The sequence below is a fragment of the Agrobacterium sp. NPDC090283 genome (assembly GCF_044769685.1).
GTDB lineage: Bacteria > Pseudomonadota > Alphaproteobacteria > Rhizobiales > Rhizobiaceae > Agrobacterium.
On sequence record NZ_JBIVYG010000005.1, the window covers coordinates 1 to 229840 of the forward strand.

Genomic DNA, 229840 nt, shown 5'->3' on the forward strand with positions numbered 1-229840 from the left:
GGCGAGATGATCATGATGCGCACGATGCCCTGGCCGAAAATGTCATTGTCGAGCAGAAGCGCAATGGCGATGCCGCCGATGACGGTGATCAGAAGTACGCCGCCGACGATCAAAAGCGTGTTCCAGATCGACTGGAAGAAGGCCGGGTCGGTGTAGAAATACTGGTAATTGAAGAGACCCGCAAAGCTGACATTGGCCGGGTTGAGGAGATTGTAGTTCTGGAACGAGAACCACAGCGTCATCGCCAGAGGCACGATCATCCACACCAGCAATAACAGCACCGATGGCGCAAGCATCACCCGCGCCAGACCGCTCGTGTTTCGAGTTGCCATTGCACTCACCTCCCCTTGGGCCTGGGCGTCACGACATGCGCCCGGCATATCCGGAAGAACCGGCTCATTCTTGTTTTGATTTGAAAGGCTTAAACGCCACCGTACAGACCGGCGGCCTGCCATCCCCAAGGTTCGCTGCCCGGCATTGGCGCCGGACAGCGATCTTCGGGAGGATTACTTGATGTAACCGGCGCGGGTCATTTCACGCGTCGCGGTCGACTGGGCGCCCGCAAGCGCATCGTCGACGCTGGACTGACCGGCAACGACCGCCGAGAACAGCTGACCGACCGTGGTGCCGAGCGCCTGGAATTCAGGGATCGCCACGAACTGGCCACCGGTATAAGGCACGGGCTTTACGGTCGGCTTGGTGATGTCGGCGGCATCCATCGCGGCAAGCGTCGGCTTGGCGAAGGCGGCTGCCTTTTCATACTCGGCATTCTTGTAAAGCGAGGTGCGGGTGCCCGGAGGCACGTTTGCCCAGCCTTCCTTTGAAGCGACGAGCTCGGTATATTCCTTGCTGGTTGCCCAGGAGATGAACTTCTCGGCCGCTTCCGCCTTCTGCGAGCTCTTCGGGATCGCGAGGTTCCACGACCACAGCCAGTTGCCATGGTTCTTCAGCTCGCCATGGGTCGGGAAAATGGCGTAACCGACCTTGTCGGCAACGGTGGAATCCTTCGGATTGGAAACGAAGGAAGCAGCAACCGTGGCGTCGATCCACATGCCGCATTTGCCCTGCTGGAACAGCGTCAGGTTTTCGTTGAAGCCGTTGGAGGAGGCACCGGACGGGCCGGCATCCTTCATCAGATCGACGTAGAACTGCAGCGAGCTCTTCCATTCCGGCTGATCGAACTGCGGTTTCCAGTTTTCATCGAACCAGCGGCCGCCGAAGGAGTTGGTGAGCGCGCTGATGAAGGCCATGTTTTCGCCCCAGCCGGCCTTGCCGCGCAGGCAGATGCCGTTGATATCGGCCTTGCGGTCGGTGATCTTGCGGGCGGCGTCGCCGATGAATTCCCAGGTCGGGCTATCCGGCATCTTCAGGCCGGCTTTTTCAAACAGGTCCTTGCGATACATGATCATCGCGGATTCGCCATAGAAAGGCGCGGCGTAAAGCTTGCCTTCGCTGGAGAGGCCGCCGCGGATGGCGGGCAGCAGATCGTCGACGTCATATTTGTCGCCAAGCTTTTCGAGCGGCAGCAGCCAGCCCTGCTTGGCCCAGATCGGCACTTCGTAGTTACCGATGGTCATGATGTCATATTGGCCGCCATTGGTGGCAATATCGGTCGTCACGCGCTCGCGCAGGACGTTTTCTTCAAGCGTCACCCACTCAACCTTGATGTCGGGGTTCTTGGTGGTGAAGTCCGAGGTCAGACCCTGCATGCGGATCATGTCGCCGTTGTTCACGGTGGCAATCGTCAGCGTCTCGGCGGAAGCAAGGGTCGAAAAGGCGAGTGCCGAGCATGCGCCCAGCAAAATGGTCTTCAATGTCATATCTTCCTCCCAGAAGAAAAATGATGAGCATTCGCTTTGCTCTAGGGCATTTACTCACCTCATGGGCAAAAAAGTCAAGCGACATCCTGTGCTGCGACGCACATGGAAAAACCAAGCCTTTGATTTTATGTGTTTAATTTTTGCTCAGTGAGTGAGCAAATATTCGCTCGTCACTTCATCGGTGATGAGGCCGTTCAGCAGACCGCCCCTCAGCGCCGCCAGAATCGAGGCGTTCTTGCGCGCGCCCTGCGCCATGCCGATGATCGTGCAGGTCTCTCGTGAAGGGATGGGAACCGAGGCGACGCGCTCGTTGACGGCGTGCTCGAGAATGTGGCCATTGGCATCATACATCCAGCCGCAAATCTCGCCGACCGCCCCGCTTGCCATCAGCGCCTTCATCTCATCCACACCGAGGAAACCATCGACGCAGAGCGGTGCGTTCTCGCCAAGTTCGCCGACACCGACGAAAGTGACATTGGCCGCAGCGCCGAGCGCCAGCGTGGAGCGCACCATGGACTGGTCATGCAGCAACTCCCGCTCTTCCGCAGAAGAGCAGAGCACCGGCAGCGGCATCGGAAAATGCCTCGCCTTGATGGCATCCGCCATGCTGAAGATGACGTTATAATAGGCGGCCGATCCGTCAGGTCCGATATTTCCCGTCAATGAGACGATGCGATGCTGCGGGCATTCCATCGGCGGCAGCTGGTCTACGGCGGCCTTCAAGGTACGGCCGGTGCCGATGGCGAGCACGATGGGCTCGGCATTTTTCAGCCAGCGCTCGATTTCCGCCGCGCCCGCCTCGGCAATGCCGACGGTGGAGGAGACCCCGGCCGGATCGCTCGGCACCACCTCGATATATCTAAGAGCGAATTTTTCTTTCAGCCGTTCGGCTTTTTCGAGACAGGCGGCGATGGGGTGATCAAGCCGGACCTTGATCAACCGCTCGGCGACGGCAAGCGACACCAGCCGCTGCGCCGATTGCCGGGAAATGCCCATGGCGGCGGCGATCTCATCCTGCGTGCGGCCGGCGACATAATAAAGCCAGCCGGCGCGGGCCGCATCGTCCAGCCGTCCATGTGCGTCGTTTCGTCTGGCCATGCCGCTGCCCTCTAGGAATTATGCTTGCGCATTTGCTGGCATTTTTTTGCGTCGGCTGTCAAACGGGGGATGTGAGAGGAGCGCCTGGTGAGCCTAAATCATTTGGCGTGACGGTGCGGCATTTTTCTTCTCCCCGCCGGGGAGAAGGTGGCCCGAAGGGTCGGATGAGGGGGCAAGCGCAGAGATATACGGAGAGCTTGCCCCCTCATCCCGCTGCCGCGGACTTCTCCCCGGTGGGGAGAAGAAACGCGTGGCGACCGCCCGGTTCCTTACCAGCGCTCAGCCCGAAGCCGGTATTGCTCAATCAAGCCGCTTCCTGCACCAGATGCCCGGCCGAGACCTCGCGGTAATGGCGCTCAGGCGGCACATAATCCACCGGCCGGATCGGGCTTTTGATCTCATCCGTCGCCATGTTGCGCCGGATCTGCCGCCGCGCTGGGTCCGGCACCGGAACGGCGGACATCAGCTTCCTGGTATAGGGATGCTGCGGATTGTCGAAAACCGCCGCACGCGGGCCGATCTCGACGATCTCGCCGAGATACATCACCGCCACACGATGGCTGACGCGCTCCACGACAGCCATATCGTGCGAGATGAACAGGAAAGCCAGATTGAGGCTCTGCTGCAGGTCGAGCAGCAGGTTGCAGACCTGCGCCTTGATCGAGACATCGAGCGCCGAGACCGCCTCATCGGCGACGATCACCTTGGGGTCAAGCATCAGCGAGCGGGCAATGGCGATGCGCTGGCGCTGGCCGCCGGAAAATTCATGCGGGAAGCGCCGCATCATATCCGGGCTCAAGCCGACTTTTTCCAGAAGGTCCGCCGCCTTTTCGCGGGCCTGCGGCTTGGTTCCGAGGCGATGTTCGATAAAGGGCTCCATGATCGCCGTGCCGATGCTCATGCGCGGATCGAGCGAGGCGAAGGGGTCCTGGAAGATCATCTGCACGCTGCGGCGCATGGTGCGCAGCGTCGTCTTGTCGAGCTTCAGCACCTCGTAACCATCGAGCATGACATTGCCGGATGTCGGCTCGATCAACCGGGTGATCGAGCGGCCCGTGGTGGACTTGCCGCAACCCGATTCACCCACGAGAGACAGGGTTTCGCCCTTGGCGAGATCGAAGGAGACCTTTTCCACCGCATGCACGGCACCGGATTTGCGACCGAAAAGGCCGGTGCGGATATCGAAACGAGTGGTGAGGTCCTTGACCGAAAGAATGGGCGTGCGGCCGCCGGAGACCGTGTCCTTCACCTCCGCGACCGGCTGGCTTTCGCCGGTCTTGATATCGATGATCGGGAAACGGGCCGGCAGCACCCGCGACCTCATCGAGCCGAGCTTCGGCACCGCCGAAAGCAGCGCCCGCGTATAGGGATGGCGGCCGCGATGGAAGATGTCGTCGGTGGTGCCGGTTTCCACCACATCGCCGCGGAACATGACGATGGTGCGGTCCGAGACTTCCGCCACCACACCCATATCATGGGTGATGAACAGGACCGACATGCCCTCTTCTTCCTGCAGCGTCTTGATGAGGTCGAGAATCTGGCCCTGAATGGTGACGTCAAGCGCCGTCGTCGGCTCGTCCGCGATCAGCAGCTTCGGTTTGGAGGCGAGCGCCATGGCGATCATCACGCGCTGGCGCATGCCGCCGGAAAACTGGTGCGGATAATCGTCGAAACGGTTCTTCGCATTGGGAATACGGACCTTCTCAAGCAGGCGGATGACCTCGGCGCGCGCGGCGGAAGAGGAAATATCCTGATGTACGGTCAGCGCCTCGGCGATCTGCTTGCCGATCGGGAAGATCGGGTTGAGGCTGGTCATCGGCTCCTGGAAGATCATCGAAATGTCTTTTCCGCGAACCTTGCGCATCTCCTCTTCCGGCAGCGCCAGCAAATTGCGGCCGCCGAGCATGACGCTGCCCTCGATCTGGCTCGTCTTTTTATCGAGCAGCCGCATGATGGAGAGCGAAGTGACGCTTTTGCCCGAACCGCTCTCACCGACGATCGCCACCGTTTCGCGCGGCGCGATCTCGAAACTCATATTGCGGACCACGGATTTCCAGCCGCCATCGACGCGAAAGGATGTGGTGAGATTCTGAACCGATAGAACCGGGCTTACCGAACCGCCGGTCTGTTCCATTGATGTCGCCGCCAAAAGCATGCCGATCTCCTGAAAAGCAGAAGGCGGCCACGAGGGCCGCCGGATGTCTTATGCAGCAAGTGCGGTTTCGGCCATCGAAACCCAGTAGCTGATGCCATAGGGCAGCGCATCGTCGTTGAAATCGTAAGCCGCATTGTGCAGCCCGGCGGTATCGCCATTGCCGATGAAGATGAAGGCGCCGGGGCGCGCTTCCAGCATGTAGGAAAAATCCTCGGCGCCCATATGCGGGTTGGGATTGGTGTTGACGGCGTTGGCACCCGCCACGCCCATCGCCACGCCGGTCGCAAATTCGGTTTCGTCGCTGTGGTTGAAGGTGACGGGATAACCGCGATGATATTTCACCTCCACGGTCGCGCCATGCGCCATGGCGGTGGCGGTCGCCACTTCCTTCAGGCGCTTTTCGGCGAAATCGCGGGTTTCCGGCAGAAGCGTGCGCACGGTCCCGGTCAGCGTTACCGAACCCGGAATGACGTTGACGGCCGTGCCGCCATGGGTGGTGGCGACGGTGACGACCAGCGATTTCAACGGGTCCGTTTCCCGCGAGACGATGGATTGCAGGGCGATGATTATATGTGCAGAGGTCAGCACCGGATCGATGGAAAGATGTGGTGCGGCCGCATGGCTGCCCTTGCCGGTGATGACGATCTCGAAACTATCCGCCGCCGCCATGGTGGAACCCTTGCGGATGGCGAATTGCCCGACGGGAATGCCCGGCTCATTATGCATGCCATAGACCTGCGAAATGCCGAATTTATCCATCATGCCGTCGTTCAGCATGGCGAGCGCACCCGCACCGCCCTCTTCGGCGGGCTGGAAGATCACGGCCACGGAACCCTTGAAATTGCGGGTCTCGGCCAGATATTGCGCCGCACCCAGAAGCATGGCGGTATGCCCGTCATGACCGCAGGAATGGGCCTTGCCCGGCGTCTTAGACGCCCAGGGCTTGCCGCTCGTCTCGAGGATCGGCAGCGCGTCCATGTCGGAGCGGAAACCGATGGTCGGGCCATCCCCGTGCCGCCCCTTGATGATGCCGACCACGCCGGTCTTGCCAATGCCCGTCTCGACCACGTCGCAGCCGAAGGATTTCAGTTTTTCGGCAACGAATTTCGATGTTTCGAAGACATCGTAGAGCAGTTCCGGGTGTTCATGCAGATGGCGCCTCCAGCCGGCAACGTCTTCCTGCATTTCAGCCACACGGTTCAATATCGGCATTCTCTTTTTCCCTTTTTTTGTTCCCCGCCGGGTTGTCGGACGCCATATTGCGTTTGGAATTTCTCGTTTTGCAAGCATGAAATTTGCTGCATGAGCGAAAAATAGGCCCAAAACTGAATGGCTCAAATTTTGTTCATCAAAGAGACATTGGGACTTGCTTTTCAAAAAAACTGACAATAGCATCATCGGGAATGGAGGATTATTCCTTAGCAAAGTCAAATACTTAGAACAAAAGACCTTGCACATGACGACAGGAAAAGCGTCAAACATTCAAACAGATAAAATCCAAAAAGGGGAAAAACCACGATGAAGAAGCGCAGCGTTCTCTTTGCCAGCACGGTGGCGGCCATGGCTCTCGCAGGCTCTGCCGCCCATGCCGAGCGCGGCAGTGACGGCGAACTGAAAATCCTGTTCTGGCAGGCCGTATCGACACTTAACCCTTATCTTTCCGCTGGCACGAAGGAAGTCTACAGCTCGTCCATGGTGATTGAGCCGCTGGCGCGTTACGACGAAAAGGGTGAACTGGTGCCGATGCTGGTCACCGAAATTCCGACGATCGACAATGGCGGCGTCGCGAAGGATCTGCTCAGCATGACCTGGAAGCTGAAAAGCGACGTGAAATGGTCTGACGGTACGCCGTTCACCGCCGAGGACGTGATCTTCACCTGGAAATATTGCCTCGCACCGGATGGCGGCTGCGCGCAGGCGGCGCAATATGAGGGCGTGAAGAATGTCGAAGCCGTCGACGCCCATACCGTCAAGATCAGCTTCACCGAACCGAAACCTTACCCCTATTCCGCATTCGTCGGCGCACAGTCGCCGGTCATTCAGAAGAAGCAGTTTGAAAACTGCGTCGGCGCTGCCGCACCCGGCTGCACATCCGCCAATTTCGGTCCCATCGGCACCGGCCCCTTCGTGGTCAAGGATTTCAAGCCGAATGACGTGATCAGCTTCGTCGCCAACACCAATTATCGCGACCCCGCCAAGCCCGCCTTCGCCACGGCGACCCTGAAGGGCGGCGGCGATGCCGCTTCCGCCGCGCGCGCCGTGCTGGAAACCGGCGAATTCGACTATGCCTGGAACATGCAGGTGGAGCCGGAAATTCTCGCGACCATGGTGGCCGCCGGTAAAGGCAAGCTGGAAACCGCCTTCGGCACGCAGGTCGAGCGTATCAATCTCAACTGGTACAATCCCGATCCTTCGCTGGGCGACAAGCGCTCCACCAAGCAGGGCGGCCCGCACCCGGCCATATCAGACCCGGCCGTGCGCCGTGCGCTTTCGCTTGCCATCGACCGCGATATCATCGACGAGGCCGGTTACGGCGAAGCGGGCAAGCCGACCTGCAACATCGTGCCGGCTCCGGAAGCCTTCGCTTCCACCAAGAATGACAGCTGGTGCCTGAAGCAGGATGTGGAAGGTGCAAACAAGCTGCTGGACGACGCCGGCTGGGTGAAGGGTGCAGATGGCATTCGCGCCAAGGATGGCGTGAAGCTCTCCTTCCTCTACCAGACCTCCACCAACTCGGTTCGCCAGGCCACGCAGGAACTGGTGAAGGACATGTGGTCGCAGATCGGCGTCGCTTCCGAACTGCGCAATGTCAGCGCCTCGGTCTTCTTCGGCGGCGATCCGGCGAGCCCGGACACCTTCCAGAAGTTCTATGCCGACGTCGAAATGTACACCAACAATTTCGATGGCACGGACCCGGAAAAATATCTGGCGGAATGGCTGTGCGACAAGATTCCCGCGCCTGAAAATGGCTGGCAGGGCCAGAATATTCCGCGTTATTGCAACCCGGAATTCGACAAGCTGGTGGGTGAACTCTCCAAGACCGCCGACCTTGCCAAGCGCGGAGAGATTTCCAAGCAGCTCAACGACATGCTGACGGAGGAAGGCGCGCATATTCCGCTCATCCACCGCGGCAGCGTTTCCTCGCATTCGCTGACGCTGGAAGGCGTTCGCATGAATGCCTGGGATTCGGAACTCTGGAACGTCGCGGACTGGTCCCGCAAGAAATAACACGCGGATGCGCCGGCTTCTCCCCCCGGAGAGGCCGGCCTTCTGCATGCCCCTGGACCATGTTCTGAAGACACATTTGCCGCGTTACGGCGAAAACGCTCCCAATTTTCGTCCTGCCGCGCTCTGGGTCTGGAGAGTTTCAGATGTTTACCTTTACGCTCCGGCGGCTTGCCTTTGCCGTACCGACGCTGCTCGTCATCAGCTTCGTCATCTTCGCGCTGCTCGATCTTGCGCCGAACGACCCGACCGGCGACCTGCCGCTCACCATTCCGCCGGAAGTGCGCGAAAAGATCCGCGCCTCGCTCGGTCTCGACCAGCCCTTCCTCATCCGTTATCTGATGTGGCTGCAGCAATTCTTCATCAACGAACCGCTGAACCTCTTCGAAAGGCTGACCGGCTGGCAGATCGGCGATGGCAGCCGTATGCGGGTGCTCTCCTGGGCGACACGCAGCCCGGTGGTCGATCTCGTCATCCAGCGCATGCCGCAGACGCTGTGGGTGGTGGGCCTTGCCTATCTCTTCGGTGCGCTGCTGGCGATCCCGATCGGCGTCATTTCCGCCTATAAGCAATATTCGATCTTCGACCAGATCGGCACCTTCGTCTCCATGGTCGGTTATTCGGTGCCGACCTTCTTCACCGGCGTGCTGCTGGTCGTTATCTTCAGCTCCTATCTGCAATGGTTCCCATCCGTTTACGACACCAATCTGAGGGTCTCGGACTGGGCAAGCTTTGTAGCGCAGGTGAAGCAGATGTTCCTGCCGGTGCTGGTGCTGACGCTCTACAACGTCTCGCAGATCAGCCGCTTCGTGCGCGCCTCCATGCTCGACAATCTGCATCAGGACTATGTGCGCACGGCACGCGCCAAGGGCGTGAAGGAAAAATCCGTGCTGCTCGTCCACGTGCTGCGCAACAGCCTGATCCCGGTCGTCACCGTCATCGCACTCGGCGTGCCGACGATCTTTTCCGGCGCCATCATCACCGAGCAGATATTCCGCGTGAACGGGCTCGGCCAATTGCTGATAACAGCCGTTCAGGGGGCGGATATCCCGCTGGTGCAGACGCTGACCTTCATTTTCGCGGTGCTGATCGTGCTCTTCAACCTGATTGCCGACGTGCTGTACGGCATTCTCGACCCGAGGATCCGCTATGACTGACGCCACCATCGCAGCGCCGACGGTTGCGGCCACCCCCACGCAATCCGCCCTTGCCGATATCTGGAAACAGTTCCGCGTCCACAAGGGTGGCGTGGCGGGGCTCTTCGTCTTCGTCTTCATCCTGCTTGCGGTCTATGTCGGCCCCTATATCCACACCGTGGCGCCCAACGCTATCAATGTGAAGGCGCGCAACCAGTGGCCGTCGCTCGCGCATCCCTTCGGCACCGACAATCTCGGCAAGGACATGCTGGCGCAGGTTCTGGCCGGCGGGCGCATCTCGCTTGCCGTCGGCATCACCGCCATGCTGCTGGCGCTGTTTCTCGGTACGCTGGTGGGGGTGCTATCAGGCTATTTCCGAAATCTGGATGGGCCGCTGATGCGGTTGACGGACCTGTTCCTGGCGCTACCGCTTTTGCCACTGCTGCTCGTCATCCTGATGCTGTTTCGCGATACGCTGCGTGCCGCCTTCGGACCCGAAACCGGCATCTTCATCCTGATCGTTTTCGTGATCGGGATAACCAGCTGGATGCATACCGCGCGTATCGTGCGCGGCGATGTGCTGACGATCAAAAGCCAGGAATTCATCATGGCGGCGAAATCGAGCGGCATGCGCGAATATCGCATCATTCTGCGGCATATATTGCCGAATGTGCTGAGTTCGATCATGGTCTCGGCCACGCTCGGCATTGCCGCCGCCATCATCACGGAATCGGCGCTCTCCTTCCTCGGCCTCGGCTTTCCCTCCGACTTTCCGACCTGGGGACGGCTGCTGTTTGATGGCGCCAACTTCCTGCAGCTGACGCCATCGCGCGTGCTGTGGCCGGGGCTGGCGATTTCGCTGACGGTTCTGAGTGTGAATTACATCGGCGATGCCGTGCGTGATGCGCTCGATCCGAGGGCGCTGAAGAGCTGAGGAGACGCCGTTCCCTGCGTCACAAGAACCTCTCCACCGTCATCCTCGGGCTTGACCCGAGGATCCATTGCCGTACGTGATGGTGGATCCTCGGGTCAAGCCCGAGGATGACGTCGAATACAAGTTGACCAACTATCAAGCGCAAAGTTGCCAACTAGTGATAATTCACCTTCTCCGCATCGAGAATGCTGTCCGCATCCAGCGCCGCAATCGGAATATCCGTCCGCGCCGGAATATCGCCGGAAAGCTGAAGCGCGAGATAACGCCCGCAGCAGACCCGCAGGAACGAGGTGAAGTTGCCGAGATCGTGCCCGGCATCGATCGATTCATTATAAAGCTTGGCAATGAGCTGCACGCTGTTCATGCCATCGCGCCGTGCGATCTCGTCCAGCGTCGCCCAGAAGAAATTTTCAAGCCGCACACTCGTGACCATACCATCGATCCTGAGCGACCGCGTATGGCTTTCCCAAAGCGTGGGGTCTGCCTTGATGAAGAGCTTGCACATGGTTTCCTCCCTCACCACGCTCACAAGGATAGGCGGAAAACGGGGCCGGAAAAAGCCCCGTTCCGCCGGTCTTATTTGCCGAGCACGGCCATGAATTGCGAAAGCCAGGCCGGATGCGCCGGCCATGCGGGCGCCGTGACAAGCTTGCCGTCGGTGACGGCCGCATCGATGGCGATATCGGCATAGATGCCGCCGGCCAACTCGACTTCGGGGCGGCAGGCGGGATAGGCCGAGCAGGTGCGGCCCTTGAGCACGCCCGCAGCCGCCAGCAATTGCGCACCGTGGCAGACGGCCGCCACCGGCTTGTCGGCCTCGAAAAAGTGTTTCACCGCCGAGAGCACATCCGCATTGAGGCGGAGATATTCCGGCGCGCGACCGCCCGGAATGACCAGCGCATCGTAATCCGCCACCTTGATATCGGCGAAGGTGGCGTTGAGCGCGAAATTATGGCCGCGTTTTTCCGAATAGGTCTGGTCGCCTTCGAAATCATGGATGGCCGTGGCGATGGTCTGGCCCGCCTTCTTGCCGGGGCAGACGGCATGCACCGTGTGGCCAACCGCAAGCAGCGTCTGGAACGGCACCATGGTCTCATAATCCTCGGCGAAATCGCCGGTGATCATCAAAATCGTCTTCGGCATGTCTGCTCCTCCCGTTTTCGAATGCCTTTACGCAACCTAACAGGCCGGGCGCAGATGCGGGTATTATGGCAATACTACATGGCCGATAAAGGTGGGATCAGCGGGCCTGCGGCGGCTGCGGCCAGTGTTTTACACCACCGCCCCAATCCTCGAAGGCCCTGGACAGTTTGAGCACGAACAGATCCTCGTAACGGGGACCGACGATCTGCAGGCCGATCGGCATGCCGGAAGTAGAGAAACCGCAATTGATCGAGGATGCGGGCTGTTCCGACATGTTCCACGGCACGGTGAAGGCGATATGTTCGAAAGCGCGTGCGGGATCGTTGGTGGGTGAGGCCCAGTCCGCCGGATAGGACACGATGGGATTGGTGGGTGAGATCACCGCATCCACCTCCCGCATCAGCCGCCCGCAGGCTCTGCGCATTTCCATGGTCTGGTTGAAACCGAAGACCGCACGCGAACCGGTGACCTCCGCCCCCTTCCCGGCCCATTCGAGGATATAGGGGAGGATCGCCGCGCGGCGTTCATCGCTCAGCGCCGCCATATCGCCCCAGAATTTCGCGCGCCAGAAATCGTCCAGCCCATCCAGCATCGCGCGCGTCAGCACCGGCTCGACCGGAATGACGATGGCGCCGGCCACCTCGAACAGCTTCGCGGCGGAAAGCACGGCGTCCCGCACTTCATCCTCCAGCGGCAGGCCGCAGCCGGCATCCAGCATCAGGCCGATCTTCAGGCCTTTCACATCGATATCGAGATCCATCCAGTCAATGGTGTTCGGCGGCAGCGAGGTGCCGTCCCGCCAGTCGGGCCGCGAAAGCGTCGCCATGGCATAGGCGGCATCAACCACCGTGCGGGTCATCGGGCCGGCGCAGCGGCCGGTATAATAGGGATCGACCGGGATGCGGCCCTGGCTCGGCTTGAAACCGAAGAGCCCGGTCCACCCGGCCGGCAGCCGCACCGAGCCGCCAATATCCGTGCCGACATGCAGCGTGCCATACCCCGCCGCACCCGCCGAGGCCGCGCCGGCACTGGAGCCGCCGGGGTTCTGGGTGGGATCCCACGGATTGCGGCTGAGCTTGTGGAAGCTGGAAAGGCCGGAGGAGAGCATGCCATAATCCGGGCAGGTGGTCTTGGCGTAGAGGATTGCGCCGTCTTCCCGGCAGCGGGCGGCCACCGGCGCGTCCTCCAGCGCCGGAACCAGTTCCACCGCCTTCGTGCCAAGCGGTACGGGATGGCCTTTCGTGGCGATGAGCTCCTTCAGCGAGACCGGAAGCCCATCGAGCGGGCCGAGCGTCTCGCCCTTCCGCCAACGCTCCGTCGAAGCCGCTGCCTGCCTGCGGGCATCTTCCGGGTCGTAGGCATAAAGTGCATTCACAGTTGGCTCGAAAGCCTCGATGCGCGCCTCCACCGCCTGCCAATATTCCGAGGGCGACAGCGTCTTTTCCCGGTAAAGCGCCAGGATTTCGAGCGTGTTGAGGTCTATGAGATCGGTCATGGCATCGTCTCGTCAAAAAAACAGGAAATGGGGGCGATATCGGCTTTAGGCGATCAGCTCGTATCGCGCGGGTCCAGCAGATCGCGCAGGCCATCGCCGAGAAGGTTGAGGCCGAAGACGGCAAGCGCAATGGCAAGGCCGGGCATGATGGCAAGCCAGGGCGCCACACCGAGATAGGTCTGGGCGTCCGCCAGCATCCGCCCCCAGGTGGCGGCGGGCGGCGGCATGCCGAGACCGAGGAAGGAAAGGCCTGCTTCCGTCAATATCGCAAGACCGAGCTGGATGGTCACCTGCACGATGATCTGGTTGGAAATATTCGGCACGATATGGAAAAGCGTGATCTTGGCGCGGTTCTGGCCGATGCTGGTGGCGGCGGTGATATATTCGCGTGCCCAAATCTGCAGTGCGGCGCCGAGCGTCAGCCGGGCAAAGACCGGCACCATGAAGGTGGCGATGGCGATTATGGCGGTAAAACGCCCCGTGCCGATAAAAGCGCCGAGCATCATGGCCGAGAGGATCGGCGGCACGGCAAAGATGATGTCGCAGATGCGCATGACAACGGTTTCGGTAAAACCACGCAGGGCCGCGACCGCGACGCCGATGGCCGTGCCGATAAATGCGCCGATGGCGACGGCGGCGATGGAGGTGGACAGCGAGTTCCACGCACCCGCCATCAACATCGACAATACGTCGCGGCCGAAATGATCCGTGCCGAGGCCGCCATAAACGAAGGGCGATTTCAGCTTCTGCACGATCTGTATCTTGGTGGGCGACACCGGCGTCCAGACCAGGGACAGCAGGGCGACGGCGACCAGAAAGACCGTGACGGCGATGCCGGCGGCAAAGGCCGGGCGGCGGCGGATAAATCGCATCATCGCGCACCTGCCCGAAGTCTCGGATCGATGAAGAGATAGGCGATATCGACCACGAAATTCATGACGATGACCAGCGCCGAGAAGAACAGCACGACGGATTGCATGACGACGATATCGCGCTGGGTCAGCGCCTGATAGGCAAGCCGCCCGAGGCCCGGCAGGTTGAAGACATTTTCCACCAGCACAGCACCGGCAATGAGGAAGGTGAATTGCAGGCCGATCATGGTGACAACGGGGATCATCGCATTCGGCACCGCATGCCGCCACAGCGCCACCCGCTCGCTCAGGCCCTTGGCGCGGGCGGTGCGCACGAAATCCTCATTCATCACTTCAAGCACGGCGGAGCGGCAGACGCGGGTGAGAACGCCGGCCTGAGACAGCGCCAGGGCAATGGCAGGCAGCACCAGCGCCATGAGCCCTGCCGAAAAACTCGGCGTCCAGCCGGGAAAACCGCCTGATGGCATCCAGCCGAGCGTGGTGGAAAAAACGATGATCAGCAGCAGGCCAACCCAGAAACCGGGCACGGCGATGCCGAGATGGGAAAACAGCCCGGCCGCAAAATCCAGCACCCCGTTGCGGTTCTTCGCGGCCGCCACGCCAAGCGGAATGGCAATGGTGACGGACAGGCAGACGGCCAGCAACGCAAGTGGCAGGGTGACGGCCAGCCGCTCCAGGATCAGCCCCGCCACCGGCACGCCATAGGTATAGGATTGCCCGAGATCGCCGCGGAAAACGCCGGCGAGCCAGTGGAGGTAACGCAGCGGCAAGGGCTGATCGAGACCCATCTGCTTCTGCAGCGCGGCAAGCGTATCCGGGCTCGCCGAAGTGCCGAGCATGATGGCCGCCGGATCACCCGGCAGCAGGCCCATGACGACATAGATGATGAGTGAAACGGCAAACAGCGTGATGATGAGACTGACGAGACGCCGGATGAGGACGATTAACATCTGGCATCTGCTCCTTGCGATACTTCACCTGCGGCGGCTGGACAGCTCCACACTCCCCCGTCATGCCGGACTTGATCCGGCATCCAGCCGACGCGCGTCTGCGCGGCGGAGAGAGCCCTTTCAGCCCAAGGACTTGGGCTGGCTGGATGCCGGATCAAGTCCGGCATGACGGAAGAAACGGGTATAGCCAAACGTCACTCTTCCCAATGCACGTCCGTCAGCACATTCGAGGGAATGGGCTCGTTTTCCCATAGCCCCTTCACCTTCCTGTCCCAGACGCCAAGTTTCGGCATCACGAACAGGAACAGCGCCGGCACATCTTCGGCGAGGATTTTCTGGGCCTCGCCATAGAGCTTTTCCTGCTCAGCCGCATCCGCCGTCTTTTCGACATTGGCGATAACCTCGTTGAAGGCAGGGTTCCTGTAGTTGAAATAATAGGGGTCACGGGAATAGATATCGATATCCATCGGCTCGGCATGGGCGACGATGGTCATGTCGTAATCCGCACCCTTCAAGACATCCGCCACCCATTTGGCCGGAAATTCGGTGGTCTCGATGGTCATGGTCACGCCGATTTCGGCCAGCATCGCCTGCAGGATTTGCGAGGTGCGCTGGGCATAGGCCATTTGCGGGGCCTTTATGGTGAAGCTGAAACCGTCAGGATAACCCGCTTCGGCAAGCAGCGCCCTGGCCTTGTCGACATCATAGGGATGAACACCGGTCGTATCGACGTATCCGCGGTCATTCGGCGTATAGTGACTGCCGATGGCCGTGCCAAAACCGGACCATGCGCCCTCGATGACCGTGCCGCGATCCACCGCCATCATCAGCGCCTGGCGCACGCGCTTGTCGTCAAAGGGCTTGCGGGCATTGTTCATGCCGGCCACGACCTTCAGCTCGGTATTACCGACGAAGGTGCCGAGGCGTTTATCGCCGTCAAAGGAAGTCATCAGCTCCGGCGCGCCGAATTCCGGGAAGGCATCGATATCGCCTGATTTCAGCGCGGCGGCCTGCGCCTGCGGATCGGCGACGAAGCGGAAGGTCGCCCTGTCGATCTTCACCGCCACGGCCTTGTCCCAATAGGCGGCGTTTTTCTCAAGCTCCACCTTGTCGCCCTTCGCCCAGCTGACGAATTTGAACGGACCGGTGCCGATGGGCGTGGTACGGTTACCCTCAGCGCTCTTCGGCGCGACCATGACGGAGGCCGGCCAGCCGAGCCAGTAGATGAGGCTGCCGGCGGGCTGCTTCAGTTTCAGCACCAGCGTGTCCGCATCCGGCGTCTCGATGCTATCGATTGCCGCGAAGAAGCGCTTCTGCGGATTGACGGAAGCTTCTCCGCGCGCCCGGTCCAGCGAGAACTTCGCGACGGAGGAATCGAACGCCTCGCCATCATGGAAGGTGACACCCTTGCGCAGCTTGAAGGTGTAGCTCTTGCCATCAGGTGAAATTTCCCAGCTTTCGGCAAGCTGCGGCTTCACCTTGCCCTTGCTGTCGATAGTGACGAGACCTTCGAAAATATTCTGCCAGGTGACCTGGCCGATGGCGACGGGAGCGGCAATGGTCGGATCGAGACCGGTCGGCTCCACCGTCATGCCAAGCGTCAGGGCAGTTTTCGGCGCGGCTTCGGCTCCCGTCACCGAAAGCGGCAGCCAGAGCGCCGTGCCCAGTGCAAGCGTCAGCGCGGTGCGGCGCGAAAGCTTTGCCGCCTCAGAAAGATAAATGCGTGGCATCCTTAGTCCCCTGTCTGGCGGCCGGGGCATTTTTGCCCTTCCAAAGACCACCCGTTGCGAAAAGAGTGTCATGTTGCAGGCGCACACACAATCACCGTTTTTGTGTGCTCCGTGTAGCTGAAATGGCTACACGGAATTGCAGGTGGAAATCAACCTTGGTGGGTAATTCTCCATGCTGGCTAATTCCTCTCCCCGCCGGGGAGAGGTCCGCCGAACGAAGTGGAGGCGGGGTGAGGGGGAAACGTTGCCGGATAAATTCTTCCTCGACCTCCCCCACCCAAGCTACGCGGCCCCCTCATCCGGCCCTTCGGGCCACCTTCTCCCCGGCGGGGAGAAGAAACCCCTACCCCGCTGTCGCCTCGCGCATGAAACGCTCGATGAAATCGGCAAGCTTGGAGGCGGAGAAAGATAATTGCCGGTCGGGCGCAACGCAGAGATCGATCTGGGTATGGATGCCTTTTTTACCGGAAAGCGGAATGGCGACCATCTGGCCGCTGCGGATTTCGCGCGCCACCGAAAGCGCCGGCAGCAGCGTGGCGGCAGCATGGCCGAGCACCAGCTCCTTCAACATTTCCAGCGAACTGGTGATGAAAACGGGATCAAGCTCGATGCCGGCATCGGCAAACAGCGCATCGAAGGCCTGACGCGCGGCAAAACTCTTGTCCGGCAGCGCAAGCGGCAGTCCGGCCAGTTCCTTCAGCGAAACCTCCGGCTGGGCGGCAAGCGCGTGACCGGCGGGGAAGATGACATCGTAGCTGATGCGGGTGCGCGAGCGCACCTTCACGCCCGAAAGCTTCGGCGCAAACAGGCTGACGACGAGGTCTGCTTCCGCCGCACTCAGGGCCTCCATCGCCTGCCGGGCACTGGTAATATGCACCTCGAAACGCAGTTTTGGATATTTCAGGCTGAACTGCGCCAGCACCGGCGCCAGAAGGTTCGCCACCGTCGCGCCATTGGCATAGACCGTGACCCTTCCGCGCTGCAGGCCTTTCAGATCGTCGATCAGCTGGTGCACATGGTCGAGCTCGCGCAACGTCTTGCCGGCACGGGCGGCGAGCAGCTCGCCGGCCGCCGTCAGCTTCACGCCGCGGCTGGACCGCTCCACCAGCGGCGAGCCGAAATAATATTCGAGGTTCTCGATCTGCCGGCTCACCGCCGTCGGAGCGACATTCAGGTTTTCCGCCGCGGCGCGCATGGAATTGGTGCGGACGAGTTCGTCGAAATACATCAAGGCGCGCAGTTGCATGGGGTGGAGACCTTGTTCGGGTGGGCCGGTGTGGGGGCCAGCATATCACTACCGCTTAACGAGCAAAGACCGGGCATTCAATGTCCGTGAAGCTCAGCCGAAAACATTGCAATCGCATGTGGAACGAGCGCTCGCCGCCTGTTTCTTCTCCCCGCCGGGGAGAAGGTGGCGCGCAGCGCCGGATGAGGGGGCGACGGTGGAGATATTCGGAGAGCTTGCCCCCTCATCTGCCCCGTTCGGGGCATCTTCTCCCCGGCGGGGAGAAGAAAGGGAGGCAACGTCTTACCAATCAGGCGCGCTTGAAACCCTCGCTCGCCACCAGCAGCTGCCTTGTATAGTCAGCACTGAATTCGCGGCTTTCCAGCGCCTCGGCTTCCAGCATCTCCACCACCTTGCCGCTTTTCATCACCGCCAGCCGGTCGCACATATGGCTGATGACGCCGAGATCGTGGCTGACCATGACGAAGGTGAGATTGCGGTCCTTGCGGGCCTGTTCCAGAAGGTTGAGGATTTCCGCCTGGATGGAGGCGTCGAGCGCCGATGTCGGCTCATCGAGCAGCAGGATTTTCGGTTCGACGATCAGCGCGCGGGCAATGGCGATACGCTGCCGCTGGCCGCCGGAAAGCTGGTGCGAATAACGGAAACGGAAACCCGAGCCGAGCCCCACCTCGTCCAGTGCGCGGGCAATGCGCTGCTCGCGATTGTCGAGGCCATGGATGACGAGCGGCTCGAGCAGCAGCGCATCAACCGTCTGGCGTGGGTGCAGCGAGCCATAGGGATCCTGAAACACCATCTGCAAGTCGCTATAAAAGCTCTTGTCGCGGTGCTTGCCGGAATAGGAGCGACCGGCCACCATCAGCGAGCCTTCATCGAAATGGTTGAGGCCGGCAATGGCGCGCAGCAGGGTCGATTTGCCGGAACCGGATTCGCCGACGATGCCGAAGGATTCACCCTCGGCCACATCGACGCTGACGCTATCGAGCGCGATGTAACCGTCGAAATCCACCACCATGTCTTTGATGGAAAGAACAGTGCTCATGCGCGCCACTCCGGCCTGCGTTCCAGAACGGGCAACGGATGGCGATGGCCGCCAATCTGCGGCAGGCAGTTCAACAGGCCCTGCGTATAGGGGTGTTTGGCTTCCTTCAGATTGGCGGAGGACAGTTCCTCCACCACCTTGCCGGCATACATGACAAGAACACGGTCGCAGAAGGAGGAGACGAGTCTCAGATCATGGCTGACGAAGATCAGTCCCATGCCACGATCGCGCACCAGCTTGTCGAGGATATCGAGCACTTCCAGCTGCACCGTGACGTCAAGCGCCGAAGTCGGTTCGTCAGCGATCAGCAGTTCCGGGCCGCAGACCAGCATCATGGCGATCATGACGCGCTGGCCCATGCCGCCGGAAACCTCGTGCGGATAAAGATCGAAGACGCGCTCGGGGTCGCGGATCTGCACGGCTTCAAGCATCGCTAGCGTGCGCTGGCGCGCCTCGCCGCTGCCGATCTTCTCATGCGTCCGCAGTGTTTCCATGATCTGGCGGCCGATGGTCATCACCGGGTTCAGGGAATATTTCGGGTCCTGCAGGATCATGGCCATGCGCTTGCCGCGCATGATCCGCCGCTCTTTTGCGGATGCCGTGAGCAGATCGATATCGCCGAAGCGCAGCGCATCCGCCTCGATGCGCGCGCTTTTTGGCGTCAGTCCCATGATGGCACGGCCGGTCTGCGACTTGCCGGAGCCGGATTCGCCGACGATGCCGAGACGCTCGCGCCCGAGCGTGAAGGACACGCCGCGCACGGCCTCCACCAGCCCGGTGCGGGTGGGGAAGGAAACGCGGAGATTCTGAACAGTCAGAAGCGGCGCACTCATTGGCCCGCCTCCTTGGGATCAAGCGCATCACGCAGCCCATCGCCCAAAAGGTTGAAACCGAGGCTGACGATGAGGATCGCCACGCCCGGCATGGCCGCGACCCACCATTGGTCGAGGATGAAACGGCGGCCGGAAGCGATCATCGCACCCCATTCCGGCAGCGGCGGCTGGGCGCCGAGACCGAGGAAGCCGAGACCGGCGGCGGTGAGGATGATGCCCGCCATATCCAGCGTCACGCGCACGATGAGCGACGACAGGCAGAGCGGCATGACGTGTTTCAGCACGATACGGAAGGGCGATGCCCCCATGAGCTTGACCGCGGCGATGAAATCGGAATTGCGGAAGGTCATGGTTTCGGCACGCGCGATGCGCGCATAGGGCGGCCATGAGGTGAGCGCGATGGCAAGCACCGCGTTCTCGATGCCCGGCCCGAGTGCCGCAACCAGCGCCAGCGCCAGAACGAGCTTCGGAAAGGCGAGGAAGATATCGGTGATGCGCATCAGCACCGCATCCACCCAGCCGCCGGCATAACCAGAAACCGTGCCGACGATGAGGCCAACGGGCGCTGCGATAATCGCGACCAGGAGCACCACGAACAGCGTCAATCGCGAACCGTGGATGAGGCGCGAGAGAATGTCGCGGCCCTGATCGTCAGTGCCGAGCAGGTAACCTTCCGTACCGGGCGGCAAAAGCCGGGCGTTGCGCAGATCACCCTGCACCGGGTTATGCGGGGCCAGCACATCGGCAAACAGTGCAACGAACAGCAGCGCGATAATGATGCCAAGACCAAGCAGCGCCAGCCGGTTTTCCGAAAAGCGCCGCCAGATGACATAGGCGCGGCCAAGCCGCGCCTGCTTGCGCGAGGACGGCCGGTCGGAGAGCAGCCATTCGCGGCTATAGGGTTTGAGCGTATCTGTCGACATCGTCATCGGCTGCGCGTCCTTGGATCGAGCGTCCGGTAAAGCAGATCGGAGAAGAGATTGATGCCGACGAAGATGGCGCCGATCACGATCGTGCCGCCGAGAACGGCATTCATATCCGCATTCTGCAGGGAATTGGTGATGTAGAGGCCGAGCCCCGGCCAGGCGAAGATGGTTTCGGTCAACACCGACCCTTCGAGCAGACCGGCATAGGAGAGCGCGATCACCGTCACCAGTGGCACGGCGGCATTGCGCAGCGCATGGAACCAGATGATGCGGGTTTCCGACAGCCCCTTGGCGCGGGCCGCAACGATATATTCCTGGGCGAGCTCGTTCAGCATGAAAGAACGCGTCATGCGGCTGATATAGGCGAGCGAGAAATAACCGAGCAGGGAGGCGGGCAGGATGATGTGGCGGAAGAGATCCCACAACACGTCCCATTGCCGCTGCCAGATCGCGTCGATCAGGAAAAAGCCCGTGACCGGCGTGAAGGTGAATTCATAGACGATATCCATGCGGCCGGGATAAGCGACCCATTGCAGCCGGGCGTAAAACACCAGCAGCGCGAGCAGGCCGAGCCAGAAGATCGGCACGGAATAACCGATGAGGCCGATGACGCGCACCACCTGATCGGCAAAGCTGCCGCGCTTGACGGCCGCGAGAACGCCGAGCGGAATGCCGAAGACGGCGCCGATGATGGTGCCGATGGTGGCGAGCTCGATCGTCGCCGGAAACACCCGCTTGATATCCTCCATGACAGGATTGGTGGTGAGGACCGAGGTGCCGAAATCGCCCGAAAGCGCCTGCTTCAGGTAAAGGAAGAACTGCTGCCAGAGCGGCAGGTTGAGGCCGAGCTGCTCACGCACCCGCTCGACCACATGCGCAGGCGCACGGTCGCCGACGATCGCCAGTGCGGGATCGATCGGCACGACGCGGCCAATGAAAAATGTGACCGCCATCAGCCCCAGAAAGGTGGTGATGACGGTGACGGCGAAGCCGAGAACGGCTTTCACACGGGCGTTGGCACGACGTTTGCCCTGCCTCGCCCTGCTGTTTGCTTCAACGATGCTCAAGAGACCGATCCTTCCGGATCATTCCTTGGAGATCGTATAGACATAGTTGGTGTCGAAGCTCGGGCCGAGCTTCAGGCCCTTGAGCTTGGCGGAATAACCGGCAACTTCCGTCTGCTGGAAGATGATGACGAAGGGACCCTTCGCCAGAACTTCCTTCTGCAGGTTTTCATAGATGGCGGCGCGCTTGGCGCTGTCCTTTTCCAGAAGTGCCGACTGGGTTTCCTTGGTCAGATCAGGAACGTCCCAGGCGTTACGCCAGGCGAGCGTCTTGTTCTTGCCCTCATCGGAATTGTCGTAGTTGATGGTGAAGGTTTCCGCATTCGAGTTCGGGTCGAAATAGTCCGAACCCCATTGCCCGATGTAGATATCATGCGTGCGGGCGCGGTATTTGGTCAACGTCTGCTTGCCGTCACCCGGAATGATTTCGAGCTTGATGCCGGCCTGCGCCAGCGTCTGCTGCACGCTTTCGGCAATGCCGGTCACCGGCTGCGTGTTGCGCACATCCATGCTTACGGTGAAGCCGTCCTTCAGGCCGGCCTTTTCGAGAAGTTCCTTCGCCTTGGCGACGTCGAGCTTGTAGGGGTTCTCGTCAAGCGCGCCGAGCTGGCCCTTCGGCAGGAAGGTCTGGTGAATTTCGCCGATGCCCTTGATGATCGTCGCACCGATCGCGTCATAATCGACGAGATATTTGAAGGCCTCGATGACCTCGGGCTTCTTCAGGTTCTCGTTCTTCTGGTTGAGGCTGAAGTAATAGACGGTGCCCTTGGGCGCGGACGTGACGGCAAGGCCTTCCTTCTTGGAAACCGCTTCCATGTCACCCGGCTCGAGGTTGCGGGCAACGTCGATATCGCCGTTTTCAAGCGCCAGGCGCTGGCCCGAGCTTTCCTTCATGTGGCGATAGACCACACGCTTCAGCTTGGGCTTCTCGCCGTAATAATTCGGGTTGGCCTCGAGGATCACCGCCTCGTTGGCCTTCCAGCCGAGGATCTTGTAAGGACCGGAACCGGCATAACCCGTCTTCAGGAATTCATTGCCGAAATCCGTGTCGTATTTGTAATCGGCGCTCGGCGTGACCGACTTGGCCTTTTCCGTCACGAATTTCTTGTCGACCACCGAGGCGACGGTTGCGGTGAGCACGTTCAGCACGAAGCTCGGCGCATAAGGCTTGTCGACCGTCAGCACGAAAGTATTGGCGTCCGCAGCCTTGGCCTTTTCGGTGACGTTGTCGCCCTTGAGGCCGAACTGCGTCAGCAGGAATGCCGGCGACTTGTCGAGCTTCACCGCCCGTTCGAAGGAGAAGGCCACATCATCGGCCGTGACCGGATTGCCGGAGGCGAATTTCAGGCCGGACTTCAGCTTGAACGTATAGGTGAGACCATCCTCAGAGGTCGTCCAGCTCTCGGCGAGATCGCCGATCACCTTGGACGTGTCGTTGAGATCGATGGAAACCAGCTTGCTATAGGTGTTGCCGGTGACTTCGGCGGCGGAGAGTTCGAATGCCTCGCCCGGATCGAGCGTGATAATGTCGTCGATGGCGAAACCTTCGACCAGCGTATCGGCCGGGGTGGCGGCAAAAGCGTGGGGTGCGGACAGCATCATCAGCGACAAAGCGGCGCTGGTGCTGAGAATACGCATGGATTTGTTGAGCGATTTGATCATAGGATCTCCCCTCTTGTTATGAGATTGATTTGGTTCGCTTCAGCTCTTCTCAGGCCGCCTCGTGCCAGGCCTCAGACAAAACACGCAGCCAGTTTTCCCGGCATATTTTAGCAAGTTCTCCATCACCGTAGCCCGCCGATTTCAGCGCCGCAACCAGATTGTGGTTGCCGCTCGCATCGGCAACGCCGACGGGTATCGTTGCGCCGTCGAAGTCCGATCCCAGCGCCACGCAATCGATACCCATGCGCTCCACCATGTAATCGATATGGCGCACCATGTCGGAAAGCGGCGTATCGGCAATGTCGCGCGCATCCGCGCGCAACATGGTCACGGCATAGTTCAGGCCCACCAGCCCGCCGCTTTCCTTGATGGCGTCCATCTGCCTGTCGGTGAGATTGCGGGCGACGGGGGTGAGCGCATGCGCATTGGAATGGCTGGCAATCAGCGGCTGGTTGCTGGTCCTTGCCACATCCCAGAAGCCTTTTTCGGTGATATGCGCGAGATCGATGAGAATGCCGAGCCGGTTGCATTCCTTCACCAGCGCAAAACCGGCGTCGGTGAGGCCCGGCGCCGTATCCGGCGACATGGGATAGGAAAAGGGAACGCCATGGCCGAAAATATTGTGCCGGCTCCAGACCGGGCCAAGCGAGCGCAGGCCGGCGGCATAAAATACTTCCAGCGCATCGAGATCGGCGCCGATCGCCTCGCAGCCTTCCATATGCAGCACGGTGGCGAAAATATCCTCGGCAAAGGCCTTGCGGATATCGGCCGTGGAACGGCACAGCCGCCAGGCGCCGGCGCGATCCAGCCTCAGCGCAATCGCCGCCTTTTCCATGGCGATATCGAGCGAAGGCAGCCGCTCCAGCGGTGCGGCGAGCGGCGTATTGTAATGGCCGCTTTCATCCGGTTCCTGCAGAATGAGATCGCCGGAGGGAATATAGATGGCGCAGATGCCGCCACCGAGACCGCCGGCCCTTGCACGCGGCCCGTCTATATGGCCTTCCCGCGTACCGTTCTTGAATTCCGCAACCGGATCGGCACCGGCCTTGCTGTTGCGCCACAACCGAAGCAGCACATCATTATGACCGTCGAACACTGCATGCATGGGAAGAAATTCCAGTCATCGGAAAGAACAAACGGGGTGGGCAGACGCCGGGATGACACCGCGCGAAAGCAAACCAGCGTATTATTCGCCGACCGCTATTGTCTGTCGGAGGCGATCTTAGGACGATCTCTTCGAGCTTCGCAAGATAGAAATTAGGCACCGGTGAAATTATCACCACTTGCCTTTTCCCGGAACTTGCGCAACGTCAGGCGCGCCAGCCGCCTTCCGCTTTCGTGAGCAGCGGCGTGGAAAAAACGCCCCTCACCCGCTCCGGCCATTCCGGCCCGAAAGCGGCGATTTTTTCCCGCCAGCGATCCGATTGCAGCATGGCCGCACCGATGACGGCGGGCCGAATGCCCGACGCGGCGAGCAGCGCAAGACCCGATATGATGGAACTGCCGCTGGAGATGACATCATCCACCAGCGCCACCCGCCGGTTCTCGATCAGCGGCAACATGCGCGGATCGATATAGAGCCGCTTTTCCTGCCTTGTGGTGATGGAGGACATGGGCACCGACAGCTCCTCCAGATACCAGAATTTGCGCGAAGTACCGAGCGGCACGTAACGGGAATGGCCGAGATGCCGGGCGACGGCGGCGGCGAGCGTCAGCCCCAGCGTCGGCAGGCCGATGACGACATCCGGCTTGAAGGGAAGAAGCTTTGCGGCGAGATCGGCCGCCAGCGCCTCCAGCACCTCAAAAGAGGCCTGATTGACGATAAGCGAGGCGAGCGCATGTTCGCCATCCGCGAGCGACCTTATCGGCAGACATATCTGCCTGTTGTCATCCAGTTCCGCCGGAAAGAAGGTGGAATGCGGACCTGCCGTTACAAAGGTGCCGGGCGGAAGAATATCCTGCCAGAACTCGTGCGGCGCGGCGGGAGACGGGGCGACGGGCGATGCGGATGACGGCATCGGTTTTCCTTTCAGGACCGGAATGGCGCAAGGCGAATGCGGTTTTCGGCCGCGCCAATCCCATTCGGCACATTTGTCATTTCAGCAACCGCAGAGACGCTGCGGGTTCATTTCATTGGCTTTTTCCGCTAGAGTATTTTCGTTTTCTACGAAACACGAAAATACTCCAGCTCTTCGTTTCACGCATTTCCGAACGCAAAACCGCTACACAGTTTTGCTGGAAATGCTCTAGAAGAGAAAAAAGCAACGGGCATTCGGACAAACCCACCTATGACGCGGGTTTTTCCCATATTCAAGGACAAGCTTCCCATGAGACTGCTGGACCGGATCGGTGAGGACCTGCCATTCCTGACGGAGCTTCGCCACGACCTGCACGCGCATCCGGAACTGGGCTTTGAAGAGGAAAGAACCAGCGCCATCGTCGCCGATCTTCTCGAGCGCGCCGGACTGAAGGTGCATCGCGGCCTCGGCGGCACCGGCGTGGTCGCCACCCTGCAGGTGGGCAACGGCACCCGCAGCATCGGCCTGCGGGCGGACATGGATGCGTTGGCCATGCCTGAGGTGCCCGACCGGCCCTATAAATCGAAATTTCCCGGCAAGATGCATGCCTGCGGCCATGACGGCCACACCGCCATGCTGCTGGGTGCTGCGCGTTACCTCGCCAGGACCCGCGATTTTTCCGGCACCGTGCATTTCATTTTCCAGCCGGCCGAAGAAGGCCGGGGCGGCGCGAAAAAAATGGTCGAAGACGGGCTGTTCAACCTGTTTCCCTGTGATGCGGTCTATGGCCTGCACAATATGCCGGGGCTCGGTATCGATGAGATGGCCGTGGTGGAAGGCCCGCAGCTCGCCTCTTCCGACAGCTGGCGCGTCACCTTCAAAGGCATCGGCACCCATGGCGCCAAGCCGCATCTCGGCCGCGACCCGGTGACGGCGGCGGGCACCTTCCTCGCCTCGCTGCAAAACATCGTCGGGCGCGTCGTCGATCCTTTGCAGCCCGCCGTGGTCAGCGCCTGTTCGGTGCAGGCGGGTGATCCGAAAGCCCTCAACGTCATTCCCGATCTCGTCGAAATCGGCGGCACGGCGCGCGCCTATGCTGCAGATGTGCGCGACCAGCTGGAGGCGGAAATCGGCCGGCTGGCGAACGGCACGGCGGCGATGTTCGGCATCGAGGCGCGTTATGAATTCATCCGCCGCATTCCGCCCGTCATCAACGAGGCGGATGCAACGAAACGGGCGCTACGGGCGGCAAAAACCGTCTTCGGCAACAAAACCCGCACCGCCTTCCCGCCCTCGACCGCCGGCGACGACTTCGCCTTCTTCGCCGGCGAAGCTCCCGGCTGCTACGTCTGGCTCGGCAACGGCCCGGCGGTGGATGGCGCGCTGCACCACAACACCTCCTACGACTTCAACGATGCGGCCATCGTGCCGGGCGTGGCATTTTGGGCGACGCTGGTGGAGCAGGAACTGGCGGCGGAGTGAAAGTGGCCACCCGGCACAGCTTTCAGACGTGAAGCGCCCGATCAATAGTCGCCCGGCGACATTGTATCGGAACAATACTGATTACGCGCAATAATTCTGCCGCATATACATTGATATCCAATAGACGCAACCAATTATTTAGTATACATACACGGAATAGTCGAATTTGTTGTTTATTTCCGGTCCAATTTTTCAAGCGAGCAAGCACCATGGCGAGACTTGTTGTACCAAAAAGTGCGATCAATGGGCGTCTGGCCTCCAAGTCGCTAAAAAACCTGCCGCCTGACGATTATCGCGACCGTCTTATCAAATATATTCCCGCGGAATCCGTGGCCCTTTATGTTGCGGTCGATAAAATGGTCAATTCCCATTACGGGTTGAGCAAGCTCACGGCGGATAGCGTCGTCTCCATAGAAGCCATGATCGTCAGCTGGGCAATTCTCACGCTCGGCATCATCGGTACTCCGATCTATCTCTACCGCCGTAAACTTTCGGGCCAGCCATGGCTCTTGAATGCCATCATCTCCACCATCGCCTTCGTACTCTGGGCCTACACGTTAAGCGGTTCCGTCTTTCTCGTGCACGGCTGGTACAGCGTTTTCGCGGCCGGCCTGTTCGCGCCGATCTTTACCTTCGTCGCAGGGTTTTTCGAACCCAAACCGGAGTAAGCAGCCATGCCGACCTATGAGGATCTGCGTGCCTATTTCGACGCTTCCGAAGCCATGACGCAACTGGCGCGGGCGGCCTCAGAAATCCCCATCGTGCACGGCTTCACGCTCGATGTAGATCCGTTGTGGATGCTGCTTTACGACATGGAAGACGGCGTCTTGCCGGACAGCGAACGCTACCGGTATGAATATCTTCTCGACGGCCGCCCGTTCCGCGACTGGTGGAGATTGCCCCTCGCCTTTCCCGAGTGGCCATTCCAGACACCTTACCAGGGATACAGGCGCCGTGACCTCAAGCGCGACGTCTCGCTGTGGGCGGCAATCCCCCGCCCCACGAAAAGCGGGCCGGTCGTGATGACCATCGTTTACGGCCCCTTAAGAACACCGGCAAAGGGCGCGGCTGCGACAGGGGAAGATGGCGGCGATATCGCCGCGCTTCGCCAACTGACCACTCTCGTCAACCAAAGCCCCGCCGCCGCCCGCATCGAGGAACGCCCAAGGGCGCGGCTTGCCTTTGCAGCAGGCGACGAAATCACCACCAGCGCCGGTGAAACCGGCACCTATGGCGGGACGCTGACCAACGCGCACAACAAGAAATACGGCATGACCTGCGCCCATGTCGCCGATACCGGCGACGACATTTTCGATGTGTCGGGAAAACGGATCGGCACGGTGATACATCACACCAAGCTCCATCCGCTGCCGGCGCAGATGGTCTGCGATCCGGTTGCCCTGCCGGCGCCCAACCCCTATCCCGGCAATAGCGGTTCGGTGAATATGTTCGACTTCTCGCTGATCGAGCTTACCGCCGCTCCGGCAGCGTCTTCATTGGCCGGCGTGGCCGCCAGCCTGACAACGGGGCAGAACGTCACGCTCAGGGGCAAGAGCGGCACCTATAAATGCAAGCTCGGCTCGCTGGCGATCAGCTACGCTTTTACCGATGGCAGTTCGACCTATTGTTTTCGCGACCAGATCGAACTCAAGCCGCAGCCGGTCATCCCGATCGGCGGCGCCCTGGGGCATCTCGTCACCCCCATGCCAACGCAGGGCGATTCCGGCGGCTGGGTTCTGACGGACGACGCGACGCCGCTCTGGGCCGGCGTATTTTTCGGCGAGGATGGCAGTCGCGGTTATTGCTCGCGTGCCAGCTGGGCGCATGACTGGGCCGAAAAACAGGTCAAAGGCCCCCTTTCCGTTTAAGTTCCGTCCCGCGCCTGAACCCATTCACCGGAGTGGAAAAGAGCCTGCGGCAAATGCCGGGCGCTCAGGCCACTACAGCGATCACCGGGCTTTCCATCACCTTCCCCGTCAGCACATCGGCAATGCCCATATCCGTCTGGTGCGGGCCGATATTGCAGGCGAGCGTTGCGCCGAAGCAGGCCTTGAAGACGAGATAGGGCGGTTGCCATTCCACCACCTTGCCCACGGCTTCGCGCAGCTCCTCGAAAGCCCGCGCCACCTCTTCCAGCGGCGCATTCGAAATGAGGCCGGAGAGCGGCAGGGGCAGCAGCGCGGTGACCTTGCCCCCGGAGGCAACGGCCATGCCGCCGCCGGTGCCGATCACCGCATTGGCGGCGAGCGCCATGTCTTCTGCATTCCCGCCGAAAACGGTGAGGTTGTGGCTGTCATGCGAAACGGTGGTGGCGAAGGCGCCGTTCCAGTTTCCCCAGCCGGTGAGGAAACCGGTTTTTGTGGTGGGCTCGGCCTTGCCGTGGCGATGGGTGACGGAAATCATCGTAGCACCTTCAGGCGGAACGACGAAACCGTCCTTCACGTCGGCTTCCGTTTCGCCCCATTGGGTGAAGCGCGGGCGGTCGATGGTGGCGAGGCGTACCTTGACGCCTTCCGAGGCAACCCGGAAATCATCGGCGCTGCGCAACGGCAGCTTCATCGAGCCCTCAAGTGGCGCGGCATCACAGGCCGGAACATCGACGAGCATATGCCCGCCTTCAGCAACCGCCCTACCCCCGGCCAGGACATGGCGGGCCGCAAAGCCGCTTAGATCCTCGAAAATGACGATATCGGCGCGGCGGCCGGCAGCGATGAGGCCAAGATCGGCACGACCGAGCCTTTGCGCGGCATTGAGCGTGGCGGCGCGCAGCGCCCATTCGGGCTTCAGGCCATAACGCACAAGGCGGCGCACCACATCATCCAGCCCGCCGCCGTGCAACAGGTCATCCGGGAAGACATCGTCGGTGCAGAGCGTCACCGTCTGCGGCAGATGGCCGAGCTTATTCAGCGCCTCCACGAATTCCGGCAGCAGGTGATCGTGCGAGCCGCGCAGCTCGATCGTCAGCCCTGCTCTGAGCTTTGCCATGAGGTCTTCGCCCGAAACCAGCTCGTGATCGGAGGAGACGCCCGCCGCCATGAAGGCATTGAGATCGGCATCCTTCAGGCCGCGAGCATGGCCGCAAACCAGCTTTTGCGCGGCAAGCCCGGCCTGCACGATGCCGCTCATGCGCGGATCGCGCTCGATGACGCCGCGCATGTTCATGATTTCCGCAATGCCGCCGATTTCCGGCCAGGACAGGAGATCGGCCAGAATGACGGCGTCGAAATCCGCACCGCCGCGCTCCAGCCCCGGTGCCGAGGGCACGCAGGACGGGGCGAGCAGAATGGCGCGCAACGGCAGGTTTTCGATGGCCTTCGCGGCCCAGCGCACGCCTTCCACGCCATGCACATTGCCGAATTCATGCGGATCCCAGACGATGGTGGTGACACCACGGGCGACCACCGCTGCCGCATAGGCGGCCGGCGTGATCATCGAGCTTTCGATGTGCATATGCGTGTCGATCAGGCCGGGCGAGACATAGGCCCCGGCCGCATCGATGACCTGCGCGGCATCGCTGCGGCTTGCCGGTTCGTGCACGCTGGCGATCAACGGGCCGACGATACCGATATCGGCGGCGCGAAGCTCTCCCGTCACCACATCCACCAGCGTTCCGCCGGTGATGAGGACATCGAAAGGCGCGTCACCACGCGCGGCGGCAACCGCGCGGGCGCGGAGCGCATCCTCGGTGAGATCGGCCGGCTCGCGTTTCGGGAAATTCGCGCTCATCGGGCAGCCTCCCGGCGTAATGCCTCCAGCACAGCCGCCTTTGCACCCTGCGCATCCACGGTTTCGGCAAAATGCGCATTAAAGGCGGCAACCTTATCGGCACGCGTCTCGACCACGGTTCGTCCGCGCGTCAGCGAGGCGTGGAGTTCGACATCGATGCGCGCCTCCTGCCAGCCAAGATGGCCGGAGGTGAACCCGACCGCGGCGACGGGATCGTAAAGCGCCATGGCCGCCCTGCCGCGGCTCGTGGCAATGCCGATGAAACCTTCGAGCAAATCGGCAATCAGCCCGGCATTCCTGCCGCCGGCAGCGCGGATCGGCAGCACATCGGCCGGCGAAGCCATGACCTTGCGGCAGGCGTCGAGATCGACCATGCGCAGCGGCAGGCCGTGGGTGAGCACGATGGCCAGCGCTTCCGGATCGGCAAAGGCGTTGAATTCGGCCGATGCCGTGTGGTTGCCGCTGGTAAGCCCGCCGCCCATCCAGGTCAGGTCGGAAATTCTCGCGGCAAGATCGGGCCGGGCAAGACATAGTGCGGCGATATTGGTGAGTGGGCCGAGCGCAAGAATGCGCTTCTCCCCTGCCCCTTCCAGCCAGTTGCAGAGCGCGGCAAAAGCATCGCTTTTCGGCAGAGCCGGCGCATCCGGCAGGCTTTGGCCGGCGGTCGGAATGCCGCTTTCACCGAGGATCGACTGCGCGGTTTCGAGCGCGCCGAGGACGGGCATGGCGCGGCCCTGATGGATCGGCATCGACCAGCCGAAGGCGGCAACGGCGCCTGCGGCATTGCGGCAGACAGCCTCCAGCGTGGCATTGCCGAAGACCAAGGAGATGCCATCGATGGCAAGGCCTGCCGATTGCACCACCATGATGGCGGCGATATCGTCAAAGCCCATATCGGTATCGATCCACACACCCATGGTCAGTTGAACGCCTTCAGGCTTGCCGCTTTTTCGACCGGCAGGTCGAAGGCGAGCGTATCACCGATGGCGTGCGCGGCAAGCGCCGCATCGGTTTCCGCCTTGATGGGGCCAAGCGGCGTATCCAGCAGATATTCGCGGCTGTTGCCGGCAAAGGATGTGCCGCGCACGGTTCCCTGGAAAGGACCTGAACCAAGGGTGACCATGCGCGGCCGCCAGGCCAGTCCGGATGCTGAAAGGACTGGCCCGGGAAGCGGTGTTGTGCCGTTTGCGGTTTTCAACGCGCCACCATCAAGCGCGAAGATGTTTTCGAAGCCGACGAAGTCCGCCACGAAGGACGAAACCGGCGCATTATAAATCTCTTCCGGCGTGCCGATCTGCTCAATCTTGCCGCCCTTCATGACGACAATGCGGTCGGCCAGCGCCAAAGCCTCGATCTGGTCATGGGTGACGAAGATCATCGTCACGCCGGTCTCCTTCTGCACGCGCTGCAATTCGGTGCGCATTTCAAGGCGCAGACGCGCGTCGAGATTGGAGAGCGGCTCGTCGAGCAAGAGCACCTTCGGCTCCATCACCATGGAGCGCGCCAATGCCACGCGCTGCTGCTGGCCGCCGGAAAGTTCCGCCGGCCTGCGCGAAGCGAAATTGGACAGGCCCACCGATTTCAGGCCAGAGGCGACCTTGTCCTCCAGCGCCTTGCCGCTCATGCCCTTGAGTTTCAGGCCGAAGGCAACGTTTTCATAGACCGTCAGATGCGGGAAGAGCGCATAGGACTGGAACACCAGACCGACGGCGCGCTTGTTGGCCGCGACCCGGGTAATATCGGCGCCATCGAGATCGATACGCCCGCTTGCCACCGGCATCAGCCCGGCAATGGCGCGCATCGTCGTGGTCTTGCCGCAGCCGGAGGGCCCGAGAAGGGCGAGAAGCTCGCCCTTGCGGATATCGAGATCGAGATCCTTGACGGCGACATTGCCGCCATAAGCGAGCGAGATTTTGTTGAGCGAAAGGTATTTTGCGTCAGACATAACGGGAGAACCCCAGGAAACGTTCGGCCATGAAGACGATGCCGATGGAAAGGAAGGCGAGCAGCGAAGAAAGGGCTGCAACGGAAGGATCAAAGACGATTTCCATGTAGCCCAGCATGTCGATGGGCAATGTGCGCACGCCGGGACCGGACAGGAACAGCGATACCGGCACCTGGTTGAAACTCGTCACGAAACCGAGAATGAAAGCCGACAGGATGCCGCCGCGGATATTCGGCAGCACCACCCGGAAAAACGCGCCAAGCCGTGACGAGCCGAGCAGCACCGCAGCCTCCTCGATATCGGACCGCAGATTATTGAGGCTGGCCGACACCACCCGCACCGCATAGGGAAGGATGAGCGCGGTGTGGGCGAGAAACAAGGCAAGCGTGATGCCGATGCCGAAAGGCACGACGAAATAACGCAGCAGCGCGAGACCGACGATGATGCCGGGCACGATGATCGGCGCGGAAACGATGGTCCGCACCGTCTCGGCAAAAGGCAGCTTGTAGCGCGACATGGCGTAGGAGGCGGGGATGCCGAGGATAAGCGCCGTGAATGTGCCGCCGATGGCGAGGAACATCGACATCGCAAAACTCTCGCGAAAACTTTCGACCGTGAAGACCTTGGCGATCCATTTCAGCGAAAAGCCCTGCGGCGGAAAGGCGAGCGTATCGCCGGCCGAAAAAGACGCCGCAACGATGATGAGGAACGGCCCGATGAGGAAACCGACGACAAGAAGGAGCGTGAGCGGAATGAAGAGCTGCCGGGTCATTTCTTGTTCCTTGCGGTGGCAATGCGCTTCAGCAGGATATTGGCGGCAAAGCTCATGACGATCAGGATGAAGGCGATGACGCTGGCGGCGACGAAGTTGTTGGAGACAGTGACCTGCTGGTAAAGCAGGGTCTCCAGCATCAGCACCTTGGAGCCGCCGAGAATGGCGGGCGTGATATAGGCCGTCAGCGAACCGGTGAAGACCAGCGTGCCGCCGACGACCAACCCTTCCTTGGTGAGCGGCAGGATGACTTTCCAGAACACCTGAAACCAGTTGGCGCCGAGAACGCGGGCAGCGGCAATCGTGTCCTTCGGCATGTTTTCCAGCGCGCTGATGAGCGAGATGATCATCAGCGGCAGGAACAGTTGCAGAAGGCCGATGAAGACAGCCGTTTCTGAAAACAGGATGCGGATCGGCGCGTCGCTCAGGCCCACCGCCTGCAGCGCCTGATTGACGATGCCGGTTCTGCCGAGAATGACGATCCAGGCATAGGTTCTCGCGACCGGCGAAATCATCAGCGGCAGCACGACGAGATTGACCACATGGCCCTTCTTGCCCGGCGACAGGTTGACGATGGCGAAAGCCGCCGCATATCCCACCACCGCCGAAACGACGGTGACGAGCGCGCCGAGTTTGAGCGTGCGCAGGAAAACCGTCTGGTTCAGCGGATCGGAAAAGAATGCGGCATAGGCCGACAATGTCCAGCCATCGGCGGTGTGGAAGCCCTCCGAAAGCAGCATGAAGACCGGCACAAGAAAGACCGCCGCCGCGAAAATCGCGGCGGGCAAGGCAAGCGCCAGTGCTTCGGCCCGGTTCTGAAACATGGGTTTATTCCCTGAACGGCAGCGTCGGTGCGCGCCGGCTGTGGTTGGAGTTTATCGGCGGCAGCGGGGATCGAAGAGGCATCATCTCACCCTCATTCCTGTACCTGTCACAGGAATCCAGCCCAAGTCCTTGGGCTCAAAGGACTCCCCTCGCCGCGCAGACGCGCGTCGGCTGGATTCCTGTGACAGGCACAGGAATGAGGGAGTGTGTGATGGCCCGAAGTACAAGATCATTGCGCCTGCTGCTGCGGTTAACCGGCCTGCCGGCCTGCGATCAAGAGGGGTGGAAAAGCGGTCAGGGGACGACCGAACCGCTTTTCCCGGAATGGAGCCGCCCTCGCGGACGTTTCAATGCCCCATTCCAAACGGTGAAAGGGCTTACTGGCCGACCTTGGAATTCCACTCCGACAGCCACTTGTCGCGGTTATCGAGCGTCACGTCGGACGGAATGAGCTGCAGGCTACGGGCGGTTTCATCGCCATAGGTGATGTTGTTCGCGACCTCGTCGGAAACCTTGACCTCCTTATTGGTCGGGCTGTCCACCAGCTTTTCCGCCAGCGCCTTCTGAACGTCTGTCGAGAGCCAGAAATCCATGAACTGCAGCGCAAGCTCCTCGTTCTTTCCGCCCTTCGGCACCACCAACACGTTCATGCCGCCGGTCTGGCCTTCCTTGGGCGTTGCCCAGGCGAGCGGCAGGTCAAGCTTGGTGAAAGGCGCCCAGGAGAAACGGCCGATCGGCGCTGCCCAGATTTCTTCCTGCTGCATCAGCTGCACCAGCTGCGAAGACTTGACGTAGAAGGTGACGATATCGTCCTTCTTCTCGCCCACGGCCTCGATGGCGCCGGCAAGATCAGGCGTATCCTTGCCGATGGCCTTGCCGAGCATATAAAGCGCCGGCGGGCCCTGATTGGTGGTGACATTCGGGAAGGCGACGTGATCGACAATGCCATCCTTCAAAAGATCGGCCCAGCTATCGATCTTCATCTTGTCGGTGCGGTAGACGATGGACGTAGCGTAGAAATTGACGCCGACGCTCATGCCATCGCCGTTCGGGTCCTTGGCGATGTCGTAAAGGTTTTCGATATTCGGAACCTTGGACGCGTCAATTTTCTGGATCAGGTCCTTGCGGGTGGCGGAGAGCGCATCGGCCATGGAGACGATGGCGAGATCGACCACCGGATTGGCCTTGTTGGCTTCCATCTTGGCGAGACGCTCGACGCTGTTGCCGGTCTCGACCACCAGCTTGCAGCCGCATTTGGCTTCAAACGGCGTATAGACCAGTTCCTTGAATTCATCCTGCGCGAAGGCGTAGACGGAAATCGTCAGCGTCTTGTCCTCAGCCTGCGCCGCTCCCATCGTCAGCATCAGGGCGGTGCCCGATGCAAAAATGATTTTTTTCATGGTGTGAGTTCTCCTGCTGTCGTTTTTTTGGCTTCAATCGCATCATGCTTTGCCTTGCCGGTGGAGCCGCGCATGATCAGCGCCATCGGTACTTTCGAAATATCCGCGGTCACTTCGCCCGCGATGCCGTTTTCGCCCGCGCCATCGATGGCGCGCAGCAGCGCCCCGACGGCCAGATCGGCAATGCGACCCATATCCATGCGCATGGTCGTCAGCGGCGGGGTGACCACGGCGGAAAAGATGAGATCGTCAAAACCGGTGACGCTCGCCTCTTCCGGCACCTCGATGCCCTCGCGCTGCAGCTCGGTGAGCGCGCGCAGGGCATGCAGGTCAGACACGGCGGCAAAGGCGGTAAAACCCCTCGCAACCTTGCCGGCAAGGCCAAGCAGGCAACCCGCGCCGCCCGCCTTTTCAATGCCATCCACCCAAAGCGTTTCCGTCACGCAGCCCTTGCCAAGACCATCGCGAATACCGCCAAGACGGTCGTTCTGCACGTTGGAATCCCGGTTCTTGCCCACCAGCACCACCTTGCGATGGCCAAGTCCCGCCAGATATTCGCCGACCTGCCGGCCGCCATCCCAATGGTCGGCGGCGACGGTATTGCCCGGTGTCGAGGGGCTGTCGATCACCGCCACGGGACAATCGACATCGGCAATGCGGGTGCCACGGCGGGGAACGATGACCATGCCATCCACACCGCGCTCGATCAGCCGGTTGATGGCGTCCGTCTGCATGGCGATCTCACCGCGGGAGTCGGCGATCAGCACGCCGTAACCGGCGGTGACGGCCGCCTTCTCGATGGCCTGCGCGATCTGCGGAAAAAGCGGATTGGCGATATCCGGCAAAACGAGCCCGAGAACACCGCTCCTGCCAGTGCGAAGCGCCCTGCCCGCCGAACTCGGCACATAGCCCAGCTCGCTTGCCGTCTTGCGAATGCGCTCCACCAGCTCAGGCGAAACGCGGCCCTTGCCTGACAGCGCATTGGACACGGTTGCCGCCGACACGCCGAGTGCCGCTGCTATCGCGCTCAGATTGGTGGCAGGCCGTGACGACGCCATGGATGGTCCGGAAGGGCTGATTAAACGTTTAATCAGGATAGTCGAGCGGGGATGCCCTGTCGAGTCCGCAGGTGATAAAAATCAGGAGCTATCCCCGGAAACGGCAAGGATTGTTGTCGGGCGCGTAAAACCGTTAGAGCGTTTTGGCTTTTCCTCGAATCGCCAAAACGTTCTAACTCTTCGTTTTTTCGCATTTCCGGTCGGACGGGATCATTGCTGCGGCCTGACCTGCGACATGATCGCCAGCAGGCCGCCATCCGGGTCCTTGAAAAAGGCCATCCACTCCTCGGTTCCATCGCCATGACGATGTATGAGATGCGGCGGGCTTTTAAATTCGACCTTGCATGCCAACAGCCTTTCATAGGTGGCACCGATATCATCCACCCTGAAATAGATGACCGAATTTGTCGGCCCCCGCCCGTCGACCGACAGGAAGAGCCGGGTGCCGCCGCAATCGAAAAATGCCAGATCGCCGAATGTATAGAGATGGGCCAGACCCAGCACATCGCGATACCAGGCCTCGGCAAGCGGCAGATCGCTGACGGAACGGGATATCTGGCCAATGGCGCCAAGCGCGATATTTTTACGCATCGGTTTTTCCTGTTTTCGCAAGGCGCTGTCGGCCGGCACAGCAAACCAGCGCAGAAGCATTTTCCTGTTGTCGAGGCCAAGCTTTCCGAGCGCATTGGCGATATGAAACTTCACGGCATCGAGGCTGATGCCGCGGCGGCTGGCAATCTGGCGGTTCGTCATGCCGTGCTGGGCGGCATGAACGGTCCGCCATTCGGCAGGCGTCAGAATATCCTCATGCGCCGGCCGGCCGCGCTGCCTCTTTGATTTCATGACCGATTTCATAACCCGATTTGCCGCGAATTTCCCTCCCCCCGCCGGCATTTGTCGGTGTGAGAGTCAGGATCAGTTAAACCGTCTCTGCCACGAGTTTATGAAAGGGGCGCGTTACGGGAAGCGTGATAGGCCTCCACCTGCCGCACCAGCCAGTCGCGAAACAGCACGACCGGCACGTGATTGGCCCGCGAAAGCGGCGCCACCGCATAATAGGAACTGGGGCTTTTGGCCTGATGATCGAAGGCTTTGACCAGTTGGCGTGACTTCAGCTCGTTATCGATCAGGAACAGCGGCATCAGCGCTACCCCAAGCCCGGCGATGCAGGCCTGCGCCACGCTGGAGAACTGCTCGAACCGCATGCCCTGCGGCAAAGCGAGCGACAGGCCGAGGCTTTCGAACCAGTGGCCCCATGCTCCCGGCCGTGACGCCATGTGCAGCAACGGCAGGGCGGCGATGTCCTCGCCCTTTTCCACCGGGTGGGCGCTGAGGAATTGCGGGCTGCACACCGGCGCGACCATTTCATGCATCAGAAAGGTGCTTTCCGCGCCCGGCCAGTCGGCCTGACCGATATGGATCGCCATATCCAGCTGCTCCCGCTCAAAGTCGAACTGGCCGATGCGGGTGGCGAAATTGATGGTGATTTCCGGATGGTTCGCCACAAAATCCGGGATGCGCGGCAAAAGCCAGCGGGTGCCGAAGGTGGGCAACATGGCAAGGTTCAGCGTATTGCCATGCGTTTTGGTCATGATCTGCAGCGAGGCGGAGCGTATCTCGCCAAGGGCGGAGGCGATGGATTTCGCATAAGCGCGCCCCTCGGTCGTCAGCGCCACGCCCCGCGCGCCGCGCTCGAACAGGCGCACGCCAAGCTGTTCTTCCAGTGACATAACCTGCCGGCTGATCGCCCCTTGCGTCAGCGCCAGCTCATCGGCGGCAGCGGAAAAACTGCCGAGCCGGGCAACGGAATCGAAGGCGGCGAGCGCGCTGGTGGAGGGCAGGAGTTTGCGGCTGAGAGACGTCATCAGCCATTACTATATGTAATGCAAAAATGAGTAAACATGGCTTGTGCCATCCGGCTCGAATACGAATAATCCGGCCAGCAAATCCGGAGGCATAACGTGAGCGAACGCGCAGCATTCAATTGGCAGGATCCTTTTCTGCTTGAAGACCAACTGACCGATGACGAGCGGATGATCCGCGACAGCGCCGAGGCCTTCGGCAAATCCGAACTGCTGCCGCGTATTCAGGAAGCCTATCTTTCCGAAACCACGGAGCCGGAACTGTTCCGCCTGATGGGCCGCACCGGCCTGCTCGGGGTCACCCTGCCGGAGGAATATGGCGCGGCCAATGCCAGCTACGTGGCTTACGGTCTCGTGGCCCGCGAGGTGGAGCGTATCGACAGCGGTTACCGCTCGATGATGAGCGTGCAGTCCTCGCTCGTCATTCACCCGATCTTCGCCTATGGCTCGGACGAACAGAAGAAGAAATACCTGCCCGGCCTCATTTCCGGTGAGCTGATCGGCTGTTTCGGCCTCACCGAGCCGGATGCCGGTTCCGACCCCGGCGGCATGAAGACCCGTGCCGAAAAGATCGAGGGCGGATATCGCCTGCGCGGTTCGAAAATGTGGATTTCCAACGCGCCGATCGCCGATGTTTTCGTCGTCTGGGCGAAATCGGAAGCGCATGGCAATGAGATCAGGGGTTTCGTGCTGGAAAAGGGCATGAAGGGCCTTTCCGCCCCGAAGATCGGTGGCAAGCTTTCACTGCGCGCCTCCATTACAGGCGAAATCGTCATGGATGGCGTGGAAGTCGGCGAAGATGCGTTGCTGCCGAATGTTTCCGGGCTCAAAGGTCCGTTCGGCTGCCTCAATCGTGCCCGTTATGGCATTTCCTGGGGCGTCATGGGCGCTGCGGAAGATTGCTGGTTCCGCGCCCGGCAATATGGCCTCGACCGCAAGCAGTTCGGCAAGCCGCTCGCCGGCACGCAGCTTTACCAGAAGAAACTCGCCGACATGCAGACCGAAATTGCGCTTGGCCTTCAGGCATCGCTGCGCGTCGGCCGGCTGATGGACGACCACAAGATGGCGCCGGAAATGATCTCCATCGTCAAGCGCAACAATTGCGGCAAGGCGCTGGATATCGCCCGGCAGGCCCGCGACATGCATGGCGGCAACGGCATCCAGATCGAATATCACGTCATGCGCCACGCCCAGAACCTCGAAACGGTCAACACCTATGAGGGCACCCATGACGTCCACGCGCTGATCCTCGGCCGGGCGCAGACGGGGATTCAGGCGTTTTTCTGAGGCTTGTGGACGGAGCGGGAATGGCGTCGATCATAGCAAACGGCGACGTTTCTTCTCACCGCCATTCCGGCCTTGAGCCGGAATCCAGCCGACGCGCGTCCGCGTGGCGGGAAGACTCCTTTCAGCCCAAGGACTTGGGCTGGCTGGATTCCGGCTCAAGGCCGGAATGACGGAGGGAGAGTGCATGACGCCCCGGCAAATGTGAGCCAACCCTCTGAGCCAAGCTCAAATCGTATCATCGGGAGCAATACCCCTTGAAACAGAAAGGCCTCCGAAGATCGCTTCGAAGGCCTTTTTCTTTTCAATTCAGGTGACGGCTCAGAACGTGCCGCGCACGCCGATGCCGAACATGCGCGGTTCGGTCATGCTGGCCTCGATGCCGCCAATGCCACGGTTTTCCTTCATCAGTGTCGGTGCGCGCTCATCGAAGACGTTCTTGACGTAGGCGTAGAATTCAAGCTCGTCCTGGAACTTGTAGCTCGCCCGCACATCCGCGATCGTATAGGGGTCGATCGCATAGACAGCCTTGTTATCCGTATCGGAATAATAACCGTCGAGATGGCGCACCTGTCCTGACACGGTGAACTTGTCCGTCACGTCCCAGCTTGCGCCGATGGTGAAGCTGTAACCCGGCGACTTGGCGAATTCCTTGCCGACATAGGCGGCGTTGCTGGAAATCTCGTCGATCTTCGTCTTCAGCAGGCCGGCGCTGGCCTTCAGCGTCAGATTGTCGAGAACCCGATAATCCGCGCCGATTTCCAGACCATAGGCATGGGCCTCTTCGGCATTGACGGTATAGGATTCGCTGATGCCCGTGGAGACGACGACCGGTACGTTAAACTGGGCATTCTTCATGTCCATGTAGAACAGGTTGCCGTTCACCGTCAGCGTATCGTCCAGCAGGCTGGCGCGGGTGAAGAGCTCATAGTTCCAGATGGTTTCCTTGTCGAAGGTGCGCCATTTGCTGGTCGTCAGGTCGAATGCGACGCCGCCGGGATTGTAACCGCGGCTGATTAGGCCGCCCACCGTCCAGTCGTCATTGATGGCATAGGCGAGCGACGCCTTGGGCAGTATTTCCGAGAAGGTTTCGTCATAGTTGACCGAGCTTCTGCTGGTGGCGCTCAGCGTCCGGTAACCGGCGCGCTGAATCTGGTCCTGCTGGTAACGCAGGCCACCGGTCAGGGTCCATTGGTCGGTCAGGCGATAGCTCAGCTCGCTGAAGAGACCGAGATTGTCCTTGGTATCGTTGAAGCGCGAGGTTCCGCGCAGATAAAGGATCTCGTCGGCTTTGGTATGCGCGTAATAAATACCCGCGACACCGCTCAGCACATCTTCCTGATCGCCGAAGGTCACACGCGTCTCGTGGGAGGTGTTCTTCAGGTCGACATCGGCATCGCCATTATTCGCAATGCCAACCCGGCGTTTGGCGATGGACGAGGAGAACTGCGTCTGGTTGAACAGTTTCACGCCGTTTTCGAAATCGTAGTTGATGTCGAGAATGCCGGTATTGGTGTACTGGCTGAAATTCGGCATCGTTGTGGTGACGTGGTTGAGATCCTCGAAGGGGCGCGACGCCGCTTCCTGGCTCGGCCGGTTGGAGGCGTTGTAGGAATAGGTCAGCTTGGTCGAAAGACCGGGAACTTCCGACGGTTCCCACAGAAGCTTGAAGCGACCGTTGAATTCCTTGAAGTTCTGGTCCGTTCCCTCGTGGGCGAAGGCGGAATTGATGTAGTCGATGAAGGTATCGCGGCCGGAATAATCGATCGCCATGCGCGCCGCCAGCTCATCCTCGATCAGCGGACCGGAAAAGGCGAAGGAACCGCGCTTCTGGTGATAATTGCCGATTTCCGCCTGATAGCTGGCTTCCGGTGTAAAAGTCGGGTCCTTGGTGTTGACGAGGATCGCGCCGGCAATGGCGTTGGCGCCCTGCGAGGTGGTCTGCGGGCCGCGGAACACCTCGATGCTCTCGACATCCCAGATGGAGCTCGCGCCATAGATGAACTCGTTATAACCGAGATAGTGGCCGTCGACATTGATCGTCGCGCGCGGCACCGTGCCGGTGAAGAAGGCGATCGAGCCGGTATTCGGTCCCTGCGTATCCTGTCCGCGAATGATCGGGGCGCTGACATTGTCGGTATAAACGACGTTCGGAATATCCTTGATCGCTTCCGATACGGTCGGGTCGCCGGTCTTTTCCTTCCTGATTTTCTCGCCGGATATGACCGAGACGGACGACGCCGTGTTCTTCATGTCGCGCGCCACTTTTTCACCGGTCACGACGATCGGCTTCAAGACGGTGTTGCCCGCCGCATCAGCCTGCTGATCCTGACCGAGAACCGGCGTCACAAACAATGTCGCCAGCGTCAGAGCGCTGACCCCGCTCATCAAACGACCGCTAGAGCTAAACCCCATCACACACCCCTAAGAAACATGAGTATTAAAGTCATATTCAAGTAACGGAAGCGTTATCTGTTTCGCAATAGAGAATGTGTTCTGTATTGCGGACAAAAAGGCTTCCGTAACGGGATGTGCCATATTTACAACAAAGTTTATGGACCGCTTCCTGCGCATCGCTTGGCGTTTCAAAAGGGAACAGCGCAGCGCAGCCCGCAGAAATCGATTCCGATTCCCGCCCCGATGCGATAGGCATGCTCGACAAAACGGGGGGAGCGGGCTTGAACGCCATGGATGACAATGCGGACAATCTGCCGGAAAACGAGGGCGAAAAGCGCTCTGCCCTCATTCAGTCGGTGTCGATCGCGGCGCGTTTCCTCAATCTGCTCGCCAGATCGGATACGGCGCTCGCGCTGGGCGAGCTGGCCAAACGCGCCGGCACCGGCCGCTCCACCGCGCATCGTTACATGCAGAGCCTCGTGCGGGAAGGACTGGTGATACAGGATCCCGCCAGCGGCAGTTACGATCTCGGACCCGCAGCGCTGGGGATCGGCATCAGTGCGCTCCGGCGAATCAATCCGGTCGAAACCGCCGGCCGCCAGATGAATGCGCTCGCCTCCAAGATCGGCGCCAGTTGCGGCGTGGCGATCTGGACCGAGCGCGGCCCGACCGTGGTGCGGTGGGCGAGAAGCGCCAGCTTTTCCATCAGCACCGTGGCGCTGGGCGATGTTCTGCCGCTGGACAACAGCGCCTGTGGGCTGGTTTTTCAGGCTTACCTGCCGCCGGACAGGGTGGCCGCGGTGCGCAGGCTGCAACCCGCCGCCTTTCGCGGCTCCCGTCCCGATGCCGCCATTCTGGAAACCATCCGCCACGCGGGTGGCGCGGAACTCAATGAACATCTGTTCTCCGCCCTGACGGGCAAGGCAGCGCCGGTGTTCGACGCCCAGGGCGAACTCTGTTGTGTCGTCACCACCGTATCATTCGTGGCCACCGCCGAGACCGAGCAGCATTTTTCCCGGCTGATCGAAGCCGCCGGACAGGCGACGGCCGAATCCGGTGGCACATAGGCCTATTCGGCCAGATGCTCCGCAAAGGTGCGGCCGGAATAGGCCGTGCGGAACAGCCCGGCATCGGCGAGCTTCGGCAGCAGCCGCTCCAGCACAAGCCGCATGGACGCTACCGAACCGCCGGGCACCGCGACAAAACCGTCGATCGCGCCGGCAGCGGCCCATTCGCGGATGGTTTCAACGGCATCGTCTACGGTGCCGATGATCTGCCAATGGCCCGACCCCATCACTTCCGGACGCCGCAATAATTCCTCAACACTCAGCGTCTCCCGCTCGATCAGCCGGCGCAGCAGGCCGGCATGGGTGCGGCTTCTCGGTGTTTCCGGCGCCGCCGGCAGGTCGGAGGCGGTAACGATCCGCGTGAGCGGCCAATCCGTGAGATCAAGACCCGTCATATCGCGAATGGAGGCAAAGGCGCGGGCGCGATTGGCGCGGGCATGGGTCTGCGCGAAGAGTTCCAGCGCCTCCCTGCCGGTCTCCGCGAGATAGAGGCTGAGACCCGGCATCAGCTTCACGCCGTCTGGGTTACGGCCATGCCCCTCGGCACGCCGCCGCAAATCCGCCCTGAGTTCGATGGCCGCCTGCATGTCAGGTGCGGAGGCAAAGACAGCATCGGCCACCGACGAGGCGAAATCACGCCCCTCGGGAGAAGCGCCCGCCTGCACCAGCGGAATGCGGCTGGCATGGGCCGGCAGGTTGAGCGGGCCCTTGACGCTGAAATGCCTGCCTTCATGCGCCACCGGCCGCACCAGCGAAGAATCGGCGAACCGACCGCTTTCCCTGTCGAGCTTCAGCGCCTCATGGGGAAAACTTGCCCATAGCTCTTTCACCACCTGCGTGAATTCGGCGGCGCGCTCGTAGCGTTCCTGCGGCGAAGGCATCTCTTTCAGGCCGAAATTTTCGTGCCCCTCCAGCGCCGTGACGATGTTCCACCCCGCCCTGCCGTTGCTCAGCCAGTTCAGCGACTGGATCTGGCGGGCCACCACATAGGGCGGCAGAAATGTGGTCGAAACGGTGGACAACAACCCGACATGGCTGGTTTCCCGCGCAATGGCCGCAAGAAGCATGGTCGGGTCCATGCTGGCAAATCCGCCGCCGGTCTCCAGCCCCTCGGTGCGCAGAAAAAGCGTATCCGGCCGAAACACGAAATCCACATGGGCGGCTTCCGCGCGCTGCGCCAGATCGACGAAATAATCGCTGGAAAACACCCCGTTTATATCGCTGTCCGCCCGTCGCCAGGCTTCGCCGCTGAGCCAGGTTGGGGCCAGCGACATGCCGACATGAAGCTTGGCTGCGACTGACATGATGCACCTCGACTGAAATAACCGGCAGGAAATCCGCACGTTGAATCGGCAAATTTCGATTTGTGGAGAGTTTTACTATAGTTTAGTGTCGCTTCAAGACCACACCGTCGCGCTCGCCGGAAAGAAATGCTTTTTCTGCGGGTTCGATGTTGAAATTCAAATACTTATAACGACCGTGCGGCGTCTCGACGCATGGGCGCATGAATAACAGGAGTTGTATCCGGTGCTTAACGCCACGGACCTTCACGCCAGCTATGGACATGTTCCCGTCTTGCGAGGGCTTTCCGCCCGTTTCCGGAACGGCCGCGTCACCGCGCTGGTCGGCCCCAATGGCTGCGGCAAGTCGACGCTGTTGAAGACCATCATGGGTTTCGTGCCTTTGTCATCGGGGGCAATAAGGCTTGGCGAGCGTTCGATCGGCGAGATCGGACGGCGCGAACTGGCGCGGCGCATCGCCTATCTGCCGCAGGAGTGCCATTGCCCTGACTATATGACGCTCGGTGAGCTGATCGAGCTTGCCGGTTACGCCCGTTACGGTCTTGCAGGCGGCCCGACCGAGCGCGACCGTGCGCTTTTCGCCGAGGCGCTGAAGACCGTCGGGCTGGAAGACAAGGCAAGAGCGCAGGTCAACACGCTGTCCGGCGGGCAGCGCCAGCGCGCCTTCATCGCCATGGTGCTGGCGCAGGATACGGATGTCATCCTCATGGACGAGCCGGTCAACCATCTCGACATGAAATATCAATATGCCGTTCTCGGCCTCGTGCGCGAACTGACGGACAGGCATGGCAAGACAGTCATCGTCGTATTGCACGATCTCAACCTCGCCTCCACTTTCGCCGATGATGTCATCATGCTGAAAGCCGGCCGGGTTCTGGCATCCGGGCCGGTGGAAAAAACGGTCACGCCCGAAAATGTCGCCGAGGTCTTCGATCTCGAAGCGGATATATTCTCCCGGCAGGGGCGGCTCATCTGCGTGCCCAAGCTGGAGCGGCAGGAACAGGCCATTCCGGCATGACCTCGAAAATAACGCTGACTTTCGCCGCCGCGCTGCTGCTGGCCGCCATCCTTGCCATCAATCTGCTTGTCATGTCCGGCGACATGCCGCTTGCCGAAATCGTGGCGACGCTCTGGCGCGGCGAGGCCGACAGCTATGGGCAGTCGGTGCTTCTCTATCAGCAAATCCCGCGCTCGCTGATTGCGATCTATGTGGGGGCGACGACGGCCGTCAGCGGCTGCGTGCTGCAGGGGCTTGTCCGCAATCCCCTCGCCTCGCCCTCCACGCTTGGGCTGAATGCCGGCGCGACGCTTTTTGTGATCGCCGGCGCGCTGGTGTTCGATGTCTCGCCGGAAATACAGGGCCTTGCCGCGCTCGCGGGTGCAGGCTTCGGTTTTGCCGCCTGCTTCGTCGTCGCGCGTCTCGCCGGGCGGGCAAACGATCCACGCGGCCTGTCGCTCATCCTTTCCGGCGCGCTTGTTTCCATGCTGCTGATCGGCGTGACCAACGCCCTGCTTCTCTCCAACCCTACACGCCGCGCCGAATTCCTGAGCTGGGTGGGCGGCAATATCAACCATGTCTATGCCGAACGGCTCACCGATTTCTGGTGGATCGGCGCCATTGCGATGGTGATCCTGTTGTCGGTCGCCCGGCCGCTGACGCTGGTTCTGCTGGGCGCGGAAAAAGCCGCCTCCGCCGGTGTGAACGTCACGCGTATCTCCCGGGTCGCGCTCTTCGCCACCATGCTGGCCTCGGGCTCGGCGGTGGCGATCTGCGGCCCGATCGGTTTCGTCGGCCTCATCGTGCCGCATATGATCCGGCCGCTGGTCGGCGTGAATTTCACGCTCGCCCTGCCGGCTTCCGCGCTTGTCGGCGCAGGCCTCTGCGTGCTGGCCGATCTTGGCGCGCAAACCCTGTTTGCGCCCTATGTGGTCAATACCGGGCTATTCATGGATCTGCTCGGCGGCCTCGTCTTCATCGTCATCGTCAAGCGCTTCTATCTTTCGCCTTCGGCAAGGGGGCTATCATGAAACGGCATTTCGCCACCGACGGCAAAGCCGTGCTCAGGCTGCCGGGCGGCCTGCAGATCGGCATCGGCAATCTGAAAGCCGGCCTTGCGCTGCTTGTGCTGGCATTGGCGCTCGCCGCCCTGTCCGTCAGCCTCGGCAATACCGAAACGGGCCTCGCCGATCTCCTGCGCGGATTGGCCGGCGGGCATCTCGGCGACGATCAGACCTATGCGCTGTGGACGGTGCGACTGCCGCGCATCCTGCTCGGTTTCATGGCTGGCTGGAGCGTGGCGCTGGCGGGCGCGATGCTGCAATCCGTCGCCCGCAATCCGCTCGCCGATCCCGGCCTGTTCGGTCTGAGCCAGGGGTCGATGACCACCATCATGCTGCTTCTGGTGCTGGTGCCGACGGCCCCCAAGACGCTGGTGGCGCTTGCGGCGGTCGGTGGCGGTCTGGCTGTCGCCTTTCTTCTCATCGCCCTCGTCGGGCGGGAACGCTCGAGCGGCCTTGCCATATTGCTGATGGGCATTGCAATTGAATCGGCGCTCTCCTCCGTCTCCTCGGTGCTTCTGCTCTATACGCCGGCGGAAACCTCGCTGTCGCTGGCCGACTGGATGGCGGGTTCGCTGTTTCAGGCAAGCTGGCCGACCATCACTGTTTTCGCGCCGCTCTTTGCCGCAAGCCTTGCCGGCATTTTCCTCATCGGGCGCGCACTTGCCGTCTTCGATCTCGGAAATGAAATGGCCATGGCACTGGGGGAAACGGTCAGGCACTCGCGTCCGCTCGTCATTGTTTTTGCGGTGATCCTCAGCGCCTCCTCCGTTACCGCGGTTGGCCCGCTGACCTTTCTCGGTGTCATCGCCCCGCATCTCGCCACCTTCGTTTCGCCCGCCGTCGGCCGCGCCAGGCTTTTCCTGTCGGGGCTCACCGGCGGCATTCTGGTCGTCACCGCCGATACGCTGTCGCGCGGGCTTGTCGCCGATACGCCGATGCCGATCGGCCTTGCACTGACGCTGATCGGCGTGCCGCTTTTCATCCTCACGCTGCGTCTTCAGGCGCTGCGCAGAACCAACAGTCACTGAAGACATCGAATAAAGGGAATGCCATGCGAATTGCCATCCTCATCGCCGCCCTTCTGGCCGCCGGAACGAGCCTCGCCGCCGAGCGCAGCGTCACCGACGCCGCCGGCCGCACCGTCTCCGTTCCGGAAAAGCCGCAGCGCATCGTCGTCATGCATGAGCCGCTGCTCGGTGTGCCGCTGATGGATCTCGGCGCCAATGTGGTCGGCGCCTATGGCCGCAACAGCGACGGCAAATTCGCCACCGCCGTCGATTTCGTCGATACCGTTCTCGGTGAAGGGCGCACGAAACCGAAGGGTTTCGGGGCAGTCGGCCAGATCGACCTCGAAAAGCTGCGGGCGCTGCAACCGGACCTCATCGTCGCGACGGAAATGGATGGCGGCAAGGCCGAACAGCTCTCCACCGTTGCCCCCGTCTATCTGCAAAAGGTCAGCACCGGCCATGCCTATGGTTTCACCGTCGAGGAGAATCTTGCCGCCCTGGTCGGGCGAAGCGATGTCTTTGCCGAGCGCCGGAAGACCTATGATACGAAGCTCGCCGCCGTCAAAAAGACGCTGGGTGAGGATATCAAGGGCAAGACCTATCTCGCGATCCTGCTGACCGACCAGATCAATGCGGTGGGCGACATGTCCGGCGCGGTGCAGGCACTGGAGGATCTGGGTTATACCCGCCTGAAAATCGACAACGCCGCCTCTTCGGGCGGCATGGGCTCGACCCTGATGATGCCGCTGAGTGCCGATGCTTTCGGCAAGCTCAATCCCGATCTGCTCGTCGTGATGAACAGCTATACCAGCCCCGCCCGTGGCGAGGCGGGAACGCGCGCGGCACTGGAAAAGATCATTCCCGGCTGGGAGCGTTTCGTGAAACCGGCACGCGAGAACAGGATCGTTTTCCTCGATTCCACCAGGGTCACGACCCCTTCCATTCCGAGCGCCCTGCACACATTGGATGAAGTGGAAAGCTGGGCGGGCCGCCGCTGAGCATCGTTCTCCCAGGCCAATCCCGGCACGATTTAAGTGCCGGGTATAAACTTGAGTTTTTGGAGAAAGTTATATTGCCGGGGCCGAAACCGCCTGTTATGGTTCGCGCATCTTGACGCAACGAGGCCGGAATATCGCGCCGGATGAGATTCCCAACGCGCGATGAACCGGCACGCCGACCCGGGACAGCGAGACCGCCGAACCCGTCGGCGATATCCCAGGAAAGACAACAGCATGAGCATGCCAGAAACGATAGATTCCCCCATTCCGGACCGCACTCCCAAACGCCATCGTTATACCGTCACGCTGCGCGCGCTCAATGTCGCGCGTGTCGAAAAGCTCAGCCGGTCCATGGTGCGCATCGTCCTGACCGGACCGGAACTGGAGGGCTTTGCGAGCCTCGGTTTTGACGATCACGTCAAGATGTTTTTCGCCCAGCCCGGTGAAACCGAGCCGAGCCTGCCGGTGATCGGCCCGAACGGCATTGAATTCCCGGAAGGCGCGCCGCGCCCGCTGGCGCGTGACTACACGCCGCGCAGCTTCGACGCCGAAAAGGGCGAACTTGCCATCGATTTCGCCACCCATCATGATGGCCCCGCCAGCAACTGGGCGAGAGCCGCCAAGGTGGGCGACAAAGCATGGATCGCCGGTCCGCGCGGCTCCTTCACCGTTCCCTTCACCTATGACTGGCACCTGCTGATCGCCGACGATACCGGCCTTCCCGCGCTGGCACGGCGGCTGGAGGAAATGCCCGAGGGCACCCGCGTCGTGGCGCTGATCGAGGTCGAGACGGATGCGGACCGCCTGGAGCTTACAACGAAGGCGGATGCGTCTATCGTCTGGGTGACGCAGAAGACGGAAAACGGAACCGACCACGACGCGCTGGCGGGCGCGCTGCGCAAGCTCGAACTTCCGAAGGGCGATTTCTTCAGCTGGGTCGCCTGCGAATCGAAAACCGCGAAGGAGGTTCGCGCCCTTCTGGTCGAAGAATTCGGCGCCAATCCCAAATGGACGCGCGCTTCCGGTTACTGGCGGCGCGGCGCCAGCGGCGTTCACGATCATTTCGATGAATGAACCGGCAATCGCGGCGCGTGTCATGCTGGAGGCGGAAACGATGATGACGGAACTCAGGGCCCTTTTCGCCGGGGTTCTGGACGATGAGGTGCGCGATATCGAACCGGGGGACAACCTGTTCGGCTGCGGGCTTCATTCGCTTGCCCTCATGCGCCTGATACCGCCGCTTTCGCAGCTTGCCGGGACACGGCTCGATTATGACGATCTGGCCCGGCAGCCGACGCTCGCCGCCTGGCAGGCGCTCATCGAACGGTCGCGCGCGGGACGTTGATCCCGCAAAACAGCACTTTTCGCGCCGGAGCGCGATTCCCGAATATTTCCAAGGAGAGGACCATGGCAGCAGACAATACGCGTATGCTCGCACGTCGCATCGAAGAAACCTTCGACAGGGGGGATGCAGCCCCGCCGAGCCAATACGAAGAACGGGTCTGGTTCGAACAGTTTCAGGACCCCGATCAGGTCTTCCGAGGCCTTCTCGCCTATCGCATCGGTGAAGAGTGCGATCTGCTGCGTCTGACCGCGGCACTGAAGACGGTTTGCGAGGTCTGGCCCGAGCTTCGTGCACGTTTTGCCTTCGGCGAAGACGGCACGCTTGCCAAGAGCATCGAAGTTCCGTCCGCATCCATCGTGCAACTGCTGCATGTTCCATCGGCAGGCGAGGCGCTGACTTTGCTGCACGACCTTCAGGCAAGGCCCTTCGATGCCGAGACCGATCCGCCGTTTCAGGCCGTCGTGCTTCTGAGCGAAGGCGAAATCCTGCTGGCATTTCTGGTCCACGGCCTGCTTGGCGAAGTCCTCTCGCCGCAAATCCTGCTGGACGGCATTTCCGCCGCCTACACCGGGGAGGAGCCGAAGCCGCTTTCGCCGCGCGCGGCCGAAAGTGACAGCGTCGACCCGCTTCCGCTCCACTGGCTGCAACGTCCGGCCTCCGGCTCGACCGTCGTGGCGCTGCGGCAAAACGGGGTCGACAGGCCGGCGAGCCACAGCCACGGCGTCGATCTTCCCGCCACCCTGCTCGGCCTCAACAGCTCCACGGCGGCAAATGCGCTGCTGGCCCGCGCCGGTGCGCGCTTTGCCCTTTTCCTGGCAACGAATGGTGGGCCCGAAACAGTGACCCTGCGCCTGCTGCCCGGCGCTGCAATGCCGATTTCAGCGGAGGCTGCGGCAAAAGTATCGGTTTCCCGCGGCCAATCCCCCGAACAGGCTGAAAAAGCCGTGCTGGCGGGACTGGAACAGCGAAAAGACAATGAAGGCGGAACGGCCACCTTCACGCTGCAGGCGCTTGCGACACCCGTTCAGGCCATATCGGAGCATGGCCTGCAGTTCGAGCACCTGCCCCTGCCCTCCCTGCAATCCGGTCTCGGCCTGACGCTCGCCGCCGGCCCGACAGCCGCCGGCGATATCCGCCTCGAATTGACGGGCGGCAGGGAGACATCGCCGCATGCGACGGCCTTCCTGCTGGAACGTTTCGTCAGCCATCTTGAAGGCGGCGCGGATTTTTCCGGCATCGTCCCTCAAAACATCGTCCCTCAAAACGTCGCGGCAGCACCCGTGCAGGCAGCCCTTTCGCCGGCTGCTTCCGGTCAGAACGACGACGACACCGTTGCAACGATCCTTGCCGAATTCCGGGAAGCGCTCGTCTCGCCCAATATGGGGCCGGATGACGATTTCTTCGATTTCGGAGGCCATTCGCTGATTGCGACGCGCATCATCGGGCGCCTTCTCGCCAATCACGGCATAGAGCTGCGCTTCAACGACCTGTTCAGCTATCCGACCGCCGCCTCGCTCGCAAAACAGGCGACCCGGCTCGAAACCGCCGCACCCGCGCAGGCCGAGGCAACGGCGACCGGCTCGCTCACCGCGCCGCTGTCGCTGGCGCAGATGTCGCTCTGGAAGGCCTATGCCGCCTTCGGTTTCGGCGAAATCTTCAACATTCCCTTCGCGCTCGATTTCCTCGATCCCGTCGATGAGAATGCCTTCGAATGCGCCTTCCTCGACATTATCGAGCGCCATCCCGGCCTGCGCACCCATTTCTACATCGAAAACGATACGGTTCTGCAGAAGATCGTACCGATGCATGATCTGCCCGGTTACAAATGGTTCTGGACCAGCGAAGAAAGCGAAGGGGTGGACCGGCACGCGGAAGCCGGCTGGCGGTTCGATCTTGCGCGTGAACTGCCGATGCGGCTTCGCTTCCTGCGGGATGCGCAGACCGGCCGCCAGGTGCTTTCCTTCCTCTTCCATCACATCGTGCTCGACGAATGGTCGGTGAACCTGATGATGGACGAACTGACCGAGGCCTACCGGGCAAGGGCGGCGGGCAAAGCTCCGGTCTTTGCGACGAAACCGGCGCCTTTCCATGAATTTGCGAGAAAACAGGTCGCTTCAGGCGTCAATGCCGGCCACCTTGCCTATTGGACCGACATGCTGCGGGATGCGCCGAAAGGCCTTACCCTCAACGGACAGGATGGCACGCCGCACGAGGCATCGCAGGACGAAGCACCGGCAGGCGGCTGGATCGAATTCAAGCTGGAAAAACATGTCAGTGACGGGCTTTACGCCATTGCCAAGCAGAACAGCGCCTCGCTGTTCAACGTGGTATACGCCGCCATTGCCGCGTCCCTGCGCCATCTCGGCGGGTTGAGCGATCTCGTTGTCGGCACCTCGGCTTCGGGCCGCACCGATAGCGGTTATTTCGATACGATCGGTTATTTCACCACCGTCGTCGCCCATCGCGTGCGTTTCGGCGAGACCATGACCGTCGGAGAGCTGATTTCTTCGGTGAAGAACACCATCAACGGCTCGCTGGAACATAGCGAAATCCCGATCGATCTCGTCGAGGAAGCGCTGGGCATGACGCCCGGCCGCGACCATCTGTTCGAGGTCTTCATCCAGATCCACGCCAAGAACAAGCTCAACGGCACCCTTGCCGGACCGGATGGCAAGCCGGTGGAGTTCCGCCAGATCGACCCCGACAAGCACGAATCCATGCTGGGACTGCAATTCGAGGTGATGGAGGAGATGATCGGCGGCGAGCGTTCCATTCGTGTGCTGATGAGCTACCGTGCGGATCGCTACGGCCCTGAGGATGTCGAGCGGCTGCGCAACACGACGAGCGGCGTCTTCAGCCGCTTTGCCGAAGCCGGCGCTTCGAGCCGCGTGCTGACGACACTCGCCTGAGCCGGACCTGGGCAAGGAAAACCCGGCTTCGCCTTAGCGGAGCCGGGTTATTTTTGCCTATGAACGCTGATGAGAATGTATTGGCGCGGCCGCTGCATCCGCACGCCGTCACCCCGGGCTTGGTCCGGGGTCCAGTGCGATCAAGTCCTTGATCGCGGGAGAGTCCTTTCACGGCGCAGACGCGCCGTGGCTGGATGCCGGATCTAGTCCGGCATGACGGAAAAGGGATTGTCCGTCTTTATCGGCAACGTATGCCCGGCCTCACACCCTGAAGCCGGCCTGGCATTCACCCACAGTCGTCACCCCCTCAAACCGCCAGACGGAATGCCGTGGACGCCTCAGCCGCCGCAAGCGTCAGCGCTTCCTCGCGCAGCATGGCATTGAGGAACAATGGCAGTTCCTCGCGGTAACGGGCGAAATCCTCCGCTTGCGTCAGCGCCGAATCCGCATCGATATGCAGGTTCAGCTCGCTTCCGTCATCCTCGCCGCGGAAGGTGAGGTTGAAGCCGTCGCCGGGACCATTGGCAAGGATGTGCCTGATAACCTCAAGCCCGGCAAAGACCGGCGCACTGAAGGGCAGGACATTGATGAGCGGCGAGAAGAAAAAGCGCCGGCCCTTGGGGATTTCCCGGTCGGCGGCAATCTGCTCGATGCGGTAGCGGCCATGCAGGCGCTGCTTTCGCAGATTGGCGGCGTTGCGCCTCAGAAATGCACCGAGGCTCTCGCCCGGCTCGATGGTGAGATGGAAAGGCAGGATATTGACGAGCATGGCCGGCATATGCGCGCCGACGCTGCCCCAGCGGCTCATGAAAGGCAGCCACAGGGTCAGCACATCGCGATCCGGCCGCGGCAGGACACGATGGAGATAAAGGCCGGAGAGCAGCACCAGAAGGTCCGGCCAGCCGATCTCCAATGCGCCCGCCACCTGCTGCAACCGCGCGCTGAAACCCGGCGGCAAGGCCGCATCCGCATGCAGGCCGCCGCCGCCATAATCCTCGCAATCCTTGTCCAGCACCGGCAGTTCGGCGGGTGCGGCGAGATAGGCCGCCCAGAAATCGCGGTCCTTTTCGAAACGCCGGCCTTGCTTATAGGCATCCTCTTCGGCAAGGAAATCACCGAAGGGGTGGAAATCCGGACCCGCTTCGCCCTTGCCGCAATAGTGCCCGTAAAGCTGGCCGCAGCGCTGCTCGACCAGCGTCAGCCCATAGCCATCCACGACGATATGATGGGCGCGGATGTACCAGAGGTAACGATCGTCGGCGATACGATAAAGCAGCTGCGCCGAGAGCCTGTCGGTTCTAAGATCGAGCCTTGCTTCCACATCCGCATTCATGCGCCGCAGCGCCTCTTCCAGAGGGGCGGAATCGCCTCGGAGATCGACAAGCTCCACCACCGGGGCATGGCTTGGATCGCAGCATTGCTGCGGCGTCTCGCCGTCGTCGCCGATACGGAAACGGATCGACAGGACTTCGGATTCGCGCACGGTGCGCTTGATCGCCTGAAGGAGCGCGCTTTCATTCACCGCACCGGAAAGATCGATGTAATGGGCGACGGTGGAAACCGGCTCGTCGGGATGGAAGGAAAACTCCTCCCAGAAATCGAGTTGCGGCTGCGTCAGTGGAAGCCAGCCGCCGGCAGGATCGATATGCGCCATCTGTTTTTCCTTGAACTATTTCCGTTATCGGGCGCGAAATCCCGCCCGAAATGATTGCGTTCACGCCGCCCGGGCGGCCAAAAGCGAGGTCACCTGTCTGGCGTTGCGGCATCGCAAAAGCTGCTGCGGCGTGAGCTCCACGCCGAAGGCCGTGCGGATTTCCGCCGAGACGGTTTTCAGATGCGACGGCAGAAGACCGAGCGCCAAGAGGTCGCTGTTCGCATCGACATTCGCCGGTTTTTTACCCAGCACGCCGAGATAGATCTCCAGCACCCGGCGGTCGCCCTGATCGACGGCGAGGGCCGCAGGGGCGGAGATTTTTGCCGATTCCGCACCACCGGTCCCCTCGGTCAGCAATTCGCGGGCGCGACGCCGATCCGGCTTGCCATTGGCCGAAAGCGGCAGATCGTCGACCTTGAGGAGCCGGCCGGGCACATGCGATTCCGGCAGATGGCCGCGGGCGAAATTGCGCAGATCGGCGCTGGAGAGTTCGAGGCCGGGTGCAACGACATAAAGCACGCCGATGGCCGCCTCGCCCTTTTGCTCAACGCCATAATCCACCACCAGAACCCGCTGGATGGAAGGATGGCGGATAAGCTCGTTTTCCACATCCGGCAGCGAAACGCGCACGCCACGCACCTTGACATAGCCATTGACGCGGCTTGCAAACATGATCTTGCCATCCGGCCGATAACGGCCACGATCTCCAGTGCGGAAGGCGCGCACCGGCTCTCCTTCCGGATCGGCAACGGTCACGAAATCCGTCTGGGTAATCGCGCCATCTTCGAGATAGCCGATCGCCACATTCACGCCGGCCGTATGAATGCGGCCAACCACGCCGGTCGGGCAATGCCCGCCCTGATCGTTGAGGACGAAATAGCGATTGGCGGGCAGCGGGTGACCATAGGGCACGGCCGCGACATCTTCCGCAACGATCTCGTGCCAGATGCTCCAGATCGTCGTTTCCGTCGGCCCACCGAGCGATATCAGCCGCAGGTCGGGCTTCAGCCTGCGCAGCTCTTCGATGATGACAGGTTTGATGTAATCGCCGCCCTGCGCGACGAGCCGCAGCGAGGCAAGCTGGTCACCCCGGCGGCAGGAGAGAAGCATTTCGAGGATGGCGGGCACCGAGCACCACAGCGTGACGCCATGTTCGGCCACCAGCTCGTTCCAGCGCACCGCATCCTTTTCCTCTCCGGGTTCCGGCAGCACCAGGGTCGCGCCGGCGACAAGCGCGCCGAAAACATCGAAGACGGACATGTCGTGGTGCAGCGGCGTGACCGACATGAACACATCGCTATCCGTCACCGCCCATTCCGCAAGCGTGCTGCCGATGACATTGGCCGTGGCGCGGTTGGAAAGCACGACGCATTTCGGTTTGCCTGTCGTGCCTGACGTATAGAGATAATAAGCGGGCTCCTCGCTTCGGGAGAGCGCCGCTACCTCCGCCATGGTAACGGGTGGGCCAGCCGGCGCGGACAGAAGCGCCGCCGGATCGACAGCATCGAAACCCTTGGGAACGCTGCGGGCGACGATGGCGGCCGGGCGGCAATTGGTCAGCAAATAGCGCAGGCGATCCTCCGGCGAGCCGGCATCGACCGGCACCCAGACGGCACCCATAAGTGCTGCAGCAAGCGTGATGGCCGTATGTTCCGGACTGCGCGGCAGGCACACGGCCACGACATCGCCCCGGCTAACGCCGCGCGCCTTGAGGCCCGCCATCGCCCCTGCCACCATCTCTCCAAGTTCGCCATAGGCGATGCGCCGCCTGCCGCTGACCAGCGCTGTCCTCGACGGGTCGCCCTCGAAAAGATGAGCGGCGATCCGCTCCAGAAATGGCGGGCAGACAAAGCCTCGTTCGTCGCCGTTCAGCCGGTAGTGAGACAGGTCGACAATATCGCGGGCGTTGAAGGAGAAGGCGCCGCCCTCCACGATCCCGCCAACCGCGTGCTCGATGGCTTCGAGAATATCCGCCACCATGGCCGCATCGATAGCCTGCTCGGCATAATCGATATCGAGAACGAGATCGCCCTGCGGGTTCTGCGAAAAGCGGAAATCCAGCGCCACTTGCGGCGTCTGGGTCAGTCCGCCGGTCCATCGCATCGTCGATTCGGGTGAAAGCGTCGGCCAGGTCAGACCATTGGTGATCACGACAGGCAAGGCGAGCCCGCCGGGATTGGCATTGAGAAGTACACGATTGAGATCGATACCCGAAAAGGCGAGATGGTTCAGCCCTTCCAGCACATCTCTCTGGAGGCCCGCCGCCCGCTCCGCAAAGCTGTTCCTCGCCGCATCCCATTGGATGGCGATGAAGCTCGAGCGGTTGGCGAAAGCCCCTTCCACCTGCGGCGCGACGGGGATGCCGACGACGAGCGCGCCTTCATTGAGCCAATGCGAGAGCACATCGAGGATCACCGCCGTCAGCGCCGAATTCTTGAACAGCCGCTCTTTCGCGCCGATCCGCGAAAAGGCGGTGAAACGCTGTTTTTCGACAGTCAGGCTCTGGCGACTGTAACGGGACGTGGGAATGGTTTCGAGCGGTGCTTTCCACGGCAGTTGCGAAGGCACTTCGGCATCTTTCAATTTTTCAGCCCAATAGGCGGCATCCCCGGCACGGGCAGCCGAAATATCCTCCTTCGGCGCTGCGGTCGCAGCCACGGTTTCTGGCGGCAGGACGCCATCGAAGAGTTCCGCCGCGAGGCTGGCAATGGCCCGCCCGTCAAGGATAAGCGCGTCGAAACGCAGGAAGACCACGACCTTATGCTCCGTTGCCCCGGCATCCGGCACAAGAAACACCGTGACCTGCCATGGAGAGGCTGCGAGATCGAAATGCGCATGGGAAAAATCCCGTCGCACGGTCTCGATCCTTACCTCGGCTTCCGGAAGAGACAGGGCCGAAAGATCGACGAGATCGAGATTGATCTTCGGCTCGTCGGAGACCATCTGCACCAGACGCCGCTCGTCGATGCGGGTGCGCAGGCTTTCATGTCTCGCGACCATTGCGGCTAGGCGCGACTGCAGCAGTTCCGGGTCGATATTGCCGCGATATTCGCGGAACTCCTGCATCGCCACGCCGCTGAGCGGCAGGTGGGTGCCGCGCCCGAGCAGATAGGCCTGTTGCAGCGGTGAGAGAGGACGTTCCATGGGTTTTCCTTTTGCCTTGGCCGTCGCTTCCGACTGCCGTGCGACAAATCGCTCCACGCTTTCGCAAGCGAGATCGGGGGTTTCGGCGAGCCGGCGGAGAAGGGCGACGTAATTTTCGAACAAAGCGCGCAGCCAGCTTTCCGGCAGCGCATCGAGCCGCACATCCCAGTTGATCAGCAACCCGCCATCCAGCGCCGCCACCTGTGCATCCAGCGCGACCCCCGGCCCCTGCGAGACGGTGTGGACCATCGGACCGAACACCCGGCCCACCCGTTCCGAAAACAGCTCTCCGCCCGCAAGATCGACCCCGGCGGTAAAGACCACCGGCGAGGTCTGCAAACCACCGCGTTGGCGGGAGAGATCGCGCATGACGCTGACGCCCGGATAGGACTGGTGTGCGAGAAGCCCGGTCATCTCACCGAACAACCGGCCGAGCAGCGCTTCGAGGCTTTCTTCAGGCCTGATGTCGACGCCGAGCACGAGCACGTTGGAAAACTCACCGACGATGTCATCGACCCCCTGCACCAGCGGCGCGCGCCAGAAGCCCGGCACGGAAAGCCGGAATTTTTCCGCCCCGGCCGCCCGCGACAGCGCCACTGCGAAGACGCCAAGCAGAAGGGTCGATGTCGTCACGGAAAAACGCCGCGCCGTCTGCTCCAGACTGCCGCGTTCGGCCGCCGAAAGCGTCGTGGCGAGCCGGTCCGTGTGAACGGCACGCGAGGGATCATCGGGCAGAAACGGCAGCGGCGGAGCGTCCGGAACATCGGCAAGCCGTTGCCGCCACCACAACCGGTCCCTCTCGCGCAGGCCCCTCAAGTCAGGATCGGATGCGAGACGCTCCGCCCAGTCGAAAAAGGACGGCGTTACCGGTTCGTAAGTCCGGGTTTCGTCTGCGCCTGACGCCGTCTCGTAAAAACGGGCAAGGTCTTCCATCACGATCCGCACGCTGGCCGGATCGATGGCCAGCATATCGGTATCCACATGCAGGCGGCAACGCTCTCCCGGCAACAGGCTGAGCGAGATCGCCGCCGGCGCAGCAACCCGAAGATCGGCGCGGCGATGGCTCCATTCCTCGCGTTTCGCCTCAAGCCGGCGCGCAAGCGCCTCCGAGTGAAGCGCGGTCATGTCCTCCACATTAAGGCGGAGCGGCCGGCCGGCAGGATCGACGGACTGATGGCCTTCCGCATCGATCCTGAGGCTCAGCATGGGGTGACGCCCGCCGAGCCTTTCGACGGCAACGGCCAGTTTTTCCGCATCCACCGCCTGCCCGTCGAATTCGAGATAGAGATGGGGCGTAACTTTCCCGAGTATTCCATCCGCCTCGCGGCCGACCCAATAGGCCACCTGCATGGGGGTTAAATTTAGCATGTGAATTTGAACCGGTTGACAAAACATGATTAGCATACTCAAGTATAAGCCATCGTCAACCACTCGCACAGGAGGCATCCCATGAAAACGGGAGCACTCAGGACGAATGACGTCGAATCCGACGAAATTACTGAATTTAATAGAGAATTTCTGTTTACTTCCGGCAGCGGGCAATTGCGCGCCAAGGGCATTCGCGAAAAGATCGCGATTCCCGCCCGTGGCGGCGAAGACATTGCCAGCCCGCTGCAGCAGGCGTTGGCAGGCGCCTTCGAGCGTGCGCGCCGGGACGGACAGGAGAACCCCATTGCCATCGGCGCTATCCCCTTCGATGTCAGCGAACCGTCATGCCTGTATATTCCATACAACTATGAATGGAATTCCAAGGATGCCGAGCCGATCGTCGCCGATTCGGCCATGCCCGCCCTTGTCGGCCAGAACAGCGTGCCGGACGAGAGCGGTTTCAAGCACGCCGTCGAACATGCCATCGTCAATTTCCGCCATTCCGAGGTCCGCAAGGCGGTGCTTTCGGTCATGCGTGAACTGACTTTCGCCTCCGAGGTCAATGTCGAAAGATTGCTGGCGAGTCTGGCCAAACAGAACCGCGAAGGTTACCAGTTCCGCATTCCGCTGCCCGATGGCGGCGACCTGATCGGCGTCAGCCCGGAACTGCTGATTCGCAAGCAGAGCGAGAAAATCATCTCGAACCCGCTGGCGGGATCGGCAAAACGCATGGTCGATCCGGCGGCGGACAAGGCCAATGCGGATCGTCTCTCGGCTTCGGAAAAGGACCATTACGAGCATAGCCTCGTCATCGAGGATATCCGCTCGCTGCTTTCGCCGGTCTGCGCGGAACTCGATGTTCCCGAAAAACCCTCCCTCATCAACACGGCGGCACTCTGGCATCTTTCGACCCGCATCGAAGGCCGCCTCGCCGATCCCGAGACCAACGCGCTGCAGCTTGCCTGCCTGCTGCACCCGACGCCAGCCGTCTGCGGCTTCCCCACCGAGCGCGCCCATCGCCTCATCCGCTTCGTCGAGCCTTTCGAACGCGGCCTCTTCACCGGCATGGTCGGCTGGACGGATTCTGAAGGCAATGGCGAATGGGTGGTGACCATCCGTTGCGGCACCGTGCAGCGGGAAACCGTGCGGCTCTTCGCCGGTGCCGGCATCGTGGAGGCCTCGGAGCCCGAATCCGAATGGGCCGAGGTGCAGACCAAGCTCAAGACCATGCTGAACGCCTGCGGTCTTGCGGCCTAATTTTCCAGGGACAAACCATGACAATCGAATTCCAACGCTGGCCCGAGGATTTCGTTCGCCGATACCGCGAACGCGGCTACTGGATCGACCGGCCGCTGAGCGGCATTCTCACCGAACAGGTGCAGCGCCGGCCGGACGCCACAGCGCTGATCTGCGGCGACCGTCGTTTCACCTATGCCGATCTCGACCGGCAATCCTCCAATCTGGCCGGACATCTCTCCGCCGCGGGCATCGGCAGGGGTGACACGGCGCTGGTGCAATTGCCGAATATAGCCGAGTTCTATCTCGTCTTTTTCGCGCTCATCAAAATCGGCGCCGCCCCCGTCAATGCGCTTTTCAGCCATCGCCGGCTGGAAATGACCTCCTATGCCGAGCAGATCGCGCCGAAGCTGGTGATTGCCTCGCGCAGCCACGAGCTTTTCGCCGATGACGCATTTGTCGACGCGCTGAAGGCGGCCTCTCCAGGGCTTGCCGTGACCCTGCTGCTCGGCGAAACCGATCCGCAGCGCAGCCTGGAGCAGCGGCTGGCCGCCCCGGCTGAAAATCCACCGGCTTACGCCCCCTCCGCCGCCGATGAGGTGGCACTGTTCCAGCTTTCCGGCGGCAGCACTGGAACGCCGAAACTGATCCCCCGGACGCATAACGACTACGACTACAGCGCCCGGGCCAGCGCGGAGATTTGCGAACTTTCGCCTGAGACCCGTTTCCTCTGCGCCATTCCGGTGGCGCATAATTACCCGATGAGTTCACCCGGCGCGCTTGGGGTGTTCCACGCCGGCGGTGCCGTGGTCATGGCTGCCAATCCGGAGCCGCTGGCCTGCTTCGATCTGATCGAAAAACACGGCGTCGATATCGTGCCGCTGGTGCCGCCAGCGGTGGCGCTGTGGCTGCAGGTGGCCCCTGCGCATCGTGAAAGGCTGAAATCCCTCAAGCTCCTGCAGGTCGGCGGTGCAAGCTTTGCCGAAGCGCTGGCCCGCCAGGTGCCGGAAATGCTTGGCTGCGGCCTGCAGCAGGTGTTCGGCATGGCGGAGGGCCTGGTGAACTACACCCGCTTCGGTGACCCCGACCATATCGTCTTCACCACACAAGGCAGGCCGATCAGCCCCGACGACGAAATCCGCATCGTCGACGAGGACGGCAACGACGTGCCCGAGGGCGAAGCCGGCATGCTGGCGACCCGTGGCCCCTATACGTTCCGGGGATATTACCGTGCCCCCGAACACAGCGCCCGGGTCTTCGACAAGGATGGGTTCTATTATTCCGGCGACGTGGTGCAGCGCACGCCGGAAGGTTATCTCCGCGTCGTCGGCCGGGTGAAGGACCAGATCAACCGCGGCGGCGAAAAGGTCGCTTCGGAAGAGGTGGAAAACCTCATCCTGCGGCATCCGGACGTCACCCATGCGGCGCTGGTGGCGATGCAGGACGAGCTTCTCGGCGAAAAAAGCTGCGTCTTCGTCGTTTCCCGCAACCCGTCGCTCAAGGCGCCGGCCATCCGCCAGCACCTCGCCGGTCTCGGCGTCGCGGATTACAAGCTGCCGGACCGTGTGCGCTTCATCGAGGCGATGCCGCTCACCGCCGTCGGCAAGATCGACAAGAAGCGCCTGCGCGACCTGCTGACGTCACCCATCGCCATCAGCGCCTGACACGCAGCACAAATCGAAAGGGACGCTCTAAAGGGCGTCCCAAATTTCCAAGATTACGCGCCGCATGCGCCGGCGCAGCAAAATACCGAGGTCATCATGACGATCCCCACCATTTCCGACTATCCGATGCCGGTCGCCGCGAGCTTTCCGGCCAACAAGACAAAATGGCAGCCCGATGCGAAACGCGCCGTGCTCCTCATCCACGACATGCAGCGTTATTTCCTTCGGTTCTACGAGGCCGACGGCAAGTTGATGACCACCCTCATCGACAATCTCGCCAAGGTGAAGGCATGGGCCGTTCAGAACGGCGTCCCGGTCATCTATACCGCCCAGCCGCATAACCAGCCGCCCGGCGACCGCGCGCTCCTGAACGACATGTGGGGCCCGGGTCTCACCGTCGTCGATCCCGAATTGCAAAAGGTGGTGGACAAGCTTGCCCCGACGCCTGACGACGTGGTGCTGACCAAATGGCGTTACAGCGCCTTCCAGCGTTCCGACCTAGCCGAACGCATGAAGGGCTGGGGCCGCGACCAGATCATCGTCGGCGGCGTTTATGCCCATATCGGCTGCATGATGACGGCGGTGGAAGCCTTCATGAAGGATATCCAGCCCTTCATGGTCGGTGACGGGGTTGCCGATTTTTCCGAGGCCGAACATCGCATGGCGCTGCAATATGTGGCAACGCGCTGCGGCGTGGTGATCGACACCGCCAGCCTTGTCGGTGCCGGCCAGGCCGGTGATATCAGCGAATGGCTGAAAGCCCGCGTCCTGCAGATGGTCGAGGACGAAAGCGATATCGACCCCGATGAGAACCTGATCTTCTACGGGCTGGATTCGCTACAGGTGATGAAGCTCGCCGGCGAGCTGAAGGAACGCGGTGTGACCGTCGGTTTTGACGAGCTCGCCCGCGTGCCCACACTCTCCGCCTGGTGGGCGCTGATCGAAGAAAAGCGGCTCGCAGCCTGAGCGGACGGACAAGATGACGCAACAGAGATTTACCGGACGGCGCGTGCTGGTGACGGGCACGGCCCAGGGCATCGGCCGCCGCATCGCCGAACGTTTCATCGAGGAAGGGGCCGAGGTCATCGGCCTCGACCTTCGGGCCGAGACGGCGGAAGCGCCCTTCCGCCAGATCGCGCTCGACATCACCGACGCGGCGGCAGTGGAAACCGTCTGCAAGGCAATTCAAAGCGAATGGGGCGGGCTCGATATTCTGGTCAATGCCGCCGGCATATTGCGGCTCGGTGACAGTGAAAGCCTGACGCCGGAAGACTGGAAAGCCTGCATGGACGTCAACGCCGCCGGGCCTTTCCATATGCTGCGGCAATGGAGCGGCATCTTCAAGCGACAGCGGCGCGGCGCGATCGTCAATGTCGGTTCCAATGCAGCCGTCGTGCCGCGCATCGGCATGATGGCCTATTGCGCTTCCAAAGCGGCGCTGGTCAGCCTCAGCCATTGCGCCGCCCTTGAGCTCGCGCCCTATGGCGTGCGCTGCAACGTGGTTTCACCGGGCTCCACCGATACGCCGATGCTTGCCGGCATGTTGAGCGATCCCGCCGGCAAACAGCGGCTGGTCGCCGGCCTGCCCGAACAGTTCAAGCTCGGCATTCCGCTCGGCAAGATCGCGCGGCCGGACGATATCGCCGATACGGTGCTGTTTCTCGCCTCCGATCAGGCCGGCCATGTGACGATGCAGCAGATCGTCGTTGACGGCGGCGCCACGCTTGCGGCCTGAACGGAAGCGGGATCGCGAAAAATGAGAGCGGTTTTTGTCTGAAACCCGCTCTCATCATGATCTAGGCCGCTGAATGAGGGTGACGGACATGGCCGTTGCAACGGCGTTTCATCGCGAAGTCGTCTCCGGCGATCCACCGGAGGCCATCTGGCCTTGGCCGGACGACAGCTGCGATTGCCATTGCCTCACCCTTCGTTACAGCGCCGATGAAGGCGGCGGCGGCGAGGTCCCTCCCTTGCCGCCGCAGCTTTTACGCGCGGTGCCAAAACGCAAGGCGGAGTTCATCGCCGGGCGCAGATGCGCGGCGGAAGCGATCCGCCGCCTCACCGGCCGCACCACCTTTCCCGGCATGGGTGAGGACCGCGCGCCCCTCTGGCCCGAAGGCGTGGTCGGCGCGATCTCCCACAGCCACGACCGGGCGATTGCGCTTGCCGGCCCTTCCGGGCGGTTCCGCGGCATCGGTATCGATATTGAAAGGCTTCTGAGCGAAGACGAGGCCCGCGACATCGCCCGACAGGCCTTGACGGAAAATGAGCGCCACAACCTCGGCAACGCCATAGACCCCTTCATGACCGGGCTGATTTTTTCGGCCAAGGAAAGCCTGTTCAAGGCGCTTTATCCAACAGTGAAGCGGTTTTTCTTTTTCGAGGCGGCCGAATTAGCCGGCTTCGACGCAAACGGCTCGGCCTCGCTGCGCCTGACGGCCGACCTTAACGGAAAATGGCGCAGCGGAACGGAGATTGCCTTCCGCTTCTGCCATTCCGAAGGGTTCCTGCTCACCCGTATCCTTCTCCCGTATTGAGGGAAAATGGGTAAATTCTGTCCTCAGACAGTCATGTTTGAAGCTCATCCTCCCGTCATCCGTGTGAAACACTCGGACGGTACGCAGCTTGTTGGAATGATTCCAAACATGCAACGTGGAGATACGACATGAGCGACATCGATACCAGCAAGCTGTCCTGGGACGAGTGGGACGAACTGCAAAACCCGCCGCCGGCCGAAACCGATTTCGACCGCGTTGTCGAAAGCGCGATTTCCCGCCGCGGTTTCCTCGGTGGCGCGCTTGCCTTCGGCTCGGCGGCTGCCGCCATGGGCACGCTCGGCAACCTGATGGTCAGCACCTCGGCCGAGGCGCAGGAAGCCGCTGCCGGCCGCTTCCCCTTCAAGCCGGTGGCGGCTGCCACCGACCACACCATCCATGTGCCGGAAGGCTATAACTGGAAGCCGCTGGCGAAATGGGGCCAGCCGCTGTTCTCCAACGTTCCCGATCTCGACCCCGCCAAGGGCGTCAGCGTTGAAAACTCAGACAAGGTCTTCGGCGAAAACACCGACGGCATGGAACTCTTCGTGGTCGGCAGCCACCAGCTGATCGCCGTCAACCATGAATATGTCAACCCGGAAATCAACCTGCCGCACGCTGAAAAGGGCAACCCGAAGACGGCCGACGACGTAAAAATCCTGCAGAACATGCAGGGCGTCACCGTCATGGAAGTCGCGGAAGACAAGGACGGCTGGAAAATCGTTCTCGACAGCCCCTTCAACCGCCGTATTCACCACAATACGCCGATGAAGCTTTCCGGCCCGGCCGCCGGCTCCGATCTCGTCAAGACCGCCGCCGACCCAAAGGGTGTCGACTGTCTTGGAACCTTCAACAATTGCGGCGCCGGCCGCACGCCGTGGGGCACCTACCTCACCTGCGAAGAAAACTTCAACGGCTATTTCGGCACCACCGACGCCGCCTTCAAGCTGCCTGACGACTACAAGCGCTACGGCATCGTCGCCGAAACGCGTTATGCCTATGAGAAGTTCGACGAGCGTTTCGACGTCGCCAAGAACCCCAACGAACCGCGCCGTGCCGGTTACGTGGTCGAGATCGATCCTTCGGACGCTTCCTCCACTCCGATCAAGCGCACCGCGCTTGGCCGCATCAAGCATGAAAACGCCGCCGTGGTCATCGCCCGTGACGGCCGTGTCGTCGTTTACATGGGTGACGACGAGCGTGGCGAATTCCTCTATAAATTCGTCTCCAACGGCATTTACGTGCCGGGCGGCGACACCTCGAAGCTGCTCGACGAAGGCACCCTCTTCGTCGCCAAGTTCTCGGATGACGGCGCCGGCGAATGGCTGGCCCTGACGCCGGAAACGACGGGCATGAAGATCGACGAAATCTGCGTCTTCACCCGTCAGGCCGCTTCCAAGGTCGGTGCAACGACCATGGACCGTCCGGAATGGGTTGCCATCAACCCGGTCGCCATCGAAGCCTATTGCGCGCTGACCAACAACAGCCGCCGCGGCGAAATGAAGGATGGCAAGCTGCGCGCCAATGCCGGCGGCGACGCCATGGCGATCAATGCCGCCAACCCGCGCGAAAAGAACGAATACGGCCAGATCGTGCGCTGGTATCCGGAAAATGACGACCATGCGGACGGCAAGTTCAAGTGGGACCTGTTCTGCATGGCCGGCAACCCCTCCGTTCACAAAGACGCCTATGCCGGTTCTTCGAACATCAACGAAGGCAACATGTTCAACTCGCCTGATGGCATGATGTTCGACTCGACCGGCCTGCTCTGGATCCAGACCGACGGTGAGGACAGCAATGAAGGCGCCTTCGCCGGCCAGGGCAACAACCAGATGCTGGCGGGCGACCCGGCCACCGGCCGCATCGAGCGCTTCCTGACCGCGCCGAAGGGTTCCGAAGTCACCGGCCAGACCTGGTCCGGCGACAAGCGCACCCACTTTGTCGGCATCCAGCACCCCGACGCCCCCTTCCCGGATGGCGAAGGCAAGCTGCCGCGCTCGGCGGTCATCGCCATCAAGCGCGACGACAATGTGAAGATCGGCTGAGGCATCGGCATAAACGGCACCGGATCGCGATGGAAATCACGATCCGGTTTCACGATAAAACGCCGCGTGCCCGAAAGGACATGCGGCGTTTTGCCAAGTTCCGAAAAGCGTGCTTTTGCGAATTGGCGCATCCACACTTGGTTACGCCCGAACCTGATCCAGTATCTTGCATGGCCCAATCATGGATCGTGAGAGACCCTTTTACGGCGCAAACGCGCCATGGCTGAATACCGGCTCGGGAGCGGAAGGGCGGAAGAAGATTTCCGCGCGCCTTGTAAAACAGTGCAACGCCGTGCGCCTGACGACGCACGACGTTTTGCATGGATGACCCTGCTATTGCCTTCCGCAACCCATCGGGCCGCCTGCCGCTCAGGCTTCGCGGAAGGTGCGGTTTGCCTGATCGAGCAGCGGTTTCAGAAAATACGACAATACGCTTCTTTCGCCTGTCGTGATGAAGGCTTCCACCGGCATGCCGGGCATGAGGCTGAATTCGCCCAGTCGCTTTATCTGTTCCTGTGAGGTTGCGACACGCACGAGGTAATAGCTGGTGCCCGTTCGCTGATCCACCGTCACGTCGGCCGAAATACGCTCCACCGTTCCGGTGATTTCCGGCGTCGTCTTCTGATTGAAGGCGGAAAACCGCAGATTCGTCGCTTGCCCGTAATAGATCTGGTCGATATCCTGCGGCGCGACCTTGGCCTCCACCACCAGCTTGTCGACTTCAGGCACGATCATCATGATCTGTTCGCCAGGCGCGACAACACCGCCGACGGTGTGCACTGACAATTGATGCACCACCCCATCCTGCGGCGCGAGAATATCGACACGTTTCAACTGGTCTTCGGCCGCCACCCGACGCTCGACATATTCGCCGATACGGGCATCCATTTCGCGCAGATCGGACCCCACCTCTTCCGACCATTGTTCGTCGATCTGCAGGATTTGCAGCGCGGTTTCGCTGATTTTCGCCTCAACTCCGGCAATGCCGGCCATCAGCCGACCGATATCGCCTTCGATATCCGTCGCCTGACGCTCCAAGGTGCTGAGCCGGCTTTTTTCCATCAGGCCCCTTTCATGTAGCGAGCGAAAGCGGGTGAGCTCCTCATCGACCATGCCCTGTTCGCGGAAATTCGCCGCGCGCTCGGCCTCCATGCCGCTTATCTCATCGCGAAGCTGCCGCACGCGCTGTTCGAGCTGGCGTTTTTTGCTTTCGCGGACGGCCTTGCGATTTTCATAAAGAAGCTGTTCGGCATTCATCATCGCCAGAACCTCGGCATCGCCGGCCCGATCTGACAATGCGTGCGGAAAAACCACCCGGCCAGCCCGGTCACGCTCGCTCTCCAGCCGCGCCTTGCGGGCGGTGAATTGATCGAGGCTTTTGACGATGATGGCGAGATTGGCCTTGGTCATCGTCGCATCGATACGCATGACCACGTCTCCCGCCTTTACACGGTCTCCGTCCCGCACCATCAGTTCGCTGACCACGCCGCCCACCGGATGCTGGACTTTTTTCAGGCTGGTTTCCACCACCAGAGAGCCTTGCGCGATCACCGCGCCGACAATCTCGGTGCCGACGGCCCAACCGCCGAAAACGCCGGTCAGGGTCAGAAAGCCCAGCCCGCCAACGAAGAGGTGATTGCGGATAGAGCGTCGGAGTGTCTGCCATTCATCCATTTTCATACCTTTCCAGCTTCAGCGGCCTGCACGACCTTGAGAGCACCGGCGCTAGCGCCGACCGGGCGCAGCACTTTGGCGAGCACCTCTTCCTTGGGGCCGAAAGCCTGCTGGCGCCCGTCGGCAAGCATCAGCACCTTGTCCACGGCCAGAAGCGCGCTCGGGCGGTGGGCGATGATGACAGCCACGCCACCACGCTCGCGAATACCGAGAATGGCCGCCGTCAGCGCATCCTCACCCTCGGAATCGAGATTGGAATTCGGCTCGTCGAGCACGACGAGGAAGGGGTCGCCATAGAGCGCTCTTGCAAGTGCGATCCGCTGCTTCTGCCCGGCCGATAATTGCCGACCGGTTTCACCCACTTCGGTGGAATAGCCGTCCGGCAGGCTGACGACGAGATCGTGGATGCGCGCCGCACGCGCCGCCGCGATGATCTTTTCCGAACTCGCCGCCCGATCGAAGGAGGCGATGTTTTCAGCGATGGTGCCGTCCAGCAACTCGATCGTCTGCGGCATGTAGCCGATATGGCGTGCCAGTGCCTCCGCCGGCCATTGGTCCAGCGTTGCACCGTCCAGCCGGATGGAGCCTTTGAGCGGCCGCCAGAGACCGACGAGCAGCCGCGCCAGCGAACTCTTGCCCGAACCGCTCGCCCCGATAACGCCGAGGCCGCTTCCAGCCGCGAGCGTAAAGGCGACATCCTGCAAGACCGGCTCGGCCGTCTCCGGCGGAATGGCGCTGACACGCTCGACGGACAAAAGGGCCTGCGGCGCGGGCAGATCCATACGCATGGCCGCATCCGGCAGCAGCGCCAAAGTTTTTTCGAGCCGGCGACGGCTTTGCCGCGCGGCAATGAAACCCTTCCAGTTGGCAATGGCGAGATCAACCGGCGCAAGCGCCCGCGCCGACAGGATGGAACCGGCGATGATGATGCCGGGCGTTGCCTGCTCATTGATGACCAGCCAGGCCCCGACGGCCAGAATGCCGGATTGCAGCAGCATGCGCAGCACCTTGCTCGCCACGCCGAAACCGGAGGCGATATCGCTTGCGGAGCGCTGCTCGCGAGCATAAGCGCGATTATCCGTCTGCCAGCGATCCCGCAGCGGCGTCGCCATGCCCATGACGGCGATGATATCGGCATTGCGGCGGGTCGCTTCAATCAGCCGGTTGCGTCTGGATGCATGCTGCGCTGCCTCTTCCACGGGACGCTTGGACACCAGCTCCGTCAACAGCGTGAACACCGTGAGAATGGCGGCGCCCGCAAGTGCCGTGATGCCGAGCCAGAAATGGAAAGCGAAGCAGATGGCGATGTAAAAAGGCAGCCAGGGCAGATCGAACAGCGCCGTGGGCCCGCTTCCCGACAGGAACGAGCGGATCGTGTCGAGATCCCGAAGCGGCTGCGCCTGACGGCCGCTGACAGGCAGGCGCAATTGCAGGCCGATCACCGCATCATACACCCTGGAGGACAGTACCTGGTCGAGACGATCGGAGATACGCACCAGCAAACGCCCGCGTATGGCGTCGAACAGCCCCTGAAACGCATAAAGCACCGCGACGATGGCGAAGAGGGCCAAGAGCGTCGGCAGGCTGCGGCTCGGCAGCACGCGGTCATAGACCTCCATCATGAACAGCGAGCCGGTGAGATAAAGAATATTGACCAGCGCACTCAGCAGGCCGATGCCGATGAAGGCGGTGACGCAGCCGGCGAAGACGCCCTTGATCTGGCGAACATTATTGTTGGCGGAATGATAACGCATTTTACTACCCGTTGAGATCGTGGCGGCAGCAACCGGCGATGACATCGCCGGTGACGGCCGCCCGCGAACGAAAAAGGGCGCATCCCGGAGGATGCGCCCTCTATGGCTCAGGCGAAGCGGAAGTCGTCGATGACGAATTGTTCGGTCTTCACGCCGTCAAAGGTGATGGTCGATCCGTCCTTGAGCGCGATCTGCGCACCATTTTCACCGTCGGTAAAGGCGCCGGAGGCAATGAACGCCTGATAATCGGCGAAGACATCCTTGGAGAGCCGGACGAAATCCAAACCGACCTGGAAGTCCGTCACCACATCCCGGCCCGCGCCGGCCGCGAAGACGAAGGTATCCACACCGCTGCCGCCGGTCAGGACATCATTGCCGGAGCCACCGGCCAGAACGTCATGGCCTGAGCCGCCGCCCAGCTCGTCATTGCCGGAGCCCCCGTAAAGCACGTCGTTACCCGCGCCGCCCATCAGCACGTCATTACCGGCGCCGCCATAGACATCGTCGCTGCCTTCACCGGCAATCACCCGGTCATTGCCGTCACCGGCATCCACCATGTCATGGCCGCCACCGGCAGACAGCCGGTCATCGCCATCACCACCGTCAACCATATCCTTGCCGTCGGTTGCGATCAGCACGTCGTCGCCATCGCTGCCTTCAACAATGTTGTATTCGGTGTAACCATCCACCGTGACGGTGGTTGTGCCCGTCGATTCGCCGCCATTGGCGTCGCGCACCGTATAGGTGAGCGTAACCGTCGCCTGCTCATGGTCTTCCAGCTTTGCAAAGGCGGAAGACGGATCGACCACGAGTTTCCCTTCCACCACGGAGAAGGCGGCTGCCGCCTGCTCCTTCGTCAAAGCGAGGCCGGCCACGGCCGTCACCGCAACGCTAGTGAGCGTCAGGCGATCGCCCTCGATATCGGTGTCATTGGCCACGAGATCGAAAACGCCCCTGTCCTTCTCGCCCACGACGACCGCATCGGCGACCGCGACCGGCGCGTCGTTGACCGGCTTGATGGCGATGGTGACCGTGGTTTCGCTCACCCCGCCCATGCCGTCGGAAACGAGGACAGTGAAGCTGCCGGTTCCGTTGACGTTTTCACGGGGCGTATAGGTCCACTCACCGGTTTCCGCGTTAATCCGGGCAGTGCCGTTGGCGGCGTCGCCCTTCAGGGCGAAGGTAAGTCTGTCACCGTCGACATCGGAGGCGACGATCCTGCCGCTGACGGCCTTGTCCTCATCCGTCCCGGCAGTGGCTGCAGAGACGACGGGTGCATCGTTGACCGGCTTGACCGTGAAGGCGGCCGTCGCTTCGCTGGAACCGCCGCGACCATCGGCGATGCTGTAACGGAAAGCCGCCTCGCCGTTAAAATCGGCCGCGAGCGTAAAGCGGATACCGGCTTCTTCCAGCACCGCCGTGCCGCCGACCGGCGCCGAGACGCCGGTGACCGTCAGGCCATCGAGATCGGCATCACGGTCATTGCCGAGCAGGGTGGCGAAGGAGATGATGAAGGACGGCGCGTCCTCGTTCACCGCCGCAAGCCGGTCATTCGCCGCAGCAGGGCCGCGATTGACGAGACCCTTGAGGATATCGTCACGGTTCAAAACCGTACCATCGGCAAAGGATAGCCTTTCGATGCCGCCATCGGCGAGCTGATTGCGCAGCGTCAGCTTCTCGCCATCGGCCAGTTCGATTTCGACGGACTGGCCGTATTTGCGCAGCACCGCCTCGCTTCTGGCGATGTCGTGCAACGAGAGCCGGTCGATTGCGCCAGACGCCGAGGCCAGCTCGACGATGTCGTCGGAACCGTCGCCGCGTCCATAACGATATCTGTCCGAGCCATCGCCGCCGATCAAGAGGTCATTGCCCTTGCCGCCTTCGATGAAATCGTCACCGAACCCGCCGGCAATCATGTCGTTACCGGCGTCACCCCAAAGCGCGTCATTGCCGCCGCTGCCGGAAAGCGCGTCATTGCCCGCACCGCCCGCCAGAGCATCGTCACCCGCGCCGCCATCCAGCCGGTCGTTGCCGCCAAAGCCCTGCAGCTCGTCATTGCCGTCATTGCCGAACATTGTCTCATCAGCCGGGCTGCCGATCAGCATATCATTGCCGCTGGTGCCGGTGATCTGGCCGGCCTCCGGTATCGTAACCGCCTTGCCGCTCGGCAGCGTAACGAGGACATCGTCAAAGGCGACACCCTGGCCGGCGCGCCAGTTATAAAGGCCGAAGGTGCCCTTGCCCGGGCCATCGATACCGATCGCCTTCGTGAACAGGGCTTCGCCGTTCAGCCAGACCTGCAGGCGATCATCCACAATATCGGCGCGCAGCGTGTTCGCGGCCGCAACCTTGTAAACGGCCGGCCCCTGCCAGAGGGTCTGTTCGATGCCGTCCTTCATCGAAAACAGCTGGGAAAGGCCAGTGCGGTTGTCGATCTCGAACTTGATATAGTTTCCATCGTTGCGGTAGTGCAGCAGAAGACCCACCGCGCCGGACTGGGTCACAAAACCGGTCTCAACGGAATAGTCGCTCCACTCGTCAGAACCCGCGCCCTCGTAAAGTGCGTAGGTTCCCTTGCGCAGGGCATAGATGCCATCTCCCAGCGCGCTCCAGCTGAGGTTCCACTCAGCGGTCGGCGCGGTATCGCCATTGCCGCCCAGTTCGCGGCTGTAGCGATTGGCGCTCTGGACAAGAGCGCCGTTGACGACGTCCCACTTGGCGGCAGCACCCAGTTCTCCTTCATCGACGAAGCGGAAGTTTGCCGCCTTGCCATCGGCAAAGGAGGTGCTGAGGAGGACATTCTTCGCGGCGATGATTTCAACCGTGACCGTATCGGAGGCGTTGCGGCCGGCATCGGTCATATCGACGCGAACCAGATGTGTGCCCTGGCTGAGTTCGACGCGGCTCTTTGCGCCGTCCGCGAGCTTGGCACCCTGTTCGGACCAGACAAACCGTGCCGCCTCGCTTGCACCGATTTTCGCGGATGCAACGAGGTCGACGGCAACCTTGCCATCGCCATCACCGTCGACCAGCCTTATCGAACGGCCGGCATCGACGGCGAAGGCACCCTTTTCAACGAAGATATCGTCAAAGAAGACCTGCTTGGTTTGATTGGCCCAGAGACCGACGCTTCCACCCGAAAGCGGCGAGGCCCTGTCTTCAACGACGCCACCGAACAGTACCTCGCCGTCAAGCGAGGCGAAAAGGCGGCCGCCGTCGATCGCCAGCTTGACCGCGCCATCGCGGTCGAAGGGCGCACCGGCCTGTTCGCTGGCCAGCACCGTCCTCACGCCGTCACGCATCTTGACGAGCTCGCGCCTGTTCGAAGCGATGTCGAAGGACAGCAGGTAGTAGTTTTGCGGGTCGGTGTAATAGGCCACCAGACCGAACGGCTTGTTGTCTTCCGACAGGATGGTTGCCGACAGCGTATATCCGCTCCAGCCGCGCGAGCCTTCACCCTGCCACAGCTTGAGGCCGTCGGCATCGCGATAGGCACGCAAGGCGCCTTCCGGTGCGGCGATCGTCGCATTTGCGTCAGCCTGTCGGCCCGTTGCCGAACCGACAACCTGCCATTTTGCACCGGCATCGGACCAGCCATTTGCATTGCCATCGTCGAAATTGTCGTGAAGCAGCGTGGCGGAGGTCTTGACGGCGATCTTGACGTCGTCTGTGCTGACGACGCCCTTGTCGGAGCGGGCAACGAGCGTCATCCGGTGGACGCCACCACCGAGTTCGACCTCGACATTGGTTCCGCGGCCGACGATCTCGCCATTTTCATTCAACCACTCGACGCTCGCAATCTGGCCGAGCTTGTCGACATTGGCCGCGACGAGCTTGATCTTCTGCAGGCCGGTCGCCGCCGTCACGGTCTGGTCGTTGCCGGCGCGGGCGACAAACTGAACGTCCGGTGTTCCAAGATCGACGCCGGTTATGGTTTCCTGATGCTCGCGATAGGCGCCCGTCAGTTGAACGGACGATTCCGTGCCGATCTTCTGGGACAGGGACCCGGTGCCAAAGCTTGGCGCGAAGGTGCCGCTGGAAAAGTCGAACTGAACCATGTTGACGCCGGAGAGCGTGGACTGGAACGGACCCTTGGACGTGACCGTTCCAAGTGCTGCCACTTCGGCGGAAGACAGTGTTTTTTCGAGGAACGCCACGGAGGATAGCGAGAAGGGCGCGGTTTCCTTGTCGTTATCGGCAAACAGCAGGAAGCCGGAGGAACCGATGTCATAGGTGGCGCCGACCGGCTGGCTGCCCATCAGCTTGCCGTCGGCATATTTGTGGAGCGTGTAGCCGCCGGCCGGATTGCGCTCGACCGAAATGACGATACGCGTCCAGACATCGAGCGGCACCGCCCCTTCATCGCGGTTATCGGTGCCGATCAGTGCCGTCGCGCCGCGATAGTTCAACCACAGATCGCCGTCGGTGACGTTGGAGAGGTCGCTCTGGAAGATCGACGCCAGGGAAGCGCCATCCTTCGGCAGCTTCACATCCATGACGATGCTGTAATTGTCGAAGGTCGAACCGCCATTTTTCGGGTTGAATCCGGGGGTGACCTTCAGGCCGTTGCGACCATCGAACTGCGGCGCGGTGATGATGCCGCTCGCCGCATCGCCGACGGTCTCCTGACCGAAGACGACGGGCTGAATGCGCGGATCGCCGCCGATATTTTGCGACAGGGTGCCGGAGCCGACCGTCGGCGACATGGTGCCGTTGGAGAAATCGAACTGCACCATTTTCGTGCCCGGAACCTCAGACGGGAACGGACCCTGTGCCGTTACCTTGCCAAGCGCCGAGACTTCGCCCGCCGACAATGTCTTTTCGAGGAAGGCGACCGACGACATGGAGAATGCCGCCGTTTCAGCGCTGTCATCGGCAAACAGCAGGAAACCTGCGGCGCTGATGTCATAGGTGGCGCCGACCGGCTGGCTGCCCATCAGCTTGCCATCGGCATATTTGTGGAGCGTGTAACCGCCCGCCGGATTGCGTTCGACCGCGATCACGATACGTGTCCAGGCATCCAGCGGCACCGCGCCTTCATCGCGATTGTCCGTGCCGATCAGCGCCGTCGTACCGCGATAGTTAAGCCACAGATCGCCATCGGTCTTGTTGGAAAGATCGCTCTGGAAGATCGAGGCCAGACCGCCTCCGTCCTTCGGCAGCCTGACATCCATGACAATGGTGTAATTGTCGAAGGTCGAGCCGCCATTGCTGGGCGTGAAGCCGGGGGTCAGCTTGAGCCCGTTCAGAGGATTGAACTTCGGGGCGGTGATGATGCCGCTGGCCACGCCGTCAATATTTTCCTGGCTGAACGTCACGGCCTGGATTTCGACGTTGGCCGTTTGGGCTTCGGCGCCTTTGCCGTCGCGCGAAGGCACGGAATCCCCACGCGAACCGGTGAGATATTCGTCAAGCGCCGAGAGATAGGTGCTGGTCATGACCGTGTTATTATCGGGATCGATGGTGACCAGCCGGATCGCACCGTTGCCGCCATTGCCGCCGCGCGAGGCGTCGCCGTTACCCGTGACTTCCGTCGCCACGCCGTCCTGATAGTTGACGAGCATCTGATAGACGGGCTTGCCCGCATCGTTCAGCGCCACGACGGTTTCGGCGCCGTCACCGAAAACATGGCCGGAGAAGACAAAGCTGACATTCGGATGTTTCGAGATCAGCTTCTGCCACATGTCCTCGCCGTCATTGGCATTGGCGGGGTTGGTGCCGATGCCATAATTCTTGCCGGTGCCTTCGCCGAAGAGACGGTGGGAGTAGTTGTCGGCACGATTGGCCATATTGGTGTAGTGATGGGTCGTGACGATGGCACGGTATTCGACATTGGCGGCGAGAACCTCGCCGGCCCAGCGCAAGACATCGTCCCGGGCGCCGAATTCAAGCGTCAGCACGATCCATTTCGTATTGTCTGCGCCCGTAAAGGTGTACCAGGCGTTTTTCGTTTCGTTCGGCTCCTGGTCGTAAACCCCGCCCAGCGTCGAATTTTTCCGAAGGTAATCCGGCGAGAAACTGTCCGTGATCAGCGAGGTATAATTCTTCGCGCCAAGGCCCTGGTCATGGTTTCCCGGCACCATGGCGTAGGGTATCTTGCCGTCCAGCTTGCTGTATGCCGCCTTGGCGATGACCCATTCGTCAGCAGTGTTGTTCTGCGTCACGTCGCCGACCTGCGTCACGAAGCGGATGTTGAGCGCCTCGGAATTTTTCACCAGCCAGTCGAACATGCCGTTCAGCGTTTTGTCGCCATTGGGCAGATAGGTATAGTCCTGCGTATCCGGCACCACGGCGATCGTATAGGCGTTCGGTCCGGCCACGCGCACGCGGAAGTCGTCGGTTGCGCTCTTGCCGGCGCTGTCGGTGGCCGTCACGCGGATATCGGAATGGCCGAAGGCGGCAAAGTCGAGCGTCAGCTTGTTGCCGCCGGTCAGCACGGCGCTGACGGTCTCGTTCTTGCTGTTTTGAACGGTGAAGGTCAGGTTTTCTCCGGCAAAATGCTTCGAGAGGTCAATCGTCACATTCGCCGCGTCGGGCGTCACCATCATGTCCTGGATCGCCGATGTCCTGATGACGGCGGCCGGATCGACAGCCGGCTTTTCACCGATGGCGGGAATGCCGGCCTTTGCCGCAGTCGTGATTTCAAGGGTCGTATCCCGGCCGGTGATCGTGCCGGTTCCCACGACCGGTTTGGCGGAACCCTCGGCGAAGCGGACTTCGAGACCGCCGAGTTTTTCGGCCTCCTGCTTGAACTGGTCCGGCAGAATGCCGGAAGTCTTGGGTGCGCCGAGATAGGACATTTCGTCGTTCGTCAGCACTTTCTGGATGAAGAGGAAATTACTGAGATAGGACGGAGAGGTCTCGCCATCTTCATCGGCGAAAATCAGGAAGCCCCTGGCCGTGTCGATGGTGAAGCGAGCCGCGCCGTCATCGATCTTCTGGTTGGCGACGAATTCGCCGTTAATGTATTTCTTCATCGAAACCGCGCCATTGGCGTCCGTTTCGATCGTCAGACCGATACGGTTCCAGGCGTCCAGCTTGGCTGCGCCGCGATAATTGCCGCTGATGCCGACACCGTAGCTGTCACCGCCGACCTTGCCGAAAATATCGCCGTCGCTGATGTTGGTGAGGTCCGTCTGCAGAAAGGGCATCCAGCCGGAGGAGCCGTTCTTCGGGAAATAAACATCGTAGACGAGGCTGTAGGACGTCGCCATGCCGTTGCCGTTCGGCGAAACGAGAATGCCCTGCTGCTGCGACAGACGCGGAACGGTCAGCAGCCAATCGGAGGAAGATTCGATGGGATTGGCGATCGAATTTTGAGGTGTCGTCATCTTTTTGGCCTCTTTAACGTGAAAAGGAGCGGCCCGGAGGCCATGGCGGCACGATTAGAGACCGGGACTAACGCCCCGATGACGAATTCCTAACAAATCGTAAACGCGCCATAGCGATTTCCGATGTCCTCCATCGGTTTTGCAGCGGGGTTAACGAAGTCCTCCCGCACACGTCATTGGGCTGTCAGCATTTTCGCCGATAGTTGTGTCGCACCGGCACCTTTCATGTCGGCCGGCGGCAGAACAGGACCCCATGTCGACCACGCAGCTGAAGGCCTTTCACATCGTCGCGCAATCGGGCGGCTTTTCCCAGGCCGCGCGGGACATGGCGATAAGCCAATCCACCCTTTCGGCCCATGTGCGGGAGCTGGAGGCCATCAGCGGCGTGAACCTTCTGGAAAGAAAACCGCGCGGGGTGCGCCTCAGCCCGCAGGGCGAGCGCCTGTTCGAAATCACAGCCCGGCTGTTCCAGGCGGAAAAGGAGGCCAAGGCCTTCCTGCGCGGCGATACGGGCTTTGCGGGCGGGCACCTGCGTGTTGCGGCCGATGGCCCCATCCTGCCGCTTCCCATTCTTTCGCGGCTGAAGGCAGAGCGGCCGCAGCTGACCTTTTCTCTTTCGGTCGACAATTCGGCGCGGGTGGTAGAGCAGATCATCGACTACCGGGCTGACGTCGCCATCACCGCCCGCGCGCCCGATGATCCCCGCCTTTACGGCGTCAAATTCCTCAGCATGCGACTTGGGTTATGCGTGCCTGTCTCTCATCCGCTGGCTGCGCGCCAGACCGTTCTCATGGCCGAACTGGAGGGCCTGTCCTTCGTTATGCGGGAGCGCGGCTCGCGCACGCGTGAAATCTTCGAGAAAAACCTCGCCGATCACGGCATTACCATCCAGCCGGTCATCGAAATCTCGTCCAGGGAGGGCGTGCGGGAAGCAATCGCCAATGGCGTGGGATGTGGTGTGGTGGCCGATCTGGAATTCGGCCACGATGCGCGCCTGTCCTTCGTTCCCCTGGGCGACGCCCGTGAACTGATCGACGAATATGCCGTCTGTCTCGCCGAAAGGCGGCATCTGCCGTTGCTGCGCAGGTTCATCGAGGAGGCCGGGCGGGCCTGAGCCCCGCCTGCCAAGGCCCGCACCTCATCTCAGAACACGTTCCGGTGCACATCGCTCATCGCCCGCCGCAGATCATCGACCGCCGACGCCGTCTGTCCCGGCTCATCGTTGAGCGCCGGCGGCATTTTCCAGCCGGGGTCGATGCCTTCCATGTTCGGCAATTCATGGGCGATGCCCTTGTGGCAATCGATGCAGGTGGCCTTGCCCGTTAGCAGATATTTGGAATGGATATCGGCGGCGCGCTGGGTCTGTTTGGTGAAGTCCATGGCGGCGGAGGAATGGCAGTTGCGGCATTCCAGGCTGTCATTGGCCTTCAGGCGCGACCATTCGTGCTGGGCAAGCTCCAGCCGCTTGTCGAGGAATTTCTTGCGGGTGTCGATGGTGCCGAAAATCTTGCCCCAGACTTCCTTGGAAGCCTGCATCTTGCGAGCGATCTTATCGGTCCACTCATGCGGCACATGGCAATCCGGACAGGAAGCGCGCACGCCGGAACGGTTGGAGAAATGCACCGTCCGCGTCAGTTCCTCATAAACATTGGCGCGCATTTCGTGGCAGGAAATGCAGAAGGCTTCCTTGTTGGTCATTTCCAGCGCGGTGTTGAAGGCGCCCCAGAACATGACCCCGCCAACAAAGCCGCCAAGCGTCAGGAAAGCGAGGCTGAGCGTGCCCGCCGGCGTCGTCAGGACCGCCCAGAGCCAGGCGAGAAGTTTTTTCACACGGGCGATCATCATTCGCTACCCGCCGGTTTCACGCCCATCGTGCTCATATCCTCGAACGTATTGGGCACGAGCGGTCGCGTATCGGCCTGCGGCACATGGCAGGCGGTGCAGAAATAACGGCGCGGCGAAACATCCGCCAGCATCTGGCCTTCGCGCGTCATATAATGGGTGACGCTGATCATCGGCGCACCGGAATCCTGCGTGAATTCGCGCTTGTGACAGGAGAGACAGCGATTGGCATTGACCGAAAGCTGGTAGCCGTCGATCGAATGCGGGATGACCGGCGGCTGTTCGGGATAGGCGCGCATGCGCCTGAAATCGTCGATCACCCATTTCGGCAGGGGTTTCGCCGGCTCGGTCTTCATGGCGTCGCCGCGCGGGCCGGACAGTTCCGGCACCATCTGCGCAACGGCCCCCGTCGCAAGAGCCACGACCAGAAGCGTGGCGGCGATCCATCCGTGTTTCCTGATCATGCGACTGGCTCTATCTTGACTGCGCATTTCTTGAAATCCGTCTGCTTGGAGATGGGATCGGTTGCGTCGAGGGTCACCTTGTTGATCAGCTGGCTGGCGTCGAACCAGGGAACGAAGATAACGCCGGGCGGCATGCGGTTGCGGCCGCGCGTTTCCACGCGGGAGCGGATTTCGCCACGGCGCGAGACGATGCGGATTTCCGCGCCCTGGTTCAGCCCGCGCTTGCGCGCATCGTCGGCATTCATGAAACAGCGGGCGCCGGGAAAGGCCTTGTATAGTTCCGGCACGCGCATGGTCATGGAACCGGAATGCCAGTGCTCCAGCACACGCCCCGTCACCAGCCAGGTATCGAATTCCTCATCGGGAGATTCCGCCGGCGGCTCGTAGGGCACGGCGATGATGACCGCCTTGCCGTCCTTGTTGCCGTAGAACTTCACGCCCTCACCCGGTTTGACATAGGGGTCGTACCCCTCGCGGTAACGCCACAAAGTCTCCTTGCCGTCGACGACAGGCCAGCGCATGCCGCGCACCTCGTGATAGGCATCGTAAGGCGCCAGATCGTGGCCGTGGCCGCGCCCGAAAGCGGCATATTCCTCGAACAGGCCCTTCTGCAGATAGAAGCCGAAATCACTGGATTCCTGGTTCTGGTAATCCGCGTTGATCTCGCTCAGCGGGAATTTGCCGACATCGCTGTCCTTGTAGAGCACCTCGTAAAGCGTCTTGCCACGATAGGCGGGATTGGCGTCGAGTATTTCCGCCGGCCATACCTCGTCGGTGGTGAAACGCTTGGAGAACTCCACCAGCTGCCAGAGGTCGGAGCGCGCCTCGCCCGAGGCCTCCACCAGCTGGTGCCAGACATGGGTGCGCCGCTCGGCATTGCCATAGGCCCCTTCCTTTTCCACCCACATCGCGGCGGGCAGGATGAGATCGGCGCTCATGGCGGTAATGGTCGGATAGGCGTCCGAGACCACGATGAAGTTTTCCGGGTTACGATAGCCCTGATAGGTCTCGTTTTTGGTGTTGGGGCCGGCCTGAACGTTGTTGTTGACCTGCACCCAGTAGAAATTCAGCTTGCCGTCATGCAGCATGCGGTCCTGCTGCACGGCGTGGTAACCCGGCTTTTCCGGGATGATGCCGTGCGGTATGCGCCAGATTTCTTCGGCATGTTTGCGGTGTTCCGGGTTGGTCACCGTCATGTCGGCCGGCAGGCGGTGGGCAAAGGTTCCCACTTCACGCGCCGTGCCGCAGGCCGAGGGCTGGCCGGTGAGCGAGAACGGGCTGTTGCCGGGTTCGGAAATCTTTCCGGTCAGCAGATGGATGTTGTAGACCATCTGGTTGGCCCAGACGCCGCGGACGTGCTGGTTGAAACCCATGGTCCAGAGCGACATGACCTTGCGTTTCGGGTCGGCATAAAGCTCGGCCAGTTCCTCCAGGAAACCGGCCTCCACCCCGGTCATGGCGGCGGTCTTTTCCAGCGTGTATTCAGAGACGAATTCCTTGAAAGTCTCGAAATCGATCGCTTCCGTCTTGGTCGGATCGGCGGAATTGGCGGCATTCACCTCCACCGGATTGTCGGGCCGCAGGCCATATCCGATATCGGTGACACCGCGCACGAATTTCGTGTGGTTCTTCACGAAGTCTTCGTTGACACGCCCGGTCTTGATGATGTGGTTGGCAATGTAATTGAGGATGACGAGATCCGTGCCCGGCTTGAAGACCATGGGGATATCGGCGAGATCCATGCTGCGATGGGTGAAGGTCGAAAGCACCGCCACCCTCACATGGTCGAAACCCAGACGCCGGTCGGCGATGCGCGTCCACAGGATGGGGTGCATCTCCGCCATGTTCGAACCCCAGAGCACGAAGGCATCGGCATGTTCGAAATCGTCGTAGCAGCCCATCGGCTCGTCCATGCCGAAGGTGCGCATGAAGGCGTAAGCGGCCGACGCCATGCAGTGGCGGGCATTGGGGTCGAGATTGTTGGAACGGAAACCGGCGCGCATCAGCTTGGTCGCGGCATAACCCTCGAAGATCGTCCATTGGCCGGAGCCGAACATGCCGACGGCCGTCGGTCCCTTTTCCTTCAGCACGCGCTTGCACTGCTCAGCCATCACATCGAAGGCCTCGTCCCAGCTGACCGGTTCGAACTCGCCATCCTTGGCGTAAACACCGTTTTTCTTGCGCAGCAGCGGGGTCTCAAGGCGGTCCTTGCCATACATGATCTTGGACAGGAAATAGCCCTTGATGCAGTTGAGGCCACGATTGACCTCCGCCTGCATGTCACCATGGGTGGCAACCACCTTGCCTTCCTTGACGCCGACCATGACGCCACAGCCCGTGCCGCAGAACCGACAGGGCGCCTTGGACCACTTGATCTGCAATGCGGAAACGCCACCCGGCACCGGCTGGGCGGCGGCCGGCAGCGCAATGCCCGCCGTTGCCGCCGCAATGCCGGCGGCATGCGCCTTCAATAGATCACGCCGCGTCAGTTCGCTGCTCATCGCCGCTCGTCTCCTCTGTATCGACGTGTTCGAAAACCATATTGGCGGCAATCACACCGTCGAGTGTCGAAATATAAGTGAGCGTATCGCCCAGCATGCCGGTGCTCGTGCCGTCTATGACGATGACGATCTTGCCGTTGCCCTCGCCATGAACCTCGACATTGTCGAGCGTCAAAAGCGTTGCGAAAACGGCGTCCCGCATCTGCGGCATCACCGCCACGACAGCGCTTGAGACATGATACCGGCCTGTATTTTCAGGCATATTGCATCTCCGTGGCTCTATCCTTGATCTCGATCACACTGGCGGGACAAACGGACACACAGGCGCCGCAGCCCGTGCAGGCATCTTGCGAAAGTTCAGGCACGAAGGGGCCGCCGCGGCGCGGACGAAACCGGATCGCCTCGGTCGGGCAGGCATCGCGGCACGCCTGACAATCGATATTGCCGAAAGCGAGACAGCCCTCACCAATGGCCATGACATGACCGAAGCGCTGCGCCGCAGGGGTGGCGAAAACCGGCTCGGGACAGACTTGCGCGCATTTGCCGCAAAAGGTGCATTCCCCGACTGAGAAGTCCACCGAAGGCAAACCGTCTGCCATGGCGATGATGCCGGTGGGACAGGTTTCGACGCATTTTGCGCAACCGCTGCAGGCGGCGAGGTCGCTCAACACGACCCCGGGGGGACAGATACGCGGTTTTTGTTTTTGTCCGCCGCGCAGGAAATCGCGCCGGCTGAGAGAGGCTTCCATCATCATTCCGCCCTCAATGACCGGGAGGCCCCGGCGGGCCGTAAATGATCTGGAACATCCAGACGATGAAGCCATAGGCCCCGACAAATCCAACCGCCAGTATGGGCCAGATTCCGAAGGCCAGAACGGCAAAGGTCACAAGTTCCCTCGTCCGGCCCGGCTTTTCATCGGCATTATGGGGCGCGACTATTTTAGGCATATTCGCGTTTCCTATTCGGTTCGAGTCATCATCGGTTAAAAGACGGAAATATTCAACCACTTGATTTTATTGGTTATTTATCAGAAATAACATTCATCAATACCGCCCACCTAAGTCACTGATTTCATATTGGGCTTTTGCCGAAAAAATAAACATCGGAGGCGGAAAGGGTGAGCGCCCTGCCGCCAGCGCCGCGAGAGATCACTCATCCGCATGCCCCCGCCTCGTCCGTGCCCGGCGCACGCATGAAGGGCAGAAAGCCCTGTAGCCAGACGCCGAAACTCAAAGCCCACACTATTGCACTGAGGCCGTGATGATAGGGCGACAGGATCGCGGCGACATCGAACTCGGGCAGGACGCGGATCAGTCCGGCCATCACCATCAGCCCGGCCGCGGCATGCGCCTGCCATGGCATATGCGCCAGACTGCGTCCCGTATGCCTGAGCCCGGCAATGATGAAGACGGCCATGACGGCGCAGCCAAGCGCCCCCACTGACAGGAGATGCAACCCGGCGGCGGGCGTGACGGAAAACCCGAGCCGTGTCGCCCCAAGCGCCAGAAACCCCGCGCCGGCGAAGGCATTGCCGAAGCCGAGCAGCAAAACCTCGGCCTTGAAGGCAGCGCGGCCGATGAACCATTCGGCCAGCCGGTCGAAAAACGCGGCCCCGGCCGCAAGCGCCAGCCAGGCGCAGACGTCGCTTTGCGGAAAGAAAAGTTTCGCCGCCATATAAAGCGTCACCATGGCGCCCGCCATGTGCTGGCGGCCGGGATGCGGCCGATAAGGGGTCGTCTCTCCGGTTGGATCGAGCGCCAGATTAAGGACGACGACATTGATACGCGTGGCGGACAGTGAAAACAGCACGATGAATATGCACAGCGCCGCCTCCAGACAGCGGGATGCTCGGTCGGTATCACCGCTCCACCAGGCATAACGCACAGCCGCTTCCGCCGCCGTGAACAGAAGAAGCCAGATGAGGAAAGCCAGATGTTTCACCGTGCGCCGTGCCAGCATCGCCGTGCCGATAAGGGCGGAAAGCGCCAGTAGAAAGGTCAGATCGAAAAGGCCCGCCGGCAGGCTCCAGGCATCGGCCCCCGCAAAACCGATCAGGCGACCCGGCAGCCAGAGGCCGGCGAGAACAAGAAGTGTGCGGCCCGAAGCCGCCTTGGTATCTGTCCACTCAGGAACTGCCGAACCAAGGAAACCGGCAAGCGCCATGGCATAGGTACCGAAAATCATTTCATGCGCATGCCATTGCGATGGCGGCACGGCATCGGCGAAAGGCAGGACATAGCTGCCGATGACGATCCAGAGGAATGGCCAGACCGCGCCATGGAGAGCAGCAAGCGGGAAAAACAGCCGCAGGGCTTCGGAAAGGATCGGTGGCGACCTCATCTCACCCGCTCCCGTGCCGAAAACAATTCGGCAAAGGCCGGGCTTTCGGCCAGCAATTCCGCCTCCTCGAAAACCGCGCGTGCCATGCGTCGGCCCGGCGAACCGGCGGGCGTATGCACGGCGATGACGCGGCCATCGACGCCGGAGAGCACGATCAGCCTGTCGGCCACCAGCAGCGCCTCATGAAGGTCATGCGTCACGAGAAGCGTGGAGAAACCGCGCCTACGGGCGGCGGCCACCAGAAGCTCCTGCAGATGACGGCGCAGGCCGACATCGACGGCGCTGAAGGGCTCGTCCAGAAACAGCATGTCCGGTTCCACGGCGAGCGCCCGCGCCACACCGGCGCGCTGGCGCATACCGCCGGAAAGCTCGACCGGATATTTGCCGAAATCCGTCTCTTCCAAACCGACTTCCAGCGCAAAATGTCCTGCCCTTTCACGCCGCGCCCGTTTCGGCATGCCGGCAGCCGCAAGGCCGTAGGCGATATTGTCGATCAATGTCATCCACGGCAGCAGTCGCGGCTCCTGAAACACCAGACCCTGCCGGCGATATAGGCGGTGCACACGGCCGCGCACGGGATCGATGATGCCCGCCGCGATCTGTAAAATCGTCGTCTTGCCGCTGCCGGAGGGGCCAAGCAGCGCCACGGTGTCCCCCGGCGCGATGCTCAAATCGAAATTCTCGAACAGGCTGCGGCCGAGGAAGGCATGGCCGACCTGTTCGAAACTGAGGGCAAAATGGTCGCTCATCGTTTGACACCCCAAGGCAGCCCGGCGGCGCGCCAGCGTTCCAGCGCTTCGCGCAGCAAATGCAGCAGGCCGTAATCGGTCAGCAGTGCAAGGCCGACCGTGATGGTGAGCCAGGCGCTGACCTGCGCGATATCGAACAGCGCCCGTGCAGTGGCCAGTTCGCCGCCGATGCCGCCGGAATTCGACAAAAGCTCGGCCATGACGGTCACCTTCCAGGCGCTTCCGGCCGTCGTCGTCCAGGCCGGGAAAAGATAGGAGAGAACATGCGGCATGGTGACGGTGCGCAGGCGGTAAAACCATGGAGCGCCGAAAGCCTGCGCCATCACCTCCAGCTGCCGGTCCCGCTTGGCGACACCTTCCAGCGCGCCGGCGAAGGAAACGGGGGCGGAGGCGATCACCACGGTCATGATGGCCGTGCCGCTCGAAGAACCGAACCAGATCAGCGCAAGCACGATCCAGCCGATGGGCGGCACGCCGAGAAGGACGGTGACGACAGGCTTCATCAACCGCATGGCAGCGAAGGAATAACCGGCCAGCACACCCGCCACCGTGCCGATGCCGGCGGCAATGGCAAAGCCGGTCAGGGCCCTGACGGCGCTCTGTGACAGGATAGCGAAAAAATCGGGCCGCGCCGCCAGAAGCCCGATCGCCGCGAAAGTCTCACCCGGCGAGGGCAGGATGAAGGAGCCGTAAATCTCATGCCCGGCCTGCCAGGCGGCAAGAAAGCAGAAAATGCCTGATAGCCCGGCCCAGCCCGCCCAGAGGTAGCGGCCCGTCCAGCCAAGGCTTTCAAGAATGCGGTTCATGTCTGCTACACCAGATAAAAACCGTCATCCGGCCGCCGCCCGCCGATGATGGCCGGGTCCGCCTTGGCGAGTTCATCGTAAAATGCCTCGAGATCGGCACGTGCAACGCTCGCCTTCAAAGCCGACAAATGGCTCGTCGGGAAAGAGGCGGCGATGATTTCCGCCGGGAAACCAAGAGCATCGGCGGCGGCCGATGCTGCCCTTTGCGGATCGGCTATAGCGCTGGCGAGCGCCGCTTCCATGCCCGTCTGCAAGGCTCCAATACCAGCCGTTCCGAGCTTTTCCTGAACCTGTGAGGTCAGGGCGAGACCGGCCTGCGGGATTTCGGGCTTGCCCGCCACCTTCGCCCAGTCCTGCTGGATGTCGATGGCGCGGTGAACGGTCATGAAAAACGACTTTGCCTTGATCAGCACAGCGGTCGCGGCCGGTTCGCTCAGCAGCGCGGCATCCACCCGCCCCGTCAGCAGCAATTGCACGGCTTCCGGTGGCGAGGCGGCATATTCCAGCTTGATATCGCCGGGCTTCAAGCCTTTTTCAGCGACCAGCCGGCGCAAGACGAAATCGGGCATATCGTTCTTGAATGGCAGAGCAAGCGTTTTGCCCGAGAGACCTTCCAGCGACGTCAGCGTTTCGTCCTTCGACACGACATAGAGCAGACCGGTGGTCAGCACATTCAGAAGCCCAAGGCCGAGACCGCGATTGTGCAGATTGGCAGCACCGTAGCTCGGCATCACTACCGCCCCCATCGAGCCGGAGGCGACGGCGGCGCGCATTTCATCCGGCGTTTTCCACGCCTTGAAGACGGCCTCGGGCGCGACATCCTTCATGAACCCGCCTTTCACCGCATGGGCAAGCACGGCCGAAGGTGCTGCGGGTGGACCATAAAAGGTGAGCGGCGCGTCGGCCTTCAGAATATGCGGCGTGGCAAGCGTCGCCACCGTCAATCTCGAAAGGGCCGAAAGCGCCTGACGGCGGGTGAGATGAGCCATGGTCCTGATCCTTGTTTGCGCCGAAAGCGCCCCGATGCGCGTGGCGCCCGCTGAAGACCGACCTTGGGGCCACAGGCGCGTCACCATCTGGAAATGACATTTTGCAAGCGCCCGATCTTTGCGCAGGATCAAACAGCGCCGGAAACCAGGCCTATTCGCCTGCCCTGAGTGACAGCGTCTCGCGCAGGATGCGCGAGCCTTCCGCGGCGGCGGCGGCGATATCGAGAAACATCAGGCTTGCGGTTTCGACCACACCTTCATCCACCGTGTCGTCCTCGGCGAAATCGGAAAGCATCTCGGTCAGAAGCGCGATCTTGCGCCGCTCTTCGCGGGCAGCGGCCAGAAGCTTGACGATATTGCGCTGGCGCTCGAAATCCTCAAGCTCACGCAGGGCCTCATGCACCCTGTCGCGGCAGCCGCAATCGAGTGCGCTTTCCAGAACGACATTGCGCACCAGATGGATCGCCGCCGCGATATCCGTGCCGCCCGGTGCTGAGGGTGCCTGCTGTTCCTTTCCGCTCATCGTCATAGATTCGCTCCATGCGCCGTGTTGCGGGCCCGGGCGATCCAGGCCGCCCCTTCCTGCCCGTGGTGAAAACCATTGGAAAAAGGCACGTCCGGATAGATTTTGCCGAGACTTGCAAGGCCATCTTCCGCATCCCGCCTGCCGGCCAGAACATCGCCGTGAATCTGCGCCACCGCCACCATGTCGCAATCCTGCGGCGATAGCCGGAAGCGGGCGATGCCGGCAGCCGCCAGATCCTGCAATTCGCCAAGCAGAGACTGGCAGGTGTGCGACACCGTCTGCACGCCGTTCAGCGCCAGAAACGACTGCCGGTCGAGCGTGCGTACCGGCAATCCATCAGGATCGTCTCCGCAGACGAACTGGCAATTATCCTTGATGTTGCCCTTGGCGCGGGCGTGGGCGCAGCGTGCCGAAATGGCGAGCGGCAGGCGGCCGAAGGCGAAGATTTCGAAATCCACATCGGACGTCTCCGCCACGATGCGTTCCACCGAGGTGACCGGCAGTTCCGGCGGCAGGCAGATGGCGCTTGCCCCGCGTGACGCCAGAAGCCGCGCAGTGGCTGCATTATAGACATTCACCATCGGCCCAACGACATGCGGGGTGCCGTGCAACATGCCGAGTGCGGAAAGATCGTTCGCCTCGACCGGATAGGGGCTGTCGGCGATCAGGCCGCGCAGCTGGCGGCTTTCCCGCTCCAGCGTCACCAGTGAAAGCGTCGAGAGGATCACCTGTTTTCCGGCGCTCTCCAGCCGCTCGATCACCTCAGCCAGATGCGGTTCGGTGAAATGAAACCGTTTGGAACAGACGGTCTCACCGAGATAGACATGGCTGACGGGCGCCTCATCGGCGATGCGGAAATAGAAATCGCGCCATTTCTCGCCTGCCAGAGATAAAGGACCGGGCCGAGCGCCAATGTGGCCTTTGCGGTTTTTGCCATCGCCATCATCTCCAGCGTTTCTCGTAAGCACCTACGGTGGTGCGCTGGCCTTCGCTTAACAGCCGCAGGCGTGAGAGCAGCTTTCCCCGCTCTTCAGCGCTGGCGGCCAGCGCCCGGTGCAGGGTGGAAACCACTTCCGCCACATAGGCCTTGCCGCGCTGGCGGCCCTCGATCTTCAGCGCGCTGACACCCGCTTCCCGCAAGGCATCGATCTGGTCCATCACATCAAGCGATACCGGATCCTCGAAGGCATAGGACTTGTCATCGGCAATCTCGAAACGGCCCTTGCACAGGGTGGGGTAACCCGCCGCCTCTCCTTCGGGAAAGCGGTTGATGGTGTAGTCGCCCAGTTCCGACACCAGCTCCTGCCCGTCCTGCCGGTAACGCACATGGCTTGCCGGCGAGCAGACGCCGTTCATGTTGGGTGATTTGCCTGTGGCGTAGGAGGACAGCGAGCAACGCCCCTCCGCCATGACGCAGAGGCCGCCGAACACGAAGATTTCGATCTCGCAGCGGATTTGCCGCGCCAGCCGGGCGATGTCGGGGATCGTCAGGGTGCGCGGCAGCACCACACGTTTCGCGCCGAAGGCATCGACGAGGAAATTCACCGCGTCGGCATTGGAGGCGGAGGCCTGCACGGAGACGTGGATGCGCTGTTGCGGATGATGTTCCGTCACATGCGCCATCAGGCCGAAATCGGCAAGGATAAGCGCATCCGCCCCCGCCTTCACGGCATCGGCCGCACCGCGATACCAGATGTCCTCGTTGCCGGCGCGCATGAAAGTGTTGAGCGCCACGAAGGTCTGCACACCGCGCTTCTTCGCATAGGTAATGGCTTCGGCAAGCTCTTCGCGGGAAAAATTGAGGCCGGGAAAATTGCGGGCATTGGTTTCATCGCGAAAGCCGCAATAAACGGCATCCGCGCCGGCATCCACGGCCTCGCGGAAGGCGGCGGGCGTTCCCGCAGGACAGATCAGCTCCATGCCGCACCTCCCCGCGTTTCGGATAGAACATGGCCGCGCAGGCGGTTCGCAAGGCGCGTTACCACCGGCGCGAAAGGCCCGGCAAAGGCACCGAGATCGCGCGGCAGATCAATGCCGCTGTCATCAAGCGCATTGCGCAGCGCGAGCATCGCCTCCATGTCGCCGGTCACGCTGAGATCCCGCGAAAAGAACAGCGCATCGGCATCCTGCCGCCCCTCCATCAGCGCCAGCAGCATGAAAAGCGGCCCTTCCACCGCCGCATCCACCTTCGGCAGGCGGCCCTTTCGGCTGACGGTGATGGCCGGACGCGCCGGTTCGACCATGAAGGCGAAAGGCAGATCAACAGGCTGAAAGCCATAACGCTTGTGGCTATGTTCACCGAGCCTGCCGAACATAGCCGGGTGCCGTTTCATGATCTGCGCCAGCATCGCCGCCGTCGCTCGCTGCACCACGGCAAGGGGCAGAAAATTCATGGGGGCGGCGATGGCGGCGGGAAAAGGTCTCATAAATGGTCCTGTCAGGTCAGTTGCGGGCAGGAACCTAACCGCAGCGCGCCAGCACCGGTTTGAGCGAACGCAAAGACAGAGAGATTTTCGGGTGCGGCTTCACAAAAGCCGCTATAAATCATTCACTTGCGAAGCGAAGGAGGCCGCCCATGTCCGATATAAGGATCAAACGGATTTACGATGCCGCCAGCGATGATGACGGCGCACGCATTCTGGTGGACCGGCTGTGGCCACGCGGCATGCGCAAGGAAACCGCACAGCTTTCGCTGTGGATGAAGGAAATCGCGCCCAGCAACGAATTGCGCAAGAGCTTTTCCCATATGCCGTCGCGTTTTGCGGAATTCACCCGGCACTATCATGAGGAGCTGGCCGCCAATCCCGATGCCGTGGCGCGCATGAAGGAGCTGATGGCGAAGGGCCGGGTCACGCTGCTTTACGCCGCCCATGATACCGAACACAACCACGCCCTTGTTCTCGCCGACTATCTTCGTTCGCACTGAAGCCGCATTTGCGGCAGCGCAAGGACATGCCGCACCGCCACCGGCAAACAGGCGGCATGAGAGACGAGAAAACAGAAACTAAACCCGCCCACGCAGCCGATCTGCGCGGTTTCGTCCGGTTGCTGGAAGAACGCGGGCAGCTGCGGCGAATTCGCCAGCCGGTTTCGCTGGTATACGAAATCACCGAAATCCACCGCCGCGTGCTCGCCGATGGTGGGCCGGCCCTGCTGTTCGAGCAACCCGTCGACCATGAGGACAACGTGCGGGACATGCCGCTGCTTGCCAATCTCTTCGGCACGCGGCAGCGGATCGAATGGGGGCTGGGGCTGGAAACGGGCGGCCTGCCAGCACTTGGACAAAAGCTCACCGAATTGCGCGAGCCACGGCCGCCGAAATCCATGGCCGAGGCATGGGGTAAGCTGCCTTTGCTGAAGGCAGCACTCTCCATGCGGCCACGCAACGTCTCGCGCGCGCCGGCGCAGGAAAAGGTACTGACGGGCGATGCGGTCGATCTTGCCCGCCTGCCGGTGCAATGGTGCTGGCCGGGTGAGCCGGCCCCGCTCATCACCTGGCCGCTGGTCATCACCCGTTCGCCTGATGATCCCGACGATATCAATGTCGGCATCTATCGGATGCAGGTGCTGGGGCCGGACAGGGTGATCATGCGCTGGCTGGCGCATCGCGGCGGCGCGCAGCACCACCGGCTGTGGCAGGCACGCGGGATGGATATGCCCGTTACCGTCGCCATCGGGGCCGACCCCGCCACCATTCTTTCCGCCGTCATGCCGCTTCCCGAACATATCAGCGAGCTTGGTTTTTCCGGCCTGTTGCGCGGCTCGAAAAGCCGCATCGCGAAAGCTTTGACGGTGCCGATGCCGGTGCCAGCCAATGCCGAGATCGTGCTGGAAGGTACTGTTTCGGCCACGGAAACGGCAATGGAAGGCCCCTATGGCGACCACACCGGCTATTATAATTCCGTCGAAGCCTTTCCGATCATGATGCTGTCGGCCATCACCATGCGCCGCGATCCGATCTATCTTTCCACCTATACCGGCCGGCCGCCGGATGAACCCTCGGTTCTCGGCGAAGCCATGCTCGAGATATTCCTGCCGCTCGTGAAGAGGCAGTTTGCGGAAATCGTCGATCTGTGGATGCCGCCGGAGGCCTGTTCCTACCGCGTCATGGTCGCCTCCATCGACAAGCGTTATCCCGGCCAGGCAAAGCGGGTGATGATGGGTCTCTGGTCGATGCTGCCGCAGTTCAGCTATGTGAAGCTCATCATTCTGGTCGATCCCGATATTGATGTCCGCAGCTGGGCGGATGTCATCTGGGCGCTTTCCACCCGTTTCGACGCCTCGCGCGATACAACGATCATCGACGATACGCCGATCGATTATCTCGACTTCGCCTCGCCGAAAGCCGGCCTCGGCGGCAAGATGGGTCTGGACGCCACCCGCAAGCTGCCGCCGGAGACGGAGCGCGAATGGGGCCGCGTGCTGTCCATGACGTCAGACGTCATCGCAAAAGTGGATCTGATGTGGCGTGATCTTGGCCTTGGAGAACGACCATGAACCTGTGCCGCGTCGTGGTCGGCGTCACCGGTGCATCGGGTGCCGGCATCGCGCTGCGCATCATCGAACGCCTCGCCGCGATTAAAAACGTCGAAATCCATCTCGTCCTGTCGCAATCGGCCAAACGGACCGTGCTGCATGAGGAAGGTGCGGAGGCCATGGGGCGGATGCTCTCGCTCTCCAGCGTCAATCATGCCGTCGATGATATCGGCGCAGCGATTGCCAGCGGCTCCTTCCCGACAATAGGCATGATCATCGCCCCCTGCTCCATGCGCACACTTGCCGCCATTGCAACCGGGTTTTCGGACAATCTTCTCACCCGCGCTGCCGATGTGCATTTGAAGGAACGCCGGAAACTGGTGCTGATGACCCGCGAGACGCCGCTGCATCTCATCCATCTACGCAATATGTGCACTGTCACGGAGGCAGGCGCTATCGTCATGCCGCCGGTGCCGGCCTTTTATAACAGGCCGCAAAGCGTCTTCGATATTGTCGATCAGCTCGCCGCCCGCGCTATCGATCAGCTCGGTATCGCGCCCGCACCGCAGGCGCCGATATGGCAGCCGCATGTGGTGAAGACGTCGTGAGCGATCAGAAATAGGCTATGGGGTCCGCGCCAAAGAGCGCGGCATGGCCACCGGCCAGCAGCCACCAGACCGTCAACCCTGTCAGCATCGCGGCTAGCAGCATCGGCCCGTCTACGGCGAGGCGCGTTTTGCCGGAAAGGATTGCTGCGAAAGGGATCGTTGCGGTTTTAGCAGCCGCCGCGCTCCATGAATTACCCAGTCTTTTCCGCGCGCGTTTTTCAGTCATCGCCATCCCGCCAAGCGAAAACAGCGCAAAGCCACCGAAGAGAATAACGGAACGCAGGTCGCCATTCGGCACGACATGCCCCAGCGACCAGAACAGGAAACCTACGAGCACCGGATGCCGCGTGATGCGCACGATCGCCCCCGGTTTATCTCCCTGCCGCACGGAAATGGAAAGCGGATTGACGCTGAGAAGACCGGCCAGCACGAAAAACAGACCAATCGGCGCTGCCAGAAACGTGATATGCGCCTGCCAGGGCGCGACATCCCAGAGCGGAATATAATCCACCGACAGCGCGGCATAAAACACCCAGCCCAGCGCCAGAAGCGAGACGACGGAATAAGCCCCGAAATAGATGGGCCGACCAACGGCCGCGATCAACCGGCCGCGCACGGCAGGCACGGCGGGAATGGAGTGCAGCGCCACAAAAAGCGAAAGAGCGGCGACAAGTTCAAGCATGCGACTGTCTTCTCACTGGTTCAGGAACAGCACCGAAGCAATGGCCACGGAGGCAAGTACGGCGGAAACCGCGCCCATGCGCTGCAACACACCCATACGGTACAACAGCACCGCAAAGCCAATGATAATAGGGGTTGCTACAATCAGCCCGACCTGCGCGTCGTTCATGGGAAGCTCCATTTTCCAGAGTTGCGCTTTGTCATGACAATAGGGCTTTGCGCGCTCCCTTCTTTGACCGACCGCAAAGAAGCAGGGGTTGAGGACGCCTAAGCGTGGCTTGCTGTTTTACAATTACGGGCGAGGCCATGGCGATAAATACGGAAGAGGAAAGCGGAAACCTGCTTTTGTGGATTCTGGTCTGGAGCGAACTTGCTGCTTTCGGTGCTTTGACCGGTGCTTTCATCATCGCCTTTGCCCTCAATCCCGAGGCCTTCGCCACCGCCCGCCAGCATCTGCAACCGCAGCTTGCCGGTCTCAATACGCTGATTTTGCTGGCGAGCGGCTGGCAGGCGGCCGTTGCGGCCAGCCGCCACACCGCGCTGCCGGGCAAAAGGCGGGCGCTCGCGCTTGCCGGCCTGCTGGGTTTCGCTTTTGTCGGTGTAAAACTCTATGAATATTCCACCGAAATCGCCTTCGCGTCCGATCCAGCCTATGGCGCGTTCTTCGAGCTTTATTTCCTGCTCACCGGCTTCCACCTGCTGCATGTCGTCTTCGTGGCCGTGCTGCTGTTTCTCGTCGCAGTCTTCCCAAAAAACGAGAACGTCACGCTGGTGACGACGCTGTGGCATGTCATCGATCTGGTCTGGATCGTCATTTTTCCCATCGTCTATCTGGTTTGACCGTCATGACCCACCGCACCTCCCGCCAGCTCGCAAGAAGTTTTGCAGTGCTCGCCAATCTTGTTCTGGCCGGCACGGCCGTCGTCACATCGTGGAAGGCGGCGTTTCTGCCGCCGGTTGCTGCCGCCTGCCTGATGCTGCTTTTCGCGCTCATGAAATCCAGACGCGTCATCGACGACTTTCTGGGTTTTGGCGAAGAGCGAGGCCTGCTGCGCACGGCACTTCTGGCATGGCCCGCAATCTTTGCCGCCGCAGCCCTTTTGCGGGCGTTCCTGCAGGGCATTTTGTCGCTCTGAAAAGGCGGACCACACCACCTCTCCACTTGTTTGCCAAATGGCAAAGAACGCCGGCGGCCAGCGGCTAGAAAGGCTTCAGACCCCACCGCATTCCGCCAGCCTGCTGGCAAATCCCGGCAAGAGGGTTCGATCAAGCCAGTCCGCATAAGCGGTCTTCCGGATGGAAAGGACCATTGGCATGGCAGAACGCCTGACCAAAACAGGAGCGCGAAACGTCTTTTACGGCGGCTCCATCTTCTTCTTCGCCATATTCGTCGGGCTGACCGCCCATAGCCATTATTACATGCGCACCACATCGACGGATGAAAGCACGCTGACGGAAAGCGTCGCGCGCGGCAAACACGTGTGGGAGAAAAATTCCTGCATCAACTGTCACACGCTGCTCGGCGAAGGCGCCTATTTCGCGCCCGAACTCGGCAATGTCTGGAAGCGCTATGGCGGCGTGGAAGACAAGGAGACGGCGCGCGATTCCATCAAGGCCTGGATGGCCGCCCAGCCCACCGGCATCGAGGGCCGGCGCCAGATGCCGCAGTTCAATCTCACCGAACAGGAACTCGATGATCTCGTCGACTTCCTCGAATGGACGAGCCGGATCAAGACGCAGAACTGGCCACCGAACGATGCGGGTTGAGGTTGACGGCAAGGAGATGACGAGATGAAATACCAGACGCAAAAAGTCGCCATGCTGTATTTTTACGGCGCAATCGGGCTGTTCGTGGCGCAGATCCTGTTCGGCGTCATCGCCGCGACGATCTACGTGCTGCCCAACACGCTTTCCGAGCTTCTGCCCTTCAACATCGTGCGCATGATCCACACCAATGCGCTGGTCGTGTGGCTGTTGATGGGCTTCATGGGCTCGACCTTCTATCTTCTGCCGGAAGAGACGGAAACGGAGCTTTACAGCCCCAAGCTCGCCATCGCGCAGTTCTGGATCTTCCTGGTGGCCGCCGCGGTTGCCGTGGTCGGTTATATGTTTCGCATCCATGAAGGCCGCGAATTCCTCGAACAGCCCTTCGCCATCAAGGTCGGCATCGTGCTTGTCGTTTTGATGTTCCTGTTCAACATCACCATGACGGCGCTGAAGGGCCGCAAGACCACCGTCATCAACATCCTGCTCTTCGGTCTCTGGGGTCTGGCGATCTTCTTCCTTTTCGCCTTTTACAACCCCATCAACCTGGCGCTGGACAAGATGTACTGGTGGTACGTCATTCATCTGTGGGTGGAAGGCGTGTGGGAACTGATCATGGCGTCGATCCTCGCCTTCCTGATGATCAAGCTCAACGGCATCGACCGCGAAGTGGTGGAAAAATGGCTCTATGTCATCGTCGGCCTAGCGCTCTTCTCGGGCATTCTCGGCACCGGCCACCATTATTACTGGATCGGCGCACCGGGTTACTGGCAGTGGATCGGTTCGCTGTTCTCGACGCTGGAAGTGGCCCCCTTCTTCACCATGGTCATTTTCACCTTCGTCATGACCTGGAAGGCCGGCCGCAAGCATGAGAACCGCGCCGCGCTTCTGTGGTCGATCGGCTGCTCGGTCATGGCCTTCTTCGGTGCCGGCGTCTGGGGCTTCCTGCACACGCTGTCTTCGGTGAACTATTACACCCACGGCACGCAGCTTACCGCCGCCCACGGGCACCTCGCCTTCTTCGGCGCCTATGTGATGCTGAACCTTGCGATGATGGCCTATGCCATCCCCGAAATGAAAAAACGTGCGCCCTACAACCAGTTGTTTTCGATGACGAGCTTCTGGGTCATGTGCACGGCCATGTCGGTGATGACCTTCGCGCTCACCTTCGCCGGCGTGGTGCAGATCCAGCTTCAGCGGGTCATGGGCGAAAGCTTCATGGATGTGCAGGACCAGCTGGCGATCTTCTACTGGATCCGTCTCGGTTCTGGTTTCGCGGTTCTCATTTCGGCGGTCATGTTCATCTGGGCAATCCTGGTACCGGGCAAGCAGAAACAGGGCGACGTTGCCCGCCTCGTGCAGCCCGCCGAATGAGAAACGGACCGGCTCTCCTTTTCCCCCGGAGAGCCGGTTCCTTACCACCAACCATGGAGATGACCATGAATACGATTTTCCGCCCCGCGCCGCAGCCTTTGCCGGACGCGCCGTTCTACACCCCGCTCGGCAATGAATGCACGCTGTTCGAAAGCGCCTGGGTGCGGCAATTGCCGCTTCTGCTGAAAGGCCCGACAGGCTGCGGCAAGACCCGTTTCGTCAGCCATATGGCAGCGAAACTCGGCCTGCCGCTTTCCACCGTTTCGTGCCACGACGATCTTGCTGCCGCTGATCTGACCGGCCGTTACCTGCTGAAAGGCGGCGAAACCGTGTGGATGGACGGCCCGCTGACGAGGTCCGTGCGTCAGGGCGGCATATGTTACCTCGACGAGATCGTTGAGGCGCGCAAGGATGTGGCTGTCGTGCTGCACCCCCTCACCGATGATCGCCGCATCCTGCCGCTGGAACGCACCGGTGAGGTACTGGAAGCGCCCTCGGGCTTCATGCTCGTCGTGTCCTATAATCCCGGATACCAGAACCTTTTAAAGAGCCTGAAACCCAGCACCCGCCAGCGTTTCGTCGCCATTGAATTCGACTTTCTGCCCAAGGAGCAGGAAATCGCCGTCGTTTCGCATGAAAGCGGGCTGGATGCGCGCGACGTCGAGCCGCTCGTCGATCTTGCCCACCGGCTGCGCGGCCTGAAAGGCCACGATCTGGAAGAAGGCGTCTCCACCCGTCTGCTCGTTTATTGCGCCAGCCTCATCGATACCGGCCTTCCCGCCCGTCAGGCCGTGCGCGCGACCATGATCGAACCGCTGACTGACGAGCCGGACGTGAAGGCCGCGCTGCATGAAGTCGCGGATGCGATCATTCGATAAGCGCTTTGATATCCACGTCGGATTGCGCGGCCCCGCGCGTTCCGGTCCGATGCCGTGAGGATAAACCATGCTGGACTTTCTGGAACTGGAAGAAACCGTCGGCCGCGCCTGGCACAGGCTGATCGGCGAAACCGGCACATGGCTGCGCTTCCCGGATCATGCCGTGAAGCTGGAGGATATGCAGGCCGTGCTGGCCATATGTTTCCGCGGTTTTGGCGGTGAACATGCGGTGCAGATCGCTCCGGCCCGCGCCCGCACTTCCACGCACCGATTGAGGCTGCGCCAGCGCATGGGTCTTGGCGAAGAGAAGCTCGCCCAGCCAGGACGCGATCATGCCACGCTGATGCTGCCGCCGGTGCTCGATCTGTTTCCCGACCGCTGCCTCAACCGCGATCTCTATCTCTGGCTCGCCGCCGCCATGGCGATGATGCCGCTTGAACCAGTCATGGCCGCCGACCCGCTTCGCAACGATCTTGCCCGGCTCGACCGCGCCGCAGAACTGGCAAAAGCCGTCATCCATGCCTTCCCCGGAATGAAGACCCGTTATCGCCGGCTGTGCGCCGCCATGCTCGCGGTGCGCCAGAAACGTCCGCTGCCCCAGACGGAGCAGCAGGTGGAACAACGGGTGCTTTCCATGCTCGCCGATGCGGCAGGGATCGACGGCCATGCGCCACCCGCCGGCTTTCCGGAAAAAGCGCCGCCGCGCTACCTGCCGATGCTGCCGGTGCCGCTATGGCCGGACACGCTGCTGCGCGAAACATCCGATGCCCGGCAAAGCGAGGACCAGCCGGCAGCGGGCGCCGCGCCGCAGGGCGCGGAAGCGAGCCGCCATATCGCCGTGCGTGAAAAGGCGGAGAACCGGCAGACCGAACGCAGCCCCTTCATCCTCAACCGTTTCGAAAAAATCCTCGCCATGGCCGAGATGGTCAATGTCGACCGTCCGGGTGACGACAGCGACGATGCCGATGGCAGCGCGGCGGACGAGCTTGACGATATGACGCTGGGTGAAAGAAAGGGGCGGCCTTCCGCCCGCTTCCGCTTCGATCTCGACCTGCCGCCCGAAGCACTGAACCATACCGCGCTAACGGCGGAACTCACCTATCCCGAATGGGATTATCGCAGCGGCACTTATCTCGCCGACCATTGCCGGGTCATCGCCGGTCCGGCGAAAGACGCCGAGACGGCGCCGGAACCCGACCCGGACACCAGAAGCCTCATCCGCCGGGTCAGGCAGCAATTCGAGGTACTGCGGCCGCGCCACGAGATGCTGCGCGCCCAGCTTGACGGCAATGATCTCGATCTTGACGCCGTGGTTCGCGCCAGAAGCGATATCGCCGCCGGCGGACAGGGCAGCGACCGCATTCATATGGCAAGCCGCCCGCAGGCGCATGATCTTGCCGTAACGATCCTCGTCGATGTGTCGCTATCGACCGATGCCTGGTTCGACAATCGCCGGGTGCTCGATGTGGAGAAGGAAGCTCTGCTGGTGCTTGCCCACGGGCTTTCCGCTTGCGGCGACAGCCACTCGATCCTGACCTTCACCTCCCGCCGCCGTTCCTGGGTGCGGGTGGAAACGGTGAAGGATTTCGATGAGCCGATGGGCCACACTATCGAGCGTCGCATCGCGGCGCTGAAGCCCGGCTTCTACACCCGCATCGGCCCCGCCATTCGCCACGCCAGCGCCAAGCTGCGTGAAAGGCCTGAGCGCCGAAAGCTGCTTCTGCTGCTGACGGATGGCAAGCCGAACGATGTCGACCACTATGAGGGCCGCTTCGCCATCGAGGACAGCCGCCGCGCGGTTTCCGAGGCGCGACGCTCGGGCGTCAGCGTCTTCGGCGTGACTGTCGACAGCAAGGCGCAATCCTATATTCCGGCCATGTTCGGCCAGAACGGTTATGCCATCGTCAGCAGGATCGCCAAGCTGCCATCGGCGCTGCCGGCAATCTATCGCAGCCTTGCCGGCTGAAACATGTCGCGCAACGGACCTGACGAATCTCAGGTTTGTTTGCGCGGCGACAATGTCTCCCGACCGCCCGGCGGATAGGTTTTTCCAGTCCGTCGGCCGGCCGCACCGCCGGACATCATTCCATCCGCGGCCGTGGAGCCAGCCTATGTCCGAAGCCCAAACCGCAACCAATATCGACGTGCGCATCATTCCGCATCGCGAACGCCATCCGCGCATTTTCGGTGCGCTGGGCGCATTGACCGAAGGTCAATCGCTGCAGATCACCAGCGATCACGATCCCCGTCCACTGCTTTACCAGCTGGCCACAAATTTCCCCGGCCAGTTCGGCTGGGAATATCTCGAACAGGGCCCGGAAGTCTGGCGTCTCGATATCGGCCGGCTGGAAGAACAGGCCGAAGGTTCCGAGGACGATATGTCCGGCTGCGAATGCTGCTGCGGATCCGAACATTGACCCCTGCCCTGGCGGTGTGGTGAAAAGGCCTCTGGCGGATGGCCCTTGCCGCCGCCAGCCGATAGATGAGGTGATGCAATGACGGAAATGATCAGGGAACTCGATGTCCGGCCGCTTTTGCTGAGCGGCGGCGAGCCCTTTCCGGCCATCATGGAAGCCGTGGCCGGGCTTGCTCCCGGTGAGGCGCTGCGATTATACGCCACCTTCCGCCCCGTTCCGCTGTTCAAGGTGATGGCGGAGCGCGGTTTCGACCATCAGGTCAGGGAAATCGGCGGCGGCGACTGGGAAGTGCTGTTTACGCCGCAATCCACTGAGACCGAACAGATTTCCGTGTCACCGGCGCTTGCGGGCAATGCCGAGGAGCCGCAGATATGGCCCGATCCGGTCATCTATCTCGATCTGAGCGACGAGATGACCGAAGGCCAGACGAGCCGCACGCTTGCCGCACTCGACCGTCTTCCGCCGGGTGCCGTGATCTTCTTGCTGATGCCGCAGGAGCCGACTTTCCTTTACCCGGAACTTCTGGCCCGGGGCCATCAATGGGCCGGCAATTTCGACGAGGCGCGCACGGCGTTTCGCATCTTCATCCGCGCCGGTGCCGGCGCGCATTAAGCAGGAAATCAAATACCCAGAAAACGAAACGCCCCGGAAATTGCTTCCGGGGCGTTTCGTTTTGGCGGCGTCGCAAGCAATCTAGGCTTTCAGCGGTTTGCGCTCACGCATCAGGATCGGCCCATATTCAATGCAGAAGAGACCGAAACCCACGATCCAGAAGAGCGCCGAGCAAGCGTAGAGATGCATCATCGCACCGGGGAAGAACTCGGCTGCCGGTCTCAGCAGCGCGCAGGCGATCAGCGCGACATAAGCGGCAATCGTGACCCTGCTGGCCGCGAGCTTGCGCCCGGTATGACCGAGGCTCGCTCTCGTCATCACCGCAAGCATCATGCAGCCGATAACGCCGACGGTGAAGACATGCAGGACGGAACGCGTGTCCATGACGTCAAGAGCCGCCAGCGCTATGGTAATGAAACCGACGGGAATGAAGGCATAGGCCACATGCAGCACCACCAGCACCTGCTCCGGCCAAGTCGTCCAGCCACGCCAGCGGATCAGGCGCACGGCGTGCATGAAAGCCGCCAGAAGCGCCGCTGGCACTGCCACGATGCTTTCGGGCTCTATCGTCCAGACGGCCAGCGCCGCGATGCCGGTGAGGATGGCGGCGGTATCGAAACCGTAATAGGGCGCGGGGAAATCCGTGCGGCCGAAACGGTTCAGCCAGTTGCGGGTAAAACTCGGCACAATGCGGCCGCCGACGATGATGACAAGAACCGTATAGGCAGAGACCGCAAGGCGGGTCGCGATCTGGCTATGATCGCCCCCAATCGCTGCAACGTGGAATATGATGTTGGCGACGGAAAGCGCCAGCAGCCCGCCCAGCACCTTCAGGTCCTTCCATTTGCGCCCGGCAATGACCTCGCGCGCGCAGATCGTGAGAAGTGCCGGCAGGAAAAGCCCGTCCACGGCTGCGGCGGTGACCACGCCCACCTGGTCCGGCACAAGCAGGAAAAGCCGGCCGGCGCACCAGAGCGCAAACAGCCACACCAAGGGTTTGCCCGACACCGGCAGCCGCCCCGTCCAGTTCGGCACGGCCGTCAGGAGAAAGCCGGCCAGCACCGCCGAAGCGAAACCGAACAGCATCTCATGGGCATGCCAGTTCGTTGCGCCGTAATCCCCGCCAAGGTCGATGAAGCCGGAAAGGGCTGCGATCCACAACACCATCGCCACGATGGCCCACAGGGCGCCACCGAGGAAAAACGGCCGGAAGCCGTACGAAAAGATAACCGGGCCGGTGCGCGCCAGCCCTCTTGGAATGCCGCCCTTTGGCCGGCTGCGCCCTTCTGTGAGAACGTTTTCGCTGCCACTCATTATAATGCTCCTTGCTTGGTCTTGACATATGTCTAGACGCAAGCCCGTCCGGCTTCTTTGCGAACAGGCAAAGAGGCGGTGCGACGCTTCCACACCGGCCTTCAGCGACCTGCCAAAATGTCGCAGGGTGCCGAAAGCGAAGTTTGCTCCATCTCAAATTGTATTTCCGCCCCTCCGCTACAAATGCTGTGACAGAGCGAAACATGCTCTGCCCCAAGAGGGATAGGAGAAGAATGATGACGGAAACCTTCCACATCACACGGCGTAATATTCTCGCAGGCGCAGCATTTGCAGGGGCTATAGCTCCCGTCATCATGCCATCGGCAGCGAGCGCGGCAGAGGAAAAGAAGGCCGCAGCCAAGCCATTGACGAGCGCTGAGATTGCAGCGCTGCCTCGCGTAAAAGTTGATCTCGTCAAACCGCCCTTCGTGCATGCCCACACGCAGAAAGCCGAAGGCGGACCGAAGATCGTCGAGTTCACGCTCACGATCAAGGAACAGAAGATGATCCTCGACGACAAGGGCACCGAGGTCCACGCCATGACCTTCAACGGTTCGGTTCCCGGGCCTCTGATGGTGGTGCACCAGGACGACTATGTCGAACTGACCCTCATCAACCCCGATACCAATGAGCTGCAGCATAATATCGATTTTCACTCGGCCACCGGCGCGCTCGGCGGCGGCGGGCTCACCATCGTCAACCCCGGTGAAAAGGCGATCTTGCGCTTCAAGGCCACCAAGGCCGGCGTCTTCGTCTATCACTGCGCACCTCCCGGCATGGTGCCGTGGCACGTCACCTCGGGCATGAATGGCGCGATCATGGTGTTGCCGCGAGAGGGCCTGACTGACGGCCACGGCAAGGAGCTTGTTTATGACAAGATCTATTATGTCGGCGAACAGGACTTCTACATCCCGCGCGACGAGAACGGCAATTTCAAGAAATATGAAAGCGCTGGCGATGCCATGGCCGACACGCTGGAGGTGATGCGCAAGCTGACGCCGAGCCACATCGTCTTCAACGGCGCAGTCGGAGCCCTGACCGGGGAACATGCCCTTCAGGCCGCCGTTGGCGAAAAGGTGCTGATCGTCCATTCGCAGGCAAACCGTGATACCCGTCCGCACCTCATCGGCGGCCATGGCGATTATGTCTGGGCGACGGGCAAGTTCCGCAACCCGCCGGATCTCGACCAGGAAACCTGGTTCATTCCCGGCGGCACGGCGGGTGCGGCCTTCTATACCTTCGAGCAGCCCGGCATTTACGCTTATGTCAACCACAACCTCATTGAAGCTTTCGAGCTGGGTGCAGCCGCCCACTTCAAAGTGACGGGTGAGTGGAACAACAGCCTGATGCAGGCGGTGCTCGCCCCCTCGAGCATCTGATGCAAGCCAGAGCGCGCCGCCGCCGACAACCGCGGCGCGCTCCCCTTCTGCTCTCTGCGGCCTGAAAGCAGGGCCCGAACTTTGGCGTCTTCTCGACGCAGGCAGGTTCCCATGGGCATTCCCGGCAACAGCCACTTCCCAAATGCCGTCTCGCTTCTTCTCCCGCTCTCGATTGCGACACTGCTGGCAACGGCCATCGGTTTCCAGTCCGGGATCATCCGCAGCGGCGCTGATGACCGCGCGGCCATGATGGCTCCACAGGTCGTTACAGTGCCCGCCGGACATTTCAGCTATCGGGCGGAGGGCGAATATTTCCGCAATGGTTATGCCGTCGATGGCCCGATGGTCGACGTGGCGATGCGGCAAAGTCTGACGATCATGAAATATCAAGTATCGAGCGCGGATTATGCGCGCTGCGTGGCGGAAGGCGGCTGCCAGCAGCCGGAACCCGGCTTTGCCGCTCCGGTTGGCGGCGAGATACCGGCAACCGGCATCAGCCAGGACGACGCCCACGCCTATGCAAAGTGGCTGAGCGAGCGAACCGGCACTGTCTGGCGCCTGCCAAGCGACGCTGAACTCGCTTTCGCCGCCGGGTCGCTTTTCCCGGATGAGACGCTCGGTGTCGCTGCCGATAGTGAAAACCCGGCTTTGCGCTGGCTGGCGGATTACGAGCGACAGACCAGCCGCAAGGCCTCGGGCAACCCCGTTCCGCAATCCTATGGCAGCTTCGGCGAAAACGAATATGGCCTTGCCGATTTCGGCGGCAATGTCTGGGAATGGACATCCAGCTGCAGCCACCGTGTGACACTCGGCAAGGATGGTGAGGCAATCGATAGCGTCGCCTCCTGCGGCATTCCCGTCGCTTCGGGAAAACACCGGGCGGCGATGAGCGCCTTCGTCAAAAACCCGAAAAGCGGTGGCTGCGCCGTTGGCGTACCCCCTGATAATCTCGGGTTCAGGCTCGTGAGAGACACGCGCTGGTACGCGCCGCTTCTCGAAAAGCTTCGTGCCACCACCCTGTTTTCTTGACAATCATCAATTAAAACAAACGCTTGATTCATATCATTTGATCTTCTGCCGCCGGTGATAGTGCTGTATGCTGACAATACAGAAAAGGCCGGTCCCCGATTGCCAATGCAATCGCCTCGAGGATCGTCCGATCACCGGAGAGGGTGCAAGTGAAGATTGACCGAAGCGTCATCCGGTCGCTGGCCTTGTTTGCCAAGATGGCCGACGATGAGCTGGACGGGCTGCTGACCCACGCCACATCCCGGCTGGTGCCGCCGGGCGAAGCCATTTTCGAGCAGGGCCAGGCGGCAACGCATTTTTTCCTGCTCATCCACGGCCGCCTGAAGGTGACGCAGGTGACGCATGACGGCCAGCAGATCATCGTGCGTGTGGTGCATCCCGGTGATCTCTTCGGTTTCGCAAGAGCACTGCAACGGTCCGATTATCCCGGCACCGCCACGACGGCTGCCGAAAGCGTCATACTCTCCTGGCAGACGGACCTCTGGCCGCAATTCGTCGAACAGAACCCGCATCTTGCCGTCTCCGCCATGCAGACGATCGGCCAGCGTCTCGAGGAAGCCCATACCCGCATCCGCGAAATGTCGACGCAGGAAGTGGAGCGCCGGGTGGCGCATGCCGTACTGCGCCTTTCGCAGCAGGCGGGCCGCAAGGAGGAAGACGGCATCCGTATCGACTTCCCCATTTCCCGTCAGGATATCGCCGAGATGACCGGTACCACACTGCACACGGTCTCGCGCATCCTTTCCAGCTGGGAGTCCAAGGGACTGGTGCAGGGAGGGCGGCAGAAGCTTCTGGTCTGTAATCTGCCGGGGCTTGCTCAGCTGGCAGAGGGCGAAGCAAGCCAGGTGTAGCGCGTAGACGCCTGTCGCCATGCCGCCGGCCTTCGCCAGGGGCCGCGCCTCGATCCGACAGCCCCGCCGCTCTCATTCAGCCGGCTTGGAAGCCGCGCTCTCGATATAGGCGATGAGATTGTCCAGATCTTCCGGCTTGCTGATGCCCGCCAGCGCCATCTTGTTTCCGGGTATTTTCTTTTTGGGCGCACTCATGAAATCCCGCAATTCTTCCGGCGTCCAGACAAGACCGTCCTCACCCGCTTTTTTCATCGCAGCCGAATAATTATAGTCAGTCACGCCGCCCGCTGCACGGCCGATGATGCCGTTAAGCTGCGGACCGACCCGGTTCTTTGCGCCCTCGCCGATGGCGTGGCAGGCGGAACAGCGCTTGAAGACCGCCTCCCCCTTGGCGACATCGCCTTCCGAGAGAGCGGGAATGGCGCTTGCAGTCAGCATTGCCGCCGCGATGATTATTGTCTTGCGCATCGTGTCATCCTTGTCTTGCCGCATAAATACGGCCCGCCCGCAAAAGCGGACGGGCCGGAGGTTGCTCTGTTCAGGTCGTGCCCCACGCGGGCGTGCCCTTTTTATAGGGAACGCGGTCTTCGAAACCGCCGGGAATTTCGTCATAAACGAGCACTTCCGTCGCGCCTATCTTCGAGGTGAAGAACCCAAGCAGTGTCAGCTGCTTGACGAGCGTGAAGGCATGCGGCTTTGCCGGCGTCTGTTCCGCCTTGGCCTGCTTGTCCAGCGCGGCAAGCAACGCCTGCTTTTGCTCTGCCGTCAGATCCAGAAAGCTCTTTTTATGGTCCGCCTGGCTGCGTTTCTCTATTTCGGGGATTGCCGAAAGGAAAAGCGTCCGCTGCTCGTCGGTATAACAATCGGCCGCATAGACGGCCATGAATGCTCCCACTTCAGCATCCTTTGCGCCGGGCGTGGAGGTGCGGGGAATGATGGTTTCCGCCAACTCGTCCAGAAACCGGATTTCTTCCGCGGTGAAAACATGAACACCACCGGCCGGTTTGGTAGCGTTTTCGGCGGCCGTCAGAACATCCGCGCCGATCAGCGGAAGGCCGGTGGCAATGGCTATCAGTTTAAGCAGTTCGCGTCTGTTCATCACAGGTTCCCCTTCTTGCGTTCGGAAACGGCAAAATCGGCGGCACGCGCCGTCAGCGCCATGTAGGTCAGGGACGGGTTGACGCAGGAGGCCGAAGTCATGCACGCGCCATCGGTGACAAAGACGTTAGGCGCATCCCAGACCTGGTTGTTGCCGTTGAGGACGGAGGTTTTCGGGTCGCGGCCCATGCGAGCCGTTCCCATTTCGTGAATGCCCATGCCGGGGGCGTAACTGCCCCTGGAGGGTTTGACGTTCTTGATGCCAACCGCCTCGAACATCTCGACGGCGTCATTGACCATGTCTTCGCGCATATCGAGTTCGTTCTGCTTCATCTCGACATTCATTGACAGGACCGGCAGGCCCCACTTGTCCTTCTTGTCTTGATCCAGCTTCACGCGGTTCTCATGATAGGGCAGCATTTCACCGAAGGCGGTCATGCCGATGGTCCAGCCGCCCGGCTCGGTCAGCGCCTCCTTGTAGTCGGCGCCGATGTTGAGTTCGGCGATTTCCCGCTCCCAGCGCGAACGGCTGGCCGAGCCCTGATACCCGAAACCACGCAGATATTTGCGCTTGTCGTCGCCGGTGTTGCGGAAACGCGGAATGTAGAAGCCCGCCGGGCGGCGACCCTTGAAGTAAAAGTCCTCGAAACCTTCCACTTGGCCTGTCGCGCCCATGCGGAAATGGTGGTCCATCACGTTGTGCCCGAGTTCGCCCGAGCTGCTTCCAAGTCCGCCTTCCCAGACATCGGTGGCCGAGTTCATCAGCACCCAGGTCGAGTTCAGCGTCGAGGCGTTGAGGAAGATGATATCGGCGGTATATTCATAGGTCAGGTTCGTCTCGGCATCGATGATCTCAACGCCTCGCGCCTTCTTTTTGTCCTTGTCGTACAAGATTTCCTTGACGATGGAGAAAGGCCTGAGCGTCAGATTGCCGGTGGCGACCGCCGCAGGCAAGGTGGAGGCCTGCGTGCTGAAATAGCCACCGAACGGACAGCCCAGCCGACACTTGTTGCGGAACTGGCAGCGGGTGCGCTCCTGATCGGGAAGTTCCTGGGTGATGTTGGCGCAACGCGAATTGATGAGGTGGCGCGTACCATTAAACGCCTTCTTCAACCGACTTGCGACATCCTGCTCCACAAAATTGAGCGGAATGGGCGGCAGGAATTCGCCATCAGGAAGAATATCCAGCCCCTCGCGGCTGCCGGAGATGCCGGCGAAACGCTCGACATAATCATACCAGGGAGAAACATCCTCATAGCGGATGGGCCAGTCAACGGCGATACCGTCTTTCGCATTGGCCTCGAAGTCGGTCTGTGACCAGCGATAGGTCTGGCGTCCCCAGAGCAGCGAGCGACCACCGACATGATAACCGCGGAACCAGTCGAAGCGCTTTTCTTCGACATAGGGTGTTTCCTGCTCATCGGCCCACATGCCGAGCGTTGCTTCTTCCAGCAGGTAGTCACGGCTGAGAACGGGGTATTTCGCCTTCATCTCCTGCGTGGCGCGGTTGCGATGGGGATAATCCCAGGCTTCCTTGTCGGCATTCTGATAATCGGTGACGTGCTCGATATTGCGGCCACGCTCCAGCATCAGGACCTTCAGGCCCTTTTGCGTGAGTTCCTTCGCGGCCCAGCCTCCACTGATGCCCGAGCCGACAACAATCGCATCATAATGATTGTCTGCCATGATAACTCCTCCGAGTGGTCTTTGGGAAAAACTCGACGAGACGAAGCGCTTCCCGTCGCGGTGCGGCGGAAACTGGTCATGCGTCTGTCGAACCTCATGCGCCCCGGCGAAACCGGCCGCCGGGGAGCGGTTCTGGTTTTACTGGCAGTGATTACTGAAGGGTCGGCAGGCGTTCATTGAGGAACGCATTGCCCTTGGTCACGACGGCTTCGGCATCGAGTGGAAGGTCGTGTTCAAGGATGAACCACTTGACGCCGGCCTGCTTGGCCGCCGGCAGAATTGCCTTCCAGTCGAGAACGCCGGTGCCGAGTGTGGCAAAGCCGCGCTCGTTCTCCGCCGTGCCCGCAGGCGCGTTGTCCTTGGCATGGATGGCAAATACCCGACCCTTCAAGGTGCCGAGGAACGCGGCCGGATCATTGCCGCTGCGTGCCACCCAGGCGACATCGAGCTCGCTCTGCAGTTTCGGGCCGGCCGCATCCAGCAGCAACTCAAGCGCCGTCTTGTCATCGAACTTGACCATTTCAAAGTCATGATTGTGGTAGGCCATGGAGAGGCCCGCCGCAGACAGCTTGTCCGCATATCCGCCAAGTTCCTTGCCGAAGGCGGTCCAGCCCGCGGCGTCCTTCGGGCGGTCTTCCGGCTTCAGGAAAGGCACGGTGACAACAGGATTGCCGACGGCTTTCTGCTCGGTGATGACCTCATCAAGGTTGCCGCGCAGCTTGTCGATCGGCACATGCGAGGAAATGACCTTGATCTTGTGCTTTTCCAGGAGCGCGTTCAGTTCGCTGGCGCTGACCTTCTGCATGTCCACCGTTTCAACTGCCGAAACACCGGCGCGATTGAGGATGGCAAGCTGCTCCTCAAGTGTTCCCGCATTGCGCAGTGTGTACATCTGCGCGGCGATCGGCAGCGTCTTGCTGTCTTCGGCCAGAACCGGGTTCGTGATGCCGGCCGCCAATGCGACGACGGCTGCCATCTTCACGAATTTTGACTTGAACGTTTTCAAACGCGTAACTCCCTTTCCGTTTGATCAATCTGACGACACGTGTGCCCACGCCTTTCCCGGCCTTCTGGCCGGGTCATGCCGGGTACCACCTCCTGTGCCCTGCGTCGTCCGTCCTCGATATGCGACGATCTACATGTCGATCCCTACCCAGGACGAGGTCCGACTGGACCGGACGGCCGCATCGATGAATGCGAGACCCGCAAGGCCGTCCTCGATACCGGGGTAAATCACCTCCCCGGCGGCTCTGTTTCCCTCCCTTTTTGCGATGATTGCATCTGCGGCTTCGCGATAGATCGTCGCAAAACCCTCGAGATATCCCTCCGGGTGCCCGGATGGCACGCGGCTGACACGGTTGGCGGCAGCACCTGCGCCTGCGCCGTTGCGGGTGATAAGCCGCTTAGGTTCGCCATAAGGCGTGAACCACAGCTCGTCCGGCACGCGGTGATGCCATTCCAGCCCGCCTTTATCGCCATAGACCCGCAGCGACAGCGCGTTTTCATTGCCGACCGCGATCTGGCTTGCCCAGAGCATGCCCTTGGCGCCGCTGTCATAACGCAAAAGAATATTGGCGCTGTCATCCAGCTGCCGGCCCGGAACGAACGACGTCAGATCGGCATAAAGGCTTGTCGGGATTTCGCCCGTGACGAAGGCAGCGGCGTTGAAGGCATGGGTGCCGATGTCGCCGATTGCCCCGCCCGCGCCGGAGCGGCTGGGGTCGGTGCGCCATTCCGCACCCTTTGCACCCGTCTTTTCGACGGCTTCGGTCAACCAGTCCTGCGCATATTCGGCCTGAACGTGGCGCAGCTTGCCGATGGCTCCATCAGCGATCATCTCGCGCATCTGCCGCAGCATCGCGTAGCCGGTGTAGTTATGCGTCAGGATGAACAGCCTGTCGGATGCCCTGACGATCCCGGCAAGCGCCTTCGCCTCTTCCAGCGTCGCGGTCACCGGCTTGTCACAGATGACGTGGATGCCGGCGTCGAGAAATGCCTTGGACGGAGCAAAATGCAGATGGTTGGGGGTGACGATGGCGACCGCCTCGATGCCATCTTCCCGACCAGCCTCGGATGCCGCCATTTCCTCGAACGAGGCATAGGAGCGCTCCGGCTCAATGCCCAGCAGGGTTGCCGAAGCGCTAGCACGCGCGGGATCGGAGGAAAGCGCGCCGGCCACCAGCTCGTAACGGTCATCCAGCCGGGCCGCGATGCGGTGCACCGCACCGATAAAGGCGCCCTGACCACCGCCGACCATGCCGAGACGGATACGGCGGCTATCGAATTTCTTTGTAGCGGAGGACATGGCTATCCCTTTCAAAGTCCGAGGAGGCGGCGATTGGCGGCATCATCGATGCCGCTTTTGGCGAAATCGTCGAAGGCCCGCTCCGTCACGCGGATGATGTGATTTTCAATGAAGCTTGCGCCTTCACGCGCGCCATCTTCCGGGTGCTTCAACGCGCATTCCCACTCCAGCACCGCCCAGCCGTCGAAATCATATTGGGTGAGCTTGGAAAACACCGCACCGAAATCGACATGCCCGTCGCCAAGCGAACGGAAACGGCCCGGCCGGTCGACCCAGCTCTGATAGCCGCCATAAACGCCGGAACGGCCAGTCGGATTGAACTCGGCATCCTTGACGTGAAAGGCACGGATGCGCTCGTGGTAGATGTCGATGAAGCCTAGATAATCCATCGCCTGCAGCACGAAATGCGAGGGATCATAGAGGAGGTTGGCGCGCGGGTGATTGCCGGTGACCTCGAGAAAACGCTCGAAGGTGACGCCGTCATGCAGGTCCTCACCCGGATGCAGCTCGTAGCAGAGATCGACACCATTCTCCTCGAAGGTATCGAGGATGGGTGTCCAGCGCTTGCCGAGTTCGGCAAAGGCCATTTCGACAAGCCCGGCCGGACGCTGTGGCCATGGGTAAACGAACGGCCAGGCAAGCGCGCCGGAGAAAGTCGCATGGCTCTTGAGGCCAAGGTGCTGCGAGGCTTTCGCCGCACACTTCAGCTGATTGACGGCCCATTCCTGCCGCGCCTGCGGTTTGCCGCGCAATTCAACTGGGGCGAAACCATCGAACATTTCATCATAAACGGGATGAACGGCGACAAGCTGGCCCTGAATATGGGTTGAAAGCTCGGTGATCTCGACGCCGATCTCGGCCAGACGGCCCTTGATATCGTCGCAATAGGTCTTGGAGGCGGCGGCCTTTTCCAGATCGAAGAGTTTGGGATCGGTCGGCACCTGAATGCCCTTGTAACCGAGCGAAGCCGCCCATTGGCCGAGATTGTCGAGCGTGTCGAAAGGGGCCTCGTCTCCGGCAAATTGCGCGAGGAAAATTGCCGGGCCTTTGATCGTCTTCATGTCCTTACACTCCTTGCATTCACAGTCTGGCCGCTACCGATGCGGCGGGCGGCAGGGCGCGACCGAGCCGCGCACCACCAGTTCCGTATCCAGCACGATGGTTTCAGCCGTGCGTTTTCCGTTCAATCTGTCCACCATCAGCGCCATGGCCCTGCGGCCCATTTCCTGGCGGGGCTGGCGCACCGTCGTCAGCGGCGGCTCAAACGCATTGGCGAAGATGATGTCGTCGAAGCCGATGACGGAGACGTCGGCCGGAACCGAAACCCCACGCGCCCGCAACTCGCTGATCGCGCCAATCGCCATCTGGTCGCTCGATGCGAAGATCGCGGTGAAGGCGATGCCACCTTCGAGAAGACCGGTTATCGCCTGACGGCCAGCCTCGATGCTGTAATCGCCCGTCACCACCAGTTCGTCGGTGTAGGCTATGCCAGCCTCGGCAAGTGCTGCGCGGTAACCGTCGAAACGTTCCTGCGCCAGACTTTCCGGAACGGGACCGGCCAGATGCACGATCTCTTTATGCCCCGCCTCGATGAGGTGCCGCATGGCATTCATGGAGGCGGCACGGTTGTCCACCTTGACGGTCGGCAGCGCGAGGCCGGGCACTGTCTCCGACGCGATGACGATCGGCGGCAGCGCGTCGCCCTGATCGAGAAGCTCGGAGGGAAACTGGCCGGTCATCAGGATAAGCCCGTCGGCATGTTTCTGGCGCACCATGTCGATATGGGTCGCCACGCGGTTCTCGTCGTTGCGGGCATCGCCCATCAGCACCTTGAAGCCCGCTTCGCCCGCCGCTTCCTCAACGCCCTTGTAGATTTCGAGATAAAACGGGTTGCCGATATCGCGAACGAGAAGGATGACGGTGTTGTTGGATTGGCGACGGAAGCTGGCCGCCTGCGCATTGGGAACGAAGTTCGCCTGCCGCACGGCGTCGAAAACCTTCTTTCGGGTTTCCGGGCGAACCTTGTCGGGTTGCTGCAGCGCCCGCGATACGGTCGCGATGGAAACGCCCGCGAGAGCTGCAACTTCCCTGATATTCGAACCTTGGTCTTTGCTCATCTGTCACACACGCAACTGCTTTTGGCGGCCATAAAGCAGCATCAGCGCTAGCAACGTGACACCGAATATGATCTGCCGTGCCCATACATCGAGGTTGAGCGTTATCAGTACGCTTTGCAGAATGGTGAGCGCAACTGCCCCGGCCATGGTTCCGACATATCCGCCCGCACCGCCGGCAAGCGAGGTGCCGCCGATGACGACCGCAATGATCGACGGAAGCACATATTGGTCGCCGACGGAGATGAAGGAGGTGCCGGTGTAACCGATGACGCACACCCCGGTCAGCCCGGCAAACAGGCCGGAAAGGCCATAAAGCAGGGGGCGTATCAAAGAGACGGGCAATCCGGTGAGCGTCGCCGCCCGCTCGTTCGAGCCGATAGCGTATATGGCGAAACCAAAGGCGGTGCGGCGCAGCACGAAGAGCATGATCGCGGCGATGCCCAGCCAGACGAACAACACGCCGGGAATACCGAAGATGAGCGGACGGTTGATGAAGCCCGCCAGCAGCGGCGCTGCCGCACCTGATGGAACGCCCTGCGAATAAACGACCAGCCCGCCCTGAATGACGGCCGTCATGCCAAGCGTCATGACCAGCGGCGGAATGCGCACGAAGGTGATGCCGAGACCGTTGATGAGGCCGATCAGGAAAGGAATGCCGCCGGCAACGAGAATGGCAAGCGGAATGCCGGCATTCTGGCCGTTCATCATATTGCCGGCAAGGACGGCGCCCAGCGAGATCATCGCGCCGACGGAAAGGTCGATGCCTTCACGGCCGCCGAGGATGACGAGGTTCTGGCCCGCCGCGACGATACCGAGAATGGCGGCAATCGTCAGCAGCCGCACGATCTGCGACCCTTGTGCGAAGCCGGGCGACAGCAATTCGCCGACCAGCAGCAGGAAGACCGATGCACCAATGGCGATGGTCAGGGGATCGGTAAGGAGGGTTTTGATTTGCAAGCCGGGATTGGTCATATCAACGCCTCGTCACCAGAACACCGCCGGCCAGCGCCGTCAGCACGATCAAACCCTGCACCAGTGTCTGGTACTCGAAAGGCAGGCCCGCAAAGAAAATCACATTGCCGATCATGCCCAGCACCAGCGCGCCGGCAATCGACCCCGTCGAGCTGCCGAAACCGCCAGAAAGTGCGGTGCCGCCCAGAACCACGGCCGAGATGGAAGACAGCGCCAGACTTGCGCCGAGCAGCGGGTCGCCCGAGGCGGTTTCGCCCGTAAGGCACAGCGCTGCCAGCGCAGAGAAGAGGCCGGAGATCATATATGCCCCGATGCGGATGCCGGAAAGGCGCAGGCCCGTCTGGAAGGCGCCGGTGCGATTGCCACCCACGGCAAGCAGATGCGTGTGGAAAGGAATGCGCGATACGATCAGCGTGAAGGCAATGCCAGCCAAAAGCACCCACAGCACGAATGGCAGGCCGATGAAGCTGCCGGAATAGGTTTGCCAATAAGCTTCCGGCACGGGGAGGCCAGCCTGCGGCAGAACCCAGATCGCCAGCCCGGCGAAGATGATGCCCGTCGCGAAAGTGGTGACAATGGGCTGGAAGCGCAGGCCGGATATGAAAAAGCCATTGACCAGTCCACACAGCAGCCCGACAGCCGCACCCGCCGCCATGCCGGTAAAGACAGCACCCGTCGTACCGCCGAGTGCGGCGATGACGCTGACGGTGACGACATTGGCGAGCGCCACGATGCTGCCGACCGAAAGATCGATATCTCCAGCCAGAATGACGTAGGTCTGGCCGATGGCCACCAGGATCAGCGGCAGAAACGTCGTCAGGTTCGATTGCAGCACGGAGGGCTGAACGAAGGATGGCTGCAAAAACGTGTTCACGGCAACGAGAACGGCCAGAACGACGAGGGTGATGATCCAGGGTTGCCTGCGCAGAACGCCTTGGGAATTCATGCGGCGTCTCCATAGGCGGCGCGGGTCATGTTGACGGATGTCATGTCGGCTCCGGTCAGTTCCGCAGAGATGCGTCCGCCGTTGAAGACGAGAATGCGGTCGGCATATTCGAGGATTTCCGCATCTTCCGAGGAATAGAGAAGGATGGTCGCGCCGGCATCGGCCTGCTGACGCATCAGCGCAAAAAGATCGGCCTTGGCGCCGAGATCGATACCCTTGGTCGGATCATCCAGCAGAAGCAGTTTTGGCGCTGTGGCAAGCCAGCGGGAAATGAAGATCTTCTGCTGGTTGCCACCGGAAAGCGTACCGATGGCCATGTCCATGCCTGCAAACTTCGTCTTCATGTCATCAGCGACCTTCTGCACCCGCGGCTTCAAAGTTGCGGGCCGAACCAGCCGCATCTTTTCGCGCACCATCAGCGCGGCAACGAGATTTTCGAAGATCGACCGGCCCTGAAGCGAGGCGTCACGACCGCGATCGCCCGAGACATAGGCAAATCCGTTGTGAACCGCCTGCGAAGGCTTGCTGATGGTGATTTCACGGCCCTCGAAGCGGACTTGGCCTGTTGCAAAGGGACTGGCGCCGAAGAGGCCTTTCAGCAAGGCCGACTGGCCCTGACCCTGCAAGCCGGCCAGACCGACGATTTCGCCCGGATAGGCGTCCAGAGAGACACCGCGAACGCCCTCACCCGCCACATCCGTCAGCTTCAAGCTCGGCGCAGCAGCCGAACGCCCGTTCTGACGGGCGGGTGCGGCCCGAACATCGCCGACCATGTCGTGCACGACGGCTTCACGGGTGGTGGCTGCCGTATCGAGTTCGGAAATCGTCGCGCCGTTGCGCATCACGGTGATGCGGTCGCAGACGGCAAAAACCTCATCGAGACGGTGGGAAATCATGATGGTCGAGATACCGTCGGCCTTCTTGGCCCGGAGTATCTCGAAAAAGCGCTGAGACTGGCGGCCATCGAGCGCCGCCGTCGCCTCGTCCATGATCATCAGGCTGGCATTCTGGGCGAAGACCTTGAGGATTTCGACGAGCTGGCGCTGATCCGGCGGCAGATTGCCAACGATTGCGTCCGGCTCCAGCCCCTCGCCCGCCACGCCGTCAAACAGCGCGATTAGTCTCGCCGCTTCGGCTTTCAGGGCTTTGCCGTCAACAAAGATGCCACGTTTCGGCTCGCGGCCGAGAAAGATATTATCGGCGACGGAAAGCTGCGGAATGAGGCTCAGCTCCTGATAAAACAGGGCGATGCCGGCATTTTCCGCGTCACGCGGGCTTTTGAAGCGCACTTCCGCGCCGTTGAACCGAATCGTGCCGCTGGTTGGCGCGACCGCGCCCGCAACGATCTTGCAAAGCGTGCTCTTGCCGCAGCCATTGGCGCCCAGCAGCGCGTGAATTTCACCGCGACCGACGGTCAGCCTGCCAGCGGAAAGCGCGCGCACGGCGCCAAAATTCTTCGTTATGCCGGCCGCTTCCAAAGCGTTCGCCATCGCAAGTCCCCGAATAATGCTTGTCACAGGCGGATGGCCAAGGCCCTTTCCGCACTCGAAATTGTGGTTCGGGCCGGCGTTCGCCGCCAGCCCGAGACTGGTCTTACTTGAAGAACTCGCCAGCCTGCTCCGGCGTCACGGCTGCCGTGACGGACCAGTAGCCCGGCTTGCCATCGGCGGCCTTGATATTATCCGCGAGGTTGTCGTTGCTGACGAAGGGGATCGGAATATAGATGGCATTACCATAGGTGCCGCCGAAAATACCGTCCTTGAATTCCTTGCCCTGCAGCTTCAGGACAGCGACGTTAAGCGCGCTGGCCATGACGCCGGGAGGATTGACCGAAGCGCCGGAATTGAACTTTTCCTTTTCCCAGCGCGTCATGAAGTCCTTACGGATTTCACCGGTTGCGGCAATGTCCTTGGTCTTGCCGGCGGCTTCGATGGCGCGCCATGCACCATCAGCCATGCCATCCTGCACCCAGACGCCGCTGATGTCAGGATAGGTGGCGAGCAGGTTCTGCATGGCCTGCTGGCCCTGCGCCTGATCCCAGCTCGCATTGGCTTCGTTCAGCACCTTGATATCGGGGTATTTCTTGAACACTTCGCGGTAACCGGCGACGCGGGCTTCGTTTGCCGGGTTGCCGGCGATGCCGTTGATGGCGACGACGCTTCCCTTGCCCTTAAGCGCATCCGCAAGCCATTGCGCCGACTGTGCCGCCCATGCCTTCTGGTCGATGCCGACATAGATCGCATCCTTCGAGGACACTTCCGCGTCTGTGGCGATGACGAGAATGTTGCGCGCCTTGGCCTGCGCGAAGATCGGATCGAAAGCCGTCGGGCTGCCGGGATTGATGAGGATCGCATCAACGCCCTGGTTCATGAAATTGCGGATATGGCCGATCTGCCCCTGCACATCGACATTGCCGCTCTGAACGACAACCTCAACCTTGACGCCCTTTTCGCCCCACGCCTTTGCGGCAGCCTGAGCCTCTTCGATCATCTGCGTGCGCCATTCGCTGCCGACGAAGGAATTGGAAAGACCGATCTTGAAGCTCTGTTCCTGCGCAAGCGCGGACGTGCCCGCCGCCAGCACCATCGCGGCAGCAGCCATCAAATGTCTCAACATGAAATTTGCTCCTCCAAGCACGGTTTTTACTGATGAAACCGTTTACATTGGCGAATGTAACCGTTTTCATTGTTGAGTCAATCCCGAGAATGTTTTTTGTTCCGGCGTCTGAAGTGGAGGTAAAATGAACGCTGACGGCGCTGGAAGATCTTTATAAAAGAGCGTGATAAACCTTCGCGAAAATCGGAGCGTCCGGCTTTGAGAAGCGTTTTTGGAACTGTCCGCTTGATAGGTTTTTTACTCCCCTCTGGACAGGAGGCGAATTCCCGCCTCAAATCGCCGCACGATATCAGCCAGGAGAATGGCCATGGAAATATTGCGCGCAGGAACCCGGGCATCGGCCAAGGGTCCCGATGACTGGTTCACCGGGCAGGTCCGCATCGATCCCCTCTTCAACCCCTTTGACGCGGAACGGGTGCAGGGTGCACAGGTCACCTTCGAATCTGGCGCCCGCACCGCCTGGCACACCCATCCCCTCGGGCAGACCCTGATCGTGATATCCGGCCTTGGCCGCGCACAACGCGAGGGCGGTCCCATCGAGGAAATCCGTCCCGGTGACGTCATCTGGTTCGCGCCGGGCGAAAGGCACTGGCATGGGGCAGCCCCCAATGTCGCCATGACCCACATCGCGCTTCAGGAAGTCAAAGACGGCAAGGTGGTGGACTGGATGGAGCAGGTGACAGACGCCCAATATGGCGGCTGACGAGGGCAGCCGGTCCGATATCTCTCCGGACCTCAGCTCGAAGGCTGATCCTGCGGACCGGTTTCCACCCTGACCGATATGGCGTCATGACGCCAATATTCGAGGTCGCAATCGATGATGCGGCCATGCTGGTCCTGATTGACGCGGGTGATCTTCAGGCCATAGGCCCCTTCGCTACAACCGAGATGATGGGCCGGATATCCCCGTAAAGCGACGGGGTTAATTTCGAAATAGGCCGGACCATAGGTAACGGCGTAACTGTCCTGATAGATCGTCGTGAGCGACCGGGTGAGGTCGTGTTTCACGATATCAGGGAAAATCTCCATTGAAAGATAATGCTCGACGAAAAGCACCAGCCGGCCGTCGATGCTGCGCTTTCTGCGGATGCGCCAGAAAGGCGTTGCCGGCGCGCAGCGCATGAGGGGTGCAAGCTCTTCTGGCAAGGCTGCGGCCTCGGCCTCCACCAGCACCGTTTCGGCAAAGCGCCCCTGCTCGGCCGCCATGCGATGGAAGTGGGAGCGGTGCAGCGGGCTGTAGATGAGGCGCGGTCCGGAAACGAACCAGCCGCGCCGGCTTTCCCGAAAGATCAGCCCGTCGATTTCCAGATGGAAAAGCGCCTCGCGCAGGGTAATGCGCGTCGTGGCATATCGTGCGATCAATTGCCGCTCGGAAAGGAGACGGCCGTCCTTCACCACCTCGCCCGCGGCGATGGCCAGCCGCAATTGCCGCTCCAGTCCGCCGCGCCGGCTTGGGTCGATACCCCTGTTTTCGCTCACCGTTCCCTTGCCCAACATCGTCGCCCTTCGTTGTCGCCGTCAAAAAATCGCGGGCGTGTTTCCGTCTGCGCTGAAACCGTCATTGGCCTGTCATAGCGAACCGATAATGAGCATGCAACTGGTCTAGACCAAGGAGCAAGCCCCGTGAAAAATTCCATCCTCTCCCTGTCCCTTCTCACCGTTTTCACCCTTCCCCTCGCCGCCCAGGCGCAGGATGTCCCGGCCCTCGAAGCCGCTGCCCGTAAAGAAGGCGCCATCTACAGCGTCGGCATGCCGGACGGCTGGGCGAACTGGAAGGACACCTGGAACCAGCTGACCGAAAAATACGGCCTGAAACACGCCGATACGGACATGAGCAGCGGCGAAGAGATCGCCAAGTTCGCCAATGAAGGCGCCAATGCCACGGCTGACATCGGCGATGTCGGCCTCGAATTCGGCCCAATCGCTGTCGCACGCGGCGTTACCCAGCCCTACAAGACCACGACCTGGGACCAGATCCCCGACTGGGCCAAGGACAAGGACGGCCATTGGGTCATCGGTTATACCGGCACCATCGCCTTCCTGATCTCCGCCGATGTCAAGAACCCGCCCGCTTCCTGGGCCGATCTGCTGAAGGGCGACTACAAGGTCTCGCTCGGCAATGTCGGTTCCGGCGCGCAGGACAACGCCGCCGTGCTGGCCGCCGCCATCGCCATGGGCGGCGGTGAGGAAAACCTCCAGCCGGGCGTCGACCTCTTCGCCAAGCTGGCGGAAAAAGGCCGCCTGCTGGCCAATGGCGCAAACCCCGCCACGATGGAAAAGGGCGAAATCCAGGTCGCGCCGATGTGGGACTTCAACGCCCTCAACTATCGCGATGTGGTTGGCCGCGAAAAGTTCAAGGTCGTCATTCCCTCGGATGGTTCGGTGACCAGCGGTTACGCCACCATCATCAACAAATTCTCCAAGCAGCCCAATGCCGCCAAGCTGGCGCGCGAATATATCCTCAGCGATGCCGGCCAGATCAACCTGGCCAATGGTTACGCCCGTCCGATCCGCGTCGACCGCATTACCCTTCCGCCGGAAGCCAAGGCGCGCCTGCTGCCCTCGGAACAATATGCCAAGGCCCGTCCGATCAATGCCGCCGTCTGGACCCAGGCCGCCGGCAAGCTGGTCAACCTCTGGCGCGCCAGCGTCGCCCCAAAGATGTAATCGGGCAACCGGCCTGAAAACCGAACGACTGTTCCGCGGGCATCGAGCCCGCGGAACATGCTAAAAAGTGCTCGGGCAAACCGAACCACAAACAGGCGAGACGAAAGCGATGCACAAGACGATCTTCATCCTGCTGGATGGCCTCAGATATGCGACGGCACGGGATTGCCTCGGATATATGGAAGGTCTGGTAACGGCCGGAAAGGCCGGTATCCGCGCCGTGCGCAGCGAATTGCCGTCGATTTCGCGGCCGCTTTACGAAACGCTGATGACCGGACTACCACCGGTGGTTCATGGTGTCACCAGCAACGGCGTGGTTCGCCGTTCCCGCTTTCCCAATGTCTTCTCGCTGGCAAGTGCGGCCGGCCGCACCACCGCCGCCTCCGCCTATCACTGGTATTTCGAACTTTACAATCAGGCGCCCTTCTCCCCGGAATTCCGCCATATCGAAAATTTCGATGGCGGCATTCATCACGGCTCGTTTTATTGGGCCGATCATTATCCGGACGACCATGTCTTTGCCGATGCGGATGTTCTGCTGCGCCGGCATGGCCCGGATTTCCTGCTGATCCACCCGATGAATATCGACAATGAAGGCCACAAACATGGCGGCAGCTCGCGGGAATATCGCAACGCCGCCCGTAACGCCGGCGATCTCCTGGCGCGTTATCTGCCGGCCTGGCGCGCTGCGGGTTACAATATCATCGTCACCAGCGATCACGGCATGAGCGATGACGGCAATCACGGCGGGCCGCATGAGACCGAGGCTCTCGTGCCGTTCTATACATTCGGCGAGGCCTTTACGCCGGCTGCGGATGCGAAGCCTGCACAGACGGATATTGCCGGGCTCATCTGCACGCTTCTCGCCATTCCCGATCATGGCCTGACCGTGCCGCAGGGGCTGTTATCCGCATGAGCGTGCAGAACCGCAAAATGCGGCTGCTGGCAGCGCCGTTTCTCGGCGTGATCGCCATTCTCGTCCTCTGGCCGCTGGCGAGCGTCATCACTGACAGCTTTTTCGCCGGCGGTGCGCTGTCGCTTGCCAATTACCGCACCATTCTCACGGATGCCTTTTATCTTCAGTCATTCGCGACCACGACGACCATTTCGCTCATCAGCACGGGAACGGGTCTCGTTCTCGGTTTTCTGGTCGCAGTGGCGCTGCGGGCAAGATCGGGTGGCACGCGCCGCATCGTCATGGCCTTCGCCAATATTGGCGCCAACTTCGCTGGCGTACCGCTCGCCATGGCGCTCATCTTCCTCTTCGGGCTGAACGGCATGTTCACGCTTTTGCTGAAGGAACTGGGGCTGATAGACGATTTTAACGTCTATTCCTTTACCGGGCTCATCATCGCCTATTGTTATTTTCAAGTGGCGCTGGCCACGCTGCTGATCACGCCGGCACTTGCCGCCGTGGGTCAGGATATCGAAGAGGCAGCGGCGCTGATTGGCGTCGGCAAGCTGCGGTTCTGGCTCAGGATTGGCCTGCCCACCGTCGCACGGCAGTTGCTGGCAATCGCCATTCTGCTCTTTGCCAACGCCATGGGCACGTTCGCGACGACCTTCGCTTTGACGGGCACGAGCATCAATGTCGTCACCATCCGCATCAGCGAACTGGTCTCCGGTGACATTTTCTCCGATCCCAATCTCGCCAATGCCATCGCCATATGCCTTCTGGTCGTGCTTCTCGTGCCCATCACCGCAAGCCAGATTCTGGCGGGAGAAAAGCGCCGATGACGCAGCATGGTTTCAAAGGCACAAGCCTGTTTCTGTGGCTGATGGCGCTCATCATGATATCGCCGCTGCTGGCGACGATGTTGAATGCGGTGGCGACCGACTGGTCGGGAACCCTGCTGCCGGCCGGGCTGACGGCGGATAATTTCGTCACCATCCTGTCGGACCTGCGTTTCCATGCGGCTTTGCTGCGTTCCACCCTGGTTGCCGCAGCTGCCCTGACGATCGCGACCCTCATCATCGTCCCGGCCGTCGTCTCCGCCCATATCTACTGGCCTTCACTTGACCGCTGGTTCGCACGGCTGGTGATCTTGCCCTATGCCGCACCCGGCATCATTCTCGTGGTCGGTTATCTCAGGATATTTTCCGCACCGCCGCTGCAGATCGGCGGCTCACCGCTGGTACTGGTGTTGACCTATGTGCCGCTCTGCTTTTCGATGTTCTACATCGCCGTGAAGAACGGCCTGCGCAACCTCGACATCAACGAGCTTCTGGATGCCGGACGGCTGATCGGCGCGAGCGACCTCGCCATTTTACGGCGCGTCGTCCTGCCCAGCATCCTGCCATCCATCGCGGTTGCCATCGTGCTGAATTTCGCGACGCTGTTCAGCGAATTCGTCTACGCCAAGATGCTGGTCGGCGGCAATTTCGAGACACTGCAAATGTACATGTTCGCCCAGCGCAGCCTCAGCGGCCGTATCACCAGCGTCATCGTCATTCTCTATTTCCTGCTCATCCTTGCCTTTACCCTGATCGCCTTTCGGATGGTCCCGGAAACGGAGCGTGCATCATGACCCATCTCGCGATCCACAATATCAGCGCCATTTATGGCAACGCCACCGTTCTCGACGCCATCGAGCTTGGCATCGATACGGGTGAGATGCATGTGCTGCTGGGGCCGTCCGGCTGCGGCAAGACGACATTGCTGCGCTCCATCGCCGGCCTCGTTTCGCCCTCGTCCGGATCGATCACGCTCGACGGCCGGCGCATCGATACCCTGCCGCCGAAGGATCGCGGCATCGGCATGGTGTTTCAGCATTATGCGCTTTTTCCCAATATGACGGTGCGGCAGAACCTCGCTTTTGGTCTGGAGCAGCGCCGGCTGGCAAAAAAGACCATCGACGACAAGGTCTCCGCTGCGCTCGAAACCGTCTCCCTCAGCGACCGTGCCGACTGGCGGCCGCACCAACTCTCCGGCGGACAGAAACAGCGCGTGGCGCTTGCCCGCGCGCTGGTGCTCGAACCCAAGCTGCTTCTGCTGGACGAACCGCTTTCCGCGCTCGATGCCCAGATCCGCAAGCGTCTGCGTGATGAGTTGAAACGCATTCAGCGCGAAAGCGGCCTCACCAGCATCCTCGTCACCCACGATCAGGACGAGGCCCTGTCGCTGGGCGACCGCATATCGGTGATGAATGCCGGCCGCATCGCCCAGACCGCGTCGCCGCAGGAGCTTTATTACCGACCGGCCGACCTGTTCGTCGCCGGTTTCATTGGTGACGCCAACATCATCACCGCCGAAGACATGTCACGCATCACCGGCAACCGCTTCGAGCGGACCTGCATCATTCCCCCGCACGCCTTCACCATCGGCAATGCCGGAGACGGAACTGGCGTGGCCTTCACCGCAGAGGTGAAAGACATCAGCGTCGTCGGCCCCACGGTCCGTTACCAGTTGGATGCGGCCGGCGTGGCGCTCAAGGTCGAACATGCAAGCGCGCAGGATGCGCTTTACCCGCCGCCCGGCCAGCACGTCACCCTCACCGTCGCCGAGCGTCAGCTGCATTACATCTGAGCAATGCGTGCGACATGACGGCGCGCGCCGCCTGCCGATGAAATAACCCGGTTGGTGTCGTCGGCTAAAGAAGCCGCCGCCGGAGCAACGCTTCCAGCCAGTCCGCGAAGACCTGCAATCGTCGAGAAAGATGCTGGCGATGCGGATAAAGCAACGCCATTGGCATCGGCTCGGCCCGATGGGCCGGCATGACCTCGATGAGTTCGCCGCTCTCCAGATGCGGCCTGACGTCGTAAGCCGGTATCTGGATCAAGCCGAGACCGGCGAGACAGCAGGCAATATAGGCCTCGGCATTATTGACGGTAACGCGGCCCTGCATGGAAACCGATTGCAGCACCTCTCCCTCGAGCCATTCCCAATTTTCCACGCGCCCGCTGGAGGGCGAAGCGTAATTGACGGCCCAGTGGTGGGAGAGATCGTGGGGCGTTTTCGGCGTTCCATAACGCTGCAGATAAGAGGGACTTGCGACATTGACCAGCGGCAGCTTGCCGATCGGCCGCGCGATCAGGCCGGAATCGCTGAGCGGACCGACGCGCAGCACGCAATCGATATTGTCTTCCACCAGATCGACGGCGCGGTCGGTCACGCCGAGGCCTATGTCGATCTGCGGATAAAGGTCGAGAAATTCCGGCAGCGCCGGCGCGATGACCAGCCGGCCGATCCGGCCCGGCACGTCGATCCGCAAGCGTCCCGAAGGCTGCGCCGCCGTCTGCCGGAAGAGATTTTCCGCATCTTCGACATCGGCGATCAGCCGCTGGCACCGTTCGTAAAAAGCCGAACCGTCCTCGGTTGGCGAGACCTTGCGCGTCGTGCGGTTCAGCAGCCGCGCACCGATGCGTCCTTCCAGTTCCTGCACCGCCGCCGAAACCGAGGAGCGCGGAATGCCGAGCGTATCGGCGGCCCGAGTGAAACTCGCGCAGTCAACGACGCGCGTGAAGATACGGAACAGGTCGATACGGTCCAACCGGAAACACCCCATTGTGCGGATTTTCTGACAAGTTATGTCAGAATAAGCGCCTTTATCACGTAATGCTAGACGATATCCTGCCACAACGAAAGCGGTCATCAGCGTGACCGGACACCGGCAAAAGGAGGCCGACCCATGACAGACCATTCCCTCAAGGGCAAAACCGTCATCATCGCCGGCGGCGCGAAAAATCTCGGCGGGTTGATTGCCCGCGATTTTGCCGGCCAGGGCGCCGGCGCCATCGCCATCCATTATAACAGCGCCGCAACCAGGGCCGATGCCGAAGCAACAGTGGCCGCCGTGAAAGCAACCGGCGCCGAGGCCGTCGCCCTTCAGGCCGATCTCACCACGGCAGGTGCGGTCGAAAAGCTGTTTGCCGATACAGTTGCCGCCATTGGCCGCCCGGATATCGCCATCAACACCGTCGGCAAGGTGCTGAAGAAACCGATCCTCGACACGTCCGAAGCCGAATATGACGAAATGACTGCCGTCAACGCCAAGTCGGCCTTCTTTTTCCTGCAACAGGCCGGCCGTCACGTCAGTGACAACGGCAAGATCTGCACCCTCGTAACATCACTCTTAGGTGCCTTCACGCCGTTTTACGCCAGCTATGCCGGCACCAAGGCCCCGGTGGAGCATTTTACCCGCGCCGCGGCCAAGGAATTTGGCGAACGCGGTATCTCCGTGACCGCAATCGGCCCCGGACCGATGGACACGCCGTTCTTCTACGGTCAGGAAACACCGGAGGCGCAGGCCTATCACAAGAGTGCCGCCGCACTTTCCGGCTTCTCGAAAACCGGTCTCACCGATATCGAGGACATCGTTCCCTATATCCGCTTCCTCGTGACGGATGGCTGGTGGATGACCGGGCAGACCATTCTCGTCAATGGCGGTTACACCACGAAATAAGGCATTTCGGCTGAAGGCGACAAACGGAATCGGGCTGCGGCTCGGCACCGTTTCAGCCCAGCCGGCCTCGGCGGGCTTGATGCCGGGGCACCAAAAAAATGGAACGCCATATGGCCTGAACCATATCTGCCGGTGTAAAACCCCGTCATCCTGTTATTGGAAAGCCGGGGATATCGTATGAATTCAGCGCGTCGTGGCGTTCTCGCATTTCTGGGCGGCCTTGTGCTGGCAAGGCCTTCTCTCGGTGCAACACCGGGCAAGTCAGCGGCCTTTGCCGAATCCCGTTCCGAATACAAACCCCGACACATCCTCTGTTTTCTCGGCCCCGAAAACGGGCTGGCGGCGCTCCAGAAGAGCGCCCGCGCCGCTATCGATGGTTTCGCCCCCGATTTCAGCCTCGACGAGGATTATTCACAGGATGAGCCGGACGACCGGATGGAACGGTCCTTCAATGTCTGCTGGGACCGCGTCGACCCGGATGCCTACCAGCCGGCGGATGAGGAAGCCATCGCCGGGCACGGCTCGGTTCTTTATGTGCTTGGCCCGTCCATGGATGCCGGAACAGCCGTAAAGACATCCACACATGCCCTCAGATTCGTACAGCACATGCTTGATCACGGCGCCCTCGCCGTGAAGGGAGAAAGCGCGGGCGTCGCGCATGGGGCAAGGCGCTGGAAGCAGCTCTTCGAGCAATCGCGCAGCGAAGCTGCTGCCAATGACGAAATGGCGCTTGCGAGAATCTGCCGTCTGGCTTTCGCACGTCGCCCCATAGGCGGCGATGCCGAGGGTATGACGAGCGTGGGGTTTCACCTGATCGGCTTGCCCGATGTGCATGTGCGCTTTACCAAAAACGGGGATCAACCGTCCACGAATGCCGAACAGTTAAAGATCGCCGCGTTGATGGACGATATCGCCGATCAAATGGCGCGTGACGGGGTCGACGCGGTCGTGAAGGATCGTCGCGCCAGCCTCACCGACGATACACGCTATGAGGAAGACGAATATAAATTCAATCCTTTCGGTGTCGTCGGCATTGATGACCTCAAGCTTTGACGCCCCCGGGCACAGCGGCCTGCGGAGCAGGCGCGGGGTCGCTCTCGCCTGCCACCAGCAGCATGGGCCACACGCAATGGCGGGCCTGACCGGGGTAAAAGGGCGCGTAGGCCGGCATGGTGGATAACAGCGTCTGCGCCACCGTCACGCCGAGATCATGCAGGGACATGCGGAAACTGGTCAGCCGCGGTTCCAGAAACTGGCCGCGCGGGCCATCGCGGAAGCCGATGACGGCAAGATCGCGCCCCGGCTTCAGCCCCACTTCCGCAAGCCGGCGATAAAGACCGACCGCCATCAGCTCGTAGATCAGCACGATCGCCGTTGGCCGGGGCCGCATCTGCAGCCACTCGCTGGCGGCGTGATAACCACCCTGCTCGCTCGATTTCGCGCGGATGACCAGCGAGGAATCATAGGCGATGCCATTGTCCTCCAGTGCGCGCCTGTATCCTTCCAGAAAAACGTAACCGAGATTGATATCGCTGTCGGGCACGGCCACCGCAATCGAACGATGCCCGGCGGCGGCAAGCCGGTCGACGGCATTTTTCGCGACACCCTCGAAATCGAGATCGATCCAGGCGTGATTGTCGCTGGAAGCGGTCCGTCCGAGCGCCACGAAAGGCAGGCGGGTCTGCTTCAGGAAATCCACACGTTTGTCGGTGCGCCGGGTGGCGGAAATGATCATCGCATCCACCATGCGGCGCGCCACCATGCGCTTCAGATATTCATCCGGATCCTCCTCCCCCGGACAGGGCAGAACGATGAGATCGAGATTATGTCCGGAAAACACGCTTTGCAGGCCATCCGTCACGCCTAAGAAGAAGTTGTCGGAGTTCTCCACGGTCTGCGCGTCGCTGCCGGTCATCAGGCCGATGACATTGGTGGTTCCCTGCCTAAGGCTACGGCCGGACTGGTTGGCGACATAACCAAGCTTTTCCGCCGCTTCCAGAACACGCCGCCGCGTCTCTTCGTTCACATCGGGCTTGCCGTTCAGGGCACGGGAAACGGTGCCTATCGATATGTCGAGATAATCGGCAAGCTGACGGATTCCTTTCATGCATTCCCCTCCCATGCCCCAGCGCACAATCGACGCGCCCTTAACGGTCTTGACATATCTAACATCATCGTCATAGTCTCGTAAACGTTTACGACGCTCTGCGCAAAGAGGAGTTTGCGAAAGAGCCCGGGGAGATGAGATGACATTTAATGCCGTTTTATGCGGGTGCGGAGCCATGGCCAAAGGCTGGTTGCGCGCCATTCAATCCACGCCGGAAATCGCCGGTGCGATCAGGATCGCCGGTCTGGTGGATCTGAACGAGAACACGGCCCGCGCGCTTGCAGAAGAATTCGCCCTCACCGACGCGGTCATCGGCACCGATCTTCGCGCGGTTCTTGCCGAAACGAAAGCCGACATCCTTTTTGACATCGTCATCCCGCAGGCACGCTTTGCCGTGGTTGAAGCCGGTCTCGAGGCCGGGTGCCATGTGCTCAGCGAAAAGCCGCTGGCCGCCTCGATGCAGGAAGCCGCCACGCTGGTGGAGCTGGCGAAAAAAGCCGGGAAAATTCATGCCGTGGTGCAAAACCGGCGGTTTGTGGCGGGTATCCGGCGGCTGCGCCGTGCCATCGAAGACGGCGTCATCGGTGATCTGACGGCCATTCATTGCGATTTCTTCCTCGGCCCGCATTTTGGCGGCTTCCGTGAGGAAATGAAGAACGTTCTGCTTCTCGACATGGCGATCCACACCTTCGATGCAGCCCGTTTCGTCGCCAATGAGAAACCCCTCTCCGTCTTTTGCGTGGAGAAGAACCCGGCCGGCTCCTGGTATGCCCATGGGGCGAGCGCCAACGCCATTTTCGAGTTCTCCAACGATGTCGTCTTCACCTATCGCGGTTCATGGTGCGCCGAAGGCGAGCGGACCAGCTGGGAAGCGCGTTGGCGGCTGATCGGCTCCAAGGGCATGATCCTCTGGGACGGGGAGGACAATTTCTCCGCTTCCGTGGCCGGCGAAGACCAGGGGCTTTTGCGCGGATTTAAGACCGTAAACGTTTCCGATGCCGTTTCCGAGAAGGATACGCGCGGCCATGCCAGCGTCATTCTCTCGTTCCTTCAATCCATCCGCACGGGTGAGATGCCTGAAACGGCCTCCTTCGACAACATCAACAGCCTTGCCATGGTGATCGGCGCGATTGAAAGCGCCCGCCTCGGCCAGCGTGTTTCCATTGCAGCATAAGGACTGAAAGACGTGAGCAATCCGGCAACATCCATCCGCATCGGCACCATGGTCAGCGCCAGCAAGGGCCAGGCGGCTGAACGCATCGGCCAGATCGCCGACCTCGGCTTCGAAAGCTTCGAGCCGTTCTTCTGGCAGACAACCAACGGTCAGGACCTCGCCGAACTCGGCAAGCGCTGCCTTGACGCGATCGGCGACCGTGACATCACCATCGGCACGCTTGGCATGTTCGGCAATCCGCTGGAGGAAACCGAGATCGACCTTCAGACATTGCAGGGCTGGAAAGACTGCATCGACAACGCCCATCATTTCGGCGCCACCTGCGTTGCCGGGTTCACCGGCCGGCTGCGCGGCAAACCGCTGCCGGAAAGCCTTCCCCGATATAAGGAAATCTGGAGCGAGCTTGCCAAACGCGCCGCAGACAAGGGCGTGAAGATCGCCTTTGAAAACTGCGCCATGGACGGCAACTGGCAGACCGGCGACTGGAACATCGCGCATAATCCCGACGCCTGGGAGCTGATCTTCAATGAAACGCCGGATGAGCATATCGGCATCGAATGGGAACCCTGCCACCAGATGGTCTATCTCATCGATCCGCTGCCGCAGATCCGCAAATGGGCGGACAAGATTTTCCACGTGCACGGCAAGGACGCGACCATTCGCTGGGATGTCATTCGCGAGCACGGCATTTTCGGCAAGGAAAAATTCGTCTTCATGCGCACGCCGGGCTTCGGCGACAGCAACTGGACGGACATCATCTCCGAACTGCGCCTCGCCGGCTGGTCCGGCTCGATCGACATCGAAGGCTGGCATGACCCCGTCTACCGCGACGCGCTGGAAATGACGGGCCAGGTGCATGGTCTGAACTATCTGAAAAAATGCCGCGGCGGCGATTTCGTCGTCGACCCGACATAACGGAAGCCTTTTGGGAGAAGGTTTTCGAAGATTGCAGAGACGATAACCAAGAGGAGGAGATTATGGGTATCGCGAAATGCATGATGGCCGGCGCGTTTCTGCTGGCGGGCGTATCCGCCGGCGCAATTGCGGCGCAGGCAGAAGATGTGACGTTGACCCTCTGGTCGCTGGATCGTGATATCCAGCCCGCGCCGAACCTTATCAAAGAGTTCAACGCGCTCAATAACGGCATCAAGATCGAATACCGGCAATTGCAGTTCGATGATGTGGTGAGCGAATCCATGCGCGCCTATTCGACCGGCAATGCGCCCGATATCATCGCCATCGACAACCCCAACCACGCCATGTTCGCCGCCCGCGGCGCCTTTCTTGACGTGACCGACATGATCGCAAAGTCGGACGTCATCAAGACGGAAAACTATTTTCCCGGGCCGCTGAAATCGGTGATGTGGGACGGCAAATATTTCGGCGTGCCGAAGGCGACGAATACGATCGCGCTTTATTACAACAAGGACCTGTTCAAGGCCGCCGGGCTCGATGCGGCAAAACCGCCGCAGACCTGGGACGAGCTGGTGGAAGCGGCCCGCAAGCTGACCGACCCCTCGAAAAATATTTACGGCATCAGCTTCAGCGCCAAGGCGAATGAAGAAGGCACCTTCCAGTTCCTGCCCTGGGCGCAGATGGCGGGCGCAACCTACAAGAACATCAATACCGAGGGCGCCGTCAAAGCGCTCGAAACGTGGAAACTGATGCTGGATGAAAAGCTCGCATCACCGGACACGCTGACGCGCAGCCAGTGGGACTCCACCGCCACCTTCAACGCCGGCAACGCCGCCATGGTCATTTCCGGCCCATGGGAAATCGACCGCATGCTGAAGGACGCCAAGTTCGACTGGGGTGTGGCCCTGCTGCCCGTGCCCACACCCGACGCCCCACGGTCTTCAGCCATGGGCGACTATAACTGGGCGATCTTCTCCAAGACCAAACATCCGGAAGAAGCCTTCAAGGCAATCGAGTTCTTCGCCTCGAAGGACAAGGACATGTTCAGGAACTTCGGCCAATTGCCGGCGCGCTCGGATATTCCCGTGCCTCCAACCGGCAATGCGCTGAAGGATGAGGCGCTGAAGACCTTCGTGGAGCAGCTGAAATATGCGCAGCCGCGCGGCCCCTCACCCGAATGGCCGAAGATTTCCAAGGCGATTCAGGACGCCATCCAGGGTGCACTGTCGGGGCAGATGACGCCGAAAGCCGCGCTCGATCAGGCCGCTGAAAAGATAAAGCTGGTCGAAGGCTGATCCGGCAGGCGGCCGGGTTTCTCCGGCCTCCACTCAAGGGGTTCCTCCCGGTGGGGCTGCCTGCCGCGACAAGCGGCGGCGGCCCCAAGCGGAGCTTGCGAGGATGTTTCATGAAAAAACTGTTTTCCAGCGTCAGTGACGGTCGCGGTTTCGACATCGTCCTTGTCGCCCTGCCCTTGGGTTTCCTGTTCGTCATGGCGGGTCTGCCGCTGCTCTACAACATTGTCATGAGCTTTCAGGAAGTCGACATGTTCAGCCTGGGCACCTTCGTGCGCCCCTTCGTCGGCTTCAAGAATTATGTCGATCTGTTCCGGCAGCCTGAAACATTGCCCATTCTCATGAACACGGTCACCTTTGTCGTCGCTTCCATTGCCGGGCAGTTCGCCATCGGCTTTGGCCTCGCGCTATTCTTCTGGGTGAATTTTCCCGGCGCAACCTGGCTGCGCGGCCTGTTCCTCGTATCCTGGGTCATGCCCGGCCTCGTCGTCGGCGCCATCTGGAACTGGATTCTCTCGGGCGATTTCGGCGTCCTGAATTTCTTCCTGCGGGAAAGCGGCCTGATATCGGGCAATATCTTCTGGCGTTCGGATGCGAATTTTTCGCTCTGGGCCGTCGTCATCGCCAATATCTGGCTCGGCACCTCCTTCAACATGATCCTGCTTTCCGTCGGCCTCGCCTCCATTCCGGGTGATCTTTACGAAGCGGCGGAGCTTGATGGCGCCAATGCCTGGCAGCGCTTCTACACCATCACCCTGCCAATGATGCGCTCCACCATCGGCGCGATCGTTTCGCTCGGGTTGATCTTCACCTTGCAGCAATTCGATCTTTTCGCCGCCATTACCGATGGCGGACCCAATAACAGCTCCAACGTGGCGCAATATTGGGCCTGGGATCTGTCGTTCCGGCAATATGATTTCGGCAAGGGCGCAACGATATCCGTCATCATGATCGTTTTCGTCATGCTGGCATCCGTCGTTTATGTGCGCTCGACACGGCATGAGGTGCGCGGATGAGCACCACCAACCGCAATCGCCTGATGCTGGCAATCGCCATCGTTCTCGCCATCATCTACCTCTTCCCGCTTTACTGGATGTATCTGACATCGCTCAAAAGCGGCTCGGAAATGTTCGCCAATCCGCCATCCTTCTGGCCCAGCGATCCGCAATGGCAGACCTATGCCTATGTCTGGAACAGCCGCAATATGGGGCGCTACCTGTGGAATTCGGTGCTGATCGCGTCGAGCGCGGTGTTTCTGATCACCATTCTCGGCGTCGGCTGTGCCTATGTTCTGGCGCGGTATCGCAATGTCTGGTTGGATATCGGCCTGTTCCTCATCCTCATGCTGCAGGTTCTGCCGGCATCGCTGATGATCACGCCGATCTTCGTCGGTTTCTCGCAATTCGGGCTTCTGGATTATCCGCGCCTGTCGGTCGTCCTCGCCATTGCGGCCAAAAGCATGCCCTTCTTTGTCGTGCTGGTGCGCGCCACCTTCATGGCGGTGCCGCAGGAGCTGGAAGAGGCGGCGCTGGTGGATGGCAATTCCCGAGTCGGCGCCTTCTTCAACATCGTGCTGCCGCTTGCCAGAAACGGCATAATCGTCAGCGCCATCCTCATCTTCATGCAGGCCTTCGGTGAGTTCGTCTATTCGAAATCGATGATCCAGGCGGCGGAACTGCAGCCCGCCAGCGTCGGTCTCAACTCCTTCATGGGCCCCAATACCAGCGAATGGAACAACATCATGGCCTATGCGACCATGTATGTGACGCCCATTCTCGCCCTCTTCATTCTCTTGCAGCGCCGCATCGTTTCCGGCCTGACATCAGGAGCGCTCAAATGACCCTTCAGATCGAACTTTCCGGCGTCAACAAATATTACGGCGCCTTCCATGCGCTGAAGAACATCAACCTTTCCATCGAGAAGGGCACCTTCGTCGCACTTGTCGGCCCTTCCGGCTGCGGCAAATCCACGCTTTTGCGTTCGCTCGCGGGCCTTGAAACCATATCGGCCGGCGACATGCGCATTGCCGGCACGCTCATGAACGGCGTGCCGCCGCGCAAGCGCGATGTGGCCATGGTGTTCCAGTCCTATGCGCTCTACCCGCATATGACGGTGGAGGAAAACCTCACCTATTCGCTGCGCATGCGCGGCGTTGCCAAGGCCGAGGCCCGCAAGGCGGCGGAAGAGGTTGCGGCCACGACCGGTCTTTCCAAGCTGATGAAGCGTTATCCGCGTGAACTCTCCGGCGGCCAGCGTCAGCGCGTGGCCATGAGCCGGGCAATCATCCGCAATCCGCAGGCCTTCCTGTTCGATGAGCCGCTTTCCAACCTCGATGCCGCACTGCGCGTTCATATGCGCAAGGAAATCCGCGCGCTGCACGATCGCCTGCATGCCACCTCGGTCTATGTCACCCATGACCAGATCGAGGCGATGACCATGGCCGATCATGTCGTCGTCATGCGTGACGGTGTCATCGAACAGCAGGGAACGCCGCTGGAATTATACGACCGCCCCGTCAATCGTTTCGTTGCAGGCTTCATCGGCTCGCCGGCGATGAATTTCATTCCGGCGACCGTCAGCCCGGATGGCGCTTCCCTTCAGTTACGGTTCGATGAAGACGAGCCGCAGCAGTCGGTCAGGAACCCTGTCTCCCTGCCTCCCGGTAAAAATGTAATCGTCGGCATCAGGCCGGAACATATCCGGCCGGCAACGGCAGTCGGGGCAGCATTGACGCTGCCTGTCTCCGCTGTGGAAACGACCGGTTCGGCGACCTTCCTCACAACGGCAACATCCACCGAACTGGTCATCGCGGTGCAGGGACGCAGCGCGGTCAAAGCCGGTGAAATGATCGGCCTCGACATTGACCCATCCGATATGCATTTGTTCGATGAGGAAACGGGTGTTGCCCTCCTGAACCGGTAAGCCTGAGCCAAATGAGGCGCCCGGACCATCGGCAGGATCAGGAACCGTCGCGACGGTCCGGGTTGGTTTCACGGCCAGAGAAGGGACCTTTCCCACGTCGGATTATCCCCGACAAGACCATATCGCAGCCGCTTGTGATTGCGGTCGGATGCCCCCTGCCAGAACTCCGCGACAACGGGCGCAACGGCATAGACACGCCATCCCGGGGACACATAATCCGGATTGGCCGCGATGAGGGCCTGCGCCTCGGCCATGCGGCTTTCGAGGCCCTCGCCCGCTTCGAGAATTTCGCTTTGCCGCGAGGCGATGGCGCTGGCCCGCGAGCTGACGGGGCGGTCGAGAAAATCTTCCGCGCATTCACCGTCGGAAAGCATGATTGCGGGGCCACGCAGGCGAACCTGCCGTCCGAGCGCCGACCAGTAGAAGGTCAAAGCGACGTGCGACCTGTTTTCGATCTGCCGCCCCTTGGGGCTCTCAGCCTTTATGGCAAAATGCCAGCCGCGCTCGTCAAGGTTTTTCAGGATCAGCATGCGGGCATCGGGCCAGCCGTTCTCGTCCACCGTGGACAAGGTCATGGCGTGCGGCTCGCGGATACCGGCATTGAGGGCATCGTCCAGCCACAGGGCAAAAGCGTCCTGTGGTGTATCGGGCAGCGCAAGCGGATCGCACTCCGGAAGCGGCGCTTTCAGCGACGGGATTTGGCGCAACCTGTCTTTCATCGACAGGGTAATGGCCTCGGAACATGTCATGGTCGGTTCTCCTCTAAAATGATGGCGGGAATGGCGGAAAGCTCGGCGACCGAAAGTCCGGGCCCCGGGCCTTCAGGTCGCACCAAGATGGTCGAGAGACCGGCGGCCCGGCCGCCGGCAATGTCGGCATGGGGATTGTCGCCAATCATCCAGCAAGCACGATGCGGTGCGAGCACTCCGGCCACATGATGAAAAAGCGCGGCCGATGGCTTCTCAAGGCCGATCAGGCCAGAGGAAAAAACATGATCCATGCAGCTGGAGAGGCCGATGTTTTTCACCAGCGACGGTAGTTCCGGCGCAAAATTAGACAGGATCACATGGCGCCAGCCGGCAGTGGATAATTGATCAAGCACAGGCATGGCCTGCGGATCGACTTCCCAGCCGACGGGATCGAGATAGATCCCGCGCGAATGTTTTGCGACCTCCGCCGCCATGCCTCGGTCCATGCCCAGCGCCACGAGCGCCGCTTCGGCTGCGGTGAGAATGGCACGCCACCACGCTTCCGCGTCCCCCGCGAAGGCATGTGCGAGTTCCGCCCGATGCCAGGGAAACGCGCCGGACAAGAACGGGCGGATATTGTCGGCCATGCCGAGAAAGGCGGGATCGACCATTCCCGCGGCTGTCTCCAGCGCGCCGGTATAACGTCCTCTACGGACGGCAAGAGTGCCCTCAAAATCCCAAACAATGTAGCGATCAGGCGAAATACTGGTAATCATGCGGACAACCGAAACGGATGAGTTTTAAATAGAATATACCACTGCAAAGAGGTATATACCTTTAACCTCATTCATGTGACATCTGCAAGACAACCGGACGCCGCGCATGGACAATGCAACATCAGAAACAAAATCTTTATGGCGGCAGGTCGCCGCCGCGTTGCGCGGGCGGATCGAACAGGGAGAGTTGAAACCCGGCGAAAAAATTCCCTCCAGCCAGGACATCGCCCGGGAATTCAAGGTCAACCGGATGACGGCGCGCCGCGCGCTGGCCTCACTGGAAGAAGAAGGACTGCTCCGTATTCTGCATGGCAGCGGCACCTTCGTCAGCGACGCGCCGATTCCTTACGTCGTTGGCCGCCGGGTCCATTTCGACCGCAATCTTGAAGCCGTGAATGCGCGTCCGGACCGCAAATTGCTGCGCTGGTGGCTTGAACCGGCGACGGAAGATGTCGCAGCAGCTCTCGGTCTTGGCATAAAAGCACCGCTGCTCGCCCTGCAAATCGGCGCTTACGCCAATGGTCACCCCATCGGCATCGGCACCCGCTTTTGTTGTGCGACACGGTTTTCCGGCTTTCCGGAGATTTTCGAAGAGCTGGGATCGATCAGCGAAACACTGAAACGGTTCGGCGTGGTTGACTATCAACGTGCAAAAACAATCGTCGTCGCACGGCTGCCAGCTCCTCACGAACATTATTTCCTCAAATCGTCGAAATCGCTGCCGGTGCTCGCCTACACCGCAATCGACCGGGCCGCGGACGGAAACCCGATATCCTGCTTCATCGGCTGCTTTTCGTCACAGGCAATCGAATTGCACATCACCGATTGAGGCGCAGGGAAACGCAAATGAACCTGCGCATGAAGACATGCCTTTTTGTTGCCGCTGCCGGCCTTCTGGCATTCGCCGCTTTCCAGCTGAAGGATTTTCACATCGGTATAGGGGAGCGCGCCATGGGCGGTTATGACGGCTCCTCCTCCGACCCTGAAGCAGCTGCCGATGCCGCGCGTGAAGCAAGGGAAGCCGCCGCGCGCGCCGAAGCCGCAGTCGACGCCCTCAAACGCGAGGACTAGGCGTGGATAGCAGTTCCGGCTGCAGTTCCTCTGAACCCGCCCGGTTCAGCGGTTCTTGAAGAGATGATGCTACGGCGAGCGGTGGTCGCAGGGGCGCGGAAGGTGGCCTGCAGGAGCGTCTCCCGCGCAAATGTTTCGATCGGCATAGGCGACGCCGTGCGACCTGTGATATCAGGCATAGGATTTCGCAACGGGGGAGTTGAATGGCGAGAGGGTTCGTGACAGCCGAAGAGGTGGCGAAAAGGGCCGGGGTTTCGCGCTCCGCCGTCTCGCGTACCTTCACACCCGGCGGCAGCGTATCGAAGGCCGTCCGGCGCAAGGTGCTGAAAGCCGCACAGGAACTCGGCTACCGCGTCAACCGTCTGGCGCAGGGCCTCAACAATGACCGTTCCAACCTCATCGGGGTCGTCGGCGCCAATCTCAGCTCTCCCTTCATTTCAAAGCAGCTCGATCTGCTGAGCATCGGGCTTCTGCGTCGCGGCCTGCAATGCCTGCTGCTGAATGCGGCGGATGCGCGCAAGGACATCGCTCCGCTGATCGAACGGCTCTTCGAGTTCCGCGCCCAGGCTATCGTCGTTCTCTCCGGCGAGCCGCCGGCCTCGATCGTCGACGAATGCATCGCCAATGGTGTGCGCCTCATCCTCATCAATCAGCGTCTTGACCGCACCGATACGAACATGGTGCTGAGCGACGATTCCCGCGGTGCCGAGCTTGCCGCCATGCGGCTTGTGGAGGCAAAGTGCAAAAAGGTCGCGGTCGTTTCCAGCGGCAGCCAGACGCCGGCCCAGTTGCGCCGCGCCAGCGCCTTCACCCAGCGCATGACCATCGAAGGCATCGAGGTCGTTCCATGGTCCGGCGGACCGACGAGCTATGACAGCGGTTATCAGGCCGGCCGCGAGTTGCTGACCGACAAAACGATAGACGGCGCCTTCTGCGTGACCGATCTGCTGGCGCTCGGCTTCATGGATGCAGCGCGGCTGGAAATGGGCCGTCGGGTGCCGGAAGACATATCGATTGTCGGTTTCGACGATATTCCGCAGGCCAGCTGGAAAAGCTACCAGCTAACCACCGTTGCCCAATCCTTCGACGCGTTGACCGAGAAGGTTTTGACCGCGCTCGATAGCGATGAGCCGGAAACCCGACTTCAGGTCGTACCCGTCTCGATGGTGGAGCGCATCACCGCGCGCTAGACGCTTCCACGTCCATCCGCCGGCATCCTCCGTTCAAACCGCAACGCGTTCGTGCCGCGGTGCAAGCCGAAGCGTCAGATCGCCCGGGCTGCTCTCGGCACGTTCAAGAAACAGGCCGAGGGCTCCGAAGAAGATTTCGAGAAAACTCTCCACCGAACCATCGTGATGATCCGGCGCGCGACCGAAGCGCTCCGCCAGCATTCGATAAAGGGAAAGCCGGTGCGGCGCGATATGCGGCAGCGCAAGACCTGCGCCCTGGCGCAGGCAATACCAGTCGGCAATCAGCTCGAACATCGGCAGCTCTAAGGACAGGACAGCATCGTCGGACGAGGATAGGCCTTTTTGTCCAAGCAGGCCGAGAACGTTCCGAATGCTCTTGTCGGCGATTGCCGCGACGACCTCGGCTGGCCATTCCCTGGTGAAATAACGGCGCCTGATCAGCGCCCGGTTGTGGCCCAGCAGAAACTCACCGTAATTGCCGGCAGCAAGGGCCCGGTCGTTTTCCTCGCCCGCCAGTGCCGTTTCCTGCGCGTAACCACGGCAAATGCGGTCATTGACCGGCAGGGCAGCCATCTCCACCGTCTCGACAAGGATTTCCTGCCGCGACGGATGGACGACCTTGAAGGCAGGCGGAAAGGCGACAAGCGATGGCACGGCGATATTGGTGAGCGAATTTTCACCCTCCCCGCGCCGCGTCACGCCTTCCACATGCAGGTGCCCACTGAAATGGACGGTAAGCCCGGCCTGTAACAGCGCATCCTCCACGGCCTTGCGCGGCGTACGACGCACGACATTGGTTTCGCCGAACAGGGCACTTTCTGCGCCGCTTGCACCATCGAAAGGGTCGAGCGCCGGATAATGGGAAAAGCCGAGCAATGTCTTGCCGTGCATTTCCGCCCTGCGGCGCACATCGGCGATCCAGTCAATGAGGAAAGGCTTGCAGCGCAAAAGCGCATTCCAGCCACCGGAGGTGCTGTCGGTGAAAGCCGCCTCCTCGCCCGTTTCAAACGCGCCATCGAGCGGCTCGAAAATATTGGCATCGATCATCAGCAGCCAGAGGCCCGGCTCCGGCTCGACCAGATAGGAGGCATCCATCAGACGATAGACATTGCGCCCATCGGGCGAGCGCACCTCATACAGCCGGTCTTCCGCCGCATCGGACATTCCAAAAGGGGTTTCCCAATGCAGATAGTCCGGCTGACGGAAATAACCGAAAGCCGCCATCGGACCAAGGCCCGCAGGATAACCCTCGCAATACATCCGGTCGCTGACGACAACGCGCTCACCGGCCCGCCGTGCATCGCTTGAAACGGAAAGGCATTTGCCGTTCTCCGTCAGAAACTCCTTGGTATGGTGCCGCCCGCGAGGGCCGAAAATATCGTGGTTTCCGGGCAATGCGTAAAAGGCCGTGCCGTGGGTATCGCTGTGGCGCTGCAGGATGCCCTTCAGCGTTTCAGTCGTCACCCGCTGGCCATCATCGGTATAATCGCCAAGCAGCACCACATGGCGAATGCCGCGCTGCCGCACCTCTTCGAGCGCCGCATGGAGCGCATCGGCGCTCTCGTTGAAAACCCGGGTGGATTCGCGTGTATCCGACCAGCTGCGCATGGTGATGCGCTGGCCACCGATCTCGATGCCGGGAAATCCGAAATCAGCTGCCGTGTCATGGAAATGCGCGTCGGCGATGACGGCAACGGAGGGAAGCGTACGTGTCAGCATGGTAGAGCGGTCTTTCTGCCCTCGACCATGTCGATCCAGTCGGAAGCACGGCGAGCGGCGGCATAAAGCATCGGTTTCGGCGTCTCGAACCATTCGTCAGGCCGCAGCTCCCGTTTCGTGCGGATCACGGCCAGCGCATCGTCGAGGGTCGGATAGAGATCCGGCTGCTGCTTGTGCAGGAAAAGCGCCACCAGCGAGACGGAACGGCTGCGCCCACTGCGGCAATTGACCAGCACATTGCCGCCATCGGCAAATGGATAGGTTTCCCGCTCAGGCATGGTCTGACGCAACGCGCCGTCGAGAATGTAATAGGCACCCAGCATCATGGTGTCGGGGCTGCCCTCGCCATCGATAAGGCCAAGCTTGTAGTAGCGGATATCGCCATAGCCAACGGCGCGCCTTTCGTCCTCTTCCGCCACGGCCTGCACGAGATTGATATCCAGATTGACGGCGCAATTGACGACAATGGTGATGCCATGCCGGCGCAGGAGCCCGAGATCACTCGCACCATCGCTGCCGCCAATGTAAAGCGCAGCACCGTGCGGGCCGAGCCCTTCCGCAATCAGGCTGATTGCAGGCCGGGCATAAACGGGTCCATCCATTTCATTCCTCCACATGCACGAAGGACCCAAGGGCCCGCCGTCATAAATCAGGCCGATGCAGCCTGCGGATCATCCGAAAGCTGCCGCGCGGCGAGGACTATATTCGATGCCTGGCTGACACCTTTGGCAACACCGGCAGCTGCGGCCAGCACCGGTCCACCATCCCGCAAACTGCCGATCTCCAGAAATGGGCACACATCGCCGCCAGCTTCGCTGACGAGTAGCAGCCCCGCAAGACAATCCCATGAATTCATATGCAATTCGAGATAGCCATCGGAACGGCCATCGGCCACATAGGCAAGCGCCAAAGCACCGGAGCCGGCGCGGCGAACATTGGCGCCCATATCGAGCAGGTTCTTGACCACATCGAGATAGGTGGCATTCGCGATACGGGTAGACCACCCCATCTCGATCGAAGCCGCATCGAAACGCTCCGTTTCCGCAGTCCGGATCGGCTGCCCGTTGCGTGTCGCTCCTTCACCCCGGCGGGCAAGATAAAGCTCGCCAATGGCGGGATTATAGATCGCGCCGATTTCGGTCCGGCCGTTTTCGACATAGGCGATTGAGATGCAGAAATGCGGAATGCCACGGGCAAAATTGGCGGTGCCGTCGATAGGATCCACGACCCAGACGCGGTCACCGATCTCCCCGCCGCCCTCTTCACCGAAAAAACTGTCATCCGGGAAAGCGGCCGAGATCACGCCGCGAATATGCGCTTCGGAAGCCGCATCCGTCACCGTCAGAAAATCCTGCGGCCCCTTCATCGAAAAGCTGCGCGTCGCCTCGCCCTGAAAACCTTTTAGTACCAGCTCCCCTGCCGAAAGAATAACGCTGCGGCACAATTCGGCACGCGCCGCCAATGTGTCGGGATAGTGGATCGAATCCATGCGCAAGAACCATTCCTCAAAATTTGAACACGCGTCCATTTTGCACGCGCGTTCAATCTTTTCAAGACGGTTTGAAAAGGAATTGACGACCAATGGAAGCGGGCAGTCCCATCATGCCAATTCGATAGATTCGCGGCAGCTCATGAGAAGAGACAAAGGGCCTTCACACCCATCCCGAGGGGTGTTGGAGAAAGTGCTTAATAATGGAAATAATAAAATGTTGCGAAGTGCGGCGCCTGCATCTTGCGGTTGATGGAGTTGTCTATCGGTTAACCCTGTGTATTTCCAATGACGTAACAGGAATTATGTTACAAATGACGCTCTGTACTTGAAGAGCCATGAATGAAAATACTGAACGCCACACAAAGATTGCAGGATTTCATGTCCGTCCGGTCTGACAATCCTGATTTGCTGAAAGCACAGTACCGGGCTTTCACCCGGCAGATGCCGATGATGTATTTCATTTTGCTCTCGAGCACCTGGGCGCTGGCGGTGACCCATATGCAACTGGCGCCGCTCTGGCTCACGGTTGGAGTTCCCGCTCTCTTCACGCTCGGCTGCACGCTCAGGGTCGCCTTCTGGTGGAGGACACGTGGCAGGGATCCCGAACCCCGGGTGGCGCACGCAGCCCTTCGGCGCACAAACCGCCTCGCCGCCGGCATCGCCATGGCGTTCACGCTCTGGTCTTTTCTGCTGGTGCCCTATGGGGATGCCTATACGCGATCCCATGTCGCCTTCTATATGGCGATTACCGTCATTTCCTGCATTTTCTGTCTGATGTATGTGCGCTCGGCCGCCTTCATGGTGACGGTCATCGTCAATGGCGCCTTCATCGCCTTCTTTCTGGCGTCACGGCAACCGACATTTGTCGCCATCGCCATCAACGTGCTGCTGGTCTGCGCCGGCATGATGTCGATCCTTTTGACCAACTACCGCAATTTCGAGCGCATGGTCATTTCACAGCAGCGCACGGAAGCGCTGAGCAACGAAAACCTGCTGCTTGCCAATATCGACAGCCTGACGGAACTGCCGAACCGCCGCGCCTTTTTCGCCCATCTTGAAGCCGAACTCGAAAAGGCGAGGGCCAACGGAACCCGGCTGGCGCTGGGGGTCATCGATCTGGACGGGTTCAAGCCGGTCAACGACCTTTACGGGCACTCGGTGGGAGACAGGCTGCTGGTCAATGTCAGCAAACGCCTCACGGCCAATCTGAAAGCCAGCAGGGCCTTTCGACTGGGTGGCGATGAATTTGCCATCGTCGCTCCGATCATCCCCGATGATCCGCAACTCGTCGCAAATGCCAATGCGATCTCAGAGCAGTTGAAGGCGCCTTACCATATGCCGGAAGGGACCGTGCATGTGTCCGCTTCCATGGGAATAGCCGTCTTTCCAAACCTCGCCTCCACGCTTGAGCAGCTTTTCGACAGGGCGGATTATGCCCTCTACCATGCCAAGAAAACCCGGCGTGGTGATGCCGTTCTGTTCGATGCGGAACACGAAAAGCAGATTAATATCGAAGCCCGCATCGAGCATCTGCTCAAACAGCGGGATATGGAAAACGAGCTTTCGGTCGTGTTCCAGCCGATCGTCGATATACGCGACGGAAGAACGGCAGGTTTTGAAGCTCTGGCACGCTGGCACAGCCCGGTTCTCGGCCATGTGCCGCCTTCCCAGTTTTTTCCCATCGCGGAACGGGCCGGCATCGTCAGTTCGCTGACGCGGCCGCTTCTCAAGATGGCGCTGGCCTCCGCCTCGAAGTGGGAACCTTCCCTGCGCCTCTCGTTCAACCTTTCGGCCCAGGACCTCAATTCCCATGAGGGCGTGCTGTCCCTGCTCGGCATCATCGAAAACAGCTGCTTCGATGCGCGGCGTCTCGACCTTGAAATCACCGAGACAGCCTTTGCGCATGATTTCGAACAGGTCAGGCAGTCGGTCGAAATGCTGCGGCGTCTCGGCTGCGGCATATCGCTGGACGATTTCGGCACCGGTTATTCCAGCCTGACGCGACTGCATGCATTGCCGCTGACCAAGATCAAGATCGACCGCAGCTTCGTCACGGATCTGCACGAAAAACCGGCCAGCTACAAAATCGTGAAATCCCTTCTCACGCTCAGCCGGGACATGGGGCTGGAATGTGTGGTGGAAGGCGTGGAAACACCAGCCGAGCTTGCCGCGCTTGAAGGCCTCGGCGCCACGCTGGTGCAGGGCTATATTTATGCGCCGCCGCTGGGAGAGCAGGAGGCCCTGGAATTTCTTTCGGCGTGGATGCATGGAGGCAGAGCATCCACCGGCAAAGTCTAGAACAGGTTCCGCCAATCAAACCGGCGAAACCTGTTCAGGGCCGTCTTCCAAACCGCTACGTGGTCTCCGCAAGACAATAGGGAGTTCCCCCGACCCGATCAGGATCCGCGGCTGGCCTGCAGTGGCCAGAACCAGATCGTTTCCGAATTATAGTAGCAGGCCGATGCGCATTGGGTGGCTTCCGAGCCGCCCCGCACGAGATCGATGTGACCGCCGCCGGTGTAGCCGGGGATATTGTTGAAGGCCACGACACCGTTGCGCGCGCCGATGCCGTTGCGCGCCGTCGTGGGGGTGAAAGGCTCGGGCTCACCGAGATAGCTCGTCCGCTTCATCAGGGTGGCGAGACGGCGCATGTTCACCTCTATGCCCTTTCCGGCAGAGGAGCCTTTCTGGATGCGGTGCGAAGAGGGCACGATGTTGATGCCCGACTTCACGAAAGCAATGCTGACGCGGATGGCGCAGGTATTGTGATAGTTCGGATTGCCGATGAAATCTTCCCAGCCGATTTCGGTGAACAGATCACGCTGGCTGAGATAATTCGGGTGCGACGGGTCGCTGCTCGGATAATTCTTGTAGAGAGTATCAAAGTTAACACGCATGGTTCGTCCCACTAGTTACTTTTCTGCTCACAGGGAAAGGAGACCTTGAGCGCCTCCCGCACGAGAGTGGCTGCCTGTTCATCCAGTTTTTCCGCAGGGATATCGCTAAGATAGGTGTAGATCCGGTCGGTGAGTTCATGGGGCGCCACGGCACCCGCACCACACCAGTCCGATCCGCTTGTCAGATCGGCCACACCGGCGATATAGGCGCTCGATTTTGCGACGGAAACCAGCCGCCGCATTTCCGGATCAGACACCTCAGGAGCGAACTTCCCCTCAATGGCCTGTTTGAGTTCGGCACCGGAGAAGATCCATGTCCGATCCTCGGCACCGGCCGGAGAAAGACCGGACAGAGCCAGAACAACCGGCACGGAAACAAAAAACGCATATAGGGAGCGCATGGCAAACCCGCCTCGTCCAACGTGGATGAGAAACATCACGACGTGAGCTGCAAAACTGCGATGAAAACGTTCCGGTGCCGGCCGATACCGGCACCGGGTCGCGTGGCTATCAGGCGGCCTTGGTCGTCGCCAGATCGTAGGAAGCGATCATCGGAGACTGCGGCGAGTTGTTGTCGTCGAACGGCGTGTACTTCACTTCCATTTTCGTGAAGTTGAGCTTGATCGTCTCCACCGGGCGGTCACCGCTGGAATCCACCGAGTAGCTGGCGATAAGCGTGTTCGTCAGCAGGTATTCGATATAGGTGTTGCCCGGATTGCCGGTCGTCACCAGGTGGATCGTTGCAAGCTTGCCGGTGCGGCCGGCGCAGGCTTCCTGGAAAAGCTTCGTAGAAGAAGAATCGCTGACCTTCGTCAGAATGACTTCCGAGATGGTCGGTTCGGATGCTTCGCGGTTTGCAGCAGAACCAGCAGAGGTGTTCATGTTGCGAGCCACGTTCCAATGAATGGCTTCAATGTCCATCCACTTGCGGTGCTCCTCATGCGTGGCGTCGCCCTGGATACCGTCAATCTGCAGATAAATTGGCATGCTGTAAGCTCCTGTAGCTGAAATGACCTCTTGCTTCGAGGCCGCGTTACCCTTCGTTTAATGCCGCATGCGTCGGGTAGCCCCATCCGACGCGGCAACTTTATCCACCCCAACCTCTTCGGTTACGGCGAATTCATCTGCTTCCCCAGCCGCTTCGGCACGAATGCCGAACCCGTTTTCACCAAAATCGACAACGATCTTCCCGACGCGTTCTCCCGCAATGACCTTCTCGAGGAAAAAGCTGGAAAGGGGCGGCAGGAGATCCTTGCCGATCATGATTTCGATGGCGCGTGCGCCGATTTCACTTGCACCGGCGCGCGCCACCAGGGCATCGCGCGCCGCATCGGACAATCTCAGGTCGGTGCCATATGTTGCGAGCACACGTTCCCTGATCTTGCCAATCTGCATGTCCACGATCCTTGCAAGCTCCTGCGTGCCGAGCGGCATGAAGGGTAGAATGATCGTGCGCCCGAGGAATGCGGGCTTGAACTGTTTGGAGAGCTCCGGCATCAGAAGCGCTTCCAGCGCCTCACCTTCCGGCATCGTGTCGGGATCGGCGGAAAGCGCCGAAAGCAATTCCGAACCGGTATTGGCCGTCATGAAAATCGTGGTGTTCTTGAAATCGACGTCGCGGCCTTCGCCATCGCGAAGCACGCCCTTGTCGAACACCTGATAGAAAATATCCTGGACGCCGGGGTGGGCCTTGTCGATCTCATCGAGAAGGAGAACGCCAAACGGCCGGCGGCGCACCGCTTCCGTCAGCACCCCGCCTTCGCCGAAACCGACATAGCCGGGCGGCGAGCCGAGAAGCAGCGAAACCTTGTGCTCCTCCTTGAACTCCGACATGTTGATCGTCGTCAGATGGCTGTTGCCGCCATAGAGCATATCCGCCAGCGACAGCGCCGTTTCGGTCTTGCCCGTTCCGGACATGCCGACAAGGAAAAACACGGCCGGCGGGCGGCGCGGATCGGACAATCCGGCACGGGCAGTACGCATGGCATCGGCAATCCGGGTAATAGCGGCATCCTGCCCCACCACCCGCTGCCGCATGCGCTGATCCAGCGTGCGGGCACTTTCGATCTGGTCCGCCAGAAGCTTCCCGAGCGGAATCCCGGTCCATCGCGAGACGACGGCGGCAATCGCTTCACGATCGACCACGGTCGGCACAAGTCTTTCGGCATTTGCCGGCCGCATATCCGCGGCAGGCCGCAAATGCGAAACATTCGACGCACCGGTTTCAGCCGGCTGCTCTTCACTGAGCGCCGCCAGTTCGGCCATCTCCGCGTCATATCGGCCGCGCAGATCATCGATCCCGCCCTCGAGCCGTTCAAGCTCATCGCGTATCGACTGGATGCGATCTTGCATATCCTCATCCTGCGGTTCACGCAGAAGCCAATTCAACTCGTCCGATAGAAGGCGCCGCTCGCTTTCCATGGCGCGCAGCCGCTCCGGCAGGGTCTGGCGCGCCAGCGAAACGGCAGCAGCAGCCGTGTCAAGCAGGCTGACAGCCTTGTCCGGCAATTGCCGCGCCGGCATGTAGCGCGCGGATAATTGCACGGCGGCCACGATCGCCTCGTCACGAACGGTGACGTTGTGATGGCTGACGAAACTATCGGCCACACCGCGCAACATCCGTATCGCGGTCGCCTCATCCGGCTCGCGCACATGCACGGGCTGGAAACGACGCGTCAGCGCCGCATCCTTCTCGAAATATTTCTTGTATTCGCTCCACGTCGTCGCCGCGACGGTCCGCACTTCGCCTCGTGCAAGTGCGGGTTTAAGAATATTTGCTGCATCGCCCTGACCCGCAGCCCCTCCCGCGCCGACAAGGCCATGGGCCTCATCAATGAACAGGATGACCGGTTCGGCAGAACGCTTGACCGCGTCGATCACACCATGCAGGCGCCGCTCGAACTCACCCTTCACGCCGGCACCGGCCTGCAGCAGCGAAATATCGAGGTTCAGCAGGCGGACATTGCGCAGTTTTTCCGGAACGTTGCCGGAGGCGATTTCCAGCGCCAGCGCTTCGGCGACCGCCGTTTTGCCCACACCCGCCTCCCCCACCAGAATGGGATTGTTCTGCCGGCGGCGCGTCAGAATATCAACGAGCTGGCGCAACTCATCATCACGGCCGATAACGGGATCAACCTTGCCGCTGCGGGCATCGGCGGTCATGTCCTGGGTGTAAAGGCGCAAGAAATCGTTCTGGCCGGCCGTACCTGCCTGTCCTGCGCTTGCCGATGCGGAAGGAATATCCGCGGCTGCGCCGGTGTCGGACGAGCTGCGAAGACGCTCGAGCGCCGCACGATCCATTGCCTTGAGAGACGGGAATGCCGAGCGGACGAAGGAGCGAAGTGAGGTTTCCTCATCCATCGCCAACAGGAGATCGCCAAGCGTCACACGGTCGCGGCCAGCCTCCAGCGAAGCAAGAATCCATGCCTCTCGGGCCGCCGTCAGGATGTTCTGGGAGAGCGACAAGGCCTCCCCGTCGCCGATTATGGCCTCCTCCAGACTGCGGCCAAGTTCAGCCTTCAATACCGGAAGTGGAATTTTTAATTCCTCGAATGTTTCCGAATAGATACCGGTATCCACAACCGCCAGCAGCCAGTGCGGGATATCCACGTATCTGTGCCCCATGCGCACCGCAACGGAAGCCGCAGCTTCAAGGGTAACGCGCAGGTCTGGCTCAAGCGCTCCAACGAGGCGATTGAGATCGATATGCGACATGCAATGAGCCTCCTGCCCCGGTTCATTCCACAACGTGACGTGGAATAACTATGATGATGAAACCGGGTTGTCCACCCCGAAGTTTATTTTTTATCGGGTTAGATTAGGCAGTAGACGCCACAATTTAGACACATTTTGAATAAGTCTGTCTGATCAATAGCCTCACGTAAGGGAAGTAACTACAAAAAATCCATTACTATTTTCTGGGGATAGACTGCTCTTGGATATGCCACATGTTAAAAGAGATATAGAATTTTTGGCGAATTGCGGAGATAATATCCGCAACGATTCAAGAACTCGTGAAATATACTATAGAATTAAGGACGAAAGAAACCAGGCACGCGCAGAAGAGCGGGCTGCACCCCCCCAGGATAACCTGAAGATCTCCAGTAGCTGGGACAGTGTCAGCAATCTTGGATTGCAGATTATATATTCCGAAAGCAAGGATGTTGAAATATTGGCATGGCTCGCGGAAGCAAGCCTGCGACTGCGCGGCTTCCATGGGCTGCGTGAAATCTACGAGCTTTGTGGTGATCTTTTTTACAACCACTGGGACTCATTGCGCTCGATCAGCGATGACAATGACGAGGAAAAATTTGCACCTTTTGCGGGATTGAATGGCATTGGCAGCGAGGGGACACTTGTTCAGCCGCTCCGGCTGGCATCGTTGATCCCCGGAGGGAAATTCGGAGAACACAGTCTCTGGGATTTCCAGCTGGCGCAGCGTCCGAACGAGAGCAAACGCCGCGAAGAACTGTACCGGATAGCGTCCGAGGCCGGTGTTGCCGCCATGTCTTCCCATCTGGCGGCGGTGAATGCCTGTCTCTCCTCGTTTGACGCCATCACGGCCGTTCTTTCCGAACGTTGCGGCCAGGCCGCCCCCCCGAGTTCCAATATCCGCAACACGCTTATCGAAGCGGCCGCGGCAATTCGCACGCTGGGCGGACGCGACCAGGAACCGGCACCGGTCGAACAGGCACCGGCCGTCGTTGCGAGCACCGATGAAAGCGGGCAGCCGGCCGTTCGTGCACCTGCAGCCTCCCCGGAAGGCATATCCTCGCGCGATGAGGCGTTTGAAACTCTTCTTTCGGTTGCGCGTTATTTTCGCCGTACCGAACCGCACTCACCGATTTCGCTCTCCATCGAAACGCTGGTTCGCAGGGGGCGCATGGATTTTTCGGAACTGCTGGCGGAGCTTCTGCCGGAAGCGCAGGCCCGCAACGCCGTTCTGACGGCCGCCGGCATCAAACCCGGCGGAGACAACAACGGAAAATAACCAACTCGGGGCGAGACGCCGCCCCGTAACAGTCATCCATGCCAAGGGGCATCAAGGAGGTTGAAATGGCAAGTGTACATGAAAAGCTGGAGCGGGTTCGCAAGCCCCGCGTTCACATCAAATACGAAGTCGAAACCGAAGGCGCGATGGTGGTCAAGGAGCTGCCTTTCGTGGTCGGCGTGCTCGGTGATTTCTCCGGCAATCCCACCCAGCCGCTCAAGCCCTTCGGCGAGCGTAAATTCGTTCAGATCGACCGCGACAATTTCGACGAAGTCATGCGTCGCATGACGCCGGGCCTCAACATTTCCGTTGCCAATACGCTGCAGAAAGACGGCACGGACATGCAGGTCAACCTGAAGTTCGAGAGCATGGACGATTTCGAACCCGGCGCCGTCGTGCAGCAGGTTCCGGCGCTCAAGGCGCTTCTGGATGCCCGCAACGAGCTGCGCGACCTGCTTTCCAAGGCCGACCGCTCGGAAGATCTGGAGCGGATGCTCGAAGATATTCTGCAGAACAAGACCGACCTCGCAACGCTGGTTTCCGAACTGAAGGAAAAGAACGGCGCGAGCGAATAATCGCCTGTGCGGAGGAAAACCTCCCCGAACGGCCCGTTAGGGCTTCAACTGTTCAAGCGGCATTTTCAAAGCCGCATGTGGAAGGACTGAAACATGAGCGCTGAAAGCCTGCTGAAAAGCGAAGCACAGGCAACGACCGCCGAAGATCAGGGACTGCTGTCCAAGGTGGTTTCCGCAACCCGCCAGACCGAACCGGACCGTGCGCAGAACCTCCTGCGCACGCTGACCGATCAGGCGCTGAAGGGAACGGTCAAATATGACCGCAACCTCACCGTCACCCTCAACCACGCGATTGCCGAACTGGACCGGACGATTTCCGAGCAGCTCGCCGCCATCATGCAGGCGCCGGAATTCGCCAAGCTCGAAGGCACCTGGCGCGGGCTCAACTACCTCGTCAAGAATTCCGAGACGAGCGTGAACCTCAAGATCCGCGTCATGAATGCCGGCAAGCGTGAACTGGCGCGCGATCTGGAAAAAGCCGTCGAATTTGATCAGTCCCGCCTCTTCAAGGCGATCTACGAAGACGAATTCGGCACCCCCGGCGGCGAGCCGCTCGGCGCGATCATCGGTGACTATGAATTCGACAATTCCTTCGATGACGTGCAGCTGCTGCAGGGCGTATCATCGATCGCGGCGGCGGCTTTCGCGCCGTTCATCTCGGCCGCCAGCCCGCACATGTTCGGTTTCGAGGATTATCGCGATCTCGCCCGTCCGCGCGATCTGGAGAAGATTTTCGACACGGTGGAATATGCCAAGTGGCGCAGCTTCCGCGAAAGCGACGATTCCCGTTTCGTCACGCTCGCTTTGCCGCGTGTGCTGGCCCGCATGCCCTATGGTCCGAAGACCAACCCCATCGACGATTTCGCCTATGACGAAACGAGGGGTGCGGTGAATGGCGACCTGCAGCATGATGAATATTGCTGGATGAACGCCGCTTACGTCATGGGCACCAAGCTGACCGACGCTTTTGCAAAGAGCGGCTGGTGCACGGCGATCCGTGGCGCGGAAAATGGCGGCCGGGTGGAAAACCTGCCCATGCACGTCTTCTCCAGCGATGACGGCGACCTCGACCTGAAATGCCCGACTGAAGTCGGCATTACCGACCGTCGCGATGCCGAGCTCGGCAAGCTCGGCTTCCTGCCGCTCTGCCATTACAAGAACACGGATTATGCGGTGTTCTTCGGTGCCCAGACCGCGCACAAGCCGAAGCTCTACGACAAGCCGGAAGCCACGGCCAACGCCGCCGTTTCCGCCCGCCTGCCCTACATCATGGCCACCTCGCGTTTCGCGCATTATCTCAAGGTCATGGGCCGCGACAAGATCGGCTCCTTCATGGAGGCGTCCGATTGCGAAGTCTGGCTCAACCGCTGGATCGCCAACTACGTCAACGCCAATGACGAAGCCGGCGAAGAAAGCCGGGCGAAATATCCGCTGCGCGATGCCAAGGTGACCGTGCAGGAAGTGCCCGGCAAACCCGGTGCCTACAACGCGGTCGCATGGATGCGGCCCTGGTTGCAGATGGAAGAACTGACGACCTCGCTGCGCATGGTCGCCCGTATTCCATCCAAGAACTGAGCCCGGACCGGGGTGGTCCGCCACCCCGGCCCCGTTCATCACCCGGAGCCCGCTCATGGCGCATCAGTCCTTTCCGGACGCCCGTCTTTTCGCCGACCAGCTCATCGCTCTCATCGACGATGCGCTGACCGGCCAGGTGAACGCCATTCTCCATCACCCTGATTTTCAGGCGATGGAAGCGAGATGGCGCGGGCTTGCCATGGTCGTGCGCGAGGCGGGCCGCAGCACCGACGTGAAGGTGAAACTGCTGAACGCCAGCTGGCGCGACCTTGCCCGCAACACGGAACGCGCCACCGACTTCGACCAGAGCCATCTTTTCGAAGTCGTCTATAACCGCGAATTCGGCATGCCCGGCGGCGAACCGGTCGGCCTGATGATCGGCGACTACGCCTTCTCCCCCGATGATCTTCAGGGTGCGGATTCCATCACCACGCTGTCGCAGATCGGCATGGTGGCCGCTGCGGCCTTCTGCCCCTTCGTGGCGGCGGCGGCACCTTCCGCCGTTGGCCTGCAGGATTTTTCCGAACTCAGCCGGGTTCATGACTTTTCCTCGCTGAAGCAGGAGAAATCGCGGCTTCGCTGGAATGCGCTTCGCGCACGCGACGATTCCCGCTTCGTCGGCCTTGTCGCGCCGCGTGTTTTGCTGCGCTCTCCCTACAGGCCCTATGCGCGCGGACGCGACGACGGATTTCCGTTCCGCGAACATGTGGCTGAAAGCGGCGAGACCCTGCTCTGGGGTAATGCCGCCTTCGCCTTTGCAACCGTGGTCGTGCGCAACTTCGTGGATTCCGGCTGGTTTGCGGATTTGCGTGGTGTGACGCAGGATGCCGTGGATGGCGGCATGCTCTCTGCCCGGCAATTGCCACCGTTCGATCTCGGCATCGAGAGCAACGGCCTTTCCGCCCAGCCGCCCGTCGAGGTGCAACTGACGACCGGGCAGGAGCAGCAATTTTCCGATCTCGGCATCGTGCCCGTCTCCACCACCTATCTTTCCGGCACGGCGATCTTCAACGCCAATCAGTCCCTGCATGCGCCCGGCCATTATTCCACCGAAGCGGCCAGGCAGAACGCCCGCCTTGCCGCCATGCTGCAATATGTGCTGTGCGCCTCCCGGTTCTCGCATTACCTCAAGGTCATCATGCGTGACGACATCGGCCAGTTGAGCGACGCCACGACCATCGAGCGCAAGCTGGAAAGCTGGCTTTCCTCCTACACGCTTGGCAATGACGATGCGGAGGCGGCATTGCGCACGCGTTATCCGCTGCGCTCTGCCGGGATCAATGTCTTCGAGGTTCCCGGCAAGCCCGGAACATTCTCCTGCACCGTGCGCCTCCAGCCGCATTTCCAGCTCGATGACGTCTCCACGAGCTTCCACCTCATTGCCGAAACCATGATGCCGGCCACCGCCGCATCCCGGTCTTCCGCCGAGCCGCAAAGGATATCCGCATGACGCTGCGCGACGATATTTCCCGCCTCCTGGATGACAACCAGCTGCAAGACGCAATCGGGCTCGCGCGGGACCATGTGAAAGCCAGGCCGACCGACAAGGATGGCCGCCATTTCTACATCGACCTGCTGGTGCTTGCCGGCGACTATGAAAAGGCCGATGCGCAATGCAATCTGGCCGCAACATTTTCGCCGCAGGACAGCGTCGGCTTTTCCCTCTTTCGCCACCAGCTGCGCGCCATGGCCGCACGCAATGCGTGGTTCGAGAACGGCGCGGTGCCGGATTTCCCCGGCGGCCCCTCCGAACTCGATCAGCTGGCCATCCGGGCGAATATCGCCGCACGCAGCGGCGACGCGGATGCCGCCAGAGCCGCACTGGCTGAACTCGACGACAAACGCGGCAATGTGCCGATCGGCCACGATGGCAAGAGCGCCGGCGACATCCGCGATCTGGACGACCGGATTCCGCATGCACTGGAAGTCCTGACCAATGGCGGCCGTTATCTCTGGATCGACTACGGGCGCATCGAGAGCCTTGCCATCGACCCCATGAGCCGCCCGCGCGATCTCGCCTTTCGTGGGGCCGAACTGACGCTGCGCGACGGGGCGGTCGCATCCGTGCTGCTGCCGGCGATCTATCACGGCGCGGGCGACGATGTCGGCCTCCTTCTCGGCCGTGAAACCCGCTGGAGCGAAGGCGACCAGCCGCTGGCGACGGGCCTCGGACAACGCTGCCTGCTGATTGGCGACGATGTGGTGCCGTTCCACGAGATCGGCGCTCTTTCCGCCCTGTCCGACGAAGAAAGGCAGATCGCCCGTGGTTGATCCGCTGGAGCAATATCGCGCACGGCAGAGAACGCTGTCGCGCTCCATTCTGGACCGGCTGCTTGATGACGCACCGGATGCGGAAACGGACACGCTCGTCAGTCTGAAGGATCAGGCACGGGAAATGCGCGAGGTGATCCGCCGCGATCTCGAGGCATTGCTCAATACCCGCCGTAACCCCGCCGGTCCGCCGGCCGTGTTGAAGGAATTGTCCAATGCGCTGGTGAGCTACGGCGTGGACGGCATTCTCTCGGCCAATCTGGTGACGGATGCCTCCAAGGCGCAGCTCGCACGCAGCATCGAGCGGCGGATTTCCCTGTTCGAAACCCGCCTTGCCGATGTGCATGTGGCAATCCTGAAGAACCGCACGGATGGCGACCGGGCGCTGCGCATGCGCATACAGGCAAGCTTCCGTCTTCAGGAAGGCATGCCACCGATCAGCTTCGAATCCCGGATCGATCCCTCCACGCAACGTTTTCTGGTGGAGGCGGCAAATGGCTGACGGCTTCCTCGAAAAATACAATGACGAGCTTTTTGCGCTGAGAAAGCGGGCATCCCGCTTTGCCGCTGCCTTCCCGAAAATCGCCGGCAGGCTGCGCATGACGGGCGATGTCGCCGACGATCCGCATGTCGAGCGGCTGATCCAGAGTTTCGCCTATTCCGCCGCCCGCGTGCGCCAGAAGCTGGACGACGAATTTCCCGAACTGTCGGACAGCCTGCTGGAAACGCTCTATCCGCATTATCTTGCGCCGATCCCTTCGATGAGCGTGGTTCAGTTCACCCCAAGCACGGCGCTCGCAACGGTGCAGATGCTTCCACCGCACAGCGAAATACTGGCTGAACCGGTGGGCGGCGAAAGCTGCCGTTTTCGCACCACGCAGGAGGTGGAGATCGTTCCCCTGCAAATTGCCGCCGCAACACTTTCCGGCCAGCCGATCGACGCGCCTTTTTCAGCCTCCTTTGCCGGCGCCGCCAGCTGCCTGCGGCTTTCTTTGCGCAGCACGGCGCCGCGCGGCGGCACTTTTCCGGAAATGGGACTGACGAAGCTTCAGATTTTCCTGTCCGCCGCCTGGCAGCAGGCCACGGCGCTTTACGAGCTTTTGACCAATCATTGCGTGGGCATGGCGCTGGCGCGTCACGCCGAGGACAAGGAAGCCGTTTTCCTGCCCGCCGGCAATCTCACGCCATCCGGTTATACGCGCGACCAGGCCATGTTGCCCTATCCGGCCAACAGTTTTGACGGATACCGGCTTCTCACCGAATTCTTCGCGCTGCCGCAGAAATTTCTCTTTCTCGACATCGACGGGCTCAACAAATGGAGCGGCGGCGATTGCGAACTTTATATCTATCTGGATGCGGCGGACACGCAGCTTGAGCGTATGGTGTCGGTCGGGGATTTTGTGTTGAACGCCTCGCCGGTCATCAACCTGTTCAAACAAAGCTGCGAACCGCTCAGCCTCGATGGCACCCGAACGGAATACCGCCTGCTGCCGGATGCACGGCGGCAGCGGACCCGCGAAATCTATGGCGTCGAAAATGTTCAACTGACCAGCCGCTCCGGGCAGACCGAAAAGACCTCCCCGTTTTTCGGCCGTACACAGCGCAACAATGGCGCCAACGTGTTCTGGCAGATACAGCGCCGGTTCGATGACGACGGCTCATCCGATACGGACATCGCCTTCGTGGATGAGAAGCGCGGCCCGCTCGGGCCGCTCGACATGGTGGCGAGCATCGATACGCTGTGCATCAACCGCGAGCTGCCGAGCCAGCTTCCCTTCGGCGGCGGGCACCCCTTCCTGCAGCTTTCGACCGGCAATGAAGCGGTAAAGTCGGTCCACGCGCTGATGCCGCCGACGGCGGCGATCCGCGTCAATGAACGCTCGGCGCGCGAGTGGCGGCTTATCTCGCATCTTCTCCTCAACCATCTCTCCCTCACCGACAGCGGCGGTGCACCGCTGAAGGACATTCTGTCGCTTTATTCCTTCAGGGACAGCCCGGAAACCCGGCAGCTCGTGGAGGCGATCAGCAATGTCGAGGCGCAGAATTCCCATGCCCGGATCGGATCGGCGATGGTGCCGGGAACGGATATCACCGTGGAGTTCGATCCCGCGCTGATCGCGCGACCCGCCGCATTTATTTTCGCCAGCGTCCTCAACCACTTTTTCGGGCTTTACACCTCGATCAACAGTTTCACACGGCTGACGGCGACGATGCGTGGCCACTCCAAACCCATCGCCCGCTGGCCGGCCCGCGCAGCGGACCGGCCGCTGCTCTAGGAGACCGGGATGGAACAGCAGACGCCAACCATGAAAGACCGGCAGGCGGCGCTTCTCAGCGACGATCCCGGCCGTTTTGAGCCCACCACGGCGTTTCGCGTCGCGCAGCTCGTTTCGGCGGATGACGGGATTGTCGTCGGTGCCCATGGCGGAACACAGCCGACCGCTCTGGCGATCAGCGGCTTCAACCGCAAACGCGGCCAGGCCGAACTGAAATCCGCCTTCGCGCCCATTGTCGGGCCGCTCGGTTCGCTGCCGCCGGCCTATGGCGAGTTGCTGCAGCGGGAAGAACGCAATCGTTCCGGAGCGCTGGCAAGCTTCTTCAATCTGTTCGCGGCAAGGTTCAGCGAACTGTTTGTCTCAGCAACGGAAAAATACCGCCTCGCAAGGGGATTGCGCTGGTCGGCCGAACAGCGGGAGAATGGTTTCCGCAAAACCCTGCTTGCACTCACCGGGTTCCGCACAGCCGGTCTGGTCGAGAAGGCAGGCGTGAACGAAGATGCGCTCCTGCGTTTCAGCGGACTGCTGGCCGGCCGCAACCGCAATGTTTCGGCCCTGACATCAATGCTTTGCGAATTCACGGGACTTCCGGTCAACGTCGAGCAGTTTCGCCGGCGATGGGTGGCTCTGCCGCTTCACGAACAGAGCCAGCTCGGACAGGCATCCGGGCTGAGGCTCGGGCAGAATACCACGGCAGGCAGCGCTGTCGAAGATATGAGCGGCGGCTTCCGGGTCGTGATCGGCCCTGTCGGCTATGCCGATTATCTGGCGCTGACGCCCGGATCGAAACGGCTTGCGGAAATATTTTCGTTGACACGCCTGTTCGTCGGAAGCGCCTTACATTTCGACGTGCAGGTGATCCTGAAAAAGGAGGATATTCCCTTTTGCCGCCTCGGCCAGTTCGATGCTCCCGCCCGCCTCGGCTGGAACAGTTGGGCTCGCGTGGCGCCCGCCCAACAAGACAGCGCTGACGCTGTGGTGACCGAGCGGGAAGGCTCGGCGATTTCCGCGTGAGGGCATGGATATGAAGCTTGCACTCAAGGACACACGCAATATCGGAGCAGCAAGAGCCAGTCAGTGGAGCTTCGAGCGCGGCCGCCGCGTCATCGGCCGATCGCGGGAGTGCGACTGGCAGATCGATGACAATGAACGGCGCGTTTCCAAGCTGCACTGCACGCTCAACCGCGATGGCGAGGGCTTCACGATAATGGACCAGAGCGCGAATGGCACGCTGGTCGATGGCCGCCTGCTGCTCGAAGGCGAAAGCGCGCGTCTCCGCGACGGTTCGCAAATCAACATTGGCGGGCAGGTTTTTCAGGTCGCCATCAGCGGCGATGCCGAACTGGATTTTTCCGATCCCGACGCTTCCCTGCGCATGAGTGACGAGCCCCTGACCATTTCGGCGATCCTTGCCGATATCGCCCCGAACGGCCGGTCGGCCGGCGGCGTGATGGGCAACGCCGCCTCTGCCGATGACTGGTCCGAAACATGGCGCGAGGGTGCGGGCCGGAAGACAAAATCCATTTCGCGAAATGTCGAGATTGGCTGGAGCGAACCGCCCTCGGCGCGCGGAATCGATACCGTTCTGCCTGATGACTGGGACGACGAACCGGTTGCAAGCAACGAGCACGAACATACCGACGCACTGAACACGCCGGTCATGATCTCGCGTCCGGTTTCCGCCGCAAGTAGCGAAGATTTCGACAGCGTTTTCCCCGAGGCGGACGAAGACTTGCCGCTGGAAAACGCGCCGGCTGCGGTTGCTTCGACCGCGCAGGAGATCGGCGATCTTCTGACCACGCTGGAGCGGGAAAGCGCCGATTGTCTGGCCATTCTCGACATTGAAGGCGAGCGCACAGGCCAGGGGTCATCAGCCTCCCTGAGCGAGCGGATGCAAACGCTCATCCGCCAGCAGCGGCGTCTCGCCGCCTCTCTTCAAACCCTGATCCACGGCTGCACACAAAAGCTCGAGCCGAGGCTTCTCGAAGCCGCCGTCGATGCCGGCAACGATCTCCGGGCGAAGATCGAGCGCCGGGACTGGCAGGGGCTGATCATGAAGACCGACTACTGGTCCACTTACAAAAAGCAATTTGAGGAAAACGGCCGTCCATTGCCAGTCAGGCAGTTCCTGCAGCGGGCAGCGCGCGGTGACGCCGCGCCCACGCAGGAACCTGACGCGATAACGGCCGATGCAAAGGGGGTAAACAGCCACAATGAGACATGAGAACCGTGTTGCCTGGAGCGAGGGCATGTTTCTTCGCGTCCAGCATTTTCAACAATCCGACCGCTGGACCGAACGGCTGGTGCGCAACACCACGCGCAACCTCTCGCCATATCCCTGGGGCATCGCCGAAATCGGCGTGGACCGCAGCGCGCTGTCGATAGGGCAATTCGCCCTTTCGAACCTGCGCGGCGTTCTTCCCGATGGAACACCCTTCGAGGCGCCTGAAGATTCCGACCTGCCGCCGCCGCTCGATCTCGACGAAAGCGTCAAGAACGCCGTCATCTATCTCGCCCTGCCGGCCCGGCAGCCGGGCAAAGCGGACATGTCCGCCAGCGGCCGCAATGATGCGAACAATGTGCGCTTCACCGCCTCCAGCTATGAGGTCTCCGACACGAATATCGAGACGGATTTCGTGGCCCCGATCGATGTCGGCCGTCTCAGCCTGAAATTCCTGAAAACCGGCGACGATCTTTCCGGTTACGATCTCATCGGTCTGGCGCGCGTGATCGAGGTCCGCTCCGACCGCGCGGTCATTCTGGATCCGGATTTCATTCCTCCGAGCCTCAGCTGTGCGGCGGCACCCCGCCTCAACGAATTGCTGACGGAGCTTCTGGGGATCGTGCGCCACCGCGCCCAGGCGATTGCCGAACGCATTGGCGATCCGACGATCCGGGGAACGGCGGAAGTGGGCGATTATTTCCTGCTGCAGATCCTCAACCGGGCCGATCCGCTGCTGGCGCACCGCGGTGCCAACGCCACGCGATTTCACCCCATCCGCTTTTACGAAGACTGCATCCAGCTTGCCGGCGAGCTTGCCACCTTCACCACGGACAAAAAACGGGCAACGGATTTCCCGCCCTATCGGCACGAGGATCTGAAAGCCACCTTCGGCGCTGTTTTTGATGATCTGCGCACGTCGCTGTCAGCGGTTCTGGAACAGGCCGCCGTGGCGATCGAACTGGTGGAACGCCGCCATGGCGTCCGTGTCGGCACCATCCATGACCGTACATTGCTGCGCGATGCCGGCTTCGTGCTCGCCGTGCGCGCGGACATGGCGGCCGAAGACATTCGCCGCCGCCTGCCGGCACAGATCAAGGTCGGGCCGGTGGAGCGGATTTCCGAACTGGTCAATGTGGCGCTGCCGGGCATTCCCGTGCGCTCCCTGCCGGTCCTGCCGCGGCAATTGCCCTATCGATCCGGCACCGTCTATTTCGAGATCGATACGCAATCGCCACTCTGGAAGCAGCTAGAGACCTCCGGCGCCATCGCCCTGCATCTGGCTGGCGAGTTTCCCGGGCTTGAGATGGAAATGTGGGCGTTACGCGAATGAGCAAGGAAAACCCCTCTTCCTGGCAGGATTTGCCGACGGTGGTCGAGATCACCGAGAAAAGCCGCCAGCGCAACCAGAACGCCCGCAACATGGCGGCAATCCTCGAAGACATTGTCGACGCCGACGAGCCGTCCGGGCGAACGAAGTCAAGCGCGGCCGCCATGCCGGTCGAACAGCTGCTCACCGGCTTCCACTTCGGCGGAGAAGAGGTGCCGACACTTGTGCAGTCGGCAGCCCCACTCCTCAACCTCGCGCATCTGTTACGCTTCAGCGATGCGGAGCCGGACCCCGACCAGCTTCGCCGCGCCTGCGTTGAGGCGATCACCCGCTATGAGCGCGATCTCGCTTCCGCCCGCATCAGCCCGGAGCGGGCGAGAGCTGCGCATTATGTCGTCTGCGCAACCGTGGATGATGTGGTCCTCAGCAAACCCTGGGGCGTGCGGGCAGGCTGGGCACGCTCCGGCCTCGTCTCCACCTTCCACAACGATGTCACCGGCGGCGACCGGGTTTTCGACATTCTCGACCATTTCCACCAGTCGCCCGGCGCCAACAAGGATCTGCTGCTGCTGATCTATCTGTGCCTGTCGCTGGCTTTCGAAGGACGCACCCGCGTTTCGCCAAAGGGAGCGCTGGAGCTTTCGCGCATCCGCGACAGCCTCTACAAGACGCTGATCGGCCAATATGGCGCCTTCGAGCGGGAGCTTTCTCCGCATTGGAAAGGCGTCGATGCCCGGCATACGCCATTGCGGACGATGGCCGCGCTCTGGACCCTGCTATCGCTGATGGCGCTGGCCTTCGCGCTTGGTTATCTCTTCTTCACGCTGTCGCTCAACAACGCATCGGATGTCACTTTCGAAAGGCTTGCTCATCTGCCCCCTAACGAGACGCCGAGCGTGCTGATCGCCACTCCACCGCCCCAGCCACCGGCCCAGGTTGAAACGCCCAGGGTCGTGGAACCGCCGAAGATGGCGGAGCCGAGACAACCCTCGCGGCTTGAAAAGCTGATGGCCTTCCTGCAGCCGGAAGTCGACAGGAAGCTTGTGACCCTTGCGGATGTGAACGGGCGGTTGCGGGTTCGCATCAACAATTCGGGCCTGTTCACGACAGGCAGCGCCGATGTCAGCCCGCAATTCCGCGATCTCATCCAGCGTATCGGCGGTGCGCTTGCCGCTGAAAAATTCCGCGCCGTCGTCATCGGCTATACTGACACCGTGCCGATCAAGACGGTGGAGTTTCCATCGAACTGGCACCTTTCCGAGGCGCGCGCCAAGGCAGTCGGAGATATTCTCTCACAATTCACCGGCCCTGACGCGATCCTGACCGAAGGCCGGGCCGACAGCGACCCGATCGCCGACAATAAAACGGAAGAAGGCCGTCAGATAAACCGCAGAACGGAAATCATGGTCCTGACCAATCCCGATGAAAAACTGAGCGACGCCGGCATCCTCTCGCCGACCATAGAGAACAGTCCGGGACAGCAGCCGGGAGAGGTCCAGCCATGAACCCGTTAAGCTATTTTTATACGATCCGTTCCTATGTCGAGAGCTATGCGGCCCTCGTCGGCCGCCGTTTCCTGTCGCTTCTGTGGGTGGTCGCGCTCTGCGTCGTCATCTGGTTCTACGGCTATCTGATCGCGCTTGGCGATTTCAAACCGCTTGGAACGGTGCAGGCGCGGCTCATTGCCATCGGCATCATCGTCGCCGTCTGGCTGGTCTATATCGTCGTCACGATTTACCGTGGCCGCAAGCAGGACAAGGAACTCGTCGACAGCATCGAGCGCGAGGCGCTGGCCAACCGGCAGGCGGAAATCGGCGAAATCCAGACCCGCCTGAAAGAAGCCCTCGCGCTCTTGCGGCGGGTGACGAAAAAGCGCTTCGGTTATATCTACGATCTGCCCTGGTACGTGATCTTCGGCGCGCCGGGCTCCGGCAAGACGACGGCACTCACCAATTCCGGCCTGCAATTTCCGCTTGGCGATGCGCTCGGCGAAAATGCGGTGAAGGGCATCGGCGGTACACGCAACTGCAACTGGTGGTTCGCCGACGAGGCGATATTGATCGACACCGCCGGCCGCTACACCACGCAGGACGATCTCGACGGTTCCTCGAAGGCAGGCTGGGAAGGTTTCCTTGGCCTCTTGAGGCGATATCGCCGTTCGCAGCCGATCAACGGCGCATTGGTCACCCTGTCCATTCCCGATCTGCTCAACCGTGATCCCGAGGAACAGCGGCAGGAACTGCGCTCCATCCGCCAGCGGCTTTCGGAACTCGATGAATATCTGCATGCCCGCGTTCCGGTCTATATCGTCCTGACGAAAGCCGACCTGCTGCATGGTTTCGTGGAATTCTTCGATGGTTTCAACAAGACCGACCGACAGCAGGTGTGGGGCACGACCTTCAAGCTGGATGAGAGTTACTCCGCCGAAAACCTGCCGCAGCGTCTGACGGAAGAATTCGAACTGCTGCAGCAGCGGGTTGATGCCATGCTGATCGAGCGCCTGCAGCAGGAGCAGAATGCGGAGATACGCGGACGCATCTTCCGTTTCCCGGCCGAACTCGCGCGGCTTAAAGACCGGCTCCATGAGGCCCTGACCGAACTTTGCGCAAGCTCCCCGCTGATCGAAGCACCGCTTCTGCGCGGCGTCTATCTCGCTTCGGGCACGCAGCCGGAAACGGAAAAATCTCCCGCTGCACCCAGAACCCGCCGAAGCTATTTCCTGTCGCGGCTCTTCAAGGATGTCATCTTCCCCGAGGCCGCACTGGTGATGCGCGACAAGCGCCTTTCCGGGCGACAATTGCTGGTGCGGCGCATTGCCTATGGCGTTTCCGCAGTTGCGGTCGCCATCGTTTTCACCGGCTGGATTTTCACCTATTTCGCGAATACGCAGGCGCTGGCGGAGGCCGACCGCAAACTCGGGGCCTATGAACAGCTCGTGCAGGGCATTCCCGTGCGCGATGTTTCCGACGCCGATTTCCTGCGCATCCTCCCCGCACTGGACAATCTGCGCGATGTCAATTCCGGCTTTGCCCGCGAACGGGTGTGGAATGTCAGCTTCGGCCTCGATCAGGAAGACAAGATCGCCGGCCGGCAGCGTGATGCCTATCAGCGCGCGCTCAACGCGCTTCTGCTGCCGCGCATGATCGTGCAGCTGCAAAAGCAGCTGAAGGATGAGAAGGATGTCACCCGCACGTTCAATTCGCTGAAACTCTACGGGATGCTGGGCGGGATGGGCGCGCTGGACCGCGATTTCCTGACCGTGCAGACACATCAGATGTTCGCATCCCTTTATCCCGGCGACGGACGGGCGACGGCGAGAGAGGCGCTTGACCAGCACGCAAAGGCGCTGGCCGACGGCGTGCTCGCCCCGATCGAGCTCGATGCGCGGCTCATCGCCACCGCCCGCGAAACGATCCGCGATCAGGCGATCGGCACCCGCGCCTATGATATTCTCGCCGGCCTTCCGCAAGTGCGGGAGCTGGTGGAATGGACACCCGCTACGGCCTTCGGCCCGCTGGGGGAGCGTGCTTTCGAACGACGCAGCAAAACGCCGATGGCGGAGGGTATAGAAGGCCTCTTCACCGCGGATGGATATCGCCGCGTCGTCATTCCCCAGGTCGCCCATGCGGCCCGCGTCGCGCTTTCCGAAGGGTGGGTGCGCGGTTCTGACGACGCCATCAAGGGCGCGACTGTCGAGCAGGTGGCGCAGGCCGCGCTGCAGATCTATTTCGACCGTTTCGAGAAAATATGGGCCGATACGCTGGCCGACCTCCGGGTCAAGCCGTCACAGACCCTTGGCGACGCGGTGGAAACAACCCGCGCGCTTGCCAATGAGCGCAACATTCTGGTGGAGGCCGCCAGATCGATCGCGGAGGCGACCGATCTGCGCCCCGGGGCAAACCCCGCCACCCTCGCCTCCGCCGAGGAAGGGGACGCGACCGCAGCCGTTCTGGCCGCCACGGTGAACGCGGCGGATCCCTATGCCCGATTACGGGACATGCTGGCGGCGAAAGGAACGGCCACAACCGGTGAGCAGGCCAATGGCGGCAAGGCCGGGGGCTCGCCATCGGAACAGCTGCTCGCGCATTTCAAGATGCTGAACGAACAGCTCGCCCGTTCGGCAACCACCTCCGACGAAGTCGCCAAGGTGTTTGATGTGGATAGCCAACTCACCAAGGCCAATCAGGATCTGCTACAGCAGGCCCGCGAATTGCCGGCACCCCTCGATGTCTGGGTGGCGGGCGTGGCGGCGGATGTCGGCTCGCTTGCGGTCAAATCAGCACGCAGCCGCATTGCGCAACTCTGGACAGCCGATGCGGCATCCCTCTGCTCTTCGATCGTGACCGGCCGTTATCCGTTCGACAGGTCGTCTTCCCGCGATGTCGCGATTGCGGATTTTACGCGGCTCTTCGGGCCGACCGGGGTTTTCCAGACCTTCTTCAAACAGCGAATGGAAGCCTTTGTCGACAAGACGACCAACCCCTGGAGCTGGAAAGGCACCTTCGGCGCCGCCGGCATTCCGAGCAGCGCCGTCGCCCAGTTCGAAAATGCCGACAAGATATCGCGCGCCTTTTTCCCGAATGGCAGCGAGACGCCGGCGGTGTCGATCAATGTCAAACCCGTTTCGCTCACCAATGTCTCCAGCGCAGTGATGCTGGAAATCGAGGGCGAGCGGGTGGTTTATTATCACGGCCCGATCCAGGCGAAATCGATTACCTGGCCCTCGCGCGAAAACACGGCCAGCCTGTCGCGCATCGCCTTCCAGCCGGGCGGCTGGCAGCAGGCAAAAACCGAAAACGGCGACTGGTCGCCATTCCGGCTGTTCGACGGCGCCGACATCGAAAACCAGTCCGGTGATCTGCTGCGGGTGCGATTTGCGAATGGCGGTCAGGTTGCCGAATTCGATATTCAGTTCGGCTCTGTTCTCAATCCATTCAGGCTGGACGCCATCGCCGGCTTTGCCTGCCCCGCACAGTTCTAGCGGCGGGGCGGCACACCGGTTTTTCAAAGGAGGGGATTTATGATGGAAGCAACGACGAAAAGCACCGCGGTCAATAACGGCTGATGGCCAATCCGGCATCGAGGCCCGCGGAAACCGCAGCGGAAAGCGACCGCATCGGTTTCTTCGGCAAGGTCCCCAGCCATGGCGACTTCATCTCCGACGGGCTTGAACGGGAGCTGATCGGAACGTTTGACGACTGGATGCGATCTGGCCTTCACGCCTGCGCTGACCTGTTCTCGGGCCGGTGGTCCGAAATATTCGCGTCATCGCCTCCCATCCGTTTCATCATCGAACGCGGCATATGGGGAAACTGCGCCTATGCCGGCGTGCTGGTGCCCAGTGCAGACCGGGTGGGGCGCAAATATCCGCTTGCCATCATCGCGCAACTCAACAGCTTCCGGAAACATCCGAGAACGCTCTATCTCGACGACACCTGGTTCATGGCCGCAGAGGCGCTGGCCGAAACATCCATGACAGGCGATTTCGACATGTCCCGGTTCAACGCCTCCGTCAAGAAACTGCGCCTGCCGAAACCACGGGACGATGATGATGCGGCGGACATGGTGCGTGGCCGCGTACCGACGAGCCTCTGGTGGCACATTGATCCCGTCAGCCGCCGCGCCCGCGGTCTCAAATTCGACGGCAAACCGAAAGCTTCCGATTTCCTGCGTCTCTTCAGCGATATGGCAGGCAATGGGGCAGGCAAGGGGGCAAGCAAGGGCGACGACGACGGTTCAACACCTGCCCAGGCGCCGGAGAGTGCGAAACAGAAAACCCCACCCATTGCGGCGCCTTCGCCCATGCCTTCAAGCGAACAATCGCCATCGGTGATCTACAGCTATGCCACGCACCCGGGAACACGGCTTTCTCTGAACGCGGACTCGCTCTTCGTTTCCCAGACCCCTGCCCTCTTCGCCATAGCGGATGGACAGGGCGACACGCACAGCGCCGTGGAAGCCGCTCGTCTGGTCACAAATATTCTTGCCGAGACGCCCGATGCCGAAAACCCCGAGGTGATGGCCCAGCAGATCAGGGGAAAACTCGGCACCGTCAACAGCCTGCTTCTGTCCCGGCAAGCCATGGGCGCCGACGGCAGGCCGATGGCCAGCGTCGTCATCGCCTCTATTGTCGGCCGCAGGCTGAGTGTCCTGTGGTCGGGCGATGCACGCGCCTATCTCCTGAAAAACGGAACCATGTACCCGCTTTCGCGCGATCACGTCGTTGTCGGCATGAAAAAGCAGCTTTCGCAATGTGTCGGGCTTTCCCAGCAGTTCCGGCCGGATATCACCGGGGAAGACTGGGGTTCGCAGGACAGGCTGCTCCTGTGCAGCTATCCGCTGGTGCAAATCCTCAAGGAACGGGCCATCGCCGAAATTATCGGCAACACCCCGATCAAGGATTGCGCCAGCGCCCTGATCCAGGAAGCGCTGATCGAGGACACACGCGAGAACGTCAGCGCCATCGTGATTGGAAACCGGCTTGAGCAAGGGTAAACAACCGGGCGATGGGCCGGCCTACCCGCAGGTCGCCGAGCGCTTTTCCGATCTGTGGCAAAGCATCCGCCATGACGGCACGCAGGAAAGGCCCGCCGAAGAGCAGAAGGATCTGATCGATCAGGTCAGAAATGCGCTGGACCGGAAAGCTTCGCATCTTTCCGACGCGAAACCCGACTGGATCGCCGACAGTTTTGCCCTTGAACGCATTACCTACCAAAGCGAAAACACGCTGCTGCTGCAATTGCGGCACCGCGATCTCGGTTCCCTTCATGCGCTGAAAACCGTACCGCCGGCATCGAGAAACGACGCGGCACTGCTGCAGAGATTGCGGGAAGAGGCACAGGTCGGACTGGCGCTGCGCCATCCGTGTCTGGTGGAAACATCGGCGCTGCTGCGACTGGCCGATGGCCGTCCGGGTCTGCTGCAGCCATGGTTCCCGCAATCACTGGCGTCGCTCGCATCGCAGCGGCCGGTTACCGCGTCGCATGCGCGCATAGTCCTTCGCCGCCTGCTGGAAGGGCTGGGCGCCATGCATGTACGGGGCTATGTTCACTGCGATGTCACGCCAGCCAATATTCTGCTGGAGAATGGCGATTTCGAAACAAGCAGGCTTTGCGATTTCGGCATTGCGCTGAAAATCGGCCAAAAACACGCGGAACGGGGCATGAGCTTCGCCGCCTCGCGTGAGTTTGCAGCGCCGGAACGGATGCGGGACGCAACTGCAAAGCCGGATCAGGATATATTTTCAGTGGGACGACTTGCCCGGCGACTTGCCTCAGCTGATGAAGCGCAAGTCACGCCACGGTTGGCGGATTTTGCAGACACCTGTTGCCATGACGATCCCGCTTTGCGTCCGCAGTCGGCGATGGAAGCGCTACAGATTCTGTAGCGCCTTATCGTCAGTTGCCGCTGCCGGGAAGCGGCGCTGCCGCCGTCGGAGCGCTCTTCTGGAACACGGTCAGCAGCTTGGCCGAATCCACCAGCGGCGCGTTGCTGGCATAGAGCACATCACCCTTCTGCATCTGGAAGAGCTGCATGAGCGCGATGCTGGAAGCATCGCGCATATTGACGTGATAAATCACCGGCCGCATGGTCGTGGCTGTCGCAACCGGGCCTTTCGCACCCGATGCGGTTGCGGACGGTACCTGAATGATCTCGTTGCGGAAGACATAGACATTGCGTGCATCTGCGCGGTCATCCAGCAATCCCCCGGCACGGCCGACAGCCTGCGCCAGGGTCAGTTTCCCGGCTTCGAACTGGAATTCGCCGGCGCTCTTGAAGGCGCCGAGCGCGGTGTAGCTCGCCGCATCGCCATCGATCATGATCTGATCGTCCGGCGACAGGCGGATATTCTGGCGGTCTTCCCGCATGACGCGGTCAAGCGGCGCGCTGGCCCTGTGCGAGCCGCGTACAACGGTAACCGTGGCAGCGCCGGGAGCGACGGTCGGGCCGCCAGCCTGATTGAGCGCATCGAGCACCCGCTCCTGACGGGCGGTGAGCGTTATTTTTCCGGGGTTTTTCACCGCACCGCTAAGCATGACGGCGCTCGTCGGCTTGTCGACGACGGTGACGACGGCCTGCGGGTTCACGGCCGATCCCTTGAGCCCGGCAACGACCTGCGATTGCAGGCCCTCGGGGGTCGAATCCAACACCCGCTGCTTGCCGACGAAGGGGATATTAACCGATCCGCTCTGATCCACCGTAAATCGGCCGAGATTGAGCGTCTTGCTTTGCGTCGGAGAGAAAAGGCCGTCTTCACCCGTATCGAGCACGGTTATGTCGATCACATCACCGCGCCGCAATCTCTGGGCGTTGTAACCGGTGTTGCGAAGCGCGGTGAGACCGGGGCCGGAAGCGCCCTGCAGGCTTCCGGCGGAAACCGTGGCCGCCGGTGCATTTGCCAGCTCGATGACGGGGATTTTTTCGTTGGTTCGAGGCAAGGTCGCAGACCGGATATTGCCTGCGGTCGGTCCGTCAGATGGCTTTGCACATGCGCTCAAAAGAGCCACCAGCAAAACCGCCCCCAACTTTTTCATCCCTCATCCCCTTGATGATTCAACCTGACGCAGAGATAACATCCAGACACGTCATCGCAACAACTTTAGCGGTTGCAATTTAGTGAAAACTTGTCTTCCAGAGAAAAGGTGTGACCATTCCGCAACCTTTTCGGAAGCGCCTGCCGCAAACCCCAACAATGTATCGATGAGAAATCACCGGCCTCCGACGTCCGTGCCGGCGACATTCCATGGAACGGTTTTGCCATGCGGGAGTTTGTTTTGTGTAAACCAAGACAGGAGCAAGAACAATGGATCACACCAATCACGTACGCCTGGTTGAAACGGAACTGACGCCGTCCGTTCTTGAAGGCGCCACCGTTTATGGTGCAGACGATCACAAGGTCGGCAAGGTCGATCATGTCCATGGCGTCGGGGCCGGCAGCACCGCCATCATCGATGTCGGCGGCTTTCTTGGTATCGGCGCAAAGCCGGTCGCAGTACCGCTCAGCGATCTTGATTTCATGCGGGATGAGGACGGCGATGTCCATGCGGTCACGTCATGGACCAAGGACCAGCTGAAGGACATGCCCGAGCATCGTCATTAACAGGATTGTCATTCATTAAGAGGAGCGCCCGGCTGTTTGCCGGGCGTTCTTTTATTTCCGGGCAAGCGCTTGCGCGTCAGACTTTCCCCGCGCACGTCAAACGGCGAGGAAACCACCATCGACCGGCAACACGGCCCCGGAAATCATGCGGCTGTCATCCGACAGGAGCAGCGCGATGCTCTCAGCCACCTCTTGCGCTTCGGCGAACCGGTTGAGCGGATGGCGCACCATCATTGGCTGGCTTTTCGCCGGATCGTTCCATGCTTCCGCCGCCAGTTCGGTGAGGGTGATGGTCGGCGCGACCGCGTTGACGCGGATGCCGTGCGGGCCAAGCTCCTTGGCAAGAACGCGGGTCGCCCCTTCAAGTCCGGCCTTGGACGCCGCGTAGCAGAGGTGATCCTGAAAACCGCGATGACCGGCGATGGAGGTGATGTTGACGATTGCGCCACCGCCGCCTTTGGCAACGCGGGCGCGGGCAAATTCCTGGCAGGTGACAAGAGCTGCACGCAGGTTGATGCCCAATACGGCTTCATAACCCGCGTCGCTCATATCGAGCACGCTTTCGAGCACATTGATACCGGCGCTGTTGATCAGGAAGTCGCAGGGACCAGCCTCCGCCATGGCGGCGCGGGTAGCCGTGACATCGGCGAGATCGACACGGATCGAACGGCCGCCGATTTCGCTTTTCAGGTTGTCGAGATCGGACTGGGTGCGGCTGATCGCCACCACTTCCGCACCGCGCGCGGCCATCAGCTGCGCACAGGCGCGGCCGATGCCTTTGCCTGCACCGGTGATGATGACGGATTTTCCGGAAAACTGCATGGAATCCTCGTTATTTGCGGCCATACGGCCGGATGATCTAAGTTTGTGACAGCATTCAGGGATGGCTGGCGGAGCGAATGGCGCGCGCCGCGTTCTGAAGCGCCAGAAATGCGTCGTAACGCGCCTGGTGGACCTTCTGAAAAGCAGGATCGGGCACAGCACGGCTGGCGATCCGCGACATTGCGGGCATGGCGGCCATCAGGTCCGGATAGGTTCCGGCGGCAACCGCGCCAAGCATCGCAGATCCGAGAAGCACAGGCTCCTCGCATTCGGTAAGCTCAACGGGAAGCCCGGTGGCATCTGCCAGCAATTGTCTTGCAAGCGGATGAGCGCCTGCCCCGCCGCTGACACTGATGGTTTCCACCGGCGCGCCGTTGCGGGCCTGTGTTTCGATGATCTGGCGAAGCCCGTAACCGAGGCCGAGCAGCCCAGCCACATAAAGCGCGACGAGGGAATCTACACCCGTCTCCATGCCATAACCGGCAATGACCGCGCGCGCATGGGGATCGGCGAAGGGTGCGCGATTGCCAAGGAATTCCGGTACCACATGAAAATCTTCGGCGATCTCAGCCGCGGCGGAAGCGGATGCGGCAAGGCCGAGGGCGCGGTCGGCAAGCCATACCGGCAAGGCTTTGCCATCCTTCTCGGCAAGCGCCTTCGCCTCGGCAAAGGCCGGGTGCAATTGCACCAGATAATCGATGGCCGCACCGGCGGCGGACTGGCCGCCCTCATTTAACCAAGCGCCCGGAACCATGGCGGAATAATAGGGACCCCAGACACCCGGCACGAAAGCGGGCTCAGTGGTGGTGGTCATGGTGCAGGAGGACGTGCCGAAGACATAACCGAGGCATCGCGAGGCATCGCCGCCCGCAGCAACCGTGCCGACACCGCCGGCATGGGCGTCGATCAGGCCAGCGGCAACCGCCGTGCCCGCAACCAGCCCCATGGCTTTGGCTGCATCTTCGGTCAGGCCAGCGCCCAGTGCCGTGCCGGGATGCACGACGCTTTCACCGATGCGGCGGAAGCCCTGTTCCGCCAGATCGCCAAGGCCGATGTTGGTGAAATATTCCGCATCCCAGCGGTTTTCATGGGCGAGATAGGTCCATTTGCAGGTGACCGTGCAGGCGGAACGATCGAGCGCGCCGGAAGCCTTCCACGTCAGAAAATCCGTCAGGTCGAAGAAGTGCTCGGCACGGGCATAGATGTCCGGCCTGTTTTCGCTGAGCCACAAAAGCTTCGGCGTCTGCATTTCCGGAGAAATGCGCCCGCCGACATATTTCAGGACGGCATGCTTGCCGGCATTGATGCGTTCGGCCTGTTCGACAGCACGGTGATCCATCCAGACGATGATATCGCGCTCGGGATGATCGGCAGCGCCGACCGGCAGGGTCTCGTCATTGGATCCGCGAACCACAAGAGAACAGGTGGCGTCGAACCCGATGCCGGCGACCTCTGACGGATTGATGCCGGCGCGCGAAACGCTTTCGCGGACGCTGTCGCAGACCGCCTGCCACACCTCTGCGCTCGATTGTTCGGCAATGCCGCCATCCTCGCGGTGCATACTGATCGGACGCTTGGCGGTGGCGAGAAGCTTACCCGCGACATCGAAGACACCGGCCCGCGCCGAGCCGGTTCCGACATCGACGCCAACAAGATAGGAAGCCATTTGCGATACTCCTCGGAGCGGATCATCCGGTGCTTGAACAGGTTGAAGCGGCGGGACCGGTTCCGATTTCCCCGCCGCTCCTGAAGTCTTAGACGCGGTCGAAGTTGGTCGGCAAGACCAGCATGTCGCGGATGGTGACGGTGCGCTTGCGCGTCAGCATGTAAACGACGGCATCGGCCACTTCGCTCGCATCGATGAGGCTGCCCGATTCCTTGGCCTTGCGGAGATTTTCCTCCGGCCAGTCGGCCAGAAGTGCCGAGACCACCGGGCCGGGGGAGACCTGCGCGACGCGCACGCCGTGCGGGATCATCTGGCGGCGCATGCCCTGCACGAAGCTGGTAATCGCCCATTTCGAGCCCGAATAGATCGGCTCCCAATAGGTCGGGAAATGGCCGGCGATCGAGCAGGTGACGATGATATCACCGGTCTTGCGCTCCGACATATGCGGCACGACGGCCTGCACATTCTTCATGACCGCGTTGACGTTGAGGTTCAGCATCTTGTCGATGGCTTCAGGCGTCGTTTCGGTAAGATCGCCGCCGATATAGGTGCCGGCATTGCAATAGAGAATGTCGATATGGTCGACCTTCTTCAGGATTTCCGGGATCATCGCATTGCAGCTGTCGGCATCGAGCAGGTTCGTCACCTGCGGGATGGCGCGGTCGCCGAGCTTGGCGGCCAGATCATTCAAGGCGTTCTCGTTCCAGTCGACCATGACCACGGTCGCGCCCTGTTCCAACAGCGCTTCCGTTGTGGCAAGCCCGATGCCGGATGCGGCGCCGGTGATGACCGCGATCTTGCCTTGCAGCGATTCAGACATTTAATTCTCCTGCGTTTATGAAGATGTTTCCGGGCCGGCTCAGCGCCATTCGCGCCCGATATAGATGGCCAGCAGGATGATGCCGCCCTTGATGACATCCTGCAGATAGGGGTTGATGCCCATCAGGTTGAGGCCGTTATTTAGAATGCCGAGCAGCACCGCGCCGATGAGCGTGCCGAGGATGAGACCCCTGCCGCCGGCGATCGCCGTGCCGCCGAGAACGACGGCCGCGATGGCATCGAGTTCGAAACCGACGCCGGCATTGGGCTGGCCGCTCATGAGGCGGCCTGTCAGAATGAGGGCGGCAAAAGCGGCCGTGACACCAGAGATGCCATAGACCGCGAGCTTGACGCGCTGGGTCTTCACGCCCGAAAGACGGGCCGCCAGCTCGTTGCCGCCAAGCGCATAGACGTGGCGGCCGAAAGCCGTGCGCTGCAACAGCACCCAGGCGATGGCATAAATCACCACCATGATGATGACAGGCACGGGAACGACGCCGATACGGCCGACGCCGAACCAGGAAATCCAGCTCGGAATGCCGCTGACCGGATAACCGCCGGAATAGATGAGGCCGAGGCCACGCGCCATGCCCATGGTGGCGAGCGTGACGATGATGGCGGGCATCTTGCCCCAGGCGACGAGCGCCCCGTTGAAGATGCCGATGCCGAGACCGATGAACAGGCCGGCCGGCAAGGCAATTGCAGGCGACAGGCCGGTATTCACCATCAGGCCGGCCGACAGCGTGCCGATAAGCGCCATGACCGCGCCGACCGACAGGTCGATGCCGCCGGTCAGGATGACGAAGGTCATACCGACGGCGAGAATGCCGACGACGGAAACCTGCCGCAGCACGTTCATGATGTTGTTGAGGCTGAAGAAATTGTCGCTCGCAAGCCCCATCAGGATCGATACGACGATGAGGCCCGCCAGCGGCAGGGCGAGCGGGGAACGCAGCATCGAGCTGAAACTGAAACCGCCCGTTTTCGCGGCAGTGCCGGTGTTTGCATCAAGCGACATGTTCAACTCTCCCGGTGGTGGCGTTTGTCATTATTGTTTCTGAATTGATGTCTTCGCCTTCAACCGTGGCGACGATGCCGCCGGAGCGGAAGACGCAGACCCTGTCGGACATGCCGATCACTTCCGGCAGCTCCGAGGAGATCATGATGATCGAATGCCCCCTGGCGGCGAATTCGCGCATCAGCGCGTAGATTTCCGCCTTTGCGCCGACATCGATGCCGCGTGTCGGCTCGTCGAAGATCAGCACGCGCATGTCATGGTTCAGCCAGCGGGCGATGACGATCTTCTGCTGGTTGCCGCCCGATAGCGTGTCGACACGGGCATAAGGCCCCTGCGCCTTGACCTGCACCTGCGCCATGGCCTTCGTCGTGTGCTCCAGTTCCTTCTTGAGGTCGAGGAACCAGTGGGCCTTGCGGTACTTACGATAATTGTTCAGCGAAATATTCTGCAGGATGGAGAAGCTGGTGATCAGCCCCTCCTCCTTGCGGCTTTCCGGCAAGAGACCGATGCCGCGCATCAGTGCATCGTCGGGGCCGGATAAACGCGTATCCACGCCATCGAGCTTGATCTTGCGGCGCGAGGCCGAATGCGCGCCGAGCATGGCGAGCACCGTTTCCGTGCGGCCCGAGCCGACGAGCCCGGCAAAGCCGAGAATTTCGCCCTTGCGCAGCGAAAAGCGTGAGACAGGCCCGCCCTTCTTCAATTGCAGCTCTTCGACTTCGATCACCTTTGCGGCGGAAGGATCGAGCTGCGGTTTGGGCGGGAAACTGGCTTCGATGCGCCGGCCGACCATCATCTCCACCAGACGGTCATTGTCGACCTCCGACGTCAGGCAGGAACCGATAAGTTCGCCATCGCGCAGAACGGTGATACGGTCGCAGATCTCGAATATTTCCTCAAGATGATGCGAAATGAAGATGATCGCCACGCCCTGACGGCGCAGCTCGCGCATGACCTTGAACAGGTGTTCCGTCTCGGAAGGGGTCAGCGTCGCGGTCGGCTCGTCGAGCACGAGGATACGGGCATCCAGCGACAATGCCTTGGCGATTTCGACGAATTGCTGCTGGGCAACGGAAAGGCGATGCACCGGCACGTCTAGCGGCACATCCACGGCCAGACGGCCCATGATTTCTGCGGCGCGTTTGCGCATGGCGCCCTTGTTCAGAAGGCGCAGCGGCCCGCGGATTTCGCGGGCAAGAAACATGTTTTCAACGGCATTGAGATAGGGGATCAGGCTGAATTCCTGAAACACGATGCCGACGCCGGCGGCAATCGCCTCATCGTAATTGGCAAAACGGCGATCCTTGCCGTCGATGCGGATCGTTCCTTCCGAGGGCTGCAGAATGCCGCACAGGATCTTCATCAAAGTCGACTTGCCGGCACCGTTTTCGCCCAGAAGCGCATGCACCTCGCCGGCGCGCGCCTCAAGGTCGACGCCGCGCAGGACTTCGATCTTGCCAAAGCTTTTTCTTATTCCATTCAGTTCCAGCATGTCACCCTCCTCAATGGTCGGGATTTAACCCCGCCCCCATACTAGATGGGGACGGGGCCTGGGAGGAGTTCTTACCAGCTGAACTCGCCGGCGTTTTTGCTGTCAACGACCATGACGTCGATCGGGACTTCCTTCGGCACGACGCGTGCGCCCCATTTCTGGGCGAGCGCCATGGCAAGGCCGACACGCACCTGGTCACGCGGGAACTGCGCGGTGGTTTCGATGAAGGGGCCACCGTCGGCAATCGCCTTCACCGCTTCCGGAGCGCCGTCCACCGAGGTCAGCTTGATGTCCTTGCCGGAACCCTGAATAGCAGCGAGTGCACCCATCGCACCGCCGTCGTTGACCGAGAAGATACCGGCGAGGTTCGGACGCGACTGGATCATGTTTTCGACGACACCGAGAGCAACGGAGCGGTCCTGGCGGCCGTTCTGCGTGTCAACGAGCTTGATCTCGGGGAATTCGGCAAGAGCCGCCTTGCAACCTTCGACGCGCTGCAGGATCGGAACGACCGGAATACCATCGAGGATGGCAACCTCGCCCTTGCCGCCAAGCGACGTGCCGAGATATTTGCAAGACTGGTAGCCCGCATCGCGGTTCTTCGAACCGACGAAGGTGTCGACCGGACCGTTGGCGTTGGCGTCAACGGCAACGACAATCACGCCGGCAGACTTGGCAGCGTGAACCGCAGCTTCGATGCCGGCGCTGTCGGTCGGGTTCAGAAGCAGGATGTCGATCTTCTGCTGAAGCATGTCTTCAACGTCGGAAATCTGCTTTGCCACATCGTGGCCGGCATCGGTGACGACGACGTCAGCACCGATGCTTGCGGCGGCTTCCTTCAGCGCTTCCTGCATCGATACGAAATAGGGGTTGTTGAGTTCCTGGAAGGTCATGCCGATCTTCAGCTTTTCCTGCGCCAGCGCCGGAGCGGCCATCATTGCAATTGCGGCTGTCGCCATCAGAAACCTGGATTTCATTTTCATCTCACTCTTCCTCCCGTTTGGAAAGTTGGGGCAACAGGTGCCCGTTTCCGGGCAGACCTCTGCCCGAATTGGTAAAAATCGGCGATGTGTCGCTGGTTTACTCCGCCATGACCGCTGCCTTCTGGGCTGCAAAAATGGTCCGGAACCTCGACGGCGACATTCCCTTGAGCTTCAGGAAATGCCGGTTGAAATTCGAAAGGTTGGAAAAGCCCACATCGTAGCAGACCTCCGCCACCTTCACGTCCTGATCCGCCAAGAGCATCTGGCAGGCGAGATCGATGCGCAGTTGATTGCGATACCGCACCAGCGTCGTTCCCGTATGGCGCTTGAAAGCACGGGAAAAGGCGCTCGGGCTCTGGCCCACCATGTCGGCCAGATCGATCTCCTCGACCTGCTCCGTCAGATGCTGGCGCAGATGCGACAGAGCGCGGTTGATGCCGCTATCGCCGATGCCGGTCAGATCAAGCTCATAACTCAGGCTTGCCAGCACCTCGGAAGACGGCGCGTTGACCAGCAGATCGAGAATTTCCCAGAAGAGCGCCAGACGCGTCAGCCCCTGCGCCTCGATCAGTCGAAGCACCAGCGGGCGAACCCGGTCGCTCGTCTCGTCGTCGAACAGAATGCCGCGGCGGCTGCGATCCAGCAGCGCGCGCACCACATCCATCTCTGCCATGGAGGTGCAGGCATCTTCGATAAAGCTCTCCGGAAACTGGATCACGAGAGAGCGTGTCGGCACGATTTCGTCCGGCTCGATCTCGCTGATCCAGTTCTGGGGGAGATTGGGGCCGGTCATGATGAGTTGACCGGGGCCGAAGCGACCGACGAAATCACCGATATAGAAGGTGCCCGACGTGGCGACGACCAGATGAATTTCGTATTCGGGATGATAATGCCAGCGCACGGTGCGGAACGGATAGCCATGCCGCCAGGCAGCGAAGGATTCGCCCTTGCGGATGTGCACCAGTTCCAGATCGGGCTGCATCATGGTTCCTCCCATCAGTCGCGTCCGCCGCGTTCACGGAGCGGAGCCATTCCTCTTTATGGCTCGTCCCAGGCGTTGATGAGGAGCATATGGCGTGCGGCATCTCTGCATCCACATCACGCCGAAGAAATTGCCGATACTTTTTTGACTCTTTTTTGTCAGGAATTGAAGAGTCGCCCGACAGGGCTGACTATAAAGGCGGCGACGGTGCCGATTTTTCCGCTCAATTTGGCGTGATGCGCCCAGACAATGCGCAACCGGAGGCGATTTCAGGTGAAATTTTGGCGTGTGGCCTGCCGGATGCCGGCAGGCCACACTCATACTTTTCCGCAACATATCTGCCGCTCCATCATCAGCGGCAGGCTTCGTCCGTTACTGCGGCATCACGATCTGCAGTTTCACATCCGTTTCCCGCGCTTCCACCGCGCGGTCAAAGCCGGCGATACTGTCTTCGAAGGGAATCGTCTCGGAAATCAATGGCTTGAGGTCTACCTTGCCGGAAGCGATGAGCGCCACGGCGCGGTCATAGACATTGGCATAACGGAAAACCGTTTCCACCCGCAGCTCCTTGGCCTGAAGGCCGACAATGTCGACCGGAACCGGATCGACCGGCATGCCAACCAGCACGATGGCACCACCCGGCCGCGCCAGTTTCGCCATGCCGAGCACGGCGGGTGCCGCACCTGAGCATTCGAAGACGATATCGCAGCCCCAGCCATCCGTTGCGGCCGAAACCGCTTCGGCGAGGTTGCGCTCACGGATGTTGACAGTCTCGATGCCGTCATAAGCGGCGATGATATCGAGCTTCGGCTGGGCGAGATCGGCAACAATGACCTTGGCGCAACCGCCGGCGAGGGCTGCCAGGGCAACCATCATGCCGATCGGGCCGGCGCCCGTGACGACGGCGATATCACCGGGCTGAATGCGCGCCCGCAGTGCCGCCTGCATGCCGATGGCGAAGGGTTCGACCATCGCCCCTTCGGCAAAGGACACATTGTCCGGCAGCTTGTAGGTGAAGGCCGCGGGGTGGATGACCTCAGGCGTCAGGCAGCCATGGATCGGCGGCGTCGCCCAGAAACGGACAGCGGGATCGACGTTATAGATGCCGAGTTTCGAGGCCCGCGATGTGGCATCGGGAATACCCGGCTCCATGCAGACGCGGTCGCCCGCCTTCAGATGGGTGACGTCGGAACCGGTTTCGATCACCGTACCGGAAGCTTCGTGGCCGAGCACCATGGGCGCGTTGACGACGAAGTGGCCGATCTTGCCATGGGTATAATAATGAACGTCCGAGCCGCAGATGCCGACCGTATGGGTGCGGATGCGCACATCCTTCGGTCCGAGTTCGCCGGATCCGGCTCCACCGGGAATATCAAAATCCCTGAGCGAGAGCTTGCCTTTTTCTTCCAGCACCAGTGCCTTCATCTCATCCTCCGTGGTTTGCGATACGCCTGGCAGCGAATTCAGTGAGCGTGATGGCGTGCAACTTCGGCAAAAGTAAACAGAAATCGGCCGGATCGGCCGGTTTTTCTTCGCGAAGGAAAAACTGTATCGAGACGCCTGCGATTTCTCATCACCGGCAGCATGCCACAGCTTTTCACGGCGGGAAAAAACGGCGCGATTCGCCGAACGCAAGATTGCGTTACGGCCCGGACTGGCGAAGCGGCCCACTCACATTTTTTCGCCCGGCAGCCGGCTCGCCTGTTTCACCCAATCGGTAAATTGCGCCTCGTCAAAAGTACCTTCATGGATATCGAGGTAACGAACCTTCGGGTGCTTGGAGGTGCCGGGCGGCAGGGGCTGCAAGGATGCGCCGTTGAGGAAGGTGACTTTGATATATTTGGTAAAACAGTGAAGGCTGAGGAACCAGACATCGTCCTCCATCCCGTAGAAGGGCGAATTCCACTTCACCGCCTTGCGGATGCCGGGCACGAGATTTTCGATCAACGCATCGATATGCGCTCCGACCGGGCTTTTCCAACCCGGCATGGCGGCGATATAGGCCCGTACCGGCGCACCGCCATATCCCTTGGCAATCTGTGGATTGCCGCCCGAAAGAAGTTTCGGTTCAGCGCCAGACGGTTCGGTCTCGACGATTTCAGGCGCTTTACCCGGCTTCTCTTCCACCATCCGGATTCCCTCCTATTGTGACACGGCTTCCCATCGTTTTCGAAAACCCCGGCACAAGCCTGCCATAAAACGCCGTCGCAGTAAAAAAACTATATTCTATCCGCCTCATCCTCTTTGGGCCTTGGAGCGCAGATTCCTGGCCGTACTTGTCCACGCAATGCGATCTCTCAGCATGGCAAAGTCGTGCCAATGACCCCGCTAGCACGCCATTCGAATCTGAAAAACGCATTGGCTATCATAGCTTATGCGTGGTCTCAGGCGCGCAGGGCGGCAGCCGGGGACTGGCGATAGGCGAGCAGCGCCGGTATGGCCGCGAGAATGGCGGCAAATCCCAGCAGGAAGAGAGCAAGACGCAAATCTTCGCCGGTGAAGCCGACCGGCAGGATCACGCCGCTTTTTGCGGTGAAGAGCTGCGCGCCGATATGGGCAGCACCCAGTCCCAGCAGAAAACCGATGCCGACACCGAGCGCCACCAGAAAGAAAAGCTCCAGCCAGACGATGGCGAAAACCGAGCCGCGCGGCGCACCGAACGCCCGCAATGCACCGATCTGCCGACGCCGTTGCCCGACATGGATCACCGTGACCAGCATCAGCGCCGCCGCCACCAAACCTTGCGAACCGGCGGCGACCGCGCTCAGGACCTTCTTGGCGTCGCCAAGCGTCGCATAAAGACCGGTCAGCACCTCGCCCGGGAACACGCCGAGCGTATTGCCGCTGCGATATTCCTGCCGCAGGCGATAGGCATCGGCAATCGTTTTCGGCTTGACGAGAATGGCCGGCAGGCCGGGCAGGCCATCGCCGAAACTCTCCACGATCGGCGCATCGGGATCGATGTTGCCACGATGATCGTCTCCCCCATGCGCCGACGTTGCGGGACCGAGGGCCAAGGCGTGTTTTTGCGCCGGCGAGGCCGCAAGCTGAACGGACGCTTCGGCATGGTCCGCCTCGCCTTCGGCATGCGCGCCGCCATCCTCGTGATGGTTCCCATCTTCATGGGCGTGATCGTGACCATCCTCGTGATGATGCCCGTCGGCATGCGCATCACCCTCGCCATGCCCCTCCTCGTGGTCATGACCATGGTCCTCGCCAAGGCCATGAACGTGCCAGACGGCCTGGATCGGCACAAGAATGGCGCGATCCCACGGCGTACCGGTCGGTTGCAACTTGCCGACGACCCTGTAGGCGATCTCGGTATGGGTATGGCCGCCGGTCTCGGCCGTGCCATGCATCGGCTTGATCTCGGCACCGACCGACAGATCGACGGCAGCGCCGAGGACGGCTTCGCCTTCCAGAGCGAACATCCTGCCTTCGGCAAAACCGGGCGTCGTATTGCTGACAAGGCTCGTCGTCGTGCCGACGATGGGGTAACCGGCAAAGGAATCGCCAAACCCGACCGGGGCGGCCCAGGCGACGCGCGGATCGGCGGAGAGCCTGGTGAGAACGGCGCCATCGACGAGCGGCAAAGGGGCCGCCTGAAGAAAGATGGAAGAAAGGACCAGCTGGGTTTCGCTGCCGGCCGCGCCGATGACGAGATCGAATTTATCGGCGGCGCGGGCGCTGCCAAGCCGTAGCGACCGTTCCTGCAGCGTCACCGCAACACCAAGTGCTGTGGCAAGCGCCACGAGCAGAACCACAACGGCGCCGCCCAACCACAGGCGGCGCAGGTCGGCGAGGATGAAGCCGATCATGCCGCGATCTCCTTCCGCTCGCTATCCGCAACGATACGGCCGCCGCTGAGGGTCAGACGCCGGTCGAGACGGCCGATGAGGTGCTGATCGTGGCTGGCGACGATCAGCGTGCTGCCGGTGCTGGTGGCGACGGACAGAAGCAGGTCACCGACAGCCTCGCCGCTTTCGAGATCGAGGCTCGCGGTCGGTTCGTCGGCGATGATGACGCCGGGACTGCGCAGCAGTGCACGGGCGATGGCGACACGCTGCATTTCACCCCGCGACATGGTCTCGACATGCTGCTCCGGCCGCTTGAGGCCGACGGTGGCGAACAGGGCTTCCGCGCGTTTCATAAGCGCCGCATCCGCCACGCGCGACAGGCGGGCGGGCAGCAGGATATTATCCAGCGCGGACAGGCCGGGAAAAAGATGAAACTCCTGCATGACGAGGCCGATATTGGCGGCCCGCCAGCGGTCGCGACGGCCTTCGGACAAGTCAGCGATGTTCTCTGCACTCCAGACGACGCGGCCGGCCTGCACGCGTTCGAGGCCGGCGACGATGTTGATGAGCGTGCTCTTGCCTGAACCGGAACCGCCCGTCAGCGCGACGCGGCTTCCGGCGGAGATCTCCAGATGGTCGATAACGAGAACCGGCGACGCGAGACCGGGAAAGGACACGGCAAGATGATCTATATTCAGGGGCAGCATGGTCTCAAACCGTCGCGTATTCTGCCTGGCGAATGCGCAGCAGGCTGACGAAGCCGGTATCGGGATCCGTCCACGAGCCGGTTTCCAAGGTGCCGCGCACTTCGATCGTCTGGCTGGGCTGGGTAAAGGTCTGCTTTTCGCCGAGATAGACCACGACGATATTGTCCGGCCAGTCAGAATCGGTGGAGCAAAAAGGGCAGATCGACATGGGTATTTCGGTCAGCACGAAAAACTGCGCTTCGGCCTTCAGCGGCGGCGCCATGAAACCGCGCATGGCGATATCCTTGCCGTTCAGCTGCTTGACCTTTTCGGAAAATTCCAGTCCGAGGACGCTGACCTTGCCGTAGAGTTCGTCAAAGGTAAGGTCGCTTTTCGCCTGCGCGCGCGTGCCGGCGGCCAGCAGCGGCAGACCGGCAATGAGACCCAGTGTCTGGCGGCGGGTGAACCGCGCCTGATCAGGCTTGCCCATGACCATTCTCCTTCTTGAAAGGTCCTTCATCGCCAGCCGACAGGGCCGGCAATGCAAGACCGGAAGTGACGACGAGGGCACGCCATGGCGGCGCGCCCTCGCCCCGTTCAGGTCTTAGTTGGTCTGCTTGGCGCCGAGTGCGAAGGCTTCAGCGAGACCCTTGTAAACGTCACTCTGTTCCATATAGCCGCGGAAGCCTTCGGCACCGGGGCCTTCAGCCTGCAGCACGACGTCATCCACTGCGTGGACACCGCTGTCCGAGCTCTTCGGAATGATGCCGGTGACGAGCACGGCACCGGGAACATCCTTGTACTGCTCGTTGGCGATGTATTCCTTCTTTTCGTTCTGGATGGCCGGTGCAAAGGGGCCATCGAGCTTCGGACGGAAGGTTTCGTAGTGGTCCGGACCGTTATTGGCGTTCAGGAACAGGCGACGCGAAACATCGACATTGTCCGGATAGCCATCGCCGTCCTTGTCTTCGTAGTTCGGGAAACCGGCTTCGGCATAGGTGCCGACCTTTTCGCGCATGTCGGTGCCGGGCTTGTTGTCATCAACGGTGCCGATGATGGAAACGCCATGCGTGTGGTCGCCGGTGACGATGATCAGCGTATCGGGGTTCTTCGCCGCAAATTCGCGGGCAATGCCGATGGTCTTGTCGAATTCGATGGTATCGACAACGGCGCGATCCCAGTCGAGCGGGTGGGACATCTTGTCGACATTGGCCGCTTCAACCATCAGGAAGAAACCTTCCGGGTTCTTCGAGAGATTGTCGAGCGCAACCTTGGTCATCTCAACGAGACCGGGCTGATCCGGGAACTTGGCCGTGGTGCCCTTCTTCAGGAATTCGCGGTCAAGCGTGGTATCCATGTTGCCGGTGTGGAACAGGCCGAGGATCTTGCCGGTATTGGTGCCCGAAGCCGCTGCGAGTTCCGCCTTGCTGGTCGCCAGCGTGTAGCCGGCTTCCTTGAACAGGGCGATATAATCCTTGTCGTCCTTGCGCTTGGAACCCGCGGTGGCCTGCGGCAGGAAATAAGCGGAGCCGCCGCCGAGAAGAACATCCGGCTTCACGTCGAACAACATGCCGTTGATTTCGGCCTTGTCGCCGCGCTTGCGGGTGTGGGCGACGACGGCAGCCGGCGTCGCATCCTGCACTTCGGCGGTCGAGATGATGCCGATCGACTTCTTGGTCTGGCGACGCAGCGCTTCGGCCAGCGTTTCCACCTTCGGATCGTCAAGCGAGGCCGAGGTGCGGTCGGCATAAACGCCGATGGCGTTCACGGCGGTCTTGTGACCGGTCATGTAAGCCGACATGGTGTTGGCGCTGTCGGTGGCGACGGCGTCGGTGGCGGAGGTGCCGATGAAGGCGACCGGCGGCACGTCATCCATGTTGAGACGGCCATTGGCCTTGCCCTCGGTCATGCCCTTGGACATGATGCGGGCGGCGGTGCGATGCGCAACCGAAAGACCGTCGGCGATCAGGAAGATGACGTTCTTGGCCTTTGCCTGGGCGGGCGTGCCATAAACGGCCCAGGTCACGCTCTTGGTTTCGGAACCGGCCGAAACTTCAACCTTGTAGTCACCGGCATTGGCAAGCGTGACGCCACGCAGGATGACGGCCGAGCCAAGAACCTTGTCCTTGTTCTTTTCTTCGGCGACGAACTCGGCATCCTTGCCGAGAGCGGCCTTGTAATCCTGGCCGTTGACGGTGATCTTGACGTCTTCCGGCTTCACGACGGAAGCGAACTCGACTTTAAAATCAAACGGCGAACCCGTCAGGATCGTAGCACGATCAAGCGGATAGACCTCGGCAGCCTGAGCGGCGCCGGCAAGAACGGTCGTAGCGACCAAAGCGGCAACAATTTTGCGCATATTCCCCTCGCGAGACATGTGAAAACCACAATCTCTCCTAGACCCGCCATATGACAGTTGCATGACTTGCGGACGCCCATATCCCGAAAGCGGACGTTGAAGGGAAATTTACCGGGCCTCGTGAAACCCGGATCAGTCTTTCCTGACCCTCAGACCATCCAGCAGGGTCCGGAAACTTTCCACGGCTCGTTTCGAGGTCGTTTCGGGGTCGTCTGAATTCGCTATCCATTGGGCGGCACTGCTGCTTGCCGCATTGATGAAACGGGCGCATGCCTCCGGATCGACATTGACGATGGTCCCCTCCTCTTTCAGCGCGTCGAGGCTTCGCGCGACAGCCGAAATGCAGCCATTGGCGTTTGGCCAGCGGGACGGGTCACCCAGCACGGCCGGCCCGTCGCGGAACATGATCCGCTGGATCTCCGGCTCGAGGGCCATGCGGACATAACCCACATTCTCCTCGACGAAACCCTCCCACCGGGTGGCAGCCCTGGACGAAATCTCACAGAGCCTCGTCGTCATTTCCGCGTCGATCTCTGCCACGACGGCCAGCAGCAAGCCCTTCTTGTCGCCGAAATGGTGATAGAGCGCACCGCGGGTGAGACCGGCCTCGGCGGTAAAGTCGTCCATCGATGCTTCCGCATAACCGATGCTGCCAAAGGCCTTGCGGCCGGCAGCCAGAAGCTTCGCCCGCGTCTCGGCAATCATTTCGCTGCGAGGTTTGCGCATTTTCTCTCCATTCTCCACATACGCCGCGTATATTAGTTGACATACGCCACGTATGCAATTATCTCATTTCACATACGCCACGTATGTGTGTGGTGGACACCCTCAGAACAAGGTGCATCCCGATGGCTAATCCATACAGAGAAATTTTCCGTGCTCCAGGAGCAAAAGGTTTTTCCGCCGCTGGTTTCTTTGCCCGCCTTCCCATTGCCATGGCCCCGATCGGTATCGTCGCCATGCTGTCGCAAACCCATGGCGAATATTGGCTGGCCGGCGCCGTCTCCGCAACCTTTGCGCTCACCAATGCCGCCGTCTCCCCGCAAATCTCCCGGCTGGTGGATCGCAAGGGGCAGAGCCGTGTCCTCATCCCGGCGACCATCGTTTCGGTCATCGCCTTTGCGGCGCTGATTATCGCGACAAATCAGAGATGGCCCGCCTGGACGCTGTTCCTCTCCGCCTTTCTCGCCGCTGCCATGCCGAGCATTCCCGCCATGATGCGCGCCCGCTGGACGGAAATCTTCCGCGACCGGCCGGAGCTGAATACCGCTTTCGCCTTTGAATCCGCCGCCGACGAACTCGTCTACATTTCCGGCGCCTCGCTTTCCGTCGGCCTTGCCGTTTCACTCTTTCCGGAAGCCGGCATGATGATCAGCACCGCCTTCCTGGCGCTCGGCACCTTTGCCTTCCTTCTGCAACGCTCGACCGAGCCCAAGGTGCGGCCTGTTGAAAGCGGCCGCCCGCAGCGTTCGGCCATCTCCCTGCGCCCGGTCCAGATCATCACGCTTGCCCTGATCTTCGTCGGCTCGACCTTCGCCACGGCCGAGGTAAGCGCCGTCGCAATCACCAAGGCGCTTGGCCAACCGGAAGCCGCCAGCCTCGTCATCGGTGTCTATGCCATCGGCTCTTTCGTGGTCGGCCTCATTCTCGGCGCGCTCAATCCCAAAATGCCGTTGCAACGTCAGTTGCTGATCGCCGTCAGCGTGCTTGCACTCACCGCGCTGCCGCTCCTCGTCGCCAATACCAGCGTTGCCCTGCTCGCCTTTGCCGTTTTCCTCAGCGGCGTTGCGATCTCGCCGATCTTCATCACGTCATTCGGCCTGATCGAGCGCCGCGTGCCTGAATCAATGCTGACGGAAGGCGTGACCTGGGTCATGACCGGCATCGGTATCGGCATGGCGCTCGGCGCCTTCGTCTCCGGCTGGGTGATCGACAATTTCGGCCCGGATAACGGTTTCTGGGTGTCCGTCGCCGCAAGCCTTTCGACAGTCGCCATCATCGCGCTCGGCCAGCGCAGCCTCTCCGGAGATCGCGGACGCCTCGGCACGGAGGCCGTCGCGCAGCCCGCCGAATAGCAACCTTTACTCGTAGTCTGCCTCACTCATCGCGGCATTTGATATGTACGCATGAAAGTCACAGACTAATCTATAATAGAGCGACTGTTTTACTTTGCTGTCGCCCCGCAAGCATGATACCGGCAACGTCCACGGCCGATGATATCATGCCTGCGGGGCGATCCCGTTTATCAAGGCCGTCGCTTCGCATATTCTCGAATTCGGCACCGATTGCACACAATCGACCGACGGCTGCATCGTTCGACATACCGGCCCGCCCGCTTTCCGGGGGCACGGGGGTCGATTACCGGAAGGCAAGGCTTTTGAGTTGGGATCTGCAGGAATTGTTCCGGCTATATGCGAAGGGCATCGTCAGGTCCCTGCGCAGCAGGGGCATCGATCCTGAAACGGCATCCGATCTGGCGCAGGATGCGTTCCTGAAGGTGTTGGCCTCACCACCGCCGGCGAGTGTGGCTTCCCATAATCCCAAATCCTATCTCTATACGGTGGCGCGCAATCTCAGCATCGACCATTATCGCCGTGAACGCAGCCTCCGCCGTGTCGATCTGCCGCAAAATGCCTTCGATGCCATCATCGACCCATCGCCATCGGCCGAAACCATCGTCTATGACCGCCAGCGGCTGCAACTGGTGGAGCAGGCGCTTGCGGAACTGCCGCGGCGGGTGCGCGAGGCATTCCAGTTGCACCGGATGGGCGGCCTGACAATCAGCGAGGTGGCACAGAGGCTCGGCATGTCCACCACCCGCACCTGGGTTTTGATCCGCGACGCCTACGAGCATATAGAGGACCGGCTGAACGGCCTCTAGGGGCAAATGCCGCCCATCTTGACCAGATATCACCGTTTAATCGCCGGCCGGCGTATTAAACTTCCTTCATCCGGAAATATGCGGCCTCTCATTCGTATATATCAAAGGCTGTGACACTGTCCGATCTCCGGCAATCCTGAAAGGCCCCTATGAACGAAGTGTCGGAAGAGCGGCGCCTGTTTCGTGAAGCTGCGGATATTGCCATTCGCCTGCAGAACGACCCCGGCAATCCCGTCGCCATCGAAACCGCGCGTGCCTGGATCGAGCGCGGGCCGGCCCATGCGGCCGCCTGGGCGAAGGTCGCCGCGATCCATGGCATGACTGGCCAGATTCTCGCCGAGGAGGCACGCTCCACGCAGAAGGGTTTCGACCCTAACCGGCGTCTTCTGCTTGTCGGGGGCGTGCTCTGTCTCGGCGCGGCGGCGGGCGGTTCGGTGCTGGCGCCCTATGTGTCGCTGCGCGCCCGTGCCGATTATCTGACGTCGACGGCCGAGATCAGAAAAATTCCCCTCGATGATGGCAGCGTGGTCACGCTTGGACCGGACAGCGCAATCGCGGTGGATTTCAGCGAGCGGGCAAGACGGGTGAACCTCCTGTCGGGCATGGCCTATTTCGAGGTCATGCCCGATCCGTCGCGCCCCTTTTCGGTCACCTATGGGCCGCTGACCGCGACAGCGCTCGGGACGGCTTTCGATGTTTCCGGGGACGATCTCTCCATCTCGGTCTCCGTCGATCACGGACTTGTTCTTGCCACGTCGCCCGATCTGCCCTCCCCCCAGGGAGAAAAACTGGCGGCAGGGGATTGGCTGACCTATGACCAGGCATCGCGCCGCATGGATCGCGGCGTCAGGGAAGCCTCGGAAATCGCGGCCTGGCGCACGGGCATGCTCATTGCCGAAAAGGAAACCGTCGCGGCGGTGGTCAATCGCATCGCCCGCTGGCAGCAGGGCAAGGTGGTCATCGCCACCCCCGCCCTTAAAAACAATGTCGTCAGCGGCGTATTCGATCTCGCCGATCCCGTCCGCGCGCTCGATGCGGTGGTGCGTCCGTTCGGCGGCAAGGTGCGGACAGTCACGCCATTTTTGACCGTTATCTCCTCCATCTGATAAAACTTGAGAAAAAGAGGAAAATTTTCGAACGCCATTCGTATTGTCCTCAGGAAGCCCGCCGACAGCATCCGTCGGCCGGTCTTCGGGGACATATCTAATGGAGTGGTTTTCACATGGGGAATGAGTTCTCATCGGCTCATAAGGGTAACAACAGGGGTCGCCTGGGTCATGGCGCGCTCGTCGCCGCTTTTTTAACAACGACATCGGCGCTCACCGCCGGCCTCGCCGCACAGCCCGCCTTTGCGCAGGCGGTTTATTCGGTTCCGGCCGGCCCGCTGAACAAGTCGCTGGCGACTTTCGGAAAACTGTCGGGGACGCAGATTTCCTATGATGCTTCGATCGCGCGCGGAAAGCTGTCGCAGGGCGTGAGCCGTGCGACCACCCGCGAGCAGGCAATCGTGGAGCTGCTGCGCGGCACCGGCCTCGTCTATTCCTTCACCGACGCCACCTCCGTGGTCATTGCCGCGCCGGTCAGCGCCGCAACGGCTGCGGCAGCCGGAAACTCCACCCTTCTCCAAACCATCACCGTTCAGGGTTCGCAGGGCGCATCGGCTCTGCAGCAGGACGGGCTGGCGCAGGACGGCTACCGCACAGAGACCCTGTCCTCCCTCGGCCTGCTGGGGCAGACTGCCATTCGCGACACGCCGTTCTCGGTCGCCGTCGCGCCGAGGGAGCTGATCCAGAATATCCAGGCGCAATCGCCTGAGGATATCTACCGTGTCCTGCCGACCATCCGCAGCCAGACGCCGCAAATGTCCGGCTGGGCGCCGATGGCCAATATTCGCGGTTTCACCACCTATGACACGGCCGAAGACGGCTTTCGCCGCTCCTACAGCCACGCGACGGTGCTGGAAGACAAGGAACGCACTGAGGTTCTTTCCGGCCTTTCGGGCTTTCTCTATGGCGCGGCCTCGCCCGCCGGCATGATCAACTATGTCTACAAGCGCCCGACGCAGGAACGCCTGAACAGCGTGACGGTCGGCAATTACGGCGGCTCGCAGGCATTCGTCCACGGCGATTTCGGCGGCCGCATCGATCCGGAAGGCGATATGGGCTACCGCCTCAACATCGTCCGCTCGGCGGGAGACACCGCCATCGACGATCAGAATGTCGACCGCTTTCTCGCAAGCGGCGCTTTCGACTGGAACATTACCGACCGGCTGAAGCTGGAACTCAACGCATCCTATAGCAAATACAAGCTGGACGCCGCCAACTCCTACTGGGCTTTCGCGGACGGTGTGCCGCATGGCGATGCGCCCGACGCCAGCAGGAACTGGAGCCAACCCTGGATTCACGACGAAATCGAGAAAAAACGATACTCTGCCAAGCTCACCTACGATGTGAACGAGGCCATTACCCTGCGCGGCGGATATATGCGGGAATATATCGACCGGCCGGTTCAGGATCACACTATGAATCTTGTTCAGTCCGCGGAGGAATATTCCCAGATCGCAATCCGCTCCGGCAGGACAAAAAACGTCTTCGACGCCGCGAATTTTTTCGCTGACGTCTCCTTCGACACCGGCGCGGTGTCCCACAAGTTGACCGCCGGATATTACATGTATCAGGGCAAGGACTGGGGCACGACTTACAACCCCAATACCGGCTGGCAGCCGTCATTCCCCCTGTCTTCTCCCCGGCATATTGCCGAGCCGACTTTCCCGCCCAACACCGGCACGCTCTACAAGTCCGGCTATGTGCGCAATCATAACTTCGTCGTCGGCGACCAGATCGAATTCGACGAACAATGGTCGGCCCTCGTCGGCGCCAATTACAGCATGATCCAGAGCCAGTCGCTGGACAGCAGCGGCGCCCGCTCCGCACCGGATTACGATGAAGCAAGGCTCTCGCCTTCTGCCTCGCTGCTGTTCAAGCCGATAGAGAAGGTTACTCTTTATGGCAGCTATATCGAAGGGCTGGAGCAAGGTGGCGTCGCACCGGATACGGCCGTAAACAGCGGGCAAATTCTCGCCCCCATGGTCAGCAAGCAGAAGGAAATCGGCATCAAGGGCGATGTCGGCGACATGCTGCTGACGGCGGCGCTCTTCGACATCTCCAAGGCCTACGAACTGACGACGGATGCCAATGTCTACACGCAGGACGGACGCCAGCGCCATCGCGGCATCGAGTTCACAGCGACCGGCAAGGTGACGGATGACCTTACCATTCTCGGCGGCGTGACGTTCCTCGATGCCAAGGTCGAAGGCGGAACCTATGACGGCAAGCGCCCCATGAATGTCGCCAATGTTCTGGCCAAGGTCTATGCCGAATATGAGGTCCCCACCGTCGAGGGCCTCTTCCTGACCGGCGGCCTTTATTTCACCGGCAAACAATGGGCGACATCCGAAAACAACGACCGTCTCCCCTCCTATGTCACCGCCGATCTGGGGCTGCGCTACACCACCGAGAACTTCGGCAATCCGCTAACCTTCCGGCTGAACGTCAGCAACATCACCGACGAGAACTACTGGCAGAACAGCTATTATCTCGGAGCGCCGAGAACCGTCTCCTTCTCGGTTCAGGCGAAATTCTGATGATGCTGCGTAATTCCCTGTCCCGCAGAGCGTTACTCTGCGGGGCGGGTTCGTTTTTTCTCACAAACCAGCCCTCATCCGCCGCCCGCACCGGCGGCATTGTCGCCATGGACTGGGTGAGCGGGCAAAACCTGCTGGCGCTGGGTGTGCAGCCCGCCGCCATGCCGGAACTGGAGCGTTATGGCAGTCTCGTCGTCGAACCGGCCCTGTCGCCGTCGGTCGCCGAGCTTGGATTGCGGTCAGAGCCCAATCTGGAACTCGTCGACCGCCTTCGACCAAGCCTGATACTGCACAGCGACGATTTCACCATGGCCGCCAGCCGGCTTGCCTCCATCGCCCCCAGCCACCTTTTCGATGCCGGTGTAACTGCCGGCGACAACCATTTAATGAGTGGTAGAAACGCTCTCATCGCGCTCGCCGCGCGGCTCGGCGAGCCCGGCCGGTTTGACGCGTTTCAGGAAAGTTTCGATACCGAAATGCGGCAGGCACGCGCACGGCTCGCCGCCTATGACGGACGACCCCTGTTGCTGGCAACGGTCATAGATGGCAGGCGACTGCTGGTTTTCGGCAGGAACAGCCTTTTTCAGAACGTCCTCGACCAATTCGGCATAAAAAACGCCTGGGACGGTTACACCTCGCGATATGGTCATACCACAGTGACGGCCGACCAGCTTTCCCGCCATCCTCAGGCACGGCTTTTATGCATCGGCGATACCAGCAGCGAGAAACTGGACATGCTTCTCGCGGCACCCGTCATCAAAAGCCTGCCATTTGTCCGCGAAAACCGGTTGGTACGGATAAAGGACGTGCTGTTTTACGGCGGGTTGCCGCCGGCAAAACGTTTCGCGCGCCTCGTTTCCGAAGCCCTTGCCGGTGAGGCATCGCAATGAAGAAGGCGGCGAACATTTCCACAATCGTCGTCACGTCGTTTACTATCGTCTGCGCCGGCCTCACAGGCCTCAACCTGTTTCTGCGCATGCCGGATGGAATGCCGCTTGCAGCCCTGTTCTTTCCAGATCCGGACGTGACGGCACAGATGCTGCTTCACAATACCTTTCTGCCGAGGATCGTGGTCGCGCTGATGACCGGCGCGACGCTCGGCCTTGTCGGGGCGATCCTGCAAAACATCCTGCGCAATCCGCTCGCCGAGCCGGCGACGCTCGGCATTTCCGCCGGCTCCTATCTGCTGCTTGCCATTGCCACGCTCTGGTTCCCGCAATGGGCTGGCGCACAGGAATGGGTCGCCTTCGCGGGGGCCGCCCTGTCGCTTCTGGCGATCCTCGCACTTTCCTGGCGCAAGGGCCTGTCGCCCGTCACCGTCACGCTGGCAGGCATGATCGTCAGCCTTTATTGCGGTGCCGCGAGCGCCGTTCTGGTGCTGTTCAATCACGATTTTCTCGTCAGCATCTTTTTATGGGGCGCGGGCTATCTCGACCAGCAGGACTGGAGCGCCGTCGCCTTTCTCGCCCCTCGCCTCGCCGTTCTCGTCCTTGCCGTCGTGCTGCTCCTTCGCCCGCTGACGATCATGACGCTTGAGGACGCCAATGCAAAAAGTCTCGGCCTGTCGCTCGCCACCTATCGCCTGCTGACGCTGGTGGTGGCGGCCGCCTTGACGGCGGTTGTCACCGCTTCTGTCGGCATCATCAGCTTTATCGGGCTCGCCGCACCCGCACTGGCGCGTGCCTGCGGCGCGAGGCGAATGGCGGCGCAGCTTGGTTATTCGGCGAGCCTTGGCGCGCTGCTGCTGACCTTGACCGACCAGATCGTCCTGTTTTTCCCCGTTACCTATCGATTGTTCCCAACCGCTGCCGTCACCGCTCTCCTCGGCGCTCCGCTGATGTTTGCGCTGATCAGGCGGCTGAAGATGCCGGCGCCGCCACAGCCCGGCGCACAGCCGGCGGCAGCGCGCCTTGCCCGGCCCGTGCCGGTCTTGCTCTACCTCCTCGCCATTCTCTGTGTTGCCGCCGGTGTGGCGCTGTTCGTCGGCAAAAGCGCGGACGGCTGGTTCTTATCGGGGTTCTACGACACACATAGTCTCGGCTGGCGCTGGCCGCGAGCACTCGCGGCTTTCAGCGGCGGGGCCATGCTGGCGCTTGCAGGCGCCATTCTGCAGCGCGTCACCGGCAATCCCATGGCATCCCCGGAAGTGCTGGGCGTGTCTTCCGGGGCGATGCTCGGCGTTATCGCGGTTCTTCTCACGCTGGCCGCGCCCAGCCGCTCCGCGCAGATCCTCGCCGGCGCTGCGGGTTCGCTGACGGTTTTGCTGTTGATGCTGACCCTGTCGCGCAAGCCGGGTTTTTCGGGTGACCGGCTGCTGCTGATCGGTATCGCACTCAGCTCCGTCTCCGGTTTCGTCATGGCGGTTTTGATGACATCGCAGGATCCGAGGCTCGGCCAGCTTCTCGCCTGGCTTTCCGGCTCCACCTATGCGGTCGCGCCGGGCGAAGCTGTCATGGCGGCGGTGCTGCTTTTTTTTGGGCTTGCCTTAACCCCCTTCATTCGCCGCTGGCTGGACGTGCTGCCGCTTGGTGAAGACATCGCCAGAAATACCGGCGTCTCTATCGTGACAAGCCGAAACAGTCTTTATTCACTTTCCGCCGTTCTTACCGCAAGCGCCACGATCCTTGTCGGCCCCTTGAGTTTCGCCGGCCTGATGGGACCGCATCTGGCCCGGCTTGCAGGTTTCCAGCGCGCCGGCACGCAATTGCCTGCGGCGGCGCTGATCGGCGGGCTTATCCTGCTCACCGCCGACTGGCTGGGGCGCAACCTCATTTTCCCGTTTCAGATACCCGCGGGCCTCCTGGCGACAGTGGTTGGCGGGCCGTTCTTGCTTGTACTTATCGGAAGGCGCGCATGACCATATTTACGGATGAAAGTTTCAGGATTCTGACAGTGGTCGACAGCCAGCGCCTCGCCCCGTTCATGCAGCGCCTGCGATTTACCGGCAACGGGCTCCAGCGTTTCGATACGCTGAAGAACCTGCATGTCAGGCTTTATTTCTCAAGGCAAAACAACAGCACTGGCCATAACCTGCCTGCCACGGAAAATGTTGCGGAGCCCACGGATGCCTTCGACGTGCGCTACTACACGATCCGGGCGATAGACCCCGATAGCGGTTTTATCGACATCGATTTCGTCCTGCATGAAGATGAGGGGCCGGGATGTTCCTTCGCCCGGAATGCCCGTCCCGGCGCACTTTGCGGCATGTCCGGCCCATGCGGGCTGGGAGTGAAGCCGGCAAAAAACTATCTGCTGGCCGGAGATGAAACGGCCCTGCCCGCCATTGCCCGCATCTGCGAAAATATGCCCGAACATGCTGTGGGCCAGATCTTCCTTCGCGCCGAGAATTGCCGATATGACATCGCGACACCTTCCGGCATGCAAATATACTGGCTGCCGCGCTCGACCGTGTCTCCCGAAAAATTCGTTGAGCGGGTTGGCGATGCGGCAATGGAGACAGCCGCTTCCACCAGCGATTATTTCCTGTGGCTCGCCAATGCATTCTCCCAGTGGCAGGGCTTTCGGGACAAATTATCGCTCCTGTCCAAAAAGCGTTATCTCAACGCCTGCTACTGGCGGGACGACATGCCGGCGAGCCACTGACCAGGGACGCCAATCACGAGCCGCCTTCAGCCCATGCGCTCGGACACGTGTTCTCCGGGAGATGCGGGAAAGACGACCGTCCTGTTTCCGTTCAGGAAGACCCGATGATGAATATGGGCGTGGATGGCGCGGGCCAGAACCTGGCTTTCCACATCCCGCCCCAGGCTCACATAATCCATCGCACTCTGGGCATGGGTCACGCGGATCGTATCCTGTTCGATGATCGGCCCTTCGTCGAGATCGGCGGTGACGTAATGGGCGGTCGCGCCGATCAGCCTCACCCCGCGCTCATAGGCCTGCTTATAGGGGTTGGCACCCTTGAAGGAGGGCAGGAACGAATGGTGGATATTGATGATGCGGCCAGACATTTCCTGACACAGCCGGTCCGACAGCACCTGCATGTAGCGCGCCAGCACCACGAGTTCCGCCCCGGTATCCTGCACCACCTGCAGGATCGCGGCTTCCGCCTCGGGCTTCGTTTCCGGCGTGACACGAATGTGGTGAAAGGGGATATCCTCGTTCACCACCTGCTTCTGGTAATCCAGATGATTGGAGATCACGGCGACGATCTCGACCGGCAGTGCGCCAATGCGGGAGCGATACAACAGATCGTTCAGGCAATGGCCGAAACGCGAGACCATGATCACGACTTTCGTCTTTCGCGAAAGGTCGTGGATATCATAGTCCATCTCGAAATCGGTCGCGACGGGACCGAAGCCGTCAAGCAGCGCCTCGCGTCCCGATCCCTGTTCGGAAACGAAACTCAACCGCATGAAAAAACGGCCCGTCTCCTGGTCTGTGAATTGCGAACTGTCGTTGATGTTGCAGCCGGACCGGGCGAGATAACCCGAGACGGCGGCGACGATGCCGCTGCGCGCCGGGCACGCGACTTTCATGATATAGGTGGTCAAATCCTGCTCCCCCTTGATAGTTCAGCACTCGGGCAGATTGACGGCGATGCCGCCCTGCGAGGTTTCCTTGTATTTCACATGCATGTCGCGGCCGGTCTCGCGCATCACGGTGATGCAATTGTCGAGCGGCATGAAATGGGTGCCGTCACCACGCAGCGAAAGGCTGGCCGCAGAGACGGCCTTGATGGCGCCGAGCGCATTGCGCTCGATGCAGGGAACCTGAACCAGCCCGGCCGCCGGATCGCAGGTCATGCCGAGATGATGTTCCAGCGCGATTTCGGCGGCATTTTCCACCTGCGCATTGCTGCCGCCTAAAACCGCGCAAAGCCCGGCCGCCGCCATGGCCGCCGCCGAACCCACCTCGCCCTGGCAGCCGACTTCCGCCCCCGAGATCGAGGCGTTGTGCTTGATGAGACCGCCGATGGCCGCAGCCACCAGCAGAAGATCGCGGATGCCTTCCCGGCGCGCGCCGATGCAATGGTCGAGATAATAGCGCGCCACCGCCGGCACCACGCCCGCCGCGCCATTGGTGGGTGAGGTGACCACGCGCCCGCCGGCGGCGTTTTCCTCATTCACCGCCATGGCGTAGACGCTCATCCAGTCATTGGCCTGATGCGGCTGGTTAAGGTTCAGCCCGCGCTCCGATTGCAACTGTTCATGGATCGCCTTGGCTCTGCGCTTCACCTTCAGCCCGCCGGGCAAAATACCCTCCTGCGTCAGGCCGCGCTCGATGCAGCTTTCCATCACCTCCCAGACGCGGTCCAGCCGCGCATCCAGTTCCGACCCGTAAACAACCTCCTCATTCGCCCGCTTCATCTGGGCGATGGTCTTGCCCGACGCGCGGCCCATGCGCAGCATTTCGGCCGCCGTGCTGAAGGGATAGGGCACCGATTGCTGCTTGCCGGCGCTCAATCCGCCGGCCGACCTTTGCAGCTCTGTTTCGGTGACGACGAAGCCGCCGCCAATCGAATAATAGACCTCCCGGTGATAGGTGTTTCCCTGGCGGTCGCAGGCGATCAGGACCAGCCCGTTGGCATGGCCGGGAAGCGGCGGGCCATAATCGAAGACCAGATCCCTGTCCGGATCGAACCGCAGCGGCGGCAGCCCCTCGGGCTGGACAAGGCCGGTCCGGCGCACCTCCGCCTCGATCTCCTCCACCCGGTCCGGATCGAGCGTATCGGGCTTCAGCCCGCACAGGCCGAGAATGACCGCGCGGTCCGTCGCATGGCCCTTGCCGGTAAACGCGAGTGAGCCATGCAGGCTCGCCCGCAGGCCGAACAGGTCTCCGGCCCCCGGGAACTTGTCGCCGCCGCGCAGATCGTCAAGAAACCGGGCGGCCGCGACCATGGGCCCCATCGTATGAGAAGACGATGGGCCGATGCCGATCTTGAATATATCGAAGACCGACAGGAACATTTACGAACCGTAGATCGGGAAGGCGTCGCAAAGTGCGGCAACCTGTGCCCGCACCTGGGCCTCGATTGCGGCGTCGCCCTCGGCGTTGACCGAAAGCGCATCGATGACGCGCAGGATCAGCACGCCGATCTGCTCGAATTCAGCCACGCCGAAACCGCGTGTGGTGCCGGCGGAGCTGCCGAGCCGGATGCCCGAGGTGACCAAGGGCTTTTCCGGGTCATTAGGGATGGCGTTCTTGTTGCAGGTGAGACCCGCCCGCTCCAGCGCGATTTCGGCAACCTTGCCGGTGACGCCTTTCGGACGCAGATCGACCAGCACCATATGGCTGTCGGTTCCGCCCGAGACGATACCGAGACCACCTTCTGTCAGTACTTTAGCCAGCGCCTGTGCATTGGCGATGACCTGGCCGGCGTAATCGGAAAATTCCGGGCGCAGCGCCTCGCCGAAAGCCACGGCCTTGGCGGCGATGACATGCATCAGCGGACCACCCTGATTGCCGGGGAAGACGGCCGAATTCAGCTTCTTGGCGAGATCGGCATCGTTGGTGAGGATCACGCCGCCGCGCGGGCCGCGCAGCGTCTTGTGGGTGGTGGAGGTGACGACATGGGCGTGCGGCACCGGGTTCGGATATTTGCCACCGGCGATCAGGCCGGCATAATGGGCCATGTCCACCATCAGATAGGCGCCGACTTCATCGGCAATCTCGCGGAAACCGGCAAAATCGATCTGGCGCGGATAGGCGGAAGCGCCCGCCACGATCAGCTTCGGTTTCGTTTCCAGCGCCTTTGCGCGCACCTTCTCCATGTCGATCAGATGTGTATCGGCATCGACCTCATAAGAAACGACGTCGAACCATTTGCCCGACATCGTGACCGGCGAACCGTGGGTCAGGTGGCCGCCATGGGCAAGCGAAAGCCCCATGATCCGGTCGCCCGGCTGCAGCAGCGCCAGAAACACCGCCTGATTGGCCTGCGCGCCGGAATGCGGCTGTACATTGGCGAATTCCGCGCCGAAGAGCTGCTTCAACCGCTCGATGGCGACCGCCTCCACCTTGTCGACGAATTCGCAGCCGCCGTAATAACGCTTGCCGGGATAACCTTCGGCATATTTGTTGGTCAGCACCGAGCCTTGAGCGGCCAGGACATCGGCCGAAACGATGTTTTCCGAGGCGATCAGCTCGATCTGCGTTTTCTGGCGGTCGAGTTCCTCGGCGATAGCGTCGGCGATCACCGTGTCCGAAACGGTATTATGTGACAGGCGGTTGAGCATATTTCTTCTCCCAGATCAGGCGATATCCGCCGCAAGTTCCTTGCAGCCGGTTTCAAGCAAATGGCCAAGATGCGACACGAAACTGTTCCAGATAACCATGCGGAAACGGTCAGGCGCATCGCGCCAGAGCACTACGGTCACACCGTCGAAAATCGTCCGGCGTCCCTCGCCGACGGCAATCGTCTCAATGTCGCGGGCGCAGCCGAGCGTCAGCAGTTCGGCGGCCTGCGGACCTTCGATCAGCAGCGTCACTTCCCGTCCGGAAATATCGACCAAGCTGTGCGGATGGCTGACGTAAACGCCTGCGCAGGCAGCGATCAGCCGATCGATTTCAGCTATCGGTGCAAGGATGGTCCATTCGTCGGGACCAAGCCGCAGAACCTCGATTTCGCCCGTGGCGGAGCGGGTGCCGATCCGGTCGGGCAGGCTCAGGCCAAGGGCGGCGCTGAGCGGCACCAGATCGCCGCGCGCACGCAGTGACAACCGGGCTTGTGCGGCCAAGATGCTGACCCGGGCTGCTTTGCTCTCGGCCAGCGTGCCGGGAACGGGGGAGGAAACGCGCATATTCATTGTCATCTCCGGGTCAAATCTTCAGGCGGGTGTTTTCGGGATCGACAAAGACAATCCCGGTGATTTTCGCGGCAATGGTGCGATCCAGCATCGGAATATAGACGGTCTCGCCCATCCGCTCATGCCCGCCTTCCACCAGAGCCAGCGCGATCGGCTGGCCGACGGCATCCGAATGATAGGAGGAGGTCACATGCCCCACCATTTTCATCGGGATCGGCTGTTTCGGGTCGAAGACGATCTGTGCGCCCTCTTCCAGCTTCGAGCGGTCTTCCGTCAGAAGGCCGACGAGGTGGCGGCGATCCTTGGCGACGAGATCGGGGCGGGCAAGGCCGCGCTTGCCGACGAAATCGGGCTTGTTCTTGCCCACGGCCCAGCCCATCGCGGCGTCATAGGGTGTGACCGTGCCATCAGTATCCTGGCCGACGATGATGTAGCCCTTTTCGGCACGCAGCACATGCATGGTTTCGGTGCCATAGGGCGTGATGCCATATTGCTGGCCGGCCTCCCACAGGATTTCCCAGAGCTTGCGGCCAAGCGGCGCAGGCACGTTGACCTCGAAGCCGATCTCGCCGGTGAAGCTGACGCGGAACAGCCGCGCCGGCATGCCGGCCACGGTGCATTCCACGCAGGACATATGCGGGAAGGCCTCTTCCGTCAGCTCGACGCCTTCCACCAGCGGTGCGAGCAGCTTTGCCGCATTCGGGCCGTTGAGGGCAATGGTCGACCATTGTTCTGTCGTCGAGGTCAGCCAGACATTGAGATCCGGCCACTCCGTCTGGAGATAGTCCTCCATCATGTTCAGCACACGGGCCGCACCGCCTGTCGTGGTGGTGACGTGGAAACGATCCTCGGTCATGCGGCCGATAACGCCGTCATCGCGGATGAAGCCGTCATCGCCGAGCAGCAGGCCGTAACGGCAGCGGCCGGGTGCGAGCTTCGTCCAGGGATTGGTATACATGCGATTCATGAACTCGACCGCGTCAGGACCGACAACCTCGATCTTGCCGAGTGTCGAAGCATCGAAAATGCCGAGGCTTTCGCGCACCGCCCGGCATTCGCGCCCGACCGCCGCATCCATGTCTTCGCCCGGCTTCGGGAAATACCAGGCGCGACGCCATTGCCCGACCGGCTCATAGACCGCGCCATGGGCTTCGGCCCACCCGTCGATCTGCGTCTTGCGCGTCACCTCGAAATGCGCGCCGCGGTGATAACCGGCGAAAGCCCCGAAGGTCGTCGGCGTATAGGGCGGGCGGAAGGTGGTTAGACCCACTTCCGGCTGTCGCTTGCCGAGCGCTTCCGCCGCGATGTTGAGACCGTTGATGTTGGACATCTTGCCCTGATCGGTCGCCATGCCGTTGGTGGTGTAGCGCTTGACATGCTCGATGGAGCGCATGCCCTCCCGCACGGCAAGCCTCAGATCCTTGGCGGTCACGTCGTTCTGGTAATCGACGAAAGCCTTGGCCTTGCCGGCATCGCGGTCGCTCGGCAGTTCCGTGTGCGAGACACCGCTGCCGGTACGATCATGCTCCACCGCATGGCTGGAAGAATTGGCAGCCTTGCCAAGTGCGGCAACGACTTCACGACCCCGCTCCGCGCCGTCCTTCAGCGCGGCCTCGATGCCCCAGAGCCCGCGTCCGGCGCCTGCTATCACACAGTCCTCATTGGTGAGGGCGGGCAGGAAGGTCGTGCGCTCGTCATCCCAGGCAAGCTTGCCCTGCGTGTGGGAGAAGAGGTGCAGCGACGGCGTCCAGCCGCCCGACATCAGCACCGCGTCGCAGGCGATCTCCTGTCCCGCAGCGACCGTGGAACCATTCATCGGATTGATGCGGACCGACTTGACGCGCAGCCGTCCCGACGTTGCCGTGACCGTATGCGACAGCTTGACCGGAATGCCGAGCGCACGCGCCTCGTTCACCAGTTCTTCCCGCACCCTGGCGCGGGTATCGACAATCGCCTGAACGCGCGCGCCGGCACCGTGAAGATCAAACGCCGCATACCAGGCGCTGTCATGGCTCGTCACCACCACCGGGCGGTTGCCGACCTTTACGCCGTAACGGTTGAGATAGGCCTGCGCCGCGCCCGCGAGCATAACGCCCGGCCGATCATTGCCGTGAAAGACCAGCGGCTTTTCCAGAGCGCCCTGCGCCAGCACCACCTGCCGCGCGCGTACCCGCCACAGGCGTTCGCGCGGCGTATCCTTCGGCACGGTCTCAAGATGATCGGTCAGCTTTTCGCAAAGGCCGATCATGTTCTGATGGTAATAGGCAATGGCCGTCGTGCGGGTCATGATCTTGACGCCGCGCTCCTTCAGCGCCTTCAATTCATCCGCCAGCCAGGTCCATGCCGGCTTGCCGTCGATCTTCGCCTGCGGTTCGGAAAGCAGCGTACCGCCGGCTTCGGCATTTTCATCGACCAGCACGACCTTCAGACCATCGACCGCCGCCGCGCGCGCCGCCGCCAGACCGGCAGGACCGGCGCCGACGATCAGCACATCGCAATGCAGGTTGCGCGAAGCATAGGTGTCCGGGTCTTCCTCCTTGGGAGAAACGCCGAGACCCGCGGCCGCGCGGATGAAGGGCTCATAGACCTTGTTCCAGAAGCTCTTCGGCCACATGAAGGTCTTGTAGTAGAAACCGGCCGAAAACAGCATATAGGCCATGTCGTTGACGGCGCCGATGTCGAATTTCAGGCTCGGAAATTTGTTCTGCGAGGTCGTTTCCAGCCCGTTCCAGATTTCCTGCATGGTAGCGCGGGTATTCGGCTCGAACCGGCAGGCGCTGCGGCGGGTGCCTATCAGCGCATTCGGCTCCTCGGAACCCGCCGCCACCGGGCCGCGCGGGCGGTGGTATTTGAACGAGCGGCCCATCAGATGCACGCCATTGGCCAAAAGCGCCGAGGCGACCGTATCGCCCTTCGCTCCGCGATAGGTCTTGCCGTCAAAGGTAAAGTTTACCGAGCGGGCGGCATCCACACGGCCACGGCCGGAAACGCGATAGGAGTTCATTTCGACACCTCGGAACTTGCTGGGGCGCGGGTCAGGGAAGACAGTTCAGGTCGCGGCTCGCCCGCGCGATAGGTCGTCAGGAACCGGTCGCTCACCGTGTCGCGAACGGCATTGAAGAAGCGACCGCAACCATGCAGGTGCCGCCAGCGCTCAAAATGCGGACCTTTGACGTTTTCGCGGATGAACAGGAATTCTTCCCATTGTTCATCGGTCTGCGACGACGGGTCGGCGGCGCGGACGATATGGGCCTGTCCGGCATAGGTGAATTCGGCTTCGGGCAGCGTTTCGTTGCAATAGGGGCAGCGGATCAAAAGCATGGGGTCAGCTCCTCAATGCGCCACGGCGGCGGCGGCGGCCTCGTCGATCAGGCGGCCGGAGCGGAAGCGTTCCAGCGTGAAGGGCGCGTTGATCGGGTGCGGTTCGTTTTTGGCGATGGTCCAGGCGAAGGTATGGGCAGCGCCCGGCGTGGCCTTGAACCCGCCCGTACCCCAGCCGCAATTGACGTAGAGCCCATCGACCGGCGTCTTGCCGAGAATGGCCGAGCGATCCGGCGTGACATCGACGATGCCGCCCCATTTGCGCAGCATGCGCATGCGGTTGAAGATCGGGAAGATTTCGACGATGGCCGCGATCGTATGTTCGATCAGCGGCAGGCCGCCGCGCTGCGAATAGGAGGTGTACTGGTCGGTACCCGAACCGATCACCAGCTCGCCCTTGTCGGACTGGCTGATATAGGCGTGCACCGCATTGGACATGACCACGCAGGGGAAGATCGGCTTGATCGGCTCCGACACCAGCGCCTGCAGCGGATAGCTTTCGAGCGGCAGGCGGACACCGGCCGTATCCATGACGACAGATGTGTGGCCAGCGGCCGAGACCGCGACCTTCTTCGCCTTGATGAAGCCGCGCGCCGTTTCCACGCCGGCAACGGAGCCATCGGCGTTACGGCGAATGGCGGTGACCGGGCAGTTCTGGATGATATCGACGCCACGGGCGGCGGCGCCGCGGGCATAACCCCAGGCGACCGCATCGTGGCGCGCCGTGCCCGCACGCTCCTGCAACGCGCCGCCCATGACAGGATAGCGGGCATTCGGCGCAATGCTCAAGGGCGGGCAATATTCCTTGCATTCTTCCGGGCTGAGCCAGCGATTGTCGACACCGTTCAAGCGGTTGGAATGGATATGACGCTTGAAGCTCTGCACGTCGTGCACATTGTGGGCCAGCATCAGCACGCCGCGCCGGGAATACATGACGTTGTAGTTCAGCTCCTGGCTGAGGTTCTCCCACAGATCGACGGCATGGTCATAAAGACGAGCGCTCTCGTCATAGAGATAGTTGGAGCGGATGATCGTCGTGTTGCGGCCGGTATTGCCGCCGCCGAGCCAGCCCTTGTCGATGACGGCGACATTGGTGATGCCGTGCTGGCTGGCCAGATAATAGGCAGCCCCCAGACCATGGCCGCCGGCGCCGACGATGACCACGTCATATTCGGCTTTCGGCTGACTGTCGGGCCATTGCTCGTCCCAGTTCTTGTGGCCGGTCAGGGCATTCCGCAAAAGATTGAAGGCATTAAAACGCGTCATGAGCGGACCCGATGGTTGGAAAATCTCGTGTCGCAAAAGCTAGGAGCATTTGTTGCGCCCCGGCTGGACAATCGCGTCTGTTTGCATGAATATTTGCGTCATGACCTCACACCGCGCCAGAAAACGCCTCAGCGTCGCCTTCCTGCTTGCCGACCGTTTCACGCTGTCGGCCTTTGCGAATTTCGTCGATGTGCTGCGTCTTGCCGCCGACGAGGCCGACCGTTCCCGGCCGATCCTGTGCGAATGGTCGGTGCTGTCGGCAACCTTGAGCAGCGTGCAATCGAGCTGCGGCGTGAAAGTGCAGCCGGATACGCGGCTGATGGATGCCGGGCACTACGACTATATCGTGGTTGTTGGCGGTTTGATCAGCGATCACAGCGCCCTGCCGCAGGAGGCGCTGCGCTTCCTTAAAGACCGGGCGGCGGCGGGCATTCCCATCGTGGGGCTCTGCACCGGCGTTTTCATTCTGCACGAGGCCGGCCTGCTCGATGGATATCGCTGCTGTGTGAGCTGGTTCCACCACCAGGATTTTCTCGACCGGTTCGAGACGGTGCAAATGGTCTCCGACCAGATCTTCGTCATCGACCGCGACCGGCTGACCTGTTCCGGCGGCCATGGCGCCGCCCATCTGGCCGCCTTTCTCGTCGAGCGCCATGTCGGCCAGTCCGCCGCCATCAAAAGCCTCAATATCATGATGATCGACAGCGCGCTGAGCGGCGAAAAACCGCAGCCCGGCCAGCAGAGCGCACGCAAGGCCAATGATCCCCTGGTGAAAAAGGCGATCCTGCGGATGCAGCAGAATATCGAGGTTCCGAGGACCGTGCTGGAACTGGCAAATGATCTCGGCCTTGGCCGCCGCAGCCTCGAACGGCGTTTCCTGAGCGACCTGAACGCGACGCCGTCCAAGGTCTATCTCGAGCTTCGGCTGGACCGTGCCCTCTCCCTCCTGCGCACCACGCATGACACGATCACCCAGATTGCGCTCGCCACCGGTTTTTGCGACGCGCCCCACCTTTCCCGCACGCTGCGAACCGAGCGCGGTTTCACCCCCAGCGAATATCGCAAGACCCAGGCCGGCCACGTTGCAACCGACGAGGAATTCGCCGTCGGCGTGCTGCTTCCACAGCCCTGACCGCGCTCAGATCATCGCCAAACCGGGCTTTCCACGCCCTGTCCGCTGCTGAAACGGGGCGGTCTCGCCAGCCCATGCAAACAACCAAAATTCTTTAAAGCATAATATTTTCAATAATATATGCATCATCAGGCGTGCGAAATCACGGAAATGAATTATTTTCTTATAAGCAATGTATAACGAGATTATACAATTTCGTTGACTCATCGCAAAAGCCGTGTCAGCTTTTTCAACGTCGACAGGAATGGAATGCGCCCACACCGGTTCGGGCAGGAGGTTTGGATGAAAAACGGCAAGAACGGCTTGTATGAAGATATCAAGCATCAGATTCTGACGATGGAACTCGACCCCGATCAGGATCTCGATGAGGTGAGCCTCGGCGCACGCTACGGCCTGTCGCGCACGCCTGTCCGGGAAATTTTCCGCCGTCTCGAGGGTGAGGGTTACATCGATATCCGCGCCAATCGCGGCGCGCGTGTCATTCCGATGAATCACCAGACGCTTCGGCACTTCTTTCTGGTCGCACCGATGATCTATGCCGCGATCGGCCGCCTCGCCGTACAGAATTTCCGGCCAAAACAGCTTGGCGAATTGAGGGACACGCAGGAGCGGTTCCGCACGGCAAGCCTGACGGGCGATGCGCCGGCCATGGTGGTGGAAAACAACCATTTCCACGCCCTGATCGGCGACATGTCCGGCAACGTCTATCTGCAGGCGAGCCTCGGCCGGCTGCTGATCGATCACGCCCGCATCGGTCACACGTTTTACCGGCCGCGCAACGACGACATGCGCGAGCGCCTGAAGCTCGCCGTCGAGCATCATGACGGCTTCATCGCCGCGATTGAAAAGCATGACGAGGATGCCGTTGTCGATCTGGTTTTCGAGCATTGGGAATTGTCGCGCGAGAACATGGAAATGTTCATCGCACCACAGGGAATGAAGGCGGATGCCCTCGTCGAGGTGCCCGTCGCAGCGATGGAGAAATCGTCTTGAAGTTCGAAGGCATATATACTCCGGCGATCACGCCGCTTGGGCCCGATGGGCAGATCGACCGTGACGGTTTCGCAGCCGTTCTGGAACATCTGATCGAAGCCCGCGTCCACGGCATCATCGTCGGCGGTTCCACGGGTGAATATTACGCGCAGACGGCGCAGGAGCGCTTCGATCTCGCCGCTTACGCCAAGCAGGTCATCGGCACGCGGCTGCCGCTGATCGTCGGCACCGGCGCCACGCGCACCGAGGATTCCATTGACTATGCCAAGGCCGCGAAGGAAATCGGGGCGGACGCCATTCTCGTCTCCTCGCCGCCCTATGCGCTGCCGACGGAGCGTGAAAATGCGGTCCATGCGCTGGCCGTCGACCGCGCCGCCAATCTGCCGATCATGCTCTACAACTATCCCGCCCGCATGGGCGTGGTGATGGGGGAAGAATATTTTTCCCGCGTCGGCAAATCCAGGAACGTCGTCGCCATCAAGGAAAGCTCCGGCGACATGGGCAATCTGCATCTGCTCGCCCGCAAGTTTCCGCATATTGCGCTCTCCTGCGGCTGGGACGATCAGGCGCTGGAATTCTTCGCCTGGGGGGCGAGAAGCTGGGTTTGCGCGGGCTCGAATTTCCTGCCGCGCGAACATGTGGCGCTCTACGAAGCCTGCGTTCTCGAAAAGAATTTCGACAAGGGCCGCGCGATCATGACCGCGATGCTGCCGCTGATGGATTTCCTCGAATGCGGAAAGTTCGTGCAGTCCATCAAGCACGGCTGCGAGATCATCGGCCTGAAGGCCGGTCCCGCCCGCGCCCCGCTCAGGCCACTCAATTCCGAGGAAAAACGCACCCTCCAGACTGTCGTCGCCACCTTGAAGCGCACCGTTGCCCAGATCACGTCGGGAGCCAATCATGTATGAACCTTTGACCGCCGCCGAATACCGCGCGATCGCCGCCAATCTGCAATTGCCCGCCAATGCCTTCATCGACGGCGCTTTCGTCCCGGCGAAATCGGGCAAGACATTCACCTCGACCAACCCCGCCACCGGCGATACGCTGGCCGAAATCGCCGCCTGTGACGCAAGCGATGTGGATTTCGCCGTCGCCAAGGCGCGGGAAGCCTTCGAGGACGGCCGTTGGCGCAACCTTGCACCGGCCGACCGCAAGGCGATCCTGCTCGATTTCGCCAAGCTTCTGGAAAACAACCGGCACGAACTGGCCGTCATGGAAAGCCTCGACAGCGGCAAGCCGATCCGCGAATGCCAGACGGTCGATGTTCCCGATACGATCCATACCATTCGCTGGCACGCCGAACTGATCGACAAGCTTTACGACAATACCGCCCCGGTCACCGGCAATGCGCTCGCGATGATCGTGCGCGAACCCGTCGGCGTCGTCGGCTGCGTGCTGCCGTGGAACTTCCCGCTTTTGATGCTCGCCTGGAAGATCGGCCCGGCGCTTGCCTCCGGCTGCTCGGTCATCGTCAAGCCGGCGGCGGAAACGACGCTGACGACGTTGCGCGTCGCCGAACTCGCCCATGAGGCCGGCATTCCGGCCGGCGTCTTCAACGTCGTCACCGGCGGCGGCAAGGAAGTCGGCGAGCCGATCGGCCTGCATATGGATGTCGACATGGTGGCCTTCACCGGTTCGACGCCGACTGGACGGCGGTTCCTGCGTTATGCCGCCGATTCCAACCTCAAGCGCGTCGTGCTCGAATGCGGCGGCAAGAACCCGGCGGTGGTGCTGGATGACGCCGAAGACCTCGATCTCGTTGCCGAGCAGGTCGTCAACGGTGCCTTCTGGAACATGGGCGAGAATTGCTCGGCCTCCTCGCGGCTGATCGTCGACGCGAAGATCAAGGACGAACTGCTTCAGCGGATCGGCGCCTATATGCGCGACTGGAAGATGGGCGACCCGCTCGACCCGGAAAACCGCGTCGGCGCGCTGGTCAGCAAGGCCCATTTCGACAAGGTCCATTCCTTCCTTGAGGATGTGAAGACCGAGAAGCTTTTGATCGTTCACGGCGGCAAGACCGAGAAGGGCATCTTCATCGAACCCACGGTGGTCGACAAGGTGACGCCGGCGAGCCGGCTTTTCCAGGAGGAAATCTTCGGCCCGATCCTGTCGGTGACGAGTTTCAACACGCTGGCCGAGGCGGTCAGTCTCGCCAATGACACGAATTACGGCCTCGCCGCCTCCGTCTATACCGCAAGCCTGCGCAAGGCGATCCGGCTGTCGCGGGAAATCCGCGCCGGTATCGTCACCGTCAACTGCTTCGGTGAAGGCGACGCCACCACGCCCTTCGGCGGCTACAAGGAATCCGGTTTCGGCGGGCGCGACAAGTCGATCTTCGCGCACGACAATTATTGCGAACTCAAGACGATCTGGATCGACATATCGGATCGTTCGGTGGACGAGACGGTCAGATGACGAGCCGGTCCGTCAAACGTTTGCCGGTCGAAAACGGCATCTCGGGCTGGGAGGCGATCAGCAAACGTTCCTTCCCGGTCCGCAGCCTGGAAGGCAACGTGACGGCGGACTGGTTGATCATTGGCGCGGGTTTTGCCGGTCTTTCGGCTGCCCGCCGCCTCACGCAGCTCCGTCCCGGCGACAGGATCGTCGTGCTCGATGCGAGCGAGGTTGGTAGAGGCACGTCCGGACGCAATTCCGGCTTCATGATCGACGTCCCGCATAACCTCGCCTCCGGTGAATATTCGCGCGGAGCGGCCGATGCCACCCAGCTCGAAATGGCGCAGAACCGGTCGGCGATAAAATTCGCCGGCGAGGCGGCGGCGGAATATGAAATGTCACGCCAGACATTCGATCCGGCCGGCAAGATCAATGCCGCCGCCACCGAGCGGGGACTGAAACTCAACCAGAGTTTCGGCCTGTCGCTGAAAAACGCCGGCGAAAAACACCGTTTCCTCGATGCGGCCGAGATGCACGCGTTGACGGGATCGGATTATTATCTCGGCGGGCTTTATACGCCGGGAGCGGTGCTGATCCAGCCGGCGGACTATATTCGCGAACTGGCCGCCGGCCTGTCGTCGAAGGTGGACCTGTTCGAAAATTCGCCCGTCACGGCGCTCAGACACGAAAATCACATCTGGACGGCGGTGACGCCGAAGGGCCGCGTCAGCGCTCCGAAGGTCATTCTCGGGGTGAACGGCCATATCGACGATTTCGGCCATTTCGGCGGACGGCTGATGCATATTTTCGCCTATGCCTCGATCACCGCGCCCTTTGCGGCCGACGATTTCGGCCACCGCGTCTCGGGCGAGGACAGATGGGCGCTTTTGCCTGCCGATGCGATGGGCGCGACCGTGCGCAAGATCACCTCAAGCGGCCAGTCACGCATCGCGATCCGCACGAAATACACCTATGAGACGACGGTCGGCATCAGCGAGCGGCGGCTTGCAAAGATGGCGCAGGCGCATCGGCGTTCGCTCGACGCCCGCTTTCCCGGCCTTCGCAATATCGGTTTCGAGCACAGCTGGGCCGGCAGGCTTTGTCTCAGCCGCAACCATGTGCCCGCCTTCGGCGAGATCGAGGAGGGGCTTTATTCCGCCTGCTGCGAGAACGGGCTCGGCACCGTGAAAAGCACGCTTGCCGGCATGATGGCGGCGGAACTGGCGACCGGCAACGCCTCCAGACACCTCGAAGAATACATGGATCATCCCGAGCCCACCCGGCTGCCGCCGGAGCCTTTCGCGTGGCTCGGCATCAATTCGGTGATCCGATTGCAGGAATTGCGTGCAGGCCGCGAGGGATGATCCCTCCCGCGCAATAGGAGGACCGGGCCGGCGTCGGGTCTTCGATAAGAATGGGAACAAAAACTAGGAGAAATATTATGAAGACTTTATGGAAAGCGCTCTGCGCGGCCGCGATGGTCGGCATGACGGCATTTTCCGCGCAGGCGGAAGAAAAGACCGTAACCCTGGGTACCATGTCCTGGGAGGATCTCACACCCATTACCGGCATTACCAAAAAGGTGCTCGAGGATTCCGGTTACACCGTCAAGGTCGTGCCGTTCTCGGAATGGGGCATCGCCTATGCCGCTTTGACCAAGGGCGATATTCAGCTGCTCGCCTCGCAGATCGACTATGTCGCGCAGGATTACTGGGACAAGAACAAGCGGCGTCTCGAGAAGATTTCGCCCGTGTCGCACGGTCTCTTCCAGGGCATCGCCGTGCCGAAATATGTCACCGTGGATTCCGTCGATCAATTGAATGACAATGCCGACAAGTTCGGCGGCAAGATCGTCGGTATCGAACCCGGTTCCGGCCTGATGCGCGACACCGGCAACGCCGTGAAGGATTACGGCCTGAAGCTCAAGCTCGTCGAAGGCAGCACGGCCGCCATGACCGCCGCGCTCAAGTCGGCGATCGACCGCAAGGAATGGATCGCCGTCACGATCTGGGAGCCGTCGTGGATGATGCAGCGATACGACGTCAAGTTCCTCAAGGACCCGAAGGCCGTATTCCCGCCGCCGCAGAGCTATTACTGGATCGCTCAGAAGGGCTTCTCCGAGAAATATCCGCGTGCGCGTGAAGTGGTCGCCAGCGTTTATGTGCCGCTTGCCGATATCACCGCCATCAATGCCGCCGTCAACGACGGCAAGACGATGGATCAGGCGGTCAAGGACTGGACCGACAGTCACGCCGATCTTCTGAAGCGCTGGGAAAACATCAAGGGCGAATGACCCTGAACGTGCGGGCCGCAGAGGCGGCCCGCACGGGGATTTCCAAAAGTTGAAGGCCGGCTCCGAGCAGGCCCGTGGGGAACGCAATGAATGCTATGATGAACGAACCCAACGAAGTGTTGGTGGATTGCCAGAACGTCTGGAAGATTTTTGGCGCGCGCGCCCAGGCTGCCGTGAAGGCCGTCTCCGAGCGCGGATTGTCAAAGAAGCAGGTGCTGGAGGATTTCGACTGTGTCGTGGGCGTCTCCGACGCCAGCCTTCAGGTTCGCCGTGGCGAAATCTTCTGCATCATGGGTCTTTCCGGCAGCGGCAAATCGACCCTCATCCGGCTTCTCAACCGCCTCATCGAGCCGAGCGTCGGCAAGATCACGGTGAAGGGCAAGGATATCGCCCGGCTGAACGCCGCCGACTTACGGGATTTGCGCGCCCGCACCATGGCCATGGTCTTCCAGAGCGTGGCGCTCTTGCCCTACCGGACGGTGCTCGAAAATGCCGGCTTCAGCCTCGAGGTGCGCGGCGTCGCCAAAGACGAGCGCAACCGCGTAGCGCGCGCCGCCCTTGAAAAAGTCGGGCTGGCCGACTGGACGTCGCGTTATCCCAGCGAGTTGTCCGGCGGCATGCAGCAGCGCGTCGGCCTTGCCCGTGCGCTCGCGGCCGATCCCGAGATCATTCTCATGGACGAGCCGTTCAGCGCGCTCGATCCGCTCATCCGACGGCAATTGCAGGACGAGTTCCGGCAGCTGACCAAGTCGCTCGGCAAATCCGCCGTCTTCATCACCCATGACCTCGAAGAGGCCATCCGCATCGGCGACCGCATCGCCATCATGAAGGACGGCGTCATCGTGCAGGTCGGCACCGCCGAGGATATCGTCACCAAACCGGCCGACGACTATGTCGCCGATTTCGTGGCGGGCATCTCCAGAATCCATCTGGTGAAGGCGCATTCGGTCATGCAGCCGGTTGCGGAATTTACGGCCTCGCGGCCCCAGTGCGATATCGGCACGTTGCTCCGGGCCTCCCCGGAGGCCGATATCGGCGCGCTGATCGATCTCACGATGCAGTCCGACCATGACGCCGTCGCCGTCTTCGAGAAAGATGCCGTCGTCGGCATCGTCACCGCCCGCGACCTTCTGCGCGGGGTGGCCGGCGCGCCCGCCGAAGAATTCGCGGCGGCATAGCGGAGGACGGGAGATGGATACCTCGATCATCACGGATCGCTTCGACAGCGTCACGGAGGATGCGCTCGGCTGGATCGGCGATAACGGCCAGGGGCTGTTCGATTTCGTCAGCCGGCTGCTTGAAGGTAGCTATGACGGCATCCTCGGGCTGCTTCAACTCGCCCCGCCCGTCGTCATCGCCCTCATCGCGGCCCTGCTCGGCTGGCGGCTGATCAACCTGGCGGCCGGCATTCTCGCCGGCGTCGCCCTGCTTTTCTGCGCGACCATGGGCCTGTGGGCGGAAACCATGAGCACGCTGGCACTTGTCGCCACGGCAACGATCCTCGCTTTGCTGGTCGGCATTCCGCTCGGCATCCTCGCGGGCTTCGCCAAATCGCTCGACCGGGTGCTCGAACCCGTGCTCGACCTGATCCAGACCATGCCGCCTTACATCTATCTCCTGCCGGCCATCGCGCTCCTGGGCTACGGCCCGGCCACCGCGCTCATCGCCACCTTCATCGTCGCCATGCCGCCCGCCATCCGGCTGACCTCGCTCGGCATCCGCATGACGCCGCGGGAATTCATCGAACTCGGCCACGCGAGCGGTCTCACCTCCTGGCAGATGTTCACGAAAATCCGCCTACCCTTCGCCATTCCAAGCATCATGGCGGGCATCAACCAGAGCCTGATGATGGCTTTCGGCATGGTCGTCATCGCCGGCATCGTCGGTTCCGGCGGGCTTGGCGAAACGATCTACGGGGCGGTGCGCACGCTGGATATCGCCACCTCCATCAATGCCGCAATCGCCATCGTCATTCTGACCATGGTGCTGGACAGGCTCACGCAAAGCGCGGCCCACCGCGTAAAGGCAGGTGCAAGATGAACTTCGATCTCCTCCGCTTTTCGCCGGGCACCTATCTCGCCCCCGCCGTGGACTGGCTGAACACCAATTTCCACCCGTTTTTCGCAGCCGCGACCAAGCTCATAGAGACGGTCCTCGGCGCCATCGAGGCCGTGCTGCTCTATCCACCCGCCTTTGTCCTGATTGCGGTCGCGACATTGCTCGCCTTCTTCGCCATCAATCTCAAGGCCGCACTGGTCACGATATTTGCGCTGGCATTCTGTTTCTTCGCGGGCCTGTGGACGGAATCGATGCAGACGCTCTCTCTGGTGACTGTGGCAGTCGCCATTTCGGTGTCGGTCGCCTTTCCGCTTGGCATTCTGGCGTCGCGCTACAAGCGGTTCGAGACATTCATCCGCCCGGTGCTCGACATCATGCAGACCGTGCCGCCATGGGTCTATCTGATCCCGGCCGTGATGATCTTCAGCCTCGGGCGTGTCCCGGCGATCATCGCGACGATCGTCTATGGCGTTCCGCCGATGCTGCGCCTCACGACGCTTGCCTTCAACCAGGTGCCGAAGGACCTTCTGGAGCTTGGACAGGCAACAGGCGCCTCGCCCCGGTCCATCCTGTTCAAGATCGAAATCCCGTCCGCCACGCCCACGCTTCTGGTCGGCCTCAACCAGTGCATTCTGCTGTCGCTCGCCATGGTCGTGCTGGCCGGGCTTGTCGGGGCCGGCGGGCTCGGCGCCGAAGTGACGCGCGGCTTGACGCGCATGGAAATGGGTCCGGGTCTGAGAGCCGGGCTTGCCATCGTCGCCATCGCCATTTTCCTCGACCGACTGTCCAGAGGCGCGCTGCAGGGCCGCAGGGTATCGGCCGGAGGAAACGGCGCGCACTGAGAAAAAGAGAGCCATGCGCCATAGCTTCTTCTGCATCGATTCCCACACCTGCGGGAATCCCGTTCGTCTCGTCGCCGGCGGCGGGCCGCTGCTGCCGCATCTTCCAATCGCCGAGCGCCGCGACATATTCGTGCGCGACCACGACTGGGTGCGGCAGGCATTGATGTTCGAGCCACGCGGCCACGATGTGATGTCGGGCGCGATCATCTATCCGGCCTATCGGCAGGACTGCGATTTCGCCGTGATCTTCATCGAGGTCAGCGGATGCCTGCCCATGTGCGGCGCGGGCACCATCGGGCTCGTGACGGCGGCCATCGAGGAGGGTCTGGTGACCCCGAGGGTGCCGGGAAGGCTGTCAATTGAGACGCCCGCCGGAAAGGTCGATATTCAATACGAGAAGCCCACAGACTTCGTCGAATCCGTCCGCATGTTCAACGTGGCCAGCTACCTTCATGCCGCCGATGTGCAGGTGGAAATTCCCGGCCTTGGCAGGCTCACTGTCGATATCGCCTATGGCGGCAATTATTACGCGGTGGTCGAGCCGCAAGCCACCTGGCCCGGTCTCGACGGCCTGTCGGCCGGCGATATCGTCGATCTCAGCCGCAAGCTGCGCGGCGCGCTTTCGCAAATCTGCAATCCCGTGCATCCCGAGGACGAGAGAATAAGCGGCGTGCACCATGCCATCTGGTGCGACAGACCGGTTTCAGCCGATGCGGATGGGCGCGGCGCGGTGTTTTACGGCGACAAGGCCATCGACCGCTCGCCCGGCGGCACCGGCACCTCGGCGCGCATGGCGCAACTCCATGGCAAGGGCCGCCTGAAAGCCGGGGAAAGATTTCGTCAGGAAAGCCTGATTGGCACGATCTTCGAAGGCAGGATCGAGGAGGAGACGGAGATCGGCAGCTTTAGAGGAATCCTGCCGAGCGTCTCCGGCTGGGCGCGGATCATTGGACACAACACCATATTCGTGGATGATCGCGACCCGCTGGCGCATGGATTTCAGATCGGTTGAGGAGTGTTTCGATCATGGTGGATATCGGCCGCATCGGCATCGTCGGAGGCGCTGGATGGCTGGGAACGGCGATAGCGAAGGCGCTCGCCCGCTCCGGCACGGTATCCCCTGACCGGCTGATATGCTCATTCCGGCGCAGCAAACCCGCAGAACCGCTGGATTGCCGCTGGACGCAGGACAACAGGGAATTGGTGGACAATTCCGATATCGTCATCCTTTCGGTGCGGCCTGAGGATTGGAATGCGGTTGAGATCGAAGCGGCCGGGAAACTGGTGGTTTCCGTGATGGCCGGCGTGACGGTCGACAATATCAGGGAAAGAACAGGCTCCGCGCGTGTCGCACGCGCCTTGCCGAACGCCGCAGCGGAACTCGGTTTTTCCTATACGCCCTTCTTCGTTGCATCCTCCGAAACCAGAGACGCAGAGACTGTCGGCACGCTGTTTCGCAGCTGCGGTGAAGTGGATATCGTCAGCCGCGAGACGGATATCGACTATTTTACCGCCATGTCCGGATCGGGCGCCGCATTCCCGGCATTGCTAGCGGAGGCGATGATGAACGATGCGATCGCGCGTGGCATACCGACCGCCGTGGCCCGCCGCGCCGCTCAGCAGCTCATCATCGGTGCGGGGCGGCTTCAGGAACGGGACGGCGCCTCTCCCGACGAAACCGTGACATCATTTGTCGACTACAAGGGAACAACGGCCGCCGGCATTCTTGCGATGCGTCGCGCGGGCTTCGCCAATGTGGTCGAGGCGGGACTGGATGCGGCTTTTAGGAAAGCGAAGGCGCTTTCCGTTCAGTGATTTCAGTGCATTCATTGGGCGGCGCGCTTCCCCTGCGAATGCGCGCCGCTCTTCTGCACTCTATAGTTCAAGCTTCACGGACCCGATCGGCCTTGAGCAGCAGGCGAGAATATAATCGTCGGCGATGTCCTCGTCGGTGATGCCACCATTATGGACCATATGAACCTGCCCTTCGAGCTTGCGGACCTTGCAGGTGCCGCACAGGCCCATGGTGCAGCCCGAAGGGATCATCAGACCCGCCGCCCGCGCCGCGGCGAGGATCGTGTCGGTCTCGGCGCAACGGGTGGAAATGCCGGAAAGGCTGAATTCGATCTCCGCCTTTTTGTCCTCGTCCGGAACGACATCGGTCGGAACCGCTTCGGCCTGCTGCGGGGCCGCCTGAAAGCTTTCCTGATGGTAGCGGTCCATATCGTAGCCGAGGCTGGCGAGAGCCTCGCGCACCGCCCGCATGAAGGGTTCGGGGCCGCAGCAGAACACTTCACGTTCCAGATAGTCCTGCGCCATCAGGCCGAGCATGATCTGGTTGAAGAAACCGCGATAACCAGTCCAAGGCCTGAAAGGATCGGTCTGTTCGACAACCCATTTCAGATCGATGCCGTTGACGCGCGAGGCCATTTGCTCGAGCCGTTCCCGGAAGATGATCTCGGAGGGACGCCGGGCACAATTGACGAAAACAATGTCCGGCTCGCGTCCGGAATCGTAAAGATAGGTGGTCATCGACATCATCGGGGTAATCCCCGATCCGGCCGAGATGAACAGGTATTTTTCCGCCGGGTTCTGCATGAACGAGAACCGGCCCGCCGGCCCCGTGGCACGCAGCCGCACGCCGGGTCGCAGATTGTCGAACATCCACCGCGTGCCGATGGAATCGGCCTGCGCCTTGACCGTCACGGTGAGGCAGGTCGGCCGCGACGGCGACGACGAGATCGTATAGGTACGATAGATGTTTCCGCCCGGCACCGGCAGTTCCAGCGTGAGGAACTGGCCGGGATCGAAGCTGAACAGGGAGCCGGAAGGGGACTGGAAACCGAACGTCATGACATTCGGCGCTTCCGGCAGACAGGAGACGCATTCCAGCTCTTCCGTATCCGACCAGAAGGCAAGTCTCGGCCTTGTGATGGTGTTCATCGCCTCACTCCGCCGCTATCTGGGCCGCCATCTCAGATGTCGTCAGCGAGCGTTCCAGCCAGCCGGCATACCAGTCGATGAACTGGATGACGCCGCTTTCCTGTGCCGGCGAATAGGGGCCGGGGCGGTAGGCGGGAGAAAAAATTCCCTCCTGATTGGTTTCGACGATCTCGCGGTCTTCGTCATTCGTGGCGATCCACACTTCCGTCAGCCGTTTCAGATCGTAATCGACGCCCTCGACCGCATCCTTATGAACGAGCCAGGTGGTGGTGACCTCGGTTTCCGTGGGGCTGATGGGCGCAACGCGGAAGGTCAGCGAATGGTCGGGCAGGAAATGGTTCCAGGTCGAGGGATAGTGGAAGACCAGCAGCGAGCCGGCATCCGGCACGGCGACCCGGCCCAGTTTCTTGTCGACGCCAGCCTTGCCGTCCATGGTGTAGCTCAGCGCGCCTTCCTGGAGCGGCATCCGCGCCAGACGATATTGGCCGTCGCCGGCCAGGAGGAATTGCGCCGGAGCGCCGGCGGCCTCGCAACGGTCGAAATGGGCCTGAAGCCGCGCCGAGATGGAACCATCAGCCGAAACGCCCGCCACTTCCGGATCGAGCGGGAAGGAGCGGCAGAGTGCGGGGTGGTTGCTGCTGCAATGGTAGCATTCGCGGTTGTTTTCCCAGACGAGCTTCCAGTTGCCTTTCTCGACGATGGTCGAGGTGTAAGCGACCTTGGCGTTGGAAAGATCATGGACCGCCAGATAGGGACGCGCCAGCTCGGCAAAGGGCTCGAAGGCCGGCGGCGTGTCGGACAGACAGATGTAGATCAGCCCGTCGAGATTACGCAGGCTAACCGGCTTCAAGCCATGCGAGGATGCGTCGAAGTCCGGCCCCATGTCGTTGGCCCACAGAAGTTTGCCATCCAGCTCATAGGTCCATTGATGGTAGGGACAGACCAGTTTCGCCACCTGCCCCTCACGCGCCTTGCAGACGATGGAGCCGCGATGACGACAGGAATTGTGAAAAGCGCGGATTTCGCCGTCGCGGGCTTTAACGATGATGATGTTGTAGGCGCCGACGCGCATCGTGACGTAACTGCCGGTTTTCACCAGCTGGCAGGCGGGGATGGCAAACAGCCACTCCTTGTAGAAGAGATGTTCGAGATCGAGATCGTAGATCGACTGCGACGTATAGAAGGGTTGTTCCAGGGCATGGCCGGGCTTGCGGCGGGCCAGCAGTTCCTGTGCAGAAATATGTGCGTTCATGGCGGTAGGTTCCCGGTTTATCCTTGTTCTGACCGCAAAAATCCTCCTCGCCGCTGTTTTTGACAATAGCAATTATTTTCATGTTGATTTAGTTTAAGTAAACTCATGATGTGGAGAGCCATGCATGCCGAGGCCTTACGACTTATCCTCGATAACCGCCCTCGTCTGCTTCGAGGCCGCGGCGCGGCATCTGAGCTTCAAACAGGCAGCCGGTGAAATGAACGTGACGCCGGCGGCGATCAGCCATCAGATAAAGGCGCTTGAAAGCGATCTGGGCTGCCAGCTGTTCATCCGCCGCAGCAAGGGCGTGGAGCTGACCGAAAAAGGCGCTTTCCTGTTTGTCGCGCTTCAGCGCGGTTTTGAGGCAATCTCGGACGTCGTCGGCGAGATAAGGGATCGTCCCGAGGCGGTCGATGTCACCATTCGGGCGACGACGGCGGTCAGTTCGCTCTGGCTCACGCCGAAAATATCCGCGTTCTGGAAATTTCATCCCGCAGTCACCATCGCTCAAATCGTCAGCGATGTTCCGGCGCAGGCGAACCGCTGCGACCTCAGCATTCACTACGGCAATCCGGAGGACGATCATTGCGAATATCGCAAGCTTTTCCAGGACAGGATCGTCGCGCTCGGAACCCCGCATTTCAAGGCGGAACACGGCATTTCCTCGATAAAAGACTTGCTCAGGGCTCCGCTGATCCATTCGAGCAGCGAGGAGACCAACTGGACGAGCTGGTCCGACTGGTTCCAGTCGCTGGGCCTGCCCGCTCCGAAAGGCCGGGGCTTCCATGTCAACAATTACACCATCGCGCTTCAGAGCGCGCAGGACGACATCGGCGCGGTTCTGGGGTGGGATGGTTTGGTCGGAAATCTGATACGGGACGGTTCGCTGATCCCGCTTGTGCCCGAAAGCATCGCGTCACCCGTGGCGTTTCATCTGAAAATTCACCCGCGCGCGTCTGCGCAGGCCCGGCTGTTCGCGGACTGGCTGGTCAGGAGCGCCTGACGTCGGTGGCCTACGAACCGGTACCGAGAAAGGTCATTCGGCTGAGAATGGTGTAATTGGATTCCGACGCCATCAGGGCGGCGAAGACAAGCACGAGGACCGGCGGAAACAGGATGACGTAGATCAACACCAGCCGCTCCCAGGCCAGATGCATGAAAATCGCGATGATCAGCCCCGCCTTCAGCAGCATGAACAGGATGATCAGAGACCATCTGGGATAGCCCTGAATGCCGATATAATCGACCAGATAGGAGAAGGTGCTGAGGACGAAAAGCAGTCCCCAGACCACCATATAAAGTCTTATCGGATGCTGCTGTCCCTGTTGTGACTGTTGCTCTGCCATGATGCCATCCTCACTCACCACAGATAGAAAAATGCAAAGATGAAGACCCACACCAGATCCACGAAATGCCAATAAAGCCCCATTATCTCGACGATCTCGTAGTGCCCCTTGCGGCTGGTGAAAAATCCCCGCCTTTCATGATCGAAATCGCCCCGCCACACCTTGCGCGCGATGACGAGAAGGAACAGCACGCCGATCGAGACATGGGTGCCGTGAAAGCCGGTAATCATGAAGAAGGACGAACCGAATTGGGCCGCACCCCAGGGGTTCTCCCAGGGACGAACGCCTTCCTCGATCAGTTTCGTCCATTCGAACGCTTGCATGCCCACGAATGTCGCGCCAAGCGCTGCCGTCACCACCATCAGCGCGGCGGTCTTGCGGCGATCGCGGCTGTATCCGAAATTGACGGCCATGGCCATCGTGCCGCTACTGCTGATGAGAACGAAGGTCATGATGGCGATCAGGATCAGCGGAATATCCTTGCCGCCGATCGTGAGCGCGAAGACCTCGCTCGGATTGGGCCAGGCGACGGTGGTGGACATGCGCGCGGACATGTAGGCCAAAAGAAAACAGCCGAAAATGAAGATGTCGCTCAGGATGAAGATCCACATCATCGCCTTGCCCCAGGAGACGTTCTTGAACGCCCGCTGGTCCGATGACAGATCGGCGGCGATGCCGCGCAGTCCCGCCGGGCGCTGTTGCGGATCACTTACCGGTCTTTCCTCCATGGATGCGGTCATGATCGACACTCCTTAGGTGACCAATTGACGGCAGAGATCGACGAAACTATTCGCCCAGCCGGCAAAGAGCGCAAAAAGGATCAGCCAGACGACCAGCATGAAATGCCAGTAGATGGCGCACAGCTCCACACTGAGGCGTAACCTTGCCGACAAGGGCTCGCTCCGGGCGCGGATCGCGGTACGTCCAAGCACGAAGAGCCCACCCGATATATGCAGGCCGTGCAGGCCGGTGATCATGTAGAAGAAGCTGTTGGATGGATTATCCGCCAACACATAACCTGCGGAGATGAGCTGGCGCCACGCCAGAAACTGCCCGGCGACAAAGAGAACCGCCATCGCAAAGCCTGTCACAAGAGCCGCATTCAGCCGTTCACGACGACCCGCGCCGGCTTCGGTTTTTGCCCATTGCAGTGCCAGACTGCTGGCGGCAAGCGCCGCGGTGTTCGCCCATAACAGCCCGGGGACCGGAATACCCCACCAGTCGGCGCCGCCCATACGGCCGAGATAGGCACTGATGAGCAGCGTGAACAACGCGCCGACGACCGCCAGAAATATCCCCAGCCCGAGTTTCGCTCTTGTCGCCGACGATCCCGGCATTTCCGGCGTATCGCCTGCCAGGCCAACTTCCAGCCAGGGTTTCGAGGCCAGCCGCTGCCTTGCCATCCACCAGGTGACGATGCCGGCGATCCCGGCCATGAAGACAAGAATGGCGCTCATGACAGGGCCCTTTCGGATGGCCCGGCCGCCGGCGGCTGGTTTTGCGGCAGGAAGTCCTCATCCGCACCGGGCACGCTGTAATCATACGCCCAGCGATAAACGACCGGCAGCTCCTTGCCCCAGTTTCCGTGAACCGGCGGGGTCTGCGGCGTTTGCCACTCTAGAGTCGTCGCCCGCCACGGATTGCCGCCCGCCTTTTTACCCCAGCGCAGGCTCCATTCGAGATTGAACAGGAACAGCAATTGCGCCGCACCGACGATGAGCGCGGCTATCGTGATGAACACGTTCAGCGTGTGAGCGGATTCCGGAATGAAAGCGGTTTCGCCCAGCTCGTAATAGCGGCGCGGCACGCCCATCAGCCCGAGATAATGCATCGGGAAGAAGATGGCATAGGCGCCGACAAAGGTGACCCAGAAATGGACGCGTCCCATTGCCTCGTTCAGTATCCGGCCCGTGACTTTCGGATACCAGTGGTGGATCGCACCGAAGATCACCATGATTGGCGCGACCCCCATCACCATATGGAAATGGGCGACGACGAACATCGTATCCGAAAGCGGCACGTCAACCACGACATTGCCGAGGAAGAGGCCGGTCAATCCGCCATTGATGAATGTGACGATGAAGGCGAGCGCAAACAACATCGGCAAGGTCAGATGAATATCGCCGCGCCAGAGCGTCAGCACCCAATTATAGACCTTGATCGCCGTCGGCACGGCGATGATCAGCGTCGTGGTCGCGAAAAAGAAGCCGAAATTCGGGTTCATGCCGCTGACATACATGTGATGCGCCCAGACGACGAAGCTCAGCACTGCGATGATGACGATCGCCCAGACCATCATCCGGTAGCCGAAGATATTCTTGCGCGCATGGGTGCTGATCAGATCCGAAACGATGCCGAAGGCGGGAAGTGCGACGATATAGACTTCCGGATGGCCGAAGAACCAGAACAGATGCTGGAACAGGATGGGACTGCCGCCCTCCTGCTTCAGCTGTTCGCCCATCTCGACGATGGCAGGCATGAAGAAGCTCGTGCCGAGCAGCCGGTCGAACAGCATCATGACAGCGGCCACGAGAAGCGCCGGGAAGGCAAGCAGCGCCATGGCGGTCGCGGTGAATATGCCCCATATCGTCAGGGGCATGCGCATCAGCGTCATGCCGCGCGTGCGTCCCTGCAGCACCGTGACGACGTAGTTCAGCCCGCCCAGAGTAAAGCCTATGATGAACAGGATCAGCGACAACAGCATCAGGATGATGCCCCAGTCGCGCCCGCCCGGCGTCCCTGATAGCAGCGCCTGCGGCGGATAGAGCGTCCAGCCGGCGCCCGTCGGCCCGCCGGGCGCGAAGAAACCGGCCACCAGCACGAGGACCGCGCAGAGGTAGAGCCAGTAACTCAGCATATTGGCATAGGGGAACACCATGTCGCGCGCGCCGAGCATCAGGGGGATCAGGTAATTGCCGAAACCGCCGAGAAACAGCGCGGTGAGCAGGTAGATCACCATGATCATGCCGTGCATGGTGATGAACTGATAATAATGTTCGGCGTCGATGAAGGAAAAATAGCCGGGAAAACCGAGTTGCAGCCGCATCAGCCAGGACAGCACCAGCGCCACCACGCCGATTGCAGTCGCGGTCAGGAAATATTGAATGGCAATGATCTTGGCATCCTGGCTGAAGACATATTTCGTCCACCAGCTTTTCGGGTGATAAAGCTCGACGTCCTCGACTTCAGCGGGCTGCATGACCTGCCCGGCGCCGGATCCAATCTCGACCATATTCCATCCTCCCAGTTTCCCCGATGCGGCTTTCCCTTCCCATATGCACGGCGCTTATCTGGCCGCCGACGGTTCCGCCGAGGCCAGCAATTTCGAGAAAGTCGGCTGCTGCTGCAGCCAGGCTTGATAATCGGCCTCGGTATCGACAATAACGGTGCCGCGCATCTGCGGATGGCCGACGCCGCAGAGTTCCGCGCAGAGAACCTCGAAGGTTCCCGTCCGCGTCGGCGTGAACCAGTAATAGGTAACCGAACCGGGGATCATATCCATCTTGGCCCGGAACTCCGGCACGTAGAAATCGTGCACGACGTCAACCGCGCGCAGCAGCATCTTCACCGGTCTGCCGGCGGGCAGATGCAATTCGCCGCCTTCAACGATGACATCATCCATTCCAGCGGGATCGTTTCTGTTCAAACCGAGCGGATTGTTCGGCGCAATTGCGCGCGTATCCGCCCGTCCGAGCCGTCCGTCGGCCCCGGGCAGCCGGAAACTCCATTGCCATTGCTGACCGACCACTTCCACTTCGCTTGCACCATCAGGAACGGTTACGAACTGGTTCCACACGAAGAGGCCCGGCAGAAGCATTGCCGCCACCCCGACCCCGGTTCCGCCCGCCAGCCACAATTCCAGGCGCTTGTTTTCGGGCTCGTATGCCGCTCGATTGCCGGTGCGGTGCCTGAAGCGGAACACGCAATAGGCGACGAACAGCACGATGGCCGAAAAAACGAAGCCGGTGATCCAGAAGGTGATGATGATGGTATTGTCGATATAGCTCCAGTTCGAGGCTATCGGCGTCCACCACCACGGGCTCAGCAGGTGGAACACGATCGATCCCACCACCAGCAGAACGAGAACCACAACGACAGCCATCGTCTCCTCCCCTGACCCGGCCACGAATAGTTTTACAACTCCATCGCGAAGTATATTAGCATTATCTCACGAATGGATCTGGCGAGCAATTATGGTCCCCACCGCAGCGGCGCCCATCAGCGCGGCCGCAACGGCAAAGAGGATCATCTACGGATAGATTTCCTTTATGAATTCAAGGCGTACGGCCCGGATAATCGGAGACGATCAATTTCCGATAGAGGTGCCAGGTCGAATGTCCAAGGACAGGCATGATAACCGCGAGGCCGACAAACACCGGGATTGTGCCGATGACGAGCAGCGCCGCGACGATCAACCCCCAAAGCGCCACCGGAACCGGATTTGCAAGCGTGGCGCGGATGCTCGCATCCACCGCCGCGACTGCACCGACATCGCGATCGAGCAGCAGCGGGAACGCCACCACCGTTGTCGCCAGCACGATGACCGCGAAAACGAAACCGGCCAGATTGCCCCAGATGATGAGGGAGAGACCTTGCGGGGTCGTCAAGACGTCCGACAGAAAGGTCGAGAGCGCGACCGGACCGGTCGCATCGAAAGTGTTGGCATAGATGCTTTGCGCAACAATCAACCAGACGACGAAAAGCGCAAACAGCATGACGGCAACCGCGATGATCGATGGCAGGGCCGGAGAGCGACGAACCTCCAGCGCGTGCCGCCAGGAGCTATCCAACCCCTGCTCGCGTCGTCGACTGATCTCATAGAGCCCGATGGCCGCGATTGGACCAATCAGCGCAAAACCCGACATCAACGGATAAATCAGCGGCAGCAGATTGGCGCCGGAACTCCACATCACCAGGAAAACGCCAGCGATCGGATACATAAGACAGAGAAAAACATAGTGGGACGGTTTTTCTTTAAAGTCTTCAAGTCCCAGCCTCAAGGCATCGACAATATCTGCGATACCAATCTTGCGGACTTCCGGGCGGGCAAATTCACCACTCGCACCGGCCATGACATGGAATGCCGTCATAGCACTTCTCCTCCTGCGCCATGATCCGGCTGGCGGTATAGGAACGTTCGGTGACTTCTTATCGATGCGTCAAACCGCAACCGGCTGTTTTGTAATTTATCAAATTCTGTCGCCTTTGTCGCCTGTTCTTTAAATTGGAGAAATCAGATGCCCGCTGCCGGCACGGTCGACAGAACCGCACCTTGAGAGGTTTTGGATCGTTGCCAGCTCCGCGCACGGTCTATGGCGCGCGCGAAACGGGCATGGTCTTCGACATCGATCGATCCATCGGGGACGAATATCTCGGCGTCGCCTCGCATGGCCGCGACATCGACGCCGCACAGTTCCGCCAGACCGAGCGCCGTCAACTCGCGCATGGCCGGCACACAAATGGTTCGGCCGCTGGCAGCAGCCAGAAAGCGGGCGAAATAGCGGCTGTTCGACAAGCCGCCATCGATGGAGATGGTGTCGCCGATGGGAGCGACAGCCGATGCCGCCTCGATCAGCCGAGCCGTCAGCAGGGCAATGCCTTCCAGCACGGCGCGCACCATGTCACTCCGCTCGGTGGCGTGGTCCATGCCGATGAACAGCGGCACGGCCTGCCTGTCCCAATAGGGCGCGGCAAGGCCAGAAAGGGCGGGCACGAACACAAGGCCACGGCGAATGGCCGATGGCCCCTCGAAACCGTCGAGGTCGCCATTGTCTGCGTAGAGGCCGATCTTTTTCGCCCATTCGAGCGCCGCGCCGGCATCATAGATCCCGCCTTCGATGGCAAAGACGGCGGCGGCGCCTTGCATATGCCAGCCAATCGTCGGCAGAAGCTGTCCGGTCAACGGACGCGCGTTACCGGCAACGGCCAGCAGAAAGGCCCCGGTGCCGAACGTTATCTTGCAATCGCCGGCCTTGCGGCAGCCATGCCCATAAAGCGCTGCCTGCTGATCGACGATGGAAACGCGAATGGGCGTTCCCTCAAACGAACCGAAGCCACCATCGACAGGGCCGATTTCGGGCAGGCAATCCATCGGCACGCCGTGAAGCGCGCAGAGTTCCGGGCTCCAGTCTCCGGTTGAAAGGTCGAGCAGCCCCGTGCGCGACGCCGTTGCAAGGTCGGTGCGGAAAGAGCCCGTCAGCCGGTCCAGAAAAAAAGCGTCGGTGGTGCCGAGCCGCAAACGTCCCGCGGCCTTTGCCTGTGCCACGGCCGGATTGTGCCTGACCAGCCAGGCGAGTTTGCTGGCCGAAAAATAGGGATCGAGCGGTAGCCCGCAAATCTCTTTCGAACGATCCGTTGCCGATAATGGCAGGGCGGCCAGCATTTCGGCGGTGCGGGCATCCTGCCAGACGATGACCGGCGACAGCGCCTCGCCGCTCACGGCATCCCACGCCAGACAGCTCTCGCCCTGATTGGCGATGGCGATGGCATCCACCGGCCCGGCAGCAGCCAGCACCGCGCGGATATTGCGCAGCAGTTCTTCCGGATCATGTTCCACATGGCCGGCAGCCGGGTAGAATTGCGCGTGACGCCGGCTGGCGACAATGTCTGCCGCGCCGCCATCGCTCACCACAAGGCACCGGGTCGATGTCGTTCCCTGATCGATCGCCGCAATGCGCATCAATTGGTCTCCCGAAAGTAAAAAACAACCTGGCTGGCTGCAAAGGCAGCGCGGGGAATAGGGACCAGTACACGGCGTTCAGGAAGCCACAGGCCGGTCTTGCTCCACACTTCCGTTCCACCGAGGTGGAGTGAAAGCCGGCCTTGAACGCGCCGGGTGAAGCGAAGCTGAAAATCGCGAAATGCCGGTCTTTCGAGCCCACCCGGGCGCAATATGGCGGGAACCACCAGTTTGAGCGGATCGGTGAATGTGACAGGCAGCGCCGGGGCGTTGCAGGGTTCCCGGGCGAGATCGTCAGCCACCGCCGCGCCAACCCGGCGACCTTCACGAAACGCCCAGCCGCCCGTTTCCACGGCCCGCAACACATTTCCACCGGCAAAGAAGAGCGGATTGGCCATCCGTCCGTCTTGATCGGTCAGCGGCCCGGCACTGCCTGCCGCGACATCCATGGGAGATGCGTTGAGAAGTGCCGCCTCAGGCGTGAACCTTCCGGTCAGAAGAATACCGTCGCATTGAACCGTCAGGATGCGGCCATCCGCCAGACGGATATCAGCCTCCTCGACCCGGCCGCGCCCGCGAATATCCGTGACTGCCGCGCCGCAATGAAAGGGCACGCCCACCAGTCGCGGAAACCATCGAAAGGGCGACCGCGCCAGCGGATAGGGCTCCGGCTCGATCATCGCCACCGGCCGGGCACTATGCGTCAGACAGGTCAGAAGTGCGGAAAAGGAAACAAGTTCCGAACCGATGACAAGCGGGCGGCGAAAGGGCATGATGCCGTGAAAGGCGACATAGGATTGCAGCGTACCGGTGGTGATGACACCCACCGGCCGGTCGCCGGGCAGGAGCCGCACGGAGCGTGGTTTTTCCCGCGCACCGGTCGCCAGCACGATGCGCCGGGCCTTCAACGTCTTGACGCCGAGCGCCGATGTCACCAGCAGCGTGCCATCCTGCCCCAGTTCCACCACGGAATGACCGGTGCGTATGTCGACACCCGCATCCTGCGCCTGCCGTTGCAGGCGTTGTGCATAGGCTGGCCCGAAATAGACACGTCCGAATTCACGCATGCCGAAGGGCGAGTGCAGGCAATGCCGGATCGCGCCGCCAAGGGCCGGCTCACGGTCGAGGATCATCACACGGGCGACGCCGCGCGCTTTCAGCTCCAGCGCCGCCGCCAGGCCCGCCGGACCACCGCCGATCACGATGACATCTGCGTTCTCAACGTTTTGATGCTCTCGCCGAAACGGTTCCGCAGCTGTGCTCATCGGTCCGCTCCCTCCTGAACGGCAAGCGGGGTTGCCAGACGGTCCCCGGTCATGGCAGCCAGCCGGGCGTTGCAATAAAAGCCCTGACAGCGCCCCATGCCGGCGCGGGTGCGCCGACGCAGCCCGCCGAAATCGCCCGGCGGCACCGGGCTTGCAAAGGCCGCCTCGATCTCACGTCGGGTGACGAGTTCGCAATGACAGACGATTTCGCCGTGATCGGCACGCTGCCAGTCCCGCTCACAGGTTTCGGTCAGGTTGGGCATCGTCACCTCGGGGACAGGGGGCGGCGGGGCAAAACCGGTGCCGAAACCTTCATGAAGTCTCAGCGCATATTGCGCCAGACCAAGTGCGGCGCTGAGGCCCGTGGAGCGAATGCCGCCGAGCGTGATCGCCCGGCGGTCCGGCCGGGCGGAAATCCGGTAGTGCTTCTTTTCAGACGCCGGGCGCAGACCGGCATAGACGGCGGTTACCGAAACGGAGGCCAGCGCCGGAACGATCTCCGCGCCGCGTTTCAGCAGCGCTTCCAGCGTCGCCGTCTCGACCGTCGCACGCTCGCGGTCGTCCTGCTCTTCCGCCGTCGGGCCAACGATAACATTGCCGAAGGCGGTCGGGCACACCACGATGCCCTTGGTGATTTCGGTGGGAACGGGCAGGACGATACGCGGCACATGCCGGCGGGCAGCCTTGTCCAGCACGACGAACTGCCCCTTGCGGGGCTTGATGGCGAAATCGGGCGGAAGCCCGAGACGGACATCGACGATATCGCCGAACAGCCCGGCGGCATTGACAACGCTCGCGGCAAGGATGGCACCCGCCGTCGTCTCGATCTGCCAAACGCCGTCGAAGGCACCGGACAGGACTTCTGCGTTGCGCACCAGCTTTGCGCCCAGCGCCACCGCCTGCGTGAGATAACCCAGCGGTGCGGACCACGGATCGATGATATGTTCACCCGGGACGTCAAGCGCGGCGACAAGGCGTTCGGACAGGCCCGGCATGGTTTCACGGGCTTGCCCCGCCGTGAGGAGCCCAAGCCCGGCAATGCCGTTGCGCCGCCCCTGATCGGCGATCGCCTGCAGTTTTTCCGCCTCGTCCGGGTTCCAGGCGCAGACCAGCGCGCCGGTTTCGACAAGGCTGAGGCCCATCTGCCCATGAATGGAGAGATATTCCTCCCGGCCCGCCTTCACCAGTTCCAGCTCCAGACTGCCTTCCGGCGCATCGAAACCGGTATGGAGGATGGCGCTGTTGGCCTTGGAGGCTCCGGAGAGAATATCGGGGCCTTTTTCAATAACCACCACCTTCGCACCGGCCAGTGCGAAACGGCGGGCGACCGCGCAACCGACGACGCCGGCGCCGATGACGGCGACATCAAATTCCGTGGAGGGGGTCTGAGCCATGGGCTTCCCTTTGCTTTCGTCGTTCAAAGCGAAATCAACAAGCGCGACGGATCGCGCCGATGCAGCAGCGGCGTTCATAAACGGAAGTGAAATTCGCGCTGTTTCCGTCAGGCGGGCGGGCACAACTCTGGATTTGCCAGGCTCACGCTGACGATCTCCGGCTGCGCCGCCCTGCCCGCCTTTATTTTACGAAAGTCTTGGTCAGGCCCGCCGTGCGGTCGACGATAAGGACGACGGCAAGGGTGAGCACGATCAGAAGAACGGAAATGGCCGCAACGAGCGGATCCGCCTGCGTTTCCACATGCTGATACATGGCGACCGGGAGCGTGGTGATGCGCGGGCCGGTGAGGAACAGCGAAATCACCGCTTCATCGAACGATACGAGAAAGGAAAGCGCCGCCGTCGCCACGACACCCGGCGCGATCATCGGCATGGTGACGCGCCGGAAAATAGTGAGCGGCGATGCCCCGAGCGTGGAGGCGGCCTCCTCGAAGATCAGCGGCAGGCCGGCAAGCGACGTGGTGAGGACACGCAGCGCATAGGGCAGCACGATGATGAGATGGGCGATCACCAGGCCGGTGAAGGTGCCGAGCAGGCCGGCGCCGGCAAAGACGATCAGGATCGCGAGACCGAGAACGATGGTGGGCAGAAGCAGCGGCGCGGTGAAGAAGGCGAGAAGCGCATCCGCGCCGATCACCCGCATGCGGACGATGGCATAGGAGGCCGGCAGCGCGATCAGCATGGACAGCACGGTGACGATGACGGCGAGAAGGGTGCTGGTGCCCAGCGCGCCCATCATCTTCGAATTATGCATGAGATCGACATACCAGCGCAGGCTCCAGCCGGAGGGCGGGAAGGTCATGTAGCTGTCGGCCGAAAACGAGATCGGCACGACGAGAACCACGGGCGCCAGCAGGAAAAGGAACATGATGAAGGCGACGATTTTCAGCGCCAGCGGGGCGGGACGTTCTTCCATCTTCGATCTCCTTTTAAAGAATGGCCCGCAAAAGCCGGGAATAGAGCACCAGGGCAGCACCGAAAATCACGAGGATGATCATCGACAGCGTCGCGGCGAGTGGCCAGTTGAGCGTAACGATCGCCTGATCGTAGATTTCCGTCGCCAGAAGAAAGACGCGTCCGCCGCCGAGCAGCTTGGGGGTGATGAACGAACTGACCGCCAGAACGAAGGAGAGCAGGCAACCGAGCGCGACGCCGGGCATGGTGAGCGGCACGATGATCCGCCAGAACACCTTCCAGGGCGATGCGCCGAGTGTTTCGGCCGCTTCCTCCACCCGTGGGTCGAGCCTGCCGAAACCGGCAAGGAGCGCGAGGATCATATAGGGCATCAGGATTTCGGTGAGGCCGATGACAACGCCGACCTTGTTGAACAGCAGCCGCACGCCGCTTTCAGCACCGAATGCAAAGAGAATGTTGTTGATCAGGCCGTCATCGGCAAGGATCGCGATCCAGCCATAGGTTCGCACCACCGCCGAGGTGAGCAGTGGCGAAATGACCAGCACCAGCAGCAGCGTCTTCCAACGACCCTGCGCCCGGTGCAGGTAAAGCGCGATGGGATAGGAGGCGATGAGCGTCAGAACGGTGATCAGGAGACTGGTCAGGATGCTCTGGCCGATCAATTCGATATAAAAACCGTCGGTCAGCGTGGACGACCAGTTGTCGAGCGTATGGGCTTCTCCGAGACCGCCGCCGCCGAGGCTTTCGCGAAAGGAAAGCAAGAGCAGGTTGAAGACGGGCATCACGAAGGCAAGGCCATTGACCGCGATGATCGGCCCGAGAAGAAGCGTGGCGAGAAACACCATGGAGGACGTGCGGCTGCCGGGAGCCGTGATCATGACAGCCGCCGTCATTGGTTTGCTCCGAAGACCAGCGTGTCTTCCACGCGCCAGACGAGACTGACCGCGCTGCCCGCCGCCACCGGCGTTTCACCGCCGGATGTCGCACGCTCCACCGACAATGTCTGGCCACCCGCGGCGATCTCGTAGTGGAGGATATCGCCTGCATAATAGACGTCACGAACCTCGCCGGCGATGCGATTGACGGGCGCGCCATCGAAATCCGACACGGTGTCGCCGGCAACCGTCATGGCCATGCGATGCGGCCGTACCATCAGGTCGATCTTGCCATTGTGCGAGCCGGGTGCCCGCAGGACCGCATCGCCAACCGTGATGCGATCGCCGGCCGCGTTTCCGACCAGCCTGTTGGTGCGGCCGACGAAGGAGGCGACGAAAGCCGTGGCCGGGCGCTCGTAGAGATCGTGCGGCGTGCCGAGCTGTTCCAGCCGCCCGCCATTGAGCACGGCGACCTTGTCGCACATGCTGAGCGCCTCGACCTGATCATGCGTGACGAAGATGGACGTGATGCCGAGCTGCTTCTGGATACGGCGGATTTCAGAGCGCATCTCGTCGCGCAGCTTGGCGTCGAGATTGGAAAGGGGTTCATCGAACAAAAGGATGGAGGGCTGAATGACGAGCGCGCGCGCCAGTGCGACACGCTGCTGCTGGCCGCCGGAAAGCTGGGCGGGGCGGCGGTCCTCGCGTCCCTCCAGACGCACCATGGCAATTGCTTCGCGCGCACGCCGTTCCGCTTCGGCTGCCGGCACCTTGCGCATTTCAAGGCCGAACATGACGTTCTTGAGGACCGTCATGTGCGGGAAGAGCGCGTAGCTCTGGAAAACAAGCCCGATGTCGCGCTTGTAGGGCGCAAGCTGCGTCACGTCCTTGCCATCGATCAGGATCGAGCCTGACGTCACGGGAGCAAGGCCTGCAATCATGCGCAACGACGTCGACTTGCCACAGCCGGATGGACCGAGGAAAGCAACCAGTTCGCCCTTTGGTATCTCGAGATTGAGATTATCCACGGCGACCATGGTCTCGTAGCGCTTGGTCAGTGAACGAATCGAGAGGAATCCTGGCTGCATGATGTCTGAAGTTCCCATTCTGGCTTTTTGCCTTTCTCCAGAACATGTCAGACCCGTGGGGTCGCGAACATGCCCTGTCCCTTGATCACACAGTCGCGGCGGAAATTCGCGGCGCTTTCGTCAGGCCATTCGGAATGCTTGTCCGTGTCGATCCACCCCTCTGCCGGCACGAGCGCCGACAGAGGGAATGAGCCGAGAGGTTTGTTTTGCTGCTTCCGCAGCCGATGAGGGTGATGCGGAAGCCCTGTCATTTTCACTCCCTGAACGGACACCTCAGCGGCTGAGCGGGATGACCTTGCGGCGCCAGTCCTGCGTGATCTGGTCGCGGACCTTGGAAAGGCCGATCCAGTCGACCGGGATGACCTTGTCCATCGCCTTGACGACAGTGCGATCGCTGACATCGGGAGCCACCGTGGCCTTCGCATTGGTCGGCGCATAATACATGGCGGCGGTGAAGGCGGCCTGGGCTTCAGGGCTCAGCGCATAATCAATGAATTTGCGGGCCGCCTCGGACGACGGGCCACCCTTGACGAGATTGAGCGTGTTGATCTGGAGGATCGTGCCTTCCTTCGGAAGAACGACCTTCATCTTGCCTTTGGAACCATCGGCATTCACCTGGCTGCGGGCATTCCAGCCCACGCCCAGCGAAACCTGACCGTTCACGACAGTCGGATAGACTTCCGGCTTCGGCTCCCAGGTCTGGACGTTCGGCGCAACGTCCGCCATCGCATTGATGCCGGCATCGATATTCTTGATGAAGTCGGTGCCGCCATTCATGTGGTCCATGATGATGGTCGTGCCGATACCGACGATGTCAGGGGCGCTCAGCATGGCGATCTTGCCCTTGAAGGCGCTGTCCTTCAGGGCGTTCCAGCTGTCCGGCGCGGTCTTGATCGCATCGGTGTTATAGATGAGGACGAGGTTGTCGAAGGTCACGCCAACACCGGCGACACCCTCGAAGCGGGCGTTCGGATAGAGGTCGGCGACATTCTTGGTCACGCTTTCATCGATCCTGTCGAACAGGCCTTCATCCGTGCCGGTCTTGGCGACGGAGACGTCCATCAGCGCGATATCGGATTGCGGAGCAGCCTTCTGGGCGCGCAGCGAGCCAAGCATGGCGGCAGAACCCTGCTGCGGAAAATAGTCGACCTTGATATCAGGGTTGGCGGCCATGAAAGGCTCGATGACGGCCTTGGTGTAACGCTCCTGGAAAAGGCCGCTATAGCCGAGGAACGTCACGGTCTGCTGGGCCTGCGCCGGCAGGGCGGCCGCGCCAAGCATGAGAATCCCACTCAGAAGTACTGATTTCTTCATTGTCCTGTTCTCCTCTATTGTTATTGGGAGTGGCGAACGGATCCGCCACCCGTAAGATCGTGTCAGGCGCTCAGCTTGGCCTGGACGAATTTGTTGGCGCCGGAAATGTCCGGCAGCTTCTCGCCGTTGCGCAGGCGTTCCAGAAGCACGATCTCGGCTTCCTGCATGCCGATGGCCCGTTCCGCCATGGCGCGGGCCTGGCTCGGATGAAGGGCGACAACACCGCTTTCATCGCACAGGATCGCATCGCCCGGATTGATCATCTGGCCGCCGACGCTGATCGGAACGTTGATCGCGCCTTCCAGACCA

Annotated in this window: 201 protein-coding genes and 1 pseudogene (1 of these 202 cut by a window edge); 88 read left to right on the forward strand and 114 right to left on the reverse strand. The window is 61.2% G+C overall.

The genetic code is table 11. From position 1 onward, the window contains the following. The 5 genes from ACIQUH_RS09270 to ACIQUH_RS09290 all read right to left on the reverse strand — a co-directional run. The coding region (locus ACIQUH_RS09270) for a sugar ABC transporter permease (protein ID WP_162727524.1) at window positions 1–332 on the reverse strand (332 nt) is incomplete at its 3' end. Between the two features lie 174 nt (window positions 333–506). Continuing rightward, the gene (locus ACIQUH_RS09275) at window positions 507–1820 is read right to left on the reverse strand and encodes a sugar ABC transporter substrate-binding protein (RefSeq protein WP_003524929.1); all 1314 of its coding nucleotides are present in this window, start codon (window positions 1818–1820) and stop codon (window positions 507–509) included. 144 nt (window positions 1821–1964) lie between these two features. Then, window positions 1965–2918 (reverse strand): sugar-binding transcriptional regulator, encoded by a 954-nt coding sequence (locus tag ACIQUH_RS09280; RefSeq protein ID WP_400814045.1) that lies wholly within the window; start codon window positions 2916–2918, stop codon window positions 1965–1967. Between the two features lie 304 nt (window positions 2919–3222). Continuing rightward, entirely contained in the window at window positions 3223–5073 is a 1851-nt protein-coding gene (locus tag ACIQUH_RS09285; protein WP_400814047.1) for an ABC transporter ATP-binding protein, read from the reverse strand. 48 nt (window positions 5074–5121) lie between these two features. Beyond that, on the reverse strand, window positions 5122–6285 hold the full coding sequence (locus ACIQUH_RS09290; RefSeq protein WP_400814050.1) for a M20 aminoacylase family protein: 1164 nt from the start codon (window positions 6283–6285) through the stop codon (window positions 5122–5124). 306 nt (window positions 6286–6591) lie between these two features. On the opposite strand from ACIQUH_RS09290, the gene ACIQUH_RS09295 reads away from it, so the two are divergent. The 3 genes from ACIQUH_RS09295 to ACIQUH_RS09305 all read left to right on the forward strand — a co-directional run bounded on the left by ACIQUH_RS09295 (window position 6592) and on the right by ACIQUH_RS09305 (window position 10368). After that, window positions 6592–8301: a peptide ABC transporter substrate-binding protein gene (locus tag ACIQUH_RS09295; protein WP_400814052.1), complete on the forward strand. Its 1710-nt coding sequence runs from the start codon at window positions 6592–6594 to the stop codon at window positions 8299–8301. Between the two features lie 143 nt (window positions 8302–8444). Then, complete coding sequence (locus tag ACIQUH_RS09300) at window positions 8445–9455, forward strand: ABC transporter permease (RefSeq protein WP_400814055.1); 1011 nt, start codon at window positions 8445–8447, stop codon at window positions 9453–9455. Continuing rightward, on the forward strand, window positions 9448–10368 hold the full coding sequence (locus tag ACIQUH_RS09305) for an ABC transporter permease (protein ID WP_400814057.1): 921 nt from the start codon (window positions 9448–9450) through the stop codon (window positions 10366–10368). Before ACIQUH_RS09300 ends, ACIQUH_RS09305 begins: the two co-directional genes overlap by 8 nt. A gap of 154 nt (window positions 10369–10522) precedes the next feature. Here the strand turns inward: ACIQUH_RS09305 and ACIQUH_RS09310 are convergent, their stop codons facing one another. The 14 genes from ACIQUH_RS09310 to ACIQUH_RS09375 all read right to left on the reverse strand — a co-directional run bounded on the left by ACIQUH_RS09310 (window position 10523) and on the right by ACIQUH_RS09375 (window position 25346). Continuing rightward, window positions 10523–10873, reverse strand: a complete 351-nt coding sequence (locus ACIQUH_RS09310) for a ribbon-helix-helix domain-containing protein (protein WP_142859062.1) — start codon at window positions 10871–10873, stop codon at window positions 10523–10525. 71 nt (window positions 10874–10944) lie between these two features. Further along, a complete protein-coding gene (locus tag ACIQUH_RS09315) occupies window positions 10945–11511 on the reverse strand; it encodes a DJ-1/PfpI family protein (protein ID WP_400814060.1) in 567 nt (188 codons plus the stop codon). Between the two features lie 97 nt (window positions 11512–11608). Further along, window positions 11609–13006 (reverse strand): amidase, encoded by a 1398-nt coding sequence (locus tag ACIQUH_RS09320; protein ID WP_400814062.1) that lies wholly within the window; start codon window positions 13004–13006, stop codon window positions 11609–11611. A 53-nt stretch (window positions 13007–13059) separates the two neighbouring features. Continuing rightward, window positions 13060–13881: an ABC transporter permease gene (locus ACIQUH_RS09325; protein WP_400814064.1), complete on the reverse strand. Its 822-nt coding sequence runs from the start codon at window positions 13879–13881 to the stop codon at window positions 13060–13062. Next, on the reverse strand, window positions 13878–14828 hold the full coding sequence (locus tag ACIQUH_RS09330) for an ABC transporter permease (protein WP_400814066.1): 951 nt from the start codon (window positions 14826–14828) through the stop codon (window positions 13878–13880). The genes ACIQUH_RS09325 and ACIQUH_RS09330 overlap by 4 nt, the downstream gene beginning before the upstream one ends. 194 nt (window positions 14829–15022) lie before the next feature. Next, window positions 15023–16558: an ABC transporter substrate-binding protein gene (locus ACIQUH_RS09335; RefSeq protein WP_400814068.1), complete on the reverse strand. Its 1536-nt coding sequence runs from the start codon at window positions 16556–16558 to the stop codon at window positions 15023–15025. Between the two features lie 343 nt (window positions 16559–16901). Further along, window positions 16902–17804, reverse strand: coding sequence for a LysR family transcriptional regulator (locus ACIQUH_RS09340; protein ID WP_400814071.1), 903 nt, complete (start codon window positions 17802–17804; stop codon window positions 16902–16904). 289 nt (window positions 17805–18093) lie between these two features. After that, window positions 18094–18843 (reverse strand): ABC transporter ATP-binding protein, encoded by a 750-nt coding sequence (locus ACIQUH_RS09345; RefSeq protein ID WP_400814073.1) that lies wholly within the window; start codon window positions 18841–18843, stop codon window positions 18094–18096. Then, window positions 18840–19676: an ABC transporter ATP-binding protein gene (locus tag ACIQUH_RS09350; protein WP_400814075.1), complete on the reverse strand. Its 837-nt coding sequence runs from the start codon at window positions 19674–19676 to the stop codon at window positions 18840–18842. Before ACIQUH_RS09350 ends, ACIQUH_RS09345 begins: the two co-directional genes overlap by 4 nt. Continuing rightward, entirely contained in the window at window positions 19673–20605 is a 933-nt protein-coding gene (locus tag ACIQUH_RS09355; RefSeq protein ID WP_400814077.1) for an ABC transporter permease, read from the reverse strand. The genes ACIQUH_RS09350 and ACIQUH_RS09355 overlap by 4 nt, the downstream gene beginning before the upstream one ends. Then, entirely contained in the window at window positions 20602–21669 is a 1068-nt protein-coding gene (locus tag ACIQUH_RS09360) for an ABC transporter permease (RefSeq protein ID WP_077984083.1), read from the reverse strand. The genes ACIQUH_RS09355 and ACIQUH_RS09360 overlap by 4 nt, the downstream gene beginning before the upstream one ends. A gap of 18 nt (window positions 21670–21687) precedes the next feature. Further along, on the reverse strand, window positions 21688–23328 hold the full coding sequence (locus tag ACIQUH_RS09365; protein ID WP_400814080.1) for an ABC transporter substrate-binding protein: 1641 nt from the start codon (window positions 23326–23328) through the stop codon (window positions 21688–21690). Window positions 23329–23377: 49 nt separating this feature from the next. Beyond that, entirely contained in the window at window positions 23378–24433 is a 1056-nt protein-coding gene (locus ACIQUH_RS09370) for a dipeptidase (RefSeq protein ID WP_400814082.1), read from the reverse strand. Window positions 24434–24638: 205 nt separating this feature from the next. Continuing rightward, window positions 24639–25346 carry a phosphoribosyltransferase gene (locus tag ACIQUH_RS09375; RefSeq protein ID WP_400814084.1) on the reverse strand — a complete coding sequence of 236 codons (708 nt, stop codon included), beginning with the start codon at window positions 25344–25346 and terminating at the stop codon, window positions 24639–24641. Between the two features lie 309 nt (window positions 25347–25655). Here ACIQUH_RS09375 and ACIQUH_RS09380 point away from each other — a divergent pair, with 309 nt between their 5' ends. The 3 genes from ACIQUH_RS09380 (at window position 25656) to ACIQUH_RS09390 (ending at window position 28696) form a co-directional block, all read left to right on the forward strand. Next, the gene (locus ACIQUH_RS09380; RefSeq protein ID WP_400814087.1) at window positions 25656–26828 is read left to right on the forward strand and encodes a M20 aminoacylase family protein; all 1173 of its coding nucleotides are present in this window, start codon (window positions 25656–25658) and stop codon (window positions 26826–26828) included. A 209-nt stretch (window positions 26829–27037) separates the two neighbouring features. After that, window positions 27038–27496: a hypothetical protein gene (locus ACIQUH_RS09385; protein ID WP_400814089.1), complete on the forward strand. Its 459-nt coding sequence runs from the start codon at window positions 27038–27040 to the stop codon at window positions 27494–27496. A 6-nt stretch (window positions 27497–27502) separates the two neighbouring features. Next, window positions 27503–28696, forward strand: coding sequence for a hypothetical protein (locus ACIQUH_RS09390; protein WP_400814091.1), 1194 nt, complete (start codon window positions 27503–27505; stop codon window positions 28694–28696). Between the two features lie 64 nt (window positions 28697–28760). Here the strand turns inward: ACIQUH_RS09390 and ACIQUH_RS09395 are convergent, their stop codons facing one another. The 9 genes from ACIQUH_RS09395 to ACIQUH_RS09435 all read right to left on the reverse strand — a co-directional run bounded on the left by ACIQUH_RS09395 (window position 28761) and on the right by ACIQUH_RS09435 (window position 38419). Further along, window positions 28761–30554: an adenine deaminase gene (locus ACIQUH_RS09395; RefSeq protein WP_400814093.1), complete on the reverse strand. Its 1794-nt coding sequence runs from the start codon at window positions 30552–30554 to the stop codon at window positions 28761–28763. Continuing rightward, window positions 30551–31471 carry a nucleoside hydrolase gene (locus tag ACIQUH_RS09400; RefSeq protein WP_400814095.1) on the reverse strand — a complete coding sequence of 307 codons (921 nt, stop codon included), beginning with the start codon at window positions 31469–31471 and terminating at the stop codon, window positions 30551–30553. The genes ACIQUH_RS09395 and ACIQUH_RS09400 overlap by 4 nt, the downstream gene beginning before the upstream one ends. Before the next feature lie 2 nt (window positions 31472–31473). Further along, window positions 31474–32499: an ABC transporter ATP-binding protein gene (locus ACIQUH_RS09405; protein ID WP_400814097.1), complete on the reverse strand. Its 1026-nt coding sequence runs from the start codon at window positions 32497–32499 to the stop codon at window positions 31474–31476. Beyond that, window positions 32492–33271, reverse strand: coding sequence for an ABC transporter permease (locus tag ACIQUH_RS09410; RefSeq protein WP_006315562.1), 780 nt, complete (start codon window positions 33269–33271; stop codon window positions 32492–32494). The genes ACIQUH_RS09405 and ACIQUH_RS09410 overlap by 8 nt, the downstream gene beginning before the upstream one ends. Continuing rightward, the gene (locus tag ACIQUH_RS09415) at window positions 33268–34095 is read right to left on the reverse strand and encodes an ABC transporter permease (protein ID WP_400814101.1); all 828 of its coding nucleotides are present in this window, start codon (window positions 34093–34095) and stop codon (window positions 33268–33270) included. Before ACIQUH_RS09415 ends, ACIQUH_RS09410 begins: the two co-directional genes overlap by 4 nt. A gap of 378 nt (window positions 34096–34473) precedes the next feature. Further along, window positions 34474–35496, reverse strand: a complete 1023-nt coding sequence (locus ACIQUH_RS09420; RefSeq protein ID WP_400814103.1) for an ABC transporter substrate-binding protein — start codon at window positions 35494–35496, stop codon at window positions 34474–34476. Next, entirely contained in the window at window positions 35493–36554 is a 1062-nt protein-coding gene (locus ACIQUH_RS09425; RefSeq protein ID WP_400814106.1) for a LacI family DNA-binding transcriptional regulator, read from the reverse strand. Before ACIQUH_RS09425 ends, ACIQUH_RS09420 begins: the two co-directional genes overlap by 4 nt. Before the next feature lie 210 nt (window positions 36555–36764). Next, window positions 36765–37397 carry a VOC family protein gene (locus tag ACIQUH_RS09430; protein ID WP_400814109.1) on the reverse strand — a complete coding sequence of 211 codons (633 nt, stop codon included), beginning with the start codon at window positions 37395–37397 and terminating at the stop codon, window positions 36765–36767. 98 nt (window positions 37398–37495) lie between these two features. Next, window positions 37496–38419 carry a LysR family transcriptional regulator gene (locus ACIQUH_RS09435; protein ID WP_400814111.1) on the reverse strand — a complete coding sequence of 308 codons (924 nt, stop codon included), beginning with the start codon at window positions 38417–38419 and terminating at the stop codon, window positions 37496–37498. Window positions 38420–38515: 96 nt separating this feature from the next. On the opposite strand from ACIQUH_RS09435, the gene ACIQUH_RS09440 reads away from it, so the two are divergent. Next, window positions 38516–39703 (forward strand): acyl-CoA dehydrogenase, encoded by a 1188-nt coding sequence (locus ACIQUH_RS09440; RefSeq protein ID WP_400814113.1) that lies wholly within the window; start codon window positions 38516–38518, stop codon window positions 39701–39703. A gap of 318 nt (window positions 39704–40021) precedes the next feature. Here the strand turns inward: ACIQUH_RS09440 and ACIQUH_RS09445 are convergent, their stop codons facing one another. After that, on the reverse strand, window positions 40022–42088 hold the full coding sequence (locus ACIQUH_RS09445; protein ID WP_400814115.1) for a TonB-dependent receptor: 2067 nt from the start codon (window positions 42086–42088) through the stop codon (window positions 40022–40024). Between the two features lie 299 nt (window positions 42089–42387). Here ACIQUH_RS09445 and ACIQUH_RS09450 point away from each other — a divergent pair, with 299 nt between their 5' ends. Continuing rightward, complete coding sequence (locus ACIQUH_RS09450; RefSeq protein ID WP_400814647.1) at window positions 42388–43164, forward strand: IclR family transcriptional regulator; 777 nt, start codon at window positions 42388–42390, stop codon at window positions 43162–43164. Window positions 43165–43166: 2 nt separating this feature from the next. Here the strand turns inward: ACIQUH_RS09450 and ACIQUH_RS09455 are convergent, their stop codons facing one another. Beyond that, window positions 43167–44468, reverse strand: a complete 1302-nt coding sequence (locus ACIQUH_RS09455; protein ID WP_400814117.1) for an NtaA/DmoA family FMN-dependent monooxygenase — start codon at window positions 44466–44468, stop codon at window positions 43167–43169. 214 nt (window positions 44469–44682) lie between these two features. On the opposite strand from ACIQUH_RS09455, the gene ACIQUH_RS09460 reads away from it, so the two are divergent. The 7 genes from ACIQUH_RS09460 to ACIQUH_RS09490 all read left to right on the forward strand — a co-directional run bounded on the left by ACIQUH_RS09460 (window position 44683) and on the right by ACIQUH_RS09490 (window position 52785). Continuing rightward, entirely contained in the window at window positions 44683–45483 is an 801-nt protein-coding gene (locus tag ACIQUH_RS09460) for an ABC transporter ATP-binding protein (RefSeq protein WP_400814119.1), read from the forward strand. Next, window positions 45480–46493, forward strand: coding sequence for a FecCD family ABC transporter permease (locus tag ACIQUH_RS09465; protein WP_400814121.1), 1014 nt, complete (start codon window positions 45480–45482; stop codon window positions 46491–46493). Before ACIQUH_RS09460 ends, ACIQUH_RS09465 begins: the two co-directional genes overlap by 4 nt. Next, window positions 46490–47554, forward strand: a complete 1065-nt coding sequence (locus ACIQUH_RS09470) for a FecCD family ABC transporter permease (RefSeq protein ID WP_400814124.1) — start codon at window positions 46490–46492, stop codon at window positions 47552–47554. The genes ACIQUH_RS09465 and ACIQUH_RS09470 overlap by 4 nt, the downstream gene beginning before the upstream one ends. A 23-nt stretch (window positions 47555–47577) precedes the next feature. Then, window positions 47578–48531 carry an ABC transporter substrate-binding protein gene (locus tag ACIQUH_RS09475; RefSeq protein WP_400814126.1) on the forward strand — a complete coding sequence of 318 codons (954 nt, stop codon included), beginning with the start codon at window positions 47578–47580 and terminating at the stop codon, window positions 48529–48531. A gap of 234 nt (window positions 48532–48765) precedes the next feature. Further along, complete coding sequence (locus ACIQUH_RS09480) at window positions 48766–49605, forward strand: siderophore-interacting protein (RefSeq protein WP_400814128.1); 840 nt, start codon at window positions 48766–48768, stop codon at window positions 49603–49605. After that, complete coding sequence (locus ACIQUH_RS09485) at window positions 49598–49876, forward strand: phosphopantetheine-binding protein (RefSeq protein ID WP_400814130.1); 279 nt, start codon at window positions 49598–49600, stop codon at window positions 49874–49876. Before ACIQUH_RS09480 ends, ACIQUH_RS09485 begins: the two co-directional genes overlap by 8 nt. Before the next feature lie 62 nt (window positions 49877–49938). Next, the gene (locus ACIQUH_RS09490) at window positions 49939–52785 is read left to right on the forward strand and encodes a condensation domain-containing protein (RefSeq protein WP_400814133.1); all 2847 of its coding nucleotides are present in this window, start codon (window positions 49939–49941) and stop codon (window positions 52783–52785) included. A gap of 307 nt (window positions 52786–53092) precedes the next feature. Here the strand turns inward: ACIQUH_RS09490 and ACIQUH_RS09495 are convergent, their stop codons facing one another. Further along, window positions 53093–54439 (reverse strand): condensation domain-containing protein, encoded by a 1347-nt coding sequence (locus tag ACIQUH_RS09495; RefSeq protein ID WP_400814135.1) that lies wholly within the window; start codon window positions 54437–54439, stop codon window positions 53093–53095. A gap of 60 nt (window positions 54440–54499) precedes the next feature. Beyond that, window positions 54500–58951, reverse strand: a complete 4452-nt coding sequence (locus ACIQUH_RS09500; protein ID WP_400814137.1) for an amino acid adenylation domain-containing protein — start codon at window positions 58949–58951, stop codon at window positions 54500–54502. 81 nt (window positions 58952–59032) lie between these two features. Between ACIQUH_RS09500 and ACIQUH_RS09505 the strand changes: the two genes are divergently transcribed. The 6 genes from ACIQUH_RS09505 (at window position 59033) to ACIQUH_RS09530 (ending at window position 66430) form a co-directional block, all read left to right on the forward strand. Continuing rightward, the gene (locus ACIQUH_RS09505; protein WP_400814139.1) at window positions 59033–60208 is read left to right on the forward strand and encodes an isochorismate synthase MenF; all 1176 of its coding nucleotides are present in this window, start codon (window positions 59033–59035) and stop codon (window positions 60206–60208) included. 17 nt (window positions 60209–60225) lie between these two features. After that, window positions 60226–61851, forward strand: a complete 1626-nt coding sequence (locus tag ACIQUH_RS09510) for a (2,3-dihydroxybenzoyl)adenylate synthase (protein WP_400814142.1) — start codon at window positions 60226–60228, stop codon at window positions 61849–61851. Between the two features lie 96 nt (window positions 61852–61947). Beyond that, window positions 61948–62817 carry an isochorismatase family protein gene (locus tag ACIQUH_RS09515; RefSeq protein ID WP_400814147.1) on the forward strand — a complete coding sequence of 290 codons (870 nt, stop codon included), beginning with the start codon at window positions 61948–61950 and terminating at the stop codon, window positions 62815–62817. Window positions 62818–62830: 13 nt separating this feature from the next. Next, complete coding sequence (gene dhbA, locus ACIQUH_RS09520) at window positions 62831–63586, forward strand: 2,3-dihydro-2,3-dihydroxybenzoate dehydrogenase (protein ID WP_400814149.1); 756 nt, start codon at window positions 62831–62833, stop codon at window positions 63584–63586. Window positions 63587–63674: 88 nt separating this feature from the next. Continuing rightward, entirely contained in the window at window positions 63675–64388 is a 714-nt protein-coding gene (locus ACIQUH_RS09525; RefSeq protein WP_400814151.1) for a 4'-phosphopantetheinyl transferase, read from the forward strand. A gap of 128 nt (window positions 64389–64516) precedes the next feature. Beyond that, window positions 64517–66430 (forward strand): PhoX family protein, encoded by a 1914-nt coding sequence (locus tag ACIQUH_RS09530; RefSeq protein ID WP_400814154.1) that lies wholly within the window; start codon window positions 64517–64519, stop codon window positions 66428–66430. A gap of 369 nt (window positions 66431–66799) precedes the next feature. Here ACIQUH_RS09530 and ACIQUH_RS09535 read toward each other — a convergent pair whose 3' ends face one another. The 3 genes from ACIQUH_RS09535 to ACIQUH_RS09545 form a co-directional block, all read right to left on the reverse strand. After that, window positions 66800–68104 (reverse strand): HlyD family type I secretion periplasmic adaptor subunit, encoded by a 1305-nt coding sequence (locus ACIQUH_RS09535; protein WP_400814156.1) that lies wholly within the window; start codon window positions 68102–68104, stop codon window positions 66800–66802. A 2-nt stretch (window positions 68105–68106) separates the two neighbouring features. Beyond that, window positions 68107–69858, reverse strand: coding sequence for a type I secretion system permease/ATPase (locus tag ACIQUH_RS09540; RefSeq protein WP_400814158.1), 1752 nt, complete (start codon window positions 69856–69858; stop codon window positions 68107–68109). 107 nt (window positions 69859–69965) lie between these two features. Further along, entirely contained in the window at window positions 69966–77189 is a 7224-nt protein-coding gene (locus tag ACIQUH_RS09545) for an Ig-like domain-containing protein (protein ID WP_400814161.1), read from the reverse strand. Between the two features lie 253 nt (window positions 77190–77442). Between ACIQUH_RS09545 and ACIQUH_RS09550 the strand changes: the two genes are divergently transcribed. Then, the gene (locus tag ACIQUH_RS09550) at window positions 77443–78303 is read left to right on the forward strand and encodes a LysR substrate-binding domain-containing protein (protein WP_400814163.1); all 861 of its coding nucleotides are present in this window, start codon (window positions 77443–77445) and stop codon (window positions 78301–78303) included. 29 nt (window positions 78304–78332) lie between these two features. Here the strand turns inward: ACIQUH_RS09550 and ACIQUH_RS09555 are convergent, their stop codons facing one another. The 14 genes and pseudogenes from ACIQUH_RS09555 to ACIQUH_RS09620 form a co-directional block, all read right to left on the reverse strand. Beyond that, a complete protein-coding gene (locus tag ACIQUH_RS09555) occupies window positions 78333–79028 on the reverse strand; it encodes a cytochrome c3 family protein (RefSeq protein ID WP_269747854.1) in 696 nt (231 codons plus the stop codon). 2 nt (window positions 79029–79030) lie between these two features. Further along, on the reverse strand, window positions 79031–79522 hold the full coding sequence (locus ACIQUH_RS09560; protein ID WP_010973823.1) for a nitrate reductase cytochrome c-type subunit: 492 nt from the start codon (window positions 79520–79522) through the stop codon (window positions 79031–79033). Beyond that, window positions 79492–81996 (reverse strand): periplasmic nitrate reductase subunit alpha, encoded by a 2505-nt coding sequence (napA, locus tag ACIQUH_RS09565; protein ID WP_400814168.1) that lies wholly within the window; start codon window positions 81994–81996, stop codon window positions 79492–79494. Before napA ends, ACIQUH_RS09560 begins: the two co-directional genes overlap by 31 nt. Beyond that, entirely contained in the window at window positions 81971–82258 is a 288-nt protein-coding gene (locus tag ACIQUH_RS09570; protein WP_196379684.1) for a chaperone NapD, read from the reverse strand. The genes napA and ACIQUH_RS09570 overlap by 26 nt, the downstream gene beginning before the upstream one ends. Then, complete coding sequence (locus tag ACIQUH_RS09575) at window positions 82251–82751, reverse strand: ferredoxin-type protein NapF (RefSeq protein WP_400814171.1); 501 nt, start codon at window positions 82749–82751, stop codon at window positions 82251–82253. Before ACIQUH_RS09575 ends, ACIQUH_RS09570 begins: the two co-directional genes overlap by 8 nt. A 7-nt stretch (window positions 82752–82758) precedes the next feature. Then, on the reverse strand, window positions 82759–82944 hold the full coding sequence (gene napE, locus ACIQUH_RS09580; RefSeq protein WP_400814174.1) for a periplasmic nitrate reductase, NapE protein: 186 nt from the start codon (window positions 82942–82944) through the stop codon (window positions 82759–82761). 205 nt (window positions 82945–83149) lie between these two features. After that, on the reverse strand, window positions 83150–84337 hold the full coding sequence (locus ACIQUH_RS09585) for an NnrS family protein (RefSeq protein ID WP_400814176.1): 1188 nt from the start codon (window positions 84335–84337) through the stop codon (window positions 83150–83152). Continuing rightward, on the reverse strand, window positions 84334–85086 hold the full coding sequence (locus tag ACIQUH_RS09590) for an ATP-binding cassette domain-containing protein (protein ID WP_400814179.1): 753 nt from the start codon (window positions 85084–85086) through the stop codon (window positions 84334–84336). Before ACIQUH_RS09590 ends, ACIQUH_RS09585 begins: the two co-directional genes overlap by 4 nt. Beyond that, entirely contained in the window at window positions 85083–85892 is an 810-nt protein-coding gene (locus tag ACIQUH_RS09595; protein ID WP_400814181.1) for an ABC transporter permease, read from the reverse strand. Before ACIQUH_RS09595 ends, ACIQUH_RS09590 begins: the two co-directional genes overlap by 4 nt. Window positions 85893–85897: 5 nt before the next feature. Continuing rightward, window positions 85898–86881 (reverse strand): ABC transporter substrate-binding protein, encoded by a 984-nt coding sequence (locus ACIQUH_RS09600; RefSeq protein ID WP_400814183.1) that lies wholly within the window; start codon window positions 86879–86881, stop codon window positions 85898–85900. Window positions 86882–87032: 151 nt separating this feature from the next. Next, window positions 87033–87410: a hypothetical protein gene (locus tag ACIQUH_RS09605; RefSeq protein ID WP_400814185.1), complete on the reverse strand. Its 378-nt coding sequence runs from the start codon at window positions 87408–87410 to the stop codon at window positions 87033–87035. Further along, window positions 87407–88344: pseudogene (locus ACIQUH_RS09610) on the reverse strand (U32 family peptidase). The gene ACIQUH_RS09605 and the pseudogene ACIQUH_RS09610 overlap by 4 nt, the downstream one beginning before the upstream one ends. Before the next feature lie 5 nt (window positions 88345–88349). Next, window positions 88350–89327: a peptidase U32 family protein gene (locus tag ACIQUH_RS09615; RefSeq protein ID WP_400814187.1), complete on the reverse strand. Its 978-nt coding sequence runs from the start codon at window positions 89325–89327 to the stop codon at window positions 88350–88352. Beyond that, on the reverse strand, window positions 89318–89833 hold the full coding sequence (locus tag ACIQUH_RS09620) for an SCP2 domain-containing protein (RefSeq protein ID WP_400814189.1): 516 nt from the start codon (window positions 89831–89833) through the stop codon (window positions 89318–89320). Before ACIQUH_RS09620 ends, ACIQUH_RS09615 begins: the two co-directional genes overlap by 10 nt. 149 nt (window positions 89834–89982) lie before the next feature. Between ACIQUH_RS09620 and ACIQUH_RS09625 the strand changes: the two genes are divergently transcribed. From ACIQUH_RS09625 to ACIQUH_RS09635, 3 genes are read left to right on the forward strand one after another with little or no spacing between them, the layout of a single operon-like run. Continuing rightward, a complete protein-coding gene (locus ACIQUH_RS09625; protein WP_400814191.1) occupies window positions 89983–90333 on the forward strand; it encodes a DUF488 domain-containing protein in 351 nt (116 codons plus the stop codon). Between the two features lie 56 nt (window positions 90334–90389). Continuing rightward, on the forward strand, window positions 90390–91904 hold the full coding sequence (locus tag ACIQUH_RS09630) for a UbiD family decarboxylase (protein WP_400814193.1): 1515 nt from the start codon (window positions 90390–90392) through the stop codon (window positions 91902–91904). A 2-nt stretch (window positions 91905–91906) separates the two neighbouring features. Next, on the forward strand, window positions 91907–92491 hold the full coding sequence (locus tag ACIQUH_RS09635; protein WP_400814650.1) for a UbiX family flavin prenyltransferase: 585 nt from the start codon (window positions 91907–91909) through the stop codon (window positions 92489–92491). A gap of 4 nt (window positions 92492–92495) precedes the next feature. Here ACIQUH_RS09635 and ACIQUH_RS09640 read toward each other — a convergent pair whose 3' ends face one another. Both ACIQUH_RS09640 and ACIQUH_RS09645 read right to left on the reverse strand, forming a co-directional pair. Further along, a complete protein-coding gene (locus ACIQUH_RS09640) occupies window positions 92496–93173 on the reverse strand; it encodes an NnrU family protein (protein ID WP_400814195.1) in 678 nt (225 codons plus the stop codon). A gap of 12 nt (window positions 93174–93185) precedes the next feature. After that, the gene (locus tag ACIQUH_RS09645; RefSeq protein ID WP_003520964.1) at window positions 93186–93341 is read right to left on the reverse strand and encodes a hypothetical protein; all 156 of its coding nucleotides are present in this window, start codon (window positions 93339–93341) and stop codon (window positions 93186–93188) included. A 137-nt stretch (window positions 93342–93478) separates the two neighbouring features. On the opposite strand from ACIQUH_RS09645, the gene ACIQUH_RS09650 reads away from it, so the two are divergent. The 8 genes from ACIQUH_RS09650 to ACIQUH_RS09685 all read left to right on the forward strand — a co-directional run bounded on the left by ACIQUH_RS09650 (window position 93479) and on the right by ACIQUH_RS09685 (window position 100217). Next, window positions 93479–94012: a cytochrome c oxidase subunit 3 gene (locus ACIQUH_RS09650; protein ID WP_400814199.1), complete on the forward strand. Its 534-nt coding sequence runs from the start codon at window positions 93479–93481 to the stop codon at window positions 94010–94012. A gap of 5 nt (window positions 94013–94017) precedes the next feature. Further along, the gene (locus ACIQUH_RS09655) at window positions 94018–94308 is read left to right on the forward strand and encodes a hypothetical protein (protein ID WP_400814201.1); all 291 of its coding nucleotides are present in this window, start codon (window positions 94018–94020) and stop codon (window positions 94306–94308) included. Between the two features lie 178 nt (window positions 94309–94486). Next, on the forward strand, window positions 94487–94939 hold the full coding sequence (locus tag ACIQUH_RS09660) for a cytochrome c (RefSeq protein ID WP_046800955.1): 453 nt from the start codon (window positions 94487–94489) through the stop codon (window positions 94937–94939). Between the two features lie 24 nt (window positions 94940–94963). Beyond that, window positions 94964–96310, forward strand: coding sequence for a cbb3-type cytochrome c oxidase subunit I (locus tag ACIQUH_RS09665; protein ID WP_400814204.1), 1347 nt, complete (start codon window positions 94964–94966; stop codon window positions 96308–96310). A gap of 65 nt (window positions 96311–96375) precedes the next feature. Further along, entirely contained in the window at window positions 96376–97188 is an 813-nt protein-coding gene (locus ACIQUH_RS09670) for a MoxR family ATPase (RefSeq protein ID WP_153515871.1), read from the forward strand. A gap of 67 nt (window positions 97189–97255) precedes the next feature. Beyond that, the gene (locus ACIQUH_RS09675) at window positions 97256–99154 is read left to right on the forward strand and encodes a nitric oxide reductase activation protein NorD (protein ID WP_400814207.1); all 1899 of its coding nucleotides are present in this window, start codon (window positions 97256–97258) and stop codon (window positions 99152–99154) included. Window positions 99155–99299: 145 nt separating this feature from the next. Beyond that, window positions 99300–99605 carry a DUF2249 domain-containing protein gene (locus ACIQUH_RS09680; RefSeq protein WP_035257647.1) on the forward strand — a complete coding sequence of 102 codons (306 nt, stop codon included), beginning with the start codon at window positions 99300–99302 and terminating at the stop codon, window positions 99603–99605. 78 nt (window positions 99606–99683) lie between these two features. Next, entirely contained in the window at window positions 99684–100217 is a 534-nt protein-coding gene (locus ACIQUH_RS09685) for a DUF2249 domain-containing protein (RefSeq protein ID WP_400814209.1), read from the forward strand. A gap of 81 nt (window positions 100218–100298) precedes the next feature. On the opposite strand, the gene ACIQUH_RS09690 is transcribed toward ACIQUH_RS09685, so the two are convergent. After that, on the reverse strand, window positions 100299–101531 hold the full coding sequence (locus ACIQUH_RS09690; RefSeq protein WP_400814211.1) for an NnrS family protein: 1233 nt from the start codon (window positions 101529–101531) through the stop codon (window positions 100299–100301). 236 nt (window positions 101532–101767) lie between these two features. Here ACIQUH_RS09690 and nirK point away from each other — a divergent pair, with 236 nt between their 5' ends. From nirK to ACIQUH_RS09705, 3 genes are all read left to right on the forward strand, one after another. Then, window positions 101768–102910, forward strand: coding sequence for a copper-containing nitrite reductase (gene nirK, locus ACIQUH_RS09695; protein WP_269702496.1), 1143 nt, complete (start codon window positions 101768–101770; stop codon window positions 102908–102910). A gap of 111 nt (window positions 102911–103021) precedes the next feature. Next, window positions 103022–103939, forward strand: a complete 918-nt coding sequence (locus ACIQUH_RS09700) for an SUMF1/EgtB/PvdO family nonheme iron enzyme (RefSeq protein WP_400814214.1) — start codon at window positions 103022–103024, stop codon at window positions 103937–103939. 149 nt (window positions 103940–104088) lie between these two features. Continuing rightward, window positions 104089–104790 carry a Crp/Fnr family transcriptional regulator gene (locus ACIQUH_RS09705; protein WP_400814216.1) on the forward strand — a complete coding sequence of 234 codons (702 nt, stop codon included), beginning with the start codon at window positions 104089–104091 and terminating at the stop codon, window positions 104788–104790. A 72-nt stretch (window positions 104791–104862) separates the two neighbouring features. Here ACIQUH_RS09705 and ACIQUH_RS09710 read toward each other — a convergent pair whose 3' ends face one another. The 11 genes from ACIQUH_RS09710 to ACIQUH_RS09760 all read right to left on the reverse strand — a co-directional run bounded on the left by ACIQUH_RS09710 (window position 104863) and on the right by ACIQUH_RS09760 (window position 116530). After that, a complete protein-coding gene (locus tag ACIQUH_RS09710; RefSeq protein ID WP_400814219.1) occupies window positions 104863–105258 on the reverse strand; it encodes a c-type cytochrome in 396 nt (131 codons plus the stop codon). A gap of 70 nt (window positions 105259–105328) precedes the next feature. After that, entirely contained in the window at window positions 105329–105889 is a 561-nt protein-coding gene (locus tag ACIQUH_RS09715) for a gluconate 2-dehydrogenase subunit 3 family protein (RefSeq protein WP_400814222.1), read from the reverse strand. Continuing rightward, window positions 105889–107574 carry a GMC oxidoreductase gene (locus tag ACIQUH_RS09720; RefSeq protein WP_400814225.1) on the reverse strand — a complete coding sequence of 562 codons (1686 nt, stop codon included), beginning with the start codon at window positions 107572–107574 and terminating at the stop codon, window positions 105889–105891. Before ACIQUH_RS09720 ends, ACIQUH_RS09715 begins: the two co-directional genes overlap by 1 nt. A gap of 151 nt (window positions 107575–107725) precedes the next feature. Then, on the reverse strand, window positions 107726–108580 hold the full coding sequence (locus ACIQUH_RS09725) for a sugar phosphate isomerase/epimerase (RefSeq protein ID WP_206914442.1): 855 nt from the start codon (window positions 108578–108580) through the stop codon (window positions 107726–107728). Between the two features lie 129 nt (window positions 108581–108709). Then, window positions 108710–109879 carry a Gfo/Idh/MocA family protein gene (locus tag ACIQUH_RS09730; RefSeq protein WP_400814228.1) on the reverse strand — a complete coding sequence of 390 codons (1170 nt, stop codon included), beginning with the start codon at window positions 109877–109879 and terminating at the stop codon, window positions 108710–108712. 11 nt (window positions 109880–109890) lie between these two features. Next, on the reverse strand, window positions 109891–110940 hold the full coding sequence (locus ACIQUH_RS09735) for a sugar phosphate isomerase/epimerase family protein (RefSeq protein WP_400814231.1): 1050 nt from the start codon (window positions 110938–110940) through the stop codon (window positions 109891–109893). A gap of 33 nt (window positions 110941–110973) precedes the next feature. Further along, window positions 110974–111996: a LacI family DNA-binding transcriptional regulator gene (locus ACIQUH_RS09740; RefSeq protein WP_400814234.1), complete on the reverse strand. Its 1023-nt coding sequence runs from the start codon at window positions 111994–111996 to the stop codon at window positions 110974–110976. Between the two features lie 3 nt (window positions 111997–111999). Beyond that, entirely contained in the window at window positions 112000–112968 is a 969-nt protein-coding gene (locus ACIQUH_RS09745; RefSeq protein WP_400814237.1) for an ABC transporter permease, read from the reverse strand. Window position 112969: 1 nt separating this feature from the next. Beyond that, window positions 112970–113914 carry an ABC transporter permease gene (locus tag ACIQUH_RS09750; RefSeq protein ID WP_309580221.1) on the reverse strand — a complete coding sequence of 315 codons (945 nt, stop codon included), beginning with the start codon at window positions 113912–113914 and terminating at the stop codon, window positions 112970–112972. Next, entirely contained in the window at window positions 113911–115404 is a 1494-nt protein-coding gene (locus tag ACIQUH_RS09755; protein WP_400814241.1) for a sugar ABC transporter ATP-binding protein, read from the reverse strand. Before ACIQUH_RS09755 ends, ACIQUH_RS09750 begins: the two co-directional genes overlap by 4 nt. 103 nt (window positions 115405–115507) lie before the next feature. Further along, window positions 115508–116530, reverse strand: coding sequence for a substrate-binding domain-containing protein (locus ACIQUH_RS09760; protein WP_400814244.1), 1023 nt, complete (start codon window positions 116528–116530; stop codon window positions 115508–115510). Window positions 116531–116837: 307 nt separating this feature from the next. Between ACIQUH_RS09760 and ACIQUH_RS09765 the strand changes: the two genes are divergently transcribed. Beyond that, window positions 116838–117233, forward strand: coding sequence for a cupin domain-containing protein (locus tag ACIQUH_RS09765; protein WP_400814247.1), 396 nt, complete (start codon window positions 116838–116840; stop codon window positions 117231–117233). 32 nt (window positions 117234–117265) lie between these two features. On the opposite strand, the gene ACIQUH_RS09770 is transcribed toward ACIQUH_RS09765, so the two are convergent. After that, window positions 117266–118027, reverse strand: a complete 762-nt coding sequence (locus tag ACIQUH_RS09770; protein ID WP_400814250.1) for a UTRA domain-containing protein — start codon at window positions 118025–118027, stop codon at window positions 117266–117268. A gap of 126 nt (window positions 118028–118153) precedes the next feature. On the opposite strand from ACIQUH_RS09770, the gene ACIQUH_RS09775 reads away from it, so the two are divergent. From ACIQUH_RS09775 to ACIQUH_RS09795, 5 genes are all read left to right on the forward strand, one after another. Beyond that, window positions 118154–119197: an ABC transporter substrate-binding protein gene (locus ACIQUH_RS09775; RefSeq protein WP_400814252.1), complete on the forward strand. Its 1044-nt coding sequence runs from the start codon at window positions 118154–118156 to the stop codon at window positions 119195–119197. 109 nt (window positions 119198–119306) lie between these two features. Then, window positions 119307–120113 carry an alkaline phosphatase family protein gene (locus tag ACIQUH_RS09780; RefSeq protein WP_400814254.1) on the forward strand — a complete coding sequence of 269 codons (807 nt, stop codon included), beginning with the start codon at window positions 119307–119309 and terminating at the stop codon, window positions 120111–120113. Next, window positions 120110–120934: an ABC transporter permease gene (locus tag ACIQUH_RS09785; RefSeq protein ID WP_400814256.1), complete on the forward strand. Its 825-nt coding sequence runs from the start codon at window positions 120110–120112 to the stop codon at window positions 120932–120934. The genes ACIQUH_RS09780 and ACIQUH_RS09785 overlap by 4 nt, the downstream gene beginning before the upstream one ends. Next, the gene (locus tag ACIQUH_RS09790) at window positions 120931–121725 is read left to right on the forward strand and encodes an ABC transporter permease (protein ID WP_400814258.1); all 795 of its coding nucleotides are present in this window, start codon (window positions 120931–120933) and stop codon (window positions 121723–121725) included. The genes ACIQUH_RS09785 and ACIQUH_RS09790 overlap by 4 nt, the downstream gene beginning before the upstream one ends. Next, window positions 121722–122723, forward strand: a complete 1002-nt coding sequence (locus ACIQUH_RS09795) for an ABC transporter ATP-binding protein (protein ID WP_400814260.1) — start codon at window positions 121722–121724, stop codon at window positions 122721–122723. Before ACIQUH_RS09790 ends, ACIQUH_RS09795 begins: the two co-directional genes overlap by 4 nt. Window positions 122724–122787: 64 nt before the next feature. Here ACIQUH_RS09795 and ACIQUH_RS09800 read toward each other — a convergent pair whose 3' ends face one another. After that, window positions 122788–123687 (reverse strand): LysR family transcriptional regulator, encoded by a 900-nt coding sequence (locus ACIQUH_RS09800; RefSeq protein ID WP_400814262.1) that lies wholly within the window; start codon window positions 123685–123687, stop codon window positions 122788–122790. Between the two features lie 138 nt (window positions 123688–123825). Here ACIQUH_RS09800 and ACIQUH_RS09805 point away from each other — a divergent pair, with 138 nt between their 5' ends. Continuing rightward, the gene (locus ACIQUH_RS09805; RefSeq protein WP_400814264.1) at window positions 123826–124599 is read left to right on the forward strand and encodes an SDR family oxidoreductase; all 774 of its coding nucleotides are present in this window, start codon (window positions 123826–123828) and stop codon (window positions 124597–124599) included. Between the two features lie 177 nt (window positions 124600–124776). After that, a complete protein-coding gene (locus ACIQUH_RS09810) occupies window positions 124777–125652 on the forward strand; it encodes a hypothetical protein (protein ID WP_400814266.1) in 876 nt (291 codons plus the stop codon). Here ACIQUH_RS09810 and ACIQUH_RS09815 read toward each other — a convergent pair. Then, on the reverse strand, window positions 125642–126706 hold the full coding sequence (locus tag ACIQUH_RS09815; RefSeq protein WP_400814268.1) for a LacI family DNA-binding transcriptional regulator: 1065 nt from the start codon (window positions 126704–126706) through the stop codon (window positions 125642–125644). The genes ACIQUH_RS09810 and ACIQUH_RS09815 overlap by 11 nt on opposite strands. Window positions 126707–126845: 139 nt before the next feature. On the opposite strand from ACIQUH_RS09815, the gene ACIQUH_RS09820 reads away from it, so the two are divergent. From ACIQUH_RS09820 to ACIQUH_RS09845, 6 genes are all read left to right on the forward strand, one after another. Next, a complete protein-coding gene (locus ACIQUH_RS09820) occupies window positions 126846–127880 on the forward strand; it encodes a Gfo/Idh/MocA family protein (RefSeq protein WP_400814270.1) in 1035 nt (344 codons plus the stop codon). Window positions 127881–127892: 12 nt separating this feature from the next. After that, window positions 127893–128795, forward strand: coding sequence for a sugar phosphate isomerase/epimerase family protein (locus ACIQUH_RS09825; protein WP_400814273.1), 903 nt, complete (start codon window positions 127893–127895; stop codon window positions 128793–128795). A gap of 62 nt (window positions 128796–128857) precedes the next feature. Then, a complete protein-coding gene (locus ACIQUH_RS09830) occupies window positions 128858–130090 on the forward strand; it encodes an ABC transporter substrate-binding protein (protein WP_400814275.1) in 1233 nt (410 codons plus the stop codon). A 110-nt stretch (window positions 130091–130200) separates the two neighbouring features. Beyond that, complete coding sequence (locus tag ACIQUH_RS09835; protein WP_400814277.1) at window positions 130201–131103, forward strand: carbohydrate ABC transporter permease; 903 nt, start codon at window positions 130201–130203, stop codon at window positions 131101–131103. Further along, complete coding sequence (locus tag ACIQUH_RS09840) at window positions 131100–131927, forward strand: carbohydrate ABC transporter permease (RefSeq protein ID WP_400814279.1); 828 nt, start codon at window positions 131100–131102, stop codon at window positions 131925–131927. Before ACIQUH_RS09835 ends, ACIQUH_RS09840 begins: the two co-directional genes overlap by 4 nt. Further along, the gene (locus ACIQUH_RS09845; protein ID WP_400814282.1) at window positions 131924–133009 is read left to right on the forward strand and encodes an ABC transporter ATP-binding protein; all 1086 of its coding nucleotides are present in this window, start codon (window positions 131924–131926) and stop codon (window positions 133007–133009) included. The genes ACIQUH_RS09840 and ACIQUH_RS09845 overlap by 4 nt, the downstream gene beginning before the upstream one ends. Window positions 133010–133077: 68 nt before the next feature. Here the strand turns inward: ACIQUH_RS09845 and ACIQUH_RS09850 are convergent, their stop codons facing one another. Next, entirely contained in the window at window positions 133078–133758 is a 681-nt protein-coding gene (locus tag ACIQUH_RS09850; RefSeq protein WP_400814284.1) for a pyridoxal 5'-phosphate synthase, read from the reverse strand. Next, the gene (locus ACIQUH_RS09855) at window positions 133755–134474 is read right to left on the reverse strand and encodes an HAD family hydrolase (protein WP_400814286.1); all 720 of its coding nucleotides are present in this window, start codon (window positions 134472–134474) and stop codon (window positions 133755–133757) included. Before ACIQUH_RS09855 ends, ACIQUH_RS09850 begins: the two co-directional genes overlap by 4 nt. Window positions 134475–134580: 106 nt before the next feature. Here ACIQUH_RS09855 and phnF point away from each other — a divergent pair, with 106 nt between their 5' ends. The 3 genes from phnF to ACIQUH_RS09870 all read left to right on the forward strand — a co-directional run bounded on the left by phnF (window position 134581) and on the right by ACIQUH_RS09870 (window position 136735). Next, entirely contained in the window at window positions 134581–135303 is a 723-nt protein-coding gene (gene phnF / locus ACIQUH_RS09860; protein WP_400814288.1) for a phosphonate metabolism transcriptional regulator PhnF, read from the forward strand. A 17-nt stretch (window positions 135304–135320) separates the two neighbouring features. Further along, window positions 135321–135545: a hypothetical protein gene (locus ACIQUH_RS09865; protein WP_400814290.1), complete on the forward strand. Its 225-nt coding sequence runs from the start codon at window positions 135321–135323 to the stop codon at window positions 135543–135545. 203 nt (window positions 135546–135748) lie between these two features. After that, window positions 135749–136735, forward strand: coding sequence for a LacI family DNA-binding transcriptional regulator (locus ACIQUH_RS09870; protein WP_400814292.1), 987 nt, complete (start codon window positions 135749–135751; stop codon window positions 136733–136735). A 33-nt stretch (window positions 136736–136768) separates the two neighbouring features. Here ACIQUH_RS09870 and ACIQUH_RS09875 read toward each other — a convergent pair whose 3' ends face one another. The 3 genes from ACIQUH_RS09875 to ACIQUH_RS09885 are packed head-to-tail and all read right to left on the reverse strand — an operon-like array spanning window position 136769 to window position 139943. Beyond that, window positions 136769–138454: a metallophosphoesterase family protein gene (locus tag ACIQUH_RS09875; protein WP_400814294.1), complete on the reverse strand. Its 1686-nt coding sequence runs from the start codon at window positions 138452–138454 to the stop codon at window positions 136769–136771. Further along, window positions 138448–139056: a dual specificity protein phosphatase family protein gene (locus ACIQUH_RS09880; RefSeq protein ID WP_400814296.1), complete on the reverse strand. Its 609-nt coding sequence runs from the start codon at window positions 139054–139056 to the stop codon at window positions 138448–138450. Before ACIQUH_RS09880 ends, ACIQUH_RS09875 begins: the two co-directional genes overlap by 7 nt. 47 nt (window positions 139057–139103) lie before the next feature. Next, window positions 139104–139943: an inositol monophosphatase family protein gene (locus ACIQUH_RS09885; RefSeq protein ID WP_400814653.1), complete on the reverse strand. Its 840-nt coding sequence runs from the start codon at window positions 139941–139943 to the stop codon at window positions 139104–139106. 342 nt (window positions 139944–140285) lie between these two features. On the opposite strand from ACIQUH_RS09885, the gene ACIQUH_RS09890 reads away from it, so the two are divergent. Further along, window positions 140286–142244: a putative bifunctional diguanylate cyclase/phosphodiesterase gene (locus tag ACIQUH_RS09890; protein WP_400814299.1), complete on the forward strand. Its 1959-nt coding sequence runs from the start codon at window positions 140286–140288 to the stop codon at window positions 142242–142244. A 98-nt stretch (window positions 142245–142342) separates the two neighbouring features. Here ACIQUH_RS09890 and ACIQUH_RS09895 read toward each other — a convergent pair whose 3' ends face one another. The 4 genes from ACIQUH_RS09895 to tssH form a co-directional block, all read right to left on the reverse strand. Then, entirely contained in the window at window positions 142343–142843 is a 501-nt protein-coding gene (locus ACIQUH_RS09895) for a type VI secretion system amidase effector protein Tae4 (RefSeq protein ID WP_400814301.1), read from the reverse strand. 11 nt (window positions 142844–142854) lie between these two features. Then, the gene (locus tag ACIQUH_RS09900; protein ID WP_400814303.1) at window positions 142855–143244 is read right to left on the reverse strand and encodes a Rap1a/Tai family immunity protein; all 390 of its coding nucleotides are present in this window, start codon (window positions 143242–143244) and stop codon (window positions 142855–142857) included. 109 nt (window positions 143245–143353) lie between these two features. Next, window positions 143354–143830 carry an Hcp family type VI secretion system effector gene (locus tag ACIQUH_RS09905; protein WP_003504561.1) on the reverse strand — a complete coding sequence of 159 codons (477 nt, stop codon included), beginning with the start codon at window positions 143828–143830 and terminating at the stop codon, window positions 143354–143356. A gap of 57 nt (window positions 143831–143887) precedes the next feature. Then, complete coding sequence (gene tssH, locus ACIQUH_RS09910) at window positions 143888–146557, reverse strand: type VI secretion system ATPase TssH (RefSeq protein ID WP_400814306.1); 2670 nt, start codon at window positions 146555–146557, stop codon at window positions 143888–143890. 220 nt (window positions 146558–146777) lie between these two features. Between tssH and tssA the strand changes: the two genes are divergently transcribed. From tssA to ACIQUH_RS09980, 14 genes are all read left to right on the forward strand, one after another. Then, window positions 146778–147833, forward strand: coding sequence for a type VI secretion system protein TssA (tssA, locus tag ACIQUH_RS09915; protein ID WP_400814308.1), 1056 nt, complete (start codon window positions 146778–146780; stop codon window positions 147831–147833). A gap of 65 nt (window positions 147834–147898) precedes the next feature. Then, on the forward strand, window positions 147899–148408 hold the full coding sequence (gene tssB, locus ACIQUH_RS09920; protein WP_010973761.1) for a type VI secretion system contractile sheath small subunit: 510 nt from the start codon (window positions 147899–147901) through the stop codon (window positions 148406–148408). A 93-nt stretch (window positions 148409–148501) separates the two neighbouring features. Further along, entirely contained in the window at window positions 148502–149983 is a 1482-nt protein-coding gene (tssC, locus tag ACIQUH_RS09925) for a type VI secretion system contractile sheath large subunit (RefSeq protein ID WP_400814311.1), read from the forward strand. 55 nt (window positions 149984–150038) lie between these two features. Then, complete coding sequence (gene tssC, locus ACIQUH_RS09930) at window positions 150039–151433, forward strand: type VI secretion system contractile sheath large subunit (RefSeq protein WP_400814314.1); 1395 nt, start codon at window positions 150039–150041, stop codon at window positions 151431–151433. Beyond that, entirely contained in the window at window positions 151430–152254 is an 825-nt protein-coding gene (locus ACIQUH_RS09935) for a type VI secretion system accessory protein TagJ (RefSeq protein ID WP_400814316.1), read from the forward strand. Before tssC (ACIQUH_RS09930) ends, ACIQUH_RS09935 begins: the two co-directional genes overlap by 4 nt. Next, window positions 152247–152756, forward strand: a complete 510-nt coding sequence (tssE, locus tag ACIQUH_RS09940) for a type VI secretion system baseplate subunit TssE (protein WP_400814318.1) — start codon at window positions 152247–152249, stop codon at window positions 152754–152756. Before ACIQUH_RS09935 ends, tssE begins: the two co-directional genes overlap by 8 nt. Next, entirely contained in the window at window positions 152749–154530 is a 1782-nt protein-coding gene (gene tssF, locus ACIQUH_RS09945) for a type VI secretion system baseplate subunit TssF (RefSeq protein WP_400814320.1), read from the forward strand. The genes tssE and tssF overlap by 8 nt, the downstream gene beginning before the upstream one ends. 9 nt (window positions 154531–154539) lie before the next feature. After that, window positions 154540–155544 (forward strand): type VI secretion system baseplate subunit TssG, encoded by a 1005-nt coding sequence (gene tssG, locus ACIQUH_RS09950; protein WP_400814322.1) that lies wholly within the window; start codon window positions 154540–154542, stop codon window positions 155542–155544. A 4-nt stretch (window positions 155545–155548) separates the two neighbouring features. Beyond that, entirely contained in the window at window positions 155549–156754 is a 1206-nt protein-coding gene (locus tag ACIQUH_RS09955) for a type VI secretion system-associated FHA domain protein (RefSeq protein WP_400814324.1), read from the forward strand. Then, entirely contained in the window at window positions 156744–158084 is a 1341-nt protein-coding gene (gene tssK / locus ACIQUH_RS09960; protein WP_269312818.1) for a type VI secretion system baseplate subunit TssK, read from the forward strand. Before ACIQUH_RS09955 ends, tssK begins: the two co-directional genes overlap by 11 nt. Next, the gene (tssL, locus tag ACIQUH_RS09965; protein ID WP_400814327.1) at window positions 158081–159586 is read left to right on the forward strand and encodes a type VI secretion system protein TssL, long form; all 1506 of its coding nucleotides are present in this window, start codon (window positions 158081–158083) and stop codon (window positions 159584–159586) included. The genes tssK and tssL overlap by 4 nt, the downstream gene beginning before the upstream one ends. Further along, window positions 159583–163062: a type VI secretion system membrane subunit TssM gene (gene tssM, locus ACIQUH_RS09970; protein WP_400814329.1), complete on the forward strand. Its 3480-nt coding sequence runs from the start codon at window positions 159583–159585 to the stop codon at window positions 163060–163062. Before tssL ends, tssM begins: the two co-directional genes overlap by 4 nt. Window positions 163063–163145: 83 nt before the next feature. Beyond that, entirely contained in the window at window positions 163146–164576 is a 1431-nt protein-coding gene (gene tagF, locus ACIQUH_RS09975; RefSeq protein ID WP_400814331.1) for a type VI secretion system-associated protein TagF, read from the forward strand. After that, window positions 164563–165468, forward strand: coding sequence for a protein kinase (locus ACIQUH_RS09980; RefSeq protein WP_400814334.1), 906 nt, complete (start codon window positions 164563–164565; stop codon window positions 165466–165468). Before tagF ends, ACIQUH_RS09980 begins: the two co-directional genes overlap by 14 nt. Before the next feature lie 10 nt (window positions 165469–165478). Here the strand turns inward: ACIQUH_RS09980 and ACIQUH_RS09985 are convergent, their stop codons facing one another. Further along, complete coding sequence (locus tag ACIQUH_RS09985) at window positions 165479–166615, reverse strand: polysaccharide biosynthesis/export family protein (protein ID WP_400814336.1); 1137 nt, start codon at window positions 166613–166615, stop codon at window positions 165479–165481. A gap of 269 nt (window positions 166616–166884) precedes the next feature. Here ACIQUH_RS09985 and ACIQUH_RS09990 point away from each other — a divergent pair, with 269 nt between their 5' ends. Next, window positions 166885–167181 (forward strand): PRC-barrel domain-containing protein, encoded by a 297-nt coding sequence (locus tag ACIQUH_RS09990; RefSeq protein WP_003522015.1) that lies wholly within the window; start codon window positions 166885–166887, stop codon window positions 167179–167181. A 96-nt stretch (window positions 167182–167277) separates the two neighbouring features. On the opposite strand, the gene ACIQUH_RS09995 is transcribed toward ACIQUH_RS09990, so the two are convergent. From ACIQUH_RS09995 to ACIQUH_RS10060, 14 genes are all read right to left on the reverse strand, one after another. Further along, on the reverse strand, window positions 167278–168003 hold the full coding sequence (locus tag ACIQUH_RS09995) for an SDR family oxidoreductase (protein WP_400814339.1): 726 nt from the start codon (window positions 168001–168003) through the stop codon (window positions 167278–167280). Between the two features lie 55 nt (window positions 168004–168058). Continuing rightward, window positions 168059–169669 carry an FGGY-family carbohydrate kinase gene (locus ACIQUH_RS10000; RefSeq protein ID WP_400814341.1) on the reverse strand — a complete coding sequence of 537 codons (1611 nt, stop codon included), beginning with the start codon at window positions 169667–169669 and terminating at the stop codon, window positions 168059–168061. A gap of 88 nt (window positions 169670–169757) precedes the next feature. Beyond that, window positions 169758–170489 (reverse strand): SDR family oxidoreductase, encoded by a 732-nt coding sequence (locus ACIQUH_RS10005; protein ID WP_400814343.1) that lies wholly within the window; start codon window positions 170487–170489, stop codon window positions 169758–169760. Between the two features lie 39 nt (window positions 170490–170528). Then, window positions 170529–171506 carry an ABC transporter permease gene (locus tag ACIQUH_RS10010; RefSeq protein WP_400814345.1) on the reverse strand — a complete coding sequence of 326 codons (978 nt, stop codon included), beginning with the start codon at window positions 171504–171506 and terminating at the stop codon, window positions 170529–170531. Beyond that, window positions 171496–172998, reverse strand: a complete 1503-nt coding sequence (locus tag ACIQUH_RS10015; protein ID WP_400814347.1) for a sugar ABC transporter ATP-binding protein — start codon at window positions 172996–172998, stop codon at window positions 171496–171498. Before ACIQUH_RS10015 ends, ACIQUH_RS10010 begins: the two co-directional genes overlap by 11 nt. A 71-nt stretch (window positions 172999–173069) precedes the next feature. After that, window positions 173070–173981 carry an ABC transporter substrate-binding protein gene (locus ACIQUH_RS10020; protein WP_400814349.1) on the reverse strand — a complete coding sequence of 304 codons (912 nt, stop codon included), beginning with the start codon at window positions 173979–173981 and terminating at the stop codon, window positions 173070–173072. A gap of 97 nt (window positions 173982–174078) precedes the next feature. Next, the gene (locus ACIQUH_RS10025) at window positions 174079–174963 is read right to left on the reverse strand and encodes a helix-turn-helix domain-containing protein (RefSeq protein ID WP_400814655.1); all 885 of its coding nucleotides are present in this window, start codon (window positions 174961–174963) and stop codon (window positions 174079–174081) included. A gap of 372 nt (window positions 174964–175335) precedes the next feature. Beyond that, window positions 175336–176388 carry an NAD(P)-dependent alcohol dehydrogenase gene (locus ACIQUH_RS10030; protein ID WP_400814351.1) on the reverse strand — a complete coding sequence of 351 codons (1053 nt, stop codon included), beginning with the start codon at window positions 176386–176388 and terminating at the stop codon, window positions 175336–175338. 246 nt (window positions 176389–176634) lie between these two features. Further along, window positions 176635–177093, reverse strand: a complete 459-nt coding sequence (locus ACIQUH_RS10035; protein ID WP_400814353.1) for a DUF1801 domain-containing protein — start codon at window positions 177091–177093, stop codon at window positions 176635–176637. Window positions 177094–177347: 254 nt separating this feature from the next. Continuing rightward, window positions 177348–178781 carry an FtsX-like permease family protein gene (locus tag ACIQUH_RS10040; RefSeq protein WP_400814355.1) on the reverse strand — a complete coding sequence of 478 codons (1434 nt, stop codon included), beginning with the start codon at window positions 178779–178781 and terminating at the stop codon, window positions 177348–177350. Further along, window positions 178778–179467, reverse strand: coding sequence for an ABC transporter ATP-binding protein (locus tag ACIQUH_RS10045; RefSeq protein ID WP_400814358.1), 690 nt, complete (start codon window positions 179465–179467; stop codon window positions 178778–178780). The genes ACIQUH_RS10040 and ACIQUH_RS10045 overlap by 4 nt, the downstream gene beginning before the upstream one ends. A 4-nt stretch (window positions 179468–179471) precedes the next feature. Next, window positions 179472–179936 (reverse strand): hypothetical protein, encoded by a 465-nt coding sequence (locus tag ACIQUH_RS10050; RefSeq protein WP_400814360.1) that lies wholly within the window; start codon window positions 179934–179936, stop codon window positions 179472–179474. A gap of 114 nt (window positions 179937–180050) precedes the next feature. Continuing rightward, complete coding sequence (locus ACIQUH_RS10055) at window positions 180051–181805, reverse strand: alkaline phosphatase (protein WP_400814362.1); 1755 nt, start codon at window positions 181803–181805, stop codon at window positions 180051–180053. Between the two features lie 132 nt (window positions 181806–181937). Continuing rightward, the gene (locus tag ACIQUH_RS10060; RefSeq protein WP_400814364.1) at window positions 181938–182531 is read right to left on the reverse strand and encodes a TetR/AcrR family transcriptional regulator; all 594 of its coding nucleotides are present in this window, start codon (window positions 182529–182531) and stop codon (window positions 181938–181940) included. A gap of 122 nt (window positions 182532–182653) precedes the next feature. On the opposite strand from ACIQUH_RS10060, the gene ACIQUH_RS10065 reads away from it, so the two are divergent. From ACIQUH_RS10065 to ACIQUH_RS10095, 7 genes are all read left to right on the forward strand, one after another. Beyond that, window positions 182654–183880 carry an MFS transporter gene (locus ACIQUH_RS10065; protein WP_400814367.1) on the forward strand — a complete coding sequence of 409 codons (1227 nt, stop codon included), beginning with the start codon at window positions 182654–182656 and terminating at the stop codon, window positions 183878–183880. 302 nt (window positions 183881–184182) lie between these two features. After that, a complete protein-coding gene (locus tag ACIQUH_RS10070; RefSeq protein WP_400814369.1) occupies window positions 184183–184686 on the forward strand; it encodes an RNA polymerase sigma factor in 504 nt (167 codons plus the stop codon). Between the two features lie 149 nt (window positions 184687–184835). Beyond that, window positions 184836–185792, forward strand: coding sequence for a FecR family protein (locus tag ACIQUH_RS10075; RefSeq protein WP_400814371.1), 957 nt, complete (start codon window positions 184836–184838; stop codon window positions 185790–185792). Between the two features lie 116 nt (window positions 185793–185908). Beyond that, complete coding sequence (locus ACIQUH_RS10080; protein WP_400814373.1) at window positions 185909–188329, forward strand: TonB-dependent siderophore receptor; 2421 nt, start codon at window positions 185909–185911, stop codon at window positions 188327–188329. Next, on the forward strand, window positions 188329–189219 hold the full coding sequence (locus ACIQUH_RS10085; protein ID WP_400814375.1) for an ABC transporter substrate-binding protein: 891 nt from the start codon (window positions 188329–188331) through the stop codon (window positions 189217–189219). Before ACIQUH_RS10080 ends, ACIQUH_RS10085 begins: the two co-directional genes overlap by 1 nt. Then, complete coding sequence (fhuB, locus tag ACIQUH_RS10090; RefSeq protein WP_400814378.1) at window positions 189216–191186, forward strand: Fe(3+)-hydroxamate ABC transporter permease FhuB; 1971 nt, start codon at window positions 189216–189218, stop codon at window positions 191184–191186. The genes ACIQUH_RS10085 and fhuB overlap by 4 nt, the downstream gene beginning before the upstream one ends. Further along, window positions 191183–191932 (forward strand): siderophore-interacting protein, encoded by a 750-nt coding sequence (locus ACIQUH_RS10095; protein WP_400814380.1) that lies wholly within the window; start codon window positions 191183–191185, stop codon window positions 191930–191932. The genes fhuB and ACIQUH_RS10095 overlap by 4 nt, the downstream gene beginning before the upstream one ends. Before the next feature lie 26 nt (window positions 191933–191958). Here the strand turns inward: ACIQUH_RS10095 and purU are convergent, their stop codons facing one another. Genes purU through ACIQUH_RS10130 form a run of 7 tightly spaced genes read right to left on the reverse strand, consistent with a single transcriptional unit; the run spans window position 191959 to window position 200685 of the window. Next, a complete protein-coding gene (gene purU / locus ACIQUH_RS10100) occupies window positions 191959–192843 on the reverse strand; it encodes a formyltetrahydrofolate deformylase (RefSeq protein ID WP_400814382.1) in 885 nt (294 codons plus the stop codon). A 21-nt stretch (window positions 192844–192864) separates the two neighbouring features. Then, complete coding sequence (locus ACIQUH_RS10105) at window positions 192865–194259, reverse strand: L-serine ammonia-lyase (RefSeq protein ID WP_400814384.1); 1395 nt, start codon at window positions 194257–194259, stop codon at window positions 192865–192867. Next, window positions 194260–195528: a serine hydroxymethyltransferase gene (glyA, locus tag ACIQUH_RS10110; RefSeq protein ID WP_400814386.1), complete on the reverse strand. Its 1269-nt coding sequence runs from the start codon at window positions 195526–195528 to the stop codon at window positions 194260–194262. A 15-nt stretch (window positions 195529–195543) separates the two neighbouring features. After that, window positions 195544–196098, reverse strand: a complete 555-nt coding sequence (gene soxG, locus ACIQUH_RS10115; RefSeq protein ID WP_400814388.1) for a sarcosine oxidase subunit gamma family protein — start codon at window positions 196096–196098, stop codon at window positions 195544–195546. Window positions 196099–196111: 13 nt separating this feature from the next. Then, on the reverse strand, window positions 196112–199102 hold the full coding sequence (locus ACIQUH_RS10120) for a sarcosine oxidase subunit alpha (RefSeq protein WP_400814390.1): 2991 nt from the start codon (window positions 199100–199102) through the stop codon (window positions 196112–196114). Then, window positions 199099–199419, reverse strand: coding sequence for a sarcosine oxidase subunit delta (locus tag ACIQUH_RS10125; protein ID WP_137005439.1), 321 nt, complete (start codon window positions 199417–199419; stop codon window positions 199099–199101). The genes ACIQUH_RS10120 and ACIQUH_RS10125 overlap by 4 nt, the downstream gene beginning before the upstream one ends. A 12-nt stretch (window positions 199420–199431) precedes the next feature. After that, window positions 199432–200685 (reverse strand): sarcosine oxidase subunit beta family protein, encoded by a 1254-nt coding sequence (locus ACIQUH_RS10130; protein ID WP_269827198.1) that lies wholly within the window; start codon window positions 200683–200685, stop codon window positions 199432–199434. Window positions 200686–200770: 85 nt separating this feature from the next. Between ACIQUH_RS10130 and ACIQUH_RS10135 the strand changes: the two genes are divergently transcribed. Next, a complete protein-coding gene (locus ACIQUH_RS10135) occupies window positions 200771–201817 on the forward strand; it encodes a GlxA family transcriptional regulator (RefSeq protein ID WP_400814393.1) in 1047 nt (348 codons plus the stop codon). Between the two features lie 6 nt (window positions 201818–201823). Here the strand turns inward: ACIQUH_RS10135 and ACIQUH_RS10140 are convergent, their stop codons facing one another. Next, the gene (locus tag ACIQUH_RS10140; protein WP_220319421.1) at window positions 201824–202141 is read right to left on the reverse strand and encodes a hypothetical protein; all 318 of its coding nucleotides are present in this window, start codon (window positions 202139–202141) and stop codon (window positions 201824–201826) included. Here ACIQUH_RS10140 and ACIQUH_RS10145 point away from each other — a divergent pair. From ACIQUH_RS10145 to ACIQUH_RS10190, 10 genes are all read left to right on the forward strand, one after another. Then, a complete protein-coding gene (locus ACIQUH_RS10145) occupies window positions 202100–202810 on the forward strand; it encodes a GntR family transcriptional regulator (protein ID WP_220319406.1) in 711 nt (236 codons plus the stop codon). The two genes, ACIQUH_RS10140 and ACIQUH_RS10145, sit on opposite strands and share 42 nt — an antisense overlap. Beyond that, complete coding sequence (locus ACIQUH_RS10150; protein ID WP_400814396.1) at window positions 202807–203718, forward strand: dihydrodipicolinate synthase family protein; 912 nt, start codon at window positions 202807–202809, stop codon at window positions 203716–203718. Before ACIQUH_RS10145 ends, ACIQUH_RS10150 begins: the two co-directional genes overlap by 4 nt. Then, window positions 203711–205228 carry an aldehyde dehydrogenase gene (locus ACIQUH_RS10155; RefSeq protein ID WP_400814398.1) on the forward strand — a complete coding sequence of 506 codons (1518 nt, stop codon included), beginning with the start codon at window positions 203711–203713 and terminating at the stop codon, window positions 205226–205228. The genes ACIQUH_RS10150 and ACIQUH_RS10155 overlap by 8 nt, the downstream gene beginning before the upstream one ends. Then, the gene (locus ACIQUH_RS10160) at window positions 205225–206571 is read left to right on the forward strand and encodes an NAD(P)/FAD-dependent oxidoreductase (RefSeq protein ID WP_400814400.1); all 1347 of its coding nucleotides are present in this window, start codon (window positions 205225–205227) and stop codon (window positions 206569–206571) included. Before ACIQUH_RS10155 ends, ACIQUH_RS10160 begins: the two co-directional genes overlap by 4 nt. Before the next feature lie 77 nt (window positions 206572–206648). After that, window positions 206649–207500 (forward strand): glycine betaine ABC transporter substrate-binding protein, encoded by an 852-nt coding sequence (locus tag ACIQUH_RS10165; protein WP_400814402.1) that lies wholly within the window; start codon window positions 206649–206651, stop codon window positions 207498–207500. An 86-nt stretch (window positions 207501–207586) separates the two neighbouring features. Then, entirely contained in the window at window positions 207587–208678 is a 1092-nt protein-coding gene (locus tag ACIQUH_RS10170) for a glycine betaine/L-proline ABC transporter ATP-binding protein (protein ID WP_400814404.1), read from the forward strand. A gap of 13 nt (window positions 208679–208691) precedes the next feature. Continuing rightward, window positions 208692–209540 (forward strand): ABC transporter permease, encoded by an 849-nt coding sequence (locus ACIQUH_RS10175; protein ID WP_400814406.1) that lies wholly within the window; start codon window positions 208692–208694, stop codon window positions 209538–209540. Continuing rightward, window positions 209537–210400 carry an ABC transporter permease gene (locus ACIQUH_RS10180; protein ID WP_400814408.1) on the forward strand — a complete coding sequence of 288 codons (864 nt, stop codon included), beginning with the start codon at window positions 209537–209539 and terminating at the stop codon, window positions 210398–210400. Before ACIQUH_RS10175 ends, ACIQUH_RS10180 begins: the two co-directional genes overlap by 4 nt. A gap of 13 nt (window positions 210401–210413) precedes the next feature. Then, window positions 210414–211412 (forward strand): 4-hydroxyproline epimerase, encoded by a 999-nt coding sequence (locus ACIQUH_RS10185; protein WP_400814410.1) that lies wholly within the window; start codon window positions 210414–210416, stop codon window positions 211410–211412. A gap of 14 nt (window positions 211413–211426) precedes the next feature. Further along, window positions 211427–212215 (forward strand): pyrroline-5-carboxylate reductase family protein, encoded by a 789-nt coding sequence (locus ACIQUH_RS10190; protein WP_400814412.1) that lies wholly within the window; start codon window positions 211427–211429, stop codon window positions 212213–212215. A 60-nt stretch (window positions 212216–212275) separates the two neighbouring features. On the opposite strand, the gene ACIQUH_RS10195 is transcribed toward ACIQUH_RS10190, so the two are convergent. Together ACIQUH_RS10195 and ACIQUH_RS10200 are read right to left on the reverse strand one after the other, a co-directional pair. Beyond that, on the reverse strand, window positions 212276–213343 hold the full coding sequence (locus ACIQUH_RS10195) for a 2Fe-2S iron-sulfur cluster-binding protein (protein WP_400814415.1): 1068 nt from the start codon (window positions 213341–213343) through the stop codon (window positions 212276–212278). A gap of 4 nt (window positions 213344–213347) precedes the next feature. Beyond that, on the reverse strand, window positions 213348–214595 hold the full coding sequence (locus ACIQUH_RS10200; RefSeq protein ID WP_269345042.1) for an SRPBCC family protein: 1248 nt from the start codon (window positions 214593–214595) through the stop codon (window positions 213348–213350). A gap of 124 nt (window positions 214596–214719) precedes the next feature. Here ACIQUH_RS10200 and ACIQUH_RS10205 point away from each other — a divergent pair, with 124 nt between their 5' ends. After that, window positions 214720–215598, forward strand: coding sequence for a LysR substrate-binding domain-containing protein (locus ACIQUH_RS10205; protein WP_400814417.1), 879 nt, complete (start codon window positions 214720–214722; stop codon window positions 215596–215598). A 10-nt stretch (window positions 215599–215608) separates the two neighbouring features. On the opposite strand, the gene ACIQUH_RS10210 is transcribed toward ACIQUH_RS10205, so the two are convergent. From ACIQUH_RS10210 to ACIQUH_RS10275, 14 genes are all read right to left on the reverse strand, one after another. Beyond that, on the reverse strand, window positions 215609–215941 hold the full coding sequence (locus ACIQUH_RS10210; protein WP_400814420.1) for a cytochrome C oxidase subunit IV family protein: 333 nt from the start codon (window positions 215939–215941) through the stop codon (window positions 215609–215611). Window positions 215942–215955: 14 nt separating this feature from the next. Further along, window positions 215956–216681, reverse strand: coding sequence for a heme-copper oxidase subunit III family protein (locus ACIQUH_RS10215; protein ID WP_400814423.1), 726 nt, complete (start codon window positions 216679–216681; stop codon window positions 215956–215958). A 12-nt stretch (window positions 216682–216693) separates the two neighbouring features. Continuing rightward, a complete protein-coding gene (locus ACIQUH_RS10220; RefSeq protein ID WP_400814426.1) occupies window positions 216694–217398 on the reverse strand; it encodes a cytochrome c oxidase subunit 3 in 705 nt (234 codons plus the stop codon). After that, window positions 217395–219173, reverse strand: coding sequence for a cbb3-type cytochrome c oxidase subunit I (locus tag ACIQUH_RS10225; RefSeq protein ID WP_400814429.1), 1779 nt, complete (start codon window positions 219171–219173; stop codon window positions 217395–217397). Before ACIQUH_RS10225 ends, ACIQUH_RS10220 begins: the two co-directional genes overlap by 4 nt. Window positions 219174–219227: 54 nt before the next feature. After that, window positions 219228–220043, reverse strand: a complete 816-nt coding sequence (locus ACIQUH_RS10230) for a cytochrome c oxidase subunit II (RefSeq protein ID WP_400814432.1) — start codon at window positions 220041–220043, stop codon at window positions 219228–219230. Window positions 220044–220215: 172 nt separating this feature from the next. Continuing rightward, window positions 220216–221031 (reverse strand): DUF2189 domain-containing protein, encoded by an 816-nt coding sequence (locus ACIQUH_RS10235; protein WP_400814435.1) that lies wholly within the window; start codon window positions 221029–221031, stop codon window positions 220216–220218. A 143-nt stretch (window positions 221032–221174) separates the two neighbouring features. Continuing rightward, window positions 221175–222620 carry an FGGY family carbohydrate kinase gene (locus ACIQUH_RS10240; protein ID WP_400814438.1) on the reverse strand — a complete coding sequence of 482 codons (1446 nt, stop codon included), beginning with the start codon at window positions 222618–222620 and terminating at the stop codon, window positions 221175–221177. Next, window positions 222620–223885 carry an FAD-dependent oxidoreductase gene (locus ACIQUH_RS10245; protein WP_400814441.1) on the reverse strand — a complete coding sequence of 422 codons (1266 nt, stop codon included), beginning with the start codon at window positions 223883–223885 and terminating at the stop codon, window positions 222620–222622. The genes ACIQUH_RS10240 and ACIQUH_RS10245 overlap by 1 nt, the downstream gene beginning before the upstream one ends. Next, window positions 223882–225279: an NAD(P)/FAD-dependent oxidoreductase gene (locus ACIQUH_RS10250; RefSeq protein ID WP_400814444.1), complete on the reverse strand. Its 1398-nt coding sequence runs from the start codon at window positions 225277–225279 to the stop codon at window positions 223882–223884. Before ACIQUH_RS10250 ends, ACIQUH_RS10245 begins: the two co-directional genes overlap by 4 nt. A gap of 181 nt (window positions 225280–225460) precedes the next feature. Further along, a complete protein-coding gene (locus ACIQUH_RS10255; protein ID WP_400814447.1) occupies window positions 225461–226255 on the reverse strand; it encodes an ABC transporter permease in 795 nt (264 codons plus the stop codon). A 13-nt stretch (window positions 226256–226268) separates the two neighbouring features. After that, complete coding sequence (locus ACIQUH_RS10260) at window positions 226269–227147, reverse strand: ABC transporter permease (protein WP_400814449.1); 879 nt, start codon at window positions 227145–227147, stop codon at window positions 226269–226271. Then, on the reverse strand, window positions 227144–228217 hold the full coding sequence (locus tag ACIQUH_RS10265) for an ABC transporter ATP-binding protein (RefSeq protein ID WP_400814451.1): 1074 nt from the start codon (window positions 228215–228217) through the stop codon (window positions 227144–227146). Before ACIQUH_RS10265 ends, ACIQUH_RS10260 begins: the two co-directional genes overlap by 4 nt. A 273-nt stretch (window positions 228218–228490) precedes the next feature. Then, the gene (locus ACIQUH_RS10270) at window positions 228491–229531 is read right to left on the reverse strand and encodes an ABC transporter substrate-binding protein (protein WP_400814453.1); all 1041 of its coding nucleotides are present in this window, start codon (window positions 229529–229531) and stop codon (window positions 228491–228493) included. A gap of 62 nt (window positions 229532–229593) precedes the next feature. Continuing rightward, on the reverse strand, window positions 229594–229840 hold the 3' end of the coding sequence (locus ACIQUH_RS10275) for an RraA family protein (RefSeq protein ID WP_003521976.1). 419 nt of this gene lie beyond the right edge of the window; the window shows 247 of its 666 coding nt (coding positions 420–666); its start codon lies beyond the right edge, outside the window — the gene reads right to left on this strand; it ends in the stop codon at window positions 229594–229596.

What these genes read in the sequence shown, in the direction of transcription:
- ACIQUH_RS09275 (WP_003524929.1), bottom strand. Translation starts at nt 1,820, where the DNA reads ATGACATTGAAGACCATTTTGCTGGGCGCATGCTCGGCACTCGCCTTT.
- ACIQUH_RS09280 (WP_400814045.1), bottom strand. Translation starts at nt 2,918, where the DNA reads ATGGCCAGACGAAACGACGCACATGGACGGCTGGACGATGCGGCCCGC.
- ACIQUH_RS09285 (WP_400814047.1), bottom strand. Translation starts at nt 5,073, where the DNA reads ATGCTTTTGGCGGCGACATCAATGGAACAGACCGGCGGTTCGGTAAGC.
- ACIQUH_RS09290 (WP_400814050.1), bottom strand. Translation starts at nt 6,285, where the DNA reads ATGCCGATATTGAACCGTGTGGCTGAAATGCAGGAAGACGTTGCCGGC.
- ACIQUH_RS09295 (WP_400814052.1), top strand. Translation starts at nt 6,592, where the DNA reads ATGAAGAAGCGCAGCGTTCTCTTTGCCAGCACGGTGGCGGCCATGGCT.
- ACIQUH_RS09300 (WP_400814055.1), top strand. Translation starts at nt 8,445, where the DNA reads ATGTTTACCTTTACGCTCCGGCGGCTTGCCTTTGCCGTACCGACGCTG.
- ACIQUH_RS09305 (WP_400814057.1), top strand. Translation starts at nt 9,448, where the DNA reads ATGACTGACGCCACCATCGCAGCGCCGACGGTTGCGGCCACCCCCACG.
- ACIQUH_RS09310 (WP_142859062.1), bottom strand. Translation starts at nt 10,873, where the DNA reads ATGTGCAAGCTCTTCATCAAGGCAGACCCCACGCTTTGGGAAAGCCAT.
- ACIQUH_RS09315 (WP_400814060.1), bottom strand. Translation starts at nt 11,511, where the DNA reads ATGCCGAAGACGATTTTGATGATCACCGGCGATTTCGCCGAGGATTAT.
- ACIQUH_RS09320 (WP_400814062.1), bottom strand. Translation starts at nt 13,006, where the DNA reads ATGACCGATCTCATAGACCTCAACACGCTCGAAATCCTGGCGCTTTAC.
- ACIQUH_RS09325 (WP_400814064.1), bottom strand. Translation starts at nt 13,881, where the DNA reads ATGATGCGATTTATCCGCCGCCGCCCGGCCTTTGCCGCCGGCATCGCC.
- ACIQUH_RS09330 (WP_400814066.1), bottom strand. Translation starts at nt 14,828, where the DNA reads ATGTTAATCGTCCTCATCCGGCGTCTCGTCAGTCTCATCATCACGCTG.
- ACIQUH_RS09335 (WP_400814068.1), bottom strand. Translation starts at nt 16,558, where the DNA reads ATGCCACGCATTTATCTTTCTGAGGCGGCAAAGCTTTCGCGCCGCACC.
- ACIQUH_RS09340 (WP_400814071.1), bottom strand. Translation starts at nt 17,804, where the DNA reads ATGCAACTGCGCGCCTTGATGTATTTCGACGAACTCGTCCGCACCAAT.
- ACIQUH_RS09345 (WP_400814073.1), bottom strand. Translation starts at nt 18,843, where the DNA reads ATGAGCACTGTTCTTTCCATCAAAGACATGGTGGTGGATTTCGACGGT.
- ACIQUH_RS09350 (WP_400814075.1), bottom strand. Translation starts at nt 19,676, where the DNA reads ATGAGTGCGCCGCTTCTGACTGTTCAGAATCTCCGCGTTTCCTTCCCC.
- ACIQUH_RS09355 (WP_400814077.1), bottom strand. Translation starts at nt 20,605, where the DNA reads ATGACGATGTCGACAGATACGCTCAAACCCTATAGCCGCGAATGGCTG.
- ACIQUH_RS09365 (WP_400814080.1), bottom strand. Translation starts at nt 23,328, where the DNA reads ATGATCAAATCGCTCAACAAATCCATGCGTATTCTCAGCACCAGCGCC.
- ACIQUH_RS09370 (WP_400814082.1), bottom strand. Translation starts at nt 24,433, where the DNA reads ATGCATGCAGTGTTCGACGGTCATAATGATGTGCTGCTTCGGTTGTGG.
- ACIQUH_RS09375 (WP_400814084.1), bottom strand. Translation starts at nt 25,346, where the DNA reads ATGCCGTCATCCGCATCGCCCGTCGCCCCGTCTCCCGCCGCGCCGCAC.
- ACIQUH_RS09380 (WP_400814087.1), top strand. Translation starts at nt 25,656, where the DNA reads ATGAGACTGCTGGACCGGATCGGTGAGGACCTGCCATTCCTGACGGAG.
- ACIQUH_RS09385 (WP_400814089.1), top strand. Translation starts at nt 27,038, where the DNA reads ATGGCGAGACTTGTTGTACCAAAAAGTGCGATCAATGGGCGTCTGGCC.
- ACIQUH_RS09390 (WP_400814091.1), top strand. Translation starts at nt 27,503, where the DNA reads ATGCCGACCTATGAGGATCTGCGTGCCTATTTCGACGCTTCCGAAGCC.
- ACIQUH_RS09395 (WP_400814093.1), bottom strand. Translation starts at nt 30,554, where the DNA reads ATGAGCGCGAATTTCCCGAAACGCGAGCCGGCCGATCTCACCGAGGAT.
- ACIQUH_RS09400 (WP_400814095.1), bottom strand. Translation starts at nt 31,471, where the DNA reads ATGGGTGTGTGGATCGATACCGATATGGGCTTTGACGATATCGCCGCC.
- ACIQUH_RS09405 (WP_400814097.1), bottom strand. Translation starts at nt 32,499, where the DNA reads ATGTCTGACGCAAAATACCTTTCGCTCAACAAAATCTCGCTCGCTTAT.
- ACIQUH_RS09410 (WP_006315562.1), bottom strand. Translation starts at nt 33,271, where the DNA reads ATGACCCGGCAGCTCTTCATTCCGCTCACGCTCCTTCTTGTCGTCGGT.
- ACIQUH_RS09415 (WP_400814101.1), bottom strand. Translation starts at nt 34,095, where the DNA reads ATGTTTCAGAACCGGGCCGAAGCACTGGCGCTTGCCTTGCCCGCCGCG.
- ACIQUH_RS09420 (WP_400814103.1), bottom strand. Translation starts at nt 35,496, where the DNA reads ATGAAAAAAATCATTTTTGCATCGGGCACCGCCCTGATGCTGACGATG.
- ACIQUH_RS09425 (WP_400814106.1), bottom strand. Translation starts at nt 36,554, where the DNA reads ATGGCGTCGTCACGGCCTGCCACCAATCTGAGCGCGATAGCAGCGGCA.
- ACIQUH_RS09430 (WP_400814109.1), bottom strand. Translation starts at nt 37,397, where the DNA reads ATGAAATCAAAGAGGCAGCGCGGCCGGCCGGCGCATGAGGATATTCTG.
- ACIQUH_RS09435 (WP_400814111.1), bottom strand. Translation starts at nt 38,419, where the DNA reads ATGACGTCTCTCAGCCGCAAACTCCTGCCCTCCACCAGCGCGCTCGCC.
- ACIQUH_RS09445 (WP_400814115.1), bottom strand. Translation starts at nt 42,088, where the DNA reads ATGAGCGGGGTCAGCGCTCTGACGCTGGCGACATTGTTTGTGACGCCG.
- ACIQUH_RS09450 (WP_400814647.1), top strand. Translation starts at nt 42,388, where the DNA reads ATGGATGACAATGCGGACAATCTGCCGGAAAACGAGGGCGAAAAGCGC.
- ACIQUH_RS09455 (WP_400814117.1), bottom strand. Translation starts at nt 44,468, where the DNA reads ATGTCAGTCGCAGCCAAGCTTCATGTCGGCATGTCGCTGGCCCCAACC.
- ACIQUH_RS09465 (WP_400814121.1), top strand. Translation starts at nt 45,480, where the DNA reads ATGACCTCGAAAATAACGCTGACTTTCGCCGCCGCGCTGCTGCTGGCC.
- ACIQUH_RS09470 (WP_400814124.1), top strand. Translation starts at nt 46,490, where the DNA reads ATGAAACGGCATTTCGCCACCGACGGCAAAGCCGTGCTCAGGCTGCCG.
- ACIQUH_RS09475 (WP_400814126.1), top strand. Translation starts at nt 47,578, where the DNA reads ATGCGAATTGCCATCCTCATCGCCGCCCTTCTGGCCGCCGGAACGAGC.
- ACIQUH_RS09480 (WP_400814128.1), top strand. Translation starts at nt 48,766, where the DNA reads ATGAGCATGCCAGAAACGATAGATTCCCCCATTCCGGACCGCACTCCC.
- ACIQUH_RS09485 (WP_400814130.1), top strand. Translation starts at nt 49,598, where the DNA reads ATGAATGAACCGGCAATCGCGGCGCGTGTCATGCTGGAGGCGGAAACG.
- ACIQUH_RS09490 (WP_400814133.1), top strand. Translation starts at nt 49,939, where the DNA reads ATGGCAGCAGACAATACGCGTATGCTCGCACGTCGCATCGAAGAAACC.
- ACIQUH_RS09495 (WP_400814135.1), bottom strand. Translation starts at nt 54,439, where the DNA reads ATGGCGCATATCGATCCTGCCGGCGGCTGGCTTCCACTGACGCAGCCG.
- ACIQUH_RS09500 (WP_400814137.1), bottom strand. Translation starts at nt 58,951, where the DNA reads ATGCTAAATTTAACCCCCATGCAGGTGGCCTATTGGGTCGGCCGCGAG.
- ACIQUH_RS09505 (WP_400814139.1), top strand. Translation starts at nt 59,033, where the DNA reads ATGAAAACGGGAGCACTCAGGACGAATGACGTCGAATCCGACGAAATT.
- ACIQUH_RS09510 (WP_400814142.1), top strand. Translation starts at nt 60,226, where the DNA reads ATGACAATCGAATTCCAACGCTGGCCCGAGGATTTCGTTCGCCGATAC.
- ACIQUH_RS09515 (WP_400814147.1), top strand. Translation starts at nt 61,948, where the DNA reads ATGACGATCCCCACCATTTCCGACTATCCGATGCCGGTCGCCGCGAGC.
- dhbA (WP_400814149.1), top strand. Translation starts at nt 62,831, where the DNA reads ATGACGCAACAGAGATTTACCGGACGGCGCGTGCTGGTGACGGGCACG.
- ACIQUH_RS09525 (WP_400814151.1), top strand. Translation starts at nt 63,675, where the DNA reads ATGGCCGTTGCAACGGCGTTTCATCGCGAAGTCGTCTCCGGCGATCCA.
- ACIQUH_RS09530 (WP_400814154.1), top strand. Translation starts at nt 64,517, where the DNA reads ATGAGCGACATCGATACCAGCAAGCTGTCCTGGGACGAGTGGGACGAA.
- ACIQUH_RS09535 (WP_400814156.1), bottom strand. Translation starts at nt 68,104, where the DNA reads ATGGATGAATGGCAGACACTCCGACGCTCTATCCGCAATCACCTCTTC.
- ACIQUH_RS09540 (WP_400814158.1), bottom strand. Translation starts at nt 69,858, where the DNA reads ATGCGTTATCATTCCGCCAACAATAATGTTCGCCAGATCAAGGGCGTC.
- ACIQUH_RS09545 (WP_400814161.1), bottom strand. Translation starts at nt 77,189, where the DNA reads ATGACGACACCTCAAAATTCGATCGCCAATCCCATCGAATCTTCCTCC.
- ACIQUH_RS09550 (WP_400814163.1), top strand. Translation starts at nt 77,443, where the DNA reads ATGTCGACCACGCAGCTGAAGGCCTTTCACATCGTCGCGCAATCGGGC.
- ACIQUH_RS09560 (WP_010973823.1), bottom strand. Translation starts at nt 79,522, where the DNA reads ATGCGCAGTCAAGATAGAGCCAGTCGCATGATCAGGAAACACGGATGG.
- napA (WP_400814168.1), bottom strand. Translation starts at nt 81,996, where the DNA reads ATGAGCAGCGAACTGACGCGGCGTGATCTATTGAAGGCGCATGCCGCC.
- ACIQUH_RS09570 (WP_196379684.1), bottom strand. Translation starts at nt 82,258, where the DNA reads ATGCCTGAAAATACAGGCCGGTATCATGTCTCAAGCGCTGTCGTGGCG.
- ACIQUH_RS09575 (WP_400814171.1), bottom strand. Translation starts at nt 82,751, where the DNA reads ATGATGATGGAAGCCTCTCTCAGCCGGCGCGATTTCCTGCGCGGCGGA.
- napE (WP_400814174.1), bottom strand. Translation starts at nt 82,944, where the DNA reads ATGCCTAAAATAGTCGCGCCCCATAATGCCGATGAAAAGCCGGGCCGG.
- ACIQUH_RS09585 (WP_400814176.1), bottom strand. Translation starts at nt 84,337, where the DNA reads ATGAGGTCGCCACCGATCCTTTCCGAAGCCCTGCGGCTGTTTTTCCCG.
- ACIQUH_RS09590 (WP_400814179.1), bottom strand. Translation starts at nt 85,086, where the DNA reads ATGAGCGACCATTTTGCCCTCAGTTTCGAACAGGTCGGCCATGCCTTC.
- ACIQUH_RS09595 (WP_400814181.1), bottom strand. Translation starts at nt 85,892, where the DNA reads ATGAACCGCATTCTTGAAAGCCTTGGCTGGACGGGCCGCTACCTCTGG.
- ACIQUH_RS09600 (WP_400814183.1), bottom strand. Translation starts at nt 86,881, where the DNA reads ATGGCTCATCTCACCCGCCGTCAGGCGCTTTCGGCCCTTTCGAGATTG.
- ACIQUH_RS09605 (WP_400814185.1), bottom strand. Translation starts at nt 87,410, where the DNA reads ATGACGATGAGCGGAAAGGAACAGCAGGCACCCTCAGCACCGGGCGGC.
- ACIQUH_RS09615 (WP_400814187.1), bottom strand. Translation starts at nt 89,327, where the DNA reads ATGGAGCTGATCTGTCCTGCGGGAACGCCCGCCGCCTTCCGCGAGGCC.
- ACIQUH_RS09620 (WP_400814189.1), bottom strand. Translation starts at nt 89,833, where the DNA reads ATGAGACCTTTTCCCGCCGCCATCGCCGCCCCCATGAATTTTCTGCCC.
- ACIQUH_RS09625 (WP_400814191.1), top strand. Translation starts at nt 89,983, where the DNA reads ATGTCCGATATAAGGATCAAACGGATTTACGATGCCGCCAGCGATGAT.
- ACIQUH_RS09630 (WP_400814193.1), top strand. Translation starts at nt 90,390, where the DNA reads ATGAGAGACGAGAAAACAGAAACTAAACCCGCCCACGCAGCCGATCTG.
- ACIQUH_RS09640 (WP_400814195.1), bottom strand. Translation starts at nt 93,173, where the DNA reads ATGCTTGAACTTGTCGCCGCTCTTTCGCTTTTTGTGGCGCTGCACTCC.
- ACIQUH_RS09645 (WP_003520964.1), bottom strand. Translation starts at nt 93,341, where the DNA reads ATGAACGACGCGCAGGTCGGGCTGATTGTAGCAACCCCTATTATCATT.
- ACIQUH_RS09650 (WP_400814199.1), top strand. Translation starts at nt 93,479, where the DNA reads ATGGCGATAAATACGGAAGAGGAAAGCGGAAACCTGCTTTTGTGGATT.
- ACIQUH_RS09655 (WP_400814201.1), top strand. Translation starts at nt 94,018, where the DNA reads ATGACCCACCGCACCTCCCGCCAGCTCGCAAGAAGTTTTGCAGTGCTC.
- ACIQUH_RS09660 (WP_046800955.1), top strand. Translation starts at nt 94,487, where the DNA reads ATGGCAGAACGCCTGACCAAAACAGGAGCGCGAAACGTCTTTTACGGC.
- ACIQUH_RS09665 (WP_400814204.1), top strand. Translation starts at nt 94,964, where the DNA reads ATGAAATACCAGACGCAAAAAGTCGCCATGCTGTATTTTTACGGCGCA.
- ACIQUH_RS09670 (WP_153515871.1), top strand. Translation starts at nt 96,376, where the DNA reads ATGAATACGATTTTCCGCCCCGCGCCGCAGCCTTTGCCGGACGCGCCG.
- ACIQUH_RS09675 (WP_400814207.1), top strand. Translation starts at nt 97,256, where the DNA reads ATGCTGGACTTTCTGGAACTGGAAGAAACCGTCGGCCGCGCCTGGCAC.
- ACIQUH_RS09680 (WP_035257647.1), top strand. Translation starts at nt 99,300, where the DNA reads ATGTCCGAAGCCCAAACCGCAACCAATATCGACGTGCGCATCATTCCG.
- ACIQUH_RS09685 (WP_400814209.1), top strand. Translation starts at nt 99,684, where the DNA reads ATGACGGAAATGATCAGGGAACTCGATGTCCGGCCGCTTTTGCTGAGC.
- ACIQUH_RS09690 (WP_400814211.1), bottom strand. Translation starts at nt 101,531, where the DNA reads ATGAGTGGCAGCGAAAACGTTCTCACAGAAGGGCGCAGCCGGCCAAAG.
- nirK (WP_269702496.1), top strand. Translation starts at nt 101,768, where the DNA reads ATGACGGAAACCTTCCACATCACACGGCGTAATATTCTCGCAGGCGCA.
- ACIQUH_RS09700 (WP_400814214.1), top strand. Translation starts at nt 103,022, where the DNA reads ATGGGCATTCCCGGCAACAGCCACTTCCCAAATGCCGTCTCGCTTCTT.
- ACIQUH_RS09710 (WP_400814219.1), bottom strand. Translation starts at nt 105,258, where the DNA reads ATGCGCAAGACAATAATCATCGCGGCGGCAATGCTGACTGCAAGCGCC.
- ACIQUH_RS09715 (WP_400814222.1), bottom strand. Translation starts at nt 105,889, where the DNA reads ATGAACAGACGCGAACTGCTTAAACTGATAGCCATTGCCACCGGCCTT.
- ACIQUH_RS09720 (WP_400814225.1), bottom strand. Translation starts at nt 107,574, where the DNA reads ATGGCAGACAATCATTATGATGCGATTGTTGTCGGCTCGGGCATCAGT.
- ACIQUH_RS09730 (WP_400814228.1), bottom strand. Translation starts at nt 109,879, where the DNA reads ATGTCCTCCGCTACAAAGAAATTCGATAGCCGCCGTATCCGTCTCGGC.
- ACIQUH_RS09735 (WP_400814231.1), bottom strand. Translation starts at nt 110,940, where the DNA reads ATGAAGACGATCAAAGGCCCGGCAATTTTCCTCGCGCAATTTGCCGGA.
- ACIQUH_RS09740 (WP_400814234.1), bottom strand. Translation starts at nt 111,996, where the DNA reads ATGAGCAAAGACCAAGGTTCGAATATCAGGGAAGTTGCAGCTCTCGCG.
- ACIQUH_RS09745 (WP_400814237.1), bottom strand. Translation starts at nt 112,968, where the DNA reads ATGACCAATCCCGGCTTGCAAATCAAAACCCTCCTTACCGATCCCCTG.
- ACIQUH_RS09750 (WP_309580221.1), bottom strand. Translation starts at nt 113,914, where the DNA reads ATGAATTCCCAAGGCGTTCTGCGCAGGCAACCCTGGATCATCACCCTC.
- ACIQUH_RS09755 (WP_400814241.1), bottom strand. Translation starts at nt 115,404, where the DNA reads ATGGCGAACGCTTTGGAAGCGGCCGGCATAACGAAGAATTTTGGCGCC.
- ACIQUH_RS09760 (WP_400814244.1), bottom strand. Translation starts at nt 116,530, where the DNA reads ATGTTGAGACATTTGATGGCTGCTGCCGCGATGGTGCTGGCGGCGGGC.
- ACIQUH_RS09765 (WP_400814247.1), top strand. Translation starts at nt 116,838, where the DNA reads ATGGAAATATTGCGCGCAGGAACCCGGGCATCGGCCAAGGGTCCCGAT.
- ACIQUH_RS09770 (WP_400814250.1), bottom strand. Translation starts at nt 118,027, where the DNA reads ATGTTGGGCAAGGGAACGGTGAGCGAAAACAGGGGTATCGACCCAAGC.
- ACIQUH_RS09780 (WP_400814254.1), top strand. Translation starts at nt 119,307, where the DNA reads ATGCACAAGACGATCTTCATCCTGCTGGATGGCCTCAGATATGCGACG.
- ACIQUH_RS09785 (WP_400814256.1), top strand. Translation starts at nt 120,110, where the DNA reads ATGAGCGTGCAGAACCGCAAAATGCGGCTGCTGGCAGCGCCGTTTCTC.
- ACIQUH_RS09790 (WP_400814258.1), top strand. Translation starts at nt 120,931, where the DNA reads ATGACGCAGCATGGTTTCAAAGGCACAAGCCTGTTTCTGTGGCTGATG.
- ACIQUH_RS09795 (WP_400814260.1), top strand. Translation starts at nt 121,722, where the DNA reads ATGACCCATCTCGCGATCCACAATATCAGCGCCATTTATGGCAACGCC.
- ACIQUH_RS09805 (WP_400814264.1), top strand. Translation starts at nt 123,826, where the DNA reads ATGACAGACCATTCCCTCAAGGGCAAAACCGTCATCATCGCCGGCGGC.
- ACIQUH_RS09810 (WP_400814266.1), top strand. Translation starts at nt 124,777, where the DNA reads ATGAATTCAGCGCGTCGTGGCGTTCTCGCATTTCTGGGCGGCCTTGTG.
- ACIQUH_RS09815 (WP_400814268.1), bottom strand. Translation starts at nt 126,706, where the DNA reads ATGAAAGGAATCCGTCAGCTTGCCGATTATCTCGACATATCGATAGGC.
- ACIQUH_RS09820 (WP_400814270.1), top strand. Translation starts at nt 126,846, where the DNA reads ATGACATTTAATGCCGTTTTATGCGGGTGCGGAGCCATGGCCAAAGGC.
- ACIQUH_RS09830 (WP_400814275.1), top strand. Translation starts at nt 128,858, where the DNA reads ATGGGTATCGCGAAATGCATGATGGCCGGCGCGTTTCTGCTGGCGGGC.
- ACIQUH_RS09835 (WP_400814277.1), top strand. Translation starts at nt 130,201, where the DNA reads ATGAAAAAACTGTTTTCCAGCGTCAGTGACGGTCGCGGTTTCGACATC.
- ACIQUH_RS09840 (WP_400814279.1), top strand. Translation starts at nt 131,100, where the DNA reads ATGAGCACCACCAACCGCAATCGCCTGATGCTGGCAATCGCCATCGTT.
- ACIQUH_RS09845 (WP_400814282.1), top strand. Translation starts at nt 131,924, where the DNA reads ATGACCCTTCAGATCGAACTTTCCGGCGTCAACAAATATTACGGCGCC.
- ACIQUH_RS09850 (WP_400814284.1), bottom strand. Translation starts at nt 133,758, where the DNA reads ATGACATGTTCCGAGGCCATTACCCTGTCGATGAAAGACAGGTTGCGC.
- ACIQUH_RS09855 (WP_400814286.1), bottom strand. Translation starts at nt 134,474, where the DNA reads ATGATTACCAGTATTTCGCCTGATCGCTACATTGTTTGGGATTTTGAG.
- phnF (WP_400814288.1), top strand. Translation starts at nt 134,581, where the DNA reads ATGGACAATGCAACATCAGAAACAAAATCTTTATGGCGGCAGGTCGCC.
- ACIQUH_RS09865 (WP_400814290.1), top strand. Translation starts at nt 135,321, where the DNA reads ATGAACCTGCGCATGAAGACATGCCTTTTTGTTGCCGCTGCCGGCCTT.
- ACIQUH_RS09870 (WP_400814292.1), top strand. Translation starts at nt 135,749, where the DNA reads ATGGCGAGAGGGTTCGTGACAGCCGAAGAGGTGGCGAAAAGGGCCGGG.
- ACIQUH_RS09875 (WP_400814294.1), bottom strand. Translation starts at nt 138,454, where the DNA reads ATGCTGACACGTACGCTTCCCTCCGTTGCCGTCATCGCCGACGCGCAT.
- ACIQUH_RS09880 (WP_400814296.1), bottom strand. Translation starts at nt 139,056, where the DNA reads ATGGATGGACCCGTTTATGCCCGGCCTGCAATCAGCCTGATTGCGGAA.
- ACIQUH_RS09885 (WP_400814653.1), bottom strand. Translation starts at nt 139,943, where the DNA reads ATGGATTCGATCCACTATCCCGACACATTGGCGGCGCGTGCCGAATTG.
- ACIQUH_RS09890 (WP_400814299.1), top strand. Translation starts at nt 140,286, where the DNA reads ATGAAAATACTGAACGCCACACAAAGATTGCAGGATTTCATGTCCGTC.
- ACIQUH_RS09895 (WP_400814301.1), bottom strand. Translation starts at nt 142,843, where the DNA reads ATGCGTGTTAACTTTGATACTCTCTACAAGAATTATCCGAGCAGCGAC.
- ACIQUH_RS09900 (WP_400814303.1), bottom strand. Translation starts at nt 143,244, where the DNA reads ATGCGCTCCCTATATGCGTTTTTTGTTTCCGTGCCGGTTGTTCTGGCT.
- ACIQUH_RS09905 (WP_003504561.1), bottom strand. Translation starts at nt 143,830, where the DNA reads ATGCCAATTTATCTGCAGATTGACGGTATCCAGGGCGACGCCACGCAT.
- tssH (WP_400814306.1), bottom strand. Translation starts at nt 146,557, where the DNA reads ATGTCGCATATCGATCTCAATCGCCTCGTTGGAGCGCTTGAGCCAGAC.
- tssB (WP_010973761.1), top strand. Translation starts at nt 147,899, where the DNA reads ATGGCAAGTGTACATGAAAAGCTGGAGCGGGTTCGCAAGCCCCGCGTT.
- tssC (WP_400814311.1), top strand. Translation starts at nt 148,502, where the DNA reads ATGAGCGCTGAAAGCCTGCTGAAAAGCGAAGCACAGGCAACGACCGCC.
- tssC (WP_400814314.1), top strand. Translation starts at nt 150,039, where the DNA reads ATGGCGCATCAGTCCTTTCCGGACGCCCGTCTTTTCGCCGACCAGCTC.
- ACIQUH_RS09935 (WP_400814316.1), top strand. Translation starts at nt 151,430, where the DNA reads ATGACGCTGCGCGACGATATTTCCCGCCTCCTGGATGACAACCAGCTG.
- tssF (WP_400814320.1), top strand. Translation starts at nt 152,749, where the DNA reads ATGGCTGACGGCTTCCTCGAAAAATACAATGACGAGCTTTTTGCGCTG.
- tssG (WP_400814322.1), top strand. Translation starts at nt 154,540, where the DNA reads ATGGAACAGCAGACGCCAACCATGAAAGACCGGCAGGCGGCGCTTCTC.
- ACIQUH_RS09955 (WP_400814324.1), top strand. Translation starts at nt 155,549, where the DNA reads ATGGATATGAAGCTTGCACTCAAGGACACACGCAATATCGGAGCAGCA.
- tssK (WP_269312818.1), top strand. Translation starts at nt 156,744, where the DNA reads ATGAGACATGAGAACCGTGTTGCCTGGAGCGAGGGCATGTTTCTTCGC.
- tssL (WP_400814327.1), top strand. Translation starts at nt 158,081, where the DNA reads ATGAGCAAGGAAAACCCCTCTTCCTGGCAGGATTTGCCGACGGTGGTC.
- tssM (WP_400814329.1), top strand. Translation starts at nt 159,583, where the DNA reads ATGAACCCGTTAAGCTATTTTTATACGATCCGTTCCTATGTCGAGAGC.
- tagF (WP_400814331.1), top strand. Translation starts at nt 163,146, where the DNA reads ATGGCCAATCCGGCATCGAGGCCCGCGGAAACCGCAGCGGAAAGCGAC.
- ACIQUH_RS09985 (WP_400814336.1), bottom strand. Translation starts at nt 166,615, where the DNA reads ATGAAAAAGTTGGGGGCGGTTTTGCTGGTGGCTCTTTTGAGCGCATGT.
- ACIQUH_RS09990 (WP_003522015.1), top strand. Translation starts at nt 166,885, where the DNA reads ATGGATCACACCAATCACGTACGCCTGGTTGAAACGGAACTGACGCCG.
- ACIQUH_RS09995 (WP_400814339.1), bottom strand. Translation starts at nt 168,003, where the DNA reads ATGCAGTTTTCCGGAAAATCCGTCATCATCACCGGTGCAGGCAAAGGC.
- ACIQUH_RS10000 (WP_400814341.1), bottom strand. Translation starts at nt 169,669, where the DNA reads ATGGCTTCCTATCTTGTTGGCGTCGATGTCGGAACCGGCTCGGCGCGG.
- ACIQUH_RS10005 (WP_400814343.1), bottom strand. Translation starts at nt 170,489, where the DNA reads ATGTCTGAATCGCTGCAAGGCAAGATCGCGGTCATCACCGGCGCCGCA.
- ACIQUH_RS10010 (WP_400814345.1), bottom strand. Translation starts at nt 171,506, where the DNA reads ATGTCGCTTGATGCAAACACCGGCACTGCCGCGAAAACGGGCGGTTTC.
- ACIQUH_RS10015 (WP_400814347.1), bottom strand. Translation starts at nt 172,998, where the DNA reads ATGCTGGAACTGAATGGAATAAGAAAAAGCTTTGGCAAGATCGAAGTC.
- ACIQUH_RS10020 (WP_400814349.1), bottom strand. Translation starts at nt 173,981, where the DNA reads ATGAAAATGAAATCCAGGTTTCTGATGGCGACAGCCGCAATTGCAATG.
- ACIQUH_RS10025 (WP_400814655.1), bottom strand. Translation starts at nt 174,963, where the DNA reads ATGCAGCCCGATCTGGAACTGGTGCACATCCGCAAGGGCGAATCCTTC.
- ACIQUH_RS10030 (WP_400814351.1), bottom strand. Translation starts at nt 176,388, where the DNA reads ATGAAGGCACTGGTGCTGGAAGAAAAAGGCAAGCTCTCGCTCAGGGAT.
- ACIQUH_RS10035 (WP_400814353.1), bottom strand. Translation starts at nt 177,093, where the DNA reads ATGGTGGAAGAGAAGCCGGGTAAAGCGCCTGAAATCGTCGAGACCGAA.
- ACIQUH_RS10040 (WP_400814355.1), bottom strand. Translation starts at nt 178,781, where the DNA reads ATGATCGGCTTCATCCTCGCCGACCTGCGCCGCCTGTGGTTGGGCGGC.
- ACIQUH_RS10045 (WP_400814358.1), bottom strand. Translation starts at nt 179,467, where the DNA reads ATGCTGCCCCTGAATATAGATCATCTTGCCGTGTCCTTTCCCGGTCTC.
- ACIQUH_RS10050 (WP_400814360.1), bottom strand. Translation starts at nt 179,936, where the DNA reads ATGGGCAAGCCTGATCAGGCGCGGTTCACCCGCCGCCAGACACTGGGT.
- ACIQUH_RS10055 (WP_400814362.1), bottom strand. Translation starts at nt 181,805, where the DNA reads ATGCGCAAAATTGTTGCCGCTTTGGTCGCTACGACCGTTCTTGCCGGC.
- ACIQUH_RS10060 (WP_400814364.1), bottom strand. Translation starts at nt 182,531, where the DNA reads ATGCGCAAACCTCGCAGCGAAATGATTGCCGAGACGCGGGCGAAGCTT.
- ACIQUH_RS10065 (WP_400814367.1), top strand. Translation starts at nt 182,654, where the DNA reads ATGGCTAATCCATACAGAGAAATTTTCCGTGCTCCAGGAGCAAAAGGT.
- ACIQUH_RS10075 (WP_400814371.1), top strand. Translation starts at nt 184,836, where the DNA reads ATGAACGAAGTGTCGGAAGAGCGGCGCCTGTTTCGTGAAGCTGCGGAT.
- ACIQUH_RS10080 (WP_400814373.1), top strand. Translation starts at nt 185,909, where the DNA reads ATGGGGAATGAGTTCTCATCGGCTCATAAGGGTAACAACAGGGGTCGC.
- ACIQUH_RS10085 (WP_400814375.1), top strand. Translation starts at nt 188,329, where the DNA reads ATGATGCTGCGTAATTCCCTGTCCCGCAGAGCGTTACTCTGCGGGGCG.
- fhuB (WP_400814378.1), top strand. Translation starts at nt 189,216, where the DNA reads ATGAAGAAGGCGGCGAACATTTCCACAATCGTCGTCACGTCGTTTACT.
- ACIQUH_RS10095 (WP_400814380.1), top strand. Translation starts at nt 191,183, where the DNA reads ATGACCATATTTACGGATGAAAGTTTCAGGATTCTGACAGTGGTCGAC.
- ACIQUH_RS10105 (WP_400814384.1), bottom strand. Translation starts at nt 194,259, where the DNA reads ATGTTCCTGTCGGTCTTCGATATATTCAAGATCGGCATCGGCCCATCG.
- glyA (WP_400814386.1), bottom strand. Translation starts at nt 195,528, where the DNA reads ATGCTCAACCGCCTGTCACATAATACCGTTTCGGACACGGTGATCGCC.
- soxG (WP_400814388.1), bottom strand. Translation starts at nt 196,098, where the DNA reads ATGAATATGCGCGTTTCCTCCCCCGTTCCCGGCACGCTGGCCGAGAGC.
- ACIQUH_RS10120 (WP_400814390.1), bottom strand. Translation starts at nt 199,102, where the DNA reads ATGAACTCCTATCGCGTTTCCGGCCGTGGCCGTGTGGATGCCGCCCGC.
- ACIQUH_RS10125 (WP_137005439.1), bottom strand. Translation starts at nt 199,419, where the DNA reads ATGCTTTTGATCCGCTGCCCCTATTGCAACGAAACGCTGCCCGAAGCC.
- ACIQUH_RS10130 (WP_269827198.1), bottom strand. Translation starts at nt 200,685, where the DNA reads ATGACGCGTTTTAATGCCTTCAATCTTTTGCGGAATGCCCTGACCGGC.
- ACIQUH_RS10135 (WP_400814393.1), top strand. Translation starts at nt 200,771, where the DNA reads ATGAATATTTGCGTCATGACCTCACACCGCGCCAGAAAACGCCTCAGC.
- ACIQUH_RS10145 (WP_220319406.1), top strand. Translation starts at nt 202,100, where the DNA reads ATGAAAAACGGCAAGAACGGCTTGTATGAAGATATCAAGCATCAGATT.
- ACIQUH_RS10140 (WP_220319421.1), bottom strand. Translation starts at nt 202,141, where the DNA reads ATGCTTGATATCTTCATACAAGCCGTTCTTGCCGTTTTTCATCCAAAC.
- ACIQUH_RS10155 (WP_400814398.1), top strand. Translation starts at nt 203,711, where the DNA reads ATGTATGAACCTTTGACCGCCGCCGAATACCGCGCGATCGCCGCCAAT.
- ACIQUH_RS10160 (WP_400814400.1), top strand. Translation starts at nt 205,225, where the DNA reads ATGACGAGCCGGTCCGTCAAACGTTTGCCGGTCGAAAACGGCATCTCG.
- ACIQUH_RS10165 (WP_400814402.1), top strand. Translation starts at nt 206,649, where the DNA reads ATGAAGACTTTATGGAAAGCGCTCTGCGCGGCCGCGATGGTCGGCATG.
- ACIQUH_RS10170 (WP_400814404.1), top strand. Translation starts at nt 207,587, where the DNA reads ATGAATGCTATGATGAACGAACCCAACGAAGTGTTGGTGGATTGCCAG.
- ACIQUH_RS10175 (WP_400814406.1), top strand. Translation starts at nt 208,692, where the DNA reads ATGGATACCTCGATCATCACGGATCGCTTCGACAGCGTCACGGAGGAT.
- ACIQUH_RS10180 (WP_400814408.1), top strand. Translation starts at nt 209,537, where the DNA reads ATGAACTTCGATCTCCTCCGCTTTTCGCCGGGCACCTATCTCGCCCCC.
- ACIQUH_RS10185 (WP_400814410.1), top strand. Translation starts at nt 210,414, where the DNA reads ATGCGCCATAGCTTCTTCTGCATCGATTCCCACACCTGCGGGAATCCC.
- ACIQUH_RS10190 (WP_400814412.1), top strand. Translation starts at nt 211,427, where the DNA reads ATGGTGGATATCGGCCGCATCGGCATCGTCGGAGGCGCTGGATGGCTG.
- ACIQUH_RS10195 (WP_400814415.1), bottom strand. Translation starts at nt 213,343, where the DNA reads ATGAACACCATCACAAGGCCGAGACTTGCCTTCTGGTCGGATACGGAA.
- ACIQUH_RS10200 (WP_269345042.1), bottom strand. Translation starts at nt 214,595, where the DNA reads ATGAACGCACATATTTCTGCACAGGAACTGCTGGCCCGCCGCAAGCCC.
- ACIQUH_RS10205 (WP_400814417.1), top strand. Translation starts at nt 214,720, where the DNA reads ATGCCGAGGCCTTACGACTTATCCTCGATAACCGCCCTCGTCTGCTTC.
- ACIQUH_RS10210 (WP_400814420.1), bottom strand. Translation starts at nt 215,941, where the DNA reads ATGGCAGAGCAACAGTCACAACAGGGACAGCAGCATCCGATAAGACTT.
- ACIQUH_RS10215 (WP_400814423.1), bottom strand. Translation starts at nt 216,681, where the DNA reads ATGACCGCATCCATGGAGGAAAGACCGGTAAGTGATCCGCAACAGCGC.
- ACIQUH_RS10220 (WP_400814426.1), bottom strand. Translation starts at nt 217,398, where the DNA reads ATGAGCGCCATTCTTGTCTTCATGGCCGGGATCGCCGGCATCGTCACC.
- ACIQUH_RS10225 (WP_400814429.1), bottom strand. Translation starts at nt 219,173, where the DNA reads ATGGTCGAGATTGGATCCGGCGCCGGGCAGGTCATGCAGCCCGCTGAA.
- ACIQUH_RS10230 (WP_400814432.1), bottom strand. Translation starts at nt 220,043, where the DNA reads ATGGCTGTCGTTGTGGTTCTCGTTCTGCTGGTGGTGGGATCGATCGTG.
- ACIQUH_RS10235 (WP_400814435.1), bottom strand. Translation starts at nt 221,031, where the DNA reads ATGACGGCATTCCATGTCATGGCCGGTGCGAGTGGTGAATTTGCCCGC.
- ACIQUH_RS10240 (WP_400814438.1), bottom strand. Translation starts at nt 222,620, where the DNA reads ATGCGCATTGCGGCGATCGATCAGGGAACGACATCGACCCGGTGCCTT.
- ACIQUH_RS10245 (WP_400814441.1), bottom strand. Translation starts at nt 223,885, where the DNA reads ATGAGCACAGCTGCGGAACCGTTTCGGCGAGAGCATCAAAACGTTGAG.
- ACIQUH_RS10250 (WP_400814444.1), bottom strand. Translation starts at nt 225,279, where the DNA reads ATGGCTCAGACCCCCTCCACGGAATTTGATGTCGCCGTCATCGGCGCC.
- ACIQUH_RS10255 (WP_400814447.1), bottom strand. Translation starts at nt 226,255, where the DNA reads ATGGAAGAACGTCCCGCCCCGCTGGCGCTGAAAATCGTCGCCTTCATC.
- ACIQUH_RS10260 (WP_400814449.1), bottom strand. Translation starts at nt 227,147, where the DNA reads ATGACGGCGGCTGTCATGATCACGGCTCCCGGCAGCCGCACGTCCTCC.
- ACIQUH_RS10265 (WP_400814451.1), bottom strand. Translation starts at nt 228,217, where the DNA reads ATGCAGCCAGGATTCCTCTCGATTCGTTCACTGACCAAGCGCTACGAG.
- ACIQUH_RS10270 (WP_400814453.1), bottom strand. Translation starts at nt 229,531, where the DNA reads ATGAAGAAATCAGTACTTCTGAGTGGGATTCTCATGCTTGGCGCGGCC.